General features: G+C 39.9%; 207 protein-coding genes, 1 rRNA gene and 4 pseudogenes. 141 read left to right on the plus strand and 71 right to left on the minus strand.

Annotated features, from left to right (window positions below; all coding sequences use genetic code 11):
• Positions 1-60: 60 nt before the first annotated feature.
• The 10 genes and pseudogenes from rrf (at position 61) to P4361_RS17790 (ending at position 9,182) form a co-directional block, all read left to right on the plus strand.
• Positions 61-176: ribosomal RNA gene (rrf, locus tag P4361_RS17745) — 5S ribosomal RNA — on the plus strand.
• A 99-nt stretch (positions 177-275) separates the two neighbouring features.
• Positions 276-471 (plus strand): annotated as a pseudogene (locus tag P4361_RS17750) (cation:dicarboxylate symporter family transporter); the annotation flags it as partial.
• A gap of 425 nt (positions 472-896) precedes the next feature.
• On the plus strand, positions 897-2,015 hold the full coding sequence (locus P4361_RS17755; RefSeq protein ID WP_328090296.1) for a tyrosine-type recombinase/integrase: 1,119 nt from the start codon (positions 897-899) through the stop codon (positions 2,013-2,015).
• Positions 2,016-2,397: 382 nt separating this feature from the next.
• Positions 2,398-3,195, plus strand: a complete 798-nt coding sequence (locus P4361_RS17760; RefSeq protein WP_328090297.1) for a hypothetical protein — start codon at positions 2,398-2,400, stop codon at positions 3,193-3,195.
• Positions 3,196-3,761: 566 nt separating this feature from the next.
• Positions 3,762-4,802, plus strand: coding sequence for a nucleotidyltransferase (locus tag P4361_RS17765; RefSeq protein WP_328090298.1), 1,041 nt, complete (start codon positions 3,762-3,764; stop codon positions 4,800-4,802).
• Positions 4,802-6,673, plus strand: coding sequence for a ThiF family adenylyltransferase (locus P4361_RS17770; RefSeq protein ID WP_328090299.1), 1,872 nt, complete (start codon positions 4,802-4,804; stop codon positions 6,671-6,673). Before P4361_RS17765 ends, P4361_RS17770 begins: the two co-directional genes overlap by 1 nt.
• Positions 6,674-6,722: 49 nt before the next feature.
• Positions 6,723-7,133: a Mov34/MPN/PAD-1 family protein gene (locus P4361_RS17775; RefSeq protein WP_328090300.1), complete on the plus strand. Its 411-nt coding sequence runs from the start codon at positions 6,723-6,725 to the stop codon at positions 7,131-7,133.
• A 1-nt stretch (position 7,134) separates the two neighbouring features.
• Positions 7,135-7,416 carry a hypothetical protein gene (locus P4361_RS17780; protein WP_328090301.1) on the plus strand — a complete coding sequence of 94 codons (282 nt, stop codon included), beginning with the start codon at positions 7,135-7,137 and terminating at the stop codon, positions 7,414-7,416.
• 55 nt (positions 7,417-7,471) lie between these two features.
• On the plus strand, positions 7,472-8,260 hold the full coding sequence (locus P4361_RS17785; protein WP_328090302.1) for an SAVED domain-containing protein: 789 nt from the start codon (positions 7,472-7,474) through the stop codon (positions 8,258-8,260).
• A 73-nt stretch (positions 8,261-8,333) separates the two neighbouring features.
• On the plus strand, positions 8,334-9,182 hold the full coding sequence (locus tag P4361_RS17790; RefSeq protein ID WP_328090303.1) for a DUF5677 domain-containing protein: 849 nt from the start codon (positions 8,334-8,336) through the stop codon (positions 9,180-9,182).
• Between the two features lie 871 nt (positions 9,183-10,053).
• Here P4361_RS17790 and P4361_RS23290 read toward each other — a convergent pair.
• Positions 10,054-10,320, minus strand: coding sequence for a DUF1643 domain-containing protein (locus P4361_RS23290; protein ID WP_425590283.1), 267 nt, complete (start codon positions 10,318-10,320; stop codon positions 10,054-10,056).
• A gap of 566 nt (positions 10,321-10,886) precedes the next feature.
• The gene (locus P4361_RS17795; protein WP_091003520.1) at positions 10,887-11,159 is read right to left on the minus strand and encodes a stage V sporulation protein S; all 273 of its coding nucleotides are present in this window, start codon (positions 11,157-11,159) and stop codon (positions 10,887-10,889) included.
• Between the two features lie 349 nt (positions 11,160-11,508).
• Here P4361_RS17795 and P4361_RS17800 point away from each other — a divergent pair, with 349 nt between their 5' ends.
• The 10 genes from P4361_RS17800 to P4361_RS17845 all read left to right on the plus strand — a co-directional run bounded on the left by P4361_RS17800 (position 11,509) and on the right by P4361_RS17845 (position 25,580).
• On the plus strand, positions 11,509-11,682 hold the full coding sequence (locus tag P4361_RS17800) for a hypothetical protein (RefSeq protein WP_425590280.1): 174 nt from the start codon (positions 11,509-11,511) through the stop codon (positions 11,680-11,682).
• Positions 11,683-12,581: 899 nt separating this feature from the next.
• On the plus strand, positions 12,582-13,142 hold the full coding sequence (locus P4361_RS17805) for a restriction endonuclease subunit S (RefSeq protein WP_328090305.1): 561 nt from the start codon (positions 12,582-12,584) through the stop codon (positions 13,140-13,142).
• 27 nt (positions 13,143-13,169) lie between these two features.
• A complete protein-coding gene (locus P4361_RS17810; protein WP_328090306.1) occupies positions 13,170-14,762 on the plus strand; it encodes a type I restriction-modification system subunit M in 1,593 nt (530 codons plus the stop codon).
• Positions 14,752-15,963: a restriction endonuclease subunit S gene (locus P4361_RS17815; RefSeq protein WP_328090307.1), complete on the plus strand. Its 1,212-nt coding sequence runs from the start codon at positions 14,752-14,754 to the stop codon at positions 15,961-15,963. Before P4361_RS17810 ends, P4361_RS17815 begins: the two co-directional genes overlap by 11 nt.
• Before the next feature lie 21 nt (positions 15,964-15,984).
• A complete protein-coding gene (locus tag P4361_RS17820; protein WP_328090308.1) occupies positions 15,985-19,143 on the plus strand; it encodes a type I restriction endonuclease subunit R in 3,159 nt (1,052 codons plus the stop codon).
• A 54-nt stretch (positions 19,144-19,197) separates the two neighbouring features.
• Positions 19,198-20,100: a hypothetical protein gene (locus P4361_RS17825; protein WP_328090309.1), complete on the plus strand. Its 903-nt coding sequence runs from the start codon at positions 19,198-19,200 to the stop codon at positions 20,098-20,100.
• Between the two features lie 549 nt (positions 20,101-20,649).
• On the plus strand, positions 20,650-22,329 hold the full coding sequence (locus tag P4361_RS17830; protein WP_328090310.1) for a sigma-54 interaction domain-containing protein: 1,680 nt from the start codon (positions 20,650-20,652) through the stop codon (positions 22,327-22,329).
• A 154-nt stretch (positions 22,330-22,483) separates the two neighbouring features.
• A complete protein-coding gene (locus tag P4361_RS17835) occupies positions 22,484-23,551 on the plus strand; it encodes a carbon-nitrogen hydrolase family protein (RefSeq protein ID WP_328090311.1) in 1,068 nt (355 codons plus the stop codon).
• 79 nt (positions 23,552-23,630) lie between these two features.
• On the plus strand, positions 23,631-23,990 hold the full coding sequence (locus P4361_RS17840) for a DUF485 domain-containing protein (protein WP_328090312.1): 360 nt from the start codon (positions 23,631-23,633) through the stop codon (positions 23,988-23,990).
• 66 nt (positions 23,991-24,056) lie between these two features.
• A complete protein-coding gene (locus P4361_RS17845; RefSeq protein WP_425590281.1) occupies positions 24,057-25,580 on the plus strand; it encodes a solute symporter family protein in 1,524 nt (507 codons plus the stop codon).
• Positions 25,581-25,699: 119 nt separating this feature from the next.
• Here the strand turns inward: P4361_RS17845 and P4361_RS17850 are convergent, their stop codons facing one another.
• Complete coding sequence (locus P4361_RS17850; protein WP_328090313.1) at positions 25,700-26,353, minus strand: GntR family transcriptional regulator; 654 nt, start codon at positions 26,351-26,353, stop codon at positions 25,700-25,702.
• Between the two features lie 349 nt (positions 26,354-26,702).
• Here P4361_RS17850 and P4361_RS17855 point away from each other — a divergent pair, with 349 nt between their 5' ends.
• From P4361_RS17855 to P4361_RS17900, 10 genes are all read left to right on the plus strand, one after another.
• On the plus strand, positions 26,703-27,953 hold the full coding sequence (locus P4361_RS17855; RefSeq protein WP_328090314.1) for a CaiB/BaiF CoA-transferase family protein: 1,251 nt from the start codon (positions 26,703-26,705) through the stop codon (positions 27,951-27,953).
• A gap of 30 nt (positions 27,954-27,983) precedes the next feature.
• A complete protein-coding gene (locus tag P4361_RS17860; protein ID WP_328090315.1) occupies positions 27,984-28,898 on the plus strand; it encodes a hydroxymethylglutaryl-CoA lyase in 915 nt (304 codons plus the stop codon).
• A 288-nt stretch (positions 28,899-29,186) separates the two neighbouring features.
• The gene (locus tag P4361_RS17865) at positions 29,187-29,867 is read left to right on the plus strand and encodes a GntR family transcriptional regulator (RefSeq protein ID WP_328090316.1); all 681 of its coding nucleotides are present in this window, start codon (positions 29,187-29,189) and stop codon (positions 29,865-29,867) included.
• An 87-nt stretch (positions 29,868-29,954) separates the two neighbouring features.
• A complete protein-coding gene (locus P4361_RS17870; RefSeq protein ID WP_328090317.1) occupies positions 29,955-31,244 on the plus strand; it encodes an SLC13 family permease in 1,290 nt (429 codons plus the stop codon).
• A 77-nt stretch (positions 31,245-31,321) separates the two neighbouring features.
• The gene (locus P4361_RS17875) at positions 31,322-32,611 is read left to right on the plus strand and encodes a 3-isopropylmalate dehydratase large subunit (protein ID WP_328090318.1); all 1,290 of its coding nucleotides are present in this window, start codon (positions 31,322-31,324) and stop codon (positions 32,609-32,611) included.
• Positions 32,595-33,095 (plus strand): 3-isopropylmalate dehydratase, encoded by a 501-nt coding sequence (locus tag P4361_RS17880; protein WP_328090319.1) that lies wholly within the window; start codon positions 32,595-32,597, stop codon positions 33,093-33,095. Before P4361_RS17875 ends, P4361_RS17880 begins: the two co-directional genes overlap by 17 nt.
• Before the next feature lie 98 nt (positions 33,096-33,193).
• On the plus strand, positions 33,194-33,973 hold the full coding sequence (locus tag P4361_RS17885; protein WP_328090320.1) for an Asp/Glu racemase: 780 nt from the start codon (positions 33,194-33,196) through the stop codon (positions 33,971-33,973).
• 94 nt (positions 33,974-34,067) lie between these two features.
• Positions 34,068-35,153, plus strand: a complete 1,086-nt coding sequence (locus P4361_RS17890) for a tartrate dehydrogenase (RefSeq protein WP_328090321.1) — start codon at positions 34,068-34,070, stop codon at positions 35,151-35,153.
• A gap of 52 nt (positions 35,154-35,205) precedes the next feature.
• Positions 35,206-36,438 carry an MFS transporter gene (locus P4361_RS17895; protein WP_328090322.1) on the plus strand — a complete coding sequence of 411 codons (1,233 nt, stop codon included), beginning with the start codon at positions 35,206-35,208 and terminating at the stop codon, positions 36,436-36,438.
• Positions 36,439-36,484: 46 nt separating this feature from the next.
• Positions 36,485-37,468, plus strand: coding sequence for an NADPH:quinone oxidoreductase family protein (locus tag P4361_RS17900; protein ID WP_328090323.1), 984 nt, complete (start codon positions 36,485-36,487; stop codon positions 37,466-37,468).
• A gap of 229 nt (positions 37,469-37,697) precedes the next feature.
• Here the strand turns inward: P4361_RS17900 and P4361_RS17905 are convergent, their stop codons facing one another.
• Positions 37,698-38,978, minus strand: a complete 1,281-nt coding sequence (locus P4361_RS17905; RefSeq protein ID WP_328090324.1) for an SLC13 family permease — start codon at positions 38,976-38,978, stop codon at positions 37,698-37,700.
• A gap of 329 nt (positions 38,979-39,307) precedes the next feature.
• Here P4361_RS17905 and P4361_RS17910 point away from each other — a divergent pair, with 329 nt between their 5' ends.
• From P4361_RS17910 to P4361_RS17945, 8 genes are all read left to right on the plus strand, one after another.
• Entirely contained in the window at positions 39,308-39,964 is a 657-nt protein-coding gene (locus P4361_RS17910; RefSeq protein WP_328090325.1) for a GntR family transcriptional regulator, read from the plus strand.
• Between the two features lie 75 nt (positions 39,965-40,039).
• On the plus strand, positions 40,040-40,975 hold the full coding sequence (gene mdcH, locus P4361_RS17915) for a malonate decarboxylase subunit epsilon (protein WP_328090326.1): 936 nt from the start codon (positions 40,040-40,042) through the stop codon (positions 40,973-40,975).
• A 34-nt stretch (positions 40,976-41,009) separates the two neighbouring features.
• Positions 41,010-42,674 carry a malonate decarboxylase subunit alpha gene (gene mdcA / locus P4361_RS17920; RefSeq protein WP_328090327.1) on the plus strand — a complete coding sequence of 555 codons (1,665 nt, stop codon included), beginning with the start codon at positions 41,010-41,012 and terminating at the stop codon, positions 42,672-42,674.
• Positions 42,674-43,531, plus strand: coding sequence for a triphosphoribosyl-dephospho-CoA synthase (locus P4361_RS17925; RefSeq protein ID WP_328090328.1), 858 nt, complete (start codon positions 42,674-42,676; stop codon positions 43,529-43,531). The genes mdcA and P4361_RS17925 overlap by 1 nt, the downstream gene beginning before the upstream one ends.
• A gap of 14 nt (positions 43,532-43,545) precedes the next feature.
• A complete protein-coding gene (locus P4361_RS17930; RefSeq protein WP_328090329.1) occupies positions 43,546-43,857 on the plus strand; it encodes a malonate decarboxylase subunit delta in 312 nt (103 codons plus the stop codon).
• A complete protein-coding gene (locus P4361_RS17935) occupies positions 43,835-45,553 on the plus strand; it encodes a biotin-independent malonate decarboxylase subunit beta (protein WP_328090330.1) in 1,719 nt (572 codons plus the stop codon). The genes P4361_RS17930 and P4361_RS17935 overlap by 23 nt, the downstream gene beginning before the upstream one ends.
• The gene (locus P4361_RS17940) at positions 45,520-46,149 is read left to right on the plus strand and encodes a malonate decarboxylase holo-ACP synthase (protein WP_328090331.1); all 630 of its coding nucleotides are present in this window, start codon (positions 45,520-45,522) and stop codon (positions 46,147-46,149) included. The genes P4361_RS17935 and P4361_RS17940 overlap by 34 nt, the downstream gene beginning before the upstream one ends.
• Before the next feature lie 143 nt (positions 46,150-46,292).
• Positions 46,293-47,486, plus strand: coding sequence for an MFS transporter (locus P4361_RS17945; RefSeq protein WP_328090332.1), 1,194 nt, complete (start codon positions 46,293-46,295; stop codon positions 47,484-47,486).
• 313 nt (positions 47,487-47,799) lie between these two features.
• Here P4361_RS17945 and P4361_RS17950 read toward each other — a convergent pair whose 3' ends face one another.
• The gene (locus P4361_RS17950) at positions 47,800-48,090 is read right to left on the minus strand and encodes a nitroreductase family protein (protein ID WP_091009876.1); all 291 of its coding nucleotides are present in this window, start codon (positions 48,088-48,090) and stop codon (positions 47,800-47,802) included.
• 161 nt (positions 48,091-48,251) lie between these two features.
• The gene (locus P4361_RS17955) at positions 48,252-48,797 is read right to left on the minus strand and encodes a hypothetical protein (RefSeq protein WP_328090333.1); all 546 of its coding nucleotides are present in this window, start codon (positions 48,795-48,797) and stop codon (positions 48,252-48,254) included.
• A gap of 210 nt (positions 48,798-49,007) precedes the next feature.
• Between P4361_RS17955 and P4361_RS17960 the strand changes: the two are divergent.
• The 9 genes and pseudogenes from P4361_RS17960 to pfkB all read left to right on the plus strand — a co-directional run.
• Positions 49,008-49,130: pseudogene (locus tag P4361_RS17960) on the plus strand (AAA family ATPase); the annotation flags it as partial.
• Between the two features lie 200 nt (positions 49,131-49,330).
• Positions 49,331-49,690, plus strand: a pseudogene (locus P4361_RS17965) (IS5/IS1182 family transposase); the annotation flags it as partial.
• Between the two features lie 418 nt (positions 49,691-50,108).
• A complete protein-coding gene (locus tag P4361_RS17970; protein WP_328090334.1) occupies positions 50,109-51,110 on the plus strand; it encodes a LacI family DNA-binding transcriptional regulator in 1,002 nt (333 codons plus the stop codon).
• A 113-nt stretch (positions 51,111-51,223) separates the two neighbouring features.
• Positions 51,224-52,171, plus strand: coding sequence for a substrate-binding domain-containing protein (locus tag P4361_RS17975; RefSeq protein ID WP_328090335.1), 948 nt, complete (start codon positions 51,224-51,226; stop codon positions 52,169-52,171).
• Between the two features lie 58 nt (positions 52,172-52,229).
• Positions 52,230-53,732, plus strand: coding sequence for a sugar ABC transporter ATP-binding protein (locus P4361_RS17980; RefSeq protein ID WP_328090336.1), 1,503 nt, complete (start codon positions 52,230-52,232; stop codon positions 53,730-53,732).
• A 62-nt stretch (positions 53,733-53,794) separates the two neighbouring features.
• Positions 53,795-54,766: an ABC transporter permease gene (locus P4361_RS17985; RefSeq protein WP_328090337.1), complete on the plus strand. Its 972-nt coding sequence runs from the start codon at positions 53,795-53,797 to the stop codon at positions 54,764-54,766.
• 11 nt (positions 54,767-54,777) lie between these two features.
• A complete protein-coding gene (locus P4361_RS17990) occupies positions 54,778-55,701 on the plus strand; it encodes a sugar kinase (RefSeq protein WP_328090338.1) in 924 nt (307 codons plus the stop codon).
• A gap of 21 nt (positions 55,702-55,722) precedes the next feature.
• Positions 55,723-56,577 carry a tagatose bisphosphate family class II aldolase gene (locus tag P4361_RS17995; protein ID WP_328090339.1) on the plus strand — a complete coding sequence of 285 codons (855 nt, stop codon included), beginning with the start codon at positions 55,723-55,725 and terminating at the stop codon, positions 56,575-56,577.
• The gene (gene pfkB, locus P4361_RS18000) at positions 56,574-57,500 is read left to right on the plus strand and encodes a 1-phosphofructokinase (protein WP_328090340.1); all 927 of its coding nucleotides are present in this window, start codon (positions 56,574-56,576) and stop codon (positions 57,498-57,500) included. The genes P4361_RS17995 and pfkB overlap by 4 nt, the downstream gene beginning before the upstream one ends.
• A gap of 303 nt (positions 57,501-57,803) precedes the next feature.
• Here the strand turns inward: pfkB and P4361_RS18005 are convergent, their stop codons facing one another.
• The gene (locus P4361_RS18005) at positions 57,804-58,280 is read right to left on the minus strand and encodes a PH domain-containing protein (protein WP_328090341.1); all 477 of its coding nucleotides are present in this window, start codon (positions 58,278-58,280) and stop codon (positions 57,804-57,806) included.
• 380 nt (positions 58,281-58,660) lie between these two features.
• Entirely contained in the window at positions 58,661-58,891 is a 231-nt protein-coding gene (locus P4361_RS18010) for a hypothetical protein (protein WP_328090342.1), read from the minus strand.
• Between the two features lie 500 nt (positions 58,892-59,391).
• Here P4361_RS18010 and sda point away from each other — a divergent pair, with 500 nt between their 5' ends.
• Entirely contained in the window at positions 59,392-59,520 is a 129-nt protein-coding gene (gene sda / locus P4361_RS23295) for a sporulation histidine kinase inhibitor Sda (RefSeq protein ID WP_425590284.1), read from the plus strand.
• Here sda and P4361_RS18015 read toward each other — a convergent pair.
• Positions 59,517-59,651: a hypothetical protein gene (locus P4361_RS18015; RefSeq protein ID WP_328090343.1), complete on the minus strand. Its 135-nt coding sequence runs from the start codon at positions 59,649-59,651 to the stop codon at positions 59,517-59,519. The two genes, sda and P4361_RS18015, sit on opposite strands and share 4 nt — an antisense overlap.
• A 1,064-nt stretch (positions 59,652-60,715) precedes the next feature.
• Positions 60,716-60,937, minus strand: a complete 222-nt coding sequence (locus P4361_RS18020; RefSeq protein ID WP_256228181.1) for an alpha/beta-type small acid-soluble spore protein — start codon at positions 60,935-60,937, stop codon at positions 60,716-60,718.
• Positions 60,938-61,320: 383 nt separating this feature from the next.
• On the opposite strand from P4361_RS18020, the gene P4361_RS18025 reads away from it, so the two are divergent.
• Entirely contained in the window at positions 61,321-61,977 is a 657-nt protein-coding gene (locus tag P4361_RS18025) for a carboxymuconolactone decarboxylase family protein (RefSeq protein WP_328090344.1), read from the plus strand.
• Between the two features lie 436 nt (positions 61,978-62,413).
• Here P4361_RS18025 and anmK read toward each other — a convergent pair whose 3' ends face one another.
• The 17 genes from anmK to P4361_RS18110 form a co-directional block, all read right to left on the minus strand.
• A complete protein-coding gene (gene anmK / locus P4361_RS18030) occupies positions 62,414-63,574 on the minus strand; it encodes an anhydro-N-acetylmuramic acid kinase AnmK (protein WP_328090345.1) in 1,161 nt (386 codons plus the stop codon).
• 39 nt (positions 63,575-63,613) lie between these two features.
• The gene (locus P4361_RS18035) at positions 63,614-65,368 is read right to left on the minus strand and encodes a glycoside hydrolase family 3 protein (RefSeq protein WP_328090346.1); all 1,755 of its coding nucleotides are present in this window, start codon (positions 65,366-65,368) and stop codon (positions 63,614-63,616) included.
• A gap of 37 nt (positions 65,369-65,405) precedes the next feature.
• Complete coding sequence (locus tag P4361_RS18040) at positions 65,406-67,316, minus strand: discoidin domain-containing protein (protein WP_328090347.1); 1,911 nt, start codon at positions 67,314-67,316, stop codon at positions 65,406-65,408.
• 128 nt (positions 67,317-67,444) lie between these two features.
• Complete coding sequence (locus P4361_RS18045; protein WP_328090348.1) at positions 67,445-68,305, minus strand: MurR/RpiR family transcriptional regulator; 861 nt, start codon at positions 68,303-68,305, stop codon at positions 67,445-67,447.
• A gap of 36 nt (positions 68,306-68,341) precedes the next feature.
• Positions 68,342-69,289, minus strand: a complete 948-nt coding sequence (locus P4361_RS18050; protein ID WP_328090349.1) for a GNAT family N-acetyltransferase — start codon at positions 69,287-69,289, stop codon at positions 68,342-68,344.
• A gap of 11 nt (positions 69,290-69,300) precedes the next feature.
• Positions 69,301-70,227, minus strand: coding sequence for an N-acetylmuramic acid 6-phosphate etherase (gene murQ, locus P4361_RS18055; RefSeq protein WP_328090350.1), 927 nt, complete (start codon positions 70,225-70,227; stop codon positions 69,301-69,303).
• Between the two features lie 20 nt (positions 70,228-70,247).
• Entirely contained in the window at positions 70,248-71,396 is a 1,149-nt protein-coding gene (locus tag P4361_RS18060; RefSeq protein WP_328090351.1) for a DUF1343 domain-containing protein, read from the minus strand.
• 32 nt (positions 71,397-71,428) lie between these two features.
• On the minus strand, positions 71,429-72,301 hold the full coding sequence (locus P4361_RS18065; RefSeq protein WP_328090353.1) for a carbohydrate ABC transporter permease: 873 nt from the start codon (positions 72,299-72,301) through the stop codon (positions 71,429-71,431).
• On the minus strand, positions 72,301-73,269 hold the full coding sequence (locus P4361_RS18070; RefSeq protein ID WP_328090354.1) for a sugar ABC transporter permease: 969 nt from the start codon (positions 73,267-73,269) through the stop codon (positions 72,301-72,303). Before P4361_RS18070 ends, P4361_RS18065 begins: the two co-directional genes overlap by 1 nt.
• 56 nt (positions 73,270-73,325) lie before the next feature.
• Positions 73,326-74,636: an ABC transporter substrate-binding protein gene (locus P4361_RS18075; protein WP_328090355.1), complete on the minus strand. Its 1,311-nt coding sequence runs from the start codon at positions 74,634-74,636 to the stop codon at positions 73,326-73,328.
• A gap of 13 nt (positions 74,637-74,649) precedes the next feature.
• Positions 74,650-76,269 (minus strand): glycoside hydrolase family 3 protein, encoded by a 1,620-nt coding sequence (locus tag P4361_RS18080; protein ID WP_328090356.1) that lies wholly within the window; start codon positions 76,267-76,269, stop codon positions 74,650-74,652.
• 28 nt (positions 76,270-76,297) lie between these two features.
• Positions 76,298-77,014 (minus strand): PIG-L deacetylase family protein, encoded by a 717-nt coding sequence (locus tag P4361_RS18085; protein WP_328090357.1) that lies wholly within the window; start codon positions 77,012-77,014, stop codon positions 76,298-76,300.
• A gap of 17 nt (positions 77,015-77,031) precedes the next feature.
• On the minus strand, positions 77,032-78,081 hold the full coding sequence (locus P4361_RS18090) for a serine hydrolase domain-containing protein (RefSeq protein WP_328090358.1): 1,050 nt from the start codon (positions 78,079-78,081) through the stop codon (positions 77,032-77,034).
• Positions 78,078-79,073 (minus strand): GNAT family N-acetyltransferase, encoded by a 996-nt coding sequence (locus P4361_RS18095; RefSeq protein ID WP_328090359.1) that lies wholly within the window; start codon positions 79,071-79,073, stop codon positions 78,078-78,080. Before P4361_RS18095 ends, P4361_RS18090 begins: the two co-directional genes overlap by 4 nt.
• Positions 79,074-79,343: 270 nt before the next feature.
• Entirely contained in the window at positions 79,344-80,243 is a 900-nt protein-coding gene (locus P4361_RS18100) for a BadF/BadG/BcrA/BcrD ATPase family protein (RefSeq protein ID WP_328090361.1), read from the minus strand.
• A 172-nt stretch (positions 80,244-80,415) separates the two neighbouring features.
• Complete coding sequence (locus tag P4361_RS18105) at positions 80,416-80,577, minus strand: hypothetical protein (RefSeq protein WP_175501917.1); 162 nt, start codon at positions 80,575-80,577, stop codon at positions 80,416-80,418.
• Positions 80,577-81,746 (minus strand): DUF4062 domain-containing protein, encoded by a 1,170-nt coding sequence (locus P4361_RS18110; RefSeq protein WP_328090362.1) that lies wholly within the window; start codon positions 81,744-81,746, stop codon positions 80,577-80,579. Before P4361_RS18110 ends, P4361_RS18105 begins: the two co-directional genes overlap by 1 nt.
• Positions 81,747-83,407: 1,661 nt before the next feature.
• On the opposite strand from P4361_RS18110, the gene P4361_RS18115 reads away from it, so the two are divergent.
• Positions 83,408-83,851 carry a JAB domain-containing protein gene (locus tag P4361_RS18115; protein WP_328090363.1) on the plus strand — a complete coding sequence of 148 codons (444 nt, stop codon included), beginning with the start codon at positions 83,408-83,410 and terminating at the stop codon, positions 83,849-83,851.
• Between the two features lie 514 nt (positions 83,852-84,365).
• On the opposite strand, the gene P4361_RS18120 is transcribed toward P4361_RS18115, so the two are convergent.
• Positions 84,366-84,581, minus strand: coding sequence for an Ig-like domain-containing protein (locus tag P4361_RS18120; RefSeq protein WP_328090364.1), 216 nt, complete (start codon positions 84,579-84,581; stop codon positions 84,366-84,368).
• Positions 84,582-85,055: 474 nt separating this feature from the next.
• On the opposite strand from P4361_RS18120, the gene P4361_RS18125 reads away from it, so the two are divergent.
• Positions 85,056-86,225 carry a CapA family protein gene (locus P4361_RS18125; RefSeq protein WP_328090365.1) on the plus strand — a complete coding sequence of 390 codons (1,170 nt, stop codon included), beginning with the start codon at positions 85,056-85,058 and terminating at the stop codon, positions 86,223-86,225.
• A gap of 87 nt (positions 86,226-86,312) precedes the next feature.
• On the opposite strand, the gene P4361_RS18130 is transcribed toward P4361_RS18125, so the two are convergent.
• A complete protein-coding gene (locus P4361_RS18130) occupies positions 86,313-87,350 on the minus strand; it encodes a nucleotidyltransferase domain-containing protein (protein ID WP_328090366.1) in 1,038 nt (345 codons plus the stop codon).
• Between the two features lie 638 nt (positions 87,351-87,988).
• On the opposite strand from P4361_RS18130, the gene P4361_RS18135 reads away from it, so the two are divergent.
• Positions 87,989-88,147 (plus strand): Fur-regulated basic protein FbpA, encoded by a 159-nt coding sequence (locus P4361_RS18135; protein ID WP_328090367.1) that lies wholly within the window; start codon positions 87,989-87,991, stop codon positions 88,145-88,147.
• A gap of 1,175 nt (positions 88,148-89,322) precedes the next feature.
• Here P4361_RS18135 and P4361_RS18140 read toward each other — a convergent pair.
• Positions 89,323-89,718 (minus strand): hypothetical protein, encoded by a 396-nt coding sequence (locus P4361_RS18140; protein WP_328090368.1) that lies wholly within the window; start codon positions 89,716-89,718, stop codon positions 89,323-89,325.
• Positions 89,684-90,481 (minus strand): ParA family protein, encoded by a 798-nt coding sequence (locus P4361_RS18145; RefSeq protein WP_328090369.1) that lies wholly within the window; start codon positions 90,479-90,481, stop codon positions 89,684-89,686. The genes P4361_RS18140 and P4361_RS18145 overlap by 35 nt, the downstream gene beginning before the upstream one ends.
• 2,373 nt (positions 90,482-92,854) lie before the next feature.
• Here P4361_RS18145 and P4361_RS18150 point away from each other — a divergent pair.
• On the plus strand, positions 92,855-93,499 hold the full coding sequence (locus P4361_RS18150) for a hypothetical protein (protein WP_328090370.1): 645 nt from the start codon (positions 92,855-92,857) through the stop codon (positions 93,497-93,499).
• Between the two features lie 403 nt (positions 93,500-93,902).
• Here P4361_RS18150 and P4361_RS18155 read toward each other — a convergent pair whose 3' ends face one another.
• The 4 genes from P4361_RS18155 to P4361_RS18170 form a co-directional block, all read right to left on the minus strand.
• Positions 93,903-95,228, minus strand: a complete 1,326-nt coding sequence (locus tag P4361_RS18155) for a replication initiation protein (RefSeq protein ID WP_328090371.1) — start codon at positions 95,226-95,228, stop codon at positions 93,903-93,905.
• A gap of 2,969 nt (positions 95,229-98,197) precedes the next feature.
• Positions 98,198-99,424 (minus strand): multidrug effflux MFS transporter, encoded by a 1,227-nt coding sequence (locus tag P4361_RS18160; protein WP_328090372.1) that lies wholly within the window; start codon positions 99,422-99,424, stop codon positions 98,198-98,200.
• Positions 99,425-99,534: 110 nt separating this feature from the next.
• Positions 99,535-99,810 carry a hypothetical protein gene (locus P4361_RS18165; protein WP_328090373.1) on the minus strand — a complete coding sequence of 92 codons (276 nt, stop codon included), beginning with the start codon at positions 99,808-99,810 and terminating at the stop codon, positions 99,535-99,537.
• Between the two features lie 4 nt (positions 99,811-99,814).
• Entirely contained in the window at positions 99,815-100,054 is a 240-nt protein-coding gene (locus P4361_RS18170; protein WP_328090374.1) for a hypothetical protein, read from the minus strand.
• Between the two features lie 202 nt (positions 100,055-100,256).
• Here P4361_RS18170 and mobQ point away from each other — a divergent pair, with 202 nt between their 5' ends.
• From mobQ to P4361_RS18220, 10 genes are all read left to right on the plus strand, one after another.
• Positions 100,257-102,245, plus strand: coding sequence for a MobQ family relaxase (gene mobQ, locus P4361_RS18175; protein ID WP_328090375.1), 1,989 nt, complete (start codon positions 100,257-100,259; stop codon positions 102,243-102,245).
• Positions 102,246-102,560: 315 nt separating this feature from the next.
• Positions 102,561-103,220, plus strand: coding sequence for a GntR family transcriptional regulator (locus P4361_RS18180; protein ID WP_328090376.1), 660 nt, complete (start codon positions 102,561-102,563; stop codon positions 103,218-103,220).
• 71 nt (positions 103,221-103,291) lie between these two features.
• Positions 103,292-104,497, plus strand: a complete 1,206-nt coding sequence (locus P4361_RS18185) for a CaiB/BaiF CoA-transferase family protein (RefSeq protein WP_328090377.1) — start codon at positions 103,292-103,294, stop codon at positions 104,495-104,497.
• 46 nt (positions 104,498-104,543) lie between these two features.
• The gene (locus tag P4361_RS18190) at positions 104,544-105,734 is read left to right on the plus strand and encodes a CaiB/BaiF CoA transferase family protein (protein WP_290401586.1); all 1,191 of its coding nucleotides are present in this window, start codon (positions 104,544-104,546) and stop codon (positions 105,732-105,734) included.
• A complete protein-coding gene (locus P4361_RS18195) occupies positions 105,731-106,678 on the plus strand; it encodes a hydroxymethylglutaryl-CoA lyase (protein WP_328090378.1) in 948 nt (315 codons plus the stop codon). Before P4361_RS18190 ends, P4361_RS18195 begins: the two co-directional genes overlap by 4 nt.
• Positions 106,679-106,727: 49 nt before the next feature.
• Positions 106,728-107,744, plus strand: a complete 1,017-nt coding sequence (locus P4361_RS18200; RefSeq protein ID WP_328090379.1) for a tripartite tricarboxylate transporter substrate binding protein — start codon at positions 106,728-106,730, stop codon at positions 107,742-107,744.
• Positions 107,745-107,783: 39 nt separating this feature from the next.
• Complete coding sequence (locus P4361_RS18205) at positions 107,784-108,263, plus strand: tripartite tricarboxylate transporter TctB family protein (protein ID WP_328090380.1); 480 nt, start codon at positions 107,784-107,786, stop codon at positions 108,261-108,263.
• Between the two features lie 14 nt (positions 108,264-108,277).
• Positions 108,278-109,810, plus strand: a complete 1,533-nt coding sequence (locus P4361_RS18210) for a tripartite tricarboxylate transporter permease (protein ID WP_328090381.1) — start codon at positions 108,278-108,280, stop codon at positions 109,808-109,810.
• A gap of 258 nt (positions 109,811-110,068) precedes the next feature.
• Positions 110,069-110,287, plus strand: coding sequence for a hypothetical protein (locus tag P4361_RS18215; RefSeq protein ID WP_290401591.1), 219 nt, complete (start codon positions 110,069-110,071; stop codon positions 110,285-110,287).
• 1 nt (position 110,288) lies between these two features.
• The gene (locus P4361_RS18220; protein ID WP_328090382.1) at positions 110,289-111,758 is read left to right on the plus strand and encodes a pentapeptide repeat-containing protein; all 1,470 of its coding nucleotides are present in this window, start codon (positions 110,289-110,291) and stop codon (positions 111,756-111,758) included.
• A 409-nt stretch (positions 111,759-112,167) separates the two neighbouring features.
• Here the strand turns inward: P4361_RS18220 and P4361_RS18225 are convergent, their stop codons facing one another.
• Positions 112,168-112,506, minus strand: a complete 339-nt coding sequence (locus tag P4361_RS18225; RefSeq protein WP_328090384.1) for an acyl-CoA thioesterase — start codon at positions 112,504-112,506, stop codon at positions 112,168-112,170.
• A gap of 346 nt (positions 112,507-112,852) precedes the next feature.
• Positions 112,853-114,385, minus strand: coding sequence for a PucR family transcriptional regulator (locus P4361_RS18230; protein WP_328090385.1), 1,533 nt, complete (start codon positions 114,383-114,385; stop codon positions 112,853-112,855).
• A gap of 345 nt (positions 114,386-114,730) precedes the next feature.
• Here P4361_RS18230 and P4361_RS18235 point away from each other — a divergent pair, with 345 nt between their 5' ends.
• From P4361_RS18235 to P4361_RS18260, 6 genes are all read left to right on the plus strand, one after another.
• Positions 114,731-116,830, plus strand: coding sequence for a hydantoinase/oxoprolinase family protein (locus P4361_RS18235; protein ID WP_328090386.1), 2,100 nt, complete (start codon positions 114,731-114,733; stop codon positions 116,828-116,830).
• The gene (locus tag P4361_RS18240) at positions 116,827-118,602 is read left to right on the plus strand and encodes a hydantoinase B/oxoprolinase family protein (protein ID WP_328090387.1); all 1,776 of its coding nucleotides are present in this window, start codon (positions 116,827-116,829) and stop codon (positions 118,600-118,602) included. Before P4361_RS18235 ends, P4361_RS18240 begins: the two co-directional genes overlap by 4 nt.
• Positions 118,603-118,775: 173 nt before the next feature.
• A complete protein-coding gene (locus P4361_RS18245; RefSeq protein WP_328090388.1) occupies positions 118,776-120,764 on the plus strand; it encodes an FAD-dependent oxidoreductase in 1,989 nt (662 codons plus the stop codon).
• A 349-nt stretch (positions 120,765-121,113) separates the two neighbouring features.
• Positions 121,114-122,301 carry a CoA transferase gene (locus P4361_RS18250; RefSeq protein ID WP_328090389.1) on the plus strand — a complete coding sequence of 396 codons (1,188 nt, stop codon included), beginning with the start codon at positions 121,114-121,116 and terminating at the stop codon, positions 122,299-122,301.
• A 16-nt stretch (positions 122,302-122,317) separates the two neighbouring features.
• On the plus strand, positions 122,318-123,523 hold the full coding sequence (locus tag P4361_RS18255; RefSeq protein WP_328090524.1) for an acyl-CoA dehydrogenase family protein: 1,206 nt from the start codon (positions 122,318-122,320) through the stop codon (positions 123,521-123,523).
• A 92-nt stretch (positions 123,524-123,615) separates the two neighbouring features.
• Positions 123,616-123,933, plus strand: coding sequence for a DUF3870 domain-containing protein (locus tag P4361_RS18260; RefSeq protein WP_328090390.1), 318 nt, complete (start codon positions 123,616-123,618; stop codon positions 123,931-123,933).
• 140 nt (positions 123,934-124,073) lie between these two features.
• Here the strand turns inward: P4361_RS18260 and P4361_RS18265 are convergent, their stop codons facing one another.
• The 13 genes from P4361_RS18265 to P4361_RS18325 all read right to left on the minus strand — a co-directional run bounded on the left by P4361_RS18265 (position 124,074) and on the right by P4361_RS18325 (position 135,521).
• The gene (locus P4361_RS18265) at positions 124,074-124,916 is read right to left on the minus strand and encodes a conjugal transfer protein TrbL family protein (protein ID WP_328090391.1); all 843 of its coding nucleotides are present in this window, start codon (positions 124,914-124,916) and stop codon (positions 124,074-124,076) included.
• A 13-nt stretch (positions 124,917-124,929) separates the two neighbouring features.
• Complete coding sequence (locus P4361_RS18270) at positions 124,930-125,424, minus strand: hypothetical protein (protein WP_328090392.1); 495 nt, start codon at positions 125,422-125,424, stop codon at positions 124,930-124,932.
• Positions 125,425-125,429: 5 nt separating this feature from the next.
• A complete protein-coding gene (locus tag P4361_RS18275) occupies positions 125,430-127,010 on the minus strand; it encodes a VirD4-like conjugal transfer protein, CD1115 family (protein ID WP_328090393.1) in 1,581 nt (526 codons plus the stop codon).
• A 7-nt stretch (positions 127,011-127,017) separates the two neighbouring features.
• Entirely contained in the window at positions 127,018-127,449 is a 432-nt protein-coding gene (locus tag P4361_RS18280) for a hypothetical protein (RefSeq protein ID WP_328090394.1), read from the minus strand.
• A 15-nt stretch (positions 127,450-127,464) separates the two neighbouring features.
• Complete coding sequence (locus P4361_RS18285) at positions 127,465-128,061, minus strand: hypothetical protein (RefSeq protein ID WP_328090395.1); 597 nt, start codon at positions 128,059-128,061, stop codon at positions 127,465-127,467.
• Between the two features lie 22 nt (positions 128,062-128,083).
• Positions 128,084-129,139, minus strand: coding sequence for a lysozyme family protein (locus P4361_RS18290; RefSeq protein WP_328090396.1), 1,056 nt, complete (start codon positions 129,137-129,139; stop codon positions 128,084-128,086).
• A gap of 6 nt (positions 129,140-129,145) precedes the next feature.
• Positions 129,146-130,489 carry a type VII secretion protein EssB/YukC gene (locus P4361_RS18295; protein ID WP_328090397.1) on the minus strand — a complete coding sequence of 448 codons (1,344 nt, stop codon included), beginning with the start codon at positions 130,487-130,489 and terminating at the stop codon, positions 129,146-129,148.
• 16 nt (positions 130,490-130,505) lie between these two features.
• Entirely contained in the window at positions 130,506-132,467 is a 1,962-nt protein-coding gene (locus P4361_RS18300) for a VirB4 family type IV secretion system protein (protein ID WP_328090398.1), read from the minus strand.
• 14 nt (positions 132,468-132,481) lie between these two features.
• Positions 132,482-133,135, minus strand: a complete 654-nt coding sequence (gene trsD / locus P4361_RS18305; protein ID WP_328090399.1) for a TrsD/TraD family conjugative transfer protein — start codon at positions 133,133-133,135, stop codon at positions 132,482-132,484.
• Positions 133,128-133,529, minus strand: coding sequence for a hypothetical protein (locus P4361_RS18310; protein ID WP_256227375.1), 402 nt, complete (start codon positions 133,527-133,529; stop codon positions 133,128-133,130). Before P4361_RS18310 ends, trsD begins: the two co-directional genes overlap by 8 nt.
• 13 nt (positions 133,530-133,542) lie before the next feature.
• Complete coding sequence (locus P4361_RS18315) at positions 133,543-133,863, minus strand: CagC family type IV secretion system protein (protein WP_256227376.1); 321 nt, start codon at positions 133,861-133,863, stop codon at positions 133,543-133,545.
• Between the two features lie 4 nt (positions 133,864-133,867).
• The gene (locus tag P4361_RS18320; RefSeq protein WP_328090400.1) at positions 133,868-134,998 is read right to left on the minus strand and encodes a hypothetical protein; all 1,131 of its coding nucleotides are present in this window, start codon (positions 134,996-134,998) and stop codon (positions 133,868-133,870) included.
• A gap of 130 nt (positions 134,999-135,128) precedes the next feature.
• Positions 135,129-135,521 (minus strand): transposase, encoded by a 393-nt coding sequence (locus tag P4361_RS18325; RefSeq protein WP_328090401.1) that lies wholly within the window; start codon positions 135,519-135,521, stop codon positions 135,129-135,131.
• A gap of 911 nt (positions 135,522-136,432) precedes the next feature.
• Here P4361_RS18325 and P4361_RS18330 point away from each other — a divergent pair.
• The 3 genes from P4361_RS18330 to P4361_RS18340 are packed head-to-tail and all read left to right on the plus strand — an operon-like array spanning position 136,433 to position 139,469.
• A complete protein-coding gene (locus tag P4361_RS18330) occupies positions 136,433-137,509 on the plus strand; it encodes an ABC transporter ATP-binding protein (protein ID WP_328090402.1) in 1,077 nt (358 codons plus the stop codon).
• 11 nt (positions 137,510-137,520) lie between these two features.
• Positions 137,521-138,459, plus strand: coding sequence for a carbohydrate kinase family protein (locus P4361_RS18335; protein WP_328090403.1), 939 nt, complete (start codon positions 137,521-137,523; stop codon positions 138,457-138,459).
• A gap of 8 nt (positions 138,460-138,467) precedes the next feature.
• Positions 138,468-139,469 (plus strand): ADP-ribosylglycohydrolase family protein, encoded by a 1,002-nt coding sequence (locus tag P4361_RS18340; protein WP_328090405.1) that lies wholly within the window; start codon positions 138,468-138,470, stop codon positions 139,467-139,469.
• Between the two features lie 61 nt (positions 139,470-139,530).
• Here the strand turns inward: P4361_RS18340 and P4361_RS23300 are convergent, their stop codons facing one another.
• The gene (locus P4361_RS23300; RefSeq protein ID WP_425590285.1) at positions 139,531-139,650 is read right to left on the minus strand and encodes an IS3 family transposase; all 120 of its coding nucleotides are present in this window, start codon (positions 139,648-139,650) and stop codon (positions 139,531-139,533) included.
• 772 nt (positions 139,651-140,422) lie between these two features.
• A pseudogene (locus P4361_RS18345) lies at positions 140,423-140,634 on the minus strand (IS21 family transposase); the annotation flags it as partial.
• Between the two features lie 382 nt (positions 140,635-141,016).
• Between P4361_RS18345 and P4361_RS18350 the strand changes: the two are divergent.
• Positions 141,017-141,175 (plus strand): hypothetical protein, encoded by a 159-nt coding sequence (locus P4361_RS18350; RefSeq protein WP_425590286.1) that lies wholly within the window; start codon positions 141,017-141,019, stop codon positions 141,173-141,175.
• Between the two features lie 114 nt (positions 141,176-141,289).
• On the opposite strand, the gene P4361_RS18355 is transcribed toward P4361_RS18350, so the two are convergent.
• On the minus strand, positions 141,290-142,174 hold the full coding sequence (locus P4361_RS18355; RefSeq protein ID WP_328090407.1) for a LysR family transcriptional regulator: 885 nt from the start codon (positions 142,172-142,174) through the stop codon (positions 141,290-141,292).
• 133 nt (positions 142,175-142,307) lie between these two features.
• Here P4361_RS18355 and P4361_RS18360 point away from each other — a divergent pair, with 133 nt between their 5' ends.
• The 13 genes from P4361_RS18360 to P4361_RS18420 all read left to right on the plus strand — a co-directional run bounded on the left by P4361_RS18360 (position 142,308) and on the right by P4361_RS18420 (position 155,758).
• The gene (locus P4361_RS18360) at positions 142,308-143,387 is read left to right on the plus strand and encodes an XdhC family protein (protein WP_328090408.1); all 1,080 of its coding nucleotides are present in this window, start codon (positions 142,308-142,310) and stop codon (positions 143,385-143,387) included.
• Positions 143,388-143,628: 241 nt separating this feature from the next.
• The gene (locus P4361_RS18365; RefSeq protein ID WP_328090409.1) at positions 143,629-144,078 is read left to right on the plus strand and encodes a carbon monoxide dehydrogenase subunit G; all 450 of its coding nucleotides are present in this window, start codon (positions 143,629-143,631) and stop codon (positions 144,076-144,078) included.
• Positions 144,079-144,120: 42 nt separating this feature from the next.
• A complete protein-coding gene (locus tag P4361_RS18370) occupies positions 144,121-144,999 on the plus strand; it encodes an FAD binding domain-containing protein (protein ID WP_328090410.1) in 879 nt (292 codons plus the stop codon).
• Positions 145,000-145,026: 27 nt separating this feature from the next.
• On the plus strand, positions 145,027-145,584 hold the full coding sequence (locus tag P4361_RS18375; RefSeq protein ID WP_328090411.1) for a (2Fe-2S)-binding protein: 558 nt from the start codon (positions 145,027-145,029) through the stop codon (positions 145,582-145,584).
• Positions 145,581-147,896 carry a xanthine dehydrogenase family protein molybdopterin-binding subunit gene (locus tag P4361_RS18380; protein WP_328090412.1) on the plus strand — a complete coding sequence of 772 codons (2,316 nt, stop codon included), beginning with the start codon at positions 145,581-145,583 and terminating at the stop codon, positions 147,894-147,896. Before P4361_RS18375 ends, P4361_RS18380 begins: the two co-directional genes overlap by 4 nt.
• Positions 147,893-150,226, plus strand: a complete 2,334-nt coding sequence (locus tag P4361_RS18385) for a xanthine dehydrogenase family protein molybdopterin-binding subunit (RefSeq protein ID WP_328090413.1) — start codon at positions 147,893-147,895, stop codon at positions 150,224-150,226. Before P4361_RS18380 ends, P4361_RS18385 begins: the two co-directional genes overlap by 4 nt.
• Positions 150,223-150,849 (plus strand): nucleotidyltransferase family protein, encoded by a 627-nt coding sequence (locus P4361_RS18390; RefSeq protein ID WP_328090414.1) that lies wholly within the window; start codon positions 150,223-150,225, stop codon positions 150,847-150,849. Before P4361_RS18385 ends, P4361_RS18390 begins: the two co-directional genes overlap by 4 nt.
• 39 nt (positions 150,850-150,888) lie before the next feature.
• Positions 150,889-152,193, plus strand: coding sequence for an FAD-dependent monooxygenase (locus tag P4361_RS18395; RefSeq protein ID WP_328090415.1), 1,305 nt, complete (start codon positions 150,889-150,891; stop codon positions 152,191-152,193).
• Between the two features lie 55 nt (positions 152,194-152,248).
• Positions 152,249-153,118, plus strand: a complete 870-nt coding sequence (locus P4361_RS18400) for a DUF3891 family protein (RefSeq protein ID WP_328090416.1) — start codon at positions 152,249-152,251, stop codon at positions 153,116-153,118.
• Between the two features lie 33 nt (positions 153,119-153,151).
• Positions 153,152-153,931 carry an Asp/Glu racemase gene (locus P4361_RS18405; RefSeq protein ID WP_328090417.1) on the plus strand — a complete coding sequence of 260 codons (780 nt, stop codon included), beginning with the start codon at positions 153,152-153,154 and terminating at the stop codon, positions 153,929-153,931.
• 25 nt (positions 153,932-153,956) lie between these two features.
• Positions 153,957-154,328 (plus strand): DsrE family protein, encoded by a 372-nt coding sequence (locus P4361_RS18410; RefSeq protein ID WP_328090418.1) that lies wholly within the window; start codon positions 153,957-153,959, stop codon positions 154,326-154,328.
• Positions 154,329-154,343: 15 nt separating this feature from the next.
• Positions 154,344-155,045 carry an isochorismatase family protein gene (locus tag P4361_RS18415; protein WP_328090419.1) on the plus strand — a complete coding sequence of 234 codons (702 nt, stop codon included), beginning with the start codon at positions 154,344-154,346 and terminating at the stop codon, positions 155,043-155,045.
• A gap of 35 nt (positions 155,046-155,080) precedes the next feature.
• A complete protein-coding gene (locus tag P4361_RS18420) occupies positions 155,081-155,758 on the plus strand; it encodes a GntR family transcriptional regulator (RefSeq protein WP_328090420.1) in 678 nt (225 codons plus the stop codon).
• Positions 155,759-155,843: 85 nt separating this feature from the next.
• On the opposite strand, the gene P4361_RS18425 is transcribed toward P4361_RS18420, so the two are convergent.
• The 4 genes from P4361_RS18425 to P4361_RS18435 all read right to left on the minus strand — a co-directional run bounded on the left by P4361_RS18425 (position 155,844) and on the right by P4361_RS18435 (position 159,534).
• Positions 155,844-156,602 (minus strand): IclR family transcriptional regulator, encoded by a 759-nt coding sequence (locus P4361_RS18425; protein WP_328090421.1) that lies wholly within the window; start codon positions 156,600-156,602, stop codon positions 155,844-155,846.
• Positions 156,603-156,774: 172 nt separating this feature from the next.
• Entirely contained in the window at positions 156,775-158,019 is a 1,245-nt protein-coding gene (locus P4361_RS18430; RefSeq protein ID WP_328090422.1) for an MFS transporter, read from the minus strand.
• 1,156 nt (positions 158,020-159,175) lie between these two features.
• Positions 159,176-159,400, minus strand: a complete 225-nt coding sequence (locus P4361_RS23305; protein WP_425590287.1) for a phytanoyl-CoA dioxygenase family protein — start codon at positions 159,398-159,400, stop codon at positions 159,176-159,178.
• The gene (locus P4361_RS18435) at positions 159,322-159,534 is read right to left on the minus strand and encodes a hypothetical protein (RefSeq protein WP_328090423.1); all 213 of its coding nucleotides are present in this window, start codon (positions 159,532-159,534) and stop codon (positions 159,322-159,324) included. The genes P4361_RS23305 and P4361_RS18435 overlap by 79 nt, the downstream gene beginning before the upstream one ends.
• Positions 159,535-159,814: 280 nt before the next feature.
• Between P4361_RS18435 and P4361_RS18440 the strand changes: the two genes are divergently transcribed.
• From P4361_RS18440 to P4361_RS18465, 6 genes are all read left to right on the plus strand, one after another.
• Complete coding sequence (locus P4361_RS18440) at positions 159,815-160,477, plus strand: GntR family transcriptional regulator (protein ID WP_328090424.1); 663 nt, start codon at positions 159,815-159,817, stop codon at positions 160,475-160,477.
• A 57-nt stretch (positions 160,478-160,534) separates the two neighbouring features.
• On the plus strand, positions 160,535-161,566 hold the full coding sequence (locus P4361_RS18445) for a Gfo/Idh/MocA family oxidoreductase (protein WP_328090425.1): 1,032 nt from the start codon (positions 160,535-160,537) through the stop codon (positions 161,564-161,566).
• Between the two features lie 26 nt (positions 161,567-161,592).
• Complete coding sequence (locus P4361_RS18450; protein ID WP_328090426.1) at positions 161,593-162,582, plus strand: zinc-binding alcohol dehydrogenase; 990 nt, start codon at positions 161,593-161,595, stop codon at positions 162,580-162,582.
• Positions 162,583-162,597: 15 nt separating this feature from the next.
• Positions 162,598-163,359, plus strand: a complete 762-nt coding sequence (locus P4361_RS18455; protein WP_328090427.1) for a sugar phosphate isomerase/epimerase family protein — start codon at positions 162,598-162,600, stop codon at positions 163,357-163,359.
• Between the two features lie 38 nt (positions 163,360-163,397).
• Positions 163,398-164,480, plus strand: a complete 1,083-nt coding sequence (locus P4361_RS18460; protein WP_328090526.1) for a Gfo/Idh/MocA family oxidoreductase — start codon at positions 163,398-163,400, stop codon at positions 164,478-164,480.
• Between the two features lie 358 nt (positions 164,481-164,838).
• Entirely contained in the window at positions 164,839-166,140 is a 1,302-nt protein-coding gene (locus tag P4361_RS18465; protein ID WP_328090428.1) for a sugar ABC transporter substrate-binding protein, read from the plus strand.
• A 74-nt stretch (positions 166,141-166,214) separates the two neighbouring features.
• Here the strand turns inward: P4361_RS18465 and P4361_RS18470 are convergent, their stop codons facing one another.
• Positions 166,215-167,225: a LacI family DNA-binding transcriptional regulator gene (locus tag P4361_RS18470; RefSeq protein ID WP_328090429.1), complete on the minus strand. Its 1,011-nt coding sequence runs from the start codon at positions 167,223-167,225 to the stop codon at positions 166,215-166,217.
• A gap of 358 nt (positions 167,226-167,583) precedes the next feature.
• On the opposite strand from P4361_RS18470, the gene P4361_RS18475 reads away from it, so the two are divergent.
• From P4361_RS18475 to P4361_RS18540, 14 genes are all read left to right on the plus strand, one after another.
• Positions 167,584-169,281: a sugar phosphorylase gene (locus P4361_RS18475; RefSeq protein ID WP_328090430.1), complete on the plus strand. Its 1,698-nt coding sequence runs from the start codon at positions 167,584-167,586 to the stop codon at positions 169,279-169,281.
• Positions 169,282-170,589: a sugar ABC transporter substrate-binding protein gene (locus P4361_RS18480; protein WP_328090431.1), complete on the plus strand. Its 1,308-nt coding sequence runs from the start codon at positions 169,282-169,284 to the stop codon at positions 170,587-170,589.
• 120 nt (positions 170,590-170,709) lie between these two features.
• On the plus strand, positions 170,710-171,615 hold the full coding sequence (locus P4361_RS18485; protein WP_328090432.1) for a sugar ABC transporter permease: 906 nt from the start codon (positions 170,710-170,712) through the stop codon (positions 171,613-171,615).
• A 5-nt stretch (positions 171,616-171,620) separates the two neighbouring features.
• Positions 171,621-172,469 (plus strand): carbohydrate ABC transporter permease, encoded by an 849-nt coding sequence (locus P4361_RS18490; protein WP_425590288.1) that lies wholly within the window; start codon positions 171,621-171,623, stop codon positions 172,467-172,469.
• A 34-nt stretch (positions 172,470-172,503) separates the two neighbouring features.
• Positions 172,504-173,559, plus strand: a complete 1,056-nt coding sequence (locus tag P4361_RS18495) for a zinc-binding alcohol dehydrogenase (RefSeq protein ID WP_328090435.1) — start codon at positions 172,504-172,506, stop codon at positions 173,557-173,559.
• A gap of 28 nt (positions 173,560-173,587) precedes the next feature.
• Positions 173,588-174,382 carry a sugar phosphate isomerase/epimerase gene (locus tag P4361_RS18500; protein WP_328090437.1) on the plus strand — a complete coding sequence of 265 codons (795 nt, stop codon included), beginning with the start codon at positions 173,588-173,590 and terminating at the stop codon, positions 174,380-174,382.
• 13 nt (positions 174,383-174,395) lie between these two features.
• Positions 174,396-175,433 carry a Gfo/Idh/MocA family oxidoreductase gene (locus tag P4361_RS18505; RefSeq protein WP_328090438.1) on the plus strand — a complete coding sequence of 346 codons (1,038 nt, stop codon included), beginning with the start codon at positions 174,396-174,398 and terminating at the stop codon, positions 175,431-175,433.
• A complete protein-coding gene (locus P4361_RS18510) occupies positions 175,430-177,676 on the plus strand; it encodes a glycoside hydrolase family 65 protein (RefSeq protein ID WP_425590282.1) in 2,247 nt (748 codons plus the stop codon). The genes P4361_RS18505 and P4361_RS18510 overlap by 4 nt, the downstream gene beginning before the upstream one ends.
• Positions 177,673-178,806 carry a glycerate kinase gene (locus P4361_RS18515; protein WP_328090439.1) on the plus strand — a complete coding sequence of 378 codons (1,134 nt, stop codon included), beginning with the start codon at positions 177,673-177,675 and terminating at the stop codon, positions 178,804-178,806. The genes P4361_RS18510 and P4361_RS18515 overlap by 4 nt, the downstream gene beginning before the upstream one ends.
• Positions 178,807-178,809: 3 nt before the next feature.
• Positions 178,810-179,508 carry a beta-phosphoglucomutase gene (pgmB, locus tag P4361_RS18520; protein ID WP_328090440.1) on the plus strand — a complete coding sequence of 233 codons (699 nt, stop codon included), beginning with the start codon at positions 178,810-178,812 and terminating at the stop codon, positions 179,506-179,508.
• 373 nt (positions 179,509-179,881) lie between these two features.
• Positions 179,882-181,321 (plus strand): glucuronate isomerase, encoded by a 1,440-nt coding sequence (uxaC, locus tag P4361_RS18525; RefSeq protein WP_328090441.1) that lies wholly within the window; start codon positions 179,882-179,884, stop codon positions 181,319-181,321.
• Between the two features lie 191 nt (positions 181,322-181,512).
• Positions 181,513-182,514 carry a LacI family DNA-binding transcriptional regulator gene (locus tag P4361_RS18530; protein ID WP_328090442.1) on the plus strand — a complete coding sequence of 334 codons (1,002 nt, stop codon included), beginning with the start codon at positions 181,513-181,515 and terminating at the stop codon, positions 182,512-182,514.
• A 120-nt stretch (positions 182,515-182,634) separates the two neighbouring features.
• Complete coding sequence (gene uxuA / locus P4361_RS18535; RefSeq protein WP_328090444.1) at positions 182,635-183,738, plus strand: mannonate dehydratase; 1,104 nt, start codon at positions 182,635-182,637, stop codon at positions 183,736-183,738.
• On the plus strand, positions 183,710-184,546 hold the full coding sequence (locus tag P4361_RS18540) for an SDR family oxidoreductase (protein ID WP_328090445.1): 837 nt from the start codon (positions 183,710-183,712) through the stop codon (positions 184,544-184,546). The genes uxuA and P4361_RS18540 overlap by 29 nt, the downstream gene beginning before the upstream one ends.
• 553 nt (positions 184,547-185,099) lie before the next feature.
• Here P4361_RS18540 and P4361_RS18545 read toward each other — a convergent pair.
• Positions 185,100-185,354, minus strand: a complete 255-nt coding sequence (locus P4361_RS18545; protein ID WP_290399135.1) for a hypothetical protein — start codon at positions 185,352-185,354, stop codon at positions 185,100-185,102.
• A 375-nt stretch (positions 185,355-185,729) separates the two neighbouring features.
• Between P4361_RS18545 and P4361_RS18550 the strand changes: the two genes are divergently transcribed.
• Positions 185,730-187,244, plus strand: a complete 1,515-nt coding sequence (locus P4361_RS18550) for a bifunctional metallophosphatase/5'-nucleotidase (RefSeq protein ID WP_328090446.1) — start codon at positions 185,730-185,732, stop codon at positions 187,242-187,244.
• Between the two features lie 774 nt (positions 187,245-188,018).
• Here P4361_RS18550 and yhfH read toward each other — a convergent pair.
• Positions 188,019-188,147: a protein YhfH gene (gene yhfH / locus P4361_RS18555; RefSeq protein ID WP_074440588.1), complete on the minus strand. Its 129-nt coding sequence runs from the start codon at positions 188,145-188,147 to the stop codon at positions 188,019-188,021.
• 447 nt (positions 188,148-188,594) lie between these two features.
• Between yhfH and P4361_RS18560 the strand changes: the two genes are divergently transcribed.
• Positions 188,595-188,894, plus strand: a complete 300-nt coding sequence (locus P4361_RS18560; RefSeq protein ID WP_328090451.1) for a hypothetical protein — start codon at positions 188,595-188,597, stop codon at positions 188,892-188,894.
• A gap of 372 nt (positions 188,895-189,266) precedes the next feature.
• Complete coding sequence (locus P4361_RS18565) at positions 189,267-189,710, plus strand: JAB domain-containing protein (protein WP_328090453.1); 444 nt, start codon at positions 189,267-189,269, stop codon at positions 189,708-189,710.
• 41 nt (positions 189,711-189,751) lie between these two features.
• Here the strand turns inward: P4361_RS18565 and P4361_RS18570 are convergent, their stop codons facing one another.
• Positions 189,752-190,060, minus strand: coding sequence for a hypothetical protein (locus tag P4361_RS18570; protein ID WP_328090454.1), 309 nt, complete (start codon positions 190,058-190,060; stop codon positions 189,752-189,754).
• A gap of 251 nt (positions 190,061-190,311) precedes the next feature.
• Here P4361_RS18570 and P4361_RS18575 point away from each other — a divergent pair, with 251 nt between their 5' ends.
• The 3 genes from P4361_RS18575 to P4361_RS18585 all read left to right on the plus strand — a co-directional run bounded on the left by P4361_RS18575 (position 190,312) and on the right by P4361_RS18585 (position 192,790).
• On the plus strand, positions 190,312-190,806 hold the full coding sequence (locus tag P4361_RS18575; RefSeq protein ID WP_328090455.1) for a hypothetical protein: 495 nt from the start codon (positions 190,312-190,314) through the stop codon (positions 190,804-190,806).
• Positions 190,807-191,450: 644 nt separating this feature from the next.
• On the plus strand, positions 191,451-191,942 hold the full coding sequence (locus tag P4361_RS18580; protein ID WP_328090457.1) for a hypothetical protein: 492 nt from the start codon (positions 191,451-191,453) through the stop codon (positions 191,940-191,942).
• Positions 191,943-192,262: 320 nt separating this feature from the next.
• On the plus strand, positions 192,263-192,790 hold the full coding sequence (locus P4361_RS18585; protein ID WP_328090459.1) for a GNAT family N-acetyltransferase: 528 nt from the start codon (positions 192,263-192,265) through the stop codon (positions 192,788-192,790).
• A 152-nt stretch (positions 192,791-192,942) separates the two neighbouring features.
• On the opposite strand, the gene P4361_RS18590 is transcribed toward P4361_RS18585, so the two are convergent.
• The 5 genes from P4361_RS18590 to P4361_RS18610 are packed head-to-tail and all read right to left on the minus strand — an operon-like array spanning position 192,943 to position 196,903.
• The gene (locus tag P4361_RS18590) at positions 192,943-193,326 is read right to left on the minus strand and encodes an iron-sulfur cluster assembly scaffold protein (RefSeq protein ID WP_328090461.1); all 384 of its coding nucleotides are present in this window, start codon (positions 193,324-193,326) and stop codon (positions 192,943-192,945) included.
• 11 nt (positions 193,327-193,337) lie between these two features.
• Positions 193,338-194,153, minus strand: a complete 816-nt coding sequence (locus tag P4361_RS18595; RefSeq protein ID WP_328090463.1) for a class I SAM-dependent methyltransferase — start codon at positions 194,151-194,153, stop codon at positions 193,338-193,340.
• Positions 194,125-195,354 carry an MFS transporter gene (locus P4361_RS18600; protein WP_328090465.1) on the minus strand — a complete coding sequence of 410 codons (1,230 nt, stop codon included), beginning with the start codon at positions 195,352-195,354 and terminating at the stop codon, positions 194,125-194,127. The genes P4361_RS18595 and P4361_RS18600 overlap by 29 nt, the downstream gene beginning before the upstream one ends.
• Before the next feature lies 1 nt (position 195,355).
• Positions 195,356-196,654: a hypothetical protein gene (locus P4361_RS18605; RefSeq protein ID WP_328090467.1), complete on the minus strand. Its 1,299-nt coding sequence runs from the start codon at positions 196,652-196,654 to the stop codon at positions 195,356-195,358.
• Between the two features lie 60 nt (positions 196,655-196,714).
• A complete protein-coding gene (locus tag P4361_RS18610) occupies positions 196,715-196,903 on the minus strand; it encodes a hypothetical protein (protein WP_328090469.1) in 189 nt (62 codons plus the stop codon).
• Between the two features lie 181 nt (positions 196,904-197,084).
• On the opposite strand from P4361_RS18610, the gene P4361_RS18615 reads away from it, so the two are divergent.
• From P4361_RS18615 to P4361_RS18660, 10 genes are all read left to right on the plus strand, one after another.
• Positions 197,085-198,251 carry a cytochrome P450 gene (locus tag P4361_RS18615; RefSeq protein WP_328090470.1) on the plus strand — a complete coding sequence of 389 codons (1,167 nt, stop codon included), beginning with the start codon at positions 197,085-197,087 and terminating at the stop codon, positions 198,249-198,251.
• Between the two features lie 40 nt (positions 198,252-198,291).
• Complete coding sequence (locus P4361_RS18620; RefSeq protein WP_328090471.1) at positions 198,292-199,524, plus strand: aminopeptidase; 1,233 nt, start codon at positions 198,292-198,294, stop codon at positions 199,522-199,524.
• A 686-nt stretch (positions 199,525-200,210) separates the two neighbouring features.
• Positions 200,211-201,242 (plus strand): Kiwa anti-phage protein KwaB-like domain-containing protein, encoded by a 1,032-nt coding sequence (locus tag P4361_RS18625; protein WP_328090473.1) that lies wholly within the window; start codon positions 200,211-200,213, stop codon positions 201,240-201,242.
• A gap of 21 nt (positions 201,243-201,263) precedes the next feature.
• Positions 201,264-201,935 (plus strand): hypothetical protein, encoded by a 672-nt coding sequence (locus P4361_RS18630; RefSeq protein ID WP_328090475.1) that lies wholly within the window; start codon positions 201,264-201,266, stop codon positions 201,933-201,935.
• Positions 201,936-202,003: 68 nt separating this feature from the next.
• Positions 202,004-202,468 (plus strand): hypothetical protein, encoded by a 465-nt coding sequence (locus tag P4361_RS18635; RefSeq protein WP_328090476.1) that lies wholly within the window; start codon positions 202,004-202,006, stop codon positions 202,466-202,468.
• An 8-nt stretch (positions 202,469-202,476) separates the two neighbouring features.
• Complete coding sequence (locus P4361_RS18640; protein WP_328090478.1) at positions 202,477-202,854, plus strand: hypothetical protein; 378 nt, start codon at positions 202,477-202,479, stop codon at positions 202,852-202,854.
• 12 nt (positions 202,855-202,866) lie between these two features.
• Positions 202,867-203,031 (plus strand): hypothetical protein, encoded by a 165-nt coding sequence (locus tag P4361_RS18645; protein WP_328090479.1) that lies wholly within the window; start codon positions 202,867-202,869, stop codon positions 203,029-203,031.
• A gap of 495 nt (positions 203,032-203,526) precedes the next feature.
• Positions 203,527-204,060 (plus strand): DUF4871 domain-containing protein, encoded by a 534-nt coding sequence (locus P4361_RS18650; RefSeq protein ID WP_328090481.1) that lies wholly within the window; start codon positions 203,527-203,529, stop codon positions 204,058-204,060.
• Positions 204,061-204,223: 163 nt separating this feature from the next.
• Positions 204,224-205,039 (plus strand): lipid II flippase Amj family protein, encoded by an 816-nt coding sequence (locus tag P4361_RS18655; RefSeq protein WP_328090482.1) that lies wholly within the window; start codon positions 204,224-204,226, stop codon positions 205,037-205,039.
• 147 nt (positions 205,040-205,186) lie between these two features.
• Positions 205,187-205,741, plus strand: coding sequence for a GNAT family N-acetyltransferase (locus P4361_RS18660; protein ID WP_256228034.1), 555 nt, complete (start codon positions 205,187-205,189; stop codon positions 205,739-205,741).
• A gap of 398 nt (positions 205,742-206,139) precedes the next feature.
• On the opposite strand, the gene P4361_RS18665 is transcribed toward P4361_RS18660, so the two are convergent.
• The 3 genes from P4361_RS18665 to P4361_RS18675 form a co-directional block, all read right to left on the minus strand.
• On the minus strand, positions 206,140-206,949 hold the full coding sequence (locus P4361_RS18665) for a creatininase family protein (protein WP_328090484.1): 810 nt from the start codon (positions 206,947-206,949) through the stop codon (positions 206,140-206,142).
• Between the two features lie 11 nt (positions 206,950-206,960).
• Positions 206,961-208,301 carry an APC family permease gene (locus P4361_RS18670; RefSeq protein ID WP_328090486.1) on the minus strand — a complete coding sequence of 447 codons (1,341 nt, stop codon included), beginning with the start codon at positions 208,299-208,301 and terminating at the stop codon, positions 206,961-206,963.
• Between the two features lie 128 nt (positions 208,302-208,429).
• Positions 208,430-209,164 (minus strand): IclR family transcriptional regulator, encoded by a 735-nt coding sequence (locus P4361_RS18675; protein WP_328090487.1) that lies wholly within the window; start codon positions 209,162-209,164, stop codon positions 208,430-208,432.
• 957 nt (positions 209,165-210,121) lie between these two features.
• Between P4361_RS18675 and P4361_RS18680 the strand changes: the two genes are divergently transcribed.
• From P4361_RS18680 to P4361_RS18760, 17 genes are all read left to right on the plus strand, one after another.
• On the plus strand, positions 210,122-210,904 hold the full coding sequence (locus P4361_RS18680) for an IclR family transcriptional regulator (RefSeq protein WP_328090488.1): 783 nt from the start codon (positions 210,122-210,124) through the stop codon (positions 210,902-210,904).
• 69 nt (positions 210,905-210,973) lie between these two features.
• Positions 210,974-212,242: an ABC transporter substrate-binding protein gene (locus tag P4361_RS18685; protein ID WP_328090489.1), complete on the plus strand. Its 1,269-nt coding sequence runs from the start codon at positions 210,974-210,976 to the stop codon at positions 212,240-212,242.
• Between the two features lie 71 nt (positions 212,243-212,313).
• Complete coding sequence (locus tag P4361_RS18690; RefSeq protein ID WP_328090491.1) at positions 212,314-213,207, plus strand: sugar ABC transporter permease; 894 nt, start codon at positions 212,314-212,316, stop codon at positions 213,205-213,207.
• A gap of 2 nt (positions 213,208-213,209) precedes the next feature.
• Positions 213,210-214,043: a carbohydrate ABC transporter permease gene (locus tag P4361_RS18695; protein WP_328090492.1), complete on the plus strand. Its 834-nt coding sequence runs from the start codon at positions 213,210-213,212 to the stop codon at positions 214,041-214,043.
• Positions 214,044-214,058: 15 nt separating this feature from the next.
• On the plus strand, positions 214,059-215,411 hold the full coding sequence (locus P4361_RS18700) for a GH39 family glycosyl hydrolase (protein ID WP_328090493.1): 1,353 nt from the start codon (positions 214,059-214,061) through the stop codon (positions 215,409-215,411).
• Entirely contained in the window at positions 215,408-216,916 is a 1,509-nt protein-coding gene (locus tag P4361_RS18705) for a M81 family metallopeptidase (protein ID WP_328090494.1), read from the plus strand. Before P4361_RS18700 ends, P4361_RS18705 begins: the two co-directional genes overlap by 4 nt.
• On the plus strand, positions 216,906-218,225 hold the full coding sequence (locus P4361_RS18710) for an aspartate aminotransferase family protein (protein WP_328090496.1): 1,320 nt from the start codon (positions 216,906-216,908) through the stop codon (positions 218,223-218,225). The genes P4361_RS18705 and P4361_RS18710 overlap by 11 nt, the downstream gene beginning before the upstream one ends.
• 21 nt (positions 218,226-218,246) lie before the next feature.
• Positions 218,247-220,016 carry a dihydroxy-acid dehydratase gene (gene ilvD, locus P4361_RS18715; protein WP_328090498.1) on the plus strand — a complete coding sequence of 590 codons (1,770 nt, stop codon included), beginning with the start codon at positions 218,247-218,249 and terminating at the stop codon, positions 220,014-220,016.
• Between the two features lie 16 nt (positions 220,017-220,032).
• A complete protein-coding gene (locus P4361_RS18720; RefSeq protein WP_328090500.1) occupies positions 220,033-220,794 on the plus strand; it encodes a 3-oxoacyl-ACP reductase family protein in 762 nt (253 codons plus the stop codon).
• Positions 220,795-220,850: 56 nt separating this feature from the next.
• Positions 220,851-221,729, plus strand: coding sequence for a fumarylacetoacetate hydrolase family protein (locus P4361_RS18725; protein ID WP_328090502.1), 879 nt, complete (start codon positions 220,851-220,853; stop codon positions 221,727-221,729).
• 428 nt (positions 221,730-222,157) lie between these two features.
• Positions 222,158-223,030: an SMP-30/gluconolactonase/LRE family protein gene (locus P4361_RS18730; RefSeq protein ID WP_328090504.1), complete on the plus strand. Its 873-nt coding sequence runs from the start codon at positions 222,158-222,160 to the stop codon at positions 223,028-223,030.
• Between the two features lie 148 nt (positions 223,031-223,178).
• Positions 223,179-223,460 (plus strand): DUF4359 domain-containing protein, encoded by a 282-nt coding sequence (locus tag P4361_RS18735; protein ID WP_328090505.1) that lies wholly within the window; start codon positions 223,179-223,181, stop codon positions 223,458-223,460.
• Positions 223,461-223,882: 422 nt separating this feature from the next.
• A complete protein-coding gene (locus P4361_RS18740) occupies positions 223,883-224,128 on the plus strand; it encodes a single-stranded DNA-binding protein (protein WP_328090507.1) in 246 nt (81 codons plus the stop codon).
• A 301-nt stretch (positions 224,129-224,429) separates the two neighbouring features.
• Positions 224,430-225,044: a hypothetical protein gene (locus P4361_RS18745; protein WP_328090508.1), complete on the plus strand. Its 615-nt coding sequence runs from the start codon at positions 224,430-224,432 to the stop codon at positions 225,042-225,044.
• Positions 225,045-225,438: 394 nt separating this feature from the next.
• Positions 225,439-225,738, plus strand: a complete 300-nt coding sequence (locus P4361_RS18750; protein ID WP_328090509.1) for an Ada metal-binding domain-containing protein — start codon at positions 225,439-225,441, stop codon at positions 225,736-225,738.
• A 650-nt stretch (positions 225,739-226,388) separates the two neighbouring features.
• On the plus strand, positions 226,389-226,778 hold the full coding sequence (locus P4361_RS18755; RefSeq protein ID WP_328090510.1) for a hypothetical protein: 390 nt from the start codon (positions 226,389-226,391) through the stop codon (positions 226,776-226,778).
• Between the two features lie 40 nt (positions 226,779-226,818).
• Positions 226,819-227,784, plus strand: a complete 966-nt coding sequence (locus P4361_RS18760; protein WP_328090511.1) for an HNH endonuclease — start codon at positions 226,819-226,821, stop codon at positions 227,782-227,784.
• Between the two features lie 129 nt (positions 227,785-227,913).
• Here P4361_RS18760 and P4361_RS18765 read toward each other — a convergent pair whose 3' ends face one another.
• Entirely contained in the window at positions 227,914-228,135 is a 222-nt protein-coding gene (locus tag P4361_RS18765) for a DUF3006 domain-containing protein (protein WP_328090512.1), read from the minus strand.
• Complete coding sequence (locus tag P4361_RS18770) at positions 228,135-228,941, minus strand: ComEC/Rec2 family competence protein (protein WP_425590289.1); 807 nt, start codon at positions 228,939-228,941, stop codon at positions 228,135-228,137. Before P4361_RS18770 ends, P4361_RS18765 begins: the two co-directional genes overlap by 1 nt.
• Positions 228,942-229,270: 329 nt before the next feature.
• Between P4361_RS18770 and P4361_RS18775 the strand changes: the two genes are divergently transcribed.
• Both P4361_RS18775 and P4361_RS18780 read left to right on the plus strand, forming a co-directional pair.
• Positions 229,271-229,798: a hypothetical protein gene (locus P4361_RS18775; protein ID WP_328090514.1), complete on the plus strand. Its 528-nt coding sequence runs from the start codon at positions 229,271-229,273 to the stop codon at positions 229,796-229,798.
• A gap of 345 nt (positions 229,799-230,143) precedes the next feature.
• Positions 230,144-230,509: a hypothetical protein gene (locus P4361_RS18780; RefSeq protein ID WP_328090515.1), complete on the plus strand. Its 366-nt coding sequence runs from the start codon at positions 230,144-230,146 to the stop codon at positions 230,507-230,509.
• Positions 230,510-230,686 lie beyond the last annotated feature (177 nt).

Here is a 230,686-nt window from a genome sequence, read left to right on the forward strand (position 1 = left end):
ATAATCAGAAGTTTGGATGAAGAAGTTATCTAGTTTTGAGGGAATATACCTCAAAATATGTCTGGTGGCGATAGCGAAGAGGTCACACCCGTTCCCATACCGAACACGGAAGTTAAGCTCTTCAGCGCCGATGGTAGTTGGGGGCTTCCCCCTGTAAGAGTAGGACGTTGCCGGGCACGAACGAAGCACTGTTGGAGTTTCCAGCGGTGCTTTTTTTATTGTGAGATCGACAAAGTTTGTTTTCCCTCCCCTTTTGTTCTTTTAAACGAGAGGCAAAGTTGATTGGGGTCGTGTATCTTGGGCTTGCTATTGTTATTTTCGGTTTGTTTCCTGTGATTGCTTGGTTCTTACTTTAAAGTGTTTCTAATGGTATGGGATTCGTTTCTTATCGCATTTTCTATAACAAGTACAGAAACTATTCTTCCGCAGTTAATGAGTAGAATGGAGGCATATGGTTGTTTGAAACGTGTTAGGGCAAATTCGCTGTCTTTTATCTGTCTTCTTTAGGGTAATCATAATAGTTTTACATGTTCTTCATTTTTCAATTCAATCTATCATTCACTCTATTTTTTTTTATTCTTTTGGTTGCAGTTTTCGAATTATTGCTTTTGCCATTCTTCGCGGCTTTAGTTTTTTGTTTTTTGTTGTTGTTTGCCTTTTTTTATCACCTACTCGTTAAATAAAAAAAGATGTGTCGGAGAGGAGCTCTGTGTTGCATTTACCAGGTGGTCATCGGACAATTGCCCATTTAGTTGCAAATGTAGAGAGGGTAGAAAACTAACAAAAACCAACAGAATTTTTGACAGTAAAGATAATTAGATATTATCTTTACTATAGATACAGTTATTAACAAATGCTATACTTAAGAGACAAAGAAACAGAAAAGAGGGTTGCCCGTGGATTTAGTCACCTCTATAACGAATGTAACCAACGAAAAGTACTTAACTCAATTAAAAGAAAAGCTGTTGGAGAAAAACCTGCTCGATGAAAACCGGAACCTAAACCTCGGCGAAAGCAAGGAAGAGGATTTTTTGGAGTGGTTCTTCGCGCTGAAGATCTACAAAGACGGGAGGACTTTTTCGCCGCATACATTAAAGGCGTATAAAGCAGACGCCAAAACGCTGCTGAATTACATGCTGCAGCATAATCTGTCTTTTCGTGACCTCGGGTTTCCGGAAGTGAAGGCCTATAATGAGTACATAAAAAACACCTATGCAAACAAAACAGCAATCCGGAAACTAGACTTCTTTCGCCGGCTGCTGGAGTTTGGCTACGAAACACATTTTTACAAGGCACTGCTCTCCAGATGGATCGTCAAACCAACCGCAAAGAAAGGCCACTATATAATAGAAGAAACTCGTCAAAATGAGGCGCATACTCGTTTCCAATTAAGGGAATTAACCCAGGAAGATGCGGAGCATCTTATTTCGCACTTCTCGAAAATTGTGAAGACGGATACGTACCGTAAGCAGCTGCAAACGCGCAATCTACTCATCGGCTATCTTCTATATACTACAGGCCTACGGGCGAGTGAGCTCCTTAATTTGAACTGGGGAAGTTTTCGGAAGAATCGCAGAGGCAATTTATTAGTGGATGTGATCGGAAAAGGGAATAAACCTCGGACCATTCCGGTTAAGAAAGAAACCAAGGATCTGTTGTTTAACTACCGAGAGACATTACAGGAATCAACAGAACTCAATATGCGAGATACAAGTCCTTTATTTTACTCACTATATAATGAAGAAACTCGATTAAAAAAGAAGCGATTAACTTACCCAGCACTGTATAAAATCGTTAAAACAGCTGTCAAATTAGCAGCGCAAAACACTGCGATTAGTCCTCACTGGTTTCGGCATACTTTTGTAACAGTTATGTTAGAAAATGATGTACCGCTTGCAGTTGTAAAAGATTGGGCAGGCCATTCTGATATTTCAACGACTAATTTATATTTAGAAAGGATAAATCAAGACAATATGGATGTACATCTAGAAAAAGTAAAAGTATTTAATGAGTAACCATTGAAAATAAGTATGTTAATTTATGAGATGTTGGCAGCAACTAAAAATGGCTACCCCAAAAGTGTGTAGGAGTTATTTTATTCGAACATCGGTTCTTAACAACAAAATTGATTTCGCTGACAAGCAAGAAGAAACGTATCGACAGTATTTGTGGCATCATGTAATAATGCCCTAAAAGCCTTGGTATATAAGGGTTATTGAGTAAGATGGAGTGGGAATTTAGTTGTAAAAAAGGAGTGTTTTTAGTGGCAGAATTGAAATTCGTAAGTACAGAACATATAGCCGTACTTTTGGAATCATTAAAGGGTTGGATTAAAGAACTTACCATTAGTTTAATTCCTAATAGTAACCTATTAGATTATAGAAGAGGAGAAAACAGGTGTCTAAAGTCATAAGTCAGTGTATTTTTATTGTGTTTCCATTATTGTTAGCCATTATTTATCCACTGCAAAAAGTAGCATATGGGTGTTTATCGTTACTCACCATAGATACAACGAATTTAGACAATGCAATAAAAAGCATAACTAGTAACGAAACGATAATCTCTATTATTTGCGGAGTAATTTTATCTGTATTCTTTTATTTTTGGAGAAAGAGAGCTAATACTGAAAAATTATTTAATACAGGTAATAGATATAATGACTATCCGTTAGTGATTTATTGGATAGCCGGTAAAATACTAGGATATGGAAAAGTAACTTTAGTAAGAGTGCCTATATATCTTCAGTATAAACTTCTTTTAGCAGATATTTTTCCAAATATTATAGTTGACAGCAATGTAGAAAACAAAGAGAAGGCTGTTAGTGTCATTGAAAAAAATATGGAACAACCCTTTAATGAACTAAATCTCATACTAGTAGATACCTATGAAATTACAGAGGATCAAATTCCATTAAATAAACTAAATTTACCAACAGTCATTATTCAAAATGGTAATGATTTTGGAGGTCATCGTTGTTTCAATCCTGAATTTGTAAAAATGATTAGAGAAAAAACAAACCTATATAGCAAAACTTTTAAAAAAGTTAATATTTTTTCTACTACTAATACAAATCATAATGAAGCGATTATTTCTAAAAGCTTTAAAAATGGGAATAGAACGGGATTTAAAAATATCGCAGTATATCAAGCAAATAGAGACGATTTTTGTTTTACTGAGGAACATAAAGTCCTTTAATTATTTTCAAATATTTAGGGTGGAGTCGAATGTCTAAGTTTTCATAGAAAGGGTATGAATATAGGTCTTCCAAAGTACCTTTTCATACAGCAATTCCTCCTATATCTTTCATTAATAGCAAACAAAAAACAACAGTGTCTGCTGTTGTTTTTTGCGTTGAGATTCACTGGTTTTGATCCTCTCAATCCGGATTTATCTTCTTACGCGTTTAAGTTTCAGATGCTATAAAAATATATATACTTAAAAAAGATTAACAATAGAAGGTACAAAAAAAATCTTGCTATAATGTATTAAGTAATTGTTCCCTATATAGCTTATAAGGCATATCGCTGTAAACACCTTCCTATTTGGTTCTTGAATTCAAGGCATCTTCCGTTCGTTCCTTTTTAGCTTAAAAGAACTTTAAGTTAAAGTGCTCAACCATTAAACTTTCAAAGATAATATAGGGATACGATTAATTAGTAGTAATTCATATATATCAGAAATGAATACTTGTATCTATAAACATCCTTTTTGTTATGATACAATTTCCTCATAAGTAAAAAAATGTATTGGGGGAAAATCGCTTGGCAGATTGTCGAACGCAATTCAATGACTTTCACGATACGATTAGATTGAAGGAGGAAGACGAAATTCTGCGTACCAAACGCGATATCATTAAAGAAAAGATCAAGGAAAAACTTCCGGAAGAAGTTTCGTATGAATTTGAAGTGTTTAATCAGGGTTCCTATGCAATGAGAACCGGAATAAAACCCCTGGATTCTGATTATGACATCGATATAGGACTATATTTCGATATGTCCAGGGATGATGTGGAGCCCGTTACGGCGAAAAATTGGATTTATAATGCACTAAAAGACCATACAGGAAATGTAAAGATCAAAAACCCTTGTGTAACCGTGTCCTATGAAGAAGGCTACCACGTCGATATCACGGTATATGCGGTGAATAATACGGACGGGAAGGTGTACCTGGCAAAGGGGAAGCCTACAAGTATTACTGATGACAAAAAGTGGGATGAATCCAATCCAAAAGATTTGATTAATGAGGTCAGATATCACCTGTATACCCAAGAGGACCGCAAACAATTTAGAAGGGTGGTACGATACCTTAAGCGTTGGAAAGATGTCAATTTTTCCTCTGTCAATGGGAAACCCACCGGTATCGCATTAACATCGTGCGCCTATCATTGGTTGACCATTCAAAAAGATACCAATGCCTTTTCTGGCCATTCAACCTATAGAGATTTAGATGCACTGCTCGGTCTTGTTGTATCAATGATCAATAATTTTGAACCGGAGTACGTGTATGTAGATGGGGAATATCAATCTATGCCACGTTTGAAAGTTGAACTACCGGTAGAACCAAGACCTGAACTCTTTGAGAAAATGACACCCAAACAGATGAAGACATTCAAAGAAAAGTTAGAGTCACTACTAACTGCACTTCAGGAGGCGAAATATGAGCTAGATCCTACTGATGCAGCTGAACTATTGAGGAATCAATTCGGGGATGACTTTCCGGTTCCGCCCAAGCCGTCGACCGGTAAAAAGGCAATGGCAGCTCCAGTTATACCGAGCTCTGAATCAGCAAGTGAGTGTAACTAATGCGCATTCCTTTTAAGGACCTTCAATCCGATATTGAAGAGATTGAGCAGAACCTATTACTCTCTATGAGATTGCTTAATGATGTAAACCTGGATGATTATCCTTTCTGTGACACAGTAGCTGAGATCGAAGTTTTGGTTTGTGGGGAACCCGCTGTTTTTACGATTGGTTTCCCCACACTATTTCCACATACGTTACCTCTTTTTTTCGATAAAGGAAACGTGTTTGGTACGATTCCTCACAAAACATCGGATGGGTTTTTATGTTATACCCGCAGTGATTCAGTGATCATCGATTCCCGCTATCCCGGTTCCTTGTTATTGGTATGTTTGAAAAAAGTCGTGCAGGTCATTGAAGCCGGGCTCAAGAAAGAAAACACGGATGAATTTTCGGTAGAATTCGAGGCGTACTGGAAAGAGAAACACAATCTCGCGGTTTTTGCGTATGTGGACACCACCAATACCAGAGCCAGAGAACTGGATTTATGGTACAAAGAAACACAAGCAAAGGACCCGGTAGTGATTTGTGCTGAAAAAGGCGACAATGTGGAATCAGCGATCCAACAACTCTTTCATATCGACGTAAAAGACGCTAAGAAATTTAGATGCATCTATCTTCCGTTGAAAGAGAGATCTTTTTTATCCCCTCCAGATCCGGACAACAGGTGGGACTTTACGGTCTTTAAACAGAACCTCGTAAAAAATCTTACGGATACCAATCGAAAAGCCTATACCAAGCTCATTCAAAAACCAGTGGCTGATGTAAAACCTGGTCTTGAATTTGTCATCAGTGGGTTACCTCTCGAAAATGGAAATGTAGCGTTATTCGGTGGAACGATGTCGGGAAATACCATCGTTACCAAAGCATTAGCACAACCTAAGAACCAACGTATCCAGGTGCACCCGTTTGTATGGAAACCCAAAAACTCTGAGTTCTTACGTGCTACGATTAAGCGATGGCATCCCAATCATCTGTTAAACCGAACTGGCGGCCAGATGGAATTGACCGACAAGCACATTTTAATCGCTGGAGTGGGGTCTGTGGGAAGTGAAGTGGCCACACGTTTAGCAAAAGCCGGCATTGGCAAGCTGACACTGGTAGATTGGGATGTAATGGAAGTAGACAATATCCACCGTCATTCTCTGGGAGCCGATCAAGTGTATACGTTCAATGAAAAAGAGGGACTGCTGAACAAGCCAAAGGTATGGGGATTAAAAGAAGAGCTCAACAGAAAATACCCTTTTACGGATATCGTGATGAAGGGAAGGAGTTTCCTCAACATTCTGGAAGAAGTGGACCTGATGCAGCACGACATTGACCTACTGATCGTGGCTATTGGTTCTCCCAATACGGAAATGCTGATTAATCAAACATTGCATCAATTAGAGAACCCACCCCCAACCTTGTACACGTGGGTGGAACCCCTCGGCATTGGCGGCCACACCTTAGTCACGTTGAACCAGGACAGAGAAGGTTGCTACCAATGTCTATTTCAGCCAGACGATGAGGGTGAATCCATCAAGAACCAATCCGCTTTTGCTGAAGCCGGCCAAGAGTTTGCAAAATCCATCACAGGGTGTGGATCCGTATTTACGCCCTATAGTTTTCTGGATAGTGAAAGGTCGGCGATGTTGACGGTTGAAACTGCCATTAAGACCCTGATGGGAGAGTTATCCGGGAACCCCATCCTTTCCTGGAAAGGAGATGATCGGCTCTTTAAGCAAGGTGGATTTATCACTAGAAAAAGATATTCATTTTCAAGCAAGAAATTAGATGAAACCAAGTATATGTACAAAGACGACCGGTGCCCGGTGTGCTCAGAAGAAGGAAGGGATATCCATCCAAACCCGGAAAGAGAAGGAAGTCTATAAGTTACCTCACAATAAGACCTTGTATATACGTCCGGAAGCCATCGATAAGATGAATCAATACAAGCAAGTAAGGCAGCGGGACAAAGAAGCAGGTGGCATACTCATCGGTCGGATACTACTGGAGGATGGAAATTATATTATTGATGATGTATCTGAACCGATGCCGGACGATAAAAGAACCCGAACCCGCTTTAGCCGAAAACCAGCCGCGCACCAAGAGTATTTTGATCAAATTTGGGATGAAGCGGATGGCCGGTGCTTTTATTTAGGAGAATGGCATACTCATCCGGAAGATGTACCTCACCCTTCATCTATTGACCATAAGAATTGGAAAAGACTTTTGGGTGAGGATTTTGAACCGGACTATTTGTTTTTTATCATCATTGGAATTAAAGAAACAAGAGTATGGTTCGGTGAGAAATCCTCGTCAACGATAAATGAACTTGTAAGGAGAGTTTGAATTGTCCAAAAAAGCAACTGAAAAAATACCCAGAAGAAAACTAAAGCCCGTTGAAAATGCCTATTTGTGGGTCAAATCAGGTGGAATATGTACGTACGAAACTTGCAATAAAGAGTTAATTGAAACAGCTGAAGAAACGCTAACCAATGCAGGGATAATCGCTCATATTATAGGTCACGCAGAAAATTCTCCCCGCCACGAGTATATGGAACAATACGGATTTACCCAGGAGCAATTAGAAGATGTGAATAATTTAATGCTAATGTGCTATAACACATTCTAAGCGAATCGATGATGACCACACAAAGGACCAATACCCCCCGGACCGTTTATTCCAAATGAAGAAGTACCACGAAGATCAAATTAAAGCGTTACTTGGAATTCAAGACAAAAATAGTGTTGCTTTAATCCACAAGCGCTTTGGCGGCCCCATTTTTAATATGGAAATTGAAGGAGGTCCGCCTTATATCCTCCTAGATATTGTAGAGGATCAAACAGAGTTTGTAGATTCTACACAAAAGGGGTGGGAAAAAGGAGTAGAGGAAAACAAGGATCTTGTCGAGCGTTTCAAACAAAAGATAAGAGAGAAGGATGCTAAAGTAGGTGAGGTGTTTCCATTATCACCGATACCCTTGCTAATCCATCTTGGATCCCTATTAACGGATACTGTCCCTTATCCTATCTATCAATTCAATCGAGAAACAGGATATTGGGTGGCTGAACATCCTGGTTTTAGTCCTGAGCTAACATTAACCAGTACGAAAGATCTCAAGAATAAAAAAGAATTGGCCGTGCTAGTATCTATAAGCGGCAAGGTCAAATGTGAATATGTTGATGAAGTATTGGAAGAACCATATGATGCAATCTCGTTCGAAATCAATGACCCAGGGGTAAATAGAGTTGTTTATCGAGATGATGTTAGAAGGATTCAAGTAAAAGTGAAAGAAGACATTGAGCAACTGTTGCAAGAGCACAACTATGACAAAATGCATTTGTTTTACGACGGGCCTGCTGGACTGGCAATTGAATTAGGAAGAGGTATTAATTCTAATATGTGGCCAGAGGTAAGTTTATATGATTATAAGGTGAGGAGAACACCGAAGTACCAAAAGGCGTTCTCAATATAAACAGATAAATCATAGGGTTTAATTTGCTCAACCACAACTGCAAAATGAATGAATTGATTGGGGATAGCTAGTAGTGGAAAACGTTGATTATCAAAAGCAGCTTGATAAGTTTATTAATAAATTTATTTTTAGATCTCGTGATTTTGTTTGGTATGCGGCTCATATTTATGGATTTACTGAATTAATGATGACTGGTGAAAAGAGCTCTAAATTCACATATGACCACGAGTATTTTAACTTTACAAAAAGCACTAAAACCTTAATCAGCATACGGGAATTGTTGAAAATCGGAAATAATGAAGATGTTCTAATACTAATAAGAAGTATGTTTGAAAATTACTTAAGCAGCAGATATCTAAATGAAAATGACGATTTCATCGACCAATTGATTACTTTCCCTTTAAACCTTTTCACTGCAACATATAACGTTAATGAAAATGGAGAAATACTTGATCGTTCAGGAGTAAAACTTGGAGAATTAATAAATCCCAGCAAGTTTAAATCGGGAAAAGATAAATTATATTATTATAAATTTTATGGTTTTCTCTCCCCTTTCACTCATAGTAACTTTGGAATTATTGACTACTATTTAGACGGAAATTTAAGTTTTACAGTTGAAAAGGAAAATTATCCATTTCTTGTTAGGTTTTTCGTATTGTTTGTATTTACAAAAATTTTTGAACATATTGTTACAGTTGATGGGGAAGAATTTATTAACAGAAGAACGGAAAAAGAATGCTACAAGCTAGTTGAGGAGTCAATTAAGTTTCAAGACAAAATAATTCCTCTTCTTATTAATGAATTTAAATCTAATGAGGAAAATGTGAAATTCTATAATAAAAGAATGAGAGAAATGTTAAAAGAAATGAAAAAATCTCTTAGAGAAGAATTAGGAAGTGTAGACAAGGCTTTTCTAGATTGACAGACGGGATTATGGTACATAAAACTTTGGGAAAAGATTTATATAAATTACTCACAAGAAATCCGGCTATTTATGTCTTTTTTCAGGGCTAGATAGTTTTAGCAACAGTACGGTTAATTGACACAATTGTGAAATGAAAGCTCAATAAAACAAAGGAATTAATTCGGTTATTTCCTTTGTTTTACACGTAATGTAAAACATCAATTTAACGATTGCGATCAGAATTTAGCATAGTGTTTTCGAATTAATATATCAATAGGTAAGGTTAAGGAAGTAGATAAAAACGAACAATATTTTCAACGTAATTTACAAAAAAACAATTACAACTGAAGAATTTTAGACTTTGTCAATTTTTTTATCCGAGTTCTTCAAGTACCCTGGTACTACTTGCGTTTACTTCGCAGAGAACTGTTCCGCAAAATCCACATTTTAGATTTACATACTTGTATCGATCATTAGTTGGTATTACCTCATAAATATATAACTGTTCACAGGTACGACACCTGATTATATAACTATTTTCAAATTTTCTAGCTTTTTCAAAAAAGCCCGCAGAAGGTCGTATATTTCTGATTTGCATTATTCTTACCTCGCTTTACATATATATTTTAAATATAATGAGATTAATAAAAAGTTGTCTATTTTTGAATTAATAGCGGTAAGGTGAATTAGGTCACAAAAAATATAAATCTCCCTTTTTATTCATAAAGCAATCCTTTAATTTAGTTTCAGTAGTTAAGTATCTTGGATATTTTGGTTGAAGATTGTCATATTAGTCAAAGCATTTTAATGTCGTTATAATTAATAAGCAGCTCTTTAAATTTTGAATTTCAACTGACTATGGACCCCTTTTTTCCCCAAGCTAAGACAATCATTGTAGAAGTTTCAACGCATTTTTAATGTACTTGAAATTCATTGAATCAAATTTCTTAAATTCATTTTCTAATTCTTTTTGACTATTACTTATCTTTGGAAATAGATTTACTACTTGAAACCCACCAATATCTTCTTCATTTATGACGATTTCAACACATTTACTGAGAGATTGTACTAATAAAAAAGGATTTGGATCAAGAGTCCGAGGGTTATACATAATAATAGTCGCTTTATCTTTTTGATTATTCCAAATACGTTTGATTGAATATCTACAATCTTTGTTTAAATATTGTCCCTTCTAAACCTCCATTTAAGGTATATTTTACCATTCGATGTGTATTCCCATTATAATCTATTTTGTACTGTGATTTGCACTGTTTTTAAATTTTTGAAGTAATAAAATTTCCATTTAATTTTAATCGCTTTTCTTTGATTTAAAGATGCATAAGTCTGTTCTAGATGATGTTGAAAAGACCTTATAAATGTGGTGAATCCTTTAATTCCTGTAAATAACCCTATTATGTATAGTCTATGACAATACCTCTATGACTAATTAAAAATTATCCGGCTATTTCTTAATTTATTAATGAGATAGCTATACAATAGGCGAGGAAAATAATCCGGTTAAATATGACTTTTCAAAAGATTCAATGTTTTCTTTTAGCAGCAATCCGGTTAATTTTGAAACAAATGTGAATTTAAGGCTCTATGCAACAAGGAATCAATCCGGATAATTTTGATGTTTAACAATCCCATATTAAAATTAAAAACCTTTTGTCAAGGCATACAAAAGAAGCCTGTTAAACAGGTTTTTTACATAATGAAAATCTATCGTTTTTTTCTTGGATCTACCCTTAATTTTATTGCAGTTTTTTCTTGATTATCGATTAAAATAGTTATAAAACCAGGAACAAAGACCAAATCAAGACCAGCGGGAGCTACGAATCCTCTTGCAATTGCAATGGCTTTAATCGCTTGATTTAATGCACCGGCTCCCAACACTTGAATTTCTACAGTACCTGTCTCCCTAACTACGCCTGCTATTGCGCCCGCAACTGAACTCGGCTTTGATTTTGATGATACTTTTAATAGATTATCCATATACCTGGGTCCCCCTGTTATTTGATCGCATTGATTGGATTACTAGAAGGAATATATATTCATATCTAAATCAAACAGAAACTATTAAAGCGTGATACTCATGGAATGTAAGGTCATTAAAGGGCGAATTGATTTAAAAACCTTTCGCGATTTCTGTGAACAGCTGAATCTAGTTCCTTACATTCTACATCTTGTTTCTATAGAAACTATCTTTTTCATTAGACACGGATTTGTTCTGTATATTAATAGTACTGGAATGACTTTGTACTCATCATAAAGATGATCATTTACAGTTCTTCTTTTTTTCATGTTTAATCTTTGTATCAAAGAAAGACAAGGAGTGGATCCATTGGAACCTAATTTATCAGCAAAAGAAGTGATCATGCAGATTCAGGAGCTTGAAAACAGGGGAAATTCATTAAGCAAAAAACAAGTGAAACAAACTTATCCTGAACTCATGCGTAGTGCCTTATATTACTATCCGAGTTGGCTACATGCACTTGATGTAAGTAGCATAAGTTGACGAGAGCCCTGTCCAAGGACAGGGCCCTCGGCCGTTCTAAGATGGATTACAGGCCATTAAATACCAAAAGGGGAGGTGGTTTCGTGTTCGTAGCACCTTATCATAATTATGGTGTTGTTGCTATTTAGTTGCTATTTAGCAGTAGATGATACTTTTGAGTAACCTTTTTGACTGTTAATAATTAGGACAAACTGAATAGCCTTAGTGAATCATAAGCTAACCGTCTGGAAAAGTACACTTTTACGAACGGGTCTTTTTTAAATTTAATCGGTTTTTTTTTTTCGTTCGTTTAAGTCGGAAAATTATTTACGAACGGACGCGGTTTTCAATCCACTAGGTTTCTCTGAAAAATCAAAAGGAATGGATGTTAAAGTAATGATGTATATGGGATGGTATAACTAACTCCATCATGACATGTAGGGAGTTAAAATAGTAATAGTCATTTGGTTAGAATTCCGGATTATGGATTACCTAGCCAAACAAACAAATATGTAATAGCTCTAAAGGTGAAACGTCAAAAGGAGCAGCTTCATTATTTTAAAACAAGCAGCTATCAGCAAAGCGGTAAGGTAGTTCAATCAGTAAATACCAATATCGAATAAAGTTTCAATAATCAACTTTCTCAAGTAAAAGATAATGATTACCCATGCGTATCTAATAAAATCCTCCCTTTTGGTATTGATATATGAAAATAAGTTATGATACTGATTTATATATTCATTTTACTGTCCAACTAAAACAGTATTATTTCTTAAAGTTATGACACCCTACTTATTTTATCATCAGTCCAAAACATAAAGTAATTCTTTAAAATTACAAAATTAGTATTGACGAATTCACTTTATATTGATATTTTTAATATGTAATTCTAAAGAAATACATAAAAAAGAGGGCGGGATATGAAACTTGAAGATGTGGTAACTGTTAAAATTGGAAGGAATCTTTCAAGGGGAAACGAGAAAAATGATCTAACTCTAGTTGCTTATTCATATGAGGATTTAATCCATGATTTAGATGGTTTATTTCTAGACTCTAAAACTCGTACTAGTGTTGATAATCAATACGACGGCTACCTGAGTAATGCTGGAGAAGTTGTTTTCAGCTTTGTTAGTTCCAAAGCCGGGATTGTAAGTGACTTAAACCAAGGGAAGATCCTTAACCAGAATTTTGCGAAACTCATTATTGAACATGATGGATTGGATAGCAGCTATTTATGCTATGCATTGAATGAATCTTACTCAATGAAAAAGCAAATGGCCATTTCCATGCAAGGAAGTACTGTACCGAAATTGACTCCAGCCATATTAAAAGAGTTGGAAATCAAGCTTCCAACTCTTGAGAAACAACGGACGATTGGAAAAGCTTATTTCTTTTTAAGAAAGCAGCAAGCTTTGGCTAAGAAACAAGCAGAACTTGAAGAGCAACTGTATTTAGAAGTATTGAAAAAACTAGACCAATAGACTAACAAAAGAAGTGAGGAACATAACATGGCAGGATTAAACAAAAAACTTTTTAGTGCCGCGGATAACTTGCGAAGCAAAATGGATGCGTCAGAATACAAAAACTACTTATTAGGATTGATCTTTTACAAATACTTATCTGATAAATTGTTAGAAAAAGTTGTTGAAATAGCAGATGAATCACTTGAAGAATACAACACCCAAGATAAACAAACTCAATTGTATAGGAATTTGTTAGCAGACGAAGAGATAAAAGATGATTTAATTGAAACGCTAGTAGACACGTTGGGCTATGATATTGTGTCAGAACATTTATTCAATGTATTAACCAATCAAGCGAAACAAAATACGTTTCAGTTGATTGACTTGAATAAAGCTTTTATTGATTTGTCTACGAAATATGATCAATTTAATGGATTGTTTGACGATGTGGATTTGAAATCAAAAAAGCTGGGTTCGGATGATCAACAACGAAACATTACCATTACAGAAGTACTAAAGAAACTAAATGATGTCGATTTAATGGGACATAATGGCGATGTTATTGGGGATGCCTATGAGTTCTTGATCGGCCAATTTGCCTCAGAAGCTGGTAAGAAAGCCGGAGAATTCTATACACCTCATGAAGTTTCTGATATGATGGCTCGCATTGCCGCATTGGGTCAAGAAGATAAAAAATTGTTTAGCGTATATGACCCAACCATGGGATCAGGCTCTTTAAAGTTGAATATTCGAAACTATATCAACCATCCAGATAGTGTAAAGTACCATGGACAAGAACTAAATACAACGACCTTTAACTTAGCGAAGATGAACTTGATCTTGCACGGTGTAAAAAAAGAAGATATGCGTTTACGCAATGGAGATACTTTGAACAAAGATTGGCCGACTGATGAGCCATATACCTTTGATTCGGTTCTTATGAATCCACCCTACTCTGCAAAATGGTCAGCAGATGATACATTCTTAGATGATTCTCGTTTTAATCGTTATGGGAAGTTAGCTCCAAAATCAAAAGCAGACTTTGCTTTCCTGTTACATGGGTTTTATCATTTGAAAGATTCGGGAACGATGGCAATCGTGTTACCACACGGGGTACTGTTCCGTGGAGCTGCAGAAGGTGTCATTCGGAAGAAACTTTTAGAAGATGGCAGTATTGATGCCGTAATTGGCATGCCAGCAAACTTATTTTTTGGGACATCGATCCCAACAACAGTCATAATCTTGAAGAAAAATCGTGGAACACGTGATGTCCTATTTATAGATGCGAGTAAAGAGTTTATAAAAGGAAAGAACCAAAATAAACTTTCTAAAGAAAACATTGATAAGGTTGTAGAAACGTATAGAAATCGAGAAAGTGTTGTTAAATACTCCCACGTCGCAAGTTTTGATGAAATCAAAGAGAATGATTTTAATTTGAACATCCCTCGTTATGTAGATACATTCGAGGAAGAAACTACTGTGGATATGGCATCAATTGGATCAACTATCAAAGACATTCGAAAAGAAAAATCAGAACTAGAGTCTAATCTATATGACATGATTTCTTCGCTTCAGTTTGATGAAGAAAACGCAGAATGGATCAAGGGTGCATTAGAGGTGTTTAAAAGTGAAAAGTAAGCTAAAACCAGAAGTTAGGTTCCCCGGATTTACTGGAGATTGGGAACAGCAAAAGATTGGTGAATATTTGAAAGAAAGCAGAATTCCAGGAACAAATGGTCTTAAGGCAAAAAAATTAACCGTTAAACTTTGGGGTAAAGGTGTCGTTCCTAAAGAAGAAGTTTATAAAGGAAGTGAATCAACTAAATACTATATTCGCAAGTCCGGCCAATTTATCTATGGAAAGCTAGATTTCCTCCATCAAGCTTTTGGTATTATTCCTGATAAGCTTGATGGATATGAATCCACTTTAGATTCACCTGCCTTTGATATAGCAGATAATCTCGACCCATTATTCTTTCATGAATATGTATCAAGAAAACAATTTTATATATATCAAGGAACTCTTGCTAATGGTTCTAGAAAAGCTAAAAGAATTCACTCAGAAACATTTTTGGAGATGCCTTTGTTAGTACCAACCGAGGAGGAACAAACTAACTTAGGAATCTTCTTTAAAAATCTAGATGATACTATTGCTCTTCAGCAGCAAGAACTAACCACCCTTAAACAAACAAAACAAGGATTCTTGCAAAAAATGTTTCCAAAAGAAGGGGAGTCTGTACCGGAAGTTCGTTTCCCAGGATTTAGTGGAGATTGGGTGGAAAAGGAATTAAAAGAAATAAGTATTAGGATTACTAAAGGAACAACTCCAGCAGATAAATCATGGGAAGGCACGATTAAATATATAAAAACAGATAGTATTAATTCTATAAATGGAAATATCGAAAATACCTCACGAATAAGTAAAAAAGAACATGAAAGTAACTTAAAACGTTCAAAATTAAAGATTAATGATATATTATTTTCAATTGTCGGAACGTTAGGTAGAGTTGGGATTGTAAAAGAAAAAGATTTACCCGCTAACACTAACCAACAAATTTGTATCATTCGTTTGAGTGAGGGTGATATAAACTTTATATTAATGGCTTTGAAAACACCGTCGATTGAAAAATTCATAAAAAGCGATGCAACTATTGGGGCGCAACCAAGTATTTCTTTATGGCAAATGGAAGCCTTAAAAGTTCCGTACCCACAAATCGATGAACAACAAAAAATCGGTAACTTTTTTAAACAACTAGACGACACGATCGCTCTTTATCAACGTGAATTAGATGCATTAAAAGAAACGAAAAAAGCATTCCTACAAAAGATGTTTGCTTAAGCATTGAGGAGAGGGAGAAACGTGACTAAGATAGCACATAATGATGAAATTGAAGTGGAACGTCGCCTAATCGAAGTGTTAGGTGAAGGGCATAATCAGTGGAATTTTCGCCCAGATTTAAAATCTGAAGAAGACCTATGGAAGAACTTGCGTCAAAAGATTACGCAAAATAACTTATCAGAAATTGGGGAACACCCCATTTCTGATAAAGAATTTGATGCAATTAAAACAGAATTACTATCAAAAACACAGACTCCTTTTGATGCTGCAAGATGGCTGAAGGGTGAGAATGGAATTGCTCGGATTACGATAGAACGTGAAGATGTATCTTTAGGATCTATTTCGTTGGTGTTGTATTCTAACCAAGATATAGGGGGCGGAATTTCTACATACGAAGTAGTTCACCAGATTGCAAAACAAAAGGTAGAAACTGACCGCCGTGATCGCCGATTTGACGTGACTCTCTTAATCAATGGGCTGCCCATTGTTCAAATTGAACTCAAACAAGTCAATGCAAAAGACGGTGTATTCCAAGCTTACAATCAGATCAAGAAATACGCAGAGGAAGGGATGTTTCGAAACAACATCTTTTCTACGCTTCAGCTTTTTGTCATTTCTAACGAACAAACGACACGGTATTTTGCGAACGCGATGCCAAAAGACATGCATAAGAAATTTGTTTTTAGCTGGAGAACAACTGACAACCGAAAAGTTGAGAATCTTTATGAATTCGTCAAACAAGTCTTAAATATCCCGGATGCGCATCGTTTGATTGCCCATTATACGATTGTTAGTGAAGATCAGGACAATAAAGCTTTAATGGTATTACATCCGTATCAAATTCATGCAATAGAAGCCTTGTTCACTTCTGCCATGAAACGTGAATCTGGATTTGTTTGGCATGCGACGGGGTCAGGAAAAACGTTAACAAGTTTTGTTTCTACGAAGTTATTAGCTCGTAAACCTGGTGTAGATCGTACAATTATGCTCATTGACCGGAAAGACTTGGACAATCAAACAACAACTGAGTTTACCAAATTCGCTTCTGAGTTTAATACCGGTATTTCTTCAGGTACTGCTAAGTCAAATAGCTTAATTGTTGGTACTGAGAGTGCGAAAAAATTAAGTGAGACGCTGCTATCTGACAGCAATTCCAATACGGTGATTATCACTACACGCCAAAAGCTAGAAGCTGCTTTGCGCTTTGCTCAAAAACAAGCAGAAAAGAATGGTGCTCAACGCTTTAAGAAATTAATCGGACAACATATTGTGTTTGTGGTGGATGAATGTCACCGTGCGTTAAGTGCAGAAGGAATGGAAGCTATCAAGGGATTTTTCCCGAACTCAACATGGTTCGGCTTTACGGGTACGCCGATATTTACGGAAAATAAAAAACAAGCCAAGGGCCAATTGGCTCGGACCACTCGTGACCAATATGGCGAAATTCTTCACACGTATACCATTAAAAATGCGTTAGAGGATGGTTCGGTTTTAGGTTTTCAAGTCGAACACGAAGATACGATTGAATCCACTTCCTTATACAATTATATTTTTAGTCAGCTGCGTCAAAATGAAAAATACGCAGAATTCACCAATGATGAGCTTAACGCAATGATTGATAGTATGGATGGAATAGAGAAAGAAACGTATATTCCAAACTCTTCGTTTGAAAATGATGACCACATACAAAAAGTGATTCATAAAATCTTTCGACCAGACAACGCCTACACCAAATTTGATTTCCAAAATGGCCGTCCTCAAAAGTCTGCCATTTTAACAACAAGTTCGATAGATATGGCCAAGCGATATTATCATGCGATAAAAGAAATGACAAAAGATCCTGAATGGTTAACGAACGAATTTGCGGGTCATCCTATTCGGAAAGGTCGTACGATTGAAGATTCCGATTTCCCACGAATCGCGATTACGTATTCCCTACAGGAAAACGAAGAAAACTCAAAAGAGTCGCAAGATGAAATGAAAGAAATTATCAAAGGTTATAATCGCTATTATAATACGGCATGGTCCATTGAAGATATTGAACGATATAATGGCGATATTAACAATAGGTTAGCCCGTAAAAGAGCAGAATTTAAAGAATTTGGGAAACAGATTGATCTTGTCATTGTCGTAGATCGCTTGTTAACCGGATTTGATGCACCTACCATTCAAACACTATTTGTAGATCGCAACTTAAGTTACGCTAATCTAATTCAAGCTTTTTCTCGAACGAATCGAACGTATCCTGGTAAATCTAAGGGATTAATTGTAACATTCCGAAAACCTTCCACGATGGAGCGAAATGTGCAGGATGCGACGAAGTTGTACTCCAATGAAAATGATGAATCCAAGCTTGTTTATCCAACTTATGACGAATCAAAAAAGCGCTTCAAAGCAGCTCACAAATCGCTGCAAAATCTAGTGCCAAATCCTACAGATATTGATGAGCATTCTTCTCTTGAAACCCGAATTGAATTTGTAAAAGCGTTTCAAGAGCTAAGTAACTCCTTCGAAGCTTTAGTTACGTATGATGATTATAACGATGAAGTGGAGAAGTCAAAAGTTCTTCAAGAGCAGGTGAAGACTTTAGAAGAATATATCGGTGTATACAATACAGTAAAGGGATCGTTAGTTGATGAAGGTGGTAGTGACGGACCGCTGCCAGATTTCTCAGGGATTGAATTTTATGGAGAAAATGCAATTAAACTATATGATATTGATTCAACATATATAGACCAATTACTAGGGACGTACTCTGCAAACAATGGAAACATCCGATCTGAAATTGAAAAAGCACTTCAAAAATTAAAGAAGTCTGAAATTGTAAAAGATGTTTATCGTGCTATCTTAAATGCAATTGATAACAAGGAAATAGAAACAGAGGAAGATATTCTTGTCGTCAAACGGCGTTATTTTACGCAATCCTACAATAAAGCGATTGAGGATTTCGCGAATACGTGGTTTGTAGAAGAAAGAGAGCTCCATGCATCTGCGGTTCAATATGAGATAGGAACAGGGCCTATCCCGAATATTGGCGGAATCATCGACAGCAAGCGATTTGATAAGTACAAAGCTATACATCCAGACGCAAAACCATTAAAATATGGACCAGAAATGAAGCGTCAGTGGAGAAAGACATTAGATGAAGTTATTGTACCTCTAGATGACGAGTTGAGATAAAATAACATAACAATCAGTTTTTTTATCACATTTTTAGGAAGGCATAATAAAAAAATGGAAAATAAGAGTCTACCAGAGTTAGACAAACTGTTTTATGAGATTGGGACTTACAGGGAAAGTAAAGAAATAAAGATGCTTTTTGATTTTATTAAAAAATTTCCAAATATTGCTCCATATAATGCGATGTTACTACACATTCAAAAACCTGGGAGCCGATATGTAGCTTCAGCAATGGAGTGGCAAAGGAGATTTAACCGAACAATAAATCCTGGAGCAAGACCCTTAGTTATCTTACGTCCATTTGGTCCTGTTTCTTTTGTTTTTGATTTAGGGGATACGACAGGGGAAGATCCATTTCCAGAAAAGTTGTTAAACCCATTTAAAGTTAAAGGAAGTATTAAAAAAACAGTTTTTAATAATTTATTATCCAATCTTATGAGGGATGGAATTTTATATTGTGAAACTGAACATGGAACATCTAGTGCAGGATTTATTCAGACAAACCATAGTAATACAAAGTCAAAAATGATACATGGAAAAAAAGAATATTTAGTAAATATTTTATATAACATTGTTGTTAATAGAAAACATCCAATAGAAACGAAATTTGCAACAATCCTTCATGAATTAGGACATTTATATTGTGGACATTTGGGTACGCCTAATCCCAAGTGGTGGCCAGATAGGAGAAATTTAAATATAAATGAAGAAGAATTCGAAGCTGAAAGTGTATGTTGGCTCATATGTGAACGAATGGGAATAAAAAATCCATCTGCTGAATATTTGAAAGGTTATCTAATCGAAAACCAGTATATACCTAATATCAGTATTGATACCGTGTTAAAAGCAGTTGCAAGTATAGAATCAATGATCAATGGTAGTAAAGAGCCAAGAAAAGAGTTAGTACATGAGACAAAAGTGATGAAATCAACACATATACAACAAACTTTATTTTAAAATAAAGAATACTTAAAAAGAAATTTGTTGAACAATATATATCATCCTAACCCCCGGACATCAAGTGTGTCGGGGGTTTTTAGATTTAATTATTTAACCAGAAAAATTAACAACTGTTCTTATTTACACTTGTTTTACATTCTACATTTATAGAAAAATGCATCAACAAGAGGTACTTAAAATGTTGAATGATTACGGCCAATGAAATGTACCAGCAAATGACAGACTGTTTACCACTTTGCCTTCTGTATAATTATTGAGCACACCTTCGGGTCGTTTTATTTTTAACTACTAATTCTTTTAAGGAGATAGTATTCTTTTTTCTCATTGTATTCACCAACCTTTTTATTTCTTATCCTCATCATAACCTTAATTTGTGTAATATGTGGAAGAATGAATGACAACAGGGAGGAGTTCAATCCTTTAGATTGAAGGGGATGCTTCTCAAGGAATTGGTCAGGTGCAATATAGAACTGGACATGCTCTATGGTAAATATAATAGAAGTTAATTATTATAATATTATGACCATTTATCTTAGGAGGATAAGTATGAATATACCTGATACTATAATTGGCTTTGCCACTATTGAAAATAATTCAATATTTTCTTGTTCCTCTGATGTAAGACAATTGCTGGAAGAGATAGGTACGGAATGGATTTCCAGCTTTGATCTTGAAGAACTGCCGCTCTTTCTAACATTAAATGTCAACGTTGTAGTTAAGATTTTTTTAATAGAAGCAAATAATTGCTTGGCAATTTTTCAAAATATAACAGAGTGGCGGAAATTACAGGAAAAGAACCTTGATTTGGAAACAATTTTCAACAATTCTCATGATGGAATATATGTAAGTGATGGAAACGGTGTTACCTTAGGGGTGAGTCTGGGAAGTGAACGTAACTTTGGCATAAAGTCTTCAAATTTAATTGGCAGGAATGTTATTGATATCGAAAAGGAAGGGGTATTTCGCCCTTCTGTAGTTAGATTAGCTTTGGAAAGTCGTAAACGGGTGACTGTTTATCAAAAAACGAGAACAGGGAAAGTAATGATTGCGACAGGTAATCCCATATTCGATGAAAACAATGAGATTATCAGAGTAGTTTGTAATTCTAGAGATATTACCGAATTAACTCTTCTAAAGGAGCAGATCAAAAAGAATGAAGAAATAGTCAAGCGTTACGAGAGTGAACTAATGGAATTGCGACTTAAAGAAACCAAGATAGAAGGGTTTATCACAAATAGTAAAAAGATGAACGATGTCTTGGCTCTGGTTAAACGTGCTGCACCTTTCGACTCGACCATATTAATAACAGGAGAAACCGGCACAGGGAAAGACGTACTTGCAAAAAGTATTCATAATTTCAGTTCCAGAAAGAATGGCCCTTTTATAAAGGTGAATTGCGGTGCAATTCCTGAACACTTATTGGAGTCAGAGTTATTTGGCTATGACACTGGAGCTTTTACAGGGGCAAGTAAGGGTGGAAAGCCTGGTTACTTTGAATTGGCAGACAAGGGGACTCTATTTTTAGATGAAATTGGTGAATTGTCGCTCTCGCTTCAAGCCAAGCTCTTACAAGCGATTCAGGATAAAACAATCCAGCGAGTAGGTGGGACCAAAACAAATCACATTAATTTTCGTTTGATCGCTGCAACTAATCGTAACCTGGATGCTATGGTCAATAACAAGAAGTTCAGGGAAGATCTCTTCTATCGCTTGAATGTCATACCGATTGAAGTCCCTTTGTTAAGGGAGCGGAAGGACGATATCCCTTTTCTTCTTCACTTTTTTCTTAATAAGTATAATCAATTATATTCAATGGAGAAAAGATTCGATTTAGAGAGTATCGACTTTTTATGTCATTATGATTGGCCTGGGAATGTAAGACAGTTGCAGAATATAGTGGAGCGTTTAGTGGTTCTATCGGAAGAGAACAAGATAAACAAGGAAAATATCTTATCATTATTCAGTAAGTCTTCTATTGATCATGAAAAAAATGCTTCAAGACCACTGGCCGAAGTGAATGATTTATTCCCTGATACGAATGAAATAAATTTTGATAATAATTTTAGCCTCAAGCTGAAATTAAAAGAAGTTGAAAAGAGTTATATTCAGGAAGCTTTAAGAGAATATAAGTCTACTAGAAAGGCTGCCAAACAGTTGAAAATGAGCCAATCAACATTGGTTCGCCGTATGAAAGAATTAGAAATCGATTTGCTGAACCAAAATTGACTCGAGTTCACTATTGGTTCAGATAAATAAAGGAAACGAGTCAATTTTAAATCGTTTATTGTTGAGGTGATCGGCAAAAGCTCAAAATAGAGTTGGCACGGTTCTTGCAAGTATTAACAATGAAAAGAAAAATAATTTCGAAAGGATGAATTCTATGCCAAGAGATACCTATCCCAAATTTCGTGCTGTAGCAGTCCAAGCATCTTCTGTTTTTCTAGATAGGGATGCAACGATTGAAAAAATGGAGGACTTAGTCGAGGAAGCCGCCTCTAAAGGTGCGGATCTTGTTGTATTCCCCGAATCGTATATCCCTGCTTTCCCGGTGTGGAACATTGTGTATGCCCCCATTGATCAGCATGACTTCTACCGACGCCTGTTTGATAACGCGCTTACGATTGGAAGTGCCCCTTATAAAAAAATAGCTCAAATAGCAAAATCAAACAAAGTATTCCTTTCAGTAGGGATAACAGAAAAGGATAGTATTAGTATGGGAGCTATGTGGAATACGAATCTCCTATTTAATAGAGAAGGCCAGCTTCTAAATCGCCATAGAAAACTTGTTCCAACATGGGCAGAAAAATTAACATGGGCAAATGGTGATGCCTCACAATTGCACCCTGTGGATACGGAGCTTGGCAAAATAGGAGCACTGATCTGTGGTGAGAATACCAATACATTATCAAGGTTTGCCCTCTTAGCCCAGGGAGAACAAGTGCACATCTCCTGCTACCCTCCTGTCTGGCCATTTCAGCGACCAGAGGCTGGTAAGAGTTATCATTTAACAAATGCCATTACATTGAGAGCAGCTGCCCACGCATTCGAAGGAAAAGTGTTTAATATAGTATCTTCCGGTGTCCTAGATGAGGACGCAATTGAACAGGTATCTCAAGGAGATTCCAATATTGAGTCGATTTTACGCAATGCCCCGCAGCCAGTTTCATTGATTGTAGGGCCAACAGGCGACGTGATTGGAGAACCGTTGGTAGGAAAAGAAGGTATGGTTGAAGCTGAAATAGATATCAGCGAAAGCATTATACTCAAACAAGCACATGATATTGTCGGATACTACAATAGGTTTGACATTTTCCAATTAAAAATGGATAAGCGTTCCCATGTCCCACTAAGCATAGAAAATGATGAATTAACTGATCATTTAATCAATAACGCTAACTCAGACCTCGAAACTTTGTCATCTAATAGTTCGGACCTTCAAAAAGCATGAGAACCATAATGGAAGTAAAAGGAGTGAAGGAAATACTTTACTCCCTGATCTTCTATAAATTAAAAAGGGGGGTTGTTGAATGTCAATTAATTCCAGTATTAAAAAAACACTGCCGAATGATAAAAACCTGAATCCTGATAATGTGAAGTGGGACGAACTCTATAACTCCACTGAATATAGAATGCTTGTAAAAGCAAAACGGGGTTTTATTATACCGGCACTTATTTTTTTCACCGCCTATTATTGCTTGCTTCTGATTATCCAAGGATATTTTCCTGAAATCGCTTCAAAACCAGTTATCGGATCACTTAATGTAGGTTATCTACATTCGCTTTCTCAGATACCGGTAGCATGGATTCTATGTTATTCCTATATTAGGTATTCACGAAAAAAGATTGATTCACTACGTGAAACGGTCGTAGAAAAAGCTCAAAATTAGAAGAGAGTTCAATGGAACATTAGCAGAAAAATTATCTGAATATTACGATATTTTTTAACGGAGGGGTTGGGTCGTTTGTCAATTATCATGTTTATTTGTCTTATTGCTTTGACACTGGGTATTACCTACTGGTCTGCCAATCGTGTCAAGAATACAACAGATTTCTATGCGGCAGGCAGAAGTATATCAGGGCTGCAAAATGGACTTGCCATCGCGGGAGAATACATGAGTGCAGCAGCTTTTCTGGGAATCTCGGGCCTAATCGCATTCAAAGGAATTGACGGGTTTCTCTATTCGATAAGCTGGTATGTCGCCTTTGTAGTCGTTCTCTTTATTATAGCTGAGGCTGTTAGAAATACAGGGAGATATACATTTGCTGACATCATCTCCTTTCGCTTAAAGGAAAAACCGGTAAGGAGTGCCGCTGCTTTTAATACGCTTATTATCAGCTTATTGTATATGATTCCACAAATGATTGCAGCGGGTGTGATAATCCGCTTACTTTTCGGCATACCCTCAAGTGTTGCCATTATCATTACAGGCTCCTTAATGACGTTATACGTAATGTTTGGCGGGATGTTAGCAACGACCTGGATACAAATAATAAAAGCTGTTTTATTGTTAGTGGGTGCCTACACATTAGCCATATTAACTCTATCTCATTTTAACTTTAATCTGAATACGTTATTTCATTCCGTTAGTCAGCTTGATCCAAAGTATTTAGAGCCGGGAGGCCTTATCCAAAATCCATTGGACCGGCTTTCGTTAGGAATTGGACTGCTTTTTGGTACTGCCGCTCTACCCCATATTTTAATGAGATTTTATACTGTTTCAACAGCCAATAAAGCGCGAAGCAGCGTCCTTTGGGGATTGACATTTATTGGGATGTTTCAGATCCTGACACCTATTTTTGGTTTTGGTGCTGCTCTCCTGGTAGGCGTTCAGACTATCGAGAATGCTGATAAAGGTGGAAATCTAGCCGCTCCATTGTTGGCTCAGATGGTCGGTGGAGGTGCTGGGAGTATTGGTGGCGGGTTTTTTATGGCCTTTTTATCCTCAGTCGCATTTGTTACGGTTATTGCAGTTGTTTCCGGGCTTGCGTTAGCCGCGTCAAGTGCTTTTGCATATGATTTCTGGATTAAGGTAGTAAGGGATGGAAAAGAAAATCATAAAGAACAGTTATTCGTTTCAAGGGTTACCGCACTTGGAGTTGGCGCTATATCCATTATCTTAGCCCTCCTTTTGCAAAATGCTAACGTTGCCTATTTGGCAGGTCTTGCCTTTGCCATCGCTGCGACAGCAAATCTCCCTGTATTAGTATTTTCACTGTATTGGAAACGTCTCACTACTACTGGGGCAATATGTGGAATGATTGGAGGACTCGTTGTTGCTATTTTATTAGTATTGATGGGTCCGCAATTCGCAGGGGAAAACGCTTGGTTTCCACTAAGCAATCCAGGTTTAGTAAGTATCCCTGTTGGATTTCTAATTACATTTTTAGCCTCCATTTTAACCGAGAAGGAATATAATTCCGAATCAAAGTATAATGAAATTGCAGTTCGATCACAATCGGGTCTCGGTGCTGAGTAAACCACCACTAACCAAAAGCCACCGAGAAGGTGACTAAAACCACCTCAGCAAAAGCTGAGGTGGTTTCATTTTGGCCAGTTTCGTATTCTTACGGTTGCTAAAGAAATTTCTTATTTAACCTATATACTAATCGATGTATTGGCTACTTCAAGGCTTTTTTCGATATGTGAAAGCATTTCTTTTTCTGCTTCTGCTGGATTTCCTTCCTTAAGTGCTGAAAAGATACGTTCGTGATCTTCAACAAATTCCTCAAAACTTTTAAATCGGTTTTTTAGAATACAGTTTCGAATATAAAGGACTTTAGCGTTTATCACATCAAACAATTGAATCAGTTGTTTATTATGTGATGCGATTACGATAATACCGTGGTATTCATGATTTAAAGTAGTGAGCTTCTCGGAATTATTCATTCTTACGGCTTCTTTGGATTCCTCAACAATAAGCTGCAATCGATCTAATTGTTCTTTATTTATGTTGTTTGCCGCGAGTCTAATTGCCAGAGACTCGAGGCTTTTTCTACATTCATATACATCTAAAATATCTTGGGGACCAGGATTGTACACAAACACCATTCCTTCGTCTTGAACAAGCAAGCCATCTTTTATCAGCATCCGGAAGGCTTCTCGAACGGTTCCTCTGCTCACTCCAAGTTTTTCTGCTGTTTTTGTTTCTACCAAACGTTTACCTGGACGAAACTCCCCCTCCATAACCATGGTTTTAACAATATGGTAAACCTGACTATGAAGCAGTTCAGTTTTCTTTATCTCTCTCATACTAGTCCCCCTGCTCTATATAAATGCGTCGTTTTTACTTGCGGTAGATGACATGATTTTGGGTAAGCCAGTAGATGTCTAATATGCATTTCAATGACTACCTTAATGAAATTAGTTTACATTAATTCAATGATAAGTCCAAGTTTTCGGAGAAAATACGAGCATAAATGTTTACTGTTGACTGTTGACAGCCTACAAGACAACCATGTATATTTGATTTATCAGAAAATACACAATAGTGTGATGGTGTGAACTATTGAATCCTGATGTTAAAGAGAAATTAGTACGAGGAACTTTGCAAACGCTATCATATTTTCTCGAAATTAATAGATCTAAAGAGGTGAGGGGAATGTTTAAGGAATTCACAACAAATAATCAAAAAGGCGGGCCATTAAAAGGACTCAAGGTTTTAGAACTGGGAAGTCTAATCGCCGGTCCTTTTGCCGGACGCTTGATGGCTGATTTTGGAGCTGAGGTAATCAAGGTAGAACCTCCGGTCAAGGGAGACCCCATTCGTAAATGGAGGCTGCTGCATGAAGGCAACTCATTATGGTGGTATGTACAATCCAGAAATAAAAAAAGTCTCTCACTGGATTTGAAGAAAACCGAGGCACAGGAAATTATCCGGGAATTAGCCAAAGAGGTAGATATCGTAATCGAAAACTTCAAGCCGGGTACTTTGGAAAATTGGGGACTTGGTTATGAGGACTTGAAGAAAGTGAATCCTAAAATCATCATGGTCCGTGTTTCAGGCTACGGTCAAGATGGGCCTTATCGCAACAAACCGGGCTTTGGAAGTATCGGCGAGGCAATGGGAGGAATTCGTTATTTAACCGGTTATCCAGACAGACCTCCTACTAGGGTTGGGATTAGTCTCGGAGATTCGGTTACGGCTCTGTATGCTGTAATGGGAGCGTTAATGGCAGTCTATCACCGAAACAATACAGGACAGGGGCAATATATCGATGTCGCTCTCTATGAAGCTATATACAGCTTAATGGAAAGTACCGTTCCTGAATATGACAAATTTGGCGTTGTTCGTGAAAGAACAGGCAGTACATTGCCTGGAATTACACCTTCGAACACATACCTTTGCCGGGATGAAAAATATATCGTGATCGGAGCCAACGGCGATGGCATTTTTAAAAGGCTTATGGAAGCGATCAGACGAGAAGATCTAAGAGACGATCCGCGATTCGACTCAAACAACGGACGGGCAGAGCATGCCGACTTTCTGGACAGTGTAATAGGGGAGTGGACGATTCAGAGGGAAATAGGTGAGGCATTAGAGATCCTTGATGAATATAACATCCCCGCAGGATCGATTTATAGTGTAGAAGATATGTTTCTTGATCCGCATTTTCAGGCACGGGAAATGATTAGTGAAATGGACGTTGAAGGTCTAGGCAAGTTAAAGGTGCCGGGTATCGTGCCGAAGTTTAGTGAGACGCCTGGAAATATTAATTGGGCAGGCCCTAAAATAGGTGAGCATACAGAACAAATTCTTAAAGAAACATTAGGAGTATCAGACCTCCAATACACGGAATGGAAAGATTCAGGAGTCATATCGGACCATGAGTCCCTGAGATTAAAAAGCTAAGGCATATAGTAGTGACTGGAGGGAAAGAGAATGAACTTACCTAAACGTGTTGAAATAATAGAGTCTGGACCAAGGGATGGAATTCAAAATGAGAAGATATTTATCCCAACAGAAATGAAAATAAAATTGATCAACGCTTTAGGTGAAACGGGCGTTAAACGAATGGAGGCGACCTCGTTTGTATCGCCAAAGCACGTTCCACAAATGTCAGACGCCGATACAGTATACCGAAATATCGAAAAACGCGAAGATGTCCAATATATGGCCTTAATCCCGAACAAAAAGGGGTTTGATCTAGCAAGGAAATCAGGGGTAACGAGCCTTGCTCTGGTGGTAGGTGCAAGCCAGACCTTTAACATGAAAAATGTACGGATGTCCATCGAAGAGTCTCTTCAGCAATTAAGATCTGTGGTTGAGAAAGCCAAAGATTTAAATTACTTTGTCAGATTTCACATCTCAACTGCATTTTGCTGCCCATATGAAGGTCTTGTAGAGGAAGCGGAAACATTAAGAATCGTGAGAACCTTAGAGACCTATGGAGTCGACGAAATAGTCCTCTGCGATACGATAGGTCGTGCTAACCCAAGACAGGTCCATGAGCTTTTCTGCAGGGTATTTGATAGTACTCCCATAGCAAAAATTACTGCTCATTTTCATGATACATACGGTTTCTCCAAAGCGAATGCTCTAGCTGCCCTGCAAGCCGGAGTATCTTCATTTGATACAGCAATAGGCGGCTTGGGTGGCTGTCCGTTTGCACCCGGGGCGGCAGGCAATGATTCAACGGAAGACTTTGTCTATATGCTGCATGAAATGGGGATAGAAACGGGAATTGATTTCGATAAACTCATGAATTGTGTAAATCTGGTGAAAGAGATGACAGAAAGAAAACTTACAGGCCATATACAACAATTAACACAATTCCAGCAATCTAGTATCAAGTGATCTGATAAACTATCCGCTTATTCATAGATAAATACTTTAGCCTCCGTACACCTTGTATTCTCTTAAGCCATCTACTTTAGTTTTCGCCGGAATTCCTATAGTCAATTTTTCAGATTATACATTCCCTGAAAAACTATAATGTTGACGGTTGACGGTTAACAACAAAAACTGTATATTATTAAAATAGACTGAATATTTCAAAATATGCGGAGGCTGATGCCTTTTATTGTCGACGGATGACAGTAAACAATAAAATTTTCAATCATTGAATAGGGGGGAGAAAAACGGATGGGAATTTTACGTTTAAAGCCGCTTCATGAGCAAGCCTATCAGGTTCTTCTGAAATTCCTTTTGGAAGGGGAATATCAACCTGGGGAACGTTTGGTAGAAATAAAATTGTCGGAAAAGATCGGGGTAAGCAGAGGAACGATTCGAGAAGCGATCAGAATGCTCCTGAAAGACGGACTTTTAGTTCAAAATGAAAGCGCTATCCGTGTTTTTAAACCAACACTGCAAGATGTCATTGATTTATATCAATGTCGGGAGAAGTTGGAATCACTAGGTGCAAAGTTAGCGGCAACAAACATCACAAAGTCTCTTGAAAAACAAATTGAAGAGGTTTTAGCGAATTCAAGACAAGCTTTGTCCGCAGGTCGCCCCTCAACACTGATTGAACTAAACACACAGTTTCATGAACTGATTATCGGAGCTTCCAGTAATAATCAGCTGATCGGGTTGCTGGAAACGATCAGAACCAAGAGCTTATATATGCGCAATAACATTCTACGGGACTATTATATTACTTCAAATGTTAAGAATTACCTTGATGAACATGAGCAGATCTTCCAGGCAATCATCGAAAAAGATCCGACTAAAGCCGAGCAAGAGATGAGTAATCACATTAAGAGTGATTTGAATGCGTTCTATCATTTATTTGAAAAAACAGACACTGGGAAGATGGGTTTATAAAGATCTACAAAAATCCATAAACGTATTCCTATTGGAAAGCGCTTTAAATGCGGAAATTAAAAAAAGTAAAGTTTGGGAGGAAAATCAATGAGTTTAGAACTCATCACACTTATCGTACTCTTAGGTATGTTCATCATTGGCTCGATCATCTCCGTTAACATGGGGATTCTGGGCATTACAGCAGCTTTTGTCGTCGGTTTCTTTGTCAGCGGACTGAGCGTTGATGAACTATACGCCGCCTTTCCGGTTGACATGTTCATTCTTCTTGCAGGGGTTACCTACTTATTTGCTATTGCACTAAACAACGGCACGCTTGATTTAATCATCTCGGGCGGGCTCCGTTTGGTTAAAGGAAACGTCGGCTTGCTCCCATGGGTTCTGTTTTCACTCAGTGCCTTGCTGGCCGCTGTAGGAGCGTCGACGGTTGCTATTGGCCCGATTCTTTTCCCAATCGCATTACGATTGGCTTACCAGTATAAAATTAATCCCATTCTTATGGGTACATTGATTTCAACGGGGATGTACGCCGGATCGTTCTCTCCGCTGAACATCTTTGGCTTAGTCGTTAACGGTATCATGCATGCAGAAAAGATCCCGCATTCACCATTAATGCTCTTTCTTAATTGTTTTATCTTTTACCTGTTAATTTCTATCGTTGTGTTCGTCGCTTTCGGCGGAATCCGCTTGCTGAAAAACCACACGGCTGCTCAAAAGGAAGCCGCGGCCACGGTTGAGGGGAATTCTTCCAACATAAATTACAATTCAAAAGAAAACAACCCAACATGGTATAAAATAGCGACGCTTGCGGGCATAGCTCTTCTCATCACGCTGGCTATTGCACTCGAAATGAATATGGGCTTTGGGGCATTTATGGTCGGCTTGGTACTGGCATTGATGGCTCCCAAAAAGCAAGCTGATGTTATGAAGCAGATGCCATGGGCAGTGATCATCATGGTTACAGGAATCATGACCTACGTAGGAGTAATGGAAAAAATCGGAACGATGGACTACATGACCGATCAAATAGCGAGCGTGGGTAATCCCGTACTTGCATCTCTTATGGCGTCATATGTAGGGGGAATTATTTCTGCATTTGCCTCTACAACAGGTTTCCTGGCGGCAGTTATTCCGCTGTCCGCTCCTATTTTGCAGGATCCGTCAATGTCCGCCATTGGAGTAGTCTCTGCACTATCAATTGCTGCCAGTGTTGTTGATATAAGCCCGTTTTCAACAAATGGAGCGCTAATGGTCGCGAATGTGCAAGGTGTCAATGAGCGGTTATTTTTCAGGAAGCTCTTGCTCATTGCCGGTCTCTTTATCGCTCTTGGACCAGGTCTAGCATGGCTCATATTTGTGCTGATGGGAACACCTTGGTAGGAAAATAACTGCTTGAAAATATGTATATATCATAACTCATATTTAAACAAGCAGCAGCAATTGGGGGATAGAGTGTAATGGGAATGACAATAGCAGAAAAAATACTGGCGAAGGCTTCCGGACAATCGGAAGTCAAGGCCGGTGACATTGTTTGGGCCAATGTAGATGTTGCAATGATGCATGATTTGCTTGGACCTCGTTTGATCGACAAAGGATTTCGAAAGCTCGGCGGTAAATTGTTTGATAAAGAAAAGGTTGTAGTGATCAATGACCATTGTACACCGCCTACAACGGTTCACCAGGCGAATATACTAAAATTCACCAGGGATTGGGCTCGCGAATTCAATTTGACTCATTTTTATGAAAATGAAGGACCTTGTCACCAGGTCATGGTGGAGCACGGCATAGTCAGACCAGGACGATTAATTCTGGGAACGGATTCTCATACATGCATGGCTGGAGCTTTAGGAGCATTTGCAACTGGAATCGGATCAACGGAAATGATCGGCGTTATTTTAACAGGAGAAACATGGTTAAAAGTTCCAGAAACCATTAAAGTGGTCTGGAATGGGACAATGCCCGAAGGAGTTTATGCAAAAGATTTAATTTTAAAAACCATTAAAGATTTGGGCCATGCGGGTGCCACCTATCAAGTGCTAGAGTTTGCGGGAGATTTAATTAAAAATATGACGATTGAGGAAAGACTGGTTCTCAGTAATATGGCAGTTGAAGCAGGAGCGAAAACGGGAATTATTGAACCAGATCAAAAAACGATTGATTTTCTGATTCAAAAAGGGGTAAATGAAAACGAGATTAATATTTTGAAAAGCGATAAAAACGCGAAGTATGCCAGAGTGCTGGAATATGACGCGTCTGATATGAAACCGCAAGTCGCCTGCCCTCATGAAATTGATAATGTGCATCCGATTTCAAGTGTAGAAGGAACAAAGGTTGACCAGGTTTATCTTGGCTCTTGCACCAATGGACGTTTAAGTGATTTGCGTGAAGCAGCCAAAATCTTAAAAGGGAAAAAGATTGCAAAAAATGTCCGTTTTCTCGTGGTACCGGCTTCTCAATCAGCATGGAACCAGGCAAATAAAGAAGGAATTCTTGATGTTTTGTCTGAAGCAGGCGGTATTATTAACATGCCGTCTTGCGGTGCCTGTGGCGGATTTACCAGTGGTGTTATTGGCGACGGGGAAGTGGTTATGAGTTCGAGCAACCGTAATTTTAAAGGGAGAATGGGCAGTTCTTTAGGAGAGGTTTATCTTGGCTCCCCAGCCACCGTTGCAGCAACGGCAATAGAAGGGAAAATTGCCGATCCTCGAAAATACATAGGGGGAGAAGCTTATGAGCTCCAGCATTAAAGGACGTGTTTGGAAATACGGTGATAACATCAATACGGACATTATTTCTCCAGGGCAATATATGAGTTTGCCGATTGAAAAACAGGCACTGCACGCAATGGAAGCCATTGACGCCGATTTTTCAAAAAAGGTAAAACCGGGGGACATCCTTGTAGTCGGGGATAACTTTGGTTCAGGCTCAAGCAGGGAAACAGCACAAATGGTTTTAAAGGAACTTGGAATCGGGGCAATTGTAGGAAATTTTTTCGCGCGTATTTTCTTTCGCAATGCGATAAATATCGGTCTTCCTGTTGTTGAGGTTGGCAATACATCATCCATTGATGAAGGGGATGAAATTGAAATTTTCCTGCTTGAAGGAAAAATTAAAAACCATACAAAAGGAACTGAAATATCAGGAACAAAATTGCCTGAGCATTTAATTGATATGGTGTCGGCAGGCGGTTTGGAACCCTATCTTGCCAAAAGAATGGGTGTCGACGCATAAAGCATTTACTAAAGCGAGTAGCCCATTAAACGCTGAAATCTATTAAAAATGAAAGTCAAAGAACGCAACGCTAATAAAAATTTAGGAGTGAATTACAAATGAGCCAAAATTTCCGAGTAGGATTAATCGTGCCAAGTTCAAATACTACGATGGAAACAGAAATTCCAGCAATGCTTAACTCTAGACAACAAATCGAACCGAACGAAACGTTTACCTTTCATTCCGCCCGGATGCGTATGATGCATGTCAATCCGGAAGAATTAAAGAAGATGGATGTGGAAAGTGACCGCTGTGCCGTGGAGCTTTCTGATGCACGCTGTGATGTGCTGGCTTATGCTTGTTTGATTGCGATCATGTGCCAAGGGCCGGGGTATCATGAGATCTCTGAAGGGCGTTTAGGAAAAGCGACCGTAGAAAATGGGGGAGAAGCTCCTATCGTCAGCAGTGCAGGGGCATTAATAGAAGGTATTCAAACGATTGGAGCGAAAAAGGTTTCAATTATCACGCCGTATATGAAACCTCTAACCAATATGGTGATTGAATATTTGAATACAGCAGGTATCGAAGTCATTGACTCTATCAGTCTGGAAGTAGCTGATAATATTGAAGTTGGGCGTTTAAACCCTCTAAACCTGATTGAGCATGCAGACCGTTTAAATACAAAGGGGGCGGACGCTGTTGTATTATCAGCTTGCGTTCAGATGCCTTCCCTCCCAGCTATTCAAACGGTACAAGATCGTTTAGGGCTTCCGGTTTTATCAGCTGCAACGTCTACCGTATATCAAATCCTAAATAAATTAAACCTTAACACAGCGGTTCCCAATGCAGGACATTTGCTTTCAGGAAAGTTTATAGAAAGTGGAACTGCTATAAGGTAAACGAAAAAGGGATGGTGCTATATTGCCATCCTTTTTCTGTAGGTTCTTTTGTAAGAGCACGGCCTATAACAACTATAGTAGAGGAGATAAACCCATGAAAAAACAATATAAAATCGCCGTTATCGCTGGAGATGGCATTGGGCCAGAGGTATTGAACGAAGGGATTAAAGTGTTAAACCAGGTCTCAAGTATGGATGGGTCGTTTGAGTTTCAATTCACTCACTTTCCGTGGAGCTGTGAATACTACTTGAAACATGGAAAGATGATGGATGATGACGGATTAGAGCAGCTACGATCGTTTGATGCCATCTACCTTGGTGCTGTAGGCTATCCCGGCGTACCCGATCACATTTCCTTGTGGGATCTGTTATTAAAGATTCGTAAAGGGTTTAATCAGTATGTAAACCTTCGGCCGATTACGTTGCTGGATGGGGCACCTTGCCCGCTAAAGGATGTAACACGTGAACATATTGATATGCTGGTGATCCGGGAAAATAGTGAAGGAGAGTACGCTGGTGCTGGAGATTGGCTATTTGAAGGAAAGCCTCATGAAGTCGTTTTGCAAACCGGGGTATTTTCCCGTGTAGGAACAGAAAGGATTATTCGCTATGCCTTTGAAGAAGCTAGAAAACAAGGAAGATCCCTGACAAGCATTAGTAAAGGAAACGCCTTGAATTATTCAATGGTCTTTTGGGATCAGATTTTTGAGGAAGTAGCAAAAGAGTACCCTGATGTGAAAACCCATTCGGATTTAGTCGATGCGGCTGCCATGTTCTTTGTGAAGCAGCCATGGCGTTTTGAAGTGGTGGTGACTTCAAATTTATTTGGAGATATCATGACCGATTTAGGTGCAGCAATTGCAGGTGGATTAGGGCTTGCAGCAGGTGCAAATATCAATCCTGAAAGGGAATTCCCATCGATGTTCGAACCTATCCATGGCTCTGCACCCGATATTGCTGGGAAAGGAATTGCCAACCCTTTGGCGTCGATTTGGTCTGCGAGTCAGATGTTAGATTTCTTCGGCCACGAAGATTGGGGGCAAAGAGTTTTAAAGGCAATGGAAATAGTGATGACCGAGGGGGAAGTGCTGACACCAGATATTGGCGGGTCTTCAAGCACTCAAGAAGTTGGGGAAGCGGTTGTTCAAAAACTTAATGCTGCCAGCCTATTAAACTCTTAGAAAGTTATACTAAGCCCAATTAGGCCTCTATGATAGGAAAGAGGAGAGAATCGTGACCTACATTCAAAAAGGGACCAAACAATATAGATCGGCTAGCCTTTCATTATTTTTTGCAGGGTTTGTCACGTTTGCCATTCTATATACAACACAGCCATTGTTGTCCAATTTTGCAAGAGAATTTAATGTTTCAGCACCTGTAGCCAGCTTAACGTTATCTCTGACTACTGGCTTGCTGGCCATTGTGATGCTTGTTGCGGCTGCCTTATCTGATGCAATTGGTAAAAAGAAGATAATGGTGTTGTCCATGGTCTGTACCTCTATTTTTGGCTTATTAACTGCGTTTAGTCCTAATTTTATTACACTATTGATGTTTCGGGCAGTGTTAGGAATCTTTATCGCAGGCGTCCCTTCAATTGCGATGGCGTATGTCACGGAAGAATTTGATCCCAAAGGAATTGGGAAGATTATGGGATTATATATTAGTGGAACAACAATAGGAGGAATGACCGGAAGAATTGTAACAGGGATTCTTACAGACTTTTTTTCTTGGAGAATAGCCTTGGCTGCCATAGGAGTTTTATCGTTAATTTTTAGTGTTTTGTTTGCGCATATGCTTCCTGCCCCCCGTCAGTTTGCAAAAAAGATGCTAGACTGGAAAACTGCATGTGCAGCCTATAAAGCTCACCTGCATAATCGACATTTAATGGCCTTGATGTTTCTTTCGCTTTTGTTAATGGGCGGTTTTGTAACCTTATACAATTATATAGGGTTCTTACTCGTGGAACCGCCTTACAATTTAAGCCAAACACTTGTTGGATTTATTTTTGTAGTTTATTTATGCGGCACATTTAGCTCGATTTATATGGGGAAAAAAGCAGATCAGTATGGACGTTCCTTTATATTGAAAATTTCATTAGGCATTATGGCTGGAGGGGCCATCCTTACACTGGTTCCTCCTTTAATGATAAAAGTAATAGGAATCTGTATATTCACATTTGGCTTTTTTGCCAGCCACTCCATCGCGAGTGCCTGGGTTGGAGACACGGCTGTAAAATACAAAACACAGGCTTCATCTCTTTATCTGCTTTTTTATTACCTTGGATCAAGCCTTATCGGGTCCATTGGCGGTTATTTCTGGTTACACTTTCATTGGCTGGGTGTAATCTGTTTAATCTCCGTTCTATTAATGGTTGGATACCCACTTGTTTTCCTCGACCAAAAAGGAGTGCGGATAACCCAATTCAATAAGCCAGGGGAGGAACCTGTCAAAAGGAAAGTGAATTAATAGAAACTATTACAAGCAGTATTAATAGATTAGGAGGAAATCATAAATGAAAGCGGTTGTTATAACTGAATTTGGCGCGCCTGAGGTTCTCAAATATATGAACGTGGATGAACCTTCTGTGGAATCAAACGAAGTATTAATCCGTGTTGCAACCATTGGCGTTAATTTTGCTGATATTAAAGCAAGATACGGAAAATATCATGGTGCAGGTCAACCTCCCTTCATTCCTGGATTGGATGCAGCTGGTACGATTGAGGCGGTAGGGCCAGAGGTTCAGCATTTAAAAGCTGGGCAACGAGTCATTGCGTTTCCTAAACATGGATCTTATTCGGAATATGTAGTGGCTGATGAAGACCTTACCTTTGTACTTCCGGATAACGTGGATTTTGACACAGCAGCGGCCTGTCCGACTGTTTCTTTCACGTCATATAAACTTCTCGCTGATGTAGCAAAGCTTGCGCCCGGAGAAACGGTGCTCATTCATGCTGCAGCTGGTGGAATCGGTACAACAGCGATCCAGTTGGCCAAAATTTTAGGAGCTGGCCGTGTGATTGGAACAGTAGGAAATGAGAATAAGTTTGAGGCGGCTCTTGAGGCTGGGGCGGATCATGTTATTTGTTATCAGACAGAGGATTTTTCTGAAAAGGTAAATGAATTAACAAATGGGCATGGAGCGGATGTTATTTTAGACTCTATTGCTGGACGAGTGTCTGACGATAGCCTCCGTTGTCTGGCGAGATATGGCAGATTAGTTAATTTCGGCAATGGCGCAGGCGGGGATGGAGGTCAATTTAACACAATGGACCTGCATTCAAGCTGCCGGTCTGTCCTTGGATTTAGTTTAGGAACTACAATAAAGAAAAGGCCACACCTAGTACGGGATACTGCAAATCAGGTGCTTCGTTATTTAGCGGATAAGCGGCTGGACATGAAAATTGGTAAGCGCTTTTCTCTGGAAGAGGCAGCAATAGCACATCAGTGGATTGAAAGCAGACAGAGTACGGGGAAGGTTTTGTTGAATAATAGTTAAGCGCTCATGAATGATATTAAGGAGCTGATGCAATTCCTGACTAGGTTATACAGTCAGCTCCTTTTTAATCTTATTGTATTTTACTAATGTAATAACAATGAACTTGGGGGATTTATAACCAATAAGCAGATCATAGCTCCATGGCTAAGTGTACCTATTATACTTTCAGGTTGCGGACGTCACTTCGCATACAGTGTACGACATCTGCAACCGGTATTGGCATAAATTGTCACCCTCCGATCACCACAAATATAAGCCAAGCGAGTCCTGGTCCGAAAGCTACGACGAGGGCAGTAACAAGTAATAGTTGTTTGAAAAACACTCGTTCGTTCACGCCTTGAACATTTGCGAGAAGCAACGCCCCGTTTGTTGAGAAAGGACTTAAGTCAACAATGCTGGAGGCAATAGCAATCGCAGAGACAACGCCTATAGATGAAATAGCCGGATCCTGCAGGATAGGAGCCGCAAGCGGAATTAGTGCTGCAAGCATTCCTGTAGTTGAGGCGAACGCCGAGACAAATCCTCCGACATAGGACGCAGAAAGAGCCGCGATGACTGGGTCTCCTACACTAGCTATTAATTCTGTAACATATTCAATGGTTCCAATTGCTTCCAGTACTCCAACGTATGTCACGATTCCAGTAATAAGAAGGATTACCGACCAAGGCATTTTTCCAAGGACTGCTGCTTGTTGTTTGGGAGCAATCAATGCTAGGACCAATCCGATGATGAACGCAGCAAATCCAATGTTGACTTTGAAGCCTAGAGCTAACACAACAAGGGCAACTAACCCTAGAAGTGTAACTCCTTTATAGAATGTCAAACCGTTTTCTTGTTTTTCTATGTTGTTTTCAGCATTTATATCTAAGGCAGCTGCTACTTGTACCTCAGTACTGGTTTTTCTTTTAAACATACGTAAACCGCCAAGAGCGATAAATATAAGCATCGACACGACTACTCCATAAATAAATGCATTTATGAAGAGCGTTCCTGGAGAGAATGGAAGATTCCGAGACTCCATGACACCATTCACAATTACTCCATAGGGATTTAGCGGAGAAAAGGAACCGGCTGTCGACCCGATAACAACCATTACACCCATCAAAAGAGGGTTAATGTTGTATTGGAAAGCAAAGCGCATAGAAATGGGAGCCAAGATTGCAATAGCAGCCGGACCTAACGTACCGACACCGGTCAAAAGCGTGCAAAGTGAAAACATAACCCAAGGAATTAAACCGAGATTTCCTTTAACTAAGCGAAGTCCCCAGCCTGTGATCAAATCAACAGTCCCATTATTCTGGACAATAGAAAAAAGGTAGGTGACACCTGCAAGGAGAACAAAGAGGTCCCCTGGAAATTCGCTAAAGATATCATCAACACTCATCCCACTGACCAAAGAACCGACCACAAAAGCCGCGACAAAACCCAATATGCCAAGGTTAATTGGCAAGAAAGCCCCAATCACAAACATTAATAAAAGTACAATAATACTAATAAGTTCTAAACTCATATTAACTTCCTCCTATTTTTAAATTTTTAAAGTTAGGGGGAAGGACATGATGTAGGAAGAATAGTTGAGACTTGTCCCCCGACAGAAAAATGATTATATACAGAAAACGGATCGAACCCTATATACACCCTCTTCCTTTTAAAATGAATACGCTTACAAAACAAAAGATTCAACAGTCGACTATATTTCTATCATTATATTAATCGCAATGTTTTAGAATTGCAATCTGTTTTTTATAATATTCCGAAAATATTGAATAGTATTATTTTATGTTGTATAATCAAAACGACAGTCGACCAAATAGTAATTCTTCTAATGGAGGTTACCCTATGAGTACTATAGATCTTAAGAAAAATGCGCTTTCCAACCATATTGCAGAACATATAATAGAACAAATCGTAACCGGGGAATTAAAACCTGGAGAAAAACTTATTGAACTTTCATATGCAGAAGAATTTGGAATTAGTAAAGCCCCGGTAAGAGAAGCTATTTATTTGCTTACAATGGAAGGACTTGTTGAAAAAATTCCAAGAAAAGGTGCGGTTGTAAAAGGTTATACTACGAGAGAAATTCATGATTTACTCGAAATTCGTATCATGCTGGAATCACTTTCAATGAAACGAATAGCAGAATGCGGAGTGGATTCAGTCATTATTAAGAAAATGGAATCTCTATTAGTAGAGATGCAAGAACAGAAGGAGATCGGTGTTTATACACAATTAAACCACTCTTTTCATATGTGTCTGATCGAGATGAGTCAAAGTGAGGTAATCCATAACGTTTATTCCCGATTGAAACATCCGCTCCAAAGAATTCAGAATCTATCTTTTTCGGGTGAGGGAAATATAAAAAAATCAGTGGCCGAGCATGCAATCATCGTAAAACTATTAAAACAAGGAAACGTTTTAGATGCTTCCAGAGTATTAAAGAAACATAATCAAGACGTCATAAAAAGTATTCAACAATGGTTAAATAAGGGGATTTAGTTAGGGGATTTTATATTTCTACAAAAATACTAACCTACTTTCATAAAATCACCTTAAAGGAAAGGAGGTAATGTGGTGAAATCGGCCTTTTTATTCCCTGGTCAAGGTTCCCAAAAAGCCGGAATGCTCCACGATTTACCACAGCATGCGTCCATATTAAAGACTCTGCTGGAAGCCAATGAGGTTCTTGATCAAGACGTTTTGTTATGGGATACAGAAGAAGCCCTTCAATCTACTGTTGCTGTACAGGTTACGCTGCTCACTGCGGAAGTGGCGACTGCTCGCGCTTTGATGTCTGAAGGAGCAACACCTGATATGGTTGCTGGACATTCCGTTGGATCATTCAGTGCTGCGGTTATTGCAGGAGTACTAAACTTTAAGGATGCGCTCCTATTGGTAAAAAAGCGGGGAGAGTTGATGGAAAGCGCTTATCCTCATGGTTATGGTATGGGTGTTGTGTTAGGTTTAAATGAGCGCACCCTACTACCCATCATTGAAGAAATCTCTACTTCTACCCATCCTGTTTTCCTAGCCAATGTAAACGCTCCTGACCAAATCACCATCGCAGGTATGCTTTCGGCAATCGAGAATGTTTTTGAGATAGCCCGCCGTAAAGGTGCAAGAAAAGCACATTTCCTAAATGTAAGTGTTCCTTCTCACTGTGCACTCCTGCAATTTGTCTCTGATGCGTTAGAGAAAGCTTTTGAGGAAATTTCGTTCCATGAGCCTCGTATTCCGTATGCAGGAAATCGTACAGCTCGGGCATTAAGTAAGGCTAGGGCTATTCGGGAAGATCTCGCCCTTAGTATTTCGAATCCAGTTCGTTGGTATGATGCCACTTCTGTGTTGTTTGAATTAGGGGCGCGTCTTTATGTAGAAATGTCGCCCGGGAGTGTGCTGACAGAGCTAGCGAGAAGTGCATTTACAGATGCACGTTCACTTTCTGTTTCAGAGTATGGCTTACAAACAGCTTCTATTTTAATCCAACGAGAAAAGGCAAGATCAGTTTGAACTATCTATAGGTAGGAGAAGGGAGAGGTACTTTATGGTTTACTTTGATACAAATCAGAAAACTGTATGTTCTTGGACAAAACGTCAGGATGAAAAAGCGATAAAAATGTCAAAAGTAGAACACATAGCGAAGAACAGGGTAATCCCGACAGATCGAATAGTAGAAGCTCTCGAGCTATTAATTTCTCCAGGTGACAGAGTCGTTTTAGAAGGGAATAACCAAAAGCAAGCTTCGTTCCTATCAGCTTCACTTGCAGAAGTTGACCCGGAAAAAGTGAATCAACTACATATGATCATGTCTAGTATTTCCCGACCGGAGCATCTAGATATCTTTGAAAGAGGGGTGGCAGAAAAAATAGATTTCTCATACGCAGGTCCCCAAAGCCTGCGTGTGGCACAAATGATAGAAGATGGAATGTTAAAAATGGGGGAAATCCATACGTATTTGGAGTTATATGGACGCCTTTTTGTTGACCTTATTCCAAACGTGGTACTCGTAGCGGCGGATAAAGCAGACATAAACGGAAACCTGTACACAGGGCCAAATACAGAAGAGACACCGACTATTATTGAAGCGGCTGCCTTTAAAGATGGCATTGTAATTGTTCAAGTAAACGAACTCGTGGAAGAGTTGCCGCGTGTTGATATTCCGGGTTCTTGGGTTGATTTTATTGTTGAAGCACAAAAGCCATATAAGCTAGAAGCGCTTTTTACAAGGGATCCGAAGCATATTACAGAACTTCAGATCCTCATGGGAATGATGGCCATACGAGGTATCTATGAAAAGCATAATGTTCAGTCTTTGAACCATGGGATCGGCTTTAATACAGCCGCTATTGAGCTCCTTTTGCCTACGTATGGAGAGCAACTTGGTTTAAAAGGGAAGATCTGCAAAAACTGGGTACTCAATCCTCATCCTACTTTAATCCCCGCTATCGAAAGTGGTTGGGTGGAAAGCATCCACTGTTTTGGCGGGGAAGTCGGAATGGAGCAGTATGTGGCAGCTCGTCCTGACGTTTTTTTTACGGGACGTGATGGCAGCTTGAGATCAAATCGTACTTTGAGCCAGGTTGCAGGTCAGTATGCAACGGATATGTTTATAGGATCCTCCTTGCAGATCGATCAATATGGTAACTCTTCTACTGTTACCTCAGGACGGTTATCTGGATTCGGTGGGGCACCGAACATGGGACATGACCCAAGAGGAAGACGTCATTCAACGCCTGCTTGGCTAGATTTAGTTACAAGTGATGATCAACTTGCCCGTGGGAGGAAATTGGTTGTTCAAATGGTAGAAACACACCAGGCAGGAAACGTTCCTGTATTTGTGGAGTCCCTCGATGCAATTAGTGTGGCACGTGCCGCTGATTTATCTACAACACCTGTTATGATTTACGGGGATGATGTTACTCATGTTGTAACAGAGGAAGGAATTGCTTATTTATATAAAGCCCAAAGTTTAGATGAACGTCGTCATGCACTTGCCGCGATAGCGGGTGTAACGCCGATCGGAATGAAACATGACACAAAACGTACTGAAAAATTGCGTCAGGATGGACTTGTAGCCCTGCCGGAAGACTTAGGCATCAGGCGAACGGATGCAAAACGGACTCTTTTAGCCGCCAAAAGTGTAGAGGATCTCGTGGAGTGGTCCGGTGGTTTATATAACCCACCGGATAAATTCAGGAGTTGTTATTGATGGTGATTGTTCAAGAGAAAGGGAAAAAAGAAACTCTTTTCTGTGACCGTCTCGCTCATTTTGCCGTAACAGCACTCATAGATGAAGCGATGCTTACCCCTAAACCCGGTTTAGTAGATAAGGAGAGTAAAGGGGCTCATACCGACATGTCAATAGATTTAATGCTAAAGTCTGCATATGCTCTGCAATCTACTTTTGCTGAAATGGCTGAAGCAAGTAAAGGGCAATTCCCCAGTCAGGATTTGCGGGAGAAATTGGCTGAAATCGGTCGTCGTGGTGAACAAATCATGTTTCAAACGACAAACGGGGTAAACACTCATAAAGGAGCCATTTGGGCTTTAGGATTATTAACAGCAAGTGCGGCGATTCATGGACCACATGTATCCCCTCAGAAGATTGCTCAAACAGCGGGTGAAATAGCCAAATACAATGATCGATGGTCATCCGAATTCATAACGAATGGATTAAAGGTGAAAAAGAAATACGGCATTTCTGGTGCAACAGGAGAGGCGCAACAAGGATTCCCTCATATCGTCCTTATTGCACTTCCTGTATTATGGTGTGCTCGTAAAAAGGGGTTATCTGAAACAACTGCTAGATTAGATGCCCTTCTCTCAATCATCGCTCATCTTGATGATACATGCATTCTGCACCGGGGAGGAACGGAGGCTCTATCCGCCGCAAAAGCGGGAGCAAAGACTGTATTAGATGTTGGTGGTTCATCTACTCTAGAAGGAGGAAGAGCTCTTGTAGAATTGGATAGAATGCTTCTCTCCTATAACGCGTCACCTGGTGGCTGTGCAGATTTATTGGCTGGGACCTTGTTTTTAGATCGATTACAGGTCCATTCTAATTAATGGAGGTGTTTTAGTTGGAAACATTAACTTTTGAATATAGAGCCACAAGAACCATTCATCAACGATCACATGTTGGAGTTGTAGGATCTGGCGATTTGGAAGTATTGCTTGAACCATCTAGTAATGGACAAGCCCAGATAACGATTCGAACGGGCAGTGAGGGATTTGGGGATGCATGGAAAGCTGTATTAGATCGGTTCTTCTTGGTGAATGATATCGCAGCCAAAATGACCATCAATGATTTTGGAGCGACCCCAGGAGTGGTTAACTTGAGACTGGCACAGGCACTGGAGGTGAGTCAAGATGTCCCCCATCACCAAAGATAGCTTCATCGAATTAAATGCCAGGGAAAGAGTAAAAGCGGTATTAGATGAAGGAACCTTTCAGGAATTACTGGGACCGTTTGATGGCCTTGAATCTCCTCATCTTCCTCCACAAGGTATTGTTCCACAAAGTGATGATGGTGTTGTCATTGGCCGTGGGCAGATTGATGGAGAAGAGGCTGTTGTGATTTCAATAGAAGGGTCTTTCCAAGGCGGAGGAATTGGGGAAGTATCGGGAGCGAAGATCGCAGGAAGCTTAGAACTGGCTCTCCGTGATAATAAAAAAGGTATAAAAACACTTCCAGTCATGCTATTTGATACGGGGGGCGTGCGGCTTCAAGAAGCCAACTACGGACTCCTTGCCATTTCAGAGATTATGGCAGCAGTAATAGCCCTACGTCAACATGTCCCTGTAGTTGGAGTGATTCCGGGCAATGTAGGCTGTTTCGGAGGAATGTCAATTACAGCGGCTTTGTTCAGTCATCTGATCATGACTAAGGGAGCAAGGTTTGGGCTGAATGGGCCAGAAGTAATCGAGCAAGAAGCAGGGATAGAAGAGTTTGATTCAAGTGACCGCCCGCTTATCTGGGGGACGATTGGCGGTACACAACGTTATTCTACTGGATTTGTAGATGAACTTGTAGATGACGATGTGATCGAGATTAGAAAAGCGATTCAACAAGTTTTTTTTGATAAAGGAAAAGAAATCAACAAAACCGAGCAAGTTGATTTTTATCGTCATTTCCTAAGTCAGATTGATCCTTCAAAACCAATCGATCCACAAACGATTCGGGAGTTATGGAAACAAGTAAGAAATGCAGATAATCCAAAAGAGGTAGATATCCATTCACTTCCCGAATTAGATATGCCAAATAGCCGGGGAAGGGCTTGGTTTAAAGCTTTATCTGGTATTGGAGACCCTAAAGGTGATATCCCATCCGTTCTTTATGGGGATTCTATTTTAGGAAAAGAACATGTACGTTATATCTCTGTTGTTCCGAACCCCTATAACCGTTTTCCCCGTGCCCGTCAAGGAGAGGTTGGACTTGATGAAGGATGGGCGATCGCGAAATGTGTTCGTGATTTAGTAGAAAAGGATAAAAATGGTGACCCCCGGGCCATTGTGGCAATAGTCGATGTCCCAAGCCAAGCTTACGGTTATCGAGAAGAGCTACTCGGGATTCATTTTGCTTTAGCAGCAGCCGTGGATGCTTATTCAACGGCACGGTTAGCCGGACATCCAGTAATTTCATTAATCGTTGGCAACGCCATTTCTGGTGCCTTCTTAGCCCATGGGTATCAATCAAACCGCATTTTAGCTCTTAACGATGATGGTGTAAATGTTCACGCGATGTCAAAACAGTCTGCTGCTCGTATCACACGCCGCAGTATTCGGGATTTAGAAGAAGCCACTCGGAAAGTTCCAGCAATGGCGTATGATGTTACCTCCTATTCTTTACTTGGTGCTCTTTATGAACTTATTGATGGAATCGAAGCAGATACACCAGGAGAACAAGATATTCAGACGATTAAAAATAAATTAACGGACGCAATTGCTGACACACGCTCTGATCCTCCTGACTTAAGCAATCGGTTACTGACAAAAGAGGCGATAAATGGTGGCCGTACAGCTTCCATCAAAACCCGTAAACTGTTGGAGCAACAATGGAATTCCATCCACATGATTTACTCAAGCTGAAGGGTGAAGAGGATTTGATATGTGACTCTCCTCTACAAGATTGGGTGAAGGAATCTCTTAGTAGAGCACCCTTTGTCGTTGTTCGCCGGGCTCCATTAATGAAGAAATTAGTACCGGTCGGAATAAGGGGAGAATCGCGATCCGAACGGTTTGCAGCTTTTATCCCCTATGACAAAATTTTAGAAACGATTACTCCAGAACAGCTCGTAGAGAAAACATCATGGGAACAGAATGAGCGTTTTCATTTTATTGATGCACTACAATCACTTCCTCATGTAAGTAAAACACTATCCCGGTTTTCTGTTAATTGGGGGCCAACAGGAAGTGTTGGTTTTGAGCTGGCGAGTAATGTCTATACAGCAAAACCGACCAGTGATTTAGACCTGGTCGTAAGGACACCAAGCTTGTTACCAATGGAACTTGCCGTGGATTTGAGAACTCAAATCAGTAAGGTTAAGGTCAGGGTAGATGTACAACTTGAAACACCAAATGGTGCGATATCGCTAGATGAATATTCCAATGGGAAAAGTCCTGTATTGTTACGTACTGAAAATGGTCCGCAGCTTGTGAAAATTCAAGAAATATGGAACAACTGAGGAGAATACCAAGCGATAATGATAAATTAAAATTATGCATAGTACAATAGATTAAAAAAAGAGTTGAAGCAGAAATGGCAAATTTAAGTTTGAGCGTTAAACGTAGTCGTCTTGAGCCACTTTGGCGGATGCTAATCTGGCTCTTGATTGTTCAAATAATGGTTGCTTTTGTAGGACGAGGACTTGTCCCGCTAGGCGTATTGATTGGAGATGACCTTTCTCTCACGAAAGCTCAGATCGGTATGCTCCCGGCGGGTCTCTTTTTAGGACAAGCTTTGGCTTCCATCCCTGCAGGTTTTTTAGTGGACCGGCTGGGATCCCGAAAGCTTCTGCTAGTTCTTTCGATGTGTTTAGGATTCGGATTTATTTTCGCAACCTTCTTTACGCATTTTTGGTCGATGCTTATTTTCGTTATCATTGGCGGAGTTGGATATGGAGCGATGCATCCGGTCTCAAACAGAGGAATCATTTATTGGTTCTCACAAACACAGCGGGGAACAGCGATGGGAATCAAGCAGATGGGGGTAACTCTCGGATCCGCTTTATCGGCGGTGATCTTGCTTCCAATCGCTGCATCATATGGCTGGCGGACCGCTGTAATTGCTGCCGCTATGCTTTTAATTTTGACCGGAGTATTATCTTTTTTCCAATATCGCGATTCTAAGACTGCACCACAAGGCAGTAACGATCAACGGCTGTCTGTTTTCTATAAATCGATGTGGGGAATGATTAGGAATCGGCCGCTGCTGCTCGTAAGTTTGAGTGCGCTCGGACTGAACGGAGCGCAGATGTGCTTAAACACGTACCTCGTGCTCTTCGCCTATGAGAAGATGGGGATATCCCTTTTTCTTTCGGGATTGCTGCTTGTTATATCGGAAGCATTCGGATCGTTTGGAAGGGTAGCCTGGGGTGTGATAAGTGACCGGATATTTAACGGTGAAAGAGTTGTCATTGTTATTGTGATTGTAGTCATTTCTGCCTTATCCAGCAGTACATTGGCTTTATTGCCTGAACATACCCCGTTTGGATTTCTAGTTCCGATCATTGCAGTCTTTGGGTTTGCTGTTTCAGGGTTTAACGGGATCTGGATGAACCTTGCAAGTGAACTGGTTCCCCCTGAGCAAGCTGGCATTTCCAGTGGTTTGAGCATTACAATCGGTTCGCTTGGCGTTATAGCCGCACCACCGGTCTTTGGTTTTATGGTAGATCTGAACGGCAGCTATACATCAGGCTGGTTTTTTATCACAGCGTTGTTATGTATCGTTTTTGCGATTCTATTGATATTGTTAAATGTTAATAAAAAGAGAAAAGCGAGAGCGAGTGAACATACAGTTTGATCCGAAAGAGCTATTAGATGGATCTCGAAAAGTTGCAGACGCTTGGCCGGTTTGCCGGGAATTATTGTGAAAGCAGGGAATTCTTTTCGCTGCCAAGATAAAGAAGAAGGGACTGACTCCTTTTGGTGCCAGTCCCTATTCCATTTGGATCCTGTAGAGAGATTCTGATGGGGTCTATGAATAACCAAACTAGTGTTGCTATGAACCAAAATAAAGACTCTATGAACCAAACCACTGACTATGAACCAAAGTGAAGGCTCTATGAACCAAAACTGCGGCATTTCCAATCTCTTTTTTACTTGATAATCCCTCTTCAGTTATGCAGACTTCCTTGTAATCTAGGATGTGGCCGGAAGTGTCCAATCGGGATTTGGAGCAAGCTGGTTTTTTCTTTTTCGTTCAGTTTATAGAGTTCATCATACGAATGTACATCAAATCCTAGGATTGGATGCCCTCCCATATTCCATGCCAAAGCAGCCAGCAGCAAGTGATGAGATAGAATGCCAGCTTCCATGTGTTGGATGCGATGTCCTCGATATCCATAAGCACTTTGGTAATGATCCTTATCGCCAGTGATGTTGAAGGAAAGCGGAATTTGTGCCATGTTTACAAAATCAGATAGCAGTCCGTCTTGTAAAGAGTTCCGAAAATCTCTGTTTGAATACGTTTTAAAGCATGTGTTGATCCATGATAGGTATAAACGCCATTCGGCAAGTCTTCTATGTTATAACTACAAAAATTAAGTGAGACACGGGAAGGGAATTTCTAAAAAGCATTGTCTATATCATTTCGGTAATAACTCGTTGAGATGGTTTCGAATAAAAGAGCGGACAATGTCTGTTGATTTATGGGCTTCAGGACAAAATCCATTCCAGGTGAATATCGACTTTTACAGGCGGAAGAGCATTCATAAGACAACTGATTAACACGGGGCAACCTGATACACGGGCTGCCTAACTCTTCTTTCTTTTCTTCTTTCATTTGCTGAAGAGATGGGAACGCGTCCATCATGCATGCTTCATTCATCTTGATCAGCATCGGATATTCCCTGATTTCCTTGGAACGGACGTAATGTTTAGGTTTTAGTGGTTTCAATTCGCTGCACAATTTTTCAGCAGTGGAAGCCTCCTCTGCATCATGACTTCGAAACCAGTTCATCTCTCGGTAGACCGAAAGCGGAATAACCGCATACACACTTTCTTCTATATTAGTAATACCTAGAAGGTGTTGGATGGCGCGATCAAGAAAGTGATAGTAGACTCCCGATTCAAAACCGAGTCGCTTTCCAACTTCCAGCAGCTGACCGATCACAAATGCGGAATCCAACCCTTGCAAGCGGTAAGAGAAGTTATGGTATTTGAATTAATTCTTCCAAAAAAACGTCGAGATAAAGACAGTGCCAAAAGAGGTGGATATGTCACAGCGATTGCCTAGAGCCCTCTTTAAGTAGCTATAAAAATTGCCTTCCCTCAAACAAACTAAACGATGGTGCGCCGCGTCATAATGATAGATGCCTTCCTTAAAATTGCCGGTTCTAAAATGCCGATTTTCACAGAGTATGCATTAGAGGCAATTGCGCTACAATCCCAGGGATGGCCTCGGGTAATCAATAAATTGACGACGAATTGCTTATTATTCGGCTTTCCTTAAGTCAAAAGCAGTAAAAGCAATTTATAATAATGCAGCAATTCAAGGCGAGAATCCAGTTAATGAGACAAACCCTTAACTGAAGCAGCTGTACCAGGAATGGCTGCTGAGAATAATTTTTTAAATGTTAATAAATTCATGGTGAACTGGTAAAGGTATAAAGGTTACCATTAGTAAAGTGTTTTTTTTGCATTTAATTAAAGACGCTTATCGAAAAAAGCAAGGCAACTGGAATGAAGGTTAATACGGTTATTGGAGATTCCGCTTATTCTGAAAAGGAAACCTTGAATACAGTGAGGAAATTAAACCCTTCCGTTACGCAGGGATACCGAAAGAAGGAAGAAGAATTTGAATTTAATAAGGATGCAGGCATGTATGTTTGTAAAGCCGGACATATGGCAATCCGAAAAACCAAAGGCGGAAAGAAGGGTGTCGCTGCGAATCAGGTGAATACGTATTTCTTTGATATTGAGAAGTGTAAACGATGCATAAAGGCTTGTGGGTGCGTTTGCAAAATCAAGGCCAATCGTGGAACCTTTGGCATTTCCTTTAACAACAGATTCTACTAAACTCATATGCACCGACTTTTTACCTCTGGTGCTTTAACATCCTAAATATATTAAAACAAAAACACATGCGTATAGGTATGTGTTTTTGTTAATTTTTTCGTTTCAAAGGTTATTTAACCATCTAATTGGTTACCCATCTATATACTACATAAAAATTTGAATTCCCCATTTACTTTTTCTACCGTTCTTAAGTTTTCTACTTTTGTTTTAACACGCTTGATACTTATTTTATTGTGGAGAGTTCCAGGAGAATAGTAATAGATCATACTAATAAAAAGTTTTAATAATTTTACTTTTCAGTTATTGACAATAAGGAGCATATATATCAAAATAAGGAATGTAAACGTTTCAATTTTTTGTTGAAATAAAATTGAAACGTTTTAATTTACAGAAAATGGTGGTTATTATGAGTACTATTAAGGATGTTTCTCGTTTATCTGGAATTTCAATTGGAACCGTTTCCAGGTTTTTAAACGGTTATAAAGTCAAAAAAGAAAACCAGCTCAAAATTGAGCAGGCCATTGAACAACTTGAGTATAAGGTTAACCACATGGCAAGAGGATTAAAGACAAATAAAACCTATACCATAGGTGTATTGATTCCCAGCATCACAGATATTTTTAGCAATCAGGTGATAGAAGGGATGGAAGAAATACTTGATAACAAGAATTATAGCCTCATGGTTTGCAGTTCTAGAAATAACCTAAAAATTGAAAAAGAAAAAATCCTCTTTTTAAAAGAAAAGCGGGTGGATGGAATCATTTTGATGCCTGTTTCTGATGAAAGCGAGCATGTTCAAGAGATTCTAAATGAGGGTATTCCTTTTATTCTTATTGATCGATTACTAGAGGGTGTGGAAAGTGACGCAGTAGTTTGTGATAACGTGAATGGTGCTTATAGAGCGGTTGAGCAATTAATTGATGTCGGGCACCGTCGAATTGGGATTATTGCAGGTCCCACTTACGTGTACACGGCCAGAGAACGATTAAACGGATATAAAAGGGCGCTAAACGATTATCAAATTCCAATTGATGACGCTCTCATCGTCCATGCGGAATATGCAAAAGGAGCGGGCTACCAAGGGTATGATCAACTTTTGAAATTACCTCATAAGCCAACGGCCATTTTTGCTACCAACTACGAAACAACAATGACTGGTATGAAATACATGATGGAAAAAGGATTAAAAATCGGGGAAGAGATTTCTTTGTTTGGATACGACAATACCGAGGTATTCCAGATGCTTAAGCCATCAATCGCCACAGTAGTACAGCCAATGAAAGACATAGGAGAACGTGCGGCCACTCTTATTTTAAAGAGGATTGAAAGCGATTACAACTTCTATCCTGTAATTGAGCGTTTAAAAACGAAAATCCTTCCAGGTACATCCGTGAAAAAGCTCAACTAATAATTAAAAATAATTTCAAGGAGGTGAGGCATAACGAAGCTTTCATCAGCTTTACATAAATGGAATTTAGTGAGTCTAGGAAACGAAATGAATAAATTTAAGGGGGAAATGAAATGAAGAAATGGTTTGCATTACTTCTAGTACTAACGATGATGCTTTTAACTGCTTGTGGGGAAAAAACCTCTGGCGAATCGGATGAGATCACAATTGGTGCTTCGCTCCTTACTCAGTCTCATCCATTCCAAGTCGCTATTAAAGAAGCAATAGAAAAAGAAGCTAAAAAACAAAACGTGAAAGTTGATGTGTCGGTGGCAGATCAAGACTTAAACCGGCAAATTTCTGCAATTGAAGATTTCATTAACAAAGGCGTGGACGCGATCATTATCACTCCTGTTGACTCTGACGGTCTCAAAGGTGTCATCACAAAAGCAAAAGACGCAAACATCAAAGTGATTACAGTGGATGTAAAAGCGAACGGTGTTAAGGTGGATTCTCACATCGCTACTGATAATTTCACAGGTGGAATGATTGCAGCTGAGGCTATGTCTGAATATATGGGCGGTAAAGGTGAAGTAGGATTAACCACTTATCCCGAAGTCCAATCAGTACGTGATCGCATAGATGGTTTTAAGAAAAACGCGAAAAATCACCCAGATCTAAAAATTGTAAAAGAGCTTCCAGGCCGCACAAGAGAAGAAGCCAAATCAGCATCTGAAGACATGCTTACTGCACATCCATCCCTCAAAGGCATTTTTGGATTTGGTGATGATATGGCAATCGCCGCTACGTCTGCAATCACAGAAAAGAAGTCTGATGCTGTAGTTGTTGGGTTTGATGGTTTAGAAGAGGCGAGAAAATCAGTGGATTCTGATAACGCATTCAAAGCAGTTGTGGTTCAGTTCCCAGATAAAATGGGAGCAGAAGCAGTTAAAAATGCCGTGAAGTTGGCAAAAGGTCAGAAAGTTAAAAAAGAAGTACCAATTACACCAGGTCTTTATGTGAATGGAAAAGGATTTGTGGATGTAAAGGTTGATCATGGAAAAGTGGAAATAGCGAAGTAATCATTAGGTAAGGAAATACCGGACATTGGTATTTCCTCCTTTTCTCAAAGGGTGTGAAATGGTGAATACGATTCTTGAAATGAAAAACATACGTAAAGAGTTTCCAGGTGTCGTCGCACTTGATGGAGTTAATATCAAGCTTCCAGAAGGTAAAATTTTAGCGTTATTAGGGGAAAACGGAGCTGGAAAATCCACTTTGATGAAAATACTATCGGGTTCTTATCGGCCTGACGGTGGACACATTAAATTGTTTGGAGAAGAGGTGGACATTCAAAATGTAGTTCACGCCAGGGAATTAGGAATATCCATCATCTATCAAGAACTTAGTTTAAGTCCGAATTTAACAGTCGCAGAGAATATTTTTGCTATGTATGAACCAATGAAGTATGGATTAATCGATGAACAGAAAATGAACCGCAAAACAAAAGAGTTACTAAATGAGCTCGATATTTCCATTCCACCCACTCGACTTGTAAAAGATTTATCGATTTCTAATCAACAAATGGTAGAGATCGCAAAAGCAATTAGTTCTAATCCAAAGATCATTATAATGGATGAACCGACATCCGCCTTAAGCAGCAAAGAAACGGAAAAACTATTCTCCATTATAGAAAAGTTGAAAAGTCAGGGTTGTTCCATCATTTACATCTCACACCGAATGGAAGAAATATTCGCCATGACTGATGTTGTCAGCGTTTTAAGAGATGGAAAATACATTGGAACAGTAGAAACAAAAGACACGACTTCAGATGAGCTGATTCGAATGATGGTAGGAAGAAGCATGAAAGAAATATATCCCCCAAAAACTTTCCCGTACGTCAGGGATGAATCATTACTCGAATTAAAAGGATATCACCGAGAAGGAGCTTTTCATGATATCTCCTTCACTCTTCGTCCTGGAGAAATATTAGGGATATACGGCCTCATGGGTTCAGGAAGAACTGAGATTGCTCAAGGGATTTTTGGGATGTTAAAAAAGGATCGTGGAGATCTATTTCTTCACGGAAAAAAAGTAAAAGTAAACAGTCCATTTGAGGCTATTGACCATAAAATCGCTTTTGTAACTGAAGACAGAAAACACGAAGGGCTTGTATTAACCTCTAGCGTCTATGAAAATATGACCCTAGCAAACTTGGATAAAGTAATAAGCAAGTTTAAGCTGATTCAGCATGAAAAGGAAGTCGAAATCACCAAACGGCATGTAGAAAGTTTGAAAATTAAAACCCCTAGTATCTACCAAACGGTAAATAAATTAAGCGGGGGAAATCAGCAAAAAATTGTCCTTTCCAAATGGTTTGAGATTGAACCGGAAATTTTAATCTTAGATGAACCAACCAGAGGAATTGATGTAGGGGCAAAATTCGAAATCTATAAACTTATTATTGAGCTAGCAAAAAAAGGGGTGGGTATCATTATGATCTCTTCAGAGCTGCCAGAAGTATTGAACACAGCAGACCGTCTCCTTGTGGTGAGAGATGCAGCAATAGCTGCAGAACTAAATCCTAAAGAAACCACGCAGGAAGAAATCATGAGCTATATTACACAGACAAAATCGCAATAGATAATTACACGACTTGTTCACTCCTTATTTTGTAGTGTTCGGGACAGGGAAGGTGAAGAGAAATGAGTTGGAATGGTTTCAAAACTCTGCAAGACAATAGATTAATGAAAGGATATGGTGGGGTTTTGTTAGCCCTAACCGGATTAGTGGTTCTATTTACGTTTTTAAGTCCACATTTTTTAAATACCAATAATGTACTGACGATTTTTTCACAAGTGTCCATCATTGCAATTATGGCCTTCGGTATGACATTTGTGCTGATGATCGGAGAAATCGATTTATCCGTCGGTTCCATTGCTGCTCTTTGCGGGCTCGTATTAGGACTCATGCTTTCATTTGGGTTGAGTGGATCGCTAGCAATTCTCGTAGTGCTCGTAGCAGGGGCATTGGCTGGATTAGCAAACGGATTTATTAGTGCCCGCTTCAGAATCCCTACGTTTATTGTAACAGTTGCCACAATGGGTATTTTCAGGGGCCTGGGTTATGCGACTACCGATGCTAAACCCATTCAGATCGAAAATTCATTTATTTTAAATTTAGGGAATAAAAAGCTGTTTGACCTGATTCCCATTCCAGTCATCATTGTAGTGCTACTATTAATTGTATTCCATATCATGCTTTCCAAAACAAAATTCGGAAGAAGAGCGAAAATGGCGGGTGGAAATAAATTGGCCGCTGAATATGTGGGAATTAATACGAAATCTCTTCAGATTAAGATCTTTATCATTTCTGGAGTAACTGCTGCCATTAGTGGAATTCTTCTTTCATCAAGACTATACTCTGCACAGCCAAATGCAGCAGGTGGATACGAACTCGATGCCATTGCTGCAGCCGTTTTAGGAGGAACCAGTTTATCAGGTGGGTACGGGACCGTATTTGGAACCTTCATAGGGGCACTTATCATGGGCGTCATTAATAACGGTATGAATTTGATCGGACTTCCTTACTTTTACCAACAGATCGTAAAGGGTCTCATAATTATAGTGGCCGTTTACTTGGATGTTAAAAACAAAGAGAGAATACTTGGTAAATAGGAGGATTTTTAATGGCTGAAATTTTAACTTTAGGTGAAATAGTAGTAGAAATAATGGCAAAAGAAGTAAATCAAACCTTCGAACAGACCGGGGTATTCCAGGGTCCCTATGCAAGCGGGGCACCTGCTATTTTTATAAATCAAGCAGCCAAGATTGGCAGCAAAGCAGGGATCATTTCAACAATCGGAAGCGATGCTTTTGGCAAATTAAACCATAACAAATTACGTGAAGACGGGGTAGATGTAAGTCTAATTTCCATCACAGATCAACTCACAACAGGTGTAGCATTTGTTACCTACAAAGAGAATGGAGATCGTGAATTTATATTTCACCTCCAAAATTCAGCATCCTCTTTAATCGGTCCAGATAATATTCAAGAAGAGTTCTTTAAAGAATGCAATTATTTTCACATCATGGGCAGTGCGCTTTTTAACAAAAACATTCGTTCAGCAGTAAAAAAGGCAATTGAAATATGTCGAAGAACAAATACAAAAATTTCGTTTGACCCCAATATTCGTCGGGAACTTTTGTATGACCCTGAGATGAGAGAGTGTTTGGAGTATGTATTAGATCATTGCGACATCTTCCTTCCCGGAGGAGAGGAACTAGAACTTTTAGTCAACGCGAAAGATGAGGATGGTGCAATTGCCCATCTTTTTGATAAGGGAATTGAATATGTTGTGGTAAAAAACGGAAGAAAAGGATGCCGAGCCTATAGCCGGGAAGGGACTTTTTCAATTGACCCCATTCAAGTTGTCGAAGTCGACCCTACAGGAGCAGGGGATTGCTTTGGAGGGACCTTGATTTCCTGTTTAAATAAAGGCTTAGAATTCAAAGAGTCCGTTATATATGCTAATAAGGCAGGAGCGCTTGCTGTCACAAAGAAAGGTCCAATGGAAGGAAACACGACATGGGATCAATTGAGAGAAATCTAATAAACAGTGGAGGTTTTTTACATGAGCGTAGTATCTGCAAAACAAATGTTAGAGAATGCAAGAGAAGGGCAATATGCTGTACCTGCTTTTAATATACATAACTTGGAGACCATTCAAGTGGTGGCGGAAGCAGCTGCAGAATGCAAATCACCACTTATGATTGCAGCGACTCCCAGCACACTTTCCTATGCGGGTCCTGATTTTCTGTTAGCCATCGCCAACGTGGCAGCCACGAGGTTTCAAATTCCGATTGCGATTCATTTGGATCACGCTGAAGATGTGGAATACATCAAGTCCTTAATTGATATGGGGTATAAATCCGTGATGATCGATGCTTCACACCATCCATTTGATGAAAATATCGATATCGTTCGTGAAGTGGTGGAGTATGCGCATAAAATGGGGGTATCCGTTGAAGCGGAATTAGGGCGTCTTGGAGGACAAGAAGATGATTTAATCGTCGATGAAAAAGATTCATTTTTTACTGACCCAGAAAAAGCGGTAGAGTATGTGGAAAGAACAGGTATCGATTCGTTTGCGGTGGCGATAGGAACAGCTCACGGTATGTACAAGTCGGAACCAAAACTGGATATTCCAAGGTTAAAGCAAATTTACGCGAAGGTGGATGTCCCTCTAGTACTTCATGGGGGATCAGGCATTCCTGAACAAGATGTGAAACAAACGATCGAACTTGGAATTTCAAAAGTGAACATTGCAACGGAATTGAAGATTCCTTTTGCAGAAGCAGTTAGAAACCATCTTACCAATAATCCTGAGGCTAATGATCCCCGTAAGTACTTAACGCCTGGTAAAGAAGCAATGAAACAAGTGGCAATCCAAAAAATACTTATGTGTGGCAGCAACGGCAAAGCATGATTACAAGTGTTACGTTAAATCCTTCTGTGGATCGGCGATACATGCTGGAGAAGTTTGAGGGCGGAAAGATCTTCCGGACCTCCCGTTTCGAAGCAACAGCAGGAGGAAAGGGTTTAAATGTAGCTCGTGTTGCTTCTTCTCTTGGGGAAAAGGTATTTGCTACTGGCTTGCTAGGAGGGAAGTCTGGTGAGTTTATCGAGCAGCAACTAAAAGACTCATCCATCCCTCATCATTTTGTAAAAATAAAGGGAGAAACGAGAAGTTGTATTGCTATTCTCTCTGATAGTGGTGAACAAACGGAAATTCTGGAATCCGGCCCAACGGTAACGAAAGAGGAAATTACCCTTTTTTCGGATCACTATGAAGCATTGTTAAATAAGAGTTCGATAATCGTTGCATCTGGTAGCATATTGTCAGGTATGCCAGTAACCATTTATGCAGATATGATTCATAAAGCAAAAGAAAAACATGTTCCTTTTTTATTGGATACAAGCGGTGTTCCTTTATTAGAAGGCATCAAAGCATCTCCTACACTGATTAAGCCTAATTTAGAAGAACTTGAAACGATAATGAATCAGTCCCTTAGTACAGAAAGGGAAATCATTCAAGCAGGCAAAATTCTTAGTCAAAGCGGGATAGAGTATGTAATTGTTTCTCTTGGAGGGGACGGATCCATATTCATCCATCAGGAAAATGTGTTTCGAGTGAGACTGCCAAAAGTTGCAGTTCAAAATCCAGTTGGGTCTGGAGATGCAATGGTTGCGGGATTTGCAATAGGATTATCAAAACAAAAAGATTTGATCCAGACCATAAAATTTGCATCCGCATGCGGAACAGCGAATGCAATGGAAGAGGGTACAGGATTCCTAAGCAAAAAACTGGTAGGTTCACTCATGAATGAAATTCACATTGAACAAATCTAAAATATTATTAAATGATGACGAAGTAACCTATGGATCCGTCAGACATAAAGGAACTGATGATTGATCTGGAGGAACCCGCCGGTTCCTCCCGTTTACTAGCAGGGGCAAGACACCGCCACCTATTTATAAATAGGTGAGAGAAACCGTCCATAAAGAAAAAAGTTAGTTTACATAAGATAAATTCTAGGAAGCTATGTATAACTAAAAAATAAACGTCTCAATATCACTAGAATACTAATGAAATTGAGACGAAATACTAAGGTTAAGTAATATCATATCTTTCCGCTGCGTCTTGAACATCTTTTATATTTTAGCCTGAATCGCTTTTCGCAGGTTATCCAATTGTTCTTCAGGGATGTTACGAATCGTACGTTTGCTGGACTCGATGATTCCCTTTATCTCCAAATACAGAATGCCGAGATTCGTCAATGCTAAACCGAACGGATCAGGTGCCAGATCAAAATCAATACTCTTGATGTTCTTATAGGGAATGGCTTCGGTCTGTGCTCCGCCAAAGAACCCCATCTTAATGGAAACAAGATATAGATTGCTGTCTGCAACCACAATAAAACCTGTTTTGGTTAACTCGGAGTCGGCAACCGTAAAGTAATGAATGGTTTCCGTCCCCTTCATGTCTTTTCGAAGAGCTTTGAATGCGTATTCATAATAGAGACGTTCTGTTTTGGGCATGTCCTTCATGGAACCTTTCATTTCCGCTAGGGTCACAGGGTATTCTACGAGCATATACCGCTCATTCAGAGTACGGATTGCCATCATCATTCACCTCATCCTTATTCGACCTTGTTGACCCCTACCCTCTCTCACGGGCTTTCAAACGTGCATAAAAAACAAAAACCACCACCATTCGGTGGTGGTTTTTGTTAAGAAAGAGAAATTAGTGCAGACACGCTAATTCAGCACCAAAGCAAGTAGCCTGTATCAATCAACTTTCTCCGCTCACAGCCTTTAAAAGTATTACGGTACGTGAAATTATAATCATTTAAAGGGGCATATTCCGAAAAACGATTTAGACCGTTTCTTCTATTCTTCCTATCATAAAAATTGCCCGTATAAAAAGAACTTGTATCGAAAGTACGATACAAGTTCTAAAATGCCTATTGAATTGTCAGCACCCCTGTAATAGGAGTCTTATTACATCCCTATTTAAGAAGTAACGATCTCATTTTTCTATTTCGTTCTAATCTTTCCAATTCATCAACTAAATCATATTTTTTGAGAAGATGAAACATCTCATTTAAGGTGGGTTGTGAGTTATTCTTGTTTAAAAAATCATCAAATAACCCACAAATATCTTCTGGAAGTTCTTCCTTCCGTGCCTCGTATTTACGTTCGACATCATCTTTTGAATGATCCATGCTACACTTGTTCATAACATCCCTCCTTTTCCTCACAAGACTATTTCCACAACGTGAACTAAATAACCTTTTAAATGATAGAAAACAAAGATACCAGTGCCACAACTAGCGGGAGTATTCGAGCCACTACCATTGATCGTTGTAGAAAAGCGGATACACGATGTGGTGAAAAGCTTATGTGGGAGAGATTGCATATAACCGTAATTTCTTTAATAATTCCTGATTACAACTTTCTGGCTCTGGAGTGGTTAAACGTTCCCCATACGTGAGTGGAAGAAAACAAATATCGTCGCAAGCAGGTTTGGCTAACATAGGAGGTCGATGTCTCAACAAATTATTTCAAAAAAAAGAGCATGAACCGGAACTGGGGTGATTGTTCAAAATGAACAAAAAAAAGGGTATTGTCGAAACAATAGGACAAAATAAGGGTTAATTTTTGTTAAAAACGTTATTATAATTGTACATAAAGTGTCTGATGCAGTTAGAAAGGAATGGTACAGATGACTTTAGACAAGATGTCTAACAAGTCTCTAATGAAGGCTTATGTTGAAGCAAAAAATCTAATGTTAGCCCAGGATTTTATTGACCTACTCGCTAAAGAATTAAAAAAAAGAAATATAAAAAAGGAATTACAAAGGGTTTAACTGGATGTTTCGTCATCACGTTCATAGGAGAGAATGTCTTTTAAGAAATCGACTTCTTTTGGGAGTAACTCCCTTTTAAGTTTTTCCTCAAAGTCCTTTATCAGTTCCCTTAAAACGATCTCTACGTTCATGGTTTCCCTCTTTTCTCCTTAATTCTATAAATTTCACTTTGCTGTTGTTTTTTGGTACCACTATGTTTAACTACCAATTTTGAATCTTCTTGTACCTCTGATACCATCCAAATCGTTGTATCTATTACAACCAGATTTTTGTCATACATTCCACTGTGATATTGGCTCTTAACGATGGTATTCTCTTCTTTGTATATTCTTTAGTACAAGTCAATATAATAGATCCTTGTATAAAAATATAATTTTTTTGATATGCAGTGGTTATGTCCCTTCTTGAATATTGGGGGATAAGTTTTTATTATAGATTTGTGTCTATTTAAATTTTATAAGAAGCGCTTTCATTCTTCAATAACCTTCTTTAATAGAATGGAAAATTAAGATTAAAGGGAGAAAGTTGAACATTCAACATGTAATAAATGGCGTAAACTCTTGACATCAACTATCATCGTCACAAGCATAACCAGTCTCGTGATGGACAGCTCAATTGTAAATGTCAAAGTAGGTTAATACCGCCTGTTTGATTGTGCTTAACGGGTCATTTGTAGATGGCACACATGCCCATTATTTTGGGGAGACAGATAATACTTTTAAAATTAATTGATCCCATTGAAAAAGCTCCCTCTATTGGGAGCTTTGCTTTTATCATCGTCTTTTAAATGTTGTTATTTTAATTGATCGTCGTACATCTAAATTCCCGACTGTCGTGAGCCTTACCTTACCACAGTAATTGTTTGGTCGCTCGATGCCAGTTGTGACGAGGCTTTTCGGTATTTATAAATCCAGTTTAAAAATTTTTTGTTCAAAACAACGATTGTTATGTAGTAAATTTACATTTATTTAACACAAAAAATGGATATTTTTTATCCTTTTGTTGATGTTAATGATTATTGGGATAACATTCAGTCTGCTTCGCCATTGTAGACCTCCTCTTGTTATCCCTTTGCACTTTAAAAAAAAGGAGATCTAGTTTTGAATCGAAAATACGGAAAGGCTACCTATTTTTAGGCAGCCTGATCCATTATGTTTGTTTGAGAGAAGTAAAACTTATACATTATTACCTACAATTAACGAGATGCTCCACCAAAACCTCCGGAAAGTTGCGATTGTGCTTGAGCAACAAGACGTTTTGTAATCTCACCACCTACTGAACCGTTAGCACGAGAAGCTGTGTCAGCTCCAAGTTGCACACCAAATTCAGTTGCGATTTCATATTTCATTTGATCAAGTGCTTGTTGTGCACCTTGTACTAATACTTGATTACGATTACCACCACTACGATTTGCCATTATGTACTCACCTCCTTTTTTAAATAACATCTCAATTTAAACTATTTTTTATGCAATAATTTCTAAAATGTTTCCTATTTTTATATTAAATGGTGCGGTAAGGGTTTACCTACAATTGCACTTTTCACCTGTTTTCTTTGTTGTTCGCAAAGTTTTGTAAACCGGTATCAGCTGCATACCAGGCAGGAAAAAGCAGACAGCTCTATGTCCAAGAAAATACCTACTGATTTTTAATTCCTAGTAAAATACGGCTTGACAAGCTTTGAATACTCTTATTCAAAATGGATAGTATAAAAAAATGGAACAGGCCAAGGTGAATCTGAGGAAGTAATAAAGGATGGACTTTGAATTTAAAACAAGCAGTTTTTAAGAGAGGAATATGAATGATGGCAAACAACTTATATCAAAGGGAAAACTTACGTCATCTTGCTAAGCTGGGCGAATTAGCTCCTGCACAACAACAAGCGTACGAAAATTTTAGTAGAACCGTAATGCAAGAAGGCGTTCTTACAAAAAAGGATAAAGAAATTATTGCTGTCGCTGTGGCGCACGCAACTGAGTGTCCTTATTGTATTGATGTGCATACCCGTAATGCCAAAACATCGGGTGCATCCCTCGAAGAATTGGTAGAAGCAGTGTTTGTAACAGCTGCACTTGAAGCCGGAGGAGCAGTTACTCATAGCACTCATATGCAAAATGCCCTTGATCAAGATGCCAATGATACCCTCTATCGCCAATCCAATCTTAAAAAGTTAGCCAATTTGAAACAATTAATCCCTAATGGTTTTAGCGCATATTCCCGTTTCAGCACTGAAGCAAACAAAGAAGGAAAATTAAATGCAAAGTTAAAAGAATTAATAGCAGTTTCAATAGCCCATACCACAGAATGCCCGTACTGCATTGACGTTCATACAAAATCTGCCCAACGAGCAGGATCAACAAAAGAAGAGCTATCAGAAGCTATTTTAGTTGCAGCTGCTCTGTTGGCAGGTGGTGCTTATGCCCATATGGCCAACCTGATTGAAAGCTACGGGGAATAATTCGCATCACTCAATAAAAAAGAGGCATTTATAATCTTTCAAAAACTGGTTATAACATTATTCTTCTTTGGGTGCTACACAGCAAAAAAATAGAAAACATCCCCAACGAATAAAAAAGGACATAGCAAAGTGAAAAAAATGCCATGTCCCTAACTACTATAAACATTAAACATTTGTTTAAAGTAGAAACACAAACATTTTCAAACCTTCTATAAAAGGATATATTGATCATTACAAGAACCAACTGAAGAACAAGTCTAGTATGATACATTCGGGTAAAATTTGTTAAGGTGTTTCATTCATCTTTTATGGATCTCCATAAAAGGAAAGGAACCCTTGGATACAAGGGTTCTCCATGTACAAGTTTTCATCGGTAAATCAAGATGACATGGGGTATCGTTGGTTCCTCCCCACTCATTCAATAGCCATTAAGGGATCAATATTTAGCGGTAGCTCTGGGTGGCAGAGTAATAGAACCGAGAATCACTGGTTCTTTAGCGCCAGTTGCAGAAGGTATGTTACTTGGATTACCTTGTAATGTTTCATTAGCTAAAACTGCAAAGGCTACCGCCTCTTTTGCATCTGAAGAATAACCAATGTCTTCCTGAACCAAAACCTTGCATTCTTCTTTCAATAGCTCCCGGATCATGGAGACAAGTGTTTCATTCCTGCTTCCGCCGCCCCCGATAATTACTTCGTCTATCTTTATCTTTGGAAATATAAACTTCCTATAATTTTCTGCAATGGACATAGCAGTGAACATGGTTGCGGTTGTGATAAAATCATATTTGGGCACATGTGAAAATTTAGCGATTAGATCACTTGTATATTTCCTACCATAAAGTTCCCTTCCCGTTGATTTGGGAGGAGGGGTTTGAATATAAGAGCTGTCCATGCAATATTTCAGCATTTCTTCGTTTATTCTTCCATACTCAGCAATACCTCCTTTTTCGTCATAGCTTACGTCAAACAATCTCCGGCATGCTTCATCAATAATCATGTTACCCGGACCGGTATCAAAGGCAATTGTCTGCTTCATTGAACCTTGTTTTGGGAGTAATGTGACATTTCCGATCCCCCCTATGTTTTGAAGCAGGCGGTTTTTCTCAGGATCTCCATATAAAATCATTTCTGTATACGGAACAAGAGGTGCACCTTGTCCTCCAGCTGCCATATCCATCGTACGGAAGTTAGAAACGACCGTTGTGTTTGTTTCATAAGCAATTACTGCTGCTTCTCCAATTTGAAGACTGGACGGAATAAAATTTGCCTCTGTAAACGGCAAATGATAGATTGTTTGTCCGTGAGAACCAATAAAGTCTATTTGATCAAACGTAAGTTGATTTTTTTCACAAATCTTCTTACAGGCTTCAGAAAACAGCTTGCCTAATTTAAAATTCAGGCTGCAAATGAGCTTTACATTCGACTGGTCTAATGAAAGGGCATTTTCTATTTCCTTTTTTATCTCCTCAGAAAAGGATTCAGTTGTAAAATCAACCAGCTTTACTTTGGACTCGGGCCCGCTGTTTTCGATATCTACCAGCGCGGCATCAATGCCATCCAATGAAGTTCCCGACATTAAGCCTATCCCTAACATGATGCACTCCTTCCCTGATCTCTTCTACTTCTGCTGTATTTACTGATTGCCATAGCGCAGACCATGTCCATATGGATATTCTTCATTTATTGTGACGGGAAGTTTGCCTCCCGGCTGAGATCCGAGCAACACATTAACTGCCGCACTTATAGCTGTTTGGTTTCTCGTTTTCCATCTGTCAATGGCATACGCCGTTACATAACTGTTCACCGAAGGAAACGCAATCAGATCATACGGAAGACCAAGTGACACCACGATGACTGGTTTACCTGTCGAACGTAAAGCCTCCACCAATTTTTTCTGACCTTCTGGTAGGACGCCTTGTGAATACGTAAGGGCAATTAACCGATCGGCTGTTTCAGAGAGCTGAATAGCCTTCTGAATGTCTGCTTCAGCCGGATTGGCCGTTGCCGATTGCCATGAAGAGACATTAACCCCTCCATCCTTCAATTGTTTGCCGACAACGTCCGTCTCCGTAACACCTGCTAAAAAGTAACGTTCATTTTGGTTTCTCTTTATCGGAAGAGTCCCGTCGTTCTTTACAAGAGTTATGGAATCATTCCCTATCTTCTCTGCAACTGCCTGGTGCAGAGGGTTCCCGCAAATCGCTTCGGCTTGATCGGGATTTACAAAACGCTTTGAGAACAACTTGTACTTCTTCTTCACTTTTAGAATGCGTGTTACCGATTGATCTAGCCGTTCCTTTGAAATCGCACCTGATTTAACCGCCGCTAGCAAGGCGTTGTACGTAGCCACCTGATCAGCGTAAGCCCCTGTAGACATGATGACGTCCGCACCGGCTTTAATCGCCATTACCGCTGCCTCCCCTGCCCCCCAGTTCTTTGAAATGGCATACATGTCCATAGCATCCGTGACGATGATGCCGTTATAGCCCATCTCATCGCGAAGAAGCCCTGTCAGTACTTTAGGCGAAAGTGTAGCCGGGAGCTCCGGGTCAATCGCTTTAATGATGACATGCGACGTCATGATGGATTCTACCCCTGAATCGATGGCTGCCTGGAACGGAGGCAGATGAACTTCCTCCAGTGTCTTACGGTCATAGGAAACAGAAGCAAGCCCAAGATGGGAATCAAAGTCTGTGTCTCCATGGCCAGGAAAATGCTTGGCTGAAGCAATCATGCCTGTCTTTTGGTAGGTTTGCACCATCGTAGATGCCATGTTTGAAACCAACTCTGTGTTTTCACCAAATGAACGCACTCCAATGACAGGGTTGTTCGGATTTGTGTTCACATCTGCCACCGGTGAATAATTCCAATTCAAACCCATCGCTTTTGCTTCTCTGGAAGTTATGGCAGCCACTGTTTTGGCATCAGCAATATTCCGCGAGGCACCTAGTCCCATTTCACGGGGAAATGAGGTTGTTCCTTCCTTAATATTATGGGTGACCCCGTATTCTAAATCCGCGGATACAAGCAAGGGCACGCTCATTCGGGTTTCTGATGCCCATTTTTGAAGCTGATTGGAATAATTGGCCATAATTGTCGGATTTCTTTTGTTATAAACAATAACCGATCCTACCTTATAATCTTTGATCAATTTCTCGGTCTGCTCATCCGGCATACCATCTGGGTCATCATACGAACGATGCGTAATGGACATCACCAGCTGTCCAACCTTTTCTTCCATCGTCATTTTTGAAATCAGCTGTCGAACATTCATATTATGTTTTCCTTTTTCTGACTCGTTTTCGTTCGCATAGGCAGGCGCGGCAGACAGGATAAATAGCGAGGCCATAAGCAGCGCTTTAATCAGTAAATGCTGGACCTTTTTCAAGTGGATCCATCCTCTCCATTTTTTATTTTAGGATCGTTTATTTTAAAAGGACTTTTACTTCCCAAAAGGAAAAAGCATCTGGTGTCCACTGGGATGTACCTGCTTTTATCCCTGAGTTCTTCGGCCGTCCTATCATGCGGATTTTTATAAAACGTGCCTGTTCATCGGTCGGCAAACGAATGTCTTCCACTGGCTGTGGTTTTTCTTTTAGCACACTGGCGTTTGATTGGTCCGCAATCTTCTTCCATGTCTCCCCGTCATCAGAGACTTCGATATCATATTTTTCTGCCCAATATTCCCAGCGAAGCTGAATAGAGTTGAAGTTCTGAGTCCTGCCAAGGTCAACCTGCAAAAATTCTTCCTCTTTCTTAAACACTTTAGACGCCCAACGCGTGGTAACATCCCCGTCAATTGCCTTGTCCGCAACAAAGTCGTTGGTCTGGGCATATTCGTAATCCGTGTGGAAGGCTTCTGAAGACGCTTTGGCCCGCTTATTTTCTGCCAGATTCGGAGTGTCAGATAAGGAGGCCTTGCTGTCTTCTCTTGGGATTTCCAGGGCTACGGCTGAATACGAAGGAACCGTAAAGGCAAACTCGTTATCCAGATTACCAACGGTTTCTTTCCGTAACCCGTAGTCATACACATGGTCCGCTACAACCGGTCCGTCTAATATCCAAGCTGCACCATCGCCACGGGCCTTGAAATTCTTTAAATTAATCGTTGCTTTTTCGTTTTCGTTAGCTGATTTATTGATCATCATCACGTACAGACTTTTTCCGTTCTTGCTTTTACTTGTGTAAACCGAGAGATTATTAGAATCGGTTTCGTTTTCCAGTAAAACATCCCCAAAATGCTGGTTGTACATCACATAAGGATAATAGTTCACATAAGGCTTCATTTCTGGACTGAACAAGCCATAGTCCCCCTTACCCGGAGGAAACGGATTCATTAATGCCCAGTACGCCGCAGCGTCCACTTTTTCCTCTGCAAACGTTCCGAGCATATCCGCCGTCCAAAGGCCAGCCGGCAAAGAATTGACAGTCCAGTCTTCCGGGGCCCACCAAACGGTATTAAAGGAACCAATGTGAAATTCTTTCTTCTTTCCACCCTTTTCTTTCACCCAGCTCTTAACAGTATTTAAGTCATTTCTGAGCTTTTGCGGGGTTTTAAGCAGGTCGTCAAAATACTTTTGCTTGTTATTCTTTGAGTAGGGAGAGCCTTTACTGAATTGATCGGAGGGCTGCATTGGAAGTGAATGAATGGAGTAAACATCAATGTCCTCCCCCACTTCATTGATGACTTTCTTCGTGAAGGCTTCGTTATACGGACTGACATTTGCAATGATTTTAATGCTGGGATCTGCTTTTTTCATAACAGGGGCAAATGCCTTTACTTTTTGGACAAATTGTTCAGCACTCATGGTGAAGTAGGGCTCATCGGCAATCTCCCAGTATTTCACTCCAGCCTTTTTCTTCTTATTCACATACGTGATCCAATCGGCAGCAAGCTTTGGGGATTCATTGGGGTTAACTGAAATTTTTGCCGTTGCCTTCAACCTTTTTGCCAGTTTAAAAAATTGGTCCGTGCGCATCTCAGTGGGAAGATTAGGATCGTTCCAAATAAAATTTGCGCCATAGTTCCCGCCGGGATAGACGAGAAAACCTAACCCGATTTTGTCTAGATTGTTCTCCAGGCGATGGTTCAGCACATTTTTGTCATAGACGGTTTCGTTCCAGGCCGGCACATGGACGCCAAACAATTCCTTTTTGATTTCTCCCGCCTTATCCTCTGAATTTATGAACACCGTACTTTGGCTTTCTTTATGGGTTGAAACGGTGCTTTTCTTTTCTTTCCCAAGGATCGTGATTTCACTTTGATGAGGAATTAACATTGAAATCACGATTAGTAATGGCAGAAACGCACCAAGCCATTTTATTCTTTTACTCATATAATGCCTCCTATGGTTTAGTCATTCAATTTTTAAAAAAGTTAAAAGTTGGGTAAACGGACCTTTTCCGTATAAATAAAAGACCATTCTAGTTGATAGCACAGGAAGAATGGTCTTGGGTGAGGTTCTTATTGTTCGTTCTTTTGTCTCTTTTTTAGTCCATGTTCTTTATAGTAGGTGATCGCCTCTTTCGTGGAATCAAGATATTGAACCGTTTCATCATATTGCTGTGTCGCCACACACATAAATAAAATATCAATTAAATGAAGCTGAGCAAGTCTTGATGAGGTGGCGCCGCTTCGGAACGTCGGTTCTTTTGAATACGAAGTAAACAGTTTGATGTCCGCGCGCTCTGAAACGATGGAAGACCCATACTTTGTCAGACTGATGGCGGTAAGTCCCTTTTTATTGGCGAGTTCTAAGATCTTCGCTACTTCTGCCGTTTCTCCGGAAAAGGAGATTCCCACGATGACATCGTTTTTGCTCGCATTGGCTACCAGAGTTGCCACAACATGTGTATCTGTAAAAGCAGTCGCATTTTTGTTAATCCGTAGAAACTTCTGCTGGGCATCAGCAGCAATAATATTCGACGCCCCAATGCCGAAAAAGTGTATCGATTTTGCTTTGATTAACGCTTCTACAGCCCCACTCAGTTCGTCAATATTGATGATTTCTGCTGTTTCTTTCAGTGTTTGAATGCTGTTGTTCGTCATCTTCTGGATGACCGCTTCTTGGGATTCAAAGGGCTGGATGTCCCGATACCCTTGGTCCATTGGTTTCTGGAGATCACCCGTAATTTTCAGCTTTAATTCCTGAAATCCTTTTAAACCGAGTGATTTACAGAGTCGAATCACTGCTGCACTGCTCGTAGAACTTCGCTGACCTAATTCATATGCTGTGCTCCGGATAGCCTGTTCTGGATGAGTCATGATAAACTCTGCAATCTTTTTTTCCGAAGGCGGTAAGCTGGGCAGCATGTGCAAAAGCATGGTTAGTCCACCAGTCATTGTTTTCTTCTCACTTCCTTACAGATGTTGTTTCATCACATGGAACTTCCTTGTGATGTTGAACCCTGCTTTTTTGTATAGATGTCCGGCTGTGGTGGTTTCTCCCGTCCATAAGAACCAGGCGGTATGAAGACCTTCTGACCGCATCGCAAACAGGCATTCCTGAAGCAAAATCTTTCCTAATCCCTTTCCCTGCTGCTCGGGATCGACCCCAAACGGACCAAACCTCTCTGGAATCCCTTCATATCCCCCATACAAGCAAAAACCAACCAGTTTATGTTGCTCACGGGCGATTAAAATCCTCTCGAGCGGCAGTCCCTGCAGTATCCCTTCCCTTATGGCTCTGCCCCAGTCAGGGTTAAACTTTTCACTGGCGAATGAAATGACTTCATAGAGGTCTTGGTCGCGGGCTGCCGAAAATGAGTAACCTTCGCGATCGCGTTTTTCCTTTAATGCGGTCACCTCAGGTGCCCGGGTAAAGCCGACAATGGATTTATCCATGGCAACCGGCGAATACTGTGTTTCAAAGCCTTGCTTTTTCAAAAACTGAAAAGCTTCAGGATAGGAAGCTTCATCCACGCCAGGCAAGATGTAGTTAGGCGCATATGAAGCAAAAAACACCTGCTTCCTCCCATGTTTCTTCAAAAAATCATACGCTTCCTGAAACAGCTGGTCAGCCACTCCCTCGTTCCTGTATTCAAGATGGACAAAAAAGAAAGGAATCCATCCGTTGTCCGGCTCAAGGTCCGTTCCATACATGGGAAGTTTACGCCTCACTGCATAGACACAGCCGATCAGCTTTCCCTCATCAAAAGCAAGCCTCATCCCCTCCGGATCGAAATTCGCGTCTAACAGGACGAGGTGACGGAACCGTTTTTTTGTCATAGGGTCCTGGGGCAGGCAATCGTTCCAAAGGTTTACAATTAGTTGCTCATCGCCGGATCGATACGATTGATAAGTAATCATGACAGCCTCCTCTATTGTTTCTGTTCGTTTGAATGGCTCTCCAATGCTTTGCGTACAAAGCCGCCAGCCTGAGTTAACATACGCTCTGCCTCATCATACGAAGCATTGGTCTTTATCCGGACAATCGCATTTTTTACCTGATAGCGGCTCTCCTCCAGCACTCTTAAGGATGTATCATACGATGCATCCGTTACAGTTTGTACGATCGATACCGCCCGCTCTTTGAGTTTTTCGTTGCTGACATGCAAATCCACCATAAGGTTTTCGTAGACCTTACCGCTTTTGATCATGACAGCGGAGGAAATCATGTTCAAGACCATCTTCTGCGCGGTGGCTGCCTTCATTCTTGTGGACCCGGTTAGGACTTCAGGACCTGTAAGGACTTCAATATTGATTTCGGCATAATCGGAAAGGATCGAATTCTTATTGTTGGTTAATGATGAGGTGGCTGCCCCGATATTTCTGGCATATTTGAGTGCTCCTTTGACATAAGGTGTCCTGCCGCTTGCCGCAATTCCTATCACCATGTCTTTAGAAGTAAGCCCGCACCGCTTCAGATCATCCATACCCTGGGTTTCATCATCTTCTGCTCCTTCTACGGCTTTCAAAAAAGCATTGCCTCCACCGGCCATCACTGCCTGAACCCGTTCTGGTGTGATGCTGAATGTCGGGGGACACTCCACAGCATCCATAATCCCGATTCTGCCACTTGTCCCTGCTCCGGCATAAAAGATTCGTCCCCCGCCCTTGATAGCTTGATAGGCAGCTTCAACTGCTTCTTCGATATCGGACAGTTGTTCTTTCACAGCTTGTGCCACCAGGGCATCTTCTTCATTAATAATTTGCAGGATTTCAGATGTCTCTTTCCTATCGATCTCCATCGACTTTCGATTTCTTTGCTCAGTGGCGAGCTCCTTAATTTCTGCATTTACACTCATGACACACCATCCTAATCCCATTATTGGTATAAAAGGTACGGTTCTACTTTCTTTTCGAATCCTAATCTTTCATCTTGGCATTGATCCAAAAAGAAATCTGATTGCTGATTTAAAATATAGGATTGAAGCTCATCCGTACCCATTAATAGATTAAAAAAGGAACGTCTTCCCCCTTTGGTAAGAAATTCAAAGTCATTCGGGTACAATTCGGCAATCGTTTCCAGCAAAACCAGTCCCGTTCTTAACGGATGAATTTTCCTTCTGTCCGTGACATGGAGCTGCACGCCGCTGCAAACCGTGTCTTTATATTTTTGATAGGTAGGCCTGAAAGACACAGGCCGGGCAATGACGCCTTGCAGTTTCTTTTCGTTGAGCCTTCTAGCTAGTTTTGTTCCTTCAATAAAGGGGGCGCCCACATATTCAAACGGCTTGGTCGTTCCCCTCCCTTCCGATAGGTTGGTCCCTTCAACCAGGCATGTCCCCGTGTATAAAACAGCCATATCGAGTCCCGTCGTATTAGGGGAAGGAGGTACGAAAAGAAGCCCGGTCTCATCAAAATAATGAGACCTCTCCCATCCTTCCATTGGAATGACCGTCAACTCACAATCAATCCCTCGTTCGTTTTTATAATAAAGAGCCATTTCACCGATCGTTAACCCATGACGATTCGGGATAGGGTGTAAACCGACAAATGATCGAAACTCTTCCTTTACAAGGTTCCCTTCCCGCTGCACACCGGATATCGGATTTGGCCGGTCCAAGACAACAAAATGCTTTCCAAACTCCCTGCATGCTTCCATCACATAAGCCATGGTGTAAATGAAAGTATAGTAGCGGGAGCCAAGATCCTGAAGGTCAAAGAAAATAACATCCACATCCTCCAGCATTTCTCTGGAAGGCTTTTTAGATTTGCCGTAAAGGCTGTACACCGGAAGTCCTGTATAAGGATCGATAGAAGATGTTACTTCTTCCCCTTCTTTTGCATCTCCGCGAATGCCGTGTTCTGGTCCATAAAGTGCCGTGAGCTGAATATCCGGGTGGGAGGCAAACAAATCAATAATGGGAACCAGCTTTGAATTAACCCCTGTAAAATTGGTTACAAGCCCTGCTCGCTTTTTTTCATAGTGACTGACATAGCGATCCAGAAAAACTTCCAGGCCTAATTTCATAAGGATTTTTAATCTCCTTTTCTCATCATCTGCTATTCTTTTAAACCAGACATATTGATGCCTTTGACATAGTATTTTTGGAGAAAGATAAACACGAGAAAAATAGGAATGATACTTATGGTCAATCCTGCACATACAATTGCCTGGGTAGAATTCGAATCCAAATACGACTGAAGCATTTGAATACCCACAGGAAGCGTTGCAAGGTTATTATTGACGGTGAAAATCAACAAGGACCATATCAGTTCGTTCCACTGTCCAATGAAGGTAAAGATCGCCAGGGTAGCAAGGGCAGGCATGGTCATGGGAGTGATAATCTGCCAAAAGATTCTAAATTCAGACGCTCCATCAATCCGTGCTGCTTCGATTAAGGAGTCCGGAATGTTCATGATAAACTGCCTCATTAGAAAGATTCCAAAACCACTTACTGCAAACGGTAAAATCAGCGCAAGAATCGTAGAGGCCAAACCGCCATGTCCTCCTTCCCCTAAGAGGTTGTTACCACCCACCAGTGGCGTGTGAACCATGATGTAAAAGTTGGGGATCAAGAACAAAAATGCTGGGAACATCATTGTTGCAAGTGTAAATTTAAAAATAAAATTCCTTCCTTTGAATTTCAATTTCGTCAAGGCATAACCCGACAATGTACTGGTAATTAACACCAATAAGGTCACCCCAAAACAGGCAATTAGACTGTTTATAAACAACCTGCCCATGTGCAAACTCTCAAAGGCGGTATGATAGTTGGCAAAATCAAACGACTTTGGAAGCAACCGATACGTGCTGCTGCTTAATTCTTCAGGACCCTTAAACGAGGTAAACAGCATATCCATAAATGGAAACATCATTGATATGCTTCCGAGTATCACAACCATGTAGGAGAACCAAGGAAACCTCTTTTTCATCAGTAGGACTCCACACCTCCCCGTTTGAATATGGCCAGCTGCAACAAGGTAATCAACAACACGATAACAAAAAGCACAATGGCCATCGCACTGGCAACCCCCCAGGACCCAAATTTAAACGCTTGATTGTACATCTCTAATCCCACCACGTTGGTCGCATTTCCTGGTCCGCCGTCTCCGGTCATCACCAGAGAAAGGGTAAACGATTGTAGTCCTCCAATAAACCCCGTAATTAAAACAAACAAAATGGAAGGGCGCAATAGTGGAAGGGTGATGTGCCAAAATAGCGTAAAAACGCTGGCACCATCGATCACCGCAGCTTCATAATACGATTCTGGTATGGCTTTAAGCCCTGCTGTAAGAATCAAAACAGAGCCTCCAATGCTTGACCATACCGCCACCACAATCAATGAACCAAGCGCCGTATCCGGATCACTTAAGAATCGGACGGTGGGTAGACCTACTCCCCTCAAAAACTCATTGAGTAACCCTCCATTTGGATCATACATGTATTTCCACACATTCCCAACGGCTACCACCGTCGTGACCATAGGTAAAAAGTAGAGCGTTCTCCAAAACCCTTCAAATCGTAGGCGTGTAATCATGTATGCCACGATTAAGGAAACTACAAATGAAAACAAAACAGACCCTACGGCAAACAAGAGGGTATTGGTGAGGATCGGATAAAGAAATGGAGAGTCAGCAGAAAAAATCTGTTGAAAGTTCTGCAAGCCTACCCATTTGATCAGCGAAAAATCGAAGCCTCCCCATTCTGTAAAACTCAGGAATACGGAAAATATGAGGGGAACGATTAAAAAGACAAGGTAGAAAAGAATAATAGGCAGCAGAAAGAGATAACCCATCCATGCTTGTCTCGTTTTTTGGCTGAATAGATACTTCTTTGCCTGCGGTTTAGCCGCATATTCAATGGATGATGGATCTGTGGATGGCTGCAGTTTTGGTAACATAGTTGTTACACCTGCCTTTCATATCGAAATGCAAGGGGCCAAGATGGCCCCTTTTCTTATTTTTCTAATTCTTGGTCAATTTGAGAGGAGGCAGATTGGATGGCCTCATCCGCTTTCTTTTTGCCAGACCACACACTTTCTATTTCTTTTTGCAAGGTGGACTTAATTTTTTGTCCTTCGAGGACATTTGGTTCAGGAGTAGCATATTCCAATGCATCAATAAACGGCTGATTATTCGGCGTTTTCAGGTCTTTCTCTAGCGCTGTCAAATCATCGGTTCGGCCTGGAATAATGCCCTGCGAAAGCAAGAAGTTAGATTCTGGGGTCGCTTTATTGTCCAGTGGCTTAGAATTCAGCCAGTTTAAGAATTTCCATGCTTCTTCTTTGTGAGCGGAGCGGTTATTTACCCCATAAAAGAAGCTGTATGAGACCGATCCTTGGGTCTTTCCATCCGGAGAAGGGATAGGAGCCACACCGACATTTTTATAACGATCTTTCATTGCCGCTTTTAACGAGCCGTTCCACCATCCTGCATTAATGGTCATGGCGACTTTCTCAGAAGGAAAGGCTTTTAACACATTAATGCTTGGATCTGTAACCCCTTCTTGAATCAGGCTTTGTTCAAAATCCAACGTTTTCTTTCCTGCCTCTGAAGACAGCTCTGCTTTTGTATTGTCTTTATTAAGAAAGGATCCGCCTGCTGTTTCCATTAAGGATAAGTACGGATGAACCACTGCAGAATCCCAACCCGAGGTTAAGCCGAACCCTTCTTTCAGTACTTTTCCTTTTTTGTCTTTTTTGGTGATTTTCTTGCTCATTTCTTTTAATTCATCCCATGTCTTTGGTGGATTATCAAAACCCGCTTCACTCAGCAACTTTTTGTTATAAAAAAGGGCATAGGTCTGAACCTCAGTAGGATAACCCAGTACTTTCCCATCCACAGTCGATCCTTTAATGGCTGAATCCGCATAGTTTTGCGTGATGTCATCCAACACGTCTTTTGGCGGTTGGGCTAACACGTTACTCTTTGCCAACTGACCGCCCCATAGCGAATAAACATGAACAATATCGGAGGTTTGGCCTGATGTCTGTTGAGCCATAATGGTCGGTAAAAGCTGGGCAAAATCTGCAATGGATTTATGTTTGACTTGAATCTTTGGATTTTCTTTGTTCCACATATCGATGTACTTTTTTAGTTCTTTTTCTTGCTGTGCCGAATAATGCGTGAGTAGGGATAATTCTACGGTTCCAGACTTACCTTTACCTTTACTCGGACTTTCTTTTCCAGTCGTCGAAGAAATGTCACTGCAACCAATCAAGCTGACCAACAAAACCAAAGCGATACAAATAGATAAGAATTTTTTCATGATAAAACCCTCCTTATTTATTTTTTCTTTTATGACAGCTATATATAGATACCGGCAAATCTCCATTCGCCTCCTGTTTTCCAAAAATCACTCTCAATGCTGCGGTAATGGCGGGCAATGTCGGTTCATAGGTATAGATGGCCGCACATCCTAAAGGCAAGTGTTCCAATGCATACGGATTTCGGATGGCCATGGCGATCACTTGTTTTTCTTCTTTCAGGTCATTCATTAACTGAAGCAGCGGATTTTCATTGTTCAGTGATAAAATCATGAAAATAATGGTTTCAAAGTCGTATGCTTTCTCTTTAATCGCGTTTATTTCTTTCTCTAATGACGGATTAGAGATGATGAAAGACTCTGCTTTCGGATGAATCTCTTGAATGATGTCTTCTACCTGGAGGTTCAGATACTTTTTATCTTCCACTTGGAGTTTACTTTGACTTTGTGGATAAATACAAAGCACGGGGTGACCAGGCTCATTCGATAATGGCAGCATGGTAGTATGGTTTGCTTCGATCGTGATTCCTTCACGATAAATGTCTTGTGCTAATCGAGTGTGCTCAGCCCCGCCCACCCATTCAGGGACTTGAACGCTTAAAGGATCTGTCTTCAGATGCTCCCAATTCAAGTAGGATTCTTTAAGCCTCTGAACACGTGTGTATGCCTGATCTATCGTGCTCTCGTCTATTTCCCCGCTTTCAACAGCATGGAGTACGGCGAGCAGCGTTTCCTTTTGAACTTCATAGGTGTGGGACACCATGAGAAGGTCAACACCGGCTTTTAACGCTTCTACAGCTCCTTGTGCTGTTCCAATTGTCTTTGAAACTGCATTCATTTCCAGGCAGTCTGTTGTAATGACCCCGTCAAATCCTAGGTCATCTCTTAATAATCCAGTGATGACACTTTTTGAAATCGTAGCGGGGATACCCTCATTTTTTTCATAGGCAGGAAAATGAACATGTGCAGTCATAACGACATCCGCACCATTTTCAATGGCCTCTTTAAAAGGAAGCAGTTCAACCCTGTCTAACCTTTCTTTTGTATGGCGGATAACCGGCAGATCCAGATGGGAATCGATATCTGTATCTCCATGACCAGGAAAATGTTTAAGTGTCGGAATGACTCCCTCTTCCTGAGACCCCTTCAAAAAGGCTTTTCCAAATTCGGAAACCACTTCCGGCTTCTCACCGAATGAACGGATACCGATAACGGGATTTGCCGGATTGTTATTGACGTCAACCACCGGTGCAAGGTTCCAGTTAATCCCGAGTGCCTTTAGTTCTCTCGCTGTAGCCTTGCCGGTCTTAAACGCATTTTCTGACTTCCCTGTTGCACCCAACAGCATCGCCCCAGGAAAAATGGTGCTTCCCTCTCCTAATCGCCGGACCGCTCCATTTTCCTGATCGGCACATATCAATAGAGGAAATGGATGCTGCGCGTCTTTCGCCTCATGCTGCAATTCTGTTGTAAGCTTTAACACATCTTCTGCGTTCCCTATGTTTCTTCCAAACAATATAATGCTTCCCACTCTGTATTCCTGGATAAAGTGCTTGATCTCTTCGGTGGCGGTAAGACCCTCGAACCCAAAAACCATCAGCTGGCCGATTTTTTCTTTAAGGCTTATCTCAGACAATCGGATCACTCTCCTTTGTTCCAAAGGATTACAGTTCGATCCCCGGAATGGCCGAACCTTTCCTTACATTTCCTCCCACCGGGTATTTCAATGTCTGCGCATAGGTGGTGCGGTTGACACAACCTCTTACCGTCCCAAGCGCCTTATAATACTCAAAATAACGGAATGAAGTGGAATTCATCACAAACCAGTATTGGGAAATAGCCTCTAGATACGCATCAAACTCCTCTGTGACATCCACGAAGATGTCCGGATCATACTCTTGCATATCTTCCCAATTTTCACTATGAAACATGGAACGCAAGGAATGCGGTGGTAAACCCTCGATTTCAAATCCTGGTAAGGCCGCTTTCAACCATGCCGCTTCTACGATTTTTGGGCATAAGGCGTGATCGGGATGAATGCTATGTTTCCAATGGGTAATCACATGGGTTGGTTTTCGTTCACGGAACAATTTCGCGACATGTGTGATGGTCTCATCGTTCGCCCTTAACTCGGCATCTTTGTATTCTAATGTGATGCTTTTGGCACCAAGGATGGCGGCGGCCTTCTCTGATTCTTGGATTTTTTGTTGGCGATACTCCTCAACAGAAATGTGTGGAGGGTTTCCTTTTTCACCCGCTGTTAAATGTAAAAAAGTGACCGCATGTCCTGCTTTCGCATATTTGTGAGCAATCGCGCCCGCTTGAAGTTCCACATCTCCACAATGCGCACCCACTAACATGAGGTGAACCAGTTGTGACATGTTTATTTCCTCCTTTTTTATTGCATTTGCTTTCGGATTAAATCATGAACGGTTGGCCGTATCCGGTGAATCTCCTCGTTTCGGCCAAAATGAACCCGGTTGGTCAAAAGAATGACACAGAGTTCGATTGTGGGGTCAAACCACATACTGGTTCCCGTAAATCCGGTATGGCCGTAAGAATCACTGGAAAAATAACGCCCACAAGACGATGGACCCCTGCTCTGTAATATCCAACCTAACCCCCGTCGTTCTAAACTTTCCGGTGTATAATCCTTGCGAGATTGCTGCACCGCTTTACTGGAAAGGATTTGGGACCCAAGATATGCTCCATCATACTGAATCATGTCTGCAAACTGTTTAAGATCATCTATCGTGGAAAACAATCCTGCATGCCCACTGATTCCGCCCATGCTTTCTGCGTTGTCATCATGCACAATGCCCGATTTATAGGTATTGCGCTTGGCATCAAATTCTGTCGCTGCATAACGCTCCTGAGGAAAACGAGGGCAAAAACCAGTATGATTCATACCAAGCGGCTGAAAGATGTGGTGGTGTACGAATTCGGGAAACGTTTCGTTGACCACGAATTCTACGATACGGTGAAGCAGCATGAATCCTAAATCACTATAGATGACCTTCGTTCCAGGAGGCGCGACTAGCTCCTCCTTACAAGCTTGATCAATGACCTCTTCACGCTTGAGGTTTTGTAGATAGTACTCTTTATGAGGGGGAAGCCCTGATGTATGAGTTAATAAATGAAGCAGTTTCACCGATTCTTTTCCCTGCGACGTAAAGGCGGGAAGGAAATATGAAACCGGATCGGAGAGCTGGATGACCTTTTGATCTATTAATTTTAAGATGGCTGGCAGGGTAGCAACCACTTTTGTTAGTGACGCTAGATCAAAAACGGTACTAAGCGTCATCGGCTGAACTTCTGGAAAGATCGAACGGTGACCTAACGCTGCTTTTATGATTTCTTTTTTTTTGTGAGAGACATAGAGGACTGCGCCTGGTATGGCGCCTTTTTCAATTTCTCTTTCTAGAAAACGGAGTGCTTCTTCTATCATGAAACTCCCCCTTCCATTGAACCCCATTCTTTTTGATACCTGGTATACGATTTCCAAACGCTAAACCCTAATTTACTGTAAAAATCAACGAGCGTTGTCCAATCGATGACCAAGTGCGAGACCCCTCGGTCAAACAAAACACGCATCCCTCTTGCCACGATCTTCTTTCCTAACCCTTTCCCTCGGTATTCGGGTGAGATCCCCAACGGCCCAATCCCACCAAGTGTTCCGTTAAAGGAGGGGTACCAGGAAACATTGGGCCCAAGAACGGGAGAACTAGGGTCATTTATTCTGCAAAAACCAATGATGTTCTCGTTTTCTTTAGCGACGATAAATTCTCTTCCCGTTCCACCCGATCGAAAGTAATGATGGGCTTCGTATTCCCATCTTCCTGGAAACGTACGGCTAAGAAACGTTAGTAAGCGATCTCTTTCTTCTGGTTTTAGGATGGGAAACCTCACGGATGGATCCTCGCTAAGGATCCATTTGTTGTCCCCCTCGAACAATAAATCGAACTCTTCCCCAGATGGAACATACCCTTTCTTTTCAAACCATTTCCTTGTATGCACATCTTCTGACGGTACACCCGGAAAATAATGAAAAAAGTCGGCTCCTATCTGTACTTGGCGAATCCCACTCCTTCTTAAGCTGGCTTCTGCCTCGTTTAAGAGAAGCGTCCCTATCCCTCGTCCGCGATGAGACGACCTGACCAAAAGGGTTTGAACCCATCCCCTTTTATCGTAAGAACGGGATGGGTGATCAATGTGGTGATGAATCTTTGTTACACAAAAACCTACTAATCTACCTGAGTCCTTTTCTTTTGCAACTCTCGAGCCTTCAAAGTAAACATCTGGGTTGTCGAAGCTATTTTGGGCTAACAGTCGTTTACTCATTGGAAAACGCTTACCAACCTCTTCATTCCAAAGAGCCATTACGTTCATTTGTTCTTTCTTTTCCCATGGTCCTAAGATAATTTGGCTCGTATCAAGCATGGTCTTTCTATCAGACCTCCCTCCCTGAAACCATTCGCGGTTTTTTATTTATTCTGAATATTCAGTTCACGAGTAAAGTATAGAAAAATAAAAATAAAATTTCAATAAGAAATTCAAATTATTGTAATAATATTTCACTCCAAATTATACCAATGATATAAAAAAGCCACCAAAAGTCGGCTTTTTACACGATTTTGTATCTATAAGTAAAAATATAATCACAAGTGTTTTTTACTTGCGTTTACGTTTATGTAAATTATAGCTTATGATCTAACCTATCTCCTTCAAAGCTAAGTGGTAACAACCCACAGTGGATGAAACATCCACTAAAATAAATTTTGCTTCTGATTTTTTGTTTTTAATCTGGTCAATGAACGAGGTTTGAACCAATGGGATATTTGCCAATACGCTCCCTTTTATAGCTATAGTTACATCATCCCTATAGTTCAACTTCTTACAAACATTCAGCGTTGTCTTTGCTAGGTGGTATCCTGCCTGTTGAAAAATTTGCTGTGAGAATTCATCCCCTCTTTCGGCTTGCCGGACAAGGAGAGGAACCAGGGAGGCAATCTCCGATTTCGTGCAAGAATAGATGAATTTTTTCAGATCTGCTATCTGGTGAATCGCTAAGTAATCGAGTATCGACGTTGTTACCTTACTATACCGCGAACCTTCATCTTCTTCTTGTGTCATTTTTTTAAAAGCCTGCATCGCTATCCAGTAACCACTCCCCTCATCACCTAGCAAATGTCCCCATCCGCCCGCCATTACTTCCAACCCTTGATGGATTCCTATACTGACCGAACCCGTTCCAGCAATGGTTAAAATGCCATCGTTTCCTTTTAGCAAAGCGGCATGGGCGATGATTCCATCATTTACAATCTTAAAAGGAATGGTAGCGAAGCTATTGCTTAAAACTCTTTTAACCTGATCAGTATTTTCCACACCACCGTAACCAGCTAATCCTAGGCAGATATAGCGGCAATGGGATCGATCCAAGGGGATGAGACATTGTTCTACAGCCTCCAAAATATGAATAAGGGCTTTTTGTTGATTGATGAGTAAATTACCGTATCCTGATTTACCTTCACTACATTTTTTTCCGTTCAGGTCATATGCCACTGCTTCCGTTTTCGTGCCACCACCATCCACACCAATGATAAATTCCATTTTTGATCCTCCTAACAAAAGGCTCCGGCTTCAATTTCTATCGTACAACAAATTTTTCTAGTTAACTTCATATACGATTACAAACGTTATTCCAAGATTATTACAACCAAAAAAAACTTGCAAGAACGGTCATATGACCGAACCTGCAAGTTTTTTGAAAATATATCGTGTTTTACTTTTTTTTGCTTTTTGAAAAGATTTCTTTTAAAATTCGGTTGTTTTCATCAAATCGTCTGGCTTTTTCCTCGATAAATCGCTTTCCAGCATTCAATGATCCGGAGGCGACGTGGATAATCTTATCATTTTCAAAACGCATTTCTTTAATGGTGGACATTATCTAATCCCTCCTAGTAGTTGAATGGCGAAGTCACGAAATAAGGCTGATTCTGTTTCCATTATATCACGCATGATGTCATCTTTAAAGCGGTGAACCTTATCTTCCGACCAAAATCCTTCAACCGGAAAATGAAAGCAGATTACATAATTTCCGCATTTTATGGCAAGATAAAACTGTTGTTTTTCTTCACTAAAAAACAGTTCTGTTTTCCCGCTGTGAAAGGCTTGCACGACATATGACTGTGTATCCTGCAGATCATAAAAATTGTTATCTCCACCTGCCATACCTGAAGCACTAATAAGTCGCAAAAGATTTTCTTCTTTTTTATATAATGTGCTCCCTGAACAGGATTCATATACCCCGAGCTCTTGTTCAAACATAGTACCTGGTTGATTGTATATGGTTCCTTTTGTTAAAAAGCGCTGCAGGTACTCCAAAAACATCCTTGGGTTCTGTAGTTCCCCATCTCTTAAGTAATGAATCATTTTACCAGAGAACTCGGCGTGTTTTTTGTAAATCGGACCTTGTCTCAGCTGCTCTTCAATAGTTGATTGAAACGCTAAGTACTGACTTCCTTGCCGAAATAAATCACTAAAATAGCGTTTAATCGTCGGAATAGGATCAATGCCAAAAGGAAGCTTTTCTAAATAGTGGCCTTTTTTATAAATATCATATAAAAAACCCCAGATGTAAGGCTCAATGTTTGAATACTGTTCTTTACTTGGGTGTTCATTCCATGCTTTCTGGGCCACTTCCATATAGGAATCTGGATCTTTCCCATATTCCTCTTGGTAAGCTTTGAGCATCTCCGCGATCGTTAATCTTAACTCATACCAAAACAAATCATAAATATAATCTTCCACAAAAACAATAATATATTTGTGTGATTGATACGCTTTTTGAAATTCGCAATGCGTTATGGTCGCCTTATAAAAGTTGCTGTAATTTCCGGCCTTATCTGAGATAAGAAGAAGAAAAATATCGCTTCTTTCTACATGTTGCAAACAGTTCTCGACTAATTGATCGGCAGGCCAGGGACCAAAGTCTTTTTCATACATCAGTGGTTTGTGTTCCATGGCACGAAGAGCGGTATGTATATTTTCTCTCAATGGTTTTAATCGATCTTGTGCTGCAGAACTAATAAAAATTTTTGTCGGTTCAGCCAAAAAAACATCAACTCCTTCTTCTTGGAACAGGCTACAAAATAGTATAACACGTATATCCCTCGACCTTAGATCAGTTTTAATATGTCGGATAAGAAGGAATCACAATGATGCACTCGCTGACAGATCTTGTACCAGTGGAAAGCTTCCACTTGTTTATCTTTTGGGGTTTACCTATAGACACGTGCGATTACCGATAAAAAAATGAGTACATTCCATTTGGGATTATTAAAATGAAGTTTTGCATAATATTTCAAGAGTGGTGTATAATAGCGATATATTGAAGCGAAATAAAAAAGGACGTAGGTGGATCAGACCTACGCCCTTACAGCTACACAACCGCAAGGTGCGGTGACCAGTTGAATAAGTAAAGGAAAGTAACCTCACCTATCACATGCTACTGGACAGGGTGGGGTTACTTTTTTGTGTTTGCATTGATTATCGCTACGACTAATGATGCAAATGCAATCATAACTAGTAAATGCTGCGTAGTAACAACCATTTTAAGCACCTCCCTTCTTTCGGGAAGTGCCACCACACCCTGCATATGTAACTGATATGAAAATTATACCATAATTAACTCCATGACTTACCGAAAGAATTTAAGTCTCTTCTTAGCTTTAACGATTGTTTTTAATATAGAATCGAAAACCGATTACCTGGTAGTAACCCTGGTCAAGCATTCAAATTTACCTATGTTTTTGATGAGAAGCCAGCTTGGAAACTTGAAATTTCCGGAATTTGTTAAGAGCGATGGCGCACTTGATTACGTACATCTGCCACCTGCCCTCATAATAAACTTCAGGATACGTTTCTTCACATATCGCTTTTTTGCTAGGTCAATATCACAGATCGCTCCGAGACCCATGTTTTTAAAATGTCACTCCAGCTTTTCATTTCAGATCAAATTCATTATACTCCACAACTTTTGCTCATAAAGGCTTCGATCTTATTCGCACAATTATCCTGTTGGTATTCAATACTTGCAGGTCATTCTCCAATACGAACCGGTGCGTTAGTTTCGATGAACTTTTTATTCAAATATTATAGTTTAATAGCGCTATCCCACCACCGCTTATCATAGCTTGGTTTTGTCTATTTCTACGATTCCTGCTTCTATAAACTGAAAGCAATAGCGTGTGTCCAAAAACACAAACATACACAAAAGCGAAATTGCTTGCGTATCATTTAATTTCCACTTTGTTCAGCTCATTATTTTAAAAAATGGATTTTTCTAAAATGACGGATTTTTATTAAACAAACGTTTAATTCCATTTAGTTAATTAAAACAACGCGAACGGTACCTCAACTGACCCAGACAATTAGCCTTGATGAAGACAGCTTCACTTAAACTTGTGATGGTATACGTTTCCTTCCTTTGTTCTCTCCATTATAATGTGTGGGCTTATGACAGCCGGAAGGGCTGGCGTGAACCGAAAGAAATCGGCTAAGCCAAGTCGGCTAACGGACCCTAAAAAAGCAAACATCGCTTTCTAATGGTCCCTAAGTCATTGGGCTTACCTCCATTTCTAACGGCAAAACGCTAAGAGCGGGCGCTTTGCCTACGGCTCACTGGCGAGTGCGCTTCTTGGTCAAGCGCCCCCTTCCCCCTGTTCGTGCCCAACATTCCTTCCGTCTCAAACTATGGAAGGAGCTGTTTTGCTATGGAGAAAATTTATGAAATTCAACGGATTAAACAAATTATTCAGGAGGTAGAAGGGGGCGAACAATACATCATACGCTCCCCTCAAGATGGAGCCCAAATAGCCACAAGCTTCATCGGCGAGGACGATCGCGAGGTGTTCTTCGTGATGTGCCTCAATACGAAGAATCGAGTGGTGGCTGTCCATCGCTGCCATATTGGAGGATTGAACGCCAGTATTGTTGTACCTCGTGAAGTGTTTAAATCTGCCATTTTAAATAATGCTTCGTCGATTATCATCAGCCATCAGCACCCTTCACAGGACTGCAAGCCATCGAAGGAAGACATCGACGTTACGATTCGTTTAGTCGATTGCGGTAGAATCCTTGGAATTGAAGTTCTGGACCATTTGATCGTCAATGCATGTGGTGATTTTTTCAGCTTGAAAGAAAAAGGATATTTATAAACATTTTGAGAGAAGAGGTTTCCTCTTCTCTCTTTTCTTTTTTCATTGCCAGTAAGCCATTCTATGGCAAAGGTTGTAAAGTTTACGACAGTTTCCTAATCTAACAAAGTGAATTATCAAGCATTCTGAGGTGATAACTTAATTCCAATCGTTTTCATGCTCTATGTAGATACTTTGTGATTTCCTATAAAAAAGAGAAGTGCAGCACAGCGCACTTCCTTCAAGCATTCTATATAGTAATTAGGGGATATTTTGATTATACTTCTGGCTGTTATATTGTAAACCCGACAAAAGTTGGACTTCGCTACGCAATAAAATGCATCCGTGTTTTCTGGTGTTGTCCCTAGTTCGACGATTCCGACAATATGAGAAGCAAAAAACTTAGACTGATCCCGTCCACAAAACTGTTCACCCCCTACTTGTATAAACATGTTTCAGGCTGGTTGGGACAAAAGACATCCAATACATCCCAAACATAGTACTTCTTGTTCTTTTTTAGTTGCCATTGATACGGTTACTTCGCTTTAACTACCGTTACTTTAACGGTCTTTGTATTCTTTGCAGCGTCTGTAGAAGAAACGGTCAACACTGTTCCCTTTTTCTGTGCTTTGATGGTGATCTTACAATTCCCGCTCGCATCCGATTTTTTACTGCCTAAAACCGTGCTGCCTCTTTTAACAACAACTGAAGCATGCTTTTTGTTTTGCAATTTTAAAAGTAAAGGATCCATTGCTTGCCGCAGTTGCTTTGCCTTCGAATTTCTACAAGACTTAATGTGGAATTTTGTTGTTTTTCTTCCCTGATTTTTCTCTCTTGTTCAGCTTTTTGTTTGCTTCCTTCTCAGCCTGCTGTTGGGCTGCGATTTGTTCATTTAGCTTCGTTTTAGCTTACTCTATTTTTGACTTCAGTTAATTGAGACGGGAGAATGTTTTTATCTACCTGCAAAGATTTCCCTTTTTCAATAACACTTTGATATTCTTTATTGTCGAGTTGGTTCTTTAAGGACGCTATTTCTTTATTACATTATCAACTAAAGATTGAAACTCACTATTGCTATCAATTTTGTTTAATAGAGTGATAACTTTAGGATGAACATGAAAAATATGAGACTACTTTTTTCAAACCCTTGTGCTTTTTTTGTGCAGGAATCGAGCTACTTTTGTGGAAATATTTAGAAAATTAAAAAGGTGGGTAAAAACCAAAGATGATAGAGAACTATCGGTATAAAAAAAGAACGCCTTACTATTGGGGTATGGCAGGTGTGTTGGTCCTGGTTTTTGCAATGGCTGTACAATCTTCTTATGTGTTAGATGCAAAAGATAAAGAGCGCTTGCAATCTATCACTACTCCAGCAGCTGGCAAAGTAGCATCGGTTCACTCAGGTGTTGAGAAAACATCCAAGGTATTCAGCACCCCTATTAAAAAGGTAACCAAGCACGAGCCTATCACTCTCACCTTTACTGGAGATGTACTTTTGGATAAATCGGTAGGTGAAGCCATTAAGAAATATGGAGTAGATTACCCATTCGCCAAGGTTGCTTCTCTTTACAAACAAGCTGATATTGCAGCTGTGAATCTAGAGACCTCCGTCTCTACAAGAGGTTCTGCTGCCAATAAGCAGTTCACGTTTCGTTCGAGACCAGAAACCGTGAAAGGTCTCAGTCGAAACGGAGTTGACGTGGTATCTCTGGCAAATAACCATGCCAACGATTATGGTCATGTCGCCCTCCTTGACACCATTGGCTATTTAGATAAGGCGGGCATTGGGCATACTGGGGCAGGTAAAGATGAAAAGAGCGCTTACTCTGCTTACTATAATACGGTAAAAGGGAAACGTATTGCTATTCTTGGCATCAGCCGTGTCCTTCCTGAGGTGTCATGGTATGCAGGAAAGAATCGTCCAGGCATTGCGCAAGGTTACACGACACAACCGATGATGTCTTATGTAAAAACGGCGGTTAAAAACTCAGACTATACCATCATTATGATTCATTGGAACCGTGAGCGGCAAGACTATCCTGAATCCTATGCGAGACAAATGGGTAAAATGTTCGTTGATGCTGGTGTAGATGCAGTTATTGGTTCTCATAGTCACACCATCATGGGTATGGAACTTCAACAGAAAAAACCGATCCTCTACAGCTTAGGAAACCATGTATTTACCAATTCCAGTGACCCTCGTGGCAAAGAGAGTTTAATCGTAAAGTTAACCTTAGACAACGGGAAAGTATCTACTCAAATTATCCCTGCTAAGATAAGTAATGGGCAACCAAGGCTAATGGATAAGAGTTATAATCAATCTATCTATAATAAATTAAATCGAATATCTTATGGGGTGAGAATCAACAGGGCAGGAGTAGCCTCCTCGAGATAATTCCTCCGCATAAGGAGGACTGTATCTCTCAAGGAAATCTTTAAGATAAGCACACTAAAACATATGAGACCAACGGCTCACATTTCTCTAAAACGAGGGCATGTCTTTATGCGATTCATAGAACGATTCGGGGAATACATGAACCAATGCGGAGACATGTTTTTTCATCAGTTCAGTGAATATTTCGCCTGTAAATCGCTGGAAGGCGTCTTCCTTTAAAGGGATATTCTGTTTTTTGAGAGCAAGACCATTTGCGGCTAGGACACGGGAAATGCCGAACTTACCCTCGGTTTTGATGGAAAAGAGCGCGATTTGTTCGGTATCAGAAATCAATACGGCTGAATATCCCGTGTCGTTGGTTCTCCTGGGTAAAAGAATGAATTGCAGTGTATGAGTGGAATAAACGTCCACAACGAAATCTTTGAGGTCTTTTTTAAGGATGGTTTGTTGTCCGAATATGTTTATGGTTGGCTTTTCAGCCATCGAAATAGTGGGTTCATAAAAGGCAATTCTCTCCAAGTGTTTGGAATGGTTCCACATGCGAATCTGGACATTATACCTTCGTTCCATCTCTGTTCTTACTTTGTCCCAAACAGGTTTTAATTTTTTCTTGGCTCGGATCGTGTGGTGCAGAATGAGATCGATGTCCGAACTCTCTTTTTCTAATCCCGAGGCTACCGACCCGAAAAGGGACACCTTTCCGATGAACCAAAGGGAAGCCAATTGCTGGCTCATTTCCCGAGCTTTCAAGAAGTGATTACCTTTGGTATGGGGATTCGCTTTCTCTTCTGTGATTTTCCCTTGTTTCTTTAACTGTTGAAACAATTTCACCAACTTTTGTGCTTTGGGCTGAATTTGTTTTTGGAGTTTCTTCAGTTCCGATTCCCAAGTAGTAATCGCTTCTGTCTTGGTCTCCCTTGCGTGTGGATAATAATGATAATAGAGTTGCATATCGTCTAGCATCACAAATACGCTGTGAAACTCTGGGAAATCATCGAGATACTGAGTGAGAGCGGTTCGTTCATTGGCATATTTTTTAAAACGTTCCATCGGAAGAATGCGTGAGAACTGCATGAGCAGGATGCGATCTTTTTTTGGTATAGATAAGAAAAAATCGGGTTGCATCAAGTACCCCCCTTTTGATCTAGGATACCCAAGAATCTGAAAGGGTATAAACCAAAAAAGAGATGCCAAGTTGGCATCTCTTTTTGTCTCCCTTATGTTGCGGTTCAACCTTTTCAAACCCTGTTTTCATTTTCTTGTTCATGAGGAGTGCGACACATCCTACAACGGCGACCGCGTGCACTATTTTCTCTAACACTTGTGTGAATACAAAGAACCCCAACGCAATGAGTATGAGCGTTTTTTCGCAATCCCTGTCCGTTTCCTATAATAGAGAATCAGTCCAATAAACAACAGAAAGGAAAAGAACAGCGGCACGAATATGGAAATGATCGTTGTTTGGCTTACCATTGGCAATGTCTCCTTAATATTTCAAACACACATGTTTATTCTTTTTCTTTTCTTTGTTTCCTTTGTCTTGAACTACCATGACCATCCTATGCTCGATAGGAGAAAATAGACCCAACCCTGAAGAACCATTATTTCCAATTTCTCGTTTCTATTCGCTATGCTGTTTTCGTATTTAATGTTGCTTTTTTGATCCTGGCCACACCTTTCATAGAATGTGTTCATAGAATAAGGAGGGGTCTATTGACACCCTCTCGTTCTATGTCGAAATTTTATTAAAAGGTGGATGATGGATGCCAAATCGTCTTCGATTAGCTATCGAACAGAGGAAAAATTTCCTTATAACGTGCTTAATAGAATGGGGTATTTATAAAAAAGAGGATAAACAGTTATATGAATTAACTTTGAGTGAATTAGAAGCAGAATATCGGTTAAATAAAATCGACCATTAACTCAGGCACAGAGAATATGAGTTACATGTTTAAACATAAGGAATCACTAAAGATGCAGATTGAAGAACATAAAAAGTAACGAATAAAAATTATCTTAAAGAGATCTACAAGAAAATTGATGAGCGTATGATAAGTCCCTCATTGTATGCAATCATAAGTAAGTCGGTCCCCCTTCTCTCCTTAAGAGGAGAACCAATGATTGGAACCTACTGATGCACAAAGTATTTTTTATCTCCCATATCATGCAATTGTTGATTTGCTTTTTTCATTATAAAAAACATCTCTTTACTTAATGTGTAAAGAGATGTTTTTACCAGTTCATTGCTTTTCCTACTTTTAAGATTCATTCATGAAGACAATTGAGACCTTATATATTAAGGAAAAAAACACATGCGTACTTGCACATGTGTTTTCACTTCCGTATTCGATTGTGTATATATTGATACTTGTTAAAGCGCATGTATTTACACAGTTAAAAACAAAAACGAATACACTTGTAAAAATATAAACACAATTTCAACCTGTGCTGGAAATTATCAAGCTAAAATTCTTTTACTTTATTGTTGTCAGCCATAATAAAAAATTTTCTTATTGGCAATAGCCTTTACACAATATTGAATAGATTTATAAGGCTACTATTAACAATTAACCATTCAATCTATTTGTTGATATATTTATAATAAATCTTGCATTAGGATTCCTTTTACACAAATGTTTTAATTTGTGTTTTTTAGTGTTCAAGTGAAAAATACTAGAACTTATCTTTAAGTCCTTCAGTGATATATGAGTCTTAGGCTGTTAGAAAAGATTATATAAAATGTTTTATTTTGTAATCATCATTACAAGCATATTCAAATACATTTGCGACCTTACACTTATATACATAACCAATTATAATTTCGCTTCCGTTTACATTTGTATATTTGATTACTTTTCCTAAAACAAATATGCTTTTATTTACGTATGTGTAAACAAGTATGAATTTGCTTATATTAGTATTATAAAATAGAAATTTCAATTCAACTTCCTAATACAAGGAAAGTGGTAATGATTGTGATAATTCATTTACCATTGGTAATAAAAACACTTGCGGAACTGTAATGTGTAAATATATATATTCAATTGATAACATCACTAAATGCTTTCATAAAAAAAACCACCTCAACAGGTGGTTTTTATAATTGCTGCTGCATTTCCTTTTCTAGTTTTTGAAAATAATCAATTAATGCCTGGTTAATGATTCGCGTTTTTTCGCCGCGTTCACCAGCTATCTTATTAAATGCTTTTAAGATATCATCTCGGATCCAATAGGTGGATTTAGTATGGGTATCTTCAAATTTCACTCGTTTGGGTTTATTAGCAGCAGCAAGCTTATCAGCAAGTTCAGAAATATTTACAGTTTCAGCTGAGACCGTTTCTTTGTTTGCGACGACACTTTCAGTTTCGCTTGCGTTGGTGGAAGTGTTTTCGTTTCCGAAAAGAGCAAGATGAGCGTTTTTACTTACTTCGCCCTTACTTGTTTCTTGATCTTTATCCTTAAGTAGTGCGTTGAACCGGTCTTTTTTGGACACGCTCTTTCAACTCCTTCACAAAATCAATGTATTGTTTCAATGCTTCATTGTCTTTCTTTGTATGAGTTTGAATACCCTCAATCGTATATTCTTTAATTTTGCTTCGACGGCGAATGACAGCATCGAATACGAGGTCTTCATAATCATTTTTTGTTTTCTCTAAAATTGAAAGATCTATCGTTGCCCTAGCATCTAACATACACGTTAGGATTCCGGCTAACTTTAAATCTTTGTTGGTATATTCTTTAACTCCTTGTAAAAACTCTAAATACCGCTCTAGGGCATCATAACAAAATGGTTCAGACTGCAGCAGTACCACTGCATAGTCGCTTGCCGTCACACCATTTACTGTATGGTCCCCCAAGTTGGGCGGCATATCAATAATGACATAATCGTATTCATCTTTAACCACGGCTATTGTATCCTTGAGAAGTTCATTTACGTTTTTGCCTGTGGGTGCATACTCCCTGTATAGGTACTGCGGTAGCGTAGAAAGGTAGTCTTCTGCTGGAAGCACATGCAAGTTAGGTGTAACTTCATATATGTACGGTATTGGATTTTTATCTTTCAATGCTTGTAACACCGTTTTCTCCGTAAAATCATAAATATTTCGTTGTGTAAGAAAGCTCGTTAAATTACCTTGAGAATCAAAATCTATAGCCAGGACCTTTGCATCCTTACTAAGTAAATAACTTGTGATTGCTGCAGTTGTGGTTTTACCTACCCCACCTTTTTGAATGCCAAAACTAATTGTAATTGCCACCACGTTCCCTCCTTTCTATTTCTATTCGATCATACATCTACAATTCCTTCTACACAAGCGTAAATGATTGTGTATCCATTTGTACTTTATTATAACACAAGCTTTTACCTCGTTCTTTATGGAAGTTTGTTTAATTGAATATATAAATCAACACTCAATCAAGGTTATATATAATAAGTTAACATATACACATGTGCAAACACATGTGTATATAAAAACACTTGTGTTTTTGAATCTATAGTTAATCTCAGTAAAAGATCTAAAAGATCATGTTGAAATAAGTACTAGGAAAAGTACATCTATCTTTATGAATTGCCTGATCGCACTGATCAAAATTTTATGAGGCCATATAGAGCTCAATAATATATCTATGAATAAGTTCCGGTTAAATCTTATTCCTAATTAGCGGGTCCTTTTTAAAAGGATCCGTTTACTATAAATGACATTATATTTTATTCGATTGAGAAAAGCTCTGCCTACATACCAATGCTGTTTATCAGTGAAAACAGGTTTTCATTTCCTCTATCCTTGTTTACGTTTAGTTGGGCGTCTACATTGACTAAAAATCATTTTTACAGCAACATTTCATAATTTTTTATAATACTAAACATTACTTCACCCTATAAATATAAAAAAGTGTATTCCTTTTATAAAATATATTGAAAACAAAAACGTTTGTAAATACACAACCATAAACACATGTATTATTTAAGAAAACAAGAATATCCCTAGGACACTCATAATGTGTCCTAAGGATATTGAGTAAATCACGTACGTATCCTTTACGAAAGGAAGCGTTGAAATTATGTAATCCATAAAATTATAAGTCTATTTATTGTATAATTGCACTTGTTTATACTTTCGTAAACACTTGTGTTTACAAATTAAGTGAGACTCTATTTTATTAAGATACCCAGTCATGGTTTATTTCTTTTTAGATGGAATGCTGTGTTTTTTACCATGATCCAATATCTTTTTTGCGAGCTTAGTAGCCTCTTTATCACTCATTTTTATTTTAGACACTTACAAGCACCTCCATAGCTAATCCTTTCTAACAACAGGATGGACAACATTTCAAAGTTTCATACCAAAAAAATCTAGGAATATAAAAAGACACGCACAATGAGGATGTGTCCTAAACTTATTATAAAGGATGGATTACACAATGAGGGAAGGGACCATAAAGAAGCGGTAGAATGTAAGTAATACTCTCATTCAAAAACAAATACACATCCGTTTTCGGATGTGTATTTGTTTTTGAAAATATATTGCAATGAAAAACGGCCCTCTTTATTTGTCATCCGCGAAAGAGGCTCATAATACTCTCCCTCGTATACTATAGTTCAATTGACTAAAAGAGCTATTGTAGTGATACAAACAAGCGCTCATTAACCTGATTAAACAAAATAACTCATTGAAACAAACTAAAGACTCAAATTATTTTCTCCTATTTCAATATCCATCCTTTGCAAACAACCGAAAAAACCAGCACATATATATCTACATATGCATCTATGCAAGTGTATACGTTTGTGTTTTCATAATTGGATTAACGAATGACACATGATCAGCACAGCAATAAATGAGAACAAAATAGAATAAATCCAAATCTCCATTCAGTAATTGGAAACGTTATTTAAGGAATAGATTCCTCCTCCACTTCCGAGATTACACAGATCCTTTTTACATTATAAGAGATAAAGAAAACACTTTTAGCAACAGAGATCCCTTTATGTAAATTTTGTACTGCATCTCCAGGGGTTAGTTTTTGTATTTTCGCAGACGGAGAATGTTCCAGATCCCCTATCCTTATGGTACTTCTTAACTAACATCTTGTTTCATTTGTTTATTCATTATTTAACATCTTAATATGTATATATTTTTTGATATGGATTGCGTAAACACAATTATAAACGCTTGTGTTAACGATTGTGTATTCAACAATATTTATTTATCAAAATAGACATTCTACTTGTTTAAATCCATACTTCTTCCCTATTCAAAAAATATTTTAGGACAGTGAGAATGTGTCCCAACCTTATTTTTCTTTTTGGGGATATAAAGAAAGAGGGAAGGGACCTATGAAAAGGCCCGTGGCAGCATCCCTTTGCGAAAACAAATATTCGGTTACACCTTTTTACTTATGCTCTCTAACTATTAAATCTAAAAGAAATTGCATATAAAAATATATCCAATTACGTTTGTGTAAACACAAGCATAAATGATAATGTAATCGGGTTAGAATACCTCCTTAGCATTGTTGTATCTTATGTAATTTCATCGAATTCTTCTCATATTACGTTCTCCTATGCCATATACATATTTTAGGGAGGCGAGAATGTGTCCCAATCTTATTTATCCATTTAGAGGTGAATGATGAAGAAAGAAGAAACCAATACGAAAACTCGTAAAGTGCGCTGCGATAAAAAACGCGATATCAAACCTACGGTACCCCTTGAATTGTATGACTGTATTTCACGGCTATCTTATGTTACGAATCGACCCATTAAAGACGTAGCAGAAGATCTCTGCAACTATGGATTATCATCTAAAGCCGTTATAGAGAAATTGAGTTCATATTTCAGAAGAGATTTTTTAGTTTCAGAACATTTATTATATCTAGGTGATCTTACCAGACAAACCCATCGTATCGTGAAGAGGGGTGGGATAAAGAAGAGGGTAACTATTCGCTTTCAACAGACCACGCATGATAAACTTGCCGATCTGGCCTATGCTCTCGATCTTACGGTATCCTCTGCTACAATGATTTTGTTAGAAATGTCTGTTAAGCAAACAGACATCGTAAAAACCTACATTGAATCTTTTGTACATCAGCAACTAGATCCAGAACGAATCAAACAGCTTAAAGAGATTCTTAAATTTATAAATAAGAACAATCCTTATAATGAAGAAGTAACATTAGCTCAATTAATTAGTTTTTTAATGGAAGAGTTTAAAGACCGAACTATCCATTTAAAACATATGGTGGATGAGTGGCTGCAGCAAGTGAAGAATTAACTTTAAATTATTTTCATGTACATTAACGTTTACGAAAACACAAGTATATACATAAGTGTTTTTATACAATGGAATTTCACTTGTACATGTGTGTTTTTACAATCACTTGTGTATGGAGATTATCTACTCAGAACTCTATAGGTAAACATTTCAATACTACAATGTATCATGATAAATACTTATTATTTTATTATCACTAAAACAGCGTCTCTTAATATGTGATCTTGAAACATATATGGATTTGATTGTGTATTAGTAATATTACCAAGAACTAAATAGATTATACTTATATTTTTATAAACATGTACACTTGCGAGGATGTTTGTGTCTACACTTGTGTTTTTACTTGAATGTAAGGAACAAAAAAACCAACGCACAGGCATTGGCTTTCGTTTGTATTTTTTTATACTTGAACAGGTAATAAGGAAACATATAATGAACGAATTTCTTCATCATTAAATTCCTCTGCTCTATAAAGAGGAAGTTTTAATTGTTCCCTTGATTTTAAAATATCACTAAAACAGCGAACCACTTCTTCTTGAAAACGATGGTTTAATTTTTCTTCATCTCCACCCGTAATCTCCATTAGATTGCGGAAGAGCTCTTTGGTTTCCAGCAAATGTGTTTCTACTTTGCTTGCTTCTTGTTCATGCAGTGCCTGTTTCTTTTTCAATGGTTTTTTCGTTTCATCCTGGTCGAGGAGATACTCTGGAAGTTCTTTAGGAACTTGCTGTTTGCTGCTTGCTGCATAATCGTCTTTGATGGATTTAATTAAGAAACCGACAGGGTTGTCCAGCTTCCTTTTTTCAATAATAAGTTTGCTATAAGCAATATTGCGTTCCACTTGGTCCAGGTCGTACTCTTTGAGTAAACTCTTCGCTACAATGTTAGTTACTCCCATTTTTTCTAACGCTTCTTGAACATCAGATTCATATTCCTCATCGCCAGAGAGAGAGATACTTTTGACCTTGGCCTTATTTTTGTAAATATGGAATTTTATCCCGGTTACCTTGCGGCCCTTTTTTATCTCCTCAAATTCAAAACGGAGATCAGTCTTTTCTTCAAGTTCTTTCTTCCCTACATTCAACACTTTATCCTTAAAATGACCAAACAACTTATATTTCTTCGGTTCAATGCCGAGTACCTCTCGCAATTCTTCTAACGTAAATGATCGTTGCTTAAGGGGCTCATATTGTTTTAATAATTCATAAATCCGGATAGAGTAGGAAGAGCGTAGCTGTATGATATTTTTCAACTGATATGTAGTAAACTTCTCTTTTAACTGTAATAAGTAAGGTTTTAATTTAGGACTGAATTCCAATTCGACGTAGCCTTTACCGTGAAAATATTCAGCACTCGATAGCCAAGTGATATCTAATAGCGACTGGCCCGTATTGATCGGCAATGTTTTTTGCTGTAGAGCTTGTACGATCTTTCGAATTTCTGTGTACTTTCCTGTCGATTTTAAGCCCAATAGCTGCACGAAATCGGATACTTTTATCTGATAGGGCCTAAATGCCTCATCGGACGGCTGGACAAGGCTAGCAAGCGTTAGAATCAATTTCTGTTCCATGACAGACAACTGATACGTCTTTTCGATCAAGGCATTTGATTTGGTTACCCAGTTATGACCGCTTAAATGATCCGGTTCCCTTATTTCTAAATGCTGCATACCGTAATAAGCTAAACTATCACTGAGAGGTGGGTTATCATATTTTTGATCAACCATAATGACCTCCAATCTATCCTTTTATCACTACTATAAATCAAGTGATACATTATTGAAAGAAAAAAATACCAAAAACTTATAAAAATCGACGAGTTTATTCATTTACACGCTGAAAGAGTGATAATAACTATTATCTCACGCTGATTAAGTGATACTTGTCTTTGATCAACGCTGAATTAGTGATAATTGTTCATTTTTGTAGCAACGCTGAAATCGTGATAGTTAAATTTTCATTTCTTAAAAGAGGATAAAACAAAATAAAAGCTGGATGAGTTATGCGCTGAAATGGTGATAGTTTTCGAATAATGCTTTTGGATGCTGTTTCATCTTAGAAGGACGCGTTTCACGCTAAATTTGTGATAGTCGGCAGCGCATTACAAAACACGCTGATTTAGTGATACAACTGTTAACGTTGAAAAAAGTGATACTTTAAATAGCTGCCACGCTGAAAAAGTGATAATAGAACAGATCTTTAACAGAATACTCATCCTTTTTATTGATTAGAGCATCAACGATAAAAACAACGCTGATTTAGTGATATTACGTTCATCTTGACCTTTACTCTGAAATCTAGCATAAAGAAGGGGCTTCATGAATAGATAGGTATGGATGAGGGATAAAATATATTACGCGCTGAATTCGTGATCATTAAAAGAAACAGTTTAAACTAAACGCTGATTTAGTGATAGTAACATCAAAGGGCACGGAAAATCAGAACTTACATCGGGACGCTGAAAAGGTGATAGTTAGAACGATGACACCCACCTGACATTATCCTCAATCCTGCACGCTGAAATAGTGATAATTAAAGATTAGTGCTGACGCTGAATTTGTGATAATTACCGTTGGTCGTAGTTGAACGCTGAAAAAGTGATGGTAGAACGCTGAAATAGTGATAGTTTTATCCAAATAACCGAGAACAGCAGGGCGAAACGGCTTTTAATCTATATTTACGCTAAAAAAGTGATGGTTCGCTGAAATTGTGATACTTCACGTTGAAAAGGTGATATTAGAACGCTGAATCAGTGATACTTCACGCTGAGATAGTGATACTTGGCGCTGATTAAGTGATAGATAGGTTCGTAGAATCCTGTCGTATCAAGGGATCAGCTGTTCCTAAAACAATTAAAACAATATAAACAAAATAAAAACATATAAAACAACAACAGAGCTGCTTGTTGTTTTTAAATATATAATAAAGTACATATTTTGAATAATTGCAAGTTCGTAAGTAAAAACAAAACCGTTTACGCAAGTGTAAATAATGTTATAAATGTTGTACACATGTCTGTATCCTGGTTAAAGATGACTAATAATGAAACGTACTGCTTTAACAGAAAAAAGCTATCCATGTTTCAAAGTAAAAGGAAAATCATCAATTGGTTTCATAAGTAAAAATACAAATGTTTATGCATGTGTTTTTGTGTGTAAGTTCGATAAAATCCTCTGCAATTTAATAACAGCATAAATATCACCACTTATGTTTTCGTTTATGTAAACGCTTGTCATACAAATATATGTTTGGTTGTATATGTACTTATGATTGCGCAAGTGAGTACGCTTGTGAATATTTTGAACAACAAGACGTTAAACTTCCTTTACACCCCAATCTGTTCAAGAGGTAAATCATTCTATATATAATCCAGTAAAAGAAATGCTACCTAAATCTACAATCCACAAGACAAAATCCTGATAGAGTGTATGTTATTTTAAGCAAACAAATGCAAAGATTGACCCCATCACAAATAATTGCAAACTCGCAAATAATAACAAAACCGTTTACGCAAGTGTAAATATTTTTGTGATTTGTATATTTTATACTTCTGTGCTCATGATTAAAGAACACAAATAACGAACTTAAACTGCTACCTTAACCAGAAATTAACCAGGATCAATGTGATAGGAAAACCTTCACGTATTCCACACGTAAAAATATAAATGTTTATGCTTGTGTTTTTGCATCCAAGCTCTATAAATACTCGTTGAATTTAGATAACAACCTAATTTCCGTCAGTAAGCAATCTAACATGGAATGTACACAAAAATAGTCTCTTAATTTCATAAACACTTATGTTTTCGTTTGTGTAAACACTTATAATACAAATATATGTTTGTTTATATATGTATCTATGGATACGCAAATGATTACGCTTGTGAATATTCTGTAAAAAAAAACACTCTAAGATGCCTTATAAGCAGGACTTGTGTTCAAAAGGTAAGCATCCTATACACTTCCGTTAAAGGATCTATACAAATTAAAAATCCCACTAAACAAAATTGTGAAAGAGTCTACAATCTATTGAATGAATTCCAATCATCTATAGAACAATCAACTAAATTCTTTGCTGTTAATGGACGCGTAAAGGCAAGTTAATACACAACTGTTTTCACAAATGAACACGCAATTGTAATGCAAAAGTAAATGCTTACGTCATGGTGTACTGGAAAAGTTTTTAGTCAAAACAAGTGCAACCATACATTACGAATTAGATTCGGTGGATTGTTATTTTTCTGCCAATTTAACTGACAGGCAGTTTATTTAATAAGGTCCTGTTTAAGGTCTGAAAAGGAAAATGGTATTAATAGGTATAATTTAATTGTTGGTGAGATCGACGGAACCCAAATGATTTGAATGGGAGAAACAACTTTACGTGATTGCACAGACTGGATTGACTTATGAGTAAGATGTTTATAATTTGAAAAAATGGAAGATATGAAATATAAAAACTATGGCCATAACAAACAAATAAGAAACAAAGAGTAATTAAAGATTACAGAAAATGATTGATTTAGGCGGTAAAAACATGATTAAAGATTTATTCAGCTAATATAATAGTAAAGCCCATCCCAGCTGATTTAGCTGGAATGGGCTTCTTTCATATTTCTGATATGAACAGTAACAACTCAGTTGGAAGTAAACCTTGATGATTAATTATTTAAATTCCTTTTCATCTTATAAAATTAAGACGTTAGAGTTCCTTTCCATATCTTGTAGTCTTTAATGGAAAAGTAGCTTTTCGGACTAATCCATAATAGGCAATAAATGCTAAAAAACTGGCCGAAAAGATAACCATCCCCATTGGAACAGCTGTATGTTCACCTGCTATTCCTACTAGCGGAGCCGCTAATGAACCAAGTATAAATGGCAATAGACCTAAAAGGGCAGAGGCGCTTCCCGCTATATGTCCTTGTGTTTCCATTGCTAATGAAAAAGAGGTCGTAGCAATAACTCCGAGAGAACTTACTAAAAAGAATATAGGAACAACCACTGCTAGTAGCGGTGCTTTTAAAAAGAGAGCTAACAGTAATACAGCACCAGATAAGTTAGAGGTCAATAAACCTATTTTCAAAAACGTTTTCTCTGAAATGAAATCAGTATAGCGACCAACCACTTGGCTTCCTATCATTAATGCTATCCCATTCATTCCAAACAACAGACTAAAAACTTGTGGAGACACTCCATAAATATTTTGATAGACGAAAGGGGTACCAGACACATAGGCAAAGATTCCTGCGATAATAAAACCTTGAGTAAGGGCGTAGCCTATGAATTGACGATTTTTTAATAAAGATCCAAAATTCTTTAATATTTGATAGAAATTACTTGGAGTTCGTTTTTCTTGTGGTAAGGTCTCTTCTAATTTCCTTGCAGCAATTAAGAACAACACGATGCCTATACAAGCCAAAACCAGAAAAACTCCCGTCCAGTCTGTGACAGCTAAGATACTACCTCCAATAATTGGTGCAGCTATAGGGCCAAGGTTGTTTATTAACATCAATAAAGCAAAAAACTTGGTTAGTTCCCTACCACTATATACATCACGTACAACTGCCCTAGAAATTACAAGTCCACCTGCAGCTGCAAAACCCTGAATAAAACGACTGGTTATAAAGAAATAAATATTCGGTGCAAAGGCACATGTTACTGAAGCGATTAAATACAAAATTAAAAACATACACAGTGGTTTTCGTCGACCCTGTACATCACTCATTGGACCAATAATCAATTGCCCCAATCCCAAACCTAATAAACATGTAGTAAGACTAATTTGTACTAAGGATGCTGTAGTATCAAATTCATTTACAATCGTAGGAAATGAAGGCAAATACGTATCTATCGTAAAAGGTCCTAATAGGGTAAGCGAACCTAAAAGGAAAGCAAGCTGTAATCGTTTTCTTTTGGTTAAGTTATTCAATTTGTTCTCGCCTTTCTATTAAAACAAATTCATGATTTGATACTACTTAGAACTACTAAAAATAGGGTTACTCATTCGAACATCTCTGGATAACCTATACTTATTGGTAATTAAACATCTCTGTTTTCGTGGAACCGTCTGATCTGATTTTCAAAGTAATCAGTGTTTTTATTTTTAAAATGTGCGACGACTTTTAATACAATTTCAGTTTCTTCCACAGTCAGCTCTTCTATATTTAAATACTTTTCTAAAAGTGCTCCTTTTTGGATAAGCCGCCGAGTGCGTTCCTTTCGTCCTTCATTGGTTAACTTATATTCCAGCGCTTTTTTTCGCTGCTCTAAAACCCGAATCTTTTCATTGATTACGTTCATTTCTTCAAGAATCATAGGATCAGCCTTCTTGATTATTCGTCTCGTCGCTCGCTGCGACTTGCTGTGAGGAAAGAACTTGTTCCTTGAATGAATCAATAAACATCTTAGCCGATTCAGCGTCTTGGATATTCCAGGTTTCCATTACATACTTTCCGATTTCTGACTGTGTCTTTGCAAGCAACCTTTTCTGTTTATCCCTTAATCTCTTAATCTGGTCTTCAATCTCTAAGATTTGATTCTTCGTTTTTTGGGAAGCCATTTCTTCACCTCAATATGATAGTTTTAGTTTATTATAGCATTTGAACCAAAACATGGAAAATGGTACAATAATCCCGAAAATGGAATTATAAGGGCGCACTTATATACCACTATCGTGATATCGTGCGAAAACCAAAATCACGTCGCGCGGCGTCTATAAAATTCGCTTCGCTCATGTTGAAACCATAAAGGAGGAACAGCGTATGGCCATTTATCACTTTTCCAATCAGATCAAGTCTCGGAAAAAACAACAAAATGCCATTGCGGCTGCCGCCTACCGGTCAGGTGAAAGACTAGTGGATGAGCGAACGAATGAAGAAAAATATTACCACCGATCGGTTCAGCCGGTTACTCATATTTTAGCTCCCAGTCATGCGCCACAGTGGGTTTATCAACGAGAGAGACTATGGAATGAAGTAGAACGGGTTGAGAAGCAGTGGAACTCCCAACTTTGCCGAGAAATCAATGTGGCACTGCCAAAAGAGTTATCTCACGAAGAACAAGAAAAACTGGCGATCACCTTCTGCCAGGAGATCTTTGCAGATGACGGAATGGTAGCCGATGTGGCCATCCACCGCGATGATGAGGAGAATCCGCATTTTCATGTATTGCTCACGATGCGTCCATTTAATCCAGACGGAACTTGGGGAAATAAACAAAAGAAAACCAAGGAAGTCATCAATGGAAAAGTAACAACGATGGCGATACATACAACGGACTGGAACACAAAAGAGAAACTTTTATACTGGAGAGAGCAGTGGGCCCATTATGCGAACCGTTTTTTAGAGAAGAACGGTTTTTCAGAACGCCTTTCTCATTTATCACATGAAGCAAGAGGACTGGAAACCCTGCCTACCATTCATGAAGGATTTGCGGCGAGGAAGATGGAGAGTGAAGGAAAAGTATCGGATCGCATGCAGATCAATAGGGATCGAAAAGAATATAACCGAACGGTCATCGAGCTTACCGAAGCGAAACGAAAAATACAAAAGAGGGAGCGAGCTCATTCCTTTGTCCGGCGGTTTACGCCCCTAGAGAAAAAGCAATTGAAAGAGGCGGCTCAAGGCTTACGGATTTTCGTAAATTACGAAAATGTCACGAAACGACAAACGCAGTTACAAAAATGGCAATCGCGGCTCACCTTCCAACGTGAATCAGTTGAAAAACAGAAAAAAATCGATCGAATTGAAAATGAAACGTTGATGCTGGAAAGAGCCGAAAACATTCTCGAGAAAGAAGCGTGCCGGTTCCTAACCGCTTACTATCCTACACTTGAGCAAGATCACTATTCCAAAGAACAAAAGATAGCGATTGTGGATGTTTCTCTGACGGAAAATAAGACACTGAACCATGAACAGATCGAAAGCATTCTAAAAAATGTGGAGCAAAGAGAAGTGGAGAATGCGATTGATCAATTGCTGAATCACCGGCCAGCATTTGTAGGATCTTTGCAAAAAGAAGTGGATGTTCTTCAACAAGAGTTTGAAACACTTAGGCTCAAGGAAAACATTGACTTTGCTCATCCAAACTCGGTGAAGCAGGCTCCGGAATCCGTATTAAAAAGGCTTCAGTTATTGCTTCAGAAAAAGGAACGTTCCATGCAAGCTTTAGAGTTAATGGATGAGCTCTATGACAACCGGTTAGAAGATTTCTATCCACAGTGGAAAGGCCGGCTATATTTAACGCTTGAGCAAAAAGAATGGCTGGTAAGGGCGCAAGAATATTACGAAAAAGAGATTACACCTACTGATTTGGCTCAACCACCAAGACGATACACTGTAATTGAACAAGAAGATCTTCTTTCTAGGCTGTATGAAAGTAAGAAGGTTGCCTATCCAGAAAGAAAACGGCTTTATGAGCAACTGGTCGAACGCTATCCTCAATTTCAGCCTGAAAATGACTCCTACCTCATGATGTTTTATCAAGAATGTCAGCAAACGGTTGCAGAATTATCAGGAAATGCTCAAAGGCAGCTTGGAGAGCTGGTTAATCCAAGGGATCTAACGAATGATGTTAATCTTATGAATCAAATATATACTCCATACCCTTCACCTCAGTACGATAGATCGAGGACTTCTGATTTCTTCCAGATTCTTGAGAGTGCGATCCGAGAAGCGAACAAGAAATGGAAAGAAGATGATTTTGAACGTCGACAACTGAAGAAAAAGAAGAATAGAAGTATGGAACGATAGGTTTGTGTAAACACAAATAAATACACAAGTGAATTCGCACCTGTATACAGAAACAATATCACTTGTGAAAGTGTTTGTGAAAATAAGCGGGAAAAAACGACAAGTAAAAAAATCGAAATAATTCACTCAGTCGCGATTAACGAAACATTATCCAGGTTTATCCTCTCCTCAAATTTTTCCTTTTTAAACAAATGAACAAAAACATCACTATTTGTCGGAATTTTCTGATTGAAATGAATAGTCAGAATTATTATGATGTAAATTGTATACAATATCTGAAATGGAATACAAAGTTAGGTTAAAGGTGAATTGAGAATGAACCATAGAAAGCATAGTCTTTATGAGCAAGTGTATTTATCAATTAAAGATGCAATTATAAAGGGGAGATTGTCTCCCAATGAACGATTGAGGGAAATGAAGCTAGCAGAAATGTTTAATACAAGCCGGACTCCAATTAGAGAAGCTTTAAGAAAGCTGGAAAGAGAACGTCTAGTCACGTTTGAGACTTCTATTGGGGCTAAAGTCACCGATTTAAATAAAGAAACGATCAAGAGCATGTATGAATGCCGTTCTGTCTTGGAAGGACTGGCTGCAAGAAAGGCCGCTCTTCATATACAACAAAATGACTACTATCAATTGGAAGAGTATATTATTCTCGGCCGACAGTATTTTCAAGCTGGCCACCTTGAACGAGTGGTTGAAAAAAACACTTTATTTCATCAAACCATTGTAAAATTGAGCAAAAACCCATCGTTAATCCAGATGATGGACCAGGTTCGTACGGAAATTGTCCGATATCGTTTTATTACTAGCTCCGTTGGCTTTAGGTCAACCGGTTTTGATGAACACGAGGCGATTCTTCAATCTATCAATAACCGAGATGCTGACAAAGCGGAGGAATTAATGAAAAATCACATACAAGATGACTTGGAAAATATTTTAAGCGGGTTTAATCAATACCAAGTAGAATTATGAACACAAAAATGAAAGCGCTTTATTTTAGTGCTTTCAGAAAAAATACGATATGGATAGGAGGGGGCATAGCCTTGGCTGTTACATCTAATAGTCTTCCTTTGTCAGGTGTAAAAGTACTGGAAATGGGTTCTTTAATTGCAGGTCCCTTTTGTGCAAGGATTCTAGCGGAATTTGGAGCAGAGGTCATAAAAGTGGAAGTACCAAAAATCGGGGATCCCTTAAGGAAATGGCGAGCGCTGCATAATGGCACATCCTTATGGTGGTATGTGCAATCGAGAAACAAAAAATGTATAACCGTGGATGTTCGCACCAAAGAAGGATTGGAGATCATTAAGAGCCTATTAAAGGAATGTGATGTATTGATTGAAAATTTCCGTCCGGGCACGATTGCTAAATGGGGCCTTACCGCTGAAGCTTTACAGGAAATCAACCCAAAACTCATTGTCAGCCATATATCGGGATATGGTCAATCAGGGCCATATAGTAACCGTGCAGGGTTTGGGTCGATTGGAGAAGCCATGGGAGGTTTAAGATATCTAACTGGTTACCCTGAACTTCCTCCTGTGAGAGTAGGCGTTAGTATAGGAGATTCAATTGCCTCCCTTTATTCCGTAATTGGAATTTTAATGGCCCTCTATTACCGAGATGTAAGGAATGGCGGGGGACAAGAGATTGATGTCGCTCTTTACGAAGCGATTTACAGTATGATGGAAAGTTTAATTCCTGAATACGACAAACAGGGGATTATCAGAGAACGGACAGGCTCTATTTTTCCTGGGATAGTCCCGACCAATGTTTATGAAACGAGTGATAAAAAGCACATTGTGCTGGCCGCAAATGGCGATAACATTTTCCAGAGGTTGTTGAGGGTTATGGGAAGAGAGGATTTAGTCGGTGATGAACGATTTTTATCGAACGATGGAAGGGTTCAGCATCAAGAATTCGTAGAATCGGTAATTGAGGAATGGGTTAGCAGGAATAAGCTGGACGAATGTCTTGAGATATTAAACGAAAACGCTATCCCGGCTGGTACCATCTATAATGCTGAAGACATTATGAATGATCCTCATTATCAAGCAAGGGATATGATCCTGGAAATGCAGCATGAAGACGTTGGTACGATGAAAGTTCCTGGAATTGTACCTAAGCTAAGCAAAACTCCAGGACAAGTCAATTGGCTAGGTCCGAAAATCGGTGAACATAATCTGGACGTACTAAAAGAAATTGGGCTAACAAATGAAATGATTCAAGACATGGCGAACAAGGGAGTGATCTAGATTCACAGCTTAAAGAATCAAATAAACTTTACTGGGAGGTGATTGGATGGCGGGTCCGCTTAAGGGTTTGAAAGTTCTTGATATTGCAACCGTTTATGCAGCCCCTTTCGCCGCAGCCTTATTGGGAGATTACGGAGCAGATGTGATAAAAGTGGAGATACCAGGAAAAGGGGATCCAGTCCGCGGTTTTCAACCAATGAAACTTGATGTATCGATTCCTTGGGCAACGGTTTCACGTAATAAAAAAACGATTACACTCGACCTGCGCAAGGAAAAAGGCCAGGAGGTATTTCTCAGATTATTAGCGGATCAGGATGTATTATTTGAAAATTTCCGTCCTGGAACGCTTGAAAAATGGGGAATACCAATCGAACGCATAAGAGATGTGAATCCGAATATAATTGTTGTCCGAATTAGTGGTTATGGACAAACCGGTCCACACCGTGAAAAAGCCGGTTTTGGCACTTCCGCTACTGCCTTCGGAGGCTACACTTATATTAATGGTGACAGGGACAGACCACCTTTATCACCGCCGATATCGCTTGTTGATTATTTAACTGGACTATTTGCAACGATAGGAGCTGTTGTGGCACTGTACCATCGAGATGCTGGTGGGGGAGAAGGGCAAGAGATTGATTTGTCTCTTTATGAATCGATGTTCCGCTTGCTGGAAATCATGGTGGCTACTTACGACCAGCTTGGAACCGTGATGGAGAGGCAAGGGAATGATAACAGTGCATCTGTGCCAGTTGGAACCTTTCAAACAGCTGATGGAAAATGGATGGTCCTTACTACGAGTACAGACCGTACGTTCTACCGCTTAGCTGAATTAATGGGAAGGGAAGAAATGATAACCGATCCTCGCTATTCAACCAACAAAGAGCGCGAAAAAAGGCGAGTTGAATTAATGACCATGGTTGCAGATTGGGTGAGGAAATATACAGCATCAGATATACAAATTCTTTGCGACAACCATGGCGTACCAATTTCTCCTATTTACTCCATAGAAGACATCTTCCAAGATCCACAATATAAAGCCCGTCACTCCATTGTTGAAGTCGAACATGCGTCATTTGGGAAAATAAAACTTCCAGGTGTGGTACCAAAATTCTCTAAAACCCCAGGTTCTGTAAGGAATTCGGGTTCGAAGCTGGGGGAGCACAATGATGAAGTGTATTCCAAACTTGGTTTTACACCTGAAGAAATTCAAATTTTAGAAAAGGAGGGAGTCATATGAATTGGGAGTTCAATGATTTTATTAAAGTGAAAGATGTGGGGCCGCGCGATGGCCTTCAAATGGAGAAAGCATGGATTCCGACTGAGGAAAAAATCAATATCATCAATGCGCTATCCAAAACCGGTGTTACAGGTATTCAGGTAACATCTTTGGTTCACCCGAAAGCTGTTCCTCAACTGGCAGATGCGGAAGAAGTAATGAGAAACATTGATCGGCAATCTGGCGTTTTGTACAGTGTTTTAGTGCCAAATGAACGCGGCGCACAACGGGCTGTGCCCATGAAAGCAGATGAATGGGAGCTGATGCATTCCGTAACAGAATCTCATAGTCTGGCCAATGCGAATAAAAAGGTTGAAGAAAGCCTTAAGGAACATGAAAAAGTAGTCAAGTTAGCTCATGAACATAATGTAAAGGTTCAAGGAGGAATGGCAACCGCGCTAGGCTGTCCTTTTGAAGGTAAGGTTTCATTTGAAAGGGTACTTTATGTCGCAGAAGCCTATTATTCTATGGGTATCCGGTCTATAAGCATAGCGGATACCATTGGCGTCGCCGATCCGAAGCTTGTTTATACAACGTTAAAAAGGCTGATTGACCAATTTCCGGACGTCGAATTCAGTCTTCATCTTCACAATACACGAGGAATGGCGATTGCCAATGTCTTGGCTGGAATTGATGCAGGTGTTCGTGCGTTTGATGCGTCGATTGGGGGGCTAGGCGGTTGTCCCTATGCTCCTGGTGCAACTGGAAATGTATCAACAGAAGATCTCGTTCACATGCTGGACCTAATGAATATTCCAAATGGAATCGATTTGAAACGATTGCTTGAACTATCCAAGCATGTTGAAAAGGTGGTAGGACATCCTCTGGAAAGTGCCATTTTTAAGGCAGGCCCAGCTGGCCAACTTCAAGCAGCACCGACTGTTCAAGAAAAAATCAGTAAGTAGCGTAAGGATAGGGAAAATTCACTGATAAACATTATAGGGGGGATTTGTTTTGAAAAGTGTAAAAAAGAAATGGATCATGGTGTTGATCATTTGTCTAACCTTCGTTGTCGTATTGGCCGGCTGCAATTCTAGTTCATCAGCAGGAAAGGCCGGGGCAAAAGCAGACGTATATTCGAAAGGAAAGCCAGTAACTATCGTGGCGCCTGCCCCACCGGGAAGCGGCTGGGATTTAACGGCTCGTGCGCTGGTTGAAACCTTTACGAAAGAAAAGGCAGTCAAATTTCCAATACCGGTCGTGAATGAACCTGGAGCGACTGGGGCAGTGTCACTATCCCAACTAGTAACGCAAAGTAAAGGTGCCGTTGACAAGATTAGTGTAACTTCAACTCCGATTATGGTCAATTACCTACGCGGCAATTCTGACTACAGTTATAAAGATGTAACGATGATCGCAAGGCTAATGACTGAATACTACACTGTGGTCGTTCCCAAAGATTCACCGTATAAATCCCTTAAAGATTTATTAAATGATGTTAAAGAAAAACCTCAGTCCATTCCTGTAGGTGCTTCTGGTGACGATCAGCTTCCATTTGCTTTATTGGTGGATGAAGCAGGCGGTGATGCCAAGCAGCTTAAATTCGTTTCGTATGAAGGCGGAGGAGAAATTACAAATGCCTTACTGAATGGTGATCTCAAAGTGGCAGTGTCTGGGATTAGCGAATTTAGCTCCCAAATTGAAGCCGGTAAATTCCGTGCTCTCGCTGTATTAAGCGACAAAAGGCTAGGTGGTGCTGTGAAAGATGTCCCGACAGCAATCGAACAAGGCGTAAATGTATCCTACGGAAATTGGCGAGGTGTTATGGGTCCACCGGATATGCCCAAAGAAGCCGTTAAGTATTGGCAGGATGTGATTGAAACATCGCTTCAATCGGATACTTGGAAAGAAATCGCCAAAAAGAATCAATGGGAAACAACTTTTATGAAAGGCGAAGAATTGCAGAAATATTTAGATGAAACCAATCACTCAATTGAAAAAGCGCTTCAAAAAACAGGACAGGCAAAATAAAACATACAATCTTGATATTGAAAAGGGAGGAGTGGTCAAATGAACAAGAATACCATTTCCGGAATGGTGATCCTCATTTTTGCGCTTATTTATACGATCATGGCATTCCGGCTGCCTGCATCATCGTCAAATACAGCGGTGATTGGTCCTTCCGTCTTTCCGGCAGCCATTGGCATTCTCTTAATCATTACCTCTATCATGCTAATTGGTAAAGGGTGGCTTGAACAACGGCAGCAACATGGCAAGACAGAGCCTGAAAATCCATTGGAAGAAGAGGAGGAAAAACAAGATCCCAAAAAAGTTTTTGTTCTCTCCCTCCTTCTCCTTGGATACGTTTTATTATTTTTTCCACTGGGCTACTTGCTTTCAACGGCCCTCTTTATTTTAAGTGTGACGATGTTTTTGGACCGGGGACATTGGATTCGAAATGTGATTTATTCATTGGCTTTCCCAGGTATTATCTATCTTGTTTTTGATCGTGTATTGGCGGTTTATCTGCCGTTAGGTCCATTAGGTTAGGGGGGGAGCACAATATGGATATGTTCTCACATCTCATGTCAGGTTTCAGCCAGGCATTATCGTTGGAGACTTTAGGTTTTGCCTTTATCGGGGTTTTGATAGGAACATTAACTGGAATCCTTCCAGGAATCGGCCCCATTACCGCAATCGCTCTGCTAATACCGATGTCATATGGAATGGAACCGATGAGCGGCCTCATTATGTTAATCGGAATCTATTATGGTTCTATGTATGGCGGCTCGACTACTGCCATACTCGTGAAAACACCAGGGGAAGTAGCTTCGATTGTCACAACGTTGGATGGATATGAGATGGCGAAACAAGGAAAAGCTGGACGTGCCTTATCGGCCGCTGCTATTGGATCGTTTATCGCTGGAACACTTTCTACACTAGGTTTGATGCTGCTCGCACCCGTTTTAGCTAAGGCAGCCTTTTTCTTTGGTTCGGCAGAATACTTTCTTATGATTGTACTCGCTATGTCCATGGTTTCCAGTTTAACGACAGGGTCTGCCTTAAAGGCATATATTTCTACCTTGTTTGGACTATCGATTGCGATGGTGGGGATTGATTTGCAATCCAGTGTTCCCAGATATTCATTTGGTATTCCGAACTTATTGGACGGAATTGATTTTGTTTTAGTTGCGATTGCTTTATTTGCTATTCCAGAAGCCCTTTCAACTATGGCAAGAAAGGGCAAAGTGGCAAAAATGAATGTCCAAAACTTTAAAGGATCAAATTGGATGACTCGTGAGGACTGGAAAAGATCCGTTGGACCATTTGGTAGAGGCTCTCTATTAGGATTTATCATTGGGGTTCTTCCGGGATTAGGGCCATCTTTAGCCTCCTTTTTGTCATACGGGATGGAAAAGAAGCTTTCCAAACGGCCTGAAGAGTTTGGAAAGGGAGCCATTGAAGGTGTATCCGGTCCTGAAGCGGCTAACAATGCTGGTGTAGGCGGAGCCTTAGTTCCGTTATTTACGCTTGGGATCCCAGGCTCGGCCACCACAGCTCTTTTAATGTTTATTTTCATGATGTACGGGATGCAGCCTGGGCCAGGTATGTTTAACCAACATCCTGAATTGATATGGGCAATTATTGCTAGTATGTATATCGGGAATGTTATGTTATTAATTTTGAATCTCCCGTTGGTAGGTGTATTTGCTTCGTTATTGAAGCTGCCAACTGTTCCACTTTTTGTTGGCGTGGTAGCATTTTCGGTTTTAGGTGTGTATGGCATTAATTACAATCAGTTTGATCTAATATTGTTATTCGGTTTCGGTCTGATCGGGTATGCGATGCAGCGTTTTGATTTTCCACTTGCTCCTGCTGTTATGGCGTTAGTGCTTGGTCCACTATTGGAACAAAATTTCCGCCGTTCCTTGGATATTGCCAATGGAAACTGGTTTACGTTTTTTGAGAGACCAATTTCTCTCGTTCTTAGCCTTATTATTATCGCGATTGTCATTGTACCGATTGTGAACATGGTGTTTAAGAAAAAAAGAAATAACAATAAACCGTTGGAAACAGAAATCCGAACGAACTCTTAATGCCAAGATTAGAAAACTATCTGGAAACGGGATTGTGGCGATTCTTCAAATGAAGAGTCGCTTTTTTAGGGGCCAATTTCCGATGAAGTAAGACTATTGTACGAAACAACACGGACAATTTTTATTATTTTCTGAAAAATAAAAAACAGTTTGATATACTTTTAGTATGTACTATGATTTTTACAGCAAATCAAATCATAAAACGCAGTTTTATAGATTTCAATTTTCAGGTCCTTAACTAAACGAGGAGGTCTAGTGATGATATTCCAACGAACGTTTGATTGGACAGACTATACGGTACTAGATAAATCCAATGAACAGATTATTCAAGATTTGAGGATCCAGCAGAAATTCCATCCCTTCATGGATGCCGCCAAACTTCGAATTCAAAAGCTAGTGGATAGGATGGGCCCTCATCAAGACGCAGCGGACCGCTTCTTAGACTATTTAGAAGACGAATACGACGGGGAAGAGTAGCATGCATCTCTATAGTGGTGACATCATTCGTGTCCGCAACTACCCCTTTCAAGATGACCCAAGCCGGGGCAAGTCCCGATATGCGATGTTTCTGTCAAAAATAGGGGATGAGGTCACTCTCGCTCCAGCTACCCAACTTGGTACATTAAGCGGCCGAGCAGGAAGTATGCCCCTTCGGCCTTTTGAAGTCGAAATTCCAGCGGTTTTCACTTCTCAAACAGGGATTAAAGGGGTCGTGAAGTGTGACCGGTTTCCTCTCATTGACCAGCAGCAACTGCAAGGTGGTGTAATCGGCCGACTCCCTTTAGAAACACGTATTGAAATCATTCAGAAATATGAACAAATCCACCAAAACCGCCGTTTCAAGGAACCTATGGACCAGGAAAATCCTAATCATCCCCAAATCATGAAGCATTTTAAGGAGCTTGTAATTGCTGAGAAGCTCGGATTCCTTCAAAATCAGGGCGTTGAATACGAAGATGTTAAAGACCTGGACTGCCAGGTGACCGGCGTCTATTTTCATCCCTCTAAGCTGGGCATTCCGGTGCATCATGTGTCTTTAACCTTTGAAACCTATGATCCTAAAATCAAGCAAACTGTTAATTACAAAGCCACCATTGCAACTAGTGATGATAAAGAAGTATTGTTACGAAAACTCCAGGAAGTACAGACCACCCAAGACGTTCTTCACATTGACTCCAGATACACCAGACTTCAAAGAGAGCTATCTCTAGCCTTTAGCAACCTTAATTCCTTTCATATAGATCTGCATCCGCAGAATGATTTTCAAAATGTCTCTAACCTGACGCAGGAAGTATTAAACAATCGTTTAACTGAACATGAGATCTGGCTTGGATCAAGCGGAAGAGAAGGAAAACAGCTGATATTAAATGGATTTGATCTGTCAGGCTGTGAAGTAACAAGCCCTCATCTTAATCAAGCCGTTTTTTATCGATGTGTATTTAAAGAAATGGATTTAAGTCAAAAAGATTTTACAGATACCGAGTTTGATTCCTGCCAGTTTAAAGTCGTAAATTTAGATGGATCGAATCTAATCCATGTAAACTTTCAGGACTGCGAACTGACTCGAACTAACTTAAGCCGTACGTTATTGGATCACACGCGGTTTTTGGATACGGATCTGTCTCCAAAATACATATCAAACAGAGAGCTGCCCGGTATCTATTTACATGAAGCTAGGGTAAAAGATGTGGAGTTTGAAGATACACAGTTTTCTCAAGCTTTATTAGCACATATTACGAAAGAACCTATTGGGAAAGTTACGGTTAAAGAAAAAGAATTTTCGGGGTTGGCTATTCAAAAGGAAGGGGACAAATGGAGGTTGCTTTCAAAAAGAGGGAAAAGCATCGAAAACGCTTCTTTTCCTAATTATGAAGAAGCCAAACAAGGAGTTCTGAATTTTCTTCAATATGAAAAATCGCTGAGTAAAGGAAAATCGATTGATGTATAAGGACAAAACACATTGCGTTATTAACAAAGACGTATATGTAAATGTAGTCCATTACGTTGCTGTTTACAAGGAAATGGATGTAAACAGATTTGCAAGAATGTGAAAGTTCCACCGTTCGGTATGGTGCTTCTACTTATACCATATTTCTGATGTAGAATTACATGATTTCCAATTCTGCGACTTACTCAGTAGAAATTGAGGTTATTACTCTGTATTGTTTTTTAAAACAAAACTGATTCTCTTTAAGATACAAGGGAATCGGTTCTTTAATTTTTACAGTAAATGGTTCTGAAAGCTACCATCCTGTTTACTAGAGATGCGTTTTCTCTTTTTATTGAACAAATGAGTAGTTTGTGAATCTCATATAACATGCTGAAAACTATTATCTCATATAACATGCTGAAAACTATTATCTCATATCACACCCCTTTGAAAATGGATTCGATGAAGACACCTTTGCCCCAAGGTCAAGATTTTTCTCAAACTGTATAATCCTGCTACGGACATCCTCAGGTATAGAACGAGGTTTTCCGTTTTGGTCGATATTTATATAGGTGGTTTGCGCTTCTAAAAGTGGTGCATCATTTTCCCCTTCCCGAAGGATGGAAAAACTGGAGTTAAAGCTGCTTTTCCCCAACTTAACGACACTGCAGCCGACCAGCAATAATTCGTCTAGGTATGCCGGGTGAATGAATTCAAGGCTCGTTTTTCTTAAGACGAAATCAAACCTGTTATGATAAGTTTCCATCCATTTTAACGGCCGATAGAAGTTGATGAAGTTAAAGAGATGAAAATAACATCCAGATACCCAGGCTACATGATGGTGTTCGGCGTTGCGATTATTATCATTACTTTCATCTTTTACTATTGGCCTGCCTTTTTAGCAAAAGGTGTAAACTCATTTGAAAAACAACAATCCATTCTGGCATTAAAGGATTGTTGTTTTCCGTATGTTCATCCAATTGTTTGTTAATCATTAATTGCCTTCTTCGACCATGATCTCTAAAATACATCTGCTGACCAGGCACTACAGCTGCACAATCTGAAACCTTTACTTATAAATAAGGGATTATTTTTTTCAACTAGAATATTTTCTACAGAATCCCGATCTTTGATAGGTCTGGCAGTAAACCCAGCATCCTTGCGGCTTGTAAAGAGAACCAAAGTTCGGCAACATCATTGGTGACATTAAGGCGACGGCCTGTCATTTGTTCAATTCTGTTAATTCGGTAGACCAATGTCTGTTTATGGATATGTAATTTTTTTGCGGCACTCTGCCAAGAACGATTCTCACACAAATAAACATATAGTGTCATTGTGAACTCACTGTTATGTTTGATGTCATATGCTAACAAGTCACGAATAACCTGCTTTACTTGTTCTTGAGCTTCACTTCTACTTCGGGGCATGAAGGGCGACACGGGTGACTCTTCGCTATAGTAAACAATAGTTTTTTCATGAGTCTCAGCTTCACGCAATGCCCATAAAGCCTCTTGATACGCTTCTGGTGTACGAGTAGGGCGCCCCAGTGTGTTACTTATGCCTAAGCGTACGTTTGCTGGCAATTCAGCCTGCAAACTAGAAAGTACGTTACTGCTTGCAGAAAGCATAACTAGAAGAAGATTTCCCCGACGGGTTAAAAGATGAGGGATGCCTCGTGCATACAACTGGAGATGTAACCATGTATGTTCAAAAGGTTGATCTCCAGCAGCGCAGGCAACGATACACCGTGGTTCTTCTCCGAGTTCATGCTCAGCCAGTAAAAGATAGGCTGCATCGGTTGTAAGTCGTCCATCAATCAAACCTGACATTATCTCAGCACCTAACCGTCGCTGGCGTTCATGCATAGCCGTATTTTTTTCAATTATCATACCAACGATCGTGGCGATATGAGCTAGTATGAGATTATGAGGGATAATTGTTGAATTACTAATCGCGAGTAGGGTAGCCGGCCGGGATGCAGGAACAGACACTTGTATGATGGTTATTCCACTTCGTTCGATACGGTGTACAGCAGGTGAATGAAGTTTATCGCCGGGAGATATTTTTTCGAATATTTCCTTAATATTGTTGGGCAGCTTGGAATGATAGAATAGTGGTTTTTTGTTGATCGGGTGGACAACATGTAGCGTACAGTTAATAATCTCGCCCAGCATATTGAGTATTTGAGTAGGAGAATGATCCTGAATGGCCTGACGGGCAATTTCGTATATGCGCAGTGTTTGTACCACTCTCGCGTGTTCTTCGTGTGTATTCGCATCAGCCACAGTACGTGTAATGGCAAGCCAAGGGATCTCATAAGCTGTCAACAAAACGGGGAATGCGTTTCGGTCAGCTTCAGACAGTAAACGATTGGTAGACTCAGGAGCGTACATTCCTTCCGCAATTGCTATTCCACTAACTCCTGCACCTATGAGACATTGCAAGTATTCCTCCTGCTTCTGTGCAATTCGCGGAATAGCCAGACCGGTGGTCATGATTAATTCGCCACCATTGAGCCATGGGGTAGGGTCTTGTAATTCACATACGTGTGCCCAAGTGATCTCGCGTTCAAGACCGTTAGAACCAGCGAGAACTTTTGTCTTCAAATGCGGATTATTTACCAGTTGACGAACAGTAATTGTCATAAGCATTCATCCCATCGTATGAAATCAATCATAAAGTTTGTTCATATAGACGTATTGCAACCAAGATAAGATTAACAATATACTGAATATACCGATTATTACGATTATACTAAATAAATCGTAAATTGCTAGTAAATCGTCATGACTCTTGAACGAGTGAGGAGGGTTGGAAGATAACGTTTAATAGGAAGATACCTATTGAAGCTGTTGTGGAGTAGAGTAGTTTAGTTCCTTCGGAAGAAACAACCAACTTATGCATGTACTATAACGCGATGATTTCCAAAGTTTGACATCATCGTAGGGTTGTAAGCCGAAACAGGAACCAATGAAGAAGGAGGAAGACATATGTTACGAGTGGGAATTGATGTTGGTGGAACCTTTACTGATCTTTTTGCCTGGGATGAAGAAGCAGCAGAATCTGATCGTGTACGCACAGCAAAGGTACTTTCGACGCCAAATGATCCTGTAATCGGATTTATGAATGCGCTTTCAGAAGCAGGGATTAAGCCTTCTGAAATTGGAACGATTATTCATGGAACGACCATCGGAACAAACGCCTTAATCGAACGCAAGTATCCTGAACCTGCGTTAGTGACGACTGCAGGTTTCCGAGACACACTCGAAATAGGACGCCAGCGTCGCCGTCACCTCTACGATCCGTATCAAGTTAAATCTCAGCCGCTGATTAGCCGCAGCCGTCGTTTCACTGTTAGCGAAAAGCTAGGAGCGGACGGGACGACTGTAAAACCTCTTGGTCGGGACGAAGCACGCCGAGTAGCTGAAAATATTGCTAAACTTGGCATCAAGAACGTAGCTATCGCGTTTATTAACTCCTATGTAAATGGTCGGCATGAGCAAGAGATGCGCGATATCATACTGGAAGTGATTCCAGACGCACGTGTTGCTCTGTCCTCTGAAACACGCCCTAAGATTCGCGAACTGGGTCGCTTTGTCACGACCGCGATACGCGCTTCATTGTTCCCTGTTGTGAGCGACTACTTTACTAGATTAGAAGCACGCCTGGCTGAAGCTGGCTCAACCGCCCCGCTTTTCATAGTCAAGAGCAATGGTGGGATGATGCGAAGTTCTACTGCCAAAGAACGTCCAGAGGAACTGATTGGGTCGGGACCCGCTGGAGGAGTTGCAGCAGGAGGCTTTCTGAGTACTTTACTTAACACGCAGAACATGATTGTTACTGACGTTGGAGGCACCAGTTTTGAGGCATGTCTCATGGAGAATGGCCGCGGTCTGGTAACAGACGAATATGAACTTGAGTGGGAGATGCCGATAATCACTCCCATGCTTGATATCCGCAGTATTGGTGCGGGTGGTGGCTCTATTGCATGGATTGATCAGGGCGGATCGTTACGCGTTGGTCCACAAAGTGCCGGAGCCGATCCTGGGCCAGCCTGCTATGGTCGCGGTGGCACCCGCCCAACAGTGACAGATGCAAATCTTGTGCTTGGGCGCTTAAACCAAACGTTGAGCGGCAAATTCCAGCTTGATTACGATGCAGCTGTGACCGCGATAAATAGCATTGCAGAGCCACTGGGTCTATCCGTTCTCGATTGCGCTGAAGGCATCCTTGAGATTGTCTGTGAGAATATGGCAGGTGCAATTCGTATGGTTTCGACCGATCGCGGTCGTGATCCACGTGATCAGACGCTTGTTGCCTTTGGAGGCGCCGGCGGGCTACATGCCTTTAATATTGCTCGTGCAGCAGGTATTAATCGTATCCTGGTACCCCCGTTTGCTGGAGTTGCGTGCGCCTTTGGGGCCACAACAATGGAGGTACGCCACGACCTTGAAGCGACCTTTTATGCGCCGGCCGCAGGTCTTGATTCGAGTAAATTGACACTTGCCTTCAACAAGCTCGAACAGGAGTGTAACGAATTGCTCGAGAATGACGGAATTAAATCTGAGCAGATGACGTTTGAGCGTAACGCCCTGATGCGCTATATTGGACAATCCTATGAAGTGACTACACCTGTTCCAAGCGGCGATATTGATGAGGCTATAGTGGCCGATGTAGTTGATGCCTTCCACAGGGAACACAAGCGTGAATATGGAGTCTCTTCAGAATCCTTCCCCGTTGCTTTTGTCACCTTACGAGTTACGGGATATGGACAAATAGCCAAACCAGCGGCCAGTGATCTCGAAGCATCATTGGGGACGAACAACCAAAAAGGTGACGAAGTCAAAGAACAACGCAAGGTCTACTTTGGAGGACAGTACTATATGGTGGAAGTTTACGATCCAGCCCATCTTAGTAGTGGCCAGCTAATTCAAGGACCAGCCATTATTGAACAGCCTGACAGTGAAATCGTACTTCCACATCATGCATTGGCTAAGATCGACAAGTTTGGCAACATTATTATCACTAACGACGAGAAAGTAGACCAGTATGGCAAAATCCTTGTTACTACAGAGGAGGGTGTACGATGACCACTATCAAAACAGACACCGTAAAGCGTCAGCTAGATCCCATTACCTTTGAAGTTCTGCGGCGATCGTTTGAATACACCTGTGAACGAATGAGCCTGGTGTTGCAAAAAGCATCATTCTCGCCAATTATTTATGACATGGTGGATTACTCCAACGCTATTTTTGACCCGGACGTCAATTTAATTGGTCAGACAGCTAACTGTCCGGTTCATATTGCCGCCATGCACTTTAGTGCACGTGCCTCACTCAAACGATATCCAATAGAAGAGCTAGGTCCCGATGATGTCATCATCCTGAACGATCCTTATGATGGAGGCACTCATACTCCTGATGTCACCATGACTATGCCTGTGTTCTATGACGGCATTTTGCTTGGCTTTGCAGTCAGCCGAGCCCACTGGACTGATGTCGGTGGTGGTTTTGACACCCACATTGCCGGGGAAGGTCTACGTCTGCCTCCGTTGATGCTCTACAAGGGAGGCAAACCTAATACAGAACTTATTGAAATTATCAAGAATAGCACACGGACACCTCAGTACATTGAGGGTGACATCCAGGCGCAACTAGGTGCTCTGCGGGCCGCCCGCGATGAATTTATGCGACTCGCAGACAAGTACGGAACGGATGTTTTAAGGCAAGGGATGCGAGAAGTTCTCGACTACACTCAGGAGATGACCAAAGAAGCAATTAACCGAATTCCCGATGGTGAGTACGAGGCGAGCGATTATATCGACAGCGATGGATTCACCGATAATCCTGTCCAACTACGTGTCAAAATCACTGTTGCTGGAGATCGGATCGGGGTTGATTTTACAGGAAGTGATCCCATCGCAATTGGTCCAATTAACTCTCCTTACGCTAACACGGCCTCGGCGGTCTACTATTCTTTAAAGTTCTTTCTCAATCCCGAGGCACCAGCAAATGCAGGGATGTACAGACAGATCGATTTGACTATTCCTGAGAATACCTGGCTCAATCCCCACTGGCCATCGCCGACACTTGGATGCACAACCGTAGCCTCTTCAAAGATCACCGCAGCCATCTGGATGGCACTGGCCAAGGCGATTCCTGAACGCATTGTGGCTCCAACTTGTTCTGATGCGAACTGGTATGTGGCAAGTGCCACTGATCCGGCGACAGGTGATTTGCATATCTTTACTGATTTGCCTGCCGGGGGATGGGGTGGAACACCCACTCACGACGGAATGCATGTCACAATGGACCCTCTGGGAAACTGTCAGAATCTCCCTGCTGAGATAGCTGAACTCCTATTTCCTATACGATACAATTCGTTTGAAATGCGGACTGACTCAGCCGGGGCCGGACGCTATCGTGGTGGTGTAGGCGTACATGTTGAAGTAGAGTTCCTTGGACGCGGCGAGATGATCTGGATGGAGTGCTCCCGAACCCGCAAAGGCTCGCCAGGAGTTAACGGGGGACTACACTCAGCACAGCAAAGACAGCTGCGGAAAACTCGCGAAGGTGAGTTAGAAACGATTGGTGGATTAGCAGATGACGGGACATGGCATCCACAAATGCTAGGGGGCATTCAATTTCAGCCTGGCGAATCGTTTGTCTTCGAAAGCACCGGTGGTGGCGGCTGGGGCGATCCCCTAAGCCGTGACCCTGAACTTGTGGCCCAAGATGTTCGTGAAGAAATCGTTTCAAAGGCTCAAGCAAGCAATCTATACGGTGTGGTGCTTACTGCCGATCTTAAACTCGATCAGGCGGCAACTAGAGCAAAACGTACAGAAGCACGTAATAAACAATAGCCAAGGGATTTACTGGTAGAAAATTGAATATCAAAAAAGATTGAGGGAGTGGGATCACAGCCTACTTCCTTTTTTATTCATTAGTTACTTTGTTTTTGTTTGCTGCATCAAAGTCAAATATTTGTTAGGGATTTAATTTCTATCCGTGGTTACACACGAAGGAGGAATTTGTGATGACAAATTTCAAGAACCTATTTAGTCGTGTTGAAATTGGCAATTTAGAACTTAAAAACAGAATTATGACTACAGCTCACCAAACGAATCATGTGAAAAATGGCATCCCGACTTCGGAAATGGGAGCCTACCATGAAGCACGCGCTAAAGGCGGAGCCGGTCTTATCATTCTTGAGGCAGCTGCTGTGCACACGTCAGGCATGCTGACCACTAAAACAATTGCGGGTTACGATCCACACGTAGTTCCTGCATATTCCAAAATTGCTGAACGAGTACAACCATACGGATCAAAAGTTTTCGCCCAGTTGTTTCACGGGGGAAGAGAAGTGATATCGAGCGATTACCGTAATGCTGCATGGGCTCCTTCAGCTGAACCTAGTTTGCGTTTTGGGGCTATGCCCAAGCCCATGAGCCTTGAGGAAATCGAGGAAGTCATTAAAGGGTTTGCAATATCAGCTAAATTAGCTAAAGAAGCTGGGCTTGATGGGGTGGAGATTTGCTGTTCCCACGGCTACCTGCCATCACAATTTTGGTCTAGTCATACCAATCATCGAACGGACCATTATGGCGGACCTTTTGAGAATCGTATGCGCTTTATTCTTGAAGTAGTGGAACGTGTGTGGCTGGCAGTTGGTGAAGATTACACGGTGGGAATCCGGATGAGCTCCGACGAGATGACCATGGACGGAACGACAATAGCAGATGCTGTAAAGATTGTGGAATATTTGGTGGATCGGGTTCGACTTGACTTCATCAATGTTACAGCCGGTGACTCAAGCACGTATTCAGGTTCCACTCATATTGCACCACCATCCCCTGTAAAGCATGCCTATCTGTCCTCCCATGGGTTTAAAATTCGAATGGCAGGTGCAGTTCCTGTCTTCATTGGATCGCGTATTATTGACCCTGTGGAAGCGGAGAAAATTGTGGCAACCGGAAAAGCCGATGTCATAGGGATGACTCGGGCGTTGATTGTTGATCCCGATATGCCGAATAAGGCCTTGAGGGGGGACGTTCAAGCCATTGACGCATGTATAGGTTGTCTTCAAGCATGTATCGGCCATTATCATAAAGGGCTTACTATTGGATGCGTACAAAATCCGATCGCTGGTAAAGAGGAGGAGTTGCTTCCGCTTATCGAGCGTTCAAGGTCAAAACAGCGTGTCATCGTTATAGGAGCAGGACCGGCAGGGCTGCAAGCTGCTCTCACGGCCGATGCGCAGGGACATGATGTTACTCTGATGGATCAAAGCAAAGAGATTGGCGGACTATTGCGAATAATGCGTCGAGCTCCCATGCGACAGGAATTGGCGGAAACTATGCTGGATAATTATTTACGAAAGTTATCAGCAAGTAATGTAGATATCCGGTTGGGACAAAGAGTTACCTCTGAGAATCTATCGGAGCTTAAACCTGAAGCGATTATCTGTGCTGTAGGTTCTAGACCTTACCTTCCGCACGTTGAAGGTATCAATGATTCACGTGTCATATTGGTTGACAATCTTTTTAGCGGGAAACCTGAAGCGATTGGGCCTCGAGTGTTGGTATTTGATTTTGGTGGAGACTGGCCGGCAATTGAAGCGGCTATATTCCTAGCAGAAAAAGGTCATGAAGTAACACTGATCACCTCTAAGCTTCATATCGGGCAAGAGGTTCATCAGTATCTCCGAAATGAATATTTGAAGAAACTGTATCAACTAAACGTACATCTCCGGCCACATTTTGATTTTGGGGGAATTCGTAACGACCATGTAATCATCCGAAATCTATTTTCGCATGATGCTGAAGAGATAGAAGACTGGGATAATGTTGTCTTATCATTAGGTCGTGTCCCCAATATAGAACTATATGAGCAAGTTAAAGGCATAGCCCCGTTTGTAGAACTGATAGGGGATTGCCTGGCACCCCGTACGATGGAAGAAGCCACCTATGAGGGGATGATATCAGCTTTAAATGTAGGTATCAGGCAAACTAAAATGCAAGTATAAGGATCCATATGTTATTGAAATTAAATACAAAAAAACGTATCAGTACGTTATTAGCCTTTTATTTAATTTTCTATATAATAAGTTGAGTTTTTCAAATTTTTAATTAAACAGATTGAAATATTCTGAAAATTCAGCTATGATGTTAATAGCATTCCGATGACAGCAATAAGCCCTGCTGCATAGCCGGTTTGTTTTATACTGAAAATCATAGAATTGACTTTGTTTACTTGATCTTCTTTTGCAGGAAGACAAGCCTTGGATAAGAGTCAGTAAAACTTTCAATGTATAGACATTGTTTGTTTTTGCTGACTCTTTTTATGTACCGAAAAGACAAGAAAGAGGTGATTTAATGGGAATGGCTCTGGAAGGCATTAAAATCATTGATTTATCCCGTGTATTAGCAGGTCCTTTTTGTACGATGATTCTTGGTGATTTGGGAGCCGAAATCATCAAAATTGAACACCATGAATCAGGTGATGAAACCAGGTCATGGGGTCCCCCGTTTACTAGCGGGGAGAGTGCGTACTATTTATGTGCAAACAGAAATAAACAAAGCATCACACTTAATTTAAAATCGGAAAAAGGAAAAGAAATTTTTACTAAGCTAGTATCTTCTGGAGATGTGGTGGTACAAAATTTCAAAACAGGAACGTTAGACAAGATGAATCTGGGTTACGAGCAACTAAAAGCCAGTAATCCTAAATTAATCATGGCCTCTATTACAGGTTTTGGTTTAAACGGCCCTTATAAGGATTTACCTGGGTATGATTACATTATTCAGGCAATGAGCGGACTAATGAGCATCACTGGTGAAACGGAAGGCAGCCCAGTCAAAGTAGGAGTTGCAATTGCAGATGTGTTAACGGGTTTATATACCTGCATAGGGATCTTAACAGCTTTGTACCATCGAGAAAGAACTGGTGAGGGACAAGAAATTGATATTTCTTTAATGGATTGCCAGGTCTCTTCTTTAATTAATGTAGCAAGTAATTATTTATGCAGCGGAGTTGATCCTGTGAGAATGGGAAATCAACATCCAAATATTGTGCCGTATCAAGTGTTTCCTGCAAAGGACGGTGAACTTGTAGTTGCGGTTGGTAACGACAATCAGTTTCGTAGATTCACTAAAATATTGGAACGGCCGGATTTAGCGAATATGAAGGAATTTTCAACTAATGAAGCACGTATTCACAATAAAAAACAATTGATCACCATATGCGAAGAGCTGTTGATGATGAAGACAAGAAAAGAATGGAAAGAACAGTTTGATAGAGAAGGGATTCCTAGCGGTCCTATTAACACTATTAAAGAAATGTTTGAGAACCCCCAGGTAAAGGAGCGGGATATGGTGATAGAAATGGATCATCCTACAATTGAGAATCTAAGGTTAACTGGTTCTCCTTTAAAACTATCAAAAACACCGGTTACTATGAGAAAATATCCCCCATTATATGGGGAGCATACTGACTCTGTTCTGCTACAGATGGGATACAGTAAAGAAGATATAGCGGATTTTAAACTAAATAAAATCATTTAGGAGGAATCTTGATATGATGAACTTTGAACTGACGGAGGAACAAAGAAGTGTTCAGAAAGTAGTGAGGAAATTTGTTGATAAGGAAATCATCCCCTATATTCGGGAGTGGGATAAAAATGGTGAGTTCCAGCCATCTATATTAAAGAGATTAGCGGATTTACAGCTTATGGGTGTCTGTATACCTGAGGAATACGGCGGAGTTGGAATGGATTATAATACATTAGCCATTGTTTGTGATGAGTTGGAGCGCGGAGATACAGCATATAGGACGGCTGTTTCTGTACACACCGGGTTGAATAGTATGACTTTATTGCAATGGGGAACAGAAGAACAAAAACAAAAATATCTTGTTCCTCAAGCCCAAGGAAGAAAAATTGGCGCATTTGGGCTCACAGAACCGAATGCAGGGTCCGATGTAGCAGCAATGAATTCTACTGCTGTTCGAAATGGAGATCATTATATATTAAACGGTGCTAAAACTTGGATCTCTCTTTGTGACATCGCAGACCATTTTCTTATTTTCGCCAAAACAGATTCCAGTATGGGGCACCAAGGAATCACTCCATTTATTGTGGAACGGACATTTGAAGGAGTAGAAACAAAAGCAATTAAAGGAAAATTAGGCATTCGAGCCGGAAATACCGGAGAAGTCATTTTAAATGATGTTAAAGTTCCTATTTCCAACAGGCTTGGGGAAGAAGGAGAAGGATTTAAAATTGCAATGTCTGCTTTGGACAACGGACGTTTTACGGTAGCAGCTGGTGCTTGTGGACTCATTAACGCAAGTTTGGAGGCCAGTCTAAAATATTGCCATGAAAGGAAAACATTTGGAAAGGAAATCGGCAAGCATCAACTGGTACAGCAAATGATTGCAAAAATGAGCTCGAATCTTGAAATTTCCAGGCTCCTTGTTTATAAAGCTGGTTGGTTGAAAAACGGAGGGGAACGTAATACAAGAGAAACCTCTCTAGCCAAATGGTTTGCTTGTGATGCTGCTTTCGACGCTGCAAATGATGCCGTGCAAATCCATGGTGCATATGGTTACTCTGATGAATACCCTGTTGAGCGTTACTTGAGAAATTCCAAAGCTCCCGTCATTTATGAAGGGACAAGAGAAATTCATACAATCATGCAGGGTGAATATGCCCTTGGCTATAGAAATGATAAGCCGCTTCGTCAAAAGCTGCCTGCTTGGCCTTTCGGGGAAGTTTCAGTTCATTAATCGTATGAAAGGTAATGTAAAATCACCTGCACAACGCTTAAACTGCTATAATTTATTGTATACATCCAGTGAAAAAAGAAGGGACCGGTTCTATGAATACATATTTTATAGCAGGGCATGCGAAACTTCCTCAAGGCATGGCGGCAAGGAGTTTATATGATTCAGTAACGATCACATTGGAACTCGACTTTAAATACGGGGTCATCATCGATGCATCTTGTACACTTGCAACCGAGCACGGGAGGGAATATATTCGTCAATTGCTCCGTGGCTATAGTCTTGATGAAGGTGTTGATCAGTTAATAGAAAGGATACAAAAGTATTATCGTGGAAAAGCAAGCCAAGCCATTCAAGCTGCTATAAAGGATGTTTATAACCAGTTTGAGCTCGTTTCAACCTCTAAAATTTAACAGGTAGCTATACTTAATATTCGTCACTTTCATTCGATCGTGCAGATAAAGGATACCAAAAACTTGACCATCTTTTTGTGAATTCTTATAAAAGTAATAAAGAAAAGGCGACATGTGAGTCTGTGAGTCGCCTTTCTATCTTATCCTTTCATCAAAAATCTTCGTGCGGCAAGCTTTGTGGTGCCACTCATGGCCCCCATCATACCTCTGCCTGAGCCACTTGAATACCACATGTTTCGCAACACCGACGGACTCTTTATTAAAAGGATACAGCAGCCCATTAGCAATAAGAAGTTAAAGAACGTAATGTTCTCATTAATTAAGATGCTAAGAGCAGCAATGAACAAAAAAATCTTTGCCAGTATCGTAACAATCTGGCTTAGTAATTCTCGCCACCAAACCCCTAGATATTCATTGTCATCGGCAATCACTGATACACAGGCTAGGGGGCTAAGTAAGTATAGAAACATGATATCGGCATGAAATATTGCTACGGAGAACAGGAAACCGATAAATGCTACTGCAAACACTGCTAACAGTATAAGAAGGGCAGCTCCCTGAAAGTGCAGCGCTGCGAAGTTTCCGGGATCCAACATAGATTCTATTTTATCCTTGCTGATATTTTTCCCTGCAGAGATCATCCAGTTTCCGGTATTGTAGGCTACTTCTTCGAGAAGAATTTTTTGAACAAAGGGCATGGCGGGTATCAATAGCGCACTTTTTAGTGTATTTACAATGACTGGTCCGTAGGAAATGGCATCTCCAGCGGCATTCCTGGACATGACCTCAAGGATTTTATATAACACAATGGTCACGGCTATCGTTGAGGTGAGGGCAAGTATGAAGTTATTGACCTTACTAAAAAATTCGATTTCTGCATTCTGCTTTAACAATAGATCATTACAAAGTAATAGCGCCCATTCAATAAAATCTTCCAACATGCCCTGTATGGCTTCGACGATTTTTTCCTTAAAGTTAAACACACAGAATCACTCCCTATTCGGAATCTTTCACCTGTACGATCTTCCATGTGTCTTCTTGCTTCTCCGTTGTGATTGCTTTGTGATCAAAGCCGCTGCGTTCAATGTCAAATGTAAATGTCTCGTCATCCCTGTTTAGTTTAACCTCTTTGACCTTAGTATCTTGGCTAAAAAGTAAGTTTGCTTTTGTACCACCACTGGGCGTATCTTCAGCTTTATTTATTGTGAGTAAATACAGTAACCGATTTTGATCGTCTTTACTTAAATCTCCTGATAAATTTTTATTATTTTTGTTTTGAATTTTTTTCCATGCAATGGGATTAGCAGCATCTCTATTAGTTGCTGTAGCCAACTTCTCTTTATCTTTAAACGAGGTTAAAACACTGTTAACCGCTTCTGTTGCTTTCTTCTTTTCTACTTTAGGATCAAACTTTTGTCCATTTGGCCCTCCGTTACAAGCTACAAGCATCATCACGATGATGAATGATAAAATGATTTGTACGTTTTTCATTTTTTTTAGCTCCCTTCTTGGTCTGATGTATCAGATGAGGACATTCCTGCAAAGAAGCTCATAGCCAATTCTTCTTGTCTTTGCGCTTCAATTTCAGCTTTCTTTGCTTTGGACACTTGTAATCTTGCTTCCTCTTTGGCTCGTTCTGTTTCTCTCTCCTCACTTCTTCTATATTCCTCATGTTGCTTTTTTTGCCCTTCAAACCATTGGACCACTTCTTTCGTAGGATTGTTCTGGTAAGCAAACTGACTGACTCGAAAAGTGTTGGTGACGTTCGGGAAAAGCTCAAACTGTTTTGTTTTCTGGGCTTTAATCGGATATTTTCCAGTGATCAGGACTATGGACTCGTTGGGATGCATCGTCAAGATCTCATCAACGTTCATTAAGTTACGGGCCGAATAAGAATAACTTTCAGAAGAGGAGGAGCTAGGTGATTTACCCCTCGATTTGGAAGAGGAGCCCGTTTCCATCTTGGCCGTAGTTTTACCCATTAGCTCAGAGAAGTACTTTGCGGTGGTTTCATTGACGTTTCCGAGACATATCTTTATCCCGCAATTTCCTAAGATAGACTCCGCTTGTTCTCGCCCGTACTTTTCCTGAAGCTGGGTAATGTTTTGGACGATGGTACAGACCGCTATGCCATACCCCCGGCAAGTGGCCAGGAATCGTTCATAGTCCGGGAATTTACCCAGGTTTGCGAATTCATCGAGAATAAAGACGACCGGCTGAGGCAGGGAGGTGTTATGTTTTGCTCCCACCTTATAGAGCTCCTGAAACATCTGATTAAAGAAGAGGTTAATGAGTCCTTCCCAGGTGGTATCCATCACGGGAATAATGACATACAGGGCAATTTTTCGTTTCCCTACATCTCCTAAAAAGAAGTCGGAGAAACTGGAGAATTCCGAGACCGAGCTCGAGGTAAAATCTCCGATGGTGGTAAGCAAAGAAATAATGATGTTTGCTCGGGTTTTCTCTTGTGACTTTTTGAATCCCAGTTCATAGGCTCTTCGAGCGGGATGCGCTTTTTCCAGTTTTAAAAACTGGTCGTCTAAAGCACTTGTACTGTCTTCACTTTCTTCGGGATCAAATTCTTGCAAGAAGTCCAGCACCCCACGCATGTTTCTTTGGTGAGGCGGCAACTCATGAACAGCATATAGTATTAACGCTTTTAACAAGCTGAACTGCGCGTTATACCAAAAGTCCTTTCGTTTCGGGTCGTTTTTGGAGGAAATGATGGTGTTCGCCACCGTGGAAGCTTGAATTTCCTCTCGTACATAATCAAACGAATTGTAGCGGTCGGAATAACTCATTTCCATAAAGTTAACGACATGTACCTCATAGCCCTGGTTCCGCTTTACAGCGGCTGTCATTTCATAGACTTCACCTTTTGGATCGGTGACGACAATGGAGCACTCTTTTTCGTGTAAGACATTTGTTACCACATAACTTTGGGTTTTGGATGACCCAGGTCCCCCGGAGACAAAATGATTTCGATTCGGAAGGGTGGAGGAGGTGGGTTGTATGAGAATGGACTGATTCACCATGCCTAAGATCAATCCGTTATGGTTTTGATAAGCCGTCTTCATTGCTGCTTCACTCCTTTCTGTGATCGATCATACTCGCTTCTAAGTCTTTCATGAGTTGTTGGGGGGCCACACCTAAGGTTTCACCGTGCGTGAATATTTCAGAAGGAAGGGCAAACCGGCTGGAGCCATGCACGCCGTATTTATCGGCTAACTCATATTGGGTTTTCCTTCGGTTGCTTATAAAGGCTATATAGAAAGATAGGATAATGGCACTGGGGCTGCCGAGCAGAAACAAAGGGTTTTTTTCTTGGATCATTTGTGTAGATTGAAGGATGGGGTGTTGGATATTTTGCAAAATAAAATTTAGAAAAGCCTCTGTAGACAATTGGCTTTTTTGTTCTGCGATAAAAGGCAGCAACCCGGCGATGTTAATGGCGATGAGCTGTAAAATCAGCAGTGAAACAATCCATACCATCAGTCGGTTTCTGAACTTCTTCATGAAAGGTTCACCCCTTTAGTTTTCTTCAATCGGTTCGAAAGCTCCCATTAATTCCAGTTTATCGATAACCCAAACATTCTTCTCTTGAACTACCGTGACTTCATACATTTGATTTTTACGAGGAAACTTGCTTCCGTTCACTGAATACGCGGTCTCCATGTTGACCAATGCTTTGACTTTCTCCGTATCTAAAGCGGTAAGGTATACTTCAAGCGAACTGACTGTATTTGAAAAATCAATCTGCGGGCTTTCCATTTCCCCTGATGCCTGTAACTTTGAGATCACAGAATCTGCTAATCGATTCTTTACCTGGTCAAAACGCGAGGTATATGTTTTGTTATCATAGGTAAAGAGAGTGGTGAACGTATCTTTTACAAAACGTTTGATATCTTCACTATGTTCCATCTCATACTTCGCCGAGTTCTCTTTATAATCGTTTAAGGATTTTTCGTTTTGTTTCGCTTTACTTTTCAACTGTGCTACCGAGGCTTCCGATTGCTTGTGTATTTCACTCGCTTCACTGACAATGGTTCTTTGGCCTGCGTACATAAAGCCAAGCAATACATTTGCCAGGAGGGAGATGCCAAGTATCGTAACCAAGAATTTTGTCATGGAAGTTCTCCTTTCTGGGATACTAATGAGCCATCCGGCCAAACCCGGCTAAGTGTTGGTTCCAGTAGGACGCTTCTGCATTATGAAGACCGATGCCCGATCCGTTGGAGTCAAACATCTTCCCGTTGCCGAGGTAGATGCCGACATGAGTAATGTATTGATCGGTATCATAGGTCCCTGTAAAGAAAATCAAATCACCCGGTTTTGCTTCCGTCGGAGGGATTTTTTTAGACGCGTTATACTGCAACTGTGCCGTTCTTGGCAATTTAATCCCGGCCTTGTTAAATGCCCATTGTGTGAGGCCTGAACAATCAAACCCGGTGGAAGGGTGAGCGCCTGCCCAGACATACGGCCAGCCGGTGTATTTCTGAGCTTCTTTTAAAACGGCAGAGTAGACTTGTTTTCCGAGCGGTGAGAGATCCGCTCCGCCAGGCCCGCCTCCTGCTGCGATCAGATTCCTCATGACTTTTTGAACATAGGTATAATCTCCATAACAGTACGGTGCACGCCAATCCGTACACCTCCAGCCGTGTTTTTTGGTTTGATCGATGGAGAAGACTTTGGCCAGTTCAACCGAATGCTTATTCCCCTTTGCGGCGACAAAACCTATATAACCAGATCCATAATTATAGGACTGTACAATGGCTGCAAAGTCCACGCCCGCCTTTTGTCCGGTTTCTAATACCGATTTAAAATGCTTTACGCCCAAATCGACCGATTGAACAGGATCCTGAATGGCGTTAGGAGGGAGTCCAATGGACTCGGAGCTTTGCATAATATCCAGCGTTGGAGAGCTTCCGATCTCCTGGTACATTAAGGCTAAGAGAAAGTCGGTGTACTCCGGAATGCCATACTTTGAGGTATATTCACTGACCAAGGGTCTCCATTTTTCAATTTGAGGCGGAACGTTAGCTTTCCCAAAAGGGGAAGAGATAGTATCTTCGGATTGCCGAGAGATGTTTACGCTAAATAACAGCCCGGCCATAAGAATCAATGCAAAGACACTGCCGATGAGAATAGGCTTCCAGTTACGAACAATAAATATCGTAGACTTGACGGTGACCGTTACGGCTGCCATTCATTCTCACCCCAGTTCTTTGGTTACTTGCTGAAGCTGTGCTTTTAGTTCTTGAAGTTCAAGGTTTTTTGGTTTCAGTTGTTTCTTTTTGAGGTTCTCTTTGACCTTTTTCTGGTCTTTAATGTCTTGTATTTGTTTTTCAAGAACCGTGATTTTGTTCTTTAATTCCGTTTGTTGGACGATGTTTCCTAATTGTTTGTTTCTTAGCCGTTGATTTACGTTTTTTGCATCGGACAGGTCTCCATGTGCCACAAAGGCTTTTCCTATTCGTAGCAATTGATCCTTATCCTTAGTAAAGGATTGTTCAGAGAGAAGAACACCATAGTCATAACTCACAATCTTTTTTTCTAGCTGCAAATAGGAACTGTCAGCCTTTAGCTTTAAGATCTCCTGTTCTTTATGACGCTGGTAGAGTCGTTTAATTGTGGCCTTTAATAGCTTGGGATTGGTATCAATCGCTTGTTGATAGTCTCCGTGATCAAAGTACAATTGAGCCAACTGTTTCTTGGACCCATGGTGTTGCTTTAAATGGGTAATCGCTCCTTCATAGTTGTCCTCACTTAGCAGTCTATAAAACTTGGATTCTTGTTTTTCTTTATTAAGGTCCTTAGCGTACGCGGTTTCCACTTTATGCACGGTGTTTTGCTGCAAGAGAAAACTTCCTCCAAACGCTGATAAACATACGGCTGCGCATAAAGCTGTCCATAACCTTTTTTGCTGTCTCAGGCGGGATTTTTCCTGTTCAACTTGAAAGAAATGTTCGGTTTCTTCTTTTGTTAGTCGGTTAAACAAGAGCGTTTTTAGTTCTGCAAGAGAAGCCGCATTAGCAACCTCAAAAAAGAATGCCTCTTTTTCTTTTTTCAATACCTTTTCTTTATCTCGTTTATATTTTTCATAGGTAAAACGAGAAAACAGGGAAAGAATCAAAATTTTATATTGTTCAAGGGCTGACGTTTGATCATAAGGCAGCCAACGGTTACTTCTGTAGAGAAACTTAATGGTTTTTAAATCTTTAAAGAAGATGTTCCTTGGATGCAGGAGGACCTTCTCTGAGAATGTTCCTAGCGGATCGGTTTCAAGCAAGGTGTAAAGAAGAGAAAGTCGCATTACCGTCGAGTAGTTTTTGACGACGGTAAGAGGCTGATATTCATCCTCTATTTCATAGTTCAGCAAAAAGCGGTCATTCTCTTTATTGATGTCAGAGAGCTGAAAAAAGTAGGGAGAGGGTGCTTTTAGATCTTCTAAATCTTCCGTTCGTTCTCCCACCACCTTGTCTTCTCCAATCTCCAGCCGGTAATGTTTTTCTTTTGAGATGAATAGGGTTCCGTGTTCAAATAATTGAATCTTCATTGATTCGTCCCTCCTCTCATAACACAAAATGACGAACTTCTTCTTTTTCGATTGGTGTCATTTCATTTCGGGCTTCATAATTCGGAATCTCGTCGGGGTCCTTTCCGTATTTCTCCCAATACCGCTCCCGATTCCATAACCGAAGTTCCTCCTGTGTGAGTTCCACCTTGATAAAGGCACGCTGGGAACCATAGACGAGTAACGCTTCTCCCTGCCGTTTGGCACGCAAAAGGGAGATTTCCTCATCAGAGAAGGAGAGGTTGATTTTATGAATGACATCGTCCACCCCTTTATTGTCCAGTCCAAACAGCACTTTTGTATGGCTATTTTCCACCATAGCCGCTCCCAGGTTATCGACGGTATCTAACACATCGATGATCTGCTGGGTACCGGCAATCGCTCCTGCATTGTATTTTCTGAACCGTTTGTAGGCCTGATAAAAGAATCTCATGGAGTCTGGGTTTTTGGATAAGAAATGAAATTCATCAATGAACACATAGATGAGCTCCTCACGGTTCTTGGTCACCTCATCCCATAGAAATCCAAAGATATTAAAGTAACATGCCGCCTGGACATCGACTTCATTTTGCAGCGCTTTTAAATCAAAAGAAAACAAGGAGTTGGTGATGTTGACATTGGTATGTCCGTTGAAAAGAGAGTTGGAGCCATAAACATAGCTCTCCAAGATGAAATAAAAGTCTTGAATTTTTTCGTAGCGTTCAAGGTCTGTCGTCTTGAGTGCTCCTAAGTCCTCATAAAAGTCTTCGAGTATGGGAAAGGATGTTGAGGTTAAGGTCTTAAGATCAAGCTCTTCATGGATAGAGAATCGATCATAAAGCTGCGTCAGCATTTTATCCAAAATGCTGGATTCGACTTGAGAGAGATTAGGCTTTAATACTTTAAAGAAGGCTTTGAGGCGCTGCACTTTTTGCTTCACCAAATCTTTAACAAAATCCGTATTGCCATGAAATTCTTCCGTATCGGTAATTTCAGTTGTGAAAATTTCCAACGGGTTAATTTTTGTGCCGCTGTTTGAACTGAGATGCACCACTTCTCCTCCAAGGAGCTTCACAATTCGTGAATACTCGTTTTCAGGATCAATGATGTACATCTTAATCCCCATGGCAAAACATCTCAGTATTTTTTGGACCATAAAAGTGGACTTCCCAACCCCTGAGGTACCGATGACCACCATGTTTTGGTTTAAGGTGCGCTGTGTATCAAGGTAGTCGATCGCGACTAAGGAATTGGTGGTTTTGTTTATGCCTTCTACCTGTGCCATTGGCGAAAGGTAACAGATTTCTGAGTCATCAAAGGGAAAGAAGGAAGACGCTGTTTCACTGTTGCACATTTGGTAGGTGTACTCTTTAAGTTGGTTATCCCCTAACGGCAAAGCGGACCAAAAGGCCATCGGTGTACAGTAATGGGGATTTAAGGCTTTCATTCTTAGTTTGGTCAATATACGCTGCACGTTGTCTTCTAAGGATTTTAGATCATCCAAAGAGAGGGCTTGAAGAAATATGTACGTATAGAGATACATAAAGTTGGACCGGTTAGATAGTACCTGGTTCAACTGGTATCTGGCACTGTTTATTTCAGATTGCAACTTAATCCGAGTAGCGGGGTCCCGTGTTTTTAAGAGTTCAGCTTCTTTATTTTTTATAGAGTCATTGTAGTAATCAATCATTCCTTCGGCATTGGCCGGTTCCAAATACTGAACGAAGGAGATATTACCTTTTAAGCGCTTAAGATCAGAGAGCCAGTTTCCTTTCTGTTCCTTCGGATAGGAGACGACCGCCAATACTTTAATAAAGTTGCCACCACTTTCAATAAAGTTTTTGTTCTCTTTCCAGACAAAAGGGTATATCGCATTGAGTTCTTCCTTTTCTAACACGGAGTGCAACAGATCATGCGGGCTACTTGGCGGTTCTTCTTGTGTTTTAGACGGGAACCATTTGGTGAGAAACAATCGCGACATCTCCTTTCCCTCTTTTATCCGTAGAGTTTGGACATTTCAAAGTCAAAGTAACGGTACAACACGGATAACATGTCTTTTTCAGACAGTCTGCTGATCGTGAGATCATAAGATTCAAAAGTAGAGCGCAAGGAATTAGTGATTTCCTCTACCTTTTTCGTGAGGATACTTTCCGCGCCTTCTAAATCCTGGAGGGTGCGTTTTTTGATTCTTTCACGTACGACAACGAAATGCTGCTTGGTCGACATTTCGTCTTTTATCCGAATTCCCTGGTAATGATCGATGTAGGAGGCGATCAGCGTTCTCCTGTAGTCGTTTTTCTGCTTTTCTTTGTTTTCCACCTCATTTAGGTATCTTTTTTTCCATCCTAACGTATAGGAACGCAGATCCACTGGGACCGTCATAGAGATGGTTTGCATTTGATCATGAACCTGGCTCATTAAGAAGGATCCATAATCTTCAAAGATCCGATTCTGTTCGTATTCTGCCAGTAGGTCCAGATTGATGCCACTTACTTTCAAAATCGATGTTAAGTAACCATTCTTTAAAAGTACAAAGTCTTTATACAGACCTTCAATGATGCTGACATCCTGAATGGTCCGCTGCCCCTTTTTAATGAGGGTATCGACTTCATAATCAAATTCTGTTTTGTTTTTGGCGTTTTTAGGCATCGTAATCATTCCTCTGGTTAGGCCTGATAAAATACAGTTTTTGACGGCTGGTGTAGTTCAAAACACGTTTTAAATAATTGCTGTAGGTGATATTCGGCCGGGATCCAATCGGTCGTAGAACTGCAAAGGTGAACGCGCCTAACATGATCAAGGAAGCCACAAGCATTTTGGCCATCATAAATCCAATGGAGTAGGGGGGAATTAACATGATGGCCACTGCCACTCCAATCGCGGGAAGGACAAATCGAAAAAAGTTGGCCAGCGAAAGGCCTTTGACAATGTTATACGATTTATCGACGTTATCCGGAAAAACAAAGGTTTTTCCTCGCCGGCTGTCTTCTTCTCCTAGAAGATCTTTTAAAACCTCACGAATTTCTTCTTTTGATGTGGACATGTTTCATCACCTCTTATACAAACAATTGATAAATCCAGGGAACAATCCACACGAGAGCGGCTGCTAAGGCGACTCCGCCTAATACCGTTCCGACCCCGCGAAACATGTCATTTTTGGTGTGAGGATCATCCACTCCCGGCAGCTTTTTAATGATGATAAAAATGGACACGCAAACCCCGACAATAACGACGATTCCCGTTAAAAACGCTTGTATTTGCTTCAATCCTTCTTTGACTTTCGCACCCACATCAGCTGCTAGTACTTGATCCTGTACCATGATAAATAGTAGGGCAGTGAAAAGTAATATGGGTCCGAGTTTTTTTATGGTTCTCATCCTTTCATCCTCCTTCATGTTTTTCGATTATGTCATCAAAGGAAATTTCTTGATTCAAACTCTTGACTTGTTCAAGTTTTTTTTCTTTTTGCAGTTCTTTTATGAGATCGCCTAGTCGAAGATTAGCTTCTTTTTCGGTGAAGTAAGGCGAGAGCTTTTTAATAGAACCATCACTTTTTACATGACCAATAAAAGACCCTTTAGGGTGTGAGATCACTTCAAAGTCAGGTGCTTTGGTTTGGAGAGATTGATTTATTTCGATTCCATAAAACGAGAGAAATCCTTGGGCAACGGCTTGGCTATTCATCACTAGCTCATTAAACGCTAGAGTTGCCCTGTTTTTTGCTAGCTTCATCCACTTATCTTCAAGGTCTGGAAGTTTAATGTGATGGTCGGTTCCGTCTTCCTTAAGCGTGAGTTCAACATGATCTTGCTTTTGTTCAAGTTGGTTGATCGTAACGGTTTTTCCCATTAAGGATACGGGAAGAGACTTGTCTTCCAACGTCTGACGGAGGGCCTTCTTTTTTAGTTTAGGATTCTGTGCCAAATCATCTTTAAGAATAGAGATCCTTAGTTTTTCAAGGCTCTTATGGGTGCGGAAGGGTTTCATGGATTGTCCCGTAAATAAAAGGAGACGAAAATGCTTATTTTCTTTTAAGGAAAAAACCTGTTCATTTTGTTGTATCCAGAATGTTTCTCCTCTGAACTTCTCAAATTGAGTTGTTCCAAATAGGTGGAGTAGAAGATCTTCTTTGGACTTAAACGATGTTGTCACCTTGTGCGATTTTTTCCCCTCTTGGGTTACCACACCCCAAACGTTATCTTCATGTTGGTAGACATCAAATGAGCTATTGTTTTGTTCATAAGGAAATCGGTCTATGAGCTCACAAGTAAGTTGAAACCATTCAGGCTGTTGTTTTAGTGCCAGATTGTAATAAAGAGTGTATTCTAATTCCGCTTTGTAAGCTTTAGATAAGGAAGGCTGGTCCTGCCGCATCTGTTCTAGGCTTTGTTGAATTAGCTTATTCCTGTCCCCGTCTTTTTGTTTGTTGGATTGTTCAATCAATTGGAGGATATAGTCTAAGATCGTTACCATGGAGTCGTTAACGGTTTGTTCAATTACTTCATTTCTCATCGCCTCATTACCTTTCAAGTTGATTTGGCTGATTGTATGTTAAGAAAGAAGTGTTATGTATGGAACGTTTTGGTTAGTGATAGGATTAGGTTTTGATGGAGGAGCACTTGGATGTATGAAGCATCTGGTGCTATTTCTTTGTGTGGTAGAGTTCAAGCATTTCTCTAAGCTGAGCTTTTTCAGTGGCAATAAAGTATTTTTGATCCCATAAATTTATGCCGTGCTGCACTTTCGATTCCGGAAACTCCTTGTACATAAATCTTGCGGAACCTCCTTTAAGTGCCTTCATGATATTAGGAATGTAATGGGTTGTTTTACATAGAATCACCAGGTTAATTCGAGCACCTTGGATGGTTAAATCTTTAATCACAAACGCGTGACGCTCGGACACATGATGTATATAGTCGGTAAGAAACGCTATTTCATTCTCTTGTAGATGAATATCGTTATGTGTAGAAAAACTAATATGATATTGCAAAAAAGAAGTGTGATATTTGCTTGAAAATCCTTGCGATAGTAGCATTATTTACTCCTTTTCTATAGTAATAGATGTCTAAATATCATATTTCACCTATACAGGTTTATTTTACCAGAATATTAAAACAATTCCTAGTGGTCCAATAAAAAGGGGAAAAAGGTCTTGGGAATAGGAAGAAAGACCAATTAAGAGAGAGGGTAAAACATTATTTAGAAATAAAAAAAGGGAATAGAGGGAAAGAAGCTAAAATGCAGGGGAGGTTTTGAAGAGCAGCAGCATCCTCCCATTTTTCTCACCACCTTTCATACTACCTATACGTATAACATCAAGTATCGTTTACAAGAAGAGGGAGTAAACATAGCTGTTTTGCAAGAATCCGAAAGCTATACCGTGCCAAATGCTGCCTCCACTTACACAGTGAACCCTAGTCTAACGTGGAATCGTACCATTACGAACTCGGTTACTTATTCAGTGGAAATCGTTTTTAGTGTAATCGCTCCGGCTGGGACTACCGTAACCGTTCAAACTCGATCTTTAAATGCCATTGTTTTTTGATTTGGTTTTTGACAGTTTTTCGTTTGCGACTTTAAGTTCAAAGTCTGGATGATAAGATATAGAGTTTATCATTGGGATTCTTCTCTAACTGTGCAACCTGAAAGGTATTAAATAATATATTACTCATATTTGATCCCCCGAATATCTAATCGTGTTGATTATAAACAAGTTTAAGGAATAGGAACATAAAAAAACCCGACTAGGGGTTTTTTTAGCTGTCCATTATTCAGGTTAAGTTCAAATAAAGAACGGTTTTTTTATTAACTCTTATTTAACATGGTTTGCTGTTGTTCCTCTCCAAGCGCCTTTCTTTCTCGTATAAAGTTCATGGCTGCCAAAAACAGACCTGACACAATCAGTAATAAAACGAGACCTGTTAACTTTTCAAGTAGGAGGTCAGCATGGCATTTTTAACGATTCGAAGTTTAACGAAGTCTTATCAGACAAACCGGGTTTTAGACCATATCGATATCGAGATTGAAAAGGGCACTTTCCTTTCACTTCTGGGACCATCCGGTTGTGGAAAAACGACGACCATGCGGTTGATTGCTGGTTTTGAAAAGCAGGATGAGGGTACGATCTCTATTGACGGACAAGTCATTGATTTGCTACCTGCCTATAAACGAAATATTGGAATGGTTTTTCAAAGCTATGCTTTGTTACCCCATATGACAGTTGCTCAGAATGTGTCCTACGGTTTGGAACAGCAAAAAATAACAAAAGGGGATATCCGGAAGGAAGTGGCAAAGGCTCTTGAAATGGTACAATTAACCGGATATGAGAATAGAAAACCTAGACAGCTTTCTGGGGGACAACAACAGCGCGTTGCCCTTGCGAGAGCACTGGTCATCAAACCCTCCCTATTATTGCTCGATGAAAGCTTAAGCGCCCTGGATAAAAATCTCCGGACAGAGATGCAGGTTGAATTAAGAATGATTCAAAAAGAGATTGGAATTACAACAATCTTTGTCACGCATGACCAGGAAGAAGCCATGACGCTCTCGGACCGGATCGCCGTTATGAGAGGCGGCAAAATTGTTCAGATGGACTCTCCGCATTTCATCTATGAGCATCCGGCAAATACCTTTGTGGCTGGATTTATTGGCGAATCCAATTTCTTTAGAGGAAGAATCGCGGAACAGCTAGCAGACAAAGCGGTTTTTCAATTGGACAATGGTGAAAGATTTGTTTTCCCGGTCCAGCCATCCAGTCCTTCGGTCAAAACGGACAAACCTAGTATTTTAACCATCAGGCCGGAACGTATTTGCCTCACTAAGGAAGAATCATCTTCCATGAATATTAAAGGAACGATTAAATTTATTACATATGTCGGAAGTATGTCGACTTATCTGATTGAAGCGCAAGGGCAGGAAATCAAAGTTCAGCAGCAAAACGATGCAGGAAACAACTCATTCGCCAATGGGGATGAAGTCTATCTCAGTTGGAGTGCCCGGAACCAGAAGATTTTATCGGAGTAAGGAGAAATCCAATGACACAGAAGTCACAAATTCTCATATTTGGCGGAATCATTGTAGATCAATATGTAATTGTAGATCATAGTCCGGACAGAGGAGGAGATGTCCTGATTTCCGATTCTTTTTTCCGGGTTGGCGGCTGCGCCATAAATGTCGGAACAACGTTAAAAAACTTGGGAATCCAGCCTCATATCGTCTCAAATGTAGGTGATGACACATGGGGCAGGAAAATTAAAGATTATTTGGATCTACATCATTTCTCTCGTGAAGCAATCAGATTTGCAGATGATAAAAAATCCGGGTACTGTATTTCTATTGTTGAATATGACGGGGAGAGAACCTTTCTTACCTATAAAGGCTGTGAAAGTCAATTTAGCAGAGTTATGATCAGTCGGGAGCTTTGCGAGAGTGTGTCCTATGTATATGTGACTGGTTATTATTTGCTAGTGCCAGAATATGCGCATAATGTTGTCCATCAACTGACGGACTTGAAACAAGCAGGCGCTCAACTTGTGTTTGATCCGGGTCCTCTTGCAGCCTTAATAGAAGATGAAGTCCTACATTCTGTTTTAAAGCTTACCGATCTGTTGATTCCAAATTTAACGGAACTGGACATACTGGAGCGCAAACTGAAATGGGACAACATGGAAATATCTCGTTTTATAGAAACAGGTATTCGAAATGTTGTGTTAAAGAAAGGTAGTAAGGGAGCAGAAGTGTGGACGGAAGATACTTATTTCAAGGCTTCTCCTTTTGCGGTGAACAGCGTGGATACTACAGGAGCCGGAGATAGCTTCGCCGGTGGACTTTTATATGGTTTGTCAAAGGGGTATGACATGAAAACTTCCGTTAAGATAGCAAGCGCATGTGGAGCAATCACAACGACCATAATGGGACCGCATGGCGAATTCACAGTAGGCGATGTAACGGGCATGATAGAGAAAGAAGGGTGAGAGAAATAATGTTAGATAAAGCTTATGGAAGTCTGATTGCCACAGCTATCGGAGATGCGATGGGAATGCCGGCTTCATTTATGTCGCCTACTCAGATTAAAAGGGTATATGGGAAAATTACCGATTTTTTACCTCCTGATGAGGCGCAAACTGCTCATAACGCTGTGGAAGCAGGAGGCATCACCGATGATACTCAAGAAAGTTTGATCATCTCATCCGTGCTTATTGAAGCAGGACGTTTCGATACGGAATTATTCGTAGAAAAAATGAGACATTGGGCAAACGAATATAAAATGTTGGATTCAACAGTTATTGGGCCAAGCACAAGAAAGTTTCTGAAGGTCATTCTTTCAGGCGGAGATTACTTGGAAGCAGGCAAACAGGGGGATACTAACGGAGCTGCTATGAGGGTCGCACCGATCGGTATTTTCAATCATGGTAATATGGAAAAGGCGATAGAAGATGCCGTCTCCTCTGCACTACCTTCTCACGGGAGCAGGGCTGGTGTTGCAACTGCCTGTGCGATCGCTGCTGCGATTGCAAAATCGGTCGAGGGGAAATGTTCGACCCGGGAAGTCATGGAGGCTGCGATCTACGGAGCACAAGTGGGAGAACAGCGTGGTTTTGATCAGCCCGCACCGTCTGTAGCGGCACGAATCCGCTTAGCAATGGAGTTGGTGGATAGACACCGTAATAAACCTATTACCGAAATTTGCGAAAATTTATACGACTATATTGGTGCGGGAATGAAGTGTTATGAATCCGTTCCGCTGTCGTTAGGTGTATTTCATGCAGCATCTGGTGATGTGACAAAGGGAATACTATCTGTGATTAATATTGGTGATGATGCCGATACAAACGGTGCTATAGTAGGAGCACTATGTGGCGCTTACAGCGGGGCATCTACAATAAATCCGGACTGGATTGCAAAAATAGAAAGCACCAATGCGATTAATTTCAAACAAATTGCCAAAGATTTATTGGGTAGTGCAGCTGATGTTAAAGAATAATTCCTAATTATAAAAAGTACCATATCTGTGGAATGGAACATAAAAAAGTTTTGCATTGAACTTACCTAGCAATATGAGACACATATAAAACACCCTTTAGGCTGCCATAACTCTTTGGGGTGAGGTAGCCTAATTTTTCTTGAATTCTTTCCTCGTTATAGCGATAAATATAGCTATCTATTCTTGATCCTACCTATAAATTTGACTATCAGTCATTTTTCCGTTTGTTTGGTGTGAATTCGCAGGAAAAAGAGATGAGTATACCCAAGAGTTTAAACAGCATGTTTTTTTAGGCATACCAAAAATGAAAAAAGATAGTTTTGTTTTTAATCGCCGGCCTCTTCAGTGGGGCATTCGTTCGTGCTGATCTTAGTAAACATCTCGTTGGAATAATCAATGGTACATTTGGATCGTTTACCATGGGGACAGCTTTTTCTCTCTCTTTATTAATTGTACTGACTGCCGTAGTAGGCATACATCCCATTGTTGTGGTGACCATATTTGTAACAAGTATAAAACCGGAAATGATTGGGTTTAGTCCTGAATTATTTGCAGTGTTGTTATTAGCGAGTTGGGGAGTCTCCAACACGATTTCACCATCGACGGCCGTAAATAATCTACTAGCTAATCTATTGAAAGTTGATGTATTTGTGTTATCTATCCATTGGAACTTCAAGTATGTCAGCATTATGCTTTTTGTTATCCCAGTCTATTTAATTATAATTAGCGGTTAGTCAACTTAACCAGCATTGTCTTTAACAAACAGGCAATGTCTCACTGGTAAGGAAGGCGAATTAATAATTAAAGAACAAAAATATAGGAATGTTTTATAGCTGTTTTTAGTTTAGTCAAAACATGCATATGACATCTAAGTAAAAGTGGGTAGAGGGAGGAATGATTAGAAGTGAGTAGTCAAACAGTTTTGAACAATGAAAACAGTACTACCCTACCCTTTGCACAGGCTTGTGTTTCAATGTGTTTATGTGATGCGCAATGTCTCGAAATCGTTTGCACTATAAAGCCTCTCCGCCATACATTTGATTATCACCGTGTCGATCAACTGCGGATATTTTTGAATTACTTGATGAATGATGGCAAACTGATCACGCCGATACCTTGGGTATCTTCTAGTGATTTCATCTAAATAAGCAACTGCGAGTCCCCTTAGCCAACGTGTTGGAAATGAATTTAGTTCTCTTAAGTGTAAAAAGGTAATGATTGTTTCTGATTCTGGCGTTGTCCATTTCAAACGCAATATTGCTTTGTAAATTGCATGACGGTCTTTTCCTGGACTTGATTTACGGAATAGTTCTTCATTTTCAGCAGTTCCTGAACTTGATGAAGGGCTGTCGTCGTCAATGTCTAAATCTACTTCTATTTCATAAGTGCGTTTTAATAATTGGTAGTTTACTGCTTTTTCTAGCGTTAACTCCATACTACTTTTATTAATATTAGCAGTTTTACACGCAGTTTTAAATTGTCGTGTCCAAACCGTATCCTCCCATAAAGGGGACGCGATTGATACCACAGGTGCCGGCGACGCCTTCATCGGCTGCTTCTCCCATTACTACGTTAAAACCGGAGATGTACTTGTGGCGATGAAAAAGGCCACTGCCTTTGCCGCACTCAGTGTGACCAAGCGGGGAACACAGACTTCGTATCCGGATTTGGATGAAGTGGAAGAGTTTTTGAAAGAGAGAGTTTAAAGAAAAGGGGGTGAGCAGCTGTGCTGTTCCCCCCTTTTTTTGTAGAATTGAATCGTACACGATAATCCTCCTGATCATTTATGAGTATCGTAGGGTGACGAATGACTTTAAAGGTTAATTAAGTACCATTTCACTGCTTGTTTCGGACAAGAAAATATTCTCATAGAAAAGTTCATTTTTTCTACAGGCCAGGAAATACTCAATTTCGCAAAGCAGCAGATCTTCATGAATTGGAATGTGAACTAAATTCCCTTTCTTTATTTCGCTATGGAATGCAAGCGGTGGAAGAAAAGAAACCCCATTATGGTTGTGTATGAGGTCATGTACCAATTCGATTTGGTTCGTTGTAATCCTTCTTCGGCATTCCATACTCTTGAAGACAGATTGAATATGCGAAAAAGGCTTGTAGAAAATTAGATAGTCTTCTTTTAACTCTTCCAAATCCTCCAAACAGCAATTTGCCGCCAAAGGATGGTCCTGAGAGACGATGAGTCCGTATTTTTCTTTAAACACCGGATAGGATTCTATGTCTTTGTTGTTAATGGGGTCTGTAACGAATGCGAGATCAAGGATTCTGTCGTTGAGTGATTTAGCAATCAGCGATTGGTCCATAATGAGGAGATTAATATTCTGGTTGTGGACTTCATTGAGCATGTTGATTTTTTCATAGATAAATGGATGGGTTAATGCGATGGAACTTCCTACAGTCATTAAGCTATCATTGGCATTCTGGTTCAATTTGTCCTTTGCGTGTTTAAAGGTTTCCATGACTTGTTGGGCGTAAGGCAGGAACAGTTCACCTGCCCTTGTTAATTCTACACTCCGCTTCCCCGCTTTCCCTCTGACAAATAACTCCTGCCCTAATTCCTCTTCTAAATAGCGGATTCTGTTTGATATGGTTGGCTGGGGAACAAAAAGACTTTTGGCAGCTTCTGTAAAGTTTCCATTATCACAGACAATTAAAAAGGTTTCTAAATACAGCAGATTAATGAAAAACATCCCCTTTAGATTGATTATTTAGAATATTGATAATTTATAAAAAATAATATATCATTATTTACAATATGTAAATGAAAAATTACGAATAGTAAATAAAAGAGTGGGCTATTAACAAATAAAGGAGTGAACAGTAATGAATGATTTCTCCAGAATGTTGAATAGTTTAAAAAAAGATCCGTCGAAAACTTATGCTTTGGCAACCATCGTGCGTGTGGATGGTTCCTCTTATAGACGTGAAGGGGCAAAAATGCTCATTGGAAAAGATGAGAGCTATTATGGAACGATAAGTGCGGGATGCCTGGAAGAAGATTTAATTCAAAAGGCCAAGGAAGTGATTGCTTTATTTGAACCGAGAACGGTGAACTATGATTTGAGGTCGGAAGATGATCTTTCTTGGGGGCAAAGTGCCGGTTGTGATGGGGATATTGAAGTCTACATAGAGCCCATCGGTTGGGAGCTTAATCTGTTAGAGCGTAGTACATACCTATGGCCGTATATCGATCAACAATTAAATCACCATCTGGGTCTTTTGTCCGTAAAATGTATAAGTGAGGGGGACAACCAGGGAGAGATTACACTTTACTCTCTTGAAGGTGATGTTTTAGCTGGGACGCTGGGAAAAGAAGAAATTCTTGCCCCATATATTCAAACATTTTTAACTCAAAATGAGAAAGTGAAGCTTGTTCATATTGAAGAACTTCAACGTGATTATTTATTTGAGGAGTATCAGCCCAAGGAGAATTTATTTATATTTGGAGCGGGTCCTGATGCTGAGCCGCTGGTCAGTCTTGCTTCTCAATTGGACTTTTCAGTTGTGATCATTGATCCAAGAAGTGCACGCTGCAGTGAAACTTATTTTCCTCAAGCTGATCACCTCATTCCTGAACATCCAGACTCATTTTTTAATGATTTCCAAATTCCTATTAATAGTTATGTTCTTGTGATGACCCACAATTTTAATCGTGATAAGAAAATATTGCAGTACCTTTTACAAAATCCTCCGAAATATCTTGGGGTGCTGGGACCGAAGAGAAGAACCGAAAGATTGGTTGATACCCAAACATCCTTATCATGTATTCATTCACCCATTGGATTAAGCATTGGTGCGGAGGGGCCGGAGGAAATTGCGATCAGTGTAATGGCGGAGCTGATAAAAATAAGAAATGTGAGTTCTTTCAGAAAAAGAAGCGAATTAGTTGAATGCCAGATATGAGCTGACTAGTATAGAAGATCATCAAAAAGGAGGGTGCCGGGAAAGGGCAACCCTCTTTTTTTTATGTAAAGAGAGATAAGGTAATAGGAAAAATTTATCAAACCATAAAATTTAGGTATTTCACAATTATATATAATATATTTTATTATTTTTTATAACAGATAGAAAATTCAGATAAAATTTGTGCTATTGAAATTGTACAATATGTGCTTATAAAAATCCGGGAAGGTGGTTTTAAAAAATGAATGTAAAAGGTGAAATTATTGTTGATGCTAGCCAAGAAGAGGTTTGGAATGCACTGAATGATCCTGAGGTTTTAAAAAAGGCCACTCCTGGCTGTAAAGTCTTAACGGAAGTTGAACCGGACCGCTATAAGGCAGAGATTGAGATTGGTATTGCTGCAGTGCGCGGTGAGTATGAAGCAGAAATTAAAATCTTCGAAAAATCAGCTCCAAACAAGTACAGGATTCTCATGAAGGCGGACAGCAAGATGGGTTTTATCGAAGGAAATGCAGTGGTTGAGCTGAATTATAATCATCCGAAAACGGCGATTAAATATGACGGTGAGGCACAAGTAGGAGGAATGATTGCTGGCGTCGGCCAGCGCATACTTTCAGGCATTGCAAAAATGATCGTAAAGGATTTCTTTAAGAAAATTGCAAAGGAATCAAAAACAAGTACAGCCATTTAAGCTGAAATGATGACTACCAATTAGTCAGGGAAGAGGGATAACGTGAAGCCAGCGGTCTTTGATTATCATGTGCCAACGAGGCTTGATGAAGCATTACATTTACTGGACGATTTTGGATACGATGCGAAAATCATGTCGGGCGGCCAAAGTTTAATCCCTATGATGAATATGCGTCTTGCTCGTCCAAAAGTTCTGATTGACATCAATCAAATTAAGGAGCTCAATTACATACAGATTACCGATTCTGTGATTCGGATTGGAGGAATGACCCGCCACTTCCAAGTTGAAGAGTCAAAGGAGATCGCCGAGGTCTGTCCCTTGCTTACAGAGGGAATGAAACTAATCGGCCATTCTCAAATCCGTTCACGCGGCACAATTGGTGGGAGTGTGGTTCATGCTGATCCAACCGCAGAACTCCCTGTCATGCTAACCACCTTGGGAGCTTCCATTACTCTTCAGTCAACAGACGGGCGCCGATCGGTTGAAACTGATGAATTCTTTATGACCTATTTAACTACAACAATCGATATGAATGAAATTTTAGTAGCGGTTGAAATACCAATACCACCAGCAAGAACGGGATATGCCATTGATGAATTTACCTTAAGAAAAGGGGATTTCGCCATTGTACTGGCAGCTGCATCTTTAACGTTGGATGAAGAAGGAAAGGTAGCGGCTGCAATTCTTTGTTTGGGTGGCGTAGATGGTGTTCCTGTCCTTTTGGAAGAAGTGACCAATTGTCTGATTGGCCAGCTGCCTACGGAGGAGCTCATCACACAATGTTGCGCACCTATAGGTGATTTAGTGGATCCTGAGCCGGATATTCATGCAAGTGCGGAATACCGAAAGGACTTATGTGTGACTTATGCTGAGCGTGTATTGAAACGTGCTGCCAAGCGGGCTGCTGAACATCAGTGTTAATTTCAAGTATTTTACGGGGGTGGAACCATGGCACAAAGTAAAACGAGAATGATCACTTTAACCGTGAATGGGAAGGAATATAAAGTATCAGTGGAGCCGCGGATGTTATTATCAGATGTTCTTCGTGACGAACTGAGATTAACAGGAACCCATGTCGGCTGTGAACATGGAATCTGTGGAGCTTGTACAGTCATGATGGATGGCAGGCCTGTTCGCTCTTGCCTTGTTTTTGGAGTTCAGGCAGATCAAGCACAGCTTTCGACAGTAGAGGGACTGTCCGAGCCGGATGGAACACTCCATCCTCTGCAGGAAGCCTTTTGGGAAAAGCATGGACTGCAATGCGGATTTTGCACCCCGGGTGTATTGATGTCCGCTTGTCATTTCCTTGAGCAGAATCCAAATCCAAGCCGGGACGAAATCAGGGATGGCATCTCGGGTAATTTATGCAGATGCACAGGATATCAAAATATTGTGGATGCGGTGGAAATGGCCGCTGAAATGATGAACAAAAACAAAAATGAACGTAATGAAAGTGAATCAGAGGACCATGCGCTTGAATCCTCTGAAAGGATCGTGAAAGTATGACCATTGGAACGAGCGTAAAGCGAGTTGAAGACCCGCGTTTTATTACAGGAAAAGGGCGATATGTAGGGGATATTCGATTGCCTGAACAATGTGAGGCGGTGATTCTTCGCAGTCCCCATGCCCATGCTAATATTATTCGGATTGATACGGATAAGGCAAAGAGCTTTCCTGATGTCCAGTTGATTTTGACCGGTGAGGATTTACCGGAGGATTTGCTTCCCATTCCAATGCGCCTTGCGCCAAATGAATCATTGACTAAAGCGCTCCAATATCCACTTGCCAAAGGAAAGGTTCGCTATGTTGGGGAGCCCGTCGTTTTAGTCGTGGCATCCTCAAGATATACTGCAGAAGATGCTGCCGACTTGATCGATGTTTGTTATGAACCGCTTCCTCCACTAACCGATGTCCATAAATCTGTTCAGGAAGTTACGAATCTATTGCATCCCGAAATCGGAAGCAACGACCTGTTTGTTATTCATTCCAAAAAGTCAGATGCAGATGAATGTTTGAAAAGATGTCCTCATGTACTGGAAAGGGAGTTATATATCCAGAGGCATTCAGGTATTCCAATGGAAACACGAGGGCTTCTTGCCACTGTGGACACGGATGAACGTCTTGTGGTCTATGGTTCAACAAAGGTGGTTCACTTCAATCAACATATTCTCTCCAGGCTGTTAAAGAAGGATCTTAAAGAGATTCGGTTTATAGAGACAGATGTAGGAGGTGGGTTTGGACCAAGGGGAGAGTTCTATCCGGAGGATTATTTGATTCCCTATGCAGCACTGCAGCTTGGCCGCCCGGTTAAGTGGATTGAAGACCGGCTTGAGCATATGAAGGCGACCAACCATTCCCGTGAACAGAAGCATTATGTAACCGTAGGGTTTGATGAGACGGGGAAAATACATGCTTTTAAGGATGACATTTTCATAGATACAGGGGCTTATATCAGGACACACGGTATAACGGTGCCGGAATTAACCCAAGGAATGCTGGCGGGACCGTATGATTTTCATGCGATAGAATTTACTACCCATGTTGTGGCAACCAACAAGACACCGACCGGAACCTATCGGGGACCAGGAAGGTTTGAAGGAACCTTTGTTCGTGAACGTATGATTGATATGGTTGCAAAGGAACTCAATCTGGAACCTACTGTGGTGCGTGAGCGGAATTTAATAAAACCCAGTCAAATGCCCTATTCCAATGGGATTTCTGCCTTGGGACAAGTCATTGAATATGACAGCGGCGATTATCCACACATTCTGGAAACCGCACGTCAAGCGGTGGGCTGGAAGGAGTTCCCTGAGAAAAAGGCGATGGCCAAACGTGAAGGGAAACACATTGGGCTTGGCTTTGCCATGTTTGTTGAAAAGTCTGGTCTAGGGCCATGGGAGTTTTGCGAGGTTGAATTTACGAAAAATGGAGAGCTCATATGCCGAACAGGACTTGCAGATATTGGACAAGGGGTGGAGACCGCTCTTGCACAGATTTGCTCAGAACAATTGGGAATTCCCTATTTGAAAGTGAAGGTCATTCACGGAGATACGGATGCAGTTGAAAAAGGGAATGGTTCTTTTGCTACCCGGGGAACGGTTGTAGGCGGATCAGCCGCTTGGTATGCGGCTGAAGCGCTCAAGCGAAAGATACTGCAGGCTGCCTCTGCACGATACAAACTTCCAGTTGATGACCTTGATATCAGCAATGAATTCATTTTTCACACGGAAACGAGCACGAGAGAACCTATCTGCAGGCTATACGATGTTCTGGATGATTGCGAAAAGCAAGGGATAGCGCTGCGCGAAAAATATACGTTCTCCATCGATCATATGTCTTATCCCTATGGCATCCATGCAGCAGAGGTTGCTGTTGATATTGCAACTGGAAAAGTAAAAATTGAAAAGTATTATATCGCTTATGATGTTGGCCGGGCAATCAATCCCATGCTTGTTCATGGACAGCTGGTAGGAGGGATGGCTCAAGGTTTAGGAGGGGCCATTTATGAGGAACTTCGTTACGACGAAAATGGACAGTTGACTACCGGTTCATTCATGGATTATTTACTGCCAAGCTCTGTGGAAGTACCTGAAATGGATATTCAAATTCTCGAAAATTCCCCCTCGCCCTTAAATCCTCTTGGGGTAAAAGGAGCGGGTGAAGGCGGTACTGTGGCAGTAGCTCCAGCAATAGCGAATGCCGTTATCAATGCTTTGGAAGATTTTCCCCTTCAAATTGTGTCATTGCCCATTCGCCCTGAGCAGATAAGAGAAGCCATAAAAAAAGGTTCTGTTAAACGTGAGGAGGAAGCAACATGAAGTATATCGGGAAGGCGATAAAGCGCAAAATAGATCCTCGCCTCATCAAGGGAAACGGACGATATATTGCTGATCTAAACGTTCCAGGAACACTCAGTGCGGCTTTTCTAAGAAGTCCTCATGCACATGCACGCATAAAGAGCATCGACTTGGATCAGGCACGTGAACTTCCAGGTGTAGCTGCGGTTTATGGACCGGAGGATGGAAAGGATTTTCCTTCCCTGCCCATTTTGTTTCCTCATCCCAAATTAGTGCCGGTAACACAGCGTCCGCTTGATTCCGTCGTGCATCACGTGGGTGAACCGGTTGCTATGGTCATCGCTTCAAACCGTTACATTGCTGAGGACGCGATTGAGCTGATTACGGTGGAATATGAACCTCTTCCGGCTGTCGCCCATTTGGATGATGCGATTAAAAATGACGCGCCTCTTGCCCATCAGCATCTCCAATCGAATGTCGCGGCTCATTTCCAGCAATCCGTAGGGGATGCCAAGGCGGCTATGGAAAAAGCCCCTATCGTTGTGCACCATAAGTCAAGAATAGGCCGGGTCAGCTGTCTTCCCATTGAAACAAGAGGTTTATTGGCGAAGTGGGATGATAATGGGTCAGAACCTATGCTGGAAGTGTATGCGGCAACCCAGAGCCAGCACGAGATGCGTTCCATTTTAGCCAAGCTGCTCAGCATGTCGGAAAATAACGTCAAGGTCATTGCACCAGATGTCGGCGGTGCATTTGGCGCAAAAGCCATATTCTATGTAGAGGATTTTTTGGTTTCATGGGCTGCAAGGCGGATAAAAGCTCCTGTCAGATGGATCGAGGACCGTATGGAGCATATGATGAGTTGTATTCATGAAAGAGAGCAATATCATGAAGCCAGCCTCGGAGTTTCAGAGGATGGGAAAATCATAGCCGTCATCGATCATATGCTGGCCAACAATGGCGCCTACGTCCCATGGGGAATTATCGTGCCGATCATGACATCCTCTTTAATCCCGGGTCCTTATAAAGTTCCAAACTACTTTTGTGATGCAAAGGTCATCTATACGAACACCGTTCCGCTTGCGCCCTTTCGCGGAGCAGGTCGTCCGCAGGCGGCTCTTATTATGAATCGGCTGCTCGATCAAGCAGCAAAGAAGCTTCACATGGATCCGGTGGAAATTCGCCGACGCAATTTTATTCAGGCGGACGAGTTTCCTTATAGGACGGGCCTGACTTCTCGTGATGGAAGTCCACAGATTTATGACAGTGGAAATTATGAGAAGGTATTGAACGATGCTGTGGAACTGTCCGGGTACTCTGATTGGAGAAAGTGGCAGCAAGAAGAAAAGGAGAACGGACGATATATTGGAATAGGAGTGGCTTCGTGCATTGAAAATACAGGCTTTGGTTCCTTTGAAGGAGCAACCGTCAGAATTGAAACTAGCGGTGACCTTACTGTATTAACAAGCGCGGCTACCCAGGGGCAGGGGCATGAAACCACTTTTGCCCAAGTGGCTGCAGATGTCTTTGATTTGCAACTGGAGAAGGTGGCTGTACGTCAGGGGGATACGAGTCTGATTACATATGGTACAGGAACGTTTGCCAGTCGGATGGGGGTACTGGTAGGTTCTGCCGTATATAAAGCAGCGTGTGTGTTGAAGGATAAGGCACTTCAAATAGCCGCAGAGAGGCTTAATGTGGTAAAAGAAGAGCTGATCATAAAAGAAGGTACTGTCATTTGGATGAAAGAACCTACCTATACACTAACGCTAGGGGCATTGGCGCGGGAAGCAAAAGGGCTCTTTCCGGGTACAACTTTTCCCTACTCTGTTTCTCCGGGTTTAGAAGCAACTGAATATTTTGCACCAAAAGCGGCATCCGTAACGGGTATGACGGATATTGCAGTAGTTGAAATCGATCCTGAATCCTGTGCCATTCAAATTCTTGATTATACCTCAGTACACGATAACGGCAAGCTGCTTAACCCGCTAGTGGTCAAGGGGCAGGTCCAGGGAGGAATATCCAACGGAATCGGAACTGCTTTATATGAGGAGATCGTATATGACAACCAGGGCCAGCTGCTAACCAGCACATTAATGGATTATCTCGTCCCATCCTCCTATGAAGTGCCTGAAATGAAGATTGGCCATGTTGAAACACCTTCCCCTTTAAACCCTTTAGGCATGAAAGGAGCGGGAGAAAGCGGGACGATACCCGTACCGGCCGTTATCCAATCTGCGGTTGAGGATGCATTGAGGGATTGGAATATTACATTGGAAACAATACCGGTTAAACCGGCACATCTCAAGATGCTGATGAGGAATGCCAAAAGGACTGTAGGCAGCCTATGAAGGCCGGCTCCTCCGGTGAAGTATATGGCATTGTCCCTGCAAGCGGATTTTCAAGAAGAATGGGGAGTCAAAAGCTTGTCCTTCCCTGGCGAAACAAGGCCATACTGTCTCATGTTCTTGAAACCGCCGCCCAATCCCATTTGAAAGGCATCTACACGGTGATCCCTGAGGGGGAGGAGGAACGGAAGCACATTGTATTGAAGGTAGGGTGCAATCCTATCATTAATACCCTACCCAGTAATGGTATTGGTCACAGTTTATCTCTTGCCATAAGCAAACTTCCTCATACTGCGGATGCGGTGATGATATTACTCGGCGATCAGCCTGAATTGAGACGGGAGGATATACAACGCGTACTCCTTCGTTTTGCTCATTTCCAATCTGGGACTGACAAGGGGTCTAGGGTTGTTATACAAACGCGGTATGGTGATGGGCAAGTAGGTCATCCCATTTTATTTTCCAAATCGTTTTTTTCTGATTTAGCTCAATTGGAGGGGGATCGCGGAGGAAACAGAATTATACGCTCAAATTCGGATTGTTCCTTATTGGTTGAGAGTCCGCATCGGTATCCTCCCGACATTGACACCATGGCCGATTACGAAAAGTTGTTAATTCGTGAATGACAGAGGACCAAAATATGTAAGAAAAAGGTGATCTTTCTCATGGAGAACTTAAAAAAAGATGTGACGTCAGATGTTTGTATTGTAGGCGCTGGGCCTGCGGGGATGTTATTGGGTCTTTTATTGGCCAAGCAAGGATTGAAAGTCGTTGTTCTTGAACAAAACTCCGATTTTCACCGTACGTACCGTGGTGAAATTACCCAGCCCCGTTTCGTTCAATTAATGAAACAATTAAATTTGCTGGATTATATAGAATCTCATGACCACGTAAAAATTCCTGAAGTTACCGTTTTTCATCAAGACAAGGAAATTATGAATCTCAAATTCGATACCTTGATTGAGGGAGAAAGCTACTGTGCAAGATTGACCCAGCCAACTCTATTGGCCGCATTGCTGGAGAAAGCAAAGAAATATCCTAACTTTACACTATTATTTAATACAAAAGTTAAGGATTTGCTTCAAGAAGGGGACAAAACAGTTGGTGTTTCTGCCCAAGCCAAACAGGGTGATCAGATTAATTTTATGAAAGATGAGATCTTTGAGGGCGAATTGGCTGTAAATGCTGCAGTAACCGTCGGCGTAGACGGAAGGAATTCAACGATAGAGCGGCTTGGGAATTTTGAACTGGATCTTGAATATTACGATAATGACTTGTTATGGTTCTCGTTCGAAAAACCGGATTCATGGGACTATAATATCTACCATTTTTATTTTCAGAAGAACTATAACTATCTGTTTCTGCCGAAGCTGGGAGGTTACATACAATGCGGGGTTTCCTTGACCAAAGGAGAGTATCAAAACATTAGAAGAGCGGGCATTGAGGCATTCAAAGAAAAAATAACTCAAGATTTGCCTGTTCTAAGCACTCATTTTGAAGGTGTTCAGGATTTCAAAGAATTTGTTTTGCTTCAGTGCAGGATGAGATATGTCAGGGAGTGGGCGAAAGAGGGAATCTTGCTGATTGGAGATGGTGCCCATTGTGTGACACCATGGGGAGCAGTGGGGAGCACGCTTGCAATGGGAACCGCTGTTATTGCAGCAGATGTTATTTATAAAGGGTTCCAAACGAATAATTTGTCTCTTGAAACACTGAAACAAGTACAAAGAAGACGTCATGAAGAAGTGAAGTTAATCCAAGGCCTTCAATTAACACTGGAGAAATTTTTGACCAGAGATCCTGTGAAAAAAGAATTGGCTCCTCTCATCTTCAATTTGGCAAACAAAATGCCGGATATCATAAAGACGTACAAAAACCTGTTTACCAGGGAAAAGCCTCTGGATATTGATGAAGTTTTCATTTTTGAAGACGACATGGTTGAGAATAGACAGCCGTCCATTGTTGTTTAAGAAATGCATTTGTGCATAAAGATGCCAGCTTTCACAAAAGTTCCGGGAAGGGAGCATGATGATGTTTATAACTAAGCATGACGATGGATATCTATATGTTGTTAATCAATATGATCATTCTGTACAAGCCGGGGAAGTTGCCAGACATTGGGGGAATGAAAGCTTTGATCAGCCGGACTATTTTAACTCCCTTTGCCTTTCGGTTGAAAAACATGATATTGGATGGATTGAATCCGACGAAAAGGTTCTGTTTAACCATGAAACAGGACAACCTGTTCCCTTTTTAAGCGTTAATCTGATGCAGCATGTTGATTTTTACGGAAAAGGCTATGAAAAGGTAAAAGCGGAGGATCCTTATGCCGGACTTCTGGTCGGTATGCACTGGATGGGGTTGTATACCAGCCGCTTTGGGTATGATCCTTCATTTACTTTTAATATTCCCGAGGATTTGGCACCTCAAATTGATCAAAAGATTGTGAGCATGCAGAAGGAATGGATAGATTTAAAAATGGGCATTTGGCAAAAATCAGAGCCGAGAAGCCAATTTGAAAATAGTTTATGGATGAACTATGAGATCCTACAGTTTATGGACAGGCTGTCTCAATATGTATCCATGCATAAACCCGATACAACCAATAAATTAATCATGGGGCCCGTTCGAAAAGAGCTCTCAAGTAAAGGGGTCATGGTTACAGTACAAGGACAGGGAGATGGAACTATTGTAGTGGATCCGTATCCTTTTGGAGCTGAAGAGGTCGAAACTACCGTCCTGATACGAAAAATCCCAGATAAATCTTATCCCTCACATGCCGATGTCTTCAAGGAACTGGAAGAGGCAGAGGTTGAAAAAGTAACCTGGAAGTTTATTTCCCCCGGGGAAAGGGATAGGACAACACCCGCGGCTGCGGAAAGCGTCACATTGTAAAAATAAAAAAGCCATTAATAAGGAGGTTGTACCATGGATAAAGAATATCGACTCGGTCTGATTGTACCCAGCTCCAATACAACAATGGAAAAGGAAATTCCGGCAATGCTTAAAGTAAGAGAACAAATCGTCCCAAATGAGAGATTTACCTTCCACTCAAGCCGGATGCGAATGCAGCATGTGACAAAGGAAGAACTGGCAAAAATGGATACGGCTAGCGATCGATGTGCGTTGGAATTATCAGATGCCCGTTGTGATGCATTGGCTTATGCTTGTCTCGTTGCAATTATGAGCCAGGGGCCGGGATACCATTGCCTGTCGGAAGACCGGCTATCCAAAGTGGCGAAAGAAAACGGTACACCGGTGCCGGTAATCAGCAGTGCAGGTGCTCTAATTGAAGGCATCCAGGCCATGAGCGCCAAAAAAGTAGCGATCATTACACCATACATGAAACCCTTGACCAATATGGTGATTGAATATATTGAATCGGCAGGAATTGAAGTCACGGATTCCATCAGTTTGGAGGTTTCCGATAATATAGCGGTTGGGCAACTCGATCCATTAAACTTGGTTCAAATTGCAGATCACCTGAACACGAGCAATGCCGATGCGGTGGTGCTGTCGGCATGTGTACAAATGCAATCGCTTCCGGCCATTGAAATCGTTCAAAATAAATTGAATCTGCCGGTTACTTCGGCAGCTGCTTCGACTGTTTACAAGATATTAAAAGAGCTTCACCTGAACCCAGTCGTGCCGCATGCAGGTCACCTTTTGTCCAACGAGTTGCATTCTGTTCTATTGGAAAACAACTAAAATCACGAATGAGGGGGAATAGAAAATGGCAAAAATTCTTATACATTTGACGCACGGACCAGATGCACCCACTCAGGCTGACAGGGCATTTTTAATGGCTAAAGCGGCCATTCAGGAAGGACATAATGTTTCTATGTTTCTTGCAGGGAGTGCGGTACAGCTTTTTCGTGATGAAATTTTGGATAGTGTAATCGGTATAGGTGATGGTGTAACGTCCTTGAGAGCATCCTATGAAACCATTATATCGGGTGGCGGGGACATTTTCTTGTCTAGAATTTCCTGCGGGGCACGTGGCATGACGGAAGAGGAATTAAGCGGGAAAAGGGTGGAGCTGATCGAACCGAATGTATTCATTCAGCTTACAGTGGACCATGACCGAGTAATTACATATGGATAAAAAGGAGAAATTGTGATGAACCGGATTTGGGAAGCTTATTTAGATGAGCGAGATAAGAAAGTATACAAGCGTGCAGGGCTTGGAACAAAAATGGGCATTGGCCAAAAGGCAGCCCTTGTCATTGTCGATGTACAATACGGCTTTACAGGCGATTCACCGGAGGAGATTGAAACCTCCATCCAACGCTATCCCACAAGTTGCGGGGAGAGCAGCTGGACAGCAATCAAGCATATTAAAGAGCTACTTGATACGGTAAGGGAACTGGGGCTTCCTGTATTTTATACGATTATTGAAGGAAATCCTTCCTACTCTAACGACCGGGTGGCCATTAAGGGGAATATTTTTGATCATCCTTTACTTTTGGAAGGGGAAAAAGGGACACAGGTCGTTGAGGAGTTGAAGCCGCAGCACGGCGAGCTTGTCATTTCAAAGAAAAAACCGAGTGCATTCTTTGGGACGCCTCTCAGTTCCTGCCTGACAGCCCAGCAAGTAGATACTGTCATTGTAACAGGATGTACAACAAGTGGATGTGTACGTGCTACCGTCATTGATGCATTCTCACATAATTATCAAGTCGTTGTTCCTGAAGAATGCTCATTTGATCGTGGAATAACGTCTCACGCAATTAACTTATTTGATATGCAGCAAAAGTATGCTGACGTTTTGCCGGTAAACGAACTAATAAAGGAGCTCGCGTGCTTAAAAGCAACGGTATAATATTTTAAATGGGCGAGAGTGAGGGGGTTGAAAAGGTGGAAATCGGCAAGCTCCAAAAAGAAACGACCTCCATGGCTGTTTACAAGCATATTTATCATCTAATCATGACTGGAAGTTTTTTGCCTGGTGAATGGATAAGAGAACGGAAGCTCAAGGAAATGCTAGGAGTAAGCAGTACGCCGATTCGTGAGGCATTAAAAATGCTCGTTCAGGAAAGAGTGTTGGAATCAATCCCTCATCATGGAGTACGAATCAAAATGTTTTCTCTTAAAGAAATTGAAGAAATCTATCTTCTTCGAGCTGAACTGGAAGGTTTGGCCGCCCAGCTTGCCGCTAAACGGGGATCACCATCCCAGTTGAAAAAAATGGACGAGATCCTTCTTTTAACGGAAAAAAAGATGAAAGAAAAAAGTGGCCTCCATGACGTTGAATCTCTTCGGTTAAACAACCAGTTTCATGACCTTATTGTGGAAATGAGCGGAAACCAAGCGCTGAAAAACATGTTATATAACCTTCGGGCCGGAATTGATATGGTAAGGATCATGTCTTGGAAGAGCAACACCAAGCGTTCTTTTGAGACATTGCATCAGCACCAATTGATTGTGTATGCCATTAAGGCCAGAGACCCTGTTTCAGCAAGACGGAGAACCGAGGAGCATATTTGGGATTCTGTAAAACTAGTGCTGCAAGCTGCCAGGGAACTAACCCATTAAATCAATCAAAGGGAAAATCATACTGTCTTTTCAAGTTTAGCGCCTAACGTTAAAACTCCTCTCAAGTAGAGGAGTTTTCGTGTGATTAATAAGAGGATTGAAGTGATTGTGTTAATTCCCTGCATTCTTTTTTTAACAATGTAATTAAATAAGACTCATCCGTAAGATCCAAAATCCCCTTTATTCCAACGATTGATATGGTTGCCGCAATCGTATTGTCTTTCCCAAACACAGGACACCCGACGGCAACTATTCCAGGAATCAGGGATTCTTCTGTAACAGAATAGCCTTTGTTTCGGACATCTTTTATTTCTTGATTAATGGTTTTGGCGTCGAGCCGGTGTTCCAATATCTCCCTGTCCAGATCGTCTTTTATCCTATGCTCCGGTAAATAAGCGGCAAATAATCTTCCTGATGTTGTTTGTACAATACTTGTTTTATAACCTACTTGAATTCCGATATTAATTTGACGTCTGCTCTCTTCAATATCGATCGGATATGGGGCGTTCCCTCCCCATATTGAAAGGAAAACGGTTTCATTTAAGAGGTCTCTTAATCGAATGAGGGTGGGCCTTGCCAGATCTTTTATATCTGTGCTTCTCGATATGTTATTGCCTATTTTTATAAAGGCGGGTCCTATCGAGTATTGCAGAGAAGGATTTCGTTGCAGGAACCCCGTTCGGCAAAGACTTGTCAGGTACCGGTGGAGTTTGGGTTTGGATACCTCGCAGATTTCGGATATTTCGGTAATATCAATAGGCCGGTTGGCTTCACTAACTTTATTTAATATATGAATTCCGAATTCCAAAGACTGGATACCTTGCCCGGTCATTTCTGTATCCATTGTTAAATCTCCTTTTAGCGTCATGATGTAGAAATACAAGTATATAAACAATAAAATAGATAGGCAAGCTTTTTATAACGATTGCAAGGATATTAAAAATGTACTGAATGCCCTTCAAGCAGGGGATTCAGTACATTTTTTACGACTTTCGGATGAATAGACTTACAAATACTTATAAAGCCTCCTCAACCACTTGTTCGCTCTGGGTTTCTTCCGGGACCTTCACCCGTGTTTCTCTTCCTAATAGCAGGACATTTAAAGCTGCTATTATACAGGCCACAAAAAACATGATGAAAATGGTGTTAAAGGAAACCTTGTTGGCGATGAGAAAACCAACCAGCAATGGGCCGATAATCGCACCAATACGCCCTGCTGCATTGGCCAAACCTGATCCCGTTGCACGGACATGGGAATCATAATGGTCAGTGGTATAAGCGTATGTTGTTCCGGTGACACCGAGATAGAAAAAGGAGAGAGCCATCCCTCCTGCAATCAGCATAGGCAATGAGGTGGCTGTTCCAAAAATAATGGCGCTGACGGCAGCCAGAGACAGATAAGTTACTAATACAAACTTTCGCCCTACTTTTTCAACCAGCCAGGCGGCACTAAAGAATCCAGGCAATTGGGTAAGTGTCATAAGCAAAACGTAACCAAAACTTTTAATTAAAGTAAAACCTTTTAAGACCATTACAGAGGGCAGCCACAAGAACATGCCATGATAGGAGAACATTACAAAAAACCATAGAATCCATAACATTGATGTATCACGGGCATATTTTGGCGACCATAGCATTTTAATACTTTCAATGATAGATGTTCTCTTCTTGGAGGTAGAGTGGAATTGGGGAGAATCGGGAAGACCCTTTCGCATATAGATGGCCAATAGTGCAGGCAGGGCACCAATGATTAAAGCAGAGCGCCAGCCCCAGAGGGGCATGATAAAGTAAGCAATGGTGGCGGACAGGATCCATCCAACCGCCCAAAAGCTTTCCAGAAGGACCACCATTTTTCCCCGCTTATAGTCGGGTACATTCTCAGCCACCAAAGTAGAGGCAACCGGAAGCTCTCCGCCTAATCCAAGTCCAATAAAAAAACGGAAAATGAGAAAAATGGTGAAAGATGTTGCTAGAGCGGAAAGTCCACTCGCGACAGAAAACAAGAGAACGGTGAACATGAGAATCTTATTTCTGCCCATTCGATCAGCTAATGTACCGGCTACTATGGCTCCAACAAACATGCCGATTGCATTTACAGTACCAAGTAACCCGGCTTCTTGAGGCGTTAATCCCCATTCAAGGATCAATGCAGCAGCAATAAAAGATATGAGGCCCACGTCCATAGCATCAAAAATCCAGCTAAAACCTGAAACAATAAAGATTCTGCGGAATGATACTTTATTTTCGCCTGTTGATTTCATGAACAATCACGCTCCTTCTACTTTTTAACTACTTATTTGGCTCAATTAGACACAAAAACTAAAACTTCCCCTTTATCAAATCGTAATCGATATTAAATATAATGTTAAATATCAAATGTTTATCAGAATATAAATCTTTTGGATGTTAGTCAGAGGTTTATATCATTTGATAAACTATCTATAATAGATGTAACTGGAAAACCAAGAAGGCAGGTAAGTAATGTGACGACGATATATGATATTGCCAAACGAGCCAACGTTTCTTCCATGACCGTTTCAAGGGCATCCGTATATCGGAAAAATGGAGCTTGTGAAGCAGGATCATATTGGTATATTGGTTGGTAGCGCGATATTGAATGACCCTGCGGATCGCTTCCTGCTGGCTGAATGTTTCAGCCTCTTGTCCTTTCACATGGGGGAGCCATAAACTGAAAGAAAACTCGTTCGAACTCGATTGAATTCTTTAAACGGAAAGTTATCGGTAGCTTGTAAAGCTCCTGGACATTAATAACATTGGCAATTTGAAACGTAAAATGACACCAAATAAAGACTGTTTCTTCATTAGACACTTTATAATGATCATGCTCAACATAAGGAGGAATAAGTGTAACTGTGCCAGGACTGATTGAATATGTAGTTTCTCCCACTCTACCATGGCCTCCCCTTTTTTGTGATAAGTCATCGCATAGAATGGACGAACTCTTTTAAAAGTCATTAGTTTCTTTCGGTATTAAGTTCAGCACTTTCAACCAATAAATTCAGGATTTTTTCCATTTTAATTCCTCGCTTATACCTAAATCATCATGTAATTCTTTTGATAAATTAGTAGTGTATAACCACATCTGGGTTATGGAGATATCAAGAAAAAGGTCAATACCATTATAAGGTATTGACTCTTTTTATTCAGGCGTTTTATTTGCAGCTCTATTTATCCAATAGCTTAAGCTGTCTTATTACAGCCGACCAAACTTTTCAACAGGTACACTGCCTACAGGGTTATGATTTTACTCATCCATTCCACGGACTAAGTTGGCTCTGAATTATGGCCAGGCTTTTGTATCGAGACACTTGACTTCGGTAGTTGAAAATCGGATCGTTAATCCTATACGCCAGCGATTAGATGGATTGATAGATAGGAGAACCATGAACGGCTGCATCATCGTGTAATGAGATTTAGGGGGGATAACGGCCAGCAAGGTGCATCCTGATGCCATGCAACCGTATCTTTTGAACCTGGGGCTTTGGAGAAAAAGTGGGATCCCCATAAATAAGAATTGGGTCCTAGAATGTCCTCTACATAATTTAATATTTGCGAATGTGTGCAATCATCATATAACCAACGGCTCGAACGATGCCACGTATTAATATTGAAAAATGGGATTCACCAGGTTTTAAAGCTTTGATCCTTAAGTTTAATTCGGTTACCTCTGTTTCATTAAATACGGCTAAACCTGTTAAAAAGCCACTTTCATGATAGGTTTCCTGTTGCTCAGTGGATAACCTTTGAAGAGACATATTGTTATTCTCCCTTTCTCATTTGAAATGTTATCCCTTAATTCAATTATAATTGTCAGTTAAAGAAAATATATGGGATAAATACATGGGTTTTTGACACTTTTACAGGTGAACAATAAAAGAGTGAAGGAGGTGTTTTAAGTGAAAAAGTTAGTTGTTGGCAAGAATTACCGTTAAGCGCTTTCAAAATAACGATTTACAATTGATATTTGCTTTGCTAATATTCTGAATATACTAGTATGGTAGTATGGCAGTTTATGAATACTTGGAGGAGAACTAATTGAAATCAAATCTCTCTACTAGGGACCAGGTTTATACGGATCTGAAAGAACAAATTTTAATTCTTCAGCTTACTCCAGGGACAGGTATTTCCGAAAAAGAGATATCATTACAATTCAATGTAAGTCGTACCCCGGTGAGAGAGGCGTTTCTGCGTCTGGCACAAGAAGGTTTAGTCGATGTTTTCCCGCAGAGGGGAACGTTTGTATCTTTAATAGACTTAGAATCTGTGGAAGAAGCTAGGTTCATGCGCGAGCATGTGGAGAGAGCTGTCATTCGGCTGGCTTGTGACTATTTAACACAGGAAAACCTCATGGAATTGGAAACGAATGTGAGCTTCCAAAAGAAATGCATAAAGGAAAAAGACTTTAAAAGAATGTTTGAGCTGGATGAGGAATTTCACCACACGATTTTTGAGGGGTGTAATAAAAGTAAAACCTGGTCAGTGATTCAACAAATGAATCTGGATTTTAATCGAAGCCGGTTGTTAAGGTTGGTAGCGGACTACAATTGGGACCATATTTTGAATCAACATGTACAGATTTTAGAAGCGATAAGAAAGAAAGATGCCGATCTTGCAGAAAAATTGACGGAAGATCACTTGATGCTGGCAGTTATTGATAAACAGTTATTAAAAGTACATTACCCAAGCTACTTCAAGTGAGAACAAGAGAATAAGCGACTGCCAGACTATCAGGATAATACTTGGAGGAGTTGACGAATGAAAGAGGTTTTGAACTTCGGAATCGTTGGATATGGTATGATCGCCAAAATTCATGCGACGTGCATCGATGAAATACAAGGCGCTAAATTAATTGCAGTATGCGGTAATAACCAGAACAAAGCAGAATCTCTTGCGGCCAGTTACGGAGCACAAGTCTATACGGATTATGATGAGATGCTAGCCAATAAGGACATAGATGTTGTTTGTATACTTACGCCGAGCGGAACGCATGCGGAGCTGGGCATGGCTGCCGCCCTGTCCGGTAAACACATCATTGTGGAAAAACCGATTGACGTCACGCTTGAAGCGACCGATAAACTTCTCGAGACATGCCGCGTCTGTCATGTAAAACTTTGCTGCATTTCCCAGCATAGATATGATCCCGCGATTGTTGAATTAAAAAAGGCGGTGGACACCAACCAGCTTGGGCAGTTGAACTTTGGTGTCTCACGCACAACCTGGTACCGCTCCCAGGAGTACTATGACAGTAATAGCTGGCGCGGTACGAGGGCATTGGATGGGGGAGGCGCACTGATCAACCAATCCATTCACTACGTGGATTTACTCCAATACATTATGGGACCTGTGGATCAAGTTTTTTCGTATTGTGCCAACAGAGCCCATGAGAGAATTGAAGTGGAAGATATTGCGGCTGCAACCGTTAAATTCAAGAATGGGGCTATTGGATTCATCGAAGGGAATACAGCAGCCTATCCAGGATTTAGTGCGAGATTGGAGATCTACGGATCCGAGGGCAGCGTTATTATCGAAAACGACCAGGTAAAAGAATGGAAATTTAAAAGCGACCGCATAGAGGAACCGCCTAAGGGAGAAAAGAACCATATTGTCGGCTCATCCAACGCGAATATCTCGCATGACTCCCATAAGCAGCAAATCCAGGACTTTTTGCTCTGCATCAAGGAAGACAGAGAGCCGTTAGTTAATGGATGGGAGGCAAGGAAGACGCTAGAGATCATTTTATCCATTTATCAATCATCCAAAACGGGACTACCGGTCAAGATCAAATAAAAATTAAATGTTCAAGGAGATAAACAATGAAGAACCATGTGTTAGTAAGCGAAGAAAAGGGAAAAATCGCGCTTAACGAATTTGAAATCCCAGATCCAGGCCATGACGAAATTCAAGTGAAAGTACACGCCTCGCTCATCAGTCCAGGAACGGAAAGGGCTTTTGTTCTCAATATGGACAATACATCAGGAGAATATCCGATGTATCCGGGGTACAGCTCATCAGGGGTCGTCATTAAGGTCGGACAAGATGTAACCGATTTTAAGGTAGGCGACCGTATAGCGTGTCACGGCATTGGACATCGTTCCATAGGGAACATCAGGCAAAAACGGGCGGTCAAAATTCCAGATGGTGTCTCTTTTGAATTGGCTGCGTTTACATCGCTAGGGGTTATTGCTTTGCAAGGGGTCCGTAAAGCAAGACTGGAATTGGGAGAATCCGCTATGATTTTTGGTTTGGGAATCATTGGCCAATTATCACTTCAATTAGCCAGGCTAAATGGGGCATTGCCGGTCATCGGAGTAGATCGTGTACAAAACCGATTGGAGTTAGCCAAGCAGTGTGGCAGTGATTTTTCTCTGGATTCGTCCGATGAGCATTGGAGGGAGACCCTGAACGATGTGACAGAAGGGAAAGGTCCGCATGTGGTCATCGAAAGCACGGGTGTCCCAGAGGTCATCAGCACTTGTTTCGAAATGGTAAGAGACTTCGGCCGCGTTGTGATCCTGAGCAGTACGCGCGGGAACAGTACCATCAATTTTTACCGGGATGTTCATAAAAAAGCCATTACCATTCTTGGAGCACATATCTCTGGAAACCCTGTTTCGGACTCGCGGCCCGGTTATTGGACCTGGAGGGAAGATGGGACAGCGTTCTTGAACCTTATCAAGCACGAGAGACTAACCTTGGAGCCGATGATCACGGATCGTGTCCATTGGAAGCAAGTGGAAAATGTATACAGAGATATGCTGTCATGGAACTACAATATGATTGGTACTTTGATCAATTGGGATTAAGGAGTTGATTTGCTGGTGTACTCATTTGGATGGTGCAGGGGTATTGAAGATGCGGAACTTCTTAAGGAAGCCGGTTACGATTACATTGAATGTGCGATTACTGAGCTCAAATTGGAGCAAGAAAATGAGTTTAAAAACATCTTGTCCCGTTACCTCGACAGCCCTCTTCCTGTAAAATCGTTTAATTTATTTTTTCCGGCAGATTTAAAAATCGTTGGACCGGATGTCGATTGCTACAGGATTGATCGATACGTAGCGAGGGTGGCGGAAGCCCTTAACCGAATCGGAGCTAATATTGCGGTTCTTGGAAGCGGAAGAGCCAGAGCCCTTCCTGATGGTTGGGAGAGCGAAAAAGCGGAAGAGCAGTTTGTCAGAACGCTGGAAAGAATCAGCGATGAATTTTCCGGCAGCGGTTTGGTACTTGCCATTGAACCCCTTAATCGAAAAGAAACCAATCTGGTAAACAGTGTGGAGGAAGCGAGCAGATTTGCTCAAATCATAAACCGGGATTCGATAAAAGTCCTTGCCGATCTGCACCATATGGAACTAGAAAATGAGCCTTTTCAGACGCTGATCGATCATAAAGATTGGCTTGCTCATATCCATGTGGCGGATACTGGGCGGTTATCACCCGGAACCGGGGCGTATTCGTATGATCAGTTTGCAGAACGTTTGAAAATGTCCGGTTACAGCGGAATGATTTCTGCTGAATGTACCGTTCGAGACACTCGTGAGTTTGAAGACAGCCTGGTTTTCCTAAAAGGAACGTTCACTTGATTGTAAGCTATGACCAAAGGTGGAAGGGGCAGTTGGATTTGAATAAAAAAGACGGAATGACTTATGCCCCACAAGGAAAACCAAAGCCGGTCGTGGAAGACGGGGAATTTCCTTTTGCAGCCGTGTCATTGGATCATGGGCATATTTACGGAATGTGTAACGGATTGACAGAAGCGGGGGCCACCCTAAAATGGGTTTACGACCCGGATCCCAAAAAAGTTGAAGCCTTTCTTCAAGTATTCCCGCAAGCGAAAGTGGCGGCTTCAGAAGAAATGGTGATGAATGATCGAGAAATCCGTCTTATTGCCGGAGCTGCGGTGCCTTCAGAACGTTGTGCGCTCGGACTGCGTGCGATGGATCATGGAAAAGATTATTTCACGGATAAAACTCCTTTTACCACTTTGGAGCAGTTAGAACAGGCGCGGCAAAAGACGGCAGAAACAGGTTTGAAATATACGGTGTACTTCAGCGAACGTCTGCATGTGGAAAGCTCCGTACTTGCCGGACAGTTAATACAAGCGGGAGAAATCGGGAAGGTTGTTCAGATTACCGGTTTCGGTCCCCACCGTTTAAATGCTCCCAATCGTCCGGACTGGTTTTTTAAAAAGGAAAATTACGGAGGCATCCTTTGCGATATCGGTAGCCACCAAATCGAGCAGTTTTTATATTATGGAAGCTGTAAGGATGCAAAAGTGCTCCACAGCAAAGTAGGCAACTACGGCAATCCGCTATTTCCGGAATTGGAGGACTACGGGGATGCCACCCTTGTTGGCGATAACGGGGTAACGAATTTCTTCAGGGTCGACTGGTTCACTCCTGATGGATTACCGACTTGGGGAGATGGACGAACGTTCATCATCGGTACCAAAGGGCACATCGAACTTCGTAAATATGTGGACATAGCACGTGAAAATAGCGGAAATCAACTGTATCTCGCCAATGACCAGGGTGTGGAGCATTATTCTCTGGACGGAAAAGTAGGCTTTCCTTTCTTTGGTGAACTCATCCTTGATTGTTTGAATCGTACCGAGGTGGCAATGACCCAGGAGCACGCTTTCAAAGCCGCTGAATTGTGTTTGATTGCGCAGGAAAATGCTGTCCGGATCGTTCCCTCTAACTGATTTTCAAATACTCACAACCTGGGAAAAGTTTTGGCTAATCATCCTGTTATCTCTGCGATAACAGGAAGCAATCAGGGCAGGGGGACCGGATTCCGGAGATACAGAGGATGTTGAACCGGATGAACGTGTTTGCAAATATCAGACTCTTCAGTCGATTAGTTGAAAACTGATTCAATAAGTTTTCTGCAATATATTGGAAATAACTTTTAGAAGCCAGCCTGCTGGAGCTTGATGGCAAATCGGGGAAGCGACCCATGATGCTATGCTTTTAGGCTGGATGATTAACAAAGAAGAGAAATACTTCGCGTTTAGGAACAATGAAAATCCATATAAAACCACAAATCAGGAGGAGAAGTTAATGTTAAAAAGGGGTATAAGCTTTGTAATCGTTTTGGTATTAGCAGTTGCTTTAACTGCCTGTTCAAGCAGTAAACAAACGGGGGGAAGCGGAAAAACCACCATCGAATTTTTGCACTCTTCGGTTGAACAAGAGCGTATAGCGGTATTAGACAAGTTGATTGCTAAGTTTGAGAAAGAAAATCCAAATATTAAAGTTAAACAAGTTCCGATTGAAGAAGATAAAATTAATACAAAAATTATAACTCTGGCTAATTCAGGAAAGTTGCCGGCTGTTGTTGAAGCTGGGCAGGACTACGCAAAGGTAATGGATAAAGATCAACTTATTGACAAAGGTGCAGTAAAAAAGATCATCGATGAAGTTGGCGAAAAAAATTACTATGAGGGCGCTTTAAACTTAATGAGAACGGAAAACGGTAAAAGTTTTACAGGGGTTCCAATGAGCGGTTGGGTTCAAGGGATCTGGTACAATAAAAAAATGCTTGCATCAAAAGGGTTGGAAGAACCAAAAAATTGGGATGATGTACTGTCAATCGCTAAAGCCTTTACGGATAAAGGGAATAAAAAATACGGAATCGCATTACCCACAGTGGAAGGCAATTTCTCTGAACAAGCATTTTCTCAATTCGCTTTGTCCAACAATGCCAATGTGCTGGACAATAATGGGAAATTAAACATTAATACACCTGAAATGAAAGAGGCTTTATCTTATTACAAAGAATTGGCTCAGTATACGATGCCTGGATCCAATGATACGACTGAAGTTAAAGATGCATTCATGAACGGTACAGCACCAATGGCGGTTTATTCTACGTATATCCTGCCATCTGTCTTTGAAGAAGGAAATGCGAAGAATATTGGTTTTGCCATCCCTACGCAAAAACAAAAGGCCGTTTATGCTTCTGTATCTTCCTTAACCGTCACTTCAGGATTAGAAGACAGCCAAAAAGATGCTGCAGTAAAATTTGTGTCTTTTATGTCAAAGCCTGAAAATATGACCAAATATGTATTGATGTCCCCGGGAGGGGCACAGCCGGTTAATAAAGGGGTAACAGAAAATAAAGAATATCAGGCCAACGAAGTGGTGAAAGCCTTTGGTGGTCTATCGAATGAAATCGCAGCTTCTTTCGATCAAACCCAAATATTTGGTTTAGTCGATGGAAAAAACTTTCTAAAGATGGGGGATGTAACAAGTTCAGGAGCGATTGCTAAAATGGTAAACAGCGTCACAGTAGGCGGTAAAAAAGTCGACAGTGAAATAGAAAATGCAAAAAAAGGCATTGAAAAGGTCTTGAAGAAATAAAGGGACATATGAAAACAAAATGTGTTTAACTTGTATAACAAAAGCCAACGGAGACAAGTTCCGTTGGCTTTTAGTTATTTTAAATGAGCGACTGAATCCTGAATGATGATTTTTTTAGTGGGAATAGTCATCTCAACTGCATTGTTTATATTTTTTTTGATTTTAGCAAAAAGAAACTCGGTGCCTGCTTCCCCTAACTCATGGATTGGAATTTCTATTCTTGTCAAAGAAGGAGAAAGAAAGGGTGTATTACTAAAACCGGCGATGGATAGCTCCCCTGGAATAGAAATGCCCGTTTCTGCGGCAGCTTTATACAAACTGATCACTTTTAAATCATCAATGGCCATAACAGCAGAGGGTCTGTTTTTAGACAGGAGAAGTGTTTTAGCTGCTTGATGCGCACTTTCATCCGTATATCCGCTATTAATGATCCATTCATCATTCAGTGGCAGCCCATAATCTTTTAGGCATTGTTTAAAACCTTCCAGTCGATCAATCGAAACATGATAGTCAAGAGGAGAATGCAAACACGCAATATCACGGTGCCCTTGCTCAATTAAATAGTTTGTTAGATCATAACTGTCCTGATAATTATTGGTATCGACCGAAAAGACATTTTGATAGTCGCCATCTACTTTTCCTATGACGACAATCGGTATGTTGTAACCGTCTAATTGTTTGAAGAAATCCTCATCCGAAGGGGAGGTAAGCATTATAATTCCCTTTATCATTCTCCCCTTTATTTTAGTAATACACTTTTCAAGTTCTTCCTCACTGTTCTTTGATGTCTGTAAGATAACATCAAAATTTTCCTCTTCAGCTTTCGTTGAAATGGCTTGAATAATTCCCGAGAAAAAAGGATTATTAACGGTCGTTTTTGTAGAACGGGATACAACCATGATCGCGTCAAAACCAGCAGAAAGGGCACGCGCTAACTTACTGGGCTGGTAATTTAATTGTTGAACGGCAAGTAAAACCCGTTCTCGAGCTTCATCAGATATATTACTCTTGTTATTTAACGCTCGAGATACAGTAGACTTTGAAACCCCTGCAGCTCGGGCAATGTCATAAATAGTGTGAGCCACTATGCTTTTCCTCCTAACAAGGCTTAGAGTTTAATTATAGACGCGCATATATCAGCGTTTCATTTTCGAGGTCAATAGAAGTGAATGCGTTTTCAAAATTGTTTCCAATAACCTGCGCCCATACAAATTACAAGGCGTTGCAAACCGGGCAGCCTTATCAGGAAAAATTATAATAATGTGCCAAAGATTTAGCAATCATAACATTGCACTTTTTTGGAAAATAATGCAGGTCTAAAATACCGGAACATTTATTGACAGAAAGCGTTTTCTGGATTATATTTTGTTTGTGGGAGCGGTACCATTATACGATATCCAGAAGAAACTTTCAATATGGGAACGGTTCCAAGAGGAGGAGAATATGGAGCACATTAAAGACAGATTGGCTTACTTATATCCTAAAAACGAGGTTGAAGAAATTTGGCCCAATCTGGAGAATAGATTGGTTGAAGCTAAGGAAAAACGACTAAAAGACAGAAAGCCAACATGGGACGAAAAAGATGTCGTATTAATCACATATGCAGATCAGTTCCATGAGAAGGAGCAGCCGACCTTAGCGACGTTTAAACAAATGTTTAACCGGTATTTGGCGGACAAGTTTGAAGTGGTCCACCTCCTGCCTTTCTATCCGTATTCTTCAGATGATGGATTTTCCGTAATCGATTACAAAAACGTCAATCCAATCGCTGGAGACTGGGAAGATGTTGATAGCTTAACTAAAGTAACAAGATTAATGTTTGATTATGTCTGTAATCACATTTCAGCAAAAAGTTCATGGTTTCAAGAGTATCTGAAGGGAAATCCGGAATTTCAAGATTTTTTCATTGAAGTGGAACCCTCCATTGATTTGAGTTTGGTAACAAGACCAAGAGCAACCCCCGTTTTAACGAAATTCACATTAGCAGATGAAACAGAAAAGCATATTTGGACAACGTTCAGTGATGATCAAATCGATTTAAACTTCAGCAACCCAAACCTATTAGTAAAAATGATAGATGTCTTGCTCTTTTATCTGGAACAAGGCGCAGAATATTTGCGTTTGGATGCCGTCGGTTTTATGTGGAAAGAGATCGGGACTACCTGTATCCACCATGAAAAGACCCATCAAATAATCAAGCTGTTCCGGGATATTGCGGATGAAGTCGCCAGAGGTACAGTGATCATTACAGAAACGAATGTCCCTCATAAAGATAATGTTTCTTATTTTGGAAACGGCCGTGATGAGGCACATATGGTTTATCAATTCCCCCTGCCGCCATTGGTTCTTTACTCCATTGTACGTGAAAATGGGAGCGCTCTCACCAATTGGGCAAAACAACTCGAACCGGCCGGCGAAAAGACGACATTCTTCAACTTTCTTGCTTCACATGATGGGATTGGCCTTAATCCCATTCGCGGAATCATAGCTGAAGACGAAATACTGGGAATGGTCGAGGAGTTAAAAAAAGAAGGAGCATTGGTAAACTACAAGAAAAATCCGGACGGAAGTGAAAGCCCTTACGAAATCAATGTGACCTATATGGATGCATTAAACAAGCGTTCTGATGATGATACGATCCGGTTGAAACGATTTTTACTGGCCCATTCCATCCTTCTGACTCTTCCAGGAGTGCCTGCCGTTTATATTCAAAGCATGCTAGGTTCCAGAAATGATTATGATGGAGTGTCAAAAACCGGAATGAATCGGTCCATTAACCGGCAAAAGTACAGCTTGGATGGGATCGAAAAGGAATTAGCAGACACTGATTCATTACGTTACCATGTCTTTTCCGAACTCACGAACCTCATCCAAATCAGAAAAGCTGAAGCACTTTTCAACCCGGACGTCCCTATGGAAGTAGTAGATCTAGGTGACAAAGTGTTCGCAGTCAAAAGAGTATTAAACGAAAAGGATGAATTGTTAGTTATTCATAATCTAGCGAATGAAATCAACGTTTGCGATATCACTGGAAGGTATCTGAACCTTATTACCGGGGAAGAAGCAGAATATGCAGGGAACAGTAAGCTGGATCCCTACCAATTCCTTTGGCTAAAGCCCATACACCAGGAGGAGAACTAAATGAAGTTTAAAAATTTTAGTTTAGGTTTGATCTTGTTATTAGCATTGAGCACCATATTGACAGCGTGCGGCAGCACTAATGGCAGCGGAAACGGAAAAACGACAATTGAGTTCATGCATTCATCCGTCGAACAGGACCGTCTGGCTGTGATCAAAAAGCTGGTTGCCAAGTTTGAAAAAGAAAATCCCAATATTGAAGTCAAACAAGTTCCGGTTGAAGAAGACAGCTACAACACCAAAATAGTTACGCTTGCAAACTCCGGGAAGCTTCCGGCAGTTCTGGAAGTCGGTCAGGACTATGCAAAAGTAATGGATAAAGACGAGCTTATCGACCGTAACTCCGTTAAAAAAGTCCTTCATAAAACCGGAGAAGGTGATTTTTATGAAGGTGCTTTAAAGCTCGTAAAAACTGAAAATGGAAAAAGCTATACTGGGGTTCCAGTCAGCGGCTGGGTTCAGGGGATTTGGTATAACAAAGAAATGCTAAAAGCCAAAGGATTCAGTGAACCTAAGAATTGGAACGAGGTTATGAAAATAGCCAAAGCGTTTACTGATAAAGGCCATAAAAAATATGGAATCGGATTACCGACTGTAGAAGGATTATTCTCTGAACAGGCTTTCTCCCAGTTTGCTTTGTCAAACAATGCAAATGTGCTAAACAGCAAGGGTGACTTAAATGCAAAAACACCTGAAATGACAGAGGCAGCTTCCTATTACAAAGAATTATCTAAATACACAATGCCCGGTTCCAACGATACCACTGAAATTAAAGATGCGTTTATGAACGGAACGGTACCGATGGCGGTTTATTCCACCTATCTCCTTCCGGCCGTATTTGAAGAAGGTAAAACAGACAATATCGGTTTTGCCGTACCAACAGAAAAAACAAAGGCCGTTTTTGGAACGGTTTCAGCCTTGACCATTTCTTCTGGATTAGATGATGATCAGAAAAAAGCTGCGGAGAAATTTGTCTCGTTCATGGCTAAACCTGAGAATACGACGGATTGGGTATTAATGTCTCCTGGCGGTGCACAGCCAGTCAATAAAAAGGTTACAGCAAATCCAGACTACAAGGCAAACAAAGTGGTTAAGGCCTTTGGTCCCCTTTCATCTGAAATAGCTGCATCTTTCAACGACATTCAAGTGTTTGGTTTAGTGGACGGTAAAAACTTCTTGAAAGCGGGAGATATCACAAGCTCTGGCGCCTTCCCTAAAATGGTCAACAGCATCACGGTTGGCGGGAAAGATGTTAAAAGCGAACTGAAAAAAGCAGAAAAAGCAATGAAAGACGCTTTAGAGAAAAGATAATTTGGATACGTCGAGGGGGCAGCCTTTTGGCTGGTTCCCTCTACCTTCCAAAGGTTGTCTCAATTTCTCAAGATCATGCTGTAGTGGGCAGCATTTTTATTAAATTACAGGGGAGGTACCATGAAAACGATTAAAAGTACGAAATCTGATTTCAAATTCACAAAGATAAAAAGACCGAAATCGGATATCAAATTAGCAATGGCGTTACTTTTTCCAAGCATTTTTTTAGTGCTGTTGCTCGTTGCATACCCGATGTTATCCAATATTCAGATCAGCTTTTTTGACCAGCCCGTAAATCCGAGGTTAAGTGCCACGTTTGTCGGGTTAAAAAATTATACAGACATACTTACGGATGCAGAGTTCTTTAAATCCTTAGGAATAACACTTTTGTATATGATTCTTGCCGTTTCGGGAAGTACAGCACTGGGATTGGGAGTTGCTATCTTTTTTAATCGACCGTTTAAATTTCGCAAGATAGCCCGTTCATTAATTATTTTGTCTTATGTAACACCCTCCATTTCTTTAGTTTTTGCATGGAAATACATGTTTAACAATGGATACGGTGTCGTGAACTATTTGGGCGGGGACGTATTACATTTGTTTGATAAGGCGCCTCTATGGTTTGACAATCCGGTCTCAAGCTTTGTCCTGGTTGTTCTTTTTGCCATTTGGAGGTACTTCCCATATGCCTTCATTTCATTCCTGGCGATCTTGCAAACCATTGATTCCTCATTATATGAAGCAGCTGAAATTGATGGAGCTTCAGCATGGGATAAATTTAAAATTGTTACGGTTCCAGCGATTATGCCGGTGTTGTTAACGGTCGTTACATTACGTTCCATCTGGCTGTTCTATATGTTTACGGATGTTTTTCTGCTGACGAATAAAGTGAATATCCTTGGTATTTACTTGTATGAAACAGCATTTGCATTTAACGATCTTGGAAAAGCGGCATCCATTTCTGTCATTCTGTTTATTATTCTTTCTATTGTGATTATCTTAGCAAGAAAGCGGGTGAAATTCTAATGGCGATGGCGAGCAGCAAAAAGTCAAGAGCAACAAAAAAAGTGGCGTTTTACACTGGGCTGATATGCCTGTTGACCGTGTCCCTTTTTCCTTTTTTTATCATGCTGATGACCTCCTTTAAAAGTCCGAAGGAAGCGGTTGCGACGAATCCGACGTTACTTCCGCAACACTGGACATTTAAACATTACGTGGACATGTTCAATCCTGATATTTTCCCGTATCTCTCCTATTTTAAAAACAGTTTAACCGTTGCCCTCACGGCAGCTACTTTGGCCGTTGTTATTGGGATCTTTGGGGCATATGCCCTGTCGAAATTAAAATTTATGGGCAGAACCACAATCAATGCAAGTTTTTACACGGTTTACATGTTTTCGGGCATTTTGCTTGTCGTGCCCTTATTCAAAATCATCTCTGGTCTTGGTTTATACGATACTAAAACGGCGATCATCATAACGATGATTGTACAAACGTTGCCAACCGCCATCTTCATGTTGAAAAGTTACTTTGATACGATACCGGATGACCTTGAAGAAGCGGCTATGATCGATGGACTAAACCGGGTGCAGATCATTTTCTATATTGTAATTCCATTATCCATTTCCGGAATTATATCAGTTTTCGTCTACTCGTTTATGGTGGCTTGGAACGATTACTTGTTTGCCTCCATTTTCTTATCCGATTCAGCAAACTTCACGCTGCCCATCGGCTTGAATGCCTTGTTCAGTACACCAGATTACGTTTGGGGCCGAATGATGGCGGCATCACTCGTAACCGCATTGCCAGTCGTGATCATGTATGCCGTATCCGAGCACTTTATTAAAGGGAACATGACCGAAGGCGGAGTAAAAGGGTAAATTCCCCAAAAAATCGAGAGGAAGTAATCACATCATGAAAAAGCTAGTTGCAGTAAAACCAAGAGAAGCCGCATTTTTAGACTATGAAGACCGTTCAATCCAACCGAATGAGGCCAAAATTGAAGTGGAATTCGCCTCACCTAAACACGGTACAGAAGTGGTAGACTTCCGTGGGTTGACTCCTTTTATAGACGAGGATTTTTCTGAAGAATGGCGCATGTTCATGCCCCGAGAAGAGGGGGAAAAGCCTGGTATCGTTTTTGGTGAATTTCAATTGGGAAATATGGTTGTCGGCAAAATCGTAGAAATCGGCAGTGATGTAATAGAGTACCAAGTCGGAGAAATGGTTTGTACGTATGGACCCATCATGGAAACCGTCATCGTCAATGCGGTGGATAACCACCGATTACGCAAAATGCCCGAGGGGGCCAAATGGCAAAATGCGGTTTGTTATGATCCGGCCCAATTTGCCATGAGCGGTGTTCGTGATGCCAACGTACGTGCAGGCGATTATGTGGTTGTTGTCGGATTGGGTGCGATCGGCCAAATCGCAATCCAGCTTGCTAAAAAAGCCGGGGCGAGCATCGTTGTTGGAGTTGATCCTCTAAGCCATCGACGAGAAATCGCTCTTCGTCATGGGGCCGATGAATGTTTTGATCCGACTTCCTGTGATGTCGGATATGAGGTGAAAAAGCTCACCCATAAAATCGGAGCGGATTCCATTATTGAAACAAGCGGAAATGCTGCAGCTCTTCAAGCGGCATTAAAAGGAATTGCCTATGGAGGCACCATCTCTTACGTTGCCTTTACTAAGCCTTTTCCAGAAGGATTGAATTTTGGACGCGAAGCTCATTTTAACAATGCGAAAATCGTGTTTTCCCGTGCAGCAAGCGAACCCAATCCGGATTACCCGCGCTGGTCCCGTAAACGAATTGAAAATACATGCTGGGAATTATTAATGAATGGTTACCTGAATTGCGAAGATATCATTGATCCAATCGTGCCTTTTGAGCAGAGTGATCAAGCATATATGCATTACGTGGATCAGCATCCAGAGCTAAGTATCAAGATGGGAATTACATTGAAGTAAACTGGCCACATGTAGGAGGAGTTTAACCATGAAAATTGGTACACAAAACCAAGCGTTTTTTCCGGAAAACATCAGGGAGAAGTTTCACTATCTAAAGGAAGCTGGTTTTGATGGCTTCGAAATTGACGGAAAACTATTGGTTGATCATTTAGAGGAAATAAAAGAAGCGATTTCTGAAACCGGACTGCCCGTGACAACAGCCTGTGGCGGTTATAGCGGATGGATCGGTGACTTTATCGAAGAACGCAGATTAAACGGTTTAGCAGAAATGAAGCAAATCTTAAAAGCCTTGCAGGAAGTAGGGGGAAAAGGAATAGTTGTTCCCGCAGCCTGGGGCATGTTCACCTATCGTTTGCCACCAATGGTTTCACCAAGAAGCCAATCAGGAGATTGGAAGGCAGTAAGTGACTCCCTTCTTTACTTAGATAAAGCGGCAGAAGAAACAGCGACCACTGTTTTCTTAGAACCATTGAATCGGTATCAAGACCATATGATTAATACGCTTGCTGATGCGCGCCGTTATATAGAAGAAAATAACTTGAAGAACGTAAAAATTATCGCAGACTTCTATCATATGAACATTGAAGAGGATGGTATTTCCGAAGCTTTACATCTACAACGTGATTTAATTGGACATATTCATCTTGCGGATAATCACCGTTTCCAGCCTGGCAGTGGCTCGATTGATTTCAAAAAGCATTTTAATCAATTGAAAAAAGATGGCTATGACGGTTTTTTAACCATAGAGTGCCGTGTTCGAGGGAACGATCCAGAAGGAGAATACAAAAAAGCGTTGCATCACCTAAAAGAAGCATTAGTGTGAGAGGAGTTACATCATGAGTAAAAAAAGGGTGGCGATCATAGGAGGAGGACAAGTAGCGGAAACGGTTCACGTTCCTTATTACCTCTCACGGGATGACATTGAACTGGTTGCTGTGGTTGGACAAAACGCCGATCGGGTGAAAAACTTCGCGAAGCGTCATGGGATTCCTTACTACTATACAGATGCCGCTGAGATGTATGCGGCACAGAAACCGCATATCGTCAGTGTTTGTACGCCAAATCGATTTCATTATGAACATGTCATGCAGGCTCTGGAAAATGGCTGTGATGTGATGTGTGAAAAGCCGCCAGCTATTTCGGCGGATGAGGCAAAGAAAATGAAGCAAGAAGCGGAGAAAAACCAGTGCGTCCTTGCCTATGACTTTCATCATCGATTTGCGGAAGATGTCTCCCTTCTTAGAAAAAAAGTCGAGGAAGGAATGCTTGGCGACATCTATGTTGTGAAAGCCCAAGCCTTGCGTCGTTGTGGGATTCCTGGTTGGGGAAACTTCACCAATAAATCATTGCAAGGGGGAGGTCCCCTCATCGATTTAGGAGTCCATATGCTGGACGCTGCTTTATATGTACTAGGTTACCCGAAGATTGAGAAAGTAACGGCTAAAATGTTTCAGAAAATCGGGAACAAAAAATCGTATGGAACGTTTGGAGAATGGGACCCGGAAACGTTTGAAGTTGAGGATTCACTTTTTGGTTTTATCGAATTAGAAGGCGGCCGATTGTTACAATTGGAAACCTCTTTTGCTTTAAACATTAAGGAAACCTCGATCATGAATGTTCAGTTTTGTGGAGATCAAGCAGGAGCCACTCTTTTTCCGGCTCAGATCTATACCGATAAAAGGGGAGAACTCGTCTCACTTTTAGAAAGGGAGACTGCAGATCCAGAACGGCATCAAAAGAGTATGGCTGCATTTGTAGACAAGTGCTTTGGAGAAGATGTTATGATCGCAGACTCAAAAGAAGGGTACATCATCCAACAACTAATTGAAGCTCTCTATCAATCTGCGGAAAAGGGTGAAAGTGTATCCCTATGATGAAAGAACAAGTATTATATGACAAAAAATTCGGTGTACATTATCTCAATAAATATGGAAGTTTAATGACCTTAGGAAATGGTTATTTAGGTGTGCGTGGTGCCCTTGAAGAAGACTATTCGGAACAAACCCGAGGGCTGTACGTCGCCGGTATTTATAATAAAGCAAATGAGAACGAAACGTCGGAGTTAGTTAATCTACCTGATTTAACGGGAATAAAGATGGAGATTGACGGGGAACTTTTCTCATTGATGGATGGCGAAATTCTTTCTTATGAAAGAAGGTTACACCTTGCAATGGGTGAAATACAGCGTGAGATTCTCTGGAGAAGCAACTCAGGTGCGCGTTTCCAATTCCTTTTTCAACGGTTTACAGCAAAACATGATGTGCATTTACTTGCCACGAAAGTAACGGTTACCAGTTTGGATCGATCAGCCACATTAAAAATGATGACAGGTATTGATGCTCAACAAACCAACTTCGGGACTCAACACCTCAGTGTAGAGAATGTCCGAGTGTTTAACGAGGAAGTCATGCAAGGTGTTTATCAAACGACAGAGTCCGGACATACGATCGCAATAACTACAGCCTGTAAGTGCTCCTTGAAGAGCGATGTTTCATTTGCTGCCAAAAATCGCAGGCTCTTGACCACGATAAAAGCGGATCTCATCGAAAACATCCCTTTTACTCTCGAAAAGTTTGGAACCGTATTCACTTCTCTTGATCAAGGTGAAGCTGGAAAAGATCCGGCAACTGCCGGTTTGAAAGCCTTAAAAGCGCATGCACCATATGGCTATGATGCGTTATTAGAAAAGTCAGCATTAGAATGGGAGAAAACCTGGCAGCAAAAACGTGTCAAGGTCACTTCTGAGAATAAGTTTGACCAGCTTGCTCTTGACTATGCATTGTTTCAAATCGAGGGTATGACACCTGCTCACGATGAACGATTTAGTGTAGGGGCTAAAGGATTGACCGGTGAAGGCTATAAAGGACATGTTTTTTGGGATGCCGAAATGTTCATATTACCTTTTCATCTTTTTACTGAACCGGAAACGGCGAAGAAACTGCTACGTTACCGCTACTTAAATTTGCAGCACGCGCTGGAAAAGGCGGAACGAAATGGATATGAAGGAGCTTTATTTCCATGGGAGAGTGCGTTGTCAGGAAAAGAAGAAACGCCTGAATTTGCGGCCATTAATATCCGAACGGGGACACGGCAAAAAGTCGCTTCTGCTGAAGCGGAACATCATATTGTAGCAGACATCGCCTATTCTGTTGTGCAGTATTATGAAAATACTCAGGATGACGAGTTTATGAAAAAGGAAGGGCTGGCTTTACTTAAGGAGACTTCACGTTTCTGGATCAGCCGTTCAACAGAAGAAAACGGACAGCTTTCTATTAAGAACGTAATAGGGCCGGATGAATATACCGAGCATATTGATAACAATGCCTATACAAACTATATGGCTTATTACAATGTAAAGAAAGCGCTTTACTTTATGGAAAAATATGATGACAGAGATGAGTTACTCAAAACGCGGGGACAGGATTTTCTTAGCCGTTTGTATTTACCGAAGCCGAATGCGAACAGAATCATTCCACAGGATGATACATTTTTGAGTAAGCCTGAGATTGATCTATCACGCTACAAAGTCAATCAGGGCAGTCAGGGCATCTTATTGGATTATTCACGAGATGAAGTAAATGAAATGCAAATTTTAAAGCAAGCGGATGTCGTCATGTTGCTGTATCTGTTTCCAGAGCTGTTTTCAAGCAGCGTCGTATCGGAAAATCTGTATTATTACGAGGCGCATACCATCCACGATTCTTCGCTGAGCAAAGCGATTCATGCTATCGTGGCCGCAAGATGCGGTGAACATGATGCGGCATATCGCTTTTTCCAGGAAGCTTGTTTAATAGATTTAGGCCCGAATCCTCATTCATCGGATGAAGGGCTGCACGCTGCTTCACTTGGAGCGATCTGGTTAGCGGCTGTGTTCGGATTTGCGAACCTATCCATTAATAACAGCCGTTTAACCTTAAATCCCATCTTACCGGCCAACTGGTCTGAAATGGCTTTTCCGTTACATTGGCAAGGGGCCACTTTAAACATTCAGTTGAAAAAGGAGCACATCGTTGTGACAAAGGTTTCAGGACCAGATGTCATGATTGAAATCCACGGTTCTGAGTATCTTTTATCAGATCGAATTGAAATCGCTCCGCTCATAAGGAGTAAACCATGAAAGTTGTGATTGCACCAGATTCATTTAAAGAAAGTTTAGCTGCAGATGAAGTGGCTCAAGCCATTCGTGCCGGCTTTGAGAGCATTTTTCCTGAAGCCGACTATCATTTGCTCCCCATTGCAGATGGCGGGGAAGGAACCGTTCATGCGCTGGCTTCCGCGAATGACACCGAAATCCAAAGTATTTCTGTAACCGGGCCACTTCGTGAACCTGTTCAAGCGAAAATCGCTTTAACCCGTGATGGTAAAAAGGCGTTTATAGAAATGGCCGAAGCCTGTGGATTACATCTCGTTCCTGCCGCTCGGCGCAATCCTTTACAAACCACGTCTTATGGTGTGGGGGAACTGATACGATATGCCATGGATCGAGGGGCTAAAGAACTCATTATTGGTGTAGGTGGCAGTGCTACGAATGATGGTGGAGTTGGAATGGCTTCTGCACTGGGCTATCAGTTTTTTGATCGGGCTGGAGCCCTAACAAAGGGCACCGGCCAGGATCTTTTTCACATTACATCGATGTCTGATGCTCATCGTGATAAACGCTTAGATGATGTAAACATCACCATTGCAGCAGACGTGGATAATCCTTTAACAGGCCTAAAGGGTGCCACCTATGTGTATGGTCCTCAAAAAGGGCTGCCCGAAGAAAGGTTAGAAGAAACGGATCAGGCGATGGGTCAATTCTATGTAATGGCAGAAAACCATTTAGGCAAGCATGTTTCTACTGTGCCAGGCAGTGGTGCAGGGGGAGGTTTTGCAGCAGGGCTGTTGCTGTTTGCAAACGCGAAACTGAAAAAGGGAATCGAACTGGTACTCGAAGAATTAGATGTGAAGGGTATCTGTCATGATGCTGACCTTGTCATTACCGGGGAAGGAAGAATAGATGGCCAAACGTTATACGGCAAAGCGCCGATCGGTGTTGCGTCTTGTGCTCCTCTCCATGCTAGAGTCATAGCGATTTGCGGCAGTGTCGGTGAAGGCAGTGAAGTTCTTTACAACCATGGTATCGATGCAATCTTTCCTACGATTCCGGCGCTATTGCCAACAGAATCGATAATGAGCAGCGCGTTTCCCAATATACAGAGAACAGCTCGTAATATCGCGGCTCTGCTTCGAAGAGAAAGGGAGTAGGAAATGAAAAAAAGTATGATTGAAGCTGTAGTATTTGATCTTGATGGTGTCATCACAGATACAGCCCATTATCATTTTTTAGCTTGGAAACAACTAGCCAATGAAATAGGCATTACCATTGACGAGACATTTAATGAAACGCTAAAGGGGATCAGTCGGCTGGATTCCCTTGAGTTGATTTTACAATACGGAAATCGGCAACATGACTTTTCCACAGAAGAAAAAGAAGAAATGGCGAATAAGAAAAATGATCATTACCGTCTTTATTTAAACGACCTGAAACCAGAACATGTATTACCGGGTATTCCTGAGCTGATTCGCAATATTAAAGCGGAGGGGATTCAGATTGGTCTTGCTTCTGTTTCGAAAAATGCGGGTACCGTGTTAAAGGCATTAGATCTAGAAGCTGCCTTTGATTTTTGTGCGGATGCTGCAAAAATAAGTAAATCAAAACCAGATCCGGAAATATTCTTAACCGCATGCAGCGGACTTGGTGCTGACCCTCTAAGATCTATAGGTATAGAAGATGCAGTAGCAGGAATTGAATCCATCAAGGCAAGCGGAATGTTTGCAGTAGGGGTTGGCCACACACTACAGAAAGCGGATGTTGTGTTTGAAGCGACCAACCAATTACAATGGATCAAAATAAAAGAGGGTTTTGATCACTGGATCAGTAAATGTGAAACACTTGATAGCTTGTAGACCATTGAGTCTACAAGCTTTTTTTGTAAAATGATATACTCGGCGGGTAACAATTTAAAAGAGTTTATCAGTTACCCCAACGCGAGGATTTTAATTATTAAACGATTGTTTAGGAGACTTATACTCAATCGGAATTTAGGATATAACCTATGTAGCGCGATAGTTCACTATAAAATACTTAAATTCAGAAAATTTCTAAGAATCATTGAACTTCGGAAAATAAAAAGGTACAATAAAGTACAAACAAAAATGTTTACGTTAACAAATAACAAAATAAAAAGGAATGGGTTAATAAATAATCTCTTCTTTTTTTTTTTTGAAATAAAATGTTATCGTTAACATTTCGGACTTTATAAGAAAGATGGTGAATGAAATGGAAAAATTCATGGGAGAAAATTTTCTGTTGAACAATGAAACCGCTGTCACGCTGTACCACGATTATGCACGTGAGCTGCCAATTATTGATTATCACTGCCATTTAAGTCCAAAAGAAATTTATGAGAATAAAACCTTTAAAAACATTACAGATGCCTGGTTATCTGGAGACCATTATAAGTGGCGGGTCATGAGAGCCAACGGAATCCTGGAAGAATACATAACGGGAAGTGCCTCAGACTATGATAAATTCATGGCGTGGGCGAAAACGGTCCCGATGACAATCGGCAATCCATTGTACAACTGGACGCACTTAGAGTTACAGCGTTTTTTCGGTATTCATGAAATATTAAACGAAAAAAGCGCACCGAAGATTTGGGAGAAAATCAATGCTCTCCTAAGGGAAGGAGAGTTTGGGGCGAGAGACTTAATTGTAAAATCCAATGTCAAAGTCATCTGCACAACGGATGATCCTGTTGACAGTCTTAAGTACCACTTGTTATTAAAGGAAAGCGGTGAATTTCCGGTAAGTGTTCTACCCGGCTTCCGTCCGGATAAAGGATTGGAAATTTCACGTGAGAGTTTCCTTCCATGGGTTGAGAAGCTTGAAGAAGTCGCAGATCGCTCCATAAACAATTATGATGAATTTTTAAAGGCACTGGAATCCAGAGTACGGTTTTTCCACTCGGTAGGTGGCAGGGTTTCCGATCATGGAATAGATTCCATGGTGTACGAAGAAACATCAAAGGAAGAAGTGGCGGAAATTTTTGAAGCCCGATTGGCTGGAAACACACTTTCTGTGGATGACGAAAGAAAGTACAAAACCTATACATTAAGGTTTTTAGGCAAACTATACGCAGAGCTAGGCTGGGCCATGCAATTTCACATTAACGCTCTACGAAACAACAATACAAAAATGTTTAAGGTGCTTGGTCCGGATACAGGCTTTGATTCTATGAACGATGATGATATAGCAAAGCCCCTCGTCCGAATGCTAGATTCACTCGATCGTGAAAATTTGCTGCCCAAAACGATTCTTTACTCGGTAAATCCTAAAGACAATTATGTAATTGCCAGTATCATTAATAGTTTTCAAGACGGTATTACACCTGGTAAGATTCAGTACGGGACCGCTTGGTGGTTCAATGATACGAAGGATGGAATGCTCGAACAAATGAAAGCGCTGTCCAACGTAGGGCTGTTCAGCCGTTTTATCGGGATGCTCACGGATTCCAGAAGCTTTCTTTCCTATACGAGACATGAATATTTTAGACGGATTGTCTGCAATCTCATTGGTGAATGGGTTGAAAATGGTGAAGTGCCAAAGGACATGGAACTCCTCGGAAGTATCGTTCAGGGAATTGCCTATAATAATGCAAAAGAGTACTTTAACTTTCAGGAAAAACAGAATAACCAACCCGTCAGCCCAACCTTGTAAGAACATCCATATTATCTGCTTCGAATACCGGTCAAAATCACGGAGCGGAGAATCTAATGGGAAAATACGAGTACCAAGGATACATGTTAATTTTTGAAAATGTACACCGGATTAGCTGAGAAGCCCATTGTGTTAGAAAAATGCAACCTCAGGTCTCCATATTAAGGATTGCTGTAAAAGGATGAAAAAACATGGTAACGATAAAAGACATCGCCAAATTGGCCAATGTATCACACACGACTGTATCGAGAGCGTTAAACAACAGTCCTTTAATAAAAGAACCTACCAAAAGGAAAATTCTTGAGATTGTCTCACAGCTGAACTACACGCCGAATTACAATGCGAAGAACCTAGTGATGCAGAAATCCCACACCATAGGCCTGTTCTTTACAAGCATAAGCAATGGAACATCACCAAGTTTTTTCGCGGATACTATTAAAGGTGTAAATAGTGTGATTAGCCAGGAGTATAATTTATTCGTGCGGGGAATCGACGACTACGATGACTACTCCTCGATCAACAAGATGAGATTTGACGGGATCATCTTAATGAGCCAAAGCGATAGGGACAATACGTTCATTTATCACGTGATTCAGAAGAACATCCCGTTGGTGGTTCTTAACCGCGAAATCAATAACAGAAGCATCATTAACATTTTGTCCAATGAACAAGAAGGATCCCGTCTGGCGGTCGAATATCTGATCAAGAAGGGTCATACCGACATTGCTCTTATTGAAGGAAAAAAAGGATTTAAATCCTCTCAAAAACGTAAAGAAGGCTACCTGGCGGCTTTAATAGAGAATAGCATAACCATTCAGATGGAATATCAGGTTCAGGGGAACTATGATATACAAAGCGGATACCGCGCGATGGATACCCTTTTAGAGCTGGAATGCCCTCCGTCCGCCGTTTTTTGTTCCAATGACGACATGGCCATAGGGGCGATGAACGCCGTCTTCGCAAGAGGTTTAAACGTTCCTGATGATGTATCTGTCGTTGGCTTTGATGATATCGGATTTGCTCAATATTCGACTCCGAAGCTTACAACGGTAAAACGTCCGGTTGAAAACATAAGTATAGAAGGCGCCAAAAAGATTCTCTCTGCCATTTCAAGCAACCAACCAGGCGAACGAATATTTGAGAACACCACCTTAATGATCAGAGATTCTGTAAAAGACCTTACAACGATTTAGCCCGTTTGACCTGTTAAACGGGTGATTTCATTTAATAAAATGTTAACGTGTGAACAAAGCCAGATTGCAAACATTCCAGTTTCCTAAGAAACAAAATAACAGAAAATACGGTGGTGTGATATGAATATTACATTTCGATGGTACGGACGTGACAATGATACGGTTACACTGGAAAATGTAAAACAAATTCCAGGAGTAAAAGGGATTGTTTGGGCTCTTCATCAAAAGCCGGTTGGAGAAGTGTGGGAAAAAGATGAAATTAAAGGGGAAGTGGAGTATATCAAATCCCATGGTTTTCATGCTGACGTCGTAGAAAGTGTCAATGTGCATGAATCCATTAAGATTGGAAACGAAGACCGCATGAAGTATATCGAAAAATACAAACAGACAATCCGCAATCTATCAGACTATGGAGTGAAAGTGATCTGTTATAATTTCATGCCGATTTTTGACTGGACGCGAACAGAAATGTTTCATCCATTAAAAGATGGTTCCACCGCTTTATTTTATGAAAAAGGAAAAGTGAATCATTTGGATCCTCAGGAGCTCATCCGTACGGTGGCTGAAGCGTCAGATCTGATACTACCTGGATGGGAACCTGAAAAAATGGCACGTATTACGGAACTTTTCGAAGCCTATAAAGAGGTGGATGAAGAAAAGCTGTGGGCCAATCTTGAAATTTTCCTGCAAGAAATATTGCCGGTGGCAGAGGCTTGCGGCATTCAAATGGCGATCCATCCGGATGATCCACCGTGGTCCATTTTCGGTTTACCACGCATCATTACCGGTGAGCAAAGCTATGAAAAACTGAGGGCGATTTCTGATTCTTGGTCCAATGGAATTACCATGTGTACGGGATCTATGGGAGCAAACCCTTCCAATAATATGGTTGAAATCGCAAGAAAATATGCAGGACTCGCCCCGTTTTCACATATTCGCAATGTGAAAATCTATGAAAATGGGGATTTTGTAGAAACCTCGCATTACACACAGGATGGATCTATTAATATCCAGGGTGTCGTTGAAGAGTTAAACAAACAAGATTATAAGGGCTATGTAAGACCTGATCATGGGCGTCACATCTGGGGCGAACAATGCCGGCCTGGGTACGGGCTATATGACCGCGCGATGGGAATCATGTATTTGCACGGATTATGGGATGCCTATGAATCTCGGAAAACAGGGGTGGGTGTGTATGATTCCTATTCACGAAAACTTAACTAACAAAGTGGCTGTAATAACCGGAGGCAGCGGTGTGCTGTGCTCCGAAATGGCAAAAGAGCTTGCCCGACATGGTGTTAAAGTTGCAATATTGAACAGGACGGCTGAAAAAGGACAAAAAGTTGTGGACAATATTAAACAGTCTGGCGGTACAGCTCTGTCTGTTTCTACAGACGTTTTGAATCGGGAATCGTTAAAAAAAGCAAAAGATCAAATTTTGGATACGTTTGGATCAGTTAATCTTTTAATTAATGGAGCAGGAGGCAATCATCCGGATGCCATTACCGATTCCGAAACCTATGAAGAAGAGACGGCCGGGAAATCATTTTTTGATCTGGATGAGAACGGATTTTCTACAGTTTTTGCGAGTAACTTCACCGGGTCATTTCTCGCCTCCCAAGTGTTTGGTAAAGCTTTGCTGCAGGCCGAGTCACCGGCTGTCATTAATATTTCATCAATGAGCGCATTTTCCCCAATGACGAAGGTACCCGCCTACAGCGCGGCAAAGGCCTCGATCAATAACTTTACGATGTGGATGGCTGTTCACTTTGCCGAAACGGGATTGCGCGTAAATGCGATTGCACCCGGTTTCTTCTTAACCACGCAAAATCGGAATCTGCTGCTTAAGGAAGATGGAAGCTATACAGACCGGTCGAATAAAATTATTGCCGGTACACCTATGAAAAGGTTTGGCAAGCCAGCGGACTTGCTTGGAACGCTGCTTTGGCTCGCGGATGAAACATATTCCGGTTTTGTTACAGGCATTACCGTCCCTGTTGATGGAGGTTTCATGGCCTATTCCGGAGTATAACGAATCAAGAGATTTTATAAGGTAATTGTAAAACGCTTTCACATCTCATGAATGGATGGAATAGACGATCATTGTGCATGACTCTGATTGGAGAGGTATTTCTTGTTTTCTATCCTTCTCCTGATTGACTCATTTTCTTTTTATACATGCTCTACTTTTATAGTAAGAGGGGTTCAGATGTTGCAGCCATTGCAAAAAAAACACTTGTCTAAGCTAATGAGCAAAGCCAATCCCGTGATATCACCATTAGAAACATTGGTTCTTTAAAGGATATACGTTAATCGAACCTACCGGGAGGAGGCTGATTATCCAAACTGGAACGAGTGAATGTTTAGGCTGGATTGTCCAGTTCATCTTCTCAATCTGTTTCCTTTACTAAGATTCGGGAATATATCCTTGAATTCAAAAACAAAACCCTTCCATCTCATTAGTTGGAAAGGTTTTTGTGTAGTTTCGATCCAACAATATGAACCGCCATATGTAGATGGAAGCGGAGGTACGCTGCGGTAATCACGCCTTCAAAAGATGCGGTAAGCTAATAAGCTAATGTTGTTCAGCAAAGAACTTGTTTTAGGCGTTCTCCGTCCTTGATAGCGTTGATTCCATCGACAATAATAAGAAGAACATCACGTTCCTTAATGGTTAGGATAAAAGAAACGATTTTTGGAATGCATTCCACCCTGAACGACTCTCCGTTTTTTTTATATAGGTAAATGTCACTATCAATTGCTTTGGATAGTCGATAAAAGTCTACAATTTTCAAGATCGTAAATGCAGAAGCGGATACCTTGAAAGATAAAATGTTCATAATTCCTACTCTCCCTTCTCCTGAAGACTTCACGGTTCTCTTAATTTCATTGTTGCACAATACAGTTATATCAAGTAGAGGGTTATTTTGTCATAAAACCACTTGTTTTGTGAAGGAAAATAATAGATTGTTTCTACTCACCAGTTTGACTATCCAGGCGGCATGAAATCAATAGCTAGACCTTTCGGATGAAGGATCTTTTTTTTCTCTTTCAGATTCAGAGCGACTCATCTCCGTTTTCAGAACAGACAGGCTTATAGCCGATTTCTTTTCTTCTGTTTTTTCTTACTATTCTGTCAAATTTAATGAATCCTTAACATTCATGTTACAAACCACTTGTATACTTTAATAGAATAAATACAAAGGAGAATGTTTATGAATCGCTTTTTTCTTGTCCTATTAAGTTCTGTCATCGCTATTTGCTCTTTTCTAATGAGTGATTTTAGAGCGGCAGCAAAAGAAAACCCGCAAAAAGCAACGGTGCTGTATTTTAATGATGCGCATGAAATAAGTCCAGTTGTGAATCAATACGGAGATCGCGGTGGTGTTGCGAGACTTAAAACAGTTATTGATCGTGTTCGAGAAGAGAACCAAAAGACAATTGTGACATTCGGCGGAGATCTCGGGGGCGGTACGCTATTTGGCGGTGTGTTTCAAGGGTTTCCAATGGTACAAGCTTTTAATGAAATCAACGTTAATCTGGCTAACTTCGGACAGCATGATTTTGATTTTGGATCGGATGTAGCGAAGAAACTAGTCGAGCAGTCAAATTTCCAATGGATCTCTTCTAATTTAATAGATTCTTATGGAAAACCTTTTGCCAATGTTCCAACTTACAAAATTATTAAAAGTAAGGGAATGAAAATCGGATTTATCGGACTTACAGATAATATGGACACAACATCACAAGATGGGCAGGTTGTTCAGCAGGATCTTATTCAATCTGCAAGGAATGCGGTTAAAAGGATGAAGGAATCGGAAAAAGTAGACATCATTTTTGCTCTAACACAAGAAACGGTTGAAAAAGACAAACAGTTATTAGCCGCTGTTCCCGAAATTAATGCCGTATTTACAGAAGAAAATGCGGAAGATCAATCATTTATATATAAATTTGAGAATCGTTACATATTGGCTCCAGAAGGAAACATTGGGTCAGTGGTTCGGTTAGATATCACAAAACACGGAAAAGACATTCAATTGAAACCAGAAATATTGGAGGTCGATCATACTGTACCAGAGGATCCAAAATTAAAAGAGCTTGCAACTTATTATCAAAACAAGTTAGAGGAGGAACTTGGAAAAACCATCGCCCAATTAGAGACTCCTCTTATTTATGGGAATAACCATGAATCGAGGTATCAGGAAACCAATATCGGTAATTTTGTATCGGATAGTTATCGCTCTTATTACAATGCCGATATCGGTTTCATGCAGGGTGGTGGGATCCGATCTAGTATTCCTGCCGGAGACTTTACCCTTCGTGATGCCTTCACGATTCTTCCTTTTCGAAATAAAGTCATTCTAGCGAATGTTAAAGGAGAAACCATTCGTGCTGCGCTTGAGAATGGGGTTTCAAGAGTAGAAAATCTGAGTGGGGGATTTTTACAAGTTTCAGGCATGCAATATTCCTATAACCCTAATAAACCTGTTAGAGAGCGAGTAGGAGATATCCTAGTTAACCACGAACCCCTTAATCTTCAGCAAACATATAAGGTAGCTATGCCAAATTATATGTTTTACGGGGGAGATGGGTTTACTATGTTTAGTCCAAGCGATCTCATCGTTGATGCGGCCAATGCTAGAACGGATGCTGAAGTATTGATAGAGTACGCAAAGAAGTTGGGTGTTATCAATATAAAAACGGAAGGGAGAATTATTGTATCTAAGTAATAACAAGGAAAAGAAATTTGAAAGCCCTGTATTCTACAATTTCAAGGGCTTTTTGATGGTGGAAAGATACATACTCTATGAATCTATAAAAGGCAAAGCCACAAGATGCCTATAAGCGTATAAACAGGGGGAATCAAGAGTTGATAAAAGTTTATGTAAAACAAGTAGTATAATGCTGTTTTGCCGATTGCCGGCTTTGTAAATCCAAAATTAAGATTGTAATAATTTTTAAATATTGGGTAAATCTATCAATTTCTTCATCTTAATACATTATGATGAAAAAGTTAGTTAACAAATGAGAGGGTCAATGAAACCAGGAAATCAGGCATGGCACAAAAAATCGTTACAAAGACGAGGGCGAAGAGGATTGAGAATAACAGCTTATATAAGTTATTGACACTTCGAAATTAATCAAGACAGGGCAGGTCACCAAGACCTGTCTTTTTATTTGCTCAGTGATACGTCTGAACGAAAGTAACATAAACTCTGATGTGCAAAGTGGAACCGATTGTTCGGAAATGACAAAACGTGGTTTTCTTTTTTATCTTAGGAATGGGGATTTCATTCCTTGCAGTATTCTTGATTTTCAATTAATGGGTATAGCACTTTACAGGTTAAGAGAACCGTCTCATTTATAAGGTGGGCGGTTTTCTCATTACTAAAGAATCTTGGTTCTCTATGAAACTAAACTGTTTTATAACAGATAATACCCTGCTCACCTTTTCACGGCAAACAGGGTATTAGGAGTTGCATAAATTATTCATTGACGATCACCTATGCTTCATGTTGTCCCATGCATCTCTCACATTCATAAACGTATGATTCATGCTGTTCCTCAATCGTTTTTCCGCATTCCCGGCATTGCTTCTTTGGCAAATTACGATAAAATTCCAACGTCAACATTCAGCATTACCTCCTGTTTTTTAATTAAATTCATTGTATTATAACAGACATGAATCGTCAACAACTGTTATATAATTATTTTAAAATACTACTAAACTCCTAGATCTAACTTAAACGCTTATTTGTAAGTTCTGTTTTACATAGGCCAGCAAGTGCTAATTTGAATTAAAGGGCAGGAAGCTGAAGAGAAATGAGTAAAAATTAAGTAATGAAAAATACATATAAAAAATAGTACGAGATTTATCACTTTAGCAGGTTATTGTAGCTTAAAAACGAATGAATTTAATCATTAACCATATTCAAACCAGTCGCTTTCAAAAGCTTTCACTTGTCACCTGAGATATCCATCGTTTAAGATCAAGGCGTGGAGAATATACTGGATTACTTTATCAATTTTTTGAGGATCTACCTTAAGGAAGTAATGACGAAAAACAAGGGGGTAAGCAATTGCATATGGAACAAATAGACCTTTTCGAAGTAATGACGGAAGCTGATTACGAAGCTACAGTAGATGAACCTTATAGCGAAATTACAAGTTTAGTAATTGGCGATGAAGTAAAGGTAATCATAAACAAAGCTGATACAACAGAGGATCGAAGCTACAAGGAAGATTTTTTAAAAGGCAAAGGAAAAGTCATAAAAATGGAGCAAACCAGGGAAGGTAAAACAGTCTGCTATGTTTCATTTAGCGGTAAGAACAGAGAGGCTGTTTTATATGACAGTGACTTATTGATATGCATTAACTGAAATAAGGGCTTAACACCGATTCATTTTAACCACATAATATAATCACTAACAAAGAACATAAGTATTTAGTCGAAAAAGGCCCTTTTTAGGGCCTTTTCTCAGGTGCGATGAGGTTGGAAGAAGAACAAAAAGTAGTTTTGATGGACAAGCTCCCTTTCTACGACTTTGAAAAGCAGTGCGATTTCATAAGGATAATGCGTGGCCCAACAATCCCTAAGTCATTGGGCTTCACTCGCTTTCTAACGGTAAAGCCTGTAATGCATGGGCTTTACCTACCCCTCTCTGGCAAGTTCGCTTCTTCGTAAGCGAACCCTTCCCCCTGTTTGCGCGAATTGTTCTGATCCCTTCAAACGAAGAAGGGAGAGAGGAACAATGGAAAACGTGTATGAAGTGGTAAGAATAAAGCAGGAAATCAGAGAGGTAGAGGCTGATGAAACGTATATGGTCCGATCGCCGGAGGATGCAGCAAAAGTAGCTGCTGGATTTATCGGGGATGAAGACAGAGAGGTCTTCTTTGTGATGTGTCTGAATACGAAGAATCAAGTGGTTGCTGTGCATCGTGCGCATGTGGGAGGGCTGAATATCTCCCTGGTGCTGCCAAGAGAGGTGTTTAAGGCCGCAATCTTAAACAACAGCGCATCTGTCATCTTTAGCCACCAGCATCCATCCCAGGATACAACTCCCAGCCGAGAAGACTTTGAGGTAACACGACGATTGGTGGAATGCGGCAAGATCCTAGGGATTGAGGTATTGGATCACGTGATTGTCAACGCCAATGCCGGATACTACAGCATGAAAGAAAATAACGATCTATAAAAAAAAGGGAGAAAATTCTCCCTTTTTTACTCAGCTTTAAACTATTCAGCATGTGCTACTTCACGATCTAGCCAATCTACTAAATCTTGAACAGCATGAAAATGACTATAAAAAGCAATGCTGGGAATTTCAAGCCCCTCTTCTTTTGCTCCTTCCAATACTCCTTCAGAGAAAGAAGGTTCAACGCTTAATGAGTGATGCAAGTTAGTAGCAAGAGGAGAAATAACAGTCATAATAGCATGACACCTATCAACATCCGAATTTCTCATATGTTGCTGATAAACTTTAATACGGTCTTTTATTTGAACTAGTAAACTTTCTTGCATTTCGTTTAATTTAAGTTGATCCATAATAATTCATCCCTTCTAAAGTTAGGTACAAGATAAGTATACACAATTTCCATTAATTACAAAATGTAGTTTTGACTTAGTTAGGGTTCTATTACATTTTGAATAATAACCTTTAAGGGGCGCGCTTATAGATGTCCCTTTTATTAAGAGCTGCTATGTCAAACAGGAAAATCGCATTATTCTCCCATTTTGTATACATTATAAACAAAATGGGGTATTCTGAGTATACAATGTATACAAGGGGGAGACCCATGAAAAATACGACGAAAAAGATTGTAAATGTTTTTCCGGATTTGCGAATGCATTTTGAAAAGCATTCTTATAACGATGAGGCCGTTCTATCAACGCTGGAACCGGTGAAGCGGACGTTCTTACAGCTCGGAAGTTTTTTTGAACAGCCGGAGGAGGAGTTTAATCTTGCTCTCCTGTATAAGCATCTAGATGATGAGTGGCTTGAACTGGCATTAGAATTGATTACACGGTATTTTCAAAAAGAGACCTATCTCATTCAAAAACCCTTTTATAGTTATATTAAAGATGGCTCTGAGTATCTTAATCTTACTGAGTTTGCCCGGTATTTGAGTGATCAGGGAGTGCGGTATGACCGGCAGAAGCTGAACTTATATTATGAACGAGGTAAAGTGCCAAAAGCTGATCTTTTTTTAGGCAGTGGAACAAAGTATTGGCATCTATCCACGGTACAAGCCTTTTGTGAACAAGAAAAAAATCGATTGAAATCGATGTAGACATGGAAAGAAAGAAGGGAACGACCTGAAATAAAGGGATAGAATGAATCCGCGGGCGGCTGCACTACAGACTGATCAGAAAGCAAAGAACGCTCTCTGTCATTCTGTACGTGTCGCTTCGGCACTAAAGGGAGCGATAACCACGGTCTGTACGGCTTAAGCCTACATGCCGTAGGTTCCGCTCTCTTTACGGCTGGCGCCGTCGTACCGAACGAGCCGGAAAATATAAAATCGAAGATCAAGATCCACAATAGGAAAGAAAAAAGGGAACCAGGCTAACGCCTGCTTTCATTGGTCTTTTCCCTTTTGCCTTCCGAATCGTACAAGCACGTAATCCGAACTAACCTTTCAGCAGCCGGAGCCTCCTAGGCTTCGCCCACCATCTGCTGAAAGCTAAGTCGGAGAGCGAGTGGGTCAAGGGGCAAAAAACTTTTTTATTAAAAACGCTGCGCAACATAAAAAACTTTCTTGCTCAAATCTCCCTTGACCCCTTCTCTATACTCCTTGTTCGTTCTACTTGCAAAAGAGGAAAAATCCTCCCCTTTTGGGAACGACTTCGTTTCGTAAGTCAAAAGGGAAAACAAAAAAAGAAGGTCAACGATCAAAATCAAAATAACAAATGGAAAGGATGAAGAAATTGAAAATTGAAAACTTGTCCTTATTGTGGAACGAAAGTGGCTCTTAGCCCTCTCTCTTCTTATTGTTCATTTTGTGAAATGCAAATCAGCAGGGGGGATCTTCAGGATTATGGAAAGCGAAAAAACTTCCTGCCGGCTTCCCAGCCTTCTCTATCAGATCTCAATAAAAGTACTGCGCAACTAATGAATTTTTCTACGGTTGAACTGTTGTTTCTTTTAAAGTTTGCCAGAAAAGAACGAGCAGACATCTATCAGCAACGGTACGTATTTATTCAAGCGATGAAAGAGGGAGCAAATGAATTTTCGGGAGCAGAGCAATACGCTTTTTTAGAATACGAGCGGGCAACACGTAAATGTTTTGTATTAGAAAACCTAGTTCGCGAGCGGATGGGCTACTATCCATCCAAGCTTACGGATTCTTATATTCAAACTCTGGCAGCGAGAATGGAAGAATCCGTAAAGAAAGATATGGTCATTCAGCAGCCGAAACCGATTTGACTCCTCGGCAAATATAATTTTACATAAAAAGCATGTAGACAAAAGGCATTGTCTACATGCTAAAGCAGTTTAAAAGGTTACTTAATTGCATGACCCCACTTATATATTCTCTCAAAACAAAAGGAACCATAACTGAATACACGATTGGCGAGTTTTGACTAACTTAAGCTGAAATCTAGATTGCTATACAGAAAGTTAAAAAAAGTTAAGTCTTACATCTTATATTCCAGTTATCCAAAGCGTGGCAAATTAGTGGAAGAAGGAAACTTCCAGCCAGTATAGAATGCATTATAAAATGCTATTTTCAAGGAGTGGAATTTATGAATCTAAATAAAGAGGTAATTGTTAAAGTGCGTACCGTAAAATTGGAAGATGCTTTAGCAGTATTAACTATTCAAAAAGAAGTTGTAGCTGAAGGGGAATTTTTACCTACTATATCAGCTGAATTTAAAAAAACTGATGATCATCAAAGAGAATGGATTCGATTGTTGTTGGAAAATGAAAGAGAAACTATGCTAGTAGCAGAGATGAATAATGAAATAGTTGGGTGGATTGTATTCCTATCGCAAAATCGAATAAGGTTATCGCATGTAGGTTCAATAGGAATGATGATTAAAAAAGAATATAGAAGTATGGGGATTGGCAAGAAATTAATTAATGAATTGCTAAATTGGGCTAAAAAAAATACTTTAATTGAAAAAGTTGGTCTAGGTGTCTTATCTTCAAATCAAAGAGCAATATCATTATACAAAAAAATGGGCTTTTTAGAAGAAGGCAGAAAGGTTAGAGAAATTAAAATAAATAATGAAAACTATGTAGATGATATTTTAATGTATAGATTCGTTTGATTATAATTATTTTTTTCTTCTATAAAACCAATTAACTAAGTGAAATACAATTTAATATTGTAAACGAACAAAAACCTCCTAATGATATGTATTGGTCACGAAAAATGGCCTTATATCGATTGGGAGGTTTTTTTAAAATTTTTAATAATTAATTAGGCTTTTTCATATCTTAGTATTTGATTAATAGCTCCTTTTAATGTATCAAATGCTAAACGTGTACAAGTGACTCTTGAATAAGCCATTTTATCGCCAATAACTGAAGTAATAGCAGAAAAGTCTAGTTTATCAATCTGTTTTAAGGTAAGCTGGTTCACTTGTTCTAATAAAATTGCTGTGCATGCCCTAGAGAGAGTACAACTTTTGGCTGTAAATGAAACTGTAACTTTTTCATTAGACTCAGATTTAAAATAAAGAACTATATGATCATCACATCCAGGGGTCTTTCCTTCAAAAGCTAAGGATGATTCTTGTTTGTAATGAAAGCGATTATCTTTGGAATAATATAGAATCAAGTTTTTGATTGATTTCTCATCCACTATTTATACTCCTATCTTTTTACCTTCTGAGCAACAACTTGGAGCCTTCTATAATTATTATCGAATCTTAGATGTTCTTTTGAAAAATCTCCAAATAAACTTATTACTTTGAACCCATTAGATTCTAATAGAAATTTGATTTCAGCAAGTGAATACATTTGAATACTATTATAATAAGAATTCTCACCCTGAGAATCTAATACCTTCATTGTTGTTATTCTTCTGTTATCTAGATAATCATATTGATGAGAAACTAAATAATACTTATCATTAATTTTGGTCCAACCATTATCACTAAAGTTCTTTATCATACCATCTCTATTTGGAATATCGATAATTAATAAGCCTTCTTCAGCTAGTAAAGAATTTATCTTCTTTATTAAATCTATATTTTCAGAATTAGAAAAGTACCCAAATGATGTTTGCATTAGAAGAGCTGCATTATATTCTTCTGTTTTTAGATCTACAGTTCTAATATCATCTAATTTATAATTTACTTTATTAAATTGGGGATTTTCCTTCTCAGCTAGTTTAAGTGTTTCATCATTAATATCAACAGCAGTTACTAAGAAGTTTTCTTCTGCTAACCTATTTGAGTGTCTCCCCACCCCACAACATAAATCTAGTACTTTTTTTACATTGTGTTTATCAAATAAGGGTCTTAAAAAGTCGAGTTCTTGCTCAGTAACTTCTATAGTTGAGCAAGAATACTCAACTAACTCCCAGTAATCTTTTCCAAAGTACGTTTTATACCAATCGCTTTGTTCTTCTACATTTATCATTGAAGGAATTGTGCAATCAGCTTGTTTTGTTGAAAGATTGGTCATGGATCTTTTTTTCCTTTCTATTTATATTTAAAAGAGATATGGAGATGGAAAATAATATCGATATGATCAGTATAATTCTAGAATTTGTTACTAGAAGTAAAGATGAAGCTAGTCCCATAGCTAAAATATGACTTATTCTGGCCATTGCATCACCTGCCGTTATTGCTCTTCCCATAAATTCCGGATCGGCTACTTCTTGACCGTAGGATATAATACCAGTTCTTCCTATTACCAACGCTAAACCAATAAAATAACTACCTATTAAAATTACATAAATAGAACCAATTGCCCAAACTGCATAGCCAGTTGCAAATATGATTCCCGCAATGACCATTAATAGTTGCTGCTTATCAGCTAGGTATTTTTTGTGTTTTTTAATAGTTAAACCTGCTGTTAAGGAACCAATTCCTTGTAAACTGGAAACAATTCCAAGGAGTAATGGGAAAGTTATAAATGAAATATCATCCTTTAATATTTTTGATGTATCTACCAACAGTTGATAACTCACTACAGAAAAAATTGCTATACCAGAGGTTAATAGGACCCTCGTTATATTTAAATTTACGAGGCGTTTATTAGTTAATATATATTTCCATCCAGATAATGCAGTATCCAGAAAATTTTTATGTTCTTTTATGTCGTTTTTGGGATCACTTTTGATTTGTAATATAAGTAACGCTGAGATAATGAAAGTAAGTATGTTGATTACAAAAGCAATTTTTATATCAATTAACGATATTAATAAACCAGCTATACTCGGGACCAATAAAGAAACAATAGATAAAGAACTTTGAACAGTCGTTATAATATCTAACCTTTCTTCGCCTTTAAACAATGTCTGAATGTAAGATTCTCTTGCTGGATGAAAAAGTGAATTAAAGCAAGCCAAAAGAAAAGTTAAAATATATGCTACCCAAAATGTTTCTTTAGTTAAGAAGAAGAAAGGTATTAAGAGTATAGCTCTTGCTACATCAGAGATAAGCATAACTTTTTTACGTGAATTTTTATCGATTAATGGCCCTGCGGTAAAACCAATTGTAAAGGTAGCTACCGCATTAATTGAAATTAACCATGCTGCTGCAATACCAGAACCCGTAATTTGAACAGCTAGAGTGGCGAGTGCAATTGTTAAAAACAACTCGCCAATTGTTGCTGTTACTTGTGAATAAAGTAATTTTTTAAATAGTAGTCTATTTGACATTTTAAGAGATATAATTGTGCTTTTCTAGAATTTTACAAAGATCACAAAGTTCTTGGTCGGAATCATCATGTGCATCTAAAACAATATTATGTTTTTCAGGTCTGTAGGAAAGTGAATAAGTTACACCACAGTTCTTACATTCGCTGTACTGGTATGGTTTCAAAAATTCATTAGTCATTTTTTGAGCAAGAAATAACTGCATTCCTGCCCCAGGAAGAATTGTTTCAATTGTATCAGCTACTAGATAATAAATATCTCTTGAAAATGCTCCTCTTTCAAAAATAGAAGGGCTTCCCTGCTTATTATGTTGCGGAACCATTGCTTCTAAATATAGAGTTAGTTCTTTTTTAGAAATTGACCATAGTGGATAGATTAAATCAAATCTACCAAATGATTTTTTTATTGGACCAGAAAAAGGCATTCCTACAAACATACTTTTAATAATAGAAGCCATAATATCCTCTGTCATTAGTCCGTAAGTGATTTTTTTAAGACCTTGTTTTTTTGCTTCAGACTCTACTGCTGCTCTCATTATTACGTGTGTAGCTCCTATAGAGTATGACTTATTTAAATCATATTTAATGAATTCTAAAACTTCATGAGGTGAAACTTTAAGGTTAAATATTTTTTTAACATCATCATCATTAACTAATTTAAAATCAAAGCCGAATTGATTTGCAATTTCATTAGCAAATTTTGTTTCAGCTGGTTTAGAGAATGTCCCAACATGTATTGAAGAGATATTAAAATCTGGAAGATCTTTTTTCGTATTACTTAAAAAATATCCAAGTGAGAGACTATCTCTTCCACCAGACATGGCCAGGCCGATTGTTTCTCCTGGTTCTATAAGATTATGTAAATTTATACCATCGCTAAAGGTTTTCTCCATATATTGAACGAATTCTTCTTTATTAAAGGATGTTTGGGTAGCAGTATAATCTCCATCATCATCATTGTGTAGAAACATCCTTTTAGTATAAAAAGAATCTTCTCTGATTTTAATCTTTCCTTGAGCAGCTTTTGTATCCCAAAGACGAAGTAAAGAAAGAAAATCAGGTAAATGATAAGCCCTTACCATTTCAATTGTATATTCACCATCGTGTTCTATTCTTTCTTGCCAGTCATCAATGATAACATTATTTTTTCTGACAATTACTGAATCAATAGGAATATGATTTCTATTTAGAAGGGTTGTAATCGGTTCATTTATTCTCGATTCAATCGTGAATTTTCTATCTAATCTATCTTTAAAAACTATGTTAATTAGTTTAGAGTCATTTCTGAATTGTGTTATAGACATGATACTGTTCTCCTTTTATAGAAAACTCCTAAAATATAAAATATTTTAGGAGTCTTTATTTTATAGATGATCAAATGCGTCAGCAGAAGAGTTACAACAAATCTTTTCATGTTGGAAACGTGTTTCATACATTTCAACAACCTCTGCCAAGTCTAGAGCTTTTCTTTCTTCAGAAACTAAAAGAACAGGAGTAATTACAGATTCAACATTAGAAAAGTCTTTAATAGTTAATACTGCAGATTGTCCCAAATAATTCACCTCCTTCAAAGATTATTTTCATTTTATTCCATAAAATCAGAAATTTCAACATTTTTTTGGAATAAAATAGATAATTTATAATTTATTGGTATATTTTGTTGTATATTCCAATTTTTCTTGACAAGTTAATGAGATGTATTACAAGATAATTACAGATAAAAGGAGGTAACATATGGAAAATTTAACGATTAAAAAAATATTGGATGATAGGTATAGTTACTACCTTGAAGCACAAAAAAGAGGAGGCTTTTACTGGGATGAATATTTTAAATCATGGGTAGTCTTTGATCATGAAACAATAAATCTTATCTTAAAAGATGAAAGGTTTACAGCCAAAAGAAAAAGTAAATATATTGAAATGTTCAATATTGATGACGAATATAAGAAAGCTCTTAATAATTTCTATTCTAAATGGTTAATGTATATGGATGGAGAAGAACATATTCATTTAAAAAGAAAAATTCAAAAGCCCATATCTAATATAAATAGAGAAGTAACCCAAATAGCAGATACCTCTTTAAATTTAATTACAAATTCAAATATATTCTTAGGCGATGTTGATGTTATTAATAATATAGCAATACCATTTACAAATAATTTTTTTGCCTCATTATTCGGAATAAATGAAGATGACTATTCAAATATATTAAATAAGGCAAAGGATGCTTTGAAATTTTTATGGGTTCCATCTCACAATAATGAAGAAGCTATAAAAACAATTACATCTATAAATAATACATACTCTACAATTTCAGAAATTATCGAAAATAAAAGGTACTCTGAAAACAGATTATTGGATTTAATGATTAAAGAAGTGGGACTAAATGATGATAGCCTGGCTCTAATTGTGAATTTAATAGTCGATGGCCATGATCCTTTTTTAAGTTCTGTTAAATCATACATTTATTTTCATATTAAATACAAAGTAAGAAATATAAAGAATAAACAAATGGTTGAAGAAACACTTAGATTAGAGTGTCCATTCCCATTGTGCGCAAGACTTTCAAAGGAAGATTTAGTTGTTAAGTCTAATAAAATACAAAAGGGTGAAAGAGTCATCTTGTTTATATCATCTGGAAATAGAGATCTTAAAAAGTATTGTCCAGCGGATACGATAAGTGAACTTAATTCATCCGAAATCCAAACTTTTGGAGTAGGGGTACATTATTGTATTGGAGCAACAGTAACAAGGCAAGCACTTTTATCATTGGCTAAAAAGATGAATAATTTAGAGCAACTATATGAAATTAACATACTAGAGTCTAAATGGGAAGATAGCTTTGGTTTTAGAACATTAGATAAATTGAAGTTAAAATTTATAGAAACTTCAATAGTATAATTTAGTTTCACCCCTAGGCTTCTTTATGGAGGTATATGACATGCGTGATTTTCAATTAGAGCTAATGCGATATGCTGAAATCATTGTTAAAATTGGTTTAAATATTCAAAAAGGACAAACTTTAGTTGTTTTTGCACCGGTAAGTGCAGTTGCAATTGTTAGGCTAATTGTAAAGACGGCCTATGAGAGTGGTGCCTATGATATATATGTAGATTGGAATGACGATGAGATTGTGCGTTTAAAATATGAGCTTGCTTCCGAAGACTCACTAAAAGATTATCCAATGTTTAAATTGAAGGGAATAGAAGAGCTTATTGATAGTAATGGTGCGCTACTCTTCATAAGAGCACCAGATCCTGAATTATTTTCTGGTATAGATCCTAAAAGAATAATAATAGGTAATAAAACAGTTTCAGTAGCACTTAGTGAATTTCAACAAAATATCATGACTAAAAAATTAAGTTGGTCTTTAGTTGCTGTACCATCTAAGGCTTGGGCAGCAAAAGTTTTTCCTGATTTAGAAGAGTCCGAGGGAGTAGGGAGACTTTGGGAAGCAATTTTCAAAGCAACCAGAGCCGATTTACTAAATCCTATTCAAGAATGGGAAAAGCACAATAATAATTTAAAATATAGGGTAAATTATTTGAATTCCAAAAAATACAGGTGCTTATCTTATTATGCTCCTGGAACGAAATTATCTATAGAACTACCAGAAAATCACATTTGGCATGGAGGAGAAAAAATAAATAACAGAGGAGCAAGTTTTTATGCAAATATACCGACAGAAGAGGTTTTCACAGCGCCCTTAAAAAATGGTGTAAATGGTATAGTTAGTTCTACAAAACCACTAAGCAATCGTGGTATCTTAATTGAAAACTTTACCCTTACTTTTAAAAATGGAAAAATAATCGATTTTACTGCTGAAGTAGGATACGATGCTTTAAAACGAATTATAGAAACAGATGAGGGGTCCTGTTACATTGGAGAAGTAGCGCTAGTTCCACATAACTCCCCAATATCCGAATCAAATTTAATTTACTATCACACTTTATTTGATGAAAATGCATCTTGTCACCTTGCCATTGGGAATGCTTATCCTTTTTGTATTGAAGGAGGTGTAGACCTGGATAGAGAACATCTAGCTCAGCAAGGTATAAATACTTCTAATATACACGTGGATTTTATGATTGGATCTGGAGAATTGGATATTTATGGGGAAAGTTCTGATGGAACTAAAGAACAGATAATTTGCAATGGAAAATGGATGTTTTAAAATTGTTAGTTAAAAGAGGACATAAAGCCCTTTGGACCGACCGTATGAAGCCCGTTTTAAGAGTATAGGATTAACTAACTCAATCCATAACTTAATTATTATGTATTGCTTTTAGTTTCATGGATTCTATGTAACGGTAGTTTAGGGAGTTTTATATTACCCTAATTGTTAGACATTAATTGCTTGAATACTGCAATAGAAAAATTTAAATTCGTGCCGATTTAGTTAGAAAAACTATAATAGGATTTGAAAAGAGAATTTGAAAAACGTTGATTTAACAAAGGATTGAGTGTTATTTAAATCGTTATGAAAACCTTAATTAATTAAGTTCGAGATGGAAGGTTCAATCGGATAAATTATAAAAAGCCTTGGTATATAAGCAATATACCGAGGCTTTTTTGTGTGTAAATTAGTGTCGTGCCAACTCGAAATTTTTTTTGCTTTTTAAGTTTAAAAAATCTTCATATTCAACAATTTGTGGAGTAACTCTGATGATACGCAGTAGACACATATGTGTTATAAGCTCGGCTAATAAGTTCATTTCCTAAAAGAAGTTGACGTGATTTAAATATTATTTGTTAATTACTGAATTAGCAACAATCGAACAAAAATACACCAAAAAAAGGAAATCCCCCTCTTTTTGTCGAAATTAGTATTCAAATACTATTGAAGGGCAGTGAGTTTTTTTGGGTTTGAATAGCAACGGGAATTTTATTCATAAAATAAGTATGATGACAGATGAAGAGCTAGATATTTTAGATTTGCAGGTACATCTAGTTTCTAAGGCAAACCAAAGTGATGCTCTATATTTTGCAAAAAAAGAAATATTAGATCCTGACTTGAGAATATGGTTAAAGAAGAGAATAAAGAAAGAATTGAATAACATAAAGATTGACAGCGCAGAAGGGAAAAAGTTTTATACCGCAGAATATAATCATGAATTAACAAAGGCGGATTATATTGCTAAATTAGTTATAGAGGATGATGAAGATTTAAAGGATAAACTCGAAAAATTATTTCAATCCTTAAATCATAATAACAGCACATTTTTAGATAAAGATGCAAAGTTTCAAGTGGTGAAAATCTCAAAAGACACCGATAACGCCTATTTTATTTTTTATCGAGGTGTGAAAATTTCTGCAATGGAACGAAGAAACGTCAGTAAACTCCCGACCGTAAGGGACAGAGAGCAGTTGGTTATTCAAGACAAAAATGTCATTGAGTTTGGAGGTAAGATTGAACTCTTTATTCACGAAGACATCATGTACATTCTGAATCCAAGAACATTAGAATATACTTTTAATTATGATGATCATATCAAAAGGCAGCGGGATAATAACTTAGAAACTATTACTAATATGAGCTTTTTTGATGACGAGTCAAATACAACCAAGTTTAAAGAAACTTCTAGCCAGTATATTCTTTCCAGAGGGTTAGCTTCAATTAAAAAAGAAACATTAGACTCATTAGAGGAAAGTTTTGAAGAAAGGTGTGAAGAATTAAATATGATTAAAAGTGATATACCTGACAATGAGCCAGATAGAGAAGAATATCTTGAGAGGTACAGTTCACTATGGCCACTTTATGAACACATTGATGTCGAAAATCAGAAGGTAAGATTTAATCCAGATCATGAAGTAACACCCTTACTTCATTTTTTCTCTGATAAAATCGTAGAGTCGTTTCTTACAAAAAAATTCAAATCTCAAACTTATTAAAAGAAAAGGGGTATTTAGACTATGTGGAGTAAATTTCAGCAAGCTATATTATGGATTATAACTTATTCTCCACTAGTCATTGTGATGGTCTTTAGATTTATTGCAGGTAATAAATATTTTGGGCTTGACGAGTGGTTGATAAATCAACCTTGGGTAAGTAAGGATAGTATCTTTGTGAGTTATTTGAGTGCAGAAGTTTATTTTGTTATTGCCACACTAATTTATACTTATTTTAGCTATAAGTACACCATTAAATGGTTTATGTCTGGATTTGAAGAGAGAATAAGGACAGGCGAAGATGGTCAGGACATGTATATAAGAAAGGCAGAGAGGTTAAGTGCAAATGATTATTCTTTCTTTTTGCTAACATTACTTATTCCTCTGGTGTCTCTTGACCACTCATCAGTGATTAACTTGGCCGTATCAGTGATAATAATATTCTTTGTTATCGCAATCTATGTGAAAACAGATGCAATAAGTGTTTGTCCTCTACTCTTTTTTTCTGGGAGAAGTGTTTTTAAAGGAGTTATTTCTTTAGGGGAAAAAGAACAAGAATCTAATGACAGTTCTCTCAGAAAAGATGTGATTTTCATTATGATGAAGAATAAAATAACATTCAATCGGAAAGTTCGAGGTGAGAGGCTAGTTAATGATGTTTACTACTTAACAAATAATGAAATTGATAATGATTAATCTATTTAGATAGGGTTCAAGAGGGCATCTCAACTGAGGTGTCCTTTCTTATACCTGATGAGGTTGATATGAATTATCGGAAATTTGGCAGTACATTTGTTTTATCCACAGCTTTGGAAAGCTCTCTTTTGTTTGGATCAGTAGCTCATGCAGAGGATGCTCCTGATTCTGTGGCCTCACCAGAAAGTGTTCAAGTGGTCAAGAGTGAAATGCAAGAGTTGAATCAAGAATTGGGTTCACTATCTGTGGAAGAAAACAACGATAGACTGGCTGAGATTAAGGAACAAAATCCTGCGGCCTTTGAAGCATATGCTCAGCAGATAGATGAAGAGATTCTTTCTAAGTTAAATGCAGCTTTTGACAGTACAATGACGAGTTACCCTTCTCCTGATGCTCAAACCAAAACTGCTACAGTTGATTTAAGTGATGGCGGAACTGCAACAATCACAATTGAGGATAAAGAAGAGGTAGATCCACATCCTGAACCAGAACCTACTGTTCCAATCGATAAAGATGTCCTCAATACATACTAAAAGGATATATGGGGCGGCCAACAGTTAAGCATGGAGCAAGAGTGTTTTCGGCTCATTACACCATTGATCATACTATGTACCCTAATACGCATATGTATCTAAGAACATGGTATAATGTAGGAGATATTGGAATTAAAGTCACATCTACAAGTAAAGCTGGAACAGAAGCATGGTACCCTAACACAATTTCAGGTAGTACAAAAACTGTAGATAGATATGCACAAAAAGATGGCTACGACGTAAATACCCAAGGTGATTACCACTATAGTATGTTTGCCAAAGGTAGCCCGATTAGAAGCAAATATTATACAATTTACAACACGATTAAGCTTGTTGATAATCACTCTTCCAGTGCAGAACTGTTTATTCATTACGAGGTTTACTAAGGAGAGGGTTTTATGAAGAAGAGTTTTACATATGGTACAGGGGAGCATGACCTACTTACTCAGTATCTCCCAATCACCATTACAACAGTAACAGTGTTATTGTTTGCTTTTGTCATTTGGATGCTCATCCGTTTAACAAAAAAAATAGGACAAACTAAAAAGAAAACCACCTTTTAAAAGGGGTGGTTTTTTTGTGATTTTACATTAAGAAATTCAGTGAAATCAACTAGTGATTTTATGTTATCTAAGAGCTGAGTAAAGTTATCGAATTTAAAAAAGTGATTTTGACTTTTAATAATGATTTTTTCATCCTTCACCCAGTATTCCCACTGGTTGAATTTTGCTGCTATATCAATACTTTTTAAAGTGAAATCGTCCATATGTAACCCTCTCTATATTGACCTATAAACAGATTAACATATATTTAGTCTGAAAAATCTATAAAGACAGGGATTCTTAATTTATCATTACTTGTCCAATTACGATACTTAATTTTAGCTTTTATAACAGGTTGAAGATAAACATATTTATTATCTTTTTTCATTTTCAATGTTTCAGCAGCACGATAAAAAACGGAACTTATTGAACAAACGTGCAGGATTGTAGAATAAGGAAATTTGTATATTACCCTAGATTTTTACAGTAAAATATTATGAAAAGGGGGAACTGGTTATGAAAAGAAGTATCTTTTTCTTCATCCTTATTATTGTAATATTGATGGGGTGTTCATCGGTAGAAATTAGTAAAAAAGAAGAAGTTTATAAAGAAACAGCTTTACCTTTAGAAATCTCCAATACTGTTAAAGAATCTGATATAAAAAGAATTGAATGGAACAAAACTGCCTCTACATTTAATACAGGAACCCGAAGTGATATGTTTGGAAACAAAATGAAGCTTGGCATTATAGGTCCCGAACTAAAAACGGGAAAAATAGATAAGTGGATGTGGCATTTTTGGGGCATTAAAGAAGGTAAGTTAACTATTGTGAGATACAACAAAAAATCTTCAATTGTAAAGCCTGTGTTGTACGATGTAAGTTCAAAAAAATACTACTGGACAAGAGATGGATTAGGTAGTGAAGTTAATGGTGCTGATTCACATATACCATCAAATGTGCTGCTAAACGAATCTGGAAAATGGGCTTTTTTGGTCTATATAGACGATAAACTCTTTGATATCTTAGTTATGGACATTAAACAGGAATGAAACTATCATCTTAGATTATTAAAAACAACACAAACTGATAATCAGAAATTCAACGTTCGGGTGCTTATCTGTAATAAGGTAAGCTCTTTTTGTTATTGTGGCTTGAGTTAAAGAGAATGATTTGAAATAATTGGTATTATTCTATGTGAAGGAAGATTAAAAAATGGACCTACTCACTGGTAAAGTAATTATAATATCTATTTCTCTTTTAATAATAACAGTTATTGAAACATTAGCTTATTCAACCCGAATATCTGGAGCTAGAGTAAAGCTCATAGCTACTGCGTTATCATTGTTCAGTACAATGGTTATTGTATCGAGATTTTCTACGATGATCCAGCAACCTTTAACTGCAAAGCTCATTGCGGAGGCACCAGATTCAAATAAATTATCCCTTATTGAAGGACAATATCGTGTACTTATTGGGGTAACATCTTTAGGCGTTATCATTGGAATAATGTTATTTCCTACATTCATCACCATCTTCTCAAGAGCTATTGTTCAGCTTTCAAATGAAAGAGGCTCAATAATCAAACTGCTAGTTAAGCATTTAAATTTATCTGGGTTTAAAAAACTTATAAAGTGTATTAGAATTCCGAAGATTTCATATCTAGACGGAATTACTTTGAGTACCATTCCAAAACGTTTATTTTTTGTAAATGTGGTAATCTCTGCGGTTTTTACAATAGGAGTATTTTCCTCTATTTATGCTTCAATGTTGGTACCAAAAGATTATGCACAAGCAGCTTTAATGTCATCTGGCATTATTAACGGTATTGCAACCATCCTTTTAACATTGTTTATTGATCCAAAAGCATCAGTTCTAGCTGACAGAGTGGTTAAGAAAGAAAGTAAGTATGTTTTTCTAAAAAGTTACTCGTTAACAATGATATGTTCAAAATTTATAGGTACATTAGTAGCACAACTTATCTTTATACCTGCTGCATATTATGTTGCTTGGTTTGCTAAATGGATATAAAAAGTATATTCAACAATCGGGTGCATTTCTTTAAGAATGAGAGATGCATATTTTAATGAACTAACGTAGTTTAAAGAAAGAGTATTGGATTCTATGATGAATTAGTAACAAGAATGCGAAAGATGCTTAGGAGGAAACTTACTTTTTATGGTTAAAATTGTTGGACAAAAAATTGTATTGAAAGAAGCTACTAATCAAGCTCTAAATGAATTATATTATTGGAAATATGAAGAAAAGGAACAAGAAGCGAAGAAATGGAATGGTCCATATATACCTGAACCTAAAATGACAAAAGAAGAATTTCTAAAAAGCTGGGAGAAAGACTTTGAAATTATCCCAAACATACCTAGTACATTAATTATTTTTGTAGGAGATAAATTAATTGGAGCGGTAGGTTCTTATTGGGTAGATAAAAACACTAAATGGCTAGAAACAGGAATCGTTATTTATGATAAAAATTATTGGAACGGTGGATATGGTACTGAGGCTTATAAACTTTGGATTGATTTCCTATTCAGGTCTACTGATTTGCATCGATTAGGGATGTCAACTTGGTCAGGAAATGTAAGAATGATGAAGGTTGCAGAAAAATTGGGGATGAAAGAAGAAGCAAGAATAAGGCAAGCAAGAATAGTAGACGGTAAATATTTTGATGCAATAAAAATGGGGATTTTAAAAAAAGAGTGGGAACAGTCTTCTTAAACTAATGGATGAATATCTTCAATAAGGTCACATATGATATTCCACAATCGGGTGCGATTGTTGAAGAATAATAGGGGAGTAATATTTTACATTTTACATCTGTTATAAATCTGTTTTACCTATAATTTAGTTGGACCAAAATCTAGACCAAAATCGGACCAAAATAATTTAAAAAGATATGATACATTATAATAATCGATAAATTGAAAATGCGATTATATCAGCTTTTTTGACAGATAATTAAAAGGAAAAAAAGGGTGAGATATGTTCCGCACACAGTTCACCCTTGGTAATCAATGCTAATGTGGAGTATACCAGTTTAAAAGAAAAAGGGTATTTATAAATGAAAGGAAAGGAGATACATCTCCTTTCCTTATTTTAGTTTCTAAAAGTCATCTTTATAAAGGGATTTCCTGGTTTCGTAATGATACTTCCACTTTGGAATTACAGTAATTAATCAATTCAATCATATTAGCGATCAATTCTTTATGATAAATTTTTCCGTTTTCTGCCGTTGAGACAGAAGGATCACCAACCACTCCAATATTGTTTGAGTTTTCTCGATAAGTTGAAACATCACTGGGCAAGAAAATACGGTCTCCATCAATAAATGGATCGTGGTTTAAGAAAGAATGTTTCTCATGGATGTTCTTAACCGCATTTTCCATGCTACACAACTCAGGGAAGAGATGTAACATGTGTGAAGTCTCCATTTCATCCGCATGACCAACTCCACCCGGCTCTGATTTTCTAATTTTTTTACCAATGGTTTCTGCAAAATAAAAGGGGTCAACGATACAGATAAAAGCTCCTGTTTTATTTCTTAGTTTTGTCGCTGCTATTTTTAAAGGAGGTAGATTGGCCTCTCGATGTCCGTTAATAACAATAATTTTCTGAAACCCGTGATAGGTTAAACTTTCACAAATATCCAGCATCAAACTTGTTAAGGTCTCTGGTCTAAGTGTAATCGTACCTGGATAAGCCATGTGGTGAGGTGCCCATCCCACCCAGTTTGGAGGTGCGACTAGGGTGTTCGTTTCCTTAGCCGCATCTTCCGCAACCTTTAACGCTACAAAAGAATCTGTCCCCATAGGCAAGTGGTGGGCATGTTGTTCTACACTGCCAAACGGAACGATAATGGTTTGTTTTTCCTCAAGGTAATTTTGTACATCTTCCCATTTGTTTTCTTGTAACCAAACACTTTTCAAAATAAGCCCTCCTACATTTTTTGATTTTCCATTGTGGATCGAATGGAATTCTGCTGTTTTCCTTTATTAAAAAAGAAGTAAACGACCAACCCGGTCACCATCCATGCAAGCCCCAGTAATATGGCTAAAGGATTTAAATAGAACAATTCAATAATAATTCCTCCAATGCCCAGAAGCGGAAACAGAAGTCCTCCCGGGATTTTAAAAGGTCTATTTGTGTTTTTTTCTTTAAAGCGCAGAATGATTACGGCCACGTTTACTGCAACAAAAACGATTAATGCGGTAAAGACTCCAGCAGAAGCGACCAGGCTAAGGTTACCGGTAAGGGTTAATAAAATCGCAAAAACACCTGTAACGAGGGTAGCGACGCTTGGTGATTTAAATTTTGGGTGGATTTTTCCGAAAGAAGACCATAGTTGCCCTTCTCTTGCCATCGCAAGTCCTACTCGAGGGCCACCAATCATACAGCCTAATCCAGAAGTTATCGTTGCGGCAATACCAGCTGCTGCTACGAAACTGGATGCCCAACCTGAAGTAACGACCTCAAGTGCAGAAGCTAGCGGTGCTTTAAGCGTTGGAAGAACATCTGTAGGGACTAGAGTTACAGATACCCAGCCTACTAGTGAATATAAGACCACAACGGTAAAAATAGCCCACACGGTTGCCCTAGGAATGTCTCGATACGGATTTTTTGCTTCTTCAGCAACGGTTGTTATGGCATCAATATGGATTTGCCCAAAGGCAATAATGGCAGCAGCGGCCATTAACCCACCAAAACCCTGAGGAAGAAAGGGTGCCTGATGAATGGGCATAGGAAGCTGGGGGTGCAATAAGCCCAGCACTACAAACAAAAGAATTGCAAAAACTTTAACGATGACTAACAAATTAATAACGGTTTTAGAAAAGGAGATTCCAAGATATAAAAGAGTCACCGTAAAAATCCCCAATATTGCTGCCCACAACGTCACTGACAATCCAGGAAGAAAAAATTGCGCATACAATCCAAATCCGAGCCAAACAGCAGCCCCGACGACAATGTACTGAGTCATCAGGGTCCATCCGACAATGGAAGCTACAACGTTTCCTATCCCTTGCCCTAGGGTAGAAAAGGCTTTTTTACAGTACACATAGCTTGCGCCTGCTTGAGGATACATGGCCGAGAGTTCTGCAAAAGATAATGCTGTACATACCGCAATGCCGCCTGCAATGAGGAAACTTAAAAATAGGCCAGCACCCGCTGGTTTTGCTGCAATCCCTGTTAGCACAAATATTCCAGTTCCAATGAGTGCCGCTACGCCTAAAGAATAAAGGTCAAGAAATGAGAGTGAACGTTTTAATTTTTGTTGCTCCACAAATAGTTCCTCCGTTTCGGATTCCGAATAATGGAATAAGGATTCCAAATTCGGTTTTTATTACACTTTCTTTTTGTTTAACAATAATCCTTCTTTTTTTTCAAAAAAAAAAACACGTTTGTACGTGTTTAACCTTGTAACTTTGTTGAAATGGCCTCCGAGGCGGTTTTTAAGTTATTTATTACTTCCTTTGTGTCTTTAAATATAGGGTCATGTTCTAAACCAATAACACTTAGTGAAGCGATGATATCTTCTTGTCCATCAAATATAGGAACTGCCATTGCCATTGTTCCTTCGGCCAATTCTCCTTTACTAACTGCAAATCCCTTTTCTCTTATATGTACTAATTCCTGATGGAGGTTGTTCGATATGCTATCACTCAAAATTCCTTCTTGCTCCCTGTGGGAAAGATAAGCCAATAAAACTCTAGGACAGGCTGCTGAATATAACGGAACTCGTTTTCCGATTTCAGGATATATTCTGATCGGTTGAAAAGATGGTATTTGCTCAATATAAATGGCTTCCTTTCCGTCTTGTAAGGCTAATTGTACAGATAGGTTAGTTTTATTCCGTAAGGAAATCATTTCATCCCTGGCTAATTCTTTTAAATTGATTTGATCCTTTACCAGGGCAGCCTTCTCTAAGAAACTCCAGCCCAAAGCAAATAAAATTTCTCCATTTTTAATTATTCTCCTCACATAACCAAATTTCTCAAGTGAGCATAATAAACGAAATAAGGTGGTTTTTGGATATCCAGTCTCAGTAGAAAGTTGTTGCAAAGTATAAAATGGGTCCCTTTCATTGAAGAACTCTAATATATTCAGTGCTTTTTCAACGCTTCCATTTTTACTGCTTTTATTCATTAGGAAATTCTCCTTTAAGAATTACATAGTAAATTACGTTCTTTCAAAAATTATCAAGGAACAGAAAAAAAGTCCAGTTATACTTCTAATCTTGCTTTATTTCTCCTATTAATTAAAGAAAAAATTAAAAATGTATAAAATTGCACAGAAGGGAAAGAGCTTTATTGGCATTCATTAAACCCTTTATGCTAAGTACATCAACCTGCAAATCAAAAAATTCTTTTAGCTTGACAGTGGTTATTAACTTTGAGATAAATGTAAAGAAGAGTTCAGATAAATAGGTACCATTTTTGAATGCATATTATGGAATTAATTCTAAAAATCGCTTTCCTCTTGTGCCGATTTCGTGCCGATTGAGTTTGAAAAACCTGATAACGTTCTGAAAATGAAAAAGGGAAAAACGTTGATTTATCAAGGTTTTTGAACTCTTTAAAACACTTTGAAATCGTCAATTAATCAAATTCGAAATAGAAGGTTCATTAAAGTTTTAGATATTAAAATAGGTTAGAAAACTGACCACCTAATTGACCACTTTTTGTCCACTGGAGTTTCAACTTTAACATATTTAAATATGCACTTAACTTTTAAAAGATTGGTTTCATGCGTATTTTAGTCATCATCAAACATAGAAAAACACATAGTATATGTTCCGTACAAAAATCAACCTTTGGGTCCGAGCTCTTGCCGATTGACTTTGAAAAACGATAATAAGCTTTTTAAGCATCCATTAAGGGTGCTTTTTATTTTTGCATGACGATAGTAAGGATCGTTCGGAGTTAATACCATAAAGGTGTGAAATTTAAAACTTTAAAATTTATGCCCAAACCCCTGAACACAAAAGGGTTTTTATATTGGGTTAATTAATATTATAAAATTCAGATATTTACAAAAATAACGAACCTTGGTATTATGGTTTTATTCAATGAAAATATGGTTTTATTTTTGGGAGGTGAAAAAATGAAAACTAAGGAATCCGTTAATACCGAACGCTATAAAATCAACTCATTAGAAAAAGCATTTGATCTTTTAGAATTATTGGGCGAAAAGAACTCTCTTAATCTCACTGAACTGTCGTCACACTTAAAGCAACCTAAATCTTCCTTGTATAGAATTATTACGACACTTGAGTTGAGGGGATACATATCGAGAGATGAAACGAATGATAAGTATTGTCTAGGCACTAAAACGCTAGAACTAACAAAAAATTTCTTAGAAGGAAACACCCTGCTAAACGTGTCAAAAAGTAAAATGGATCACTTGGTTCAAACCACTGGAGAGTCGGTTAATTTAGGGATATTAAAAAATCATGAAATTCTTTATGTGGCCAGTATCGAGGGGAGTCACCCTTTAAAGTTTACTGAGGTTGTAGGAGCTAAGGCACCTTTACATGCAACAGCCATCGGAAAAGCAATTACAGCAAACCTACCTATTGATCAATTCAATGCCATGATTTCAGATAATAAATTGTATCCGCTTACAGAGAATACAATGAGCAGCATGAAACAACTAATGGTAGAACTGCAACTTACTAAAGAAAGGGGGATAGCCATCGATAATGAAGAAGTGGTACTTGGAGCCAAGTGCGTTGCCGCCCCAATTTTTAATATGTTTGGAAAGGTTATTGCCGCAATCAGTGTTTCAGGGTCTAAGTACAATTTTACGGATGAGAATCTAAGTCACATCATTACTGAAGTGAAGGGAGCTGCAGAACGAATTTCCAAGGATCTTGGTCATAGCTGAATTTAATAAAAGACAAAAAGGGAGGAGATTTTCTTGAAGAAGCGATGTGTTTCATGGCTTATTTTGATTATGCTGTTTGCTGCAGTCCTCAATGGCTGTAATTCCGACTCCAGTTCGGGAAAAGAAAATCTGAAAGGAGCTACCATCACCCATATGGTGCAATCGGCCACCAATCGACCGGAAGCATACAAGAAAATGGCTAAGGAATTTAAAAAAGAAACAGGCATCAATGTCAAGATTGTGGAAGCTCCCTGGGAACAAATGCATGACAAGATTTTTAATGATTTAGTTACCTCAACTGGCTCCTACGATGTTATGGATATTGACAGCGGCTGGGATGGGGAAATGGCACGCTACTTTGAGCCCTTGGATCCTTATATTAAAAAGTATAAAGTAAACATGGACAATTATTTAGATATTTATAAAAACACAACAGGTATTAGTACACTGACGGGAAATAAGCGCTATGGTATCCCGTTAACTGGCCAAACGATGGCGATGTATTATCGAAAGGATCTTTTCGAGAAATATAAACTTGATGTACCAAAAACATGGAATGATTTTGATAAAGCTCTTGAAACATTAAAGCAGGAGAAAGGTGTATACCCTTTTGTAACCGCAGGAGTAAATGTCCAGCTGCCCAAATTGTTTTTTGCAAGATATATCCCTCAAGGTAAACCTCTTTTCACAAAAGACTTTAAGCCTCAGTTTAACAATCAGGATGGAGCAGCCGCTATAGATGGCATGAAAACAATGTTTAAATATGCACCGCCAGGTTATCTCTCAATGGATACACCTGATGCGGATCCAGTTTTTCTAAATGGAGAAGCTGCCATTATACTTGCATGGCCCAACACTCTCAGTCCCCTATTACAAAACACAAAAAGCTCCAAGGTAAGGGATAAATGGGACGCCGTCGCACCACCCGGACCCGGAAACCTAGGACCTTGGTATCTGTCTATTTCTAAATTCTCGAAACATAAAGAAGCTGCATTTAAATGGATTCAGTATCTTTCTGAAAAAGAAAATTCTAAACAACTAATGGTCAAGTATGGAAATTATTCGACTCTCAAATCTGTTTGGGATGACCCTGCTGTGAAAGAAGCCATTCCTGGCGCGGAAGGTATTCTTACAGCAATCAAAAATTGCTTCCTGCCAACCTATTTGATGCATCCGGCTGGCAATGAGTGGTTTGTCAAAACTGGATCCGCACTGTCCAATGCACTATCTGATAAGTCTTCTACCCAAGAAACACTAGATAAGATGGAGAAGAATTGGAATAGCGATAAAAAGAAAACTCCCCAAGGCTTAATTTATGAGGAATTAGGCGCGAAATAGGGTTTAGTGACTGGATAGGAGGGAATTCCATGCAAACCGAGGCACGCATTCGAATACAGAGCGCCAGGAAATTGCCGCTTTTTAAAATGACCGATAGAAAATGGGCGATCGTATTTCTAACACCTGGATTTATTTTAATGCTGATAGCTTATGTGTATCCTTTACTGTATTCGCTATACCTGAGTTTTTCATCTTGGGATATTTTTAATCCGGATGGAAAAATCAAACTTCAAGGAATGCATAACTATTACAAAATTTTCACCAATGACGCCCTTCTTTCAAGCTTAGTAAGAACATCGATTTTCAGTTTTTCGGCTTTAGTCATACAATTGGTTATTGGTATATCTGTTGCCCTACTAGTGACTTCAGAACATCTTAATCAAAAATTCACATCGTTGGTGCGAGCATTCTTGCTAGCTCCTATGATTATTTCTCCTGTGGTAGCGGGGATTTTGTGGAGAACCTTGTACAATCGTGAATACGGGCCTATCAATTACTTTTTAAGCTTGGCAGGCATTTCAAAAAATCCTTGGATTGCCGATCCGGATACGGCTTTAATGTCCGTTATCATAGTGGAAATCTGGTTGTTTACTCCATTTGTCATCTTTATATTAACAGGCGGTCTTCTATCCTTGGCAAAAGAGCCTTTTGAAGCTGCCAAGGTAGACGGGGCCACCCCCTGGCAAATGTTCTGGAAGGTAACCCTGCCGCTTTTGAGACCGGTTATCCTCATTATTATTACGCTAAGGATAATGGATTTGTTTAAAACCTTCGATTACGTCTATTCCATGACTTACGGGGGGCCTGGTGAAAGTACAGAAATTCTGACACTGTCCATATATAAGCAGGGAATCAAGTTTCTTGATGTAACCGGGGCAGCGGCTGCATCCTGGGTTTTATTATTAATTCTATTGCCACCTTCCCTCTATTTATTAAGAAAAACATTTATAAGGGAGGGCAGATAACGATGAAACCAAAATGGCAATGGAAGGTGTTTGGGTACGTGTATCTTATCATCGTGATCCTAGTCACGCTGTTTCCGGTCTATTGGCTCTTTGTCACCTCGATTAAACTTCAAAAAGACTGGCTGTCCCGGCCGCCCGTTCTCTTTCCAAAACAAATTACATTCTCAAATTTTCAAAGACTTCTTGCTTCTCCAGAAATACAACTGGCTCTCAAAAACTCCTTTGTTGTTGCAGCTTCAAGTACCGCATTGGCTATGCTCTTTGGCTCACTGACCGCCTATGTACTGACGAAAATCGTGCTTGGTAACAGGAGAGTAAATGAATTTATGCTGATTGGAATTTTAATTACAAGGCTTTTCCCTTTCATTACTCTTCTCATTCCTTACTTCCTTATGATGAGAGACTTCCAGCTGATGGATACATTACGAGCATTAATATTAATCAATACTTCCGTCTTCTTTCCGTTTGTTGTTTGGCTTATGGTTGGTTTCTTTGAAAATATCCCGCGTGAAATAGAAGAATCCGCCATGATTGACGGATGCAACTTGTGGCAGCGTTTCCTTATGATTGTTATTCCTATTACTAAAACGGGGCTTGCCGTTACAAGCATCTTCATCTTTATTGCATCCTGGAATGAATTTATTTATGCCATCACGTTTACTACGCATCAGGCTAAAACCCTGCCTGTTGTCATTGGTAGTTTCATTACAGATAAAGGCATTCAATGGGGTGACATGACAGCATTAAGCGTTATTTCTATTACACCTGTATTATTAATCGCTATCTTTTCTCAAAAATATTTTGTAAGAGGCCTGACAATGGGTGCAGTCAAATAATTCGGAGGACTTTGTATGGCAGATATCAATATTAATTTGAAACCGGACGGCAGAAGGATTAAGCCAGTGCATGGAGTGAATAATGGCCCTGTCTGTTATGGAGCATTGATTGATGTGACCGATTACTACAAAAAATTAGAGGTGCCTATGGTCAGGCTGCATGATCCAAACTGGCCGCACCCTAGGGAGGTGGATATACATACCATTTTTCCTGATTTTAATAAGGATCCTAGTGACCCTGCAAGCTATGATTTTTCAAAAACGGATGAATACATTCAAACCGTGCTCAATACAGGAGCCAGCATTGTTTACAGACTGGGTGAAAGCATTGAGCACACTGAAAAAAAGTATTATGTACATCCGCCAAAAGATTACGTTCAATGGGCAGAAATCTGTATTGGGGTGATTCGACACTATAATGAGGGCTGGGCTGATGGCTTTCATTATGGCATCGAGTACTGGGAAATCTGGAATGAACCTGATTATGGAACGAGGATGTGGTCTGGGACAGACGAAGACTATTATCAATTTTATGAAGTGGTTTCAGTAAAGATAAAAGAACGATTTCCTCATGTAAAAGTAGGGGGATATGCTGCGGCAGTCGCAACATCTGACTTTTTCGAAGGCTTTTTGGTTTGGTGTGAAAAAAAGAAGCTGCCTCTTGATTTTTTCTCTTGGCATATTTACACGGATGATCCCTTAAAAGTTCAGGAACATGCGATACATGTCCGCAAGCAGCTGGATGCTCATGGCTATAAGCAATCCGAAGTTTTCCTGAATGAGTGGAACTTCTTTGATGGCGATTGGGAAACAATATGGCTTAAAGGAAGTGAACGGAAAAGAAAAGAGTTATTTACAAAAGGAAAGGGAACCATTGGAAGTTCCTTTAGTTTAGCCGTCTTATTACTGCTTCAAGACTGTCCTATAGACATGGCCAACTATTATGACGCCCAGCCGACGGCCTTGTTTTGCGGATTATTTGATGCCCATGGCTTACCCCAAAAAACGTACTATGCATTTGAAGCCTTTTCTGAATTGAGCCGGCATCCTCTGCGGATAAAAACTGACATCGCTCCGTCAGTTTCAGGATTATATTGCTGCGGAGGACAGGACGGTGATGGCAATACGGTAATTTTAATCAGCAATTACAATGGGGAGAGAAGGGAGTATTCCATTGACTTTAATGGAGGTGCAAACCATAGTATACAAGTTTTGGCCGTGGATGAGATTCATAATCTAGAGTTGATGGCTGAAAAAATGAAATCCGAACCTATGAAACTGGCGATTGGTGCGAACTCAGCCCTTATGCTTAAAATGGCTGTTAACCGTGAAGGAACTTATGCCGGCTTGATAGGGAGATTAGAATGAAAAAAATACTGATTGGAGGGATTATTCAAGAAAGTAATACATTCAGTCCAGTAAAAAGCACCATGAGGAATTTTCGCTCTAATCTTTTTTTGGAAGAAGAAGAGATTCTAATGCAGAAAACAAAAAACGAAATTTTAGGTTTCATAGAAGGAGCCATGGATGAAGGCCTTGAGGTACAGCCTACTGTCTTTGCTCATGCTATTTCTTCCGGGGTGTTTAGGGCTGATGCCTATAAGGAACTACAGACCTGGTTTATAACCAAAGTTAAATCTTTTCATGAATACGATGGAATTTACCTTGCCCTTCATGGAGCTATGGTTGCAGAGAATTGCGGGGATGTAGAAGGAGACCTTCTTGATTTGGTGAGGACACATGTGGGAGAGAAAGTGCCTATCGTAATATCGCTTGATCTGCATGCCAATGTTACAAGGAAAATGGCGCGTCTAGTAAATGGAATTATTGGTTTTAGGACCTATCCGCACACTGACTTTTATTCTACAGGTTACCGGTCAGCCAAATATTTTTCTTCCTTATTGAAAAAAGAAATAGCACCAGTTATTGAGTTTCGTAAATTGCCAATGATCGTTCCGGCTGAAAATAGCCAATCGTCCCATGGCCCTTTTGCTGAACTGTTTGAAGAGGCTGTCATTGGAGAAAAAAGGGGAGATTCCATTGTAACCTCTTTATTTCCGGTGCAGCCATGGCTGGATATAAAAGAAATGGGGTCCTCGGTCGTTGTAGTCGGAGAGAATCGGGAAAAAGCAAGCGCAGAGGCTGACCGGCTGGCGGAGCTTTTTTGGAATAAGAGGAATGAATTTGTTGTTGAACTTTCCCAGATCGGTAAAATAGTCACGAGGTTAAGGGAAAAGCCTAATCGGAAATATCCATTTATTGTTTCAGATTCGGCCGATAGCCCGGGTGCGGGGGCGACTGGTGACAGCAACATCGTGCTTAAAGAACTGCTCCGTTTAAAGGCAGATGAGGATTTACATGTACTTTTGACCATAGTTGACGCTGCGGCAGTTGATCTGGCCATCCATACAGGTTTAGGAAAGAAGGTCACCCTTTCTCTAGGATATTCCCTAAATCTGAATAAATTCTATGGTTCACCCCTCAAGGTAACTGGAACCGTGAAAAGAATTGGAGATGGGCGGTTCTTTTTAAGTGGGGGGTATGCGGAAAATACTGAAGCTTTTATGGGGAGGTGTGCTGTATTGCAAAAAGGCACGATCTCTATCCTTGTTACGGAAAAGCCTACCTTTTCAGGAGATCCGGCCATGTACAGGTCAATGGGGCTGGAACCATCAGAAGCTGATCTTGTGATGGTCAAATCGGCGAATCAGTTTCGAGCCGAATATGAAAAAATATCAAAACAGATTTTTATTCTGGATACTCCGGGCTGTAGTCCTGCAGATATAACATCGCTTGATTACAAAAACATCGATTTTCCATGTTATCCGTTTCAAGATCACTTTGAATGGAGGAGGAAATTATATGAAGTCTGATCTTTCCACTAAAAATTTTGAGGAATCGAGACACTATTTAGCCGGTGGTGTCTCAAGCTCATTGCGTTCCTCAATGAAGCCTGTCCCCCTGTTTGCGACTTCTGGAAAAGGACCGCGCTTACGGGATGTCGATGGCAACGAATATGTTGATTATTTATTGGCTTACGGACCACTAATCCTAGGACACTGTCATCCGCAATTAACAAAAGACCTAAAAAGTCAGATGGAAAAAGGTTATACCTATGGCTTACAGCATGCTGAGGAAATCAAATTGGCCAAACTGCTGGTTGATATTATTCCCTCTGCGGAAAGAGTAACATTCAGCGGCTCAGGTACGGAAGCGGTTATGCTTGCGTTGAGGCTTGCGAAATCGTTTACGAAAAAAAGTAAGGTTGTCCGGTTCCACGGTCACTATCATGGATGGTCGGATTCCATCTTTACTTCTTTTCCTAGTGCCGATATGAATAATAAATATTCCTCTCAAGGCGGAAACTTGACAGTTCCGGGAACTTCAGGGCAAAGCGAAAAAAGCCTTGAAGATATAATTGTTCTGCCATGGAACAATACTGAAGCTCTGGAGGAAACGCTATATGCCCGCCGTAATGAAATCGCTGCGGTTATTACTGAGCCGGTGATGTGTAATTCGGGATGTATCCTTCCTAAAGAGGGTTACCTTGAAAGAATGAGAGAGCTGACTGAAGAACTGGGAATCATCTTAATTTTTGATGAAGTAATTACAGGTTTTCGGCTTGCACTTGGCGGCGCGCAGGAACGATTTAAAATCAAACCGGATTTGACCACGATGGGCAAGGCCATTGCTGGTGGTATTCCGCTAAGTGCAGTTGGCGGAAGAAAAGATATCATGGCGCTCATCGAAGAAGGAAAAGTAAATCATCTAGGCACGTTAAATGGCAATCCTATAGCTGCAGCAGCTGCTATTTCGACCATCAGCATCTTATCAGCTCAGCACGGAGCTGTTTTTGACCGTATGGAACGCACGGCCGTAGACCTAGCAGAAGGGTTGAAGAATCTATTAGAAAAACATGAGATCAAGGGAGTAGTTAACCAGATTGGCCCTGTCTTCCACTTGATGTTTACGAATGGCGATGTGGTGACTTCCTTTGATGAATTTATGGCCAGTGATACTAAAGCGTATCAAACTTTTGCTGAGAAGATGTTATCAGAAGGTGTATTGATTCGTCCAAATGGACTCTGGTACATTTCAACTGAACATAGTAACCAAGATGTGAAATACACTTTGGAAGCAGCTGACCGGGCTTTAGCATCGCTAGTAAAGGAATACAGTTAATTTATTCAAGGAGGATCCTGTATGAGTCATACTTTCGATTATTCAAAAATATCCGGAACAGAGGAGGAAAGGTACCAAAGCCAAAAAACAAGAAAAATCAGTTTTGAAGGAGATGCCCTTCGAATGTCAATGGATTGGACGGTACAGGATCTCGAAAGAGTGCAGGTCCTCGTGGAAAGCTCCCATGGTTCCAGCCATCCAAGTTCGTATCATTTGTCAGAATTAGTGAGAGAGGCTGAAAAGGGGGTTTTTCAGACTGGGGGAAAGCCGGCAATTTATACTACCACTGATATATGTGATGGGGTCGCTCAGGCTCATAATGGCATGCATTTTTCTTTGCTTTCTAGAGACATGATTGCATCAATGGTAGAAATCCATGCGATGGCCACTCCTTTTGATGCCATGGTATTATCATCGGCTGGGGATAAAGCTGTGCCTGCCCACTTAATGGCTATTGCTAGGCTAAACGTACCCTCCGTATTTATTCCAGGAGGCGCAATGGGAGCAGGCCCATGCATGAGATCGAATGAAGAATTATGGCATATGAGTGTGGAAGTGGAACAGCAGAAAATGACGAAAGAAGAATTTTTGGCCTTTCAGCGATCTTGTTGTCCGACTTGTGGGGCATGCCAGTACATGGGTACGGCTGCAACGATGCAGGTGATGTCAGAAGCGCTCGGTCTTGCTCTTCCCTGGTCGGCGCTCATCCCTGCCACTAATGCCGAGATACGGAAAATGGCAAGGGCCGCAGGACAGCAAATCATGTATCTGGTTGACAAAGAAATTAAACCTCAAATGATTTTAACACGCGAAGCGTTTGAAAATGCGATAATGGTTCACTCCGCCATCGGCGGATCATTGAATGCCGTCATGCATCTGATTGCGATAGCAAAGGAAGCGGGCGTAGAGATTGATATTGAACTATTTAATGAAATTCATGAGAAAACACCAGTGCTCGTAAATACAAAAACGGCAGGACATTATCCTACCGAACTGTTCTGGTATGCAGGTGGTGTGCCATTTGTGATGGAACAGCTTAAGGATACATTGCATCTGGATGTTTTGACCGTGACTGGAAAGACTTTGGGTGAGAATCTCATTGACTTCAGTAAAAATGAAATGAAAAACTTTGCAGAAATGTTTTTAGCCAATTATAAGCTGAACCGGAGGGACGTAATCTATCCTATTTCCAAACCGCTTAAAACTGAGGGCTCGCTTGCAGTATTAAGAGGAAATCTTGCACCAGAAGGGGCTACTGTCAAAAAATTTGCTGTAGATAAAGATATGATGGTCCATACGGGGACTGCAAAAGTATTTGACAATGAACGTGAGGCAGTAAATGGCTTGATCAAGAAGGAAATACAGCCAGGAGATGTGGTCATTATCCGCTATCAAGGTCCCCGGGCCATTGGCATGCCAGAGATGTTTTTCATGTCCGAACTTATTGCTTCCGATCCCATTCTGTCACGAACCACTTCTCTTTTGACAGATGGAAGATTTTCAGGTGCGACGAAAGGGCCTTGTGTTGGTTATATGGAACCAGAGGCCATTGACGGAGGTCCTCTTGCTTTTGTCAAAAATGAAGACGTGATTAAGATTGATATTCCTAATCGGAAAATTGATGTTGTTGGTCTAGAGGGGAGGGAGTGCAGCGAAGAAGAAGTGTTGGCTGCTTTTAGAGAACGGAAAAAAAGCTGGAATCCGCCAAACTTCAACCACAAAGGCGTTCTTGGGCAATACACCAGATTAGCAAGGCCGGCGTTGCAGGGAGGGTCTTGTTCCAATTCTTAAGAAGGGTGGTAATCGAGTGAAATTACAAGGAAAAGTAGCAGTAATTACAGGGTCATCTCGCTCCATCGGGGCAGCAGTTGCCAAGCGGTTTGCTCGTGAAGGAGCAAAGGTTGTTATTAATTATAATAAACATCCGGATCTAGCTGAAGAGGTAATGAACGATATAGTTGAAAATGGCGGACAAGCGATGACATTCCGTGCAGATGTTTCCCAGGAAGATGATGTAAAAGCCATGATGGCAGCAGCTGCCGGCCAATTCGGCACAATTGATATTTTAGTTAACAATGCTGCCATTGATCCAAGAAAAGCTTGGTATGAAATCACCGAGGAAGACTGGGACCATGTAATGGGTGTTAATGTAAAATCACAATTCTTATGTTCAAAAGCTGTGTTTCCATTTATGAAAAATCAAGGGCAAGGAAAAATTATTAATGTTTCCTCTGTTACCTTTTTTACGGGTCAAAAGAATTTTCTTCACTATGTTTCTTCTAAAGGAGCCATCATAGGATTTACAAGGGCCTTGGCCAGAGAAGTGGGGGAATATAATATTACAGTTAATTGTATAACTCCGGGAGCGGTGTTAACAGAAACAGAATATGAAAAGGTAAGCCTCGAAACGATTGAAACTTCTACAAACTATTTAAAGGAAGCGCAATGCTTTTCCCGCCGTGAAACGGCCGAAGATGTGGAAGGAGCGTTTGTGTTCTTCGCATCTCAGGACAGCAACTTTATCAGCGGCCAGATCCTTAATGTAGACGGTGGATGGATGATGCACTAAAAACTAAATACCAAAAATGTACGTTGGACTACATACCCATAGAGGAGGCCAAAGCATTGAAATTGGTAAGTTTTATGAAAAACGATCAATGTTATCCGGGTATCGTTATTAACGAAGAGGTGATCGATTTAGAAAAATGGTCCAGAAAGCATAGGGTGGCCCCTGTGACTTCCATCATTGATATGATAAAAAACGGATCGTCTCTTTTAAAAGAACTGGAAAACTTAACGGTGGAGAGTACAAGTGGATGCAGCTTAAAGCTCGAGACTGTAACACTTGGCCCCTGCGTCCCAGACCCGGATAAGATAATTTGTGTAGGTCTTAATTATAAGAAACATGCTGTAGAAACAAATACACTTCCACCCGAGCACCCGATTTTGTTCAGTAAGTTCCCAAATTCATTGGCAGGGCATCAGCAGGCTATTCTCATTCCAAGGGTGACTGAAAAGCTGGACTATGAAGCTGAACTTGTCATTGTGATTGGTAAGGAAGCCAAGAATGTCCCGCCTGAGAAGGCACAAGACTTTATTTTTGGCTATACCATAGCGAATGACTTGTCTGCCCGTGATATACAGATGCGTACATCACAGTGGCTTGCGGGCAAGAGCTGCGATGGATTTTGTCCCCTCGGTCCTTGTGTTGTTACGAAAGACGAAATTAGGGATCCGAACTTCTTACAAATCACAACCACTCTTAATGGAGAACTGCGACAATCATCTAATACCTCAGATATGATTTTTGATTGCAATAAACTAGTAAGCAGTATTTCAGAACTCATGACTTTGTATCCTGGTGATCTAATTCTGACAGGTACCCCTGAGGGAGTCATTCTTGGCTACCCTGAAAAAGATCAGCATTATCTTAAAGCGGGAGATGAAGTCGTCATAGAAATTGAGCAAATCGGATCATTAAAAAATTCTTTTGTTAGTGAATAACTTAGTCTTAAAATATCAGGAGTTTCTGCATTTCTAAGGCCTTTAGAGTTGCTTTATTTAGCTATCATAAAGGGTTCGTATCTTGGGAGAGGAATTGTTACATGGGAGAACAATAAGCTAAAATCGTAGAAAATCCGAAAATTATTTCAAGGCTAATGTCGGCTTAATTGCACAAGCTTATTAAAATAGTTCATTCTCTTTTATAACATGTCTTAAAACATCCTTGACGCACGAATTTCCGTTATAATCCAAACTATGATAAACACCGGAATTATTTAAATAGGTAGAATAAATATATTTGCCCATTGCAAAAGGCGTTTCACGTTCTTGGATCGGCCTTCTTATTCAGGGAAAGTGCCCTTTAAAAAATGTTAAAATATACAAATTATGATATCTGCAATTTTGTAATCTAGTAGGGAGGGTTATTTTTGTTAGGTGAAGTGGAATTAGTTTTAGATGCCAAGGCGACACTTGGGGAAGGACCATCTTGGGACAGTAAAAGACACTTGCTTTATTGGGTGGATATTCTAGAGAAAAAGCTCCACCTTTACAATCCAACTACAGGTGTAAATAAATCTATTGCTCTGGGGCAAATGGTAGGATCCGTAGTACCGAGAAAATCGGGAGGAGTTGTACTTGCTCTAGAAAAAGGATTTTATTTTTTAGACTTAGAAACTAAAAATCTTCAAGCTATTTTTGATCCGGAAAGTCATTTAGAAGAGAATCGGTTTAATGACGGAAAATGTGATCCTTGGGGGCGTTTTTGGGCAGGGACTACTGATTCTGTCGGAACCAACCAGGCAGGTGCTCTGTATTGTTTAGGAAAAGACTTGCTTACGAAAAAAAAATTAGGAAAAGTAAGTACGTCCAATGGACTGGCTTGGTCCCCTGATCATCAATACATGTATTTTATTGATACGCCTACACGAAAAGTCGTTCAGTTTGAGTATAATCTAAACTCTGGACATATAGAAAATCCCATTGATGTTATCTACTTCGCCGAAGATGAAGGGCTCCCTGATGGGATGACAATTGACGATGAAGGAATGCTTTGGATTGCCCACTGGGGAGGTTCTAAAATATCAAGGTGGAATCCTAAGAATGGAAAACAAATCCTTTCAGTCCCTATACCTGCCTTTTATGTAACGTCTTGTACGTTTGGTGGAAAAGATTTAAACGAGTTATACATAACCACTGCAAGAATGGAAAACAATCACTCTAAAATCTTTCCAAATGCTGGAGGCGTGTTCCGAATAAAAACGAGTGTAAAAGGTTGCCCGACGTATCAATTCAATAACTAATTGCTTAGAGACAGAACTTTTTCAACTAACTGGTGTTCGTTAAAACACCCTGAGCAGATATTCTGTTCGAAGGTGATCAATTGATTAATATGGAAATTTTTGAATGGTCAGTTAAAAAAGAACGAGTTTAAGTTAAAGAGAAGAATACATGAGGGTAGTTAGATGGGTGTTAATTTTTGCTGTCATTCTATTGGTTTTTACTGATACCACAAAAGAAGATTATATTCAGTGGGAAGTGGCATCTGTAAGGGCTCAAGCAAATAATGCATTGGTGGATATATGTATGAATCTAATTGGAGAGGACTTAATGAGAAATCACACAACTGAAAGGAATTTTTTGGTCTTTTCTTATTATCAGACAGACTTATATGGAAAGAAGATTAAAGCAATAGGAATATTCAATAGTTTTTTACTCTTAAGTAACTCTTAACACCAGATATTTGTGGTTAAATCAAGCCATTGTTCCCAAGAAGGAATTCGAAAGAGTCCGTTTTTCGTAAGATTACGGTACTTAACGAGTTCTTTTATTTTTGGTTTTAAGTAGCTAAAATCCTTATTTTTTCACCATGTTACCAAATTTTCACACGAATGAACGTATCAATAACGGAGGGTTTTTGCAACTTTGTTTGGAAACTATTTTATAACACGGTGCAAAGTGATTAATCGCTTGTCTATTCGTTTTTTAAGAGAGGTGTCTCAATAAGTATCGTTTTTGGAACGAGTTCTTTTATTTTGGCTGTTTCTCCCTTACAATTCTACTTTTTTGTCGAACGGTAATTATTGTAAAACCGTTAGAACCATCATACAATCATGTTAACCACGTGGTTAATAAACTTGTTTGGAGGTTTTTGAATGGCGAAGGAATTATTGAACAGGGCGATTGAAGAGCTGGGTAATCTAAATGATGGTGAAGAGTTCCTGGTTAAAGATCTTTTCAAAGGTTATGAATGGAAACGTATCCCTTTAAACAAAAGATTGCGTCTAGGTGTTCTCTTCTTAAATGAAATTTCATCCCACCATGAGCATGCCATTGAAATCTTAGATAAAACTTCATCCAATCAACAAGTCTACAAAATAAAACAATCAATTGAAGTTTAAAATCAAAAACGGATAGGGCGTCACGGAGAATTTCTAATGGCGAGTGGAGATAGTTATATACGGATAACTCCAGAAGTAAGAAAAAGTCTATTTCATCCTGGGAGATCCCTATATATCTTTTAATCTTGGAGAAGAATGGTTTAATATTTGCTGAAGCATTTCTGTATCTGTAGAAAAGCGGTTGCCTACCAATAGTCATATCATAATCATACTGTTTGTTGTTTTTCTCTTAGTAAGATAACTCACTGTAAAAAATCCTTCGATTACGGATGCTTTTTTAATCTGAAAAGGACGAGAATATATGAAAAAAATTCTGGCTTGTTTGATTTTGTTAACAGCGATTACAGGGTGTTCCAAAGAGGAAAACGCACCGGTTCCTAAAGAACAGAATGTCCCGACCGCGGAAACTGCCGCCAAACCCCAAAAAGAAGAATTGACTTTACAACAACAATTGGATTTTGGTAAACGGTTTGATCAATTCGATTTTCACCCTAGATCATTTGAGGTACATATTAAGGAAAATAAGATCGTTCTAGATATGGACTACCATTTAAACGGTAAGCTTGTAAAATTCTTATCACAAGGAATTGATTACTCTTTTGGAATTGGTTTTCCGGATGAAGTTATGGAAGTGACTTCGCTGGAGCAAACTTCGGCACAGCCAGGGCCATCTTTTAAAAAGGGAGATTCAGAAGGCAAGGAAAGGCATATACAGTTTGTTGAAGAAATACCAAATAAATTAACCAAACCGCAAATAAAAGAGTTAGAAAAGAACTTAGGGGGCTATCAACTCGTTGTTTTAAATAGAGAGAACGATGTGGTATATATTCTGGATGACATTTATGAGCGGCAAAAACAGAAAGATCTAAGCAAGGTATTACAAGAGGATTTAGGGAAAGTGAGGATCGAAGAATGACAGCAGAGAGTATTATTATGTACGGCGGGGGAGCTATTGCCTTTATCGCTGGAGTTATTTATTTTACTTTTGTTGACCTGAATTTCAAACGGAAGGAAAAAAAGAAGAAATGATACTCGGAATGGTGAACTGGCAAGTAGTTTTTCCGTATATATTTTGGATCGCAATAATTGCCCTCGCGATTTGGTACTTCCGTAAAAGAAGATATAAAAAATAAGAACCCCTTGGATCGGGGGTTTTTTTGTCATCTTTCAAATTTGGAGATAACATGAAATATTTTACTTTCAGATAAAAATGAGAGGTTTTTGGGATCTGAAAATGAAGAATATGTCATTGCAAAGCCATCCCTGGCTTGTCTAGTTAGGTGGTTGAGATAAGAAAAGGAGGTAGTTAAATGAGCATCAGCAATAATTTTAGGAAAGAGGAACCACACGACAAAAAACAATTCACTCTCCTAGGAGAAGATGGACGCTTTTACCAGAGTATCTATCCCGGTACATTAGCTGGCAATGGTCGCGGCAAGATATATGGCCGATTCGATTGCCCCTCTGCACTTCGTGCGATTAAACAGGGCGGATATGTAGAGCATCGCGTTTTTTTTGCAGATGAACGGACAGCAATACTTGCTGGATACCGACCGTGTGGTACTTGTCTTAAGGAGCAGTATACTCAATGGAAAGCTACTCGAGCATAGGTGACGAACAAAAAAAGATAACTCTTTCCGTCGGAAGCAAGTCAGTTAAAACCTAGACAGGGGTATCCCCGTAATCGCTGTTTCCAAAAATTCAACTTCCTTAAGGCCATACAATCGCCTCAATCCCGAGATGCGCAGTCGAGAGTGGTTAGAGATACCGTCTTTATTCTAGAGCGGCAGCATCCTACAGACTGGAAGATCCAGAAGATGGAATGAAGACTTCCATACTGTGATGAATGTGAACATCTCACCTGCCCCTCTTCAGAATGGAAGGAAAGGATGAATAAGAAAACGGAGACCGATAGCGACTAATTGGTGAAAGTAAGTATGAAATTAGCGAAGGTAAGAGCGGAATTTTCGACATTGTTTGAACTAATGATAGAAAAATGAAGAATTCAAAGAAAAAATGAGTAATAGATTATTTGTCAAACCCCCGATTATTGAGGCTTTTTTATTTACTGGGTTCGGAAAGGCACCAAAATTTGAAAAGCTCAAGAATTTTAGTTAAAAGGGTCTGATGGCCCTTTTTCTTTTTGAAATTAGGGATTGAAACCTTCGGTGAAACACTTATATAATTAATTAAGAAACATATTGAAACAAACACTGAAACAAATTACTGGAAAATAAAATAGTATTGAGGAGGAGGAAAAATGGCAATTTCTCATCAAAAATTATATCAGACCCATCAAGTAAGTTGCAGTGGAGGTATCCGATTAGGTAGTAATGGGCAAGTCGTGTTAATCACTTCTGAAGAGTCTGTGTACCAGGATGAACTAACTCCTTGTAAAAATGAATGTTTATTTAGAGCACAGGGTTTAGTGGGAGATCAATCTTGGACTAATCCAAGAAATAGTCGCTTTAGAGATCTACTACTAAGCGGTGGTTCAGTTCCACTATATGAAAAGGTTGCCGTTAATCAATATGAGCTACTTGGCAGTTATTATTTAAATGGAGATATTTATACTACTACTGAACCTGGTGAGGATGGTATTGATCGAACAGTTTTTGTATTTCCGTTACATCGTGTAATAAAAAGTTAAAAAGTGATCTAATTAGATAAATCAGCAGGAGGAATTCATTGTGGAGAGTTATATTGATAGCAAAACCCTTCAACAAATGTTTGGCATTTCACGAACCACATTACATAGGATGGAAATAGAAGGGTTACCTTTTCTCTTAGTAGGAAGAAAAAAAAGATATAATCCCGAAGAAGTAAGAGTCTGGCTAGATGATCGCCAAAGAGGAATTGAGGACCTCATCATAGGGAAATTTTACTCCAACAATGAAATTGCTAAAGTGTTTAAATGTTCTACTCAGGGTGGAATGAGACGATCACATAGCACAAATACACTGGTGATTTTTTCTGATCACACTAAGGGTATTTATGAAGACAAGTGGATTATTAATGAACATGGAGAGGAAGTCCTCCTGTATACAGGAATGGGACAAGAGGGAGATCAAGATATTGAATTTGGCCAAAATAAAACGTTGAATGAATCTAGAACTAACGGAATTCGTGTTTACCTCTTTGAAGCTTTAAAACCAGGTGAACACATTTTTGTTGGCCAGGTTGAACTTGCGGATAAACCCTTTACTGATAACCAAGCCGGCAGAAAGGTTTGGATTTTTCCAGTGAGAGTGGTTGGAAAAAAATATTACATGCCAGAGAGATTAATTGAAGAAAAAGAGCAGGAAAAAGAAAAAATCGCAAGAAAATTAAGTGATCAAGAGCTGTTAGATCGTGCCCGAAACGCAGAACGTCTCGGCCAGAGGATAACGACTACGAAAACTTACGAAAGAGACAAATTTGTTTCTGAATACGCGAAACGTAGAGCAAATGGAACCTGCCAACTATGTGAACAGTCAGCCCCTTTTGAGGACAGGTTAGGACGGCCATATTTGGAGACGCATCATATTAAGTGGTTATCTAAAGGCGGAGAGGATACGATTGAAAATACTGTGGCCCTTTGTCCAAATTGTCACAAAAAAATGCACACGTTAAATCTACCTGAAGATGTTAGAAAGCTTCAGATGTTAGCTCAATAGAATTAACTCGATAAGAATGAAGTATAAATAAGAGTCCTCGATTTAATTGTTAGTTGAAGAATATAAATAAAAACGAGCTTGAGATTTCAAGCTCGTTTTACTTTGCTTTTTTAGAGGTTGGTCTATTAATTAATCATCCCAAACTTCGTCCATCAGGTCTTCAATTTCTTTTCTTAACTTTTCCGTTGCTTCTTTATCAACGGTAACCTTATCATCCTTAAAATAGATGACGTCTCCAACGTTTGCTTCTTTTGGAAGGGAAGATCGAAGGAGGTCTTTGGTTTCATTGCCGATCTCGATGACAGCATACTGGCCCTCAAAGCGGTCAATAATCCCCTTTAGCTTCTTCATTACTTCTTCTCCGTCTTCACAGTAAGTGTGCTGCCGTTTGTGGTAAACACGATGGATCCCTTTTGATCAGTGCGTAAGATCTTTGCAGGCTTCAAGCGGTTCAACACTTCGTTCGTTGGGTGGCCATAATGGTTTTTACCAACAGAGATGACAGCATACTGCGGTTTCACTTTTTTAAGAAAGGAAGAGCTGGATGACGTTTTAGCTCCATGATGTCCTACTTTTAACACGTTAGCTTGTAAGTTCTGTTTGGAGTTAATCATGTCTGTTTCCGATTTGAACTCAGCATCTCCTGTGAACAGGAATGATTTCTTCCCATGCACCAGGCGAAGAACCGCACTCCAGTCGTTCAAATCACTTTTGCTGTATGTTTTAACAGGAGCAACAAACGTGGCCGAAGCTCCCTTGAGTGGTACTTTAACGCCTTTAGTAGCTGTTTTAATTTTCAACCCTTCGCGTTTCACAGCAGCCAAAAACTCTTTGTATGCGATGCTCGTGTGAGATACTTTTGGTGCATACACCGTTTTAATTTTAAACGCCTTTAACACTTCATCCAAACCACCGATATGGTCAGCATCAGGATGAGTTGCAATCATCACATCGATGTCTTTCACCTTTTGCTTTTTAAGATAAGCAACCACATCACTACCGTCTTTATTTCCGGCATCGATGATCATATCATCTCCACTATTAGTGTGAACGTAACTGCCATCGCCCTGACCCACGTTAATAAAGTGAACGGCGGTTGTTTTTGTAACCGCGGTGGTTGGTGTACTTGAAAAAAGTAAACTGCTGCTTAGGGCCATAGCAAGGCCAATGGATATTTTCTTTGCTTTATTCAATTTTACTCTCCCTCTCCCTTATGTAAATCCAAATGTAATTCTAACCCATTAATTGAAAATTTTCTATACAATAATAATAAAAAATTTCTGCTTAAGAAGCTATTGGATTTTTTTTACAGCATATCGTTCAATTGCATTTAATTTCTTCTTGGTGTTAAATCCATCAAAATGAAATTTCCGCTGGACGCAAATTACTTTACATGTATAATAATGAAGTTAAGTTAATTTTTTACTATCAGGGGGATTACATAAGAATGAAAGAATTTTTTAAACGTGGAGGATTTTGGGTCGCTATGAGTCCAGTACTCATGGTTTTATTTGTGATTGTGGTTGCTCATTTTTTCAAAGATCCAACAGACGCGATGATTGAAAATACCGAGTATTCGGATGATTACTCGGACGTTTCTTCTGCAAAGGCAGATGCCAGTGTTAAAGAGGCTAATGAAGATATTGATACTCTTAGCAATGATGATACAGACTCAGCTTCTGATTATTCACATTCAACGGATACAGTGGATGAAGATACATCCTCCGAAGAATATGATTCAACGGATACAATAGATACGTCCTCTGATGATTCAGCAATGGCATCCTATACAGGTTCAGACTGGGCGAATTTGTCCTTTGACGATAAATTCATAACGGTACAAACGATCATTGATGCAATGGAATCTGGCGGAACGAAGGTTTCTGTCGATGCTTATTGGTTTATCGATGCTTTAGACAAATTTTACGGAGATGGCAATGACGTAACTGCTTCTGAAAAAGTAATTGATGTGATATCAATGTCCGGAGTTGCAGACGGAGTGATCAGCAACTAATAGGATTACGGAAATTATATCGTTTAGGAGGAGCTGCATGAAGTATCCATTCAAATCAGGAATCACCTGTAGTAAATGTAAGAGTCCAAATGTAAAACTGCATGATAATATGTATTACGTAAAGTTAGCAAATCAAATGGGTTATCTTTTAATGCACAATTATCGGCTTCCCCTTTGCGATCGGCTTCTTCGTAGCAGCTGTGCAAAAGAAGAAGCAGCCTATTGGCATGGTTGAATGCCTGGATTGCAACAAGTGTCAAAACATTAATAAAGGAGACTTGTATGTCGCTTCTCAAACGGCATAATTAAATGAAGACAACAAGAAGAAGCGGAGGTTCGTAAAAAATGGTTAATTATACGTTTGATGGAACGAAGTCAACGTTTAAAAATGACATAGGTGAAGCGACTACCACATTTAAAAAGGTCAGCGAAAGCCGTGTGGATTTAGAAGTTAAGCTAACACACTATGAAAGCAATACGGTTGCAACCTATAAAAAGTATGTAGCCGTGTTAGAAAACGGTGTGGTACAACACTACCCAATAAAAGGTTTTACGGTGCAGGGCGTAAACATAGGTGAACATGATACGGTTAAGAAGTATTTTACACATATTTTGGGCGTAGATGGATATAGGGAATTTTATGCATGGTTTATTACGCCTTATAAAAACCGCAAAGAATTTGAGTTGAACAGTTTATTAGGAAGGCATTAATAACGGAGGATTAACGGCCACTTAGTTTTACTGTTTACTATATCAGCTCGATATTCTAGTATCTTGAACGCACATTTCTGGAATGGGATGTGCGTTTTTTTGGTACAAGCTGGATTTTGAGGTTACACCTCTGATGTTTCAGGTATGCAATACTATTTTAACCGGTTGTACATAAGA

It is taken from the genome of Fictibacillus sp. B-59209, from assembly GCF_036216745.1.
Classification (GTDB): Bacteria; Bacillota; Bacilli; order Bacillales; family Fictibacillaceae; genus Fictibacillus_C; species Fictibacillus_C marinisediminis.

Excerpts from the sequence above, each read along its gene's own strand:
- P4361_RS17770 (WP_328090299.1), top strand. The coding sequence starts at position 4,802 with ATGCGCATTCCTTTTAAGGACCTTCAATCCGATATTGAAGAGATTGAG.
- P4361_RS17775 (WP_328090300.1), top strand. The coding sequence starts at position 6,723 with ATGAATCAATACAAGCAAGTAAGGCAGCGGGACAAAGAAGCAGGTGGC.
- P4361_RS17785 (WP_328090302.1), top strand. The coding sequence starts at position 7,472 with ATGAAGAAGTACCACGAAGATCAAATTAAAGCGTTACTTGGAATTCAA.
- P4361_RS17795 (WP_091003520.1), bottom strand. The coding sequence starts at position 11,159 with ATGGATAATCTATTAAAAGTATCATCAAAATCAAAGCCGAGTTCAGTT.
- P4361_RS17805 (WP_328090305.1), top strand. The coding sequence starts at position 12,582 with ATGAAACTTGAAGATGTGGTAACTGTTAAAATTGGAAGGAATCTTTCA.
- P4361_RS17810 (WP_328090306.1), top strand. The coding sequence starts at position 13,170 with ATGGCAGGATTAAACAAAAAACTTTTTAGTGCCGCGGATAACTTGCGA.
- P4361_RS17825 (WP_328090309.1), top strand. The coding sequence starts at position 19,198 with ATGGAAAATAAGAGTCTACCAGAGTTAGACAAACTGTTTTATGAGATT.
- P4361_RS17830 (WP_328090310.1), top strand. The coding sequence starts at position 20,650 with ATGAATATACCTGATACTATAATTGGCTTTGCCACTATTGAAAATAAT.
- P4361_RS17835 (WP_328090311.1), top strand. The coding sequence starts at position 22,484 with ATGCCAAGAGATACCTATCCCAAATTTCGTGCTGTAGCAGTCCAAGCA.
- P4361_RS17840 (WP_328090312.1), top strand. The coding sequence starts at position 23,631 with ATGTCAATTAATTCCAGTATTAAAAAAACACTGCCGAATGATAAAAAC.
- P4361_RS17850 (WP_328090313.1), bottom strand. The coding sequence starts at position 26,353 with ATGAGAGAGATAAAGAAAACTGAACTGCTTCATAGTCAGGTTTACCAT.
- P4361_RS17855 (WP_328090314.1), top strand. The coding sequence starts at position 26,703 with ATGTTTAAGGAATTCACAACAAATAATCAAAAAGGCGGGCCATTAAAA.
- P4361_RS17860 (WP_328090315.1), top strand. The coding sequence starts at position 27,984 with ATGAACTTACCTAAACGTGTTGAAATAATAGAGTCTGGACCAAGGGAT.
- P4361_RS17865 (WP_328090316.1), top strand. The coding sequence starts at position 29,187 with ATGGGAATTTTACGTTTAAAGCCGCTTCATGAGCAAGCCTATCAGGTT.
- P4361_RS17870 (WP_328090317.1), top strand. The coding sequence starts at position 29,955 with ATGAGTTTAGAACTCATCACACTTATCGTACTCTTAGGTATGTTCATC.
- P4361_RS17875 (WP_328090318.1), top strand. The coding sequence starts at position 31,322 with ATGGGAATGACAATAGCAGAAAAAATACTGGCGAAGGCTTCCGGACAA.
- P4361_RS17880 (WP_328090319.1), top strand. The coding sequence starts at position 32,595 with ATGAGCTCCAGCATTAAAGGACGTGTTTGGAAATACGGTGATAACATC.
- P4361_RS17885 (WP_328090320.1), top strand. The coding sequence starts at position 33,194 with ATGAGCCAAAATTTCCGAGTAGGATTAATCGTGCCAAGTTCAAATACT.
- P4361_RS17890 (WP_328090321.1), top strand. The coding sequence starts at position 34,068 with ATGAAAAAACAATATAAAATCGCCGTTATCGCTGGAGATGGCATTGGG.
- P4361_RS17900 (WP_328090323.1), top strand. The coding sequence starts at position 36,485 with ATGAAAGCGGTTGTTATAACTGAATTTGGCGCGCCTGAGGTTCTCAAA.
- P4361_RS17905 (WP_328090324.1), bottom strand. The coding sequence starts at position 38,978 with ATGAGTTTAGAACTTATTAGTATTATTGTACTTTTATTAATGTTTGTG.
- P4361_RS17910 (WP_328090325.1), top strand. The coding sequence starts at position 39,308 with ATGAGTACTATAGATCTTAAGAAAAATGCGCTTTCCAACCATATTGCA.
- mdcA (WP_328090327.1), top strand. The coding sequence starts at position 41,010 with ATGGTTTACTTTGATACAAATCAGAAAACTGTATGTTCTTGGACAAAA.
- P4361_RS17925 (WP_328090328.1), top strand. The coding sequence starts at position 42,674 with ATGGTGATTGTTCAAGAGAAAGGGAAAAAAGAAACTCTTTTCTGTGAC.
- P4361_RS17935 (WP_328090330.1), top strand. The coding sequence starts at position 43,835 with ATGTCCCCCATCACCAAAGATAGCTTCATCGAATTAAATGCCAGGGAA.
- P4361_RS17940 (WP_328090331.1), top strand. The coding sequence starts at position 45,520 with ATGGAATTCCATCCACATGATTTACTCAAGCTGAAGGGTGAAGAGGAT.
- P4361_RS17950 (WP_091009876.1), bottom strand. The coding sequence starts at position 48,090 with ATGGCACAAATTCCGCTTTCCTTCAACATCACTGGCGATAAGGATCAT.
- P4361_RS17970 (WP_328090334.1), top strand. The coding sequence starts at position 50,109 with ATGAGTACTATTAAGGATGTTTCTCGTTTATCTGGAATTTCAATTGGA.
- P4361_RS17975 (WP_328090335.1), top strand. The coding sequence starts at position 51,224 with ATGAAGAAATGGTTTGCATTACTTCTAGTACTAACGATGATGCTTTTA.
- P4361_RS17980 (WP_328090336.1), top strand. The coding sequence starts at position 52,230 with ATGGTGAATACGATTCTTGAAATGAAAAACATACGTAAAGAGTTTCCA.
- P4361_RS17985 (WP_328090337.1), top strand. The coding sequence starts at position 53,795 with ATGAGTTGGAATGGTTTCAAAACTCTGCAAGACAATAGATTAATGAAA.
- P4361_RS17990 (WP_328090338.1), top strand. The coding sequence starts at position 54,778 with ATGGCTGAAATTTTAACTTTAGGTGAAATAGTAGTAGAAATAATGGCA.
- P4361_RS17995 (WP_328090339.1), top strand. The coding sequence starts at position 55,723 with ATGAGCGTAGTATCTGCAAAACAAATGTTAGAGAATGCAAGAGAAGGG.
- pfkB (WP_328090340.1), top strand. The coding sequence starts at position 56,574 with ATGATTACAAGTGTTACGTTAAATCCTTCTGTGGATCGGCGATACATG.
- P4361_RS18005 (WP_328090341.1), bottom strand. The coding sequence starts at position 58,280 with ATGATGATGGCAATCCGTACTCTGAATGAGCGGTATATGCTCGTAGAA.
- P4361_RS18010 (WP_328090342.1), bottom strand. The coding sequence starts at position 58,891 with ATGAACAAGTGTAGCATGGATCATTCAAAAGATGATGTCGAACGTAAA.
- sda (WP_425590284.1), top strand. The coding sequence starts at position 59,392 with ATGTCTAACAAGTCTCTAATGAAGGCTTATGTTGAAGCAAAAAATCTA.
- P4361_RS18015 (WP_328090343.1), bottom strand. The coding sequence starts at position 59,651 with ATGAACGTAGAGATCGTTTTAAGGGAACTGATAAAGGACTTTGAGGAA.
- P4361_RS18020 (WP_256228181.1), bottom strand. The coding sequence starts at position 60,937 with ATGGCAAATCGTAGTGGTGGTAATCGTAATCAAGTATTAGTACAAGGT.
- P4361_RS18025 (WP_328090344.1), top strand. The coding sequence starts at position 61,321 with ATGATGGCAAACAACTTATATCAAAGGGAAAACTTACGTCATCTTGCT.
- anmK (WP_328090345.1), bottom strand. The coding sequence starts at position 63,574 with ATGTTAGGGATAGGCTTAATGTCGGGAACTTCATTGGATGGCATTGAT.
- P4361_RS18040 (WP_328090347.1), bottom strand. The coding sequence starts at position 67,316 with ATGAGTAAAAGAATAAAATGGCTTGGTGCGTTTCTGCCATTACTAATC.
- P4361_RS18045 (WP_328090348.1), bottom strand. The coding sequence starts at position 68,305 with ATGCTTTTGCACATGCTGCCCAGCTTACCGCCTTCGGAAAAAAAGATT.
- P4361_RS18050 (WP_328090349.1), bottom strand. The coding sequence starts at position 69,289 with ATGATTACTTATCAATCGTATCGATCCGGCGATGAGCAACTAATTGTA.
- murQ (WP_328090350.1), bottom strand. The coding sequence starts at position 70,227 with ATGAGTGTAAATGCAGAAATTAAGGAGCTCGCCACTGAGCAAAGAAAT.
- P4361_RS18060 (WP_328090351.1), bottom strand. The coding sequence starts at position 71,396 with ATGAAATTAGGCCTGGAAGTTTTTCTGGATCGCTATGTCAGTCACTAT.
- P4361_RS18065 (WP_328090353.1), bottom strand. The coding sequence starts at position 72,301 with ATGAAAAAGAGGTTTCCTTGGTTCTCCTACATGGTTGTGATACTCGGA.
- P4361_RS18070 (WP_328090354.1), bottom strand. The coding sequence starts at position 73,269 with ATGTTACCAAAACTGCAGCCATCCACAGATCCATCATCCATTGAATAT.
- P4361_RS18075 (WP_328090355.1), bottom strand. The coding sequence starts at position 74,636 with ATGAAAAAATTCTTATCTATTTGTATCGCTTTGGTTTTGTTGGTCAGC.
- P4361_RS18085 (WP_328090357.1), bottom strand. The coding sequence starts at position 77,014 with ATGTCACAACTGGTTCACCTCATGTTAGTGGGTGCGCATTGTGGAGAT.
- P4361_RS18090 (WP_328090358.1), bottom strand. The coding sequence starts at position 78,081 with ATGATAGAAGAAGCACTCCGTTTTCTAGAAAGAGAAATTGAAAAAGGC.
- P4361_RS18095 (WP_328090359.1), bottom strand. The coding sequence starts at position 79,073 with ATGCTTGATACGAGCCAAATTATCTTAGGACCATGGGAAAAGAAAGAA.
- P4361_RS18100 (WP_328090361.1), bottom strand. The coding sequence starts at position 80,243 with ATGGAATTTATCATTGGTGTGGATGGTGGTGGCACGAAAACGGAAGCA.
- P4361_RS18105 (WP_175501917.1), bottom strand. The coding sequence starts at position 80,577 with ATGTCCACCATTAAAGAAATGCGTTTTGAAAATGATAAGATTATCCAC.
- P4361_RS18115 (WP_328090363.1), top strand. The coding sequence starts at position 83,408 with ATGGAGAAAATTTATGAAATTCAACGGATTAAACAAATTATTCAGGAG.
- P4361_RS18120 (WP_328090364.1), bottom strand. The coding sequence starts at position 84,581 with ATGGATCCTTTACTTTTAAAATTGCAAAACAAAAAGCATGCTTCAGTT.
- P4361_RS18125 (WP_328090365.1), top strand. The coding sequence starts at position 85,056 with ATGATAGAGAACTATCGGTATAAAAAAAGAACGCCTTACTATTGGGGT.
- P4361_RS18130 (WP_328090366.1), bottom strand. The coding sequence starts at position 87,350 with ATGCAACCCGATTTTTTCTTATCTATACCAAAAAAAGATCGCATCCTG.
- P4361_RS18135 (WP_328090367.1), top strand. The coding sequence starts at position 87,989 with ATGCCAAATCGTCTTCGATTAGCTATCGAACAGAGGAAAAATTTCCTT.
- P4361_RS18150 (WP_328090370.1), top strand. The coding sequence starts at position 92,855 with ATGATGAAGAAAGAAGAAACCAATACGAAAACTCGTAAAGTGCGCTGC.
- P4361_RS18155 (WP_328090371.1), bottom strand. The coding sequence starts at position 95,228 with ATGGTTGATCAAAAATATGATAACCCACCTCTCAGTGATAGTTTAGCT.
- P4361_RS18165 (WP_328090373.1), bottom strand. The coding sequence starts at position 99,810 with ATGATTCTTGAAGAAATGAACGTAATCAATGAAAAGATTCGGGTTTTA.
- P4361_RS18170 (WP_328090374.1), bottom strand. The coding sequence starts at position 100,054 with ATGGCTTCCCAAAAAACGAAGAATCAAATCTTAGAGATTGAAGACCAG.
- mobQ (WP_328090375.1), top strand. The coding sequence starts at position 100,257 with ATGGCCATTTATCACTTTTCCAATCAGATCAAGTCTCGGAAAAAACAA.
- P4361_RS18180 (WP_328090376.1), top strand. The coding sequence starts at position 102,561 with ATGAACCATAGAAAGCATAGTCTTTATGAGCAAGTGTATTTATCAATT.
- P4361_RS18190 (WP_290401586.1), top strand. The coding sequence starts at position 104,544 with ATGGCGGGTCCGCTTAAGGGTTTGAAAGTTCTTGATATTGCAACCGTT.
- P4361_RS18195 (WP_328090378.1), top strand. The coding sequence starts at position 105,731 with ATGAATTGGGAGTTCAATGATTTTATTAAAGTGAAAGATGTGGGGCCG.
- P4361_RS18205 (WP_328090380.1), top strand. The coding sequence starts at position 107,784 with ATGAACAAGAATACCATTTCCGGAATGGTGATCCTCATTTTTGCGCTT.
- P4361_RS18210 (WP_328090381.1), top strand. The coding sequence starts at position 108,278 with ATGGATATGTTCTCACATCTCATGTCAGGTTTCAGCCAGGCATTATCG.
- P4361_RS18215 (WP_290401591.1), top strand. The coding sequence starts at position 110,069 with ATGATATTCCAACGAACGTTTGATTGGACAGACTATACGGTACTAGAT.
- P4361_RS18220 (WP_328090382.1), top strand. The coding sequence starts at position 110,289 with ATGCATCTCTATAGTGGTGACATCATTCGTGTCCGCAACTACCCCTTT.
- P4361_RS18225 (WP_328090384.1), bottom strand. The coding sequence starts at position 112,506 with ATGGAAACTTATCATAACAGGTTTGATTTCGTCTTAAGAAAAACGAGC.
- P4361_RS18230 (WP_328090385.1), bottom strand. The coding sequence starts at position 114,385 with ATGACAATTACTGTTCGTCAACTGGTAAATAATCCGCATTTGAAGACA.
- P4361_RS18235 (WP_328090386.1), top strand. The coding sequence starts at position 114,731 with ATGTTACGAGTGGGAATTGATGTTGGTGGAACCTTTACTGATCTTTTT.
- P4361_RS18240 (WP_328090387.1), top strand. The coding sequence starts at position 116,827 with ATGACCACTATCAAAACAGACACCGTAAAGCGTCAGCTAGATCCCATT.
- P4361_RS18245 (WP_328090388.1), top strand. The coding sequence starts at position 118,776 with ATGACAAATTTCAAGAACCTATTTAGTCGTGTTGAAATTGGCAATTTA.
- P4361_RS18250 (WP_328090389.1), top strand. The coding sequence starts at position 121,114 with ATGGGAATGGCTCTGGAAGGCATTAAAATCATTGATTTATCCCGTGTA.
- P4361_RS18255 (WP_328090524.1), top strand. The coding sequence starts at position 122,318 with ATGAACTTTGAACTGACGGAGGAACAAAGAAGTGTTCAGAAAGTAGTG.
- P4361_RS18260 (WP_328090390.1), top strand. The coding sequence starts at position 123,616 with ATGAATACATATTTTATAGCAGGGCATGCGAAACTTCCTCAAGGCATG.
- P4361_RS18270 (WP_328090392.1), bottom strand. The coding sequence starts at position 125,424 with ATGAAAAACGTACAAATCATTTTATCATTCATCATCGTGATGATGCTT.
- P4361_RS18275 (WP_328090393.1), bottom strand. The coding sequence starts at position 127,010 with ATGAAGACGGCTTATCAAAACCATAACGGATTGATCTTAGGCATGGTG.
- P4361_RS18280 (WP_328090394.1), bottom strand. The coding sequence starts at position 127,449 with ATGAAGAAGTTCAGAAACCGACTGATGGTATGGATTGTTTCACTGCTG.
- P4361_RS18285 (WP_328090395.1), bottom strand. The coding sequence starts at position 128,061 with ATGACAAAATTCTTGGTTACGATACTTGGCATCTCCCTCCTGGCAAAT.
- P4361_RS18290 (WP_328090396.1), bottom strand. The coding sequence starts at position 129,139 with ATGGCAGCCGTAACGGTCACCGTCAAGTCTACGATATTTATTGTTCGT.
- P4361_RS18295 (WP_328090397.1), bottom strand. The coding sequence starts at position 130,489 with ATGAAGATTCAATTATTTGAACACGGAACCCTATTCATCTCAAAAGAA.
- P4361_RS18300 (WP_328090398.1), bottom strand. The coding sequence starts at position 132,467 with ATGTCGCGATTGTTTCTCACCAAATGGTTCCCGTCTAAAACACAAGAA.
- trsD (WP_328090399.1), bottom strand. The coding sequence starts at position 133,135 with ATGCCTAAAAACGCCAAAAACAAAACAGAATTTGATTATGAAGTCGAT.
- P4361_RS18310 (WP_256227375.1), bottom strand. The coding sequence starts at position 133,529 with ATGTCCACATCAAAAGAAGAAATTCGTGAGGTTTTAAAAGATCTTCTA.
- P4361_RS18315 (WP_256227376.1), bottom strand. The coding sequence starts at position 133,863 with ATGAGAACCATAAAAAAACTCGGACCCATATTACTTTTCACTGCCCTA.
- P4361_RS18320 (WP_328090400.1), bottom strand. The coding sequence starts at position 134,998 with ATGAGAAATGAAGTAATTGAACAAACCGTTAACGACTCCATGGTAACG.
- P4361_RS18325 (WP_328090401.1), bottom strand. The coding sequence starts at position 135,521 with ATGCTACTATCGCAAGGATTTTCAAGCAAATATCACACTTCTTTTTTG.
- P4361_RS18330 (WP_328090402.1), top strand. The coding sequence starts at position 136,433 with ATGGCATTTTTAACGATTCGAAGTTTAACGAAGTCTTATCAGACAAAC.
- P4361_RS18335 (WP_328090403.1), top strand. The coding sequence starts at position 137,521 with ATGACACAGAAGTCACAAATTCTCATATTTGGCGGAATCATTGTAGAT.
- P4361_RS18340 (WP_328090405.1), top strand. The coding sequence starts at position 138,468 with ATGTTAGATAAAGCTTATGGAAGTCTGATTGCCACAGCTATCGGAGAT.
- P4361_RS18355 (WP_328090407.1), bottom strand. The coding sequence starts at position 142,174 with ATGTTTTTCATTAATCTGCTGTATTTAGAAACCTTTTTAATTGTCTGT.
- P4361_RS18360 (WP_328090408.1), top strand. The coding sequence starts at position 142,308 with ATGAATGATTTCTCCAGAATGTTGAATAGTTTAAAAAAAGATCCGTCG.
- P4361_RS18365 (WP_328090409.1), top strand. The coding sequence starts at position 143,629 with ATGAATGTAAAAGGTGAAATTATTGTTGATGCTAGCCAAGAAGAGGTT.
- P4361_RS18375 (WP_328090411.1), top strand. The coding sequence starts at position 145,027 with ATGGCACAAAGTAAAACGAGAATGATCACTTTAACCGTGAATGGGAAG.
- P4361_RS18380 (WP_328090412.1), top strand. The coding sequence starts at position 145,581 with ATGACCATTGGAACGAGCGTAAAGCGAGTTGAAGACCCGCGTTTTATT.
- P4361_RS18385 (WP_328090413.1), top strand. The coding sequence starts at position 147,893 with ATGAAGTATATCGGGAAGGCGATAAAGCGCAAAATAGATCCTCGCCTC.
- P4361_RS18390 (WP_328090414.1), top strand. The coding sequence starts at position 150,223 with ATGAAGGCCGGCTCCTCCGGTGAAGTATATGGCATTGTCCCTGCAAGC.
- P4361_RS18395 (WP_328090415.1), top strand. The coding sequence starts at position 150,889 with ATGGAGAACTTAAAAAAAGATGTGACGTCAGATGTTTGTATTGTAGGC.
- P4361_RS18400 (WP_328090416.1), top strand. The coding sequence starts at position 152,249 with ATGATGATGTTTATAACTAAGCATGACGATGGATATCTATATGTTGTT.
- P4361_RS18405 (WP_328090417.1), top strand. The coding sequence starts at position 153,152 with ATGGATAAAGAATATCGACTCGGTCTGATTGTACCCAGCTCCAATACA.
- P4361_RS18410 (WP_328090418.1), top strand. The coding sequence starts at position 153,957 with ATGGCAAAAATTCTTATACATTTGACGCACGGACCAGATGCACCCACT.
- P4361_RS18415 (WP_328090419.1), top strand. The coding sequence starts at position 154,344 with ATGAACCGGATTTGGGAAGCTTATTTAGATGAGCGAGATAAGAAAGTA.
- P4361_RS18425 (WP_328090421.1), bottom strand. The coding sequence starts at position 156,602 with ATGGATACAGAAATGACCGGGCAAGGTATCCAGTCTTTGGAATTCGGA.
- P4361_RS18430 (WP_328090422.1), bottom strand. The coding sequence starts at position 158,019 with ATGAAATCAACAGGCGAAAATAAAGTATCATTCCGCAGAATCTTTATT.
- P4361_RS18435 (WP_328090423.1), bottom strand. The coding sequence starts at position 159,534 with ATGTCTCTTCAAAGGTTATCCACTGAGCAACAGGAAACCTATCATGAA.
- P4361_RS18445 (WP_328090425.1), top strand. The coding sequence starts at position 160,535 with ATGAAAGAGGTTTTGAACTTCGGAATCGTTGGATATGGTATGATCGCC.
- P4361_RS18450 (WP_328090426.1), top strand. The coding sequence starts at position 161,593 with ATGAAGAACCATGTGTTAGTAAGCGAAGAAAAGGGAAAAATCGCGCTT.
- P4361_RS18465 (WP_328090428.1), top strand. The coding sequence starts at position 164,839 with ATGTTAAAAAGGGGTATAAGCTTTGTAATCGTTTTGGTATTAGCAGTT.
- P4361_RS18475 (WP_328090430.1), top strand. The coding sequence starts at position 167,584 with ATGGAGCACATTAAAGACAGATTGGCTTACTTATATCCTAAAAACGAG.
- P4361_RS18480 (WP_328090431.1), top strand. The coding sequence starts at position 169,282 with ATGAAGTTTAAAAATTTTAGTTTAGGTTTGATCTTGTTATTAGCATTG.
- P4361_RS18485 (WP_328090432.1), top strand. The coding sequence starts at position 170,710 with ATGAAAACGATTAAAAGTACGAAATCTGATTTCAAATTCACAAAGATA.
- P4361_RS18490 (WP_425590288.1), top strand. The coding sequence starts at position 171,621 with ATGGCGAGCAGCAAAAAGTCAAGAGCAACAAAAAAAGTGGCGTTTTAC.
- P4361_RS18495 (WP_328090435.1), top strand. The coding sequence starts at position 172,504 with ATGAAAAAGCTAGTTGCAGTAAAACCAAGAGAAGCCGCATTTTTAGAC.
- P4361_RS18500 (WP_328090437.1), top strand. The coding sequence starts at position 173,588 with ATGAAAATTGGTACACAAAACCAAGCGTTTTTTCCGGAAAACATCAGG.
- P4361_RS18505 (WP_328090438.1), top strand. The coding sequence starts at position 174,396 with ATGAGTAAAAAAAGGGTGGCGATCATAGGAGGAGGACAAGTAGCGGAA.
- P4361_RS18510 (WP_425590282.1), top strand. The coding sequence starts at position 175,430 with ATGATGAAAGAACAAGTATTATATGACAAAAAATTCGGTGTACATTAT.
- P4361_RS18515 (WP_328090439.1), top strand. The coding sequence starts at position 177,673 with ATGAAAGTTGTGATTGCACCAGATTCATTTAAAGAAAGTTTAGCTGCA.
- pgmB (WP_328090440.1), top strand. The coding sequence starts at position 178,810 with ATGAAAAAAAGTATGATTGAAGCTGTAGTATTTGATCTTGATGGTGTC.
- uxaC (WP_328090441.1), top strand. The coding sequence starts at position 179,882 with ATGGAAAAATTCATGGGAGAAAATTTTCTGTTGAACAATGAAACCGCT.
- P4361_RS18530 (WP_328090442.1), top strand. The coding sequence starts at position 181,513 with ATGGTAACGATAAAAGACATCGCCAAATTGGCCAATGTATCACACACG.
- uxuA (WP_328090444.1), top strand. The coding sequence starts at position 182,635 with ATGAATATTACATTTCGATGGTACGGACGTGACAATGATACGGTTACA.
- P4361_RS18540 (WP_328090445.1), top strand. The coding sequence starts at position 183,710 with ATGATTCCTATTCACGAAAACTTAACTAACAAAGTGGCTGTAATAACC.
- P4361_RS18545 (WP_290399135.1), bottom strand. The coding sequence starts at position 185,354 with ATGAACATTTTATCTTTCAAGGTATCCGCTTCTGCATTTACGATCTTG.
- P4361_RS18550 (WP_328090446.1), top strand. The coding sequence starts at position 185,730 with ATGAATCGCTTTTTTCTTGTCCTATTAAGTTCTGTCATCGCTATTTGC.
- yhfH (WP_074440588.1), bottom strand. The coding sequence starts at position 188,147 with ATGTTGACGTTGGAATTTTATCGTAATTTGCCAAAGAAGCAATGCCGG.
- P4361_RS18565 (WP_328090453.1), top strand. The coding sequence starts at position 189,267 with ATGGAAAACGTGTATGAAGTGGTAAGAATAAAGCAGGAAATCAGAGAG.
- P4361_RS18570 (WP_328090454.1), bottom strand. The coding sequence starts at position 190,060 with ATGGATCAACTTAAATTAAACGAAATGCAAGAAAGTTTACTAGTTCAA.
- P4361_RS18575 (WP_328090455.1), top strand. The coding sequence starts at position 190,312 with ATGAAAAATACGACGAAAAAGATTGTAAATGTTTTTCCGGATTTGCGA.
- P4361_RS18585 (WP_328090459.1), top strand. The coding sequence starts at position 192,263 with ATGAATCTAAATAAAGAGGTAATTGTTAAAGTGCGTACCGTAAAATTG.
- P4361_RS18595 (WP_328090463.1), bottom strand. The coding sequence starts at position 194,153 with ATGACCAATCTTTCAACAAAACAAGCTGATTGCACAATTCCTTCAATG.
- P4361_RS18600 (WP_328090465.1), bottom strand. The coding sequence starts at position 195,354 with ATGTCAAATAGACTACTATTTAAAAAATTACTTTATTCACAAGTAACA.
- P4361_RS18605 (WP_328090467.1), bottom strand. The coding sequence starts at position 196,654 with ATGTCTATAACACAATTCAGAAATGACTCTAAACTAATTAACATAGTT.
- P4361_RS18615 (WP_328090470.1), top strand. The coding sequence starts at position 197,085 with ATGGAAAATTTAACGATTAAAAAAATATTGGATGATAGGTATAGTTAC.
- P4361_RS18620 (WP_328090471.1), top strand. The coding sequence starts at position 198,292 with ATGCGTGATTTTCAATTAGAGCTAATGCGATATGCTGAAATCATTGTT.
- P4361_RS18630 (WP_328090475.1), top strand. The coding sequence starts at position 201,264 with ATGTGGAGTAAATTTCAGCAAGCTATATTATGGATTATAACTTATTCT.
- P4361_RS18635 (WP_328090476.1), top strand. The coding sequence starts at position 202,004 with ATGAATTATCGGAAATTTGGCAGTACATTTGTTTTATCCACAGCTTTG.
- P4361_RS18640 (WP_328090478.1), top strand. The coding sequence starts at position 202,477 with ATGGGGCGGCCAACAGTTAAGCATGGAGCAAGAGTGTTTTCGGCTCAT.
- P4361_RS18645 (WP_328090479.1), top strand. The coding sequence starts at position 202,867 with ATGAAGAAGAGTTTTACATATGGTACAGGGGAGCATGACCTACTTACT.
- P4361_RS18650 (WP_328090481.1), top strand. The coding sequence starts at position 203,527 with ATGAAAAGAAGTATCTTTTTCTTCATCCTTATTATTGTAATATTGATG.
- P4361_RS18655 (WP_328090482.1), top strand. The coding sequence starts at position 204,224 with ATGGACCTACTCACTGGTAAAGTAATTATAATATCTATTTCTCTTTTA.
- P4361_RS18660 (WP_256228034.1), top strand. The coding sequence starts at position 205,187 with ATGGTTAAAATTGTTGGACAAAAAATTGTATTGAAAGAAGCTACTAAT.
- P4361_RS18675 (WP_328090487.1), bottom strand. The coding sequence starts at position 209,164 with ATGAATAAAAGCAGTAAAAATGGAAGCGTTGAAAAAGCACTGAATATA.
- P4361_RS18680 (WP_328090488.1), top strand. The coding sequence starts at position 210,122 with ATGAAAACTAAGGAATCCGTTAATACCGAACGCTATAAAATCAACTCA.
- P4361_RS18685 (WP_328090489.1), top strand. The coding sequence starts at position 210,974 with ATGCTGTTTGCTGCAGTCCTCAATGGCTGTAATTCCGACTCCAGTTCG.
- P4361_RS18695 (WP_328090492.1), top strand. The coding sequence starts at position 213,210 with ATGAAACCAAAATGGCAATGGAAGGTGTTTGGGTACGTGTATCTTATC.
- P4361_RS18700 (WP_328090493.1), top strand. The coding sequence starts at position 214,059 with ATGGCAGATATCAATATTAATTTGAAACCGGACGGCAGAAGGATTAAG.
- P4361_RS18705 (WP_328090494.1), top strand. The coding sequence starts at position 215,408 with ATGAAAAAAATACTGATTGGAGGGATTATTCAAGAAAGTAATACATTC.
- P4361_RS18710 (WP_328090496.1), top strand. The coding sequence starts at position 216,906 with ATGAAGTCTGATCTTTCCACTAAAAATTTTGAGGAATCGAGACACTAT.
- ilvD (WP_328090498.1), top strand. The coding sequence starts at position 218,247 with ATGAGTCATACTTTCGATTATTCAAAAATATCCGGAACAGAGGAGGAA.
- P4361_RS18735 (WP_328090505.1), top strand. The coding sequence starts at position 223,179 with ATGAGGGTAGTTAGATGGGTGTTAATTTTTGCTGTCATTCTATTGGTT.
- P4361_RS18740 (WP_328090507.1), top strand. The coding sequence starts at position 223,883 with ATGGCGAAGGAATTATTGAACAGGGCGATTGAAGAGCTGGGTAATCTA.
- P4361_RS18745 (WP_328090508.1), top strand. The coding sequence starts at position 224,430 with ATGAAAAAAATTCTGGCTTGTTTGATTTTGTTAACAGCGATTACAGGG.
- P4361_RS18750 (WP_328090509.1), top strand. The coding sequence starts at position 225,439 with ATGAGCATCAGCAATAATTTTAGGAAAGAGGAACCACACGACAAAAAA.
- P4361_RS18755 (WP_328090510.1), top strand. The coding sequence starts at position 226,389 with ATGGCAATTTCTCATCAAAAATTATATCAGACCCATCAAGTAAGTTGC.
- P4361_RS18765 (WP_328090512.1), bottom strand. The coding sequence starts at position 228,135 with ATGAAGAAGCTAAAGGGGATTATTGACCGCTTTGAGGGCCAGTATGCT.
- P4361_RS18770 (WP_425590289.1), bottom strand. The coding sequence starts at position 228,941 with ATGGCCCTAAGCAGCAGTTTACTTTTTTCAAGTACACCAACCACCGCG.
- P4361_RS18775 (WP_328090514.1), top strand. The coding sequence starts at position 229,271 with ATGAGTCCAGTACTCATGGTTTTATTTGTGATTGTGGTTGCTCATTTT.
- P4361_RS18780 (WP_328090515.1), top strand. The coding sequence starts at position 230,144 with ATGGTTAATTATACGTTTGATGGAACGAAGTCAACGTTTAAAAATGAC.